The organism is Streptomyces sp. NPDC014656, from assembly GCF_043084305.1.
Lineage (GTDB): Bacteria > Actinomycetota > Actinomycetes > Streptomycetales > Streptomycetaceae > Streptomyces.
On sequence record NZ_JBIBZN010000004.1, the window covers coordinates 54,120 to 280,487 of the forward strand.

General features: G+C 73.8%; 198 protein-coding genes, 1 tRNA gene and 1 riboswitch (2 of these 200 running past the window's edge). Of the genes, 83 read left to right on the top strand and 116 right to left on the bottom strand.

Annotated features, from left to right (window positions below; all coding sequences use genetic code 11):
• From ACF1ED_RS10980 to ACF1ED_RS11010, 7 genes are all read left to right on the top strand, one after another.
• On the top strand, positions 1-49 hold the 3' portion of the coding sequence (locus ACF1ED_RS10980; RefSeq protein ID WP_391758879.1) for an anion permease. 1,232 nt of this gene lie to the left of the window's left edge; 49 of the gene's 1,281 nt are visible here — the last part of the coding sequence; the start codon falls outside the window, past its left edge; the stop codon is at positions 47-49.
• A gap of 28 nt (positions 50-77) precedes the next feature.
• The gene (locus ACF1ED_RS10985) at positions 78-299 is read left to right on the top strand and encodes a hypothetical protein (protein WP_351108097.1); all 222 of its coding nucleotides are present in this window, start codon (positions 78-80) and stop codon (positions 297-299) included.
• A gap of 156 nt (positions 300-455) precedes the next feature.
• A riboswitch (cobalamin riboswitch) is annotated at positions 456-539 on the top strand.
• A gap of 54 nt (positions 540-593) precedes the next feature.
• On the top strand, positions 594-1,577 hold the full coding sequence (locus ACF1ED_RS10990; protein ID WP_391758881.1) for a cobalamin biosynthesis protein: 984 nt from the start codon (positions 594-596) through the stop codon (positions 1,575-1,577).
• Positions 1,574-3,082 (top strand): cobyric acid synthase, encoded by a 1,509-nt coding sequence (locus ACF1ED_RS10995; protein WP_391758883.1) that lies wholly within the window; start codon positions 1,574-1,576, stop codon positions 3,080-3,082. The genes ACF1ED_RS10990 and ACF1ED_RS10995 overlap by 4 nt, the downstream gene beginning before the upstream one ends.
• 49 nt (positions 3,083-3,131) lie before the next feature.
• On the top strand, positions 3,132-5,186 hold the full coding sequence (locus ACF1ED_RS11000) for a putative cobaltochelatase (RefSeq protein WP_391758885.1): 2,055 nt from the start codon (positions 3,132-3,134) through the stop codon (positions 5,184-5,186).
• A complete protein-coding gene (gene cobO / locus ACF1ED_RS11005; RefSeq protein WP_391758887.1) occupies positions 5,186-5,794 on the top strand; it encodes a cob(I)yrinic acid a,c-diamide adenosyltransferase in 609 nt (202 codons plus the stop codon). The genes ACF1ED_RS11000 and cobO overlap by 1 nt, the downstream gene beginning before the upstream one ends.
• Positions 5,788-7,128, top strand: coding sequence for a cobyrinate a,c-diamide synthase (locus tag ACF1ED_RS11010; protein WP_391758889.1), 1,341 nt, complete (start codon positions 5,788-5,790; stop codon positions 7,126-7,128). Before cobO ends, ACF1ED_RS11010 begins: the two co-directional genes overlap by 7 nt.
• Positions 7,129-7,130: 2 nt before the next feature.
• On the opposite strand, the gene ACF1ED_RS11015 is transcribed toward ACF1ED_RS11010, so the two are convergent.
• Positions 7,131-7,859 (bottom strand): ZIP family metal transporter, encoded by a 729-nt coding sequence (locus ACF1ED_RS11015; protein ID WP_391758891.1) that lies wholly within the window; start codon positions 7,857-7,859, stop codon positions 7,131-7,133.
• Positions 7,860-7,865: 6 nt separating this feature from the next.
• Between ACF1ED_RS11015 and cobC the strand changes: the two genes are divergently transcribed.
• On the top strand, positions 7,866-9,533 hold the full coding sequence (cobC, locus tag ACF1ED_RS11020; protein WP_391758893.1) for an Rv2231c family pyridoxal phosphate-dependent protein CobC: 1,668 nt from the start codon (positions 7,866-7,868) through the stop codon (positions 9,531-9,533).
• A 107-nt stretch (positions 9,534-9,640) separates the two neighbouring features.
• Here the strand turns inward: cobC and ACF1ED_RS11025 are convergent, their stop codons facing one another.
• Together ACF1ED_RS11025 and ACF1ED_RS11030 are read right to left on the bottom strand one after the other, a co-directional pair.
• The gene (locus tag ACF1ED_RS11025; protein ID WP_391758895.1) at positions 9,641-10,657 is read right to left on the bottom strand and encodes an SCO1860 family LAETG-anchored protein; all 1,017 of its coding nucleotides are present in this window, start codon (positions 10,655-10,657) and stop codon (positions 9,641-9,643) included.
• Between the two features lie 329 nt (positions 10,658-10,986).
• Positions 10,987-11,706, bottom strand: a complete 720-nt coding sequence (locus ACF1ED_RS11030) for a siderophore-interacting protein (protein ID WP_391758897.1) — start codon at positions 11,704-11,706, stop codon at positions 10,987-10,989.
• 103 nt (positions 11,707-11,809) lie between these two features.
• Here ACF1ED_RS11030 and ACF1ED_RS11035 point away from each other — a divergent pair, with 103 nt between their 5' ends.
• Both ACF1ED_RS11035 and ACF1ED_RS11040 read left to right on the top strand, forming a co-directional pair.
• Positions 11,810-13,885, top strand: coding sequence for a penicillin acylase family protein (locus ACF1ED_RS11035; RefSeq protein WP_391758899.1), 2,076 nt, complete (start codon positions 11,810-11,812; stop codon positions 13,883-13,885).
• Positions 13,882-14,448 carry a GNAT family N-acetyltransferase gene (locus ACF1ED_RS11040; protein ID WP_391758901.1) on the top strand — a complete coding sequence of 189 codons (567 nt, stop codon included), beginning with the start codon at positions 13,882-13,884 and terminating at the stop codon, positions 14,446-14,448. Before ACF1ED_RS11035 ends, ACF1ED_RS11040 begins: the two co-directional genes overlap by 4 nt.
• 45 nt (positions 14,449-14,493) lie before the next feature.
• Here ACF1ED_RS11040 and ACF1ED_RS11045 read toward each other — a convergent pair whose 3' ends face one another.
• The gene (locus ACF1ED_RS11045) at positions 14,494-15,579 is read right to left on the bottom strand and encodes an amidohydrolase family protein (protein WP_391758903.1); all 1,086 of its coding nucleotides are present in this window, start codon (positions 15,577-15,579) and stop codon (positions 14,494-14,496) included.
• Positions 15,580-15,665: 86 nt separating this feature from the next.
• Here ACF1ED_RS11045 and ACF1ED_RS11050 point away from each other — a divergent pair, with 86 nt between their 5' ends.
• Positions 15,666-16,763, top strand: coding sequence for a pyridoxal-phosphate-dependent aminotransferase family protein (locus ACF1ED_RS11050; RefSeq protein WP_391759751.1), 1,098 nt, complete (start codon positions 15,666-15,668; stop codon positions 16,761-16,763).
• A gap of 63 nt (positions 16,764-16,826) precedes the next feature.
• Here the strand turns inward: ACF1ED_RS11050 and ACF1ED_RS11055 are convergent, their stop codons facing one another.
• Complete coding sequence (locus ACF1ED_RS11055) at positions 16,827-17,894, bottom strand: alkene reductase (RefSeq protein ID WP_391758905.1); 1,068 nt, start codon at positions 17,892-17,894, stop codon at positions 16,827-16,829.
• Between the two features lie 133 nt (positions 17,895-18,027).
• On the opposite strand from ACF1ED_RS11055, the gene ACF1ED_RS11060 reads away from it, so the two are divergent.
• Complete coding sequence (locus tag ACF1ED_RS11060; RefSeq protein WP_391758907.1) at positions 18,028-18,531, top strand: MarR family winged helix-turn-helix transcriptional regulator; 504 nt, start codon at positions 18,028-18,030, stop codon at positions 18,529-18,531.
• A 47-nt stretch (positions 18,532-18,578) separates the two neighbouring features.
• Here the strand turns inward: ACF1ED_RS11060 and ACF1ED_RS11065 are convergent, their stop codons facing one another.
• The 3 genes from ACF1ED_RS11065 to ACF1ED_RS11075 all read right to left on the bottom strand — a co-directional run bounded on the left by ACF1ED_RS11065 (position 18,579) and on the right by ACF1ED_RS11075 (position 22,372).
• A complete protein-coding gene (locus ACF1ED_RS11065; protein ID WP_391758909.1) occupies positions 18,579-19,637 on the bottom strand; it encodes an aminotransferase class V-fold PLP-dependent enzyme in 1,059 nt (352 codons plus the stop codon).
• A gap of 469 nt (positions 19,638-20,106) precedes the next feature.
• On the bottom strand, positions 20,107-20,823 hold the full coding sequence (locus tag ACF1ED_RS11070; RefSeq protein ID WP_391758911.1) for a DsbA family oxidoreductase: 717 nt from the start codon (positions 20,821-20,823) through the stop codon (positions 20,107-20,109).
• A gap of 70 nt (positions 20,824-20,893) precedes the next feature.
• Positions 20,894-22,372 carry an aldehyde dehydrogenase (NADP(+)) gene (locus tag ACF1ED_RS11075; RefSeq protein ID WP_391758913.1) on the bottom strand — a complete coding sequence of 493 codons (1,479 nt, stop codon included), beginning with the start codon at positions 22,370-22,372 and terminating at the stop codon, positions 20,894-20,896.
• A 122-nt stretch (positions 22,373-22,494) separates the two neighbouring features.
• On the opposite strand from ACF1ED_RS11075, the gene ACF1ED_RS11080 reads away from it, so the two are divergent.
• The 7 genes from ACF1ED_RS11080 (at position 22,495) to ACF1ED_RS11110 (ending at position 32,893) form a co-directional block, all read left to right on the top strand.
• Positions 22,495-23,265, top strand: a complete 771-nt coding sequence (locus ACF1ED_RS11080; RefSeq protein WP_391758915.1) for an IclR family transcriptional regulator — start codon at positions 22,495-22,497, stop codon at positions 23,263-23,265.
• A gap of 98 nt (positions 23,266-23,363) precedes the next feature.
• Complete coding sequence (locus ACF1ED_RS11085; protein ID WP_391758917.1) at positions 23,364-24,812, top strand: peptidoglycan D,D-transpeptidase FtsI family protein; 1,449 nt, start codon at positions 23,364-23,366, stop codon at positions 24,810-24,812.
• A gap of 147 nt (positions 24,813-24,959) precedes the next feature.
• Complete coding sequence (locus ACF1ED_RS11090) at positions 24,960-25,346, top strand: hypothetical protein (protein ID WP_391759752.1); 387 nt, start codon at positions 24,960-24,962, stop codon at positions 25,344-25,346.
• 50 nt (positions 25,347-25,396) lie between these two features.
• Positions 25,397-26,608 carry an MFS transporter gene (locus ACF1ED_RS11095; RefSeq protein ID WP_391758919.1) on the top strand — a complete coding sequence of 404 codons (1,212 nt, stop codon included), beginning with the start codon at positions 25,397-25,399 and terminating at the stop codon, positions 26,606-26,608.
• 63 nt (positions 26,609-26,671) lie between these two features.
• Positions 26,672-28,840: a SpoIIE family protein phosphatase gene (locus ACF1ED_RS11100; protein WP_391758921.1), complete on the top strand. Its 2,169-nt coding sequence runs from the start codon at positions 26,672-26,674 to the stop codon at positions 28,838-28,840.
• Positions 28,837-31,614: a SpoIIE family protein phosphatase gene (locus ACF1ED_RS11105; RefSeq protein ID WP_391758923.1), complete on the top strand. Its 2,778-nt coding sequence runs from the start codon at positions 28,837-28,839 to the stop codon at positions 31,612-31,614. Before ACF1ED_RS11100 ends, ACF1ED_RS11105 begins: the two co-directional genes overlap by 4 nt.
• Positions 31,615-31,648: 34 nt before the next feature.
• Positions 31,649-32,893: an amidohydrolase gene (locus tag ACF1ED_RS11110; protein WP_391758925.1), complete on the top strand. Its 1,245-nt coding sequence runs from the start codon at positions 31,649-31,651 to the stop codon at positions 32,891-32,893.
• 18 nt (positions 32,894-32,911) lie between these two features.
• Here ACF1ED_RS11110 and ACF1ED_RS11115 read toward each other — a convergent pair whose 3' ends face one another.
• Positions 32,912-34,060: a hypothetical protein gene (locus ACF1ED_RS11115; RefSeq protein WP_391758926.1), complete on the bottom strand. Its 1,149-nt coding sequence runs from the start codon at positions 34,058-34,060 to the stop codon at positions 32,912-32,914.
• A 207-nt stretch (positions 34,061-34,267) separates the two neighbouring features.
• Here ACF1ED_RS11115 and ACF1ED_RS11120 point away from each other — a divergent pair, with 207 nt between their 5' ends.
• Positions 34,268-35,089, top strand: coding sequence for an NAD-dependent epimerase/dehydratase family protein (locus ACF1ED_RS11120; RefSeq protein ID WP_391758928.1), 822 nt, complete (start codon positions 34,268-34,270; stop codon positions 35,087-35,089).
• Positions 35,090-35,347: 258 nt separating this feature from the next.
• Here ACF1ED_RS11120 and ACF1ED_RS11125 read toward each other — a convergent pair whose 3' ends face one another.
• Positions 35,348-36,322 (bottom strand): AraC family transcriptional regulator, encoded by a 975-nt coding sequence (locus ACF1ED_RS11125; protein WP_391758930.1) that lies wholly within the window; start codon positions 36,320-36,322, stop codon positions 35,348-35,350.
• A 55-nt stretch (positions 36,323-36,377) separates the two neighbouring features.
• On the opposite strand from ACF1ED_RS11125, the gene ACF1ED_RS11130 reads away from it, so the two are divergent.
• Positions 36,378-36,617 carry a hypothetical protein gene (locus tag ACF1ED_RS11130; RefSeq protein ID WP_391758932.1) on the top strand — a complete coding sequence of 80 codons (240 nt, stop codon included), beginning with the start codon at positions 36,378-36,380 and terminating at the stop codon, positions 36,615-36,617.
• A gap of 45 nt (positions 36,618-36,662) precedes the next feature.
• Positions 36,663-37,895, top strand: coding sequence for a TerD family protein (locus ACF1ED_RS11135; RefSeq protein WP_391759754.1), 1,233 nt, complete (start codon positions 36,663-36,665; stop codon positions 37,893-37,895).
• An 18-nt stretch (positions 37,896-37,913) separates the two neighbouring features.
• On the opposite strand, the gene ACF1ED_RS11140 is transcribed toward ACF1ED_RS11135, so the two are convergent.
• The 4 genes from ACF1ED_RS11140 to ACF1ED_RS11155 form a co-directional block, all read right to left on the bottom strand.
• A complete protein-coding gene (locus ACF1ED_RS11140) occupies positions 37,914-38,933 on the bottom strand; it encodes a 1-aminocyclopropane-1-carboxylate deaminase (RefSeq protein WP_391758934.1) in 1,020 nt (339 codons plus the stop codon).
• A 74-nt stretch (positions 38,934-39,007) separates the two neighbouring features.
• On the bottom strand, positions 39,008-39,703 hold the full coding sequence (locus ACF1ED_RS11145; protein WP_391758936.1) for a GntR family transcriptional regulator: 696 nt from the start codon (positions 39,701-39,703) through the stop codon (positions 39,008-39,010).
• A 126-nt stretch (positions 39,704-39,829) separates the two neighbouring features.
• Complete coding sequence (locus ACF1ED_RS11150) at positions 39,830-41,305, bottom strand: alkaline phosphatase PhoX (protein WP_391758938.1); 1,476 nt, start codon at positions 41,303-41,305, stop codon at positions 39,830-39,832.
• Positions 41,306-41,463: 158 nt separating this feature from the next.
• On the bottom strand, positions 41,464-42,912 hold the full coding sequence (locus ACF1ED_RS11155; protein WP_391758940.1) for a hypothetical protein: 1,449 nt from the start codon (positions 42,910-42,912) through the stop codon (positions 41,464-41,466).
• Between the two features lie 254 nt (positions 42,913-43,166).
• On the opposite strand from ACF1ED_RS11155, the gene ACF1ED_RS11160 reads away from it, so the two are divergent.
• Positions 43,167-45,005 (top strand): endonuclease/exonuclease/phosphatase family protein, encoded by a 1,839-nt coding sequence (locus tag ACF1ED_RS11160; protein ID WP_391758942.1) that lies wholly within the window; start codon positions 43,167-43,169, stop codon positions 45,003-45,005.
• Between the two features lie 14 nt (positions 45,006-45,019).
• Here ACF1ED_RS11160 and ACF1ED_RS11165 read toward each other — a convergent pair whose 3' ends face one another.
• A complete protein-coding gene (locus ACF1ED_RS11165; protein WP_391758944.1) occupies positions 45,020-45,733 on the bottom strand; it encodes an antibiotic biosynthesis monooxygenase in 714 nt (237 codons plus the stop codon).
• 102 nt (positions 45,734-45,835) lie between these two features.
• On the opposite strand from ACF1ED_RS11165, the gene ACF1ED_RS11170 reads away from it, so the two are divergent.
• Together ACF1ED_RS11170 and dapA are read left to right on the top strand one after the other, a co-directional pair.
• The gene (locus ACF1ED_RS11170) at positions 45,836-46,291 is read left to right on the top strand and encodes a GNAT family N-acetyltransferase (RefSeq protein WP_391758946.1); all 456 of its coding nucleotides are present in this window, start codon (positions 45,836-45,838) and stop codon (positions 46,289-46,291) included.
• 82 nt (positions 46,292-46,373) lie between these two features.
• The gene (dapA, locus tag ACF1ED_RS11175) at positions 46,374-47,315 is read left to right on the top strand and encodes a 4-hydroxy-tetrahydrodipicolinate synthase (RefSeq protein ID WP_391758948.1); all 942 of its coding nucleotides are present in this window, start codon (positions 46,374-46,376) and stop codon (positions 47,313-47,315) included.
• On the opposite strand, the gene ACF1ED_RS11180 is transcribed toward dapA, so the two are convergent.
• Both ACF1ED_RS11180 and dapD read right to left on the bottom strand, forming a co-directional pair.
• Positions 47,237-47,473: a hypothetical protein gene (locus tag ACF1ED_RS11180; protein WP_391758950.1), complete on the bottom strand. Its 237-nt coding sequence runs from the start codon at positions 47,471-47,473 to the stop codon at positions 47,237-47,239. The two genes, dapA and ACF1ED_RS11180, sit on opposite strands and share 79 nt — an antisense overlap.
• Positions 47,474-47,620: 147 nt before the next feature.
• Positions 47,621-48,607: a 2,3,4,5-tetrahydropyridine-2,6-dicarboxylate N-succinyltransferase gene (dapD, locus tag ACF1ED_RS11185; protein ID WP_391758952.1), complete on the bottom strand. Its 987-nt coding sequence runs from the start codon at positions 48,605-48,607 to the stop codon at positions 47,621-47,623.
• A 265-nt stretch (positions 48,608-48,872) separates the two neighbouring features.
• Between dapD and ACF1ED_RS11190 the strand changes: the two genes are divergently transcribed.
• Positions 48,873-49,931 carry an oxidoreductase gene (locus tag ACF1ED_RS11190; protein ID WP_391758954.1) on the top strand — a complete coding sequence of 353 codons (1,059 nt, stop codon included), beginning with the start codon at positions 48,873-48,875 and terminating at the stop codon, positions 49,929-49,931.
• A 62-nt stretch (positions 49,932-49,993) separates the two neighbouring features.
• On the opposite strand, the gene ACF1ED_RS11195 is transcribed toward ACF1ED_RS11190, so the two are convergent.
• The 9 genes from ACF1ED_RS11195 to ACF1ED_RS11235 all read right to left on the bottom strand — a co-directional run bounded on the left by ACF1ED_RS11195 (position 49,994) and on the right by ACF1ED_RS11235 (position 57,463).
• Complete coding sequence (locus ACF1ED_RS11195; protein WP_043219410.1) at positions 49,994-50,332, bottom strand: metal-sulfur cluster assembly factor; 339 nt, start codon at positions 50,330-50,332, stop codon at positions 49,994-49,996.
• The gene (sufU, locus tag ACF1ED_RS11200) at positions 50,329-50,802 is read right to left on the bottom strand and encodes a Fe-S cluster assembly sulfur transfer protein SufU (RefSeq protein WP_391758956.1); all 474 of its coding nucleotides are present in this window, start codon (positions 50,800-50,802) and stop codon (positions 50,329-50,331) included. Before sufU ends, ACF1ED_RS11195 begins: the two co-directional genes overlap by 4 nt.
• Positions 50,803-50,814: 12 nt before the next feature.
• Positions 50,815-52,083, bottom strand: a complete 1,269-nt coding sequence (locus ACF1ED_RS11205; protein WP_391758958.1) for a cysteine desulfurase — start codon at positions 52,081-52,083, stop codon at positions 50,815-50,817.
• Positions 52,080-52,844, bottom strand: coding sequence for a Fe-S cluster assembly ATPase SufC (gene sufC / locus ACF1ED_RS11210; protein ID WP_383827405.1), 765 nt, complete (start codon positions 52,842-52,844; stop codon positions 52,080-52,082). Before sufC ends, ACF1ED_RS11205 begins: the two co-directional genes overlap by 4 nt.
• Positions 52,845-52,851: 7 nt before the next feature.
• Complete coding sequence (locus ACF1ED_RS11215; RefSeq protein ID WP_391758960.1) at positions 52,852-53,169, bottom strand: bifunctional 3-phenylpropionate/cinnamic acid dioxygenase ferredoxin subunit; 318 nt, start codon at positions 53,167-53,169, stop codon at positions 52,852-52,854.
• Positions 53,169-54,350, bottom strand: a complete 1,182-nt coding sequence (gene sufD, locus ACF1ED_RS11220; protein ID WP_391758962.1) for a Fe-S cluster assembly protein SufD — start codon at positions 54,348-54,350, stop codon at positions 53,169-53,171. The genes ACF1ED_RS11215 and sufD overlap by 1 nt, the downstream gene beginning before the upstream one ends.
• Before the next feature lie 62 nt (positions 54,351-54,412).
• Positions 54,413-55,828, bottom strand: a complete 1,416-nt coding sequence (gene sufB, locus ACF1ED_RS11225; protein WP_190222669.1) for a Fe-S cluster assembly protein SufB — start codon at positions 55,826-55,828, stop codon at positions 54,413-54,415.
• Positions 55,825-56,550, bottom strand: coding sequence for a helix-turn-helix transcriptional regulator (locus ACF1ED_RS11230; RefSeq protein ID WP_391758964.1), 726 nt, complete (start codon positions 56,548-56,550; stop codon positions 55,825-55,827). The genes sufB and ACF1ED_RS11230 overlap by 4 nt, the downstream gene beginning before the upstream one ends.
• 103 nt (positions 56,551-56,653) lie before the next feature.
• Complete coding sequence (locus ACF1ED_RS11235) at positions 56,654-57,463, bottom strand: DUF72 domain-containing protein (RefSeq protein ID WP_391758966.1); 810 nt, start codon at positions 57,461-57,463, stop codon at positions 56,654-56,656.
• Between the two features lie 113 nt (positions 57,464-57,576).
• Here ACF1ED_RS11235 and ACF1ED_RS11240 point away from each other — a divergent pair, with 113 nt between their 5' ends.
• From ACF1ED_RS11240 to ACF1ED_RS11250, 3 genes are all read left to right on the top strand, one after another.
• Positions 57,577-58,512, top strand: a complete 936-nt coding sequence (locus ACF1ED_RS11240; RefSeq protein WP_391758968.1) for an ABC transporter ATP-binding protein — start codon at positions 57,577-57,579, stop codon at positions 58,510-58,512.
• A gap of 88 nt (positions 58,513-58,600) precedes the next feature.
• Positions 58,601-59,365, top strand: a complete 765-nt coding sequence (locus tag ACF1ED_RS11245; protein WP_391758970.1) for an ABC transporter permease — start codon at positions 58,601-58,603, stop codon at positions 59,363-59,365.
• Between the two features lie 73 nt (positions 59,366-59,438).
• A complete protein-coding gene (locus ACF1ED_RS11250; RefSeq protein ID WP_391759756.1) occupies positions 59,439-60,407 on the top strand; it encodes a heme A synthase in 969 nt (322 codons plus the stop codon).
• A gap of 35 nt (positions 60,408-60,442) precedes the next feature.
• Here the strand turns inward: ACF1ED_RS11250 and ACF1ED_RS11255 are convergent, their stop codons facing one another.
• From ACF1ED_RS11255 to ACF1ED_RS11265, 3 genes are all read right to left on the bottom strand, one after another.
• Positions 60,443-61,522 (bottom strand): amidohydrolase family protein, encoded by a 1,080-nt coding sequence (locus tag ACF1ED_RS11255; RefSeq protein WP_391758972.1) that lies wholly within the window; start codon positions 61,520-61,522, stop codon positions 60,443-60,445.
• Positions 61,523-61,615: 93 nt separating this feature from the next.
• A complete protein-coding gene (locus tag ACF1ED_RS11260; protein WP_391758974.1) occupies positions 61,616-61,960 on the bottom strand; it encodes a hypothetical protein in 345 nt (114 codons plus the stop codon).
• 91 nt (positions 61,961-62,051) lie between these two features.
• Positions 62,052-63,005: a heme o synthase gene (locus ACF1ED_RS11265; RefSeq protein WP_391758976.1), complete on the bottom strand. Its 954-nt coding sequence runs from the start codon at positions 63,003-63,005 to the stop codon at positions 62,052-62,054.
• A 343-nt stretch (positions 63,006-63,348) separates the two neighbouring features.
• Here ACF1ED_RS11265 and tkt point away from each other — a divergent pair, with 343 nt between their 5' ends.
• From tkt to pgl, 5 genes are read left to right on the top strand one after another with little or no spacing between them, the layout of a single operon-like run.
• Positions 63,349-65,451 carry a transketolase gene (gene tkt, locus ACF1ED_RS11270; protein WP_391758978.1) on the top strand — a complete coding sequence of 701 codons (2,103 nt, stop codon included), beginning with the start codon at positions 63,349-63,351 and terminating at the stop codon, positions 65,449-65,451.
• A gap of 36 nt (positions 65,452-65,487) precedes the next feature.
• Entirely contained in the window at positions 65,488-66,612 is a 1,125-nt protein-coding gene (gene tal / locus ACF1ED_RS11275; RefSeq protein ID WP_391758980.1) for a transaldolase, read from the top strand.
• 5 nt (positions 66,613-66,617) lie between these two features.
• A complete protein-coding gene (zwf, locus tag ACF1ED_RS11280; protein ID WP_391758982.1) occupies positions 66,618-68,150 on the top strand; it encodes a glucose-6-phosphate dehydrogenase in 1,533 nt (510 codons plus the stop codon).
• Positions 68,147-69,211, top strand: coding sequence for a glucose-6-phosphate dehydrogenase assembly protein OpcA (gene opcA, locus ACF1ED_RS11285; RefSeq protein WP_391758984.1), 1,065 nt, complete (start codon positions 68,147-68,149; stop codon positions 69,209-69,211). The genes zwf and opcA overlap by 4 nt, the downstream gene beginning before the upstream one ends.
• Complete coding sequence (gene pgl, locus ACF1ED_RS11290; RefSeq protein WP_391758986.1) at positions 69,208-69,969, top strand: 6-phosphogluconolactonase; 762 nt, start codon at positions 69,208-69,210, stop codon at positions 69,967-69,969. Before opcA ends, pgl begins: the two co-directional genes overlap by 4 nt.
• A gap of 22 nt (positions 69,970-69,991) precedes the next feature.
• On the opposite strand, the gene ACF1ED_RS11295 is transcribed toward pgl, so the two are convergent.
• The 15 genes from ACF1ED_RS11295 to ACF1ED_RS11365 form a co-directional block, all read right to left on the bottom strand.
• On the bottom strand, positions 69,992-71,542 hold the full coding sequence (locus tag ACF1ED_RS11295; protein WP_391758988.1) for a PH domain-containing protein: 1,551 nt from the start codon (positions 71,540-71,542) through the stop codon (positions 69,992-69,994).
• Positions 71,539-72,039, bottom strand: coding sequence for a PH domain-containing protein (locus ACF1ED_RS11300; protein WP_391758990.1), 501 nt, complete (start codon positions 72,037-72,039; stop codon positions 71,539-71,541). The genes ACF1ED_RS11295 and ACF1ED_RS11300 overlap by 4 nt, the downstream gene beginning before the upstream one ends.
• Before the next feature lie 3 nt (positions 72,040-72,042).
• Positions 72,043-73,707, bottom strand: coding sequence for a glucose-6-phosphate isomerase (gene pgi / locus ACF1ED_RS11305; protein ID WP_391758992.1), 1,665 nt, complete (start codon positions 73,705-73,707; stop codon positions 72,043-72,045).
• A gap of 154 nt (positions 73,708-73,861) precedes the next feature.
• A complete protein-coding gene (locus ACF1ED_RS11310) occupies positions 73,862-74,197 on the bottom strand; it encodes an RNA polymerase-binding protein RbpA (protein ID WP_003957010.1) in 336 nt (111 codons plus the stop codon).
• A 77-nt stretch (positions 74,198-74,274) separates the two neighbouring features.
• The gene (gene secG / locus ACF1ED_RS11315) at positions 74,275-74,505 is read right to left on the bottom strand and encodes a preprotein translocase subunit SecG (protein ID WP_017238647.1); all 231 of its coding nucleotides are present in this window, start codon (positions 74,503-74,505) and stop codon (positions 74,275-74,277) included.
• A 105-nt stretch (positions 74,506-74,610) separates the two neighbouring features.
• Complete coding sequence (tpiA, locus tag ACF1ED_RS11320) at positions 74,611-75,387, bottom strand: triose-phosphate isomerase (RefSeq protein ID WP_391758994.1); 777 nt, start codon at positions 75,385-75,387, stop codon at positions 74,611-74,613.
• Between the two features lie 7 nt (positions 75,388-75,394).
• The gene (locus ACF1ED_RS11325) at positions 75,395-76,606 is read right to left on the bottom strand and encodes a phosphoglycerate kinase (RefSeq protein ID WP_391758996.1); all 1,212 of its coding nucleotides are present in this window, start codon (positions 76,604-76,606) and stop codon (positions 75,395-75,397) included.
• A gap of 117 nt (positions 76,607-76,723) precedes the next feature.
• Positions 76,724-77,734, bottom strand: coding sequence for a type I glyceraldehyde-3-phosphate dehydrogenase (gap, locus tag ACF1ED_RS11330; protein ID WP_391758998.1), 1,011 nt, complete (start codon positions 77,732-77,734; stop codon positions 76,724-76,726).
• 223 nt (positions 77,735-77,957) lie between these two features.
• A complete protein-coding gene (locus ACF1ED_RS11335; RefSeq protein WP_391759000.1) occupies positions 77,958-80,912 on the bottom strand; it encodes a M14 family zinc carboxypeptidase in 2,955 nt (984 codons plus the stop codon).
• Between the two features lie 235 nt (positions 80,913-81,147).
• Positions 81,148-82,137, bottom strand: a complete 990-nt coding sequence (gene whiA / locus ACF1ED_RS11340) for a DNA-binding protein WhiA (RefSeq protein ID WP_031002759.1) — start codon at positions 82,135-82,137, stop codon at positions 81,148-81,150.
• Positions 82,128-83,168, bottom strand: coding sequence for a uridine diphosphate-N-acetylglucosamine-binding protein YvcK (yvcK, locus tag ACF1ED_RS11345; protein WP_391759002.1), 1,041 nt, complete (start codon positions 83,166-83,168; stop codon positions 82,128-82,130). The genes whiA and yvcK overlap by 10 nt, the downstream gene beginning before the upstream one ends.
• Positions 83,165-84,145, bottom strand: a complete 981-nt coding sequence (rapZ, locus tag ACF1ED_RS11350; RefSeq protein WP_319011115.1) for an RNase adapter RapZ — start codon at positions 84,143-84,145, stop codon at positions 83,165-83,167. Before rapZ ends, yvcK begins: the two co-directional genes overlap by 4 nt.
• Positions 84,142-86,124, bottom strand: a complete 1,983-nt coding sequence (gene uvrC, locus ACF1ED_RS11355; RefSeq protein WP_391759004.1) for an excinuclease ABC subunit UvrC — start codon at positions 86,122-86,124, stop codon at positions 84,142-84,144. Before uvrC ends, rapZ begins: the two co-directional genes overlap by 4 nt.
• A 279-nt stretch (positions 86,125-86,403) precedes the next feature.
• Positions 86,404-87,240 carry a hypothetical protein gene (locus tag ACF1ED_RS11360; protein WP_391759006.1) on the bottom strand — a complete coding sequence of 279 codons (837 nt, stop codon included), beginning with the start codon at positions 87,238-87,240 and terminating at the stop codon, positions 86,404-86,406.
• Between the two features lie 2 nt (positions 87,241-87,242).
• The gene (locus ACF1ED_RS11365) at positions 87,243-87,857 is read right to left on the bottom strand and encodes a papain-like cysteine protease family protein (RefSeq protein ID WP_391759008.1); all 615 of its coding nucleotides are present in this window, start codon (positions 87,855-87,857) and stop codon (positions 87,243-87,245) included.
• Between the two features lie 313 nt (positions 87,858-88,170).
• Here ACF1ED_RS11365 and ACF1ED_RS11370 point away from each other — a divergent pair, with 313 nt between their 5' ends.
• Entirely contained in the window at positions 88,171-89,100 is a 930-nt protein-coding gene (locus ACF1ED_RS11370; protein WP_391759010.1) for a hypothetical protein, read from the top strand.
• Positions 89,101-89,130: 30 nt separating this feature from the next.
• Here the strand turns inward: ACF1ED_RS11370 and ACF1ED_RS11375 are convergent, their stop codons facing one another.
• Together ACF1ED_RS11375 and uvrA are read right to left on the bottom strand one after the other, a co-directional pair.
• Positions 89,131-89,568, bottom strand: a complete 438-nt coding sequence (locus tag ACF1ED_RS11375) for a Rieske (2Fe-2S) protein (protein WP_391759012.1) — start codon at positions 89,566-89,568, stop codon at positions 89,131-89,133.
• 334 nt (positions 89,569-89,902) lie between these two features.
• Entirely contained in the window at positions 89,903-92,992 is a 3,090-nt protein-coding gene (gene uvrA / locus ACF1ED_RS11380; protein WP_391759014.1) for an excinuclease ABC subunit UvrA, read from the bottom strand.
• Between the two features lie 206 nt (positions 92,993-93,198).
• On the opposite strand from uvrA, the gene ACF1ED_RS11385 reads away from it, so the two are divergent.
• The 3 genes from ACF1ED_RS11385 (at position 93,199) to ACF1ED_RS11395 (ending at position 96,093) form a co-directional block, all read left to right on the top strand.
• Positions 93,199-93,888: a maleylpyruvate isomerase family mycothiol-dependent enzyme gene (locus ACF1ED_RS11385; RefSeq protein WP_391759016.1), complete on the top strand. Its 690-nt coding sequence runs from the start codon at positions 93,199-93,201 to the stop codon at positions 93,886-93,888.
• Between the two features lie 47 nt (positions 93,889-93,935).
• A complete protein-coding gene (locus tag ACF1ED_RS11390) occupies positions 93,936-94,592 on the top strand; it encodes an MBL fold metallo-hydrolase (RefSeq protein WP_391759018.1) in 657 nt (218 codons plus the stop codon).
• A 208-nt stretch (positions 94,593-94,800) separates the two neighbouring features.
• Positions 94,801-96,093, top strand: coding sequence for an MFS transporter (locus tag ACF1ED_RS11395; RefSeq protein WP_391759020.1), 1,293 nt, complete (start codon positions 94,801-94,803; stop codon positions 96,091-96,093).
• A gap of 92 nt (positions 96,094-96,185) precedes the next feature.
• Here ACF1ED_RS11395 and ACF1ED_RS11400 read toward each other — a convergent pair whose 3' ends face one another.
• The 5 genes from ACF1ED_RS11400 to ACF1ED_RS11420 all read right to left on the bottom strand — a co-directional run bounded on the left by ACF1ED_RS11400 (position 96,186) and on the right by ACF1ED_RS11420 (position 103,329).
• Entirely contained in the window at positions 96,186-97,190 is a 1,005-nt protein-coding gene (locus ACF1ED_RS11400) for a TerC family protein (RefSeq protein WP_391759022.1), read from the bottom strand.
• A gap of 245 nt (positions 97,191-97,435) precedes the next feature.
• On the bottom strand, positions 97,436-99,418 hold the full coding sequence (locus ACF1ED_RS11405; protein ID WP_391759024.1) for a TerD family protein: 1,983 nt from the start codon (positions 99,416-99,418) through the stop codon (positions 97,436-97,438).
• A gap of 119 nt (positions 99,419-99,537) precedes the next feature.
• Positions 99,538-100,116, bottom strand: coding sequence for a TerD family protein (locus ACF1ED_RS11410; protein ID WP_351109003.1), 579 nt, complete (start codon positions 100,114-100,116; stop codon positions 99,538-99,540).
• A 108-nt stretch (positions 100,117-100,224) separates the two neighbouring features.
• Positions 100,225-102,372 carry an excinuclease ABC subunit UvrB gene (gene uvrB / locus ACF1ED_RS11415; RefSeq protein WP_391759026.1) on the bottom strand — a complete coding sequence of 716 codons (2,148 nt, stop codon included), beginning with the start codon at positions 102,370-102,372 and terminating at the stop codon, positions 100,225-100,227.
• Between the two features lie 60 nt (positions 102,373-102,432).
• The gene (locus tag ACF1ED_RS11420; protein WP_391759028.1) at positions 102,433-103,329 is read right to left on the bottom strand and encodes an MHYT domain-containing protein; all 897 of its coding nucleotides are present in this window, start codon (positions 103,327-103,329) and stop codon (positions 102,433-102,435) included.
• A gap of 291 nt (positions 103,330-103,620) precedes the next feature.
• Here ACF1ED_RS11420 and ACF1ED_RS11425 point away from each other — a divergent pair, with 291 nt between their 5' ends.
• Both ACF1ED_RS11425 and ACF1ED_RS11430 read left to right on the top strand, forming a co-directional pair.
• On the top strand, positions 103,621-104,184 hold the full coding sequence (locus tag ACF1ED_RS11425) for a methylated-DNA--[protein]-cysteine S-methyltransferase (protein WP_391759030.1): 564 nt from the start codon (positions 103,621-103,623) through the stop codon (positions 104,182-104,184).
• Between the two features lie 419 nt (positions 104,185-104,603).
• Positions 104,604-105,905 (top strand): MFS transporter, encoded by a 1,302-nt coding sequence (locus ACF1ED_RS11430; protein ID WP_391759032.1) that lies wholly within the window; start codon positions 104,604-104,606, stop codon positions 105,903-105,905.
• 11 nt (positions 105,906-105,916) lie between these two features.
• Here the strand turns inward: ACF1ED_RS11430 and ACF1ED_RS11435 are convergent, their stop codons facing one another.
• On the bottom strand, positions 105,917-106,276 hold the full coding sequence (locus ACF1ED_RS11435) for a cupin domain-containing protein (protein WP_351851299.1): 360 nt from the start codon (positions 106,274-106,276) through the stop codon (positions 105,917-105,919).
• A 287-nt stretch (positions 106,277-106,563) separates the two neighbouring features.
• Here ACF1ED_RS11435 and ACF1ED_RS11440 point away from each other — a divergent pair, with 287 nt between their 5' ends.
• Entirely contained in the window at positions 106,564-107,484 is a 921-nt protein-coding gene (locus ACF1ED_RS11440; protein WP_391759035.1) for a pseudouridine-5'-phosphate glycosidase, read from the top strand.
• Entirely contained in the window at positions 107,481-108,407 is a 927-nt protein-coding gene (locus tag ACF1ED_RS11445) for a carbohydrate kinase family protein (RefSeq protein WP_391759037.1), read from the top strand. The genes ACF1ED_RS11440 and ACF1ED_RS11445 overlap by 4 nt, the downstream gene beginning before the upstream one ends.
• On the opposite strand, the gene ACF1ED_RS11450 is transcribed toward ACF1ED_RS11445, so the two are convergent.
• Both ACF1ED_RS11450 and ACF1ED_RS11455 read right to left on the bottom strand, forming a co-directional pair.
• Complete coding sequence (locus tag ACF1ED_RS11450) at positions 108,399-109,046, bottom strand: uridine kinase (protein ID WP_391759039.1); 648 nt, start codon at positions 109,044-109,046, stop codon at positions 108,399-108,401. The genes ACF1ED_RS11445 and ACF1ED_RS11450 overlap by 9 nt on opposite strands.
• A 28-nt stretch (positions 109,047-109,074) precedes the next feature.
• Positions 109,075-109,545, bottom strand: a complete 471-nt coding sequence (locus ACF1ED_RS11455) for a hypothetical protein (protein WP_391759041.1) — start codon at positions 109,543-109,545, stop codon at positions 109,075-109,077.
• A 44-nt stretch (positions 109,546-109,589) separates the two neighbouring features.
• On the opposite strand from ACF1ED_RS11455, the gene ACF1ED_RS11460 reads away from it, so the two are divergent.
• From ACF1ED_RS11460 to ACF1ED_RS11470, 3 genes are read left to right on the top strand one after another with little or no spacing between them, the layout of a single operon-like run.
• Positions 109,590-109,889: an SDR family NAD(P)-dependent oxidoreductase gene (locus ACF1ED_RS11460; protein WP_391759043.1), complete on the top strand. Its 300-nt coding sequence runs from the start codon at positions 109,590-109,592 to the stop codon at positions 109,887-109,889.
• A 56-nt stretch (positions 109,890-109,945) separates the two neighbouring features.
• The gene (locus ACF1ED_RS11465; RefSeq protein WP_391759045.1) at positions 109,946-110,404 is read left to right on the top strand and encodes a hypothetical protein; all 459 of its coding nucleotides are present in this window, start codon (positions 109,946-109,948) and stop codon (positions 110,402-110,404) included.
• An 11-nt stretch (positions 110,405-110,415) separates the two neighbouring features.
• The gene (locus ACF1ED_RS11470) at positions 110,416-111,150 is read left to right on the top strand and encodes a DUF2293 domain-containing protein (protein ID WP_391759047.1); all 735 of its coding nucleotides are present in this window, start codon (positions 110,416-110,418) and stop codon (positions 111,148-111,150) included.
• Between the two features lie 46 nt (positions 111,151-111,196).
• On the opposite strand, the gene ACF1ED_RS11475 is transcribed toward ACF1ED_RS11470, so the two are convergent.
• From ACF1ED_RS11475 to ACF1ED_RS11485, 3 genes are all read right to left on the bottom strand, one after another.
• The gene (locus ACF1ED_RS11475) at positions 111,197-111,997 is read right to left on the bottom strand and encodes a chaplin family protein (protein ID WP_391759049.1); all 801 of its coding nucleotides are present in this window, start codon (positions 111,995-111,997) and stop codon (positions 111,197-111,199) included.
• A gap of 137 nt (positions 111,998-112,134) precedes the next feature.
• Entirely contained in the window at positions 112,135-113,412 is a 1,278-nt protein-coding gene (locus ACF1ED_RS11480) for an SWIM zinc finger family protein (RefSeq protein WP_391759051.1), read from the bottom strand.
• Positions 113,409-116,249 carry a DEAD/DEAH box helicase gene (locus tag ACF1ED_RS11485; RefSeq protein ID WP_391759053.1) on the bottom strand — a complete coding sequence of 947 codons (2,841 nt, stop codon included), beginning with the start codon at positions 116,247-116,249 and terminating at the stop codon, positions 113,409-113,411. The genes ACF1ED_RS11480 and ACF1ED_RS11485 overlap by 4 nt, the downstream gene beginning before the upstream one ends.
• Positions 116,250-116,476: 227 nt before the next feature.
• Here ACF1ED_RS11485 and ACF1ED_RS11490 point away from each other — a divergent pair, with 227 nt between their 5' ends.
• Positions 116,477-116,809: a hypothetical protein gene (locus tag ACF1ED_RS11490; RefSeq protein ID WP_391759055.1), complete on the top strand. Its 333-nt coding sequence runs from the start codon at positions 116,477-116,479 to the stop codon at positions 116,807-116,809.
• A 92-nt stretch (positions 116,810-116,901) separates the two neighbouring features.
• Positions 116,902-117,210, top strand: coding sequence for a DUF6343 family protein (locus tag ACF1ED_RS11495; protein ID WP_391759057.1), 309 nt, complete (start codon positions 116,902-116,904; stop codon positions 117,208-117,210).
• A 16-nt stretch (positions 117,211-117,226) separates the two neighbouring features.
• Here ACF1ED_RS11495 and ACF1ED_RS11500 read toward each other — a convergent pair whose 3' ends face one another.
• From ACF1ED_RS11500 to rpsA, 4 genes are all read right to left on the bottom strand, one after another.
• On the bottom strand, positions 117,227-117,595 hold the full coding sequence (locus ACF1ED_RS11500) for a tetratricopeptide repeat protein (protein ID WP_031002694.1): 369 nt from the start codon (positions 117,593-117,595) through the stop codon (positions 117,227-117,229).
• 56 nt (positions 117,596-117,651) lie between these two features.
• Positions 117,652-118,257 carry a dephospho-CoA kinase gene (gene coaE / locus ACF1ED_RS11505; RefSeq protein ID WP_391759059.1) on the bottom strand — a complete coding sequence of 202 codons (606 nt, stop codon included), beginning with the start codon at positions 118,255-118,257 and terminating at the stop codon, positions 117,652-117,654.
• 31 nt (positions 118,258-118,288) lie between these two features.
• Positions 118,289-119,227 (bottom strand): PAC2 family protein, encoded by a 939-nt coding sequence (locus ACF1ED_RS11510; protein WP_391759061.1) that lies wholly within the window; start codon positions 119,225-119,227, stop codon positions 118,289-118,291.
• A gap of 166 nt (positions 119,228-119,393) precedes the next feature.
• Entirely contained in the window at positions 119,394-120,905 is a 1,512-nt protein-coding gene (gene rpsA, locus ACF1ED_RS11515; protein ID WP_030745969.1) for a 30S ribosomal protein S1, read from the bottom strand.
• A 346-nt stretch (positions 120,906-121,251) separates the two neighbouring features.
• Between rpsA and ACF1ED_RS11520 the strand changes: the two genes are divergently transcribed.
• Entirely contained in the window at positions 121,252-122,091 is an 840-nt protein-coding gene (locus ACF1ED_RS11520) for a class I SAM-dependent methyltransferase (protein WP_391759063.1), read from the top strand.
• An 81-nt stretch (positions 122,092-122,172) separates the two neighbouring features.
• Positions 122,173-124,731, top strand: a complete 2,559-nt coding sequence (gene hrpB / locus ACF1ED_RS11525) for an ATP-dependent helicase HrpB (protein ID WP_391759065.1) — start codon at positions 122,173-122,175, stop codon at positions 124,729-124,731.
• Here the strand turns inward: hrpB and ACF1ED_RS11530 are convergent.
• From ACF1ED_RS11530 to ACF1ED_RS11540, 3 genes are all read right to left on the bottom strand, one after another.
• Positions 124,715-125,710: a DUF3068 domain-containing protein gene (locus ACF1ED_RS11530; RefSeq protein ID WP_391759067.1), complete on the bottom strand. Its 996-nt coding sequence runs from the start codon at positions 125,708-125,710 to the stop codon at positions 124,715-124,717. The genes hrpB and ACF1ED_RS11530 overlap by 17 nt on opposite strands.
• Before the next feature lie 9 nt (positions 125,711-125,719).
• Positions 125,720-125,860 carry an SPW_0924 family protein gene (locus ACF1ED_RS11535; protein ID WP_107063131.1) on the bottom strand — a complete coding sequence of 47 codons (141 nt, stop codon included), beginning with the start codon at positions 125,858-125,860 and terminating at the stop codon, positions 125,720-125,722.
• Between the two features lie 164 nt (positions 125,861-126,024).
• Positions 126,025-127,926: a lytic murein transglycosylase gene (locus ACF1ED_RS11540; RefSeq protein ID WP_391759069.1), complete on the bottom strand. Its 1,902-nt coding sequence runs from the start codon at positions 127,924-127,926 to the stop codon at positions 126,025-126,027.
• Positions 127,927-128,177: 251 nt separating this feature from the next.
• Here ACF1ED_RS11540 and ACF1ED_RS11545 point away from each other — a divergent pair, with 251 nt between their 5' ends.
• A complete protein-coding gene (locus ACF1ED_RS11545) occupies positions 128,178-129,134 on the top strand; it encodes a DUF4184 family protein (protein ID WP_391759071.1) in 957 nt (318 codons plus the stop codon).
• A 394-nt stretch (positions 129,135-129,528) separates the two neighbouring features.
• On the opposite strand, the gene polA is transcribed toward ACF1ED_RS11545, so the two are convergent.
• Positions 129,529-132,234 (bottom strand): DNA polymerase I, encoded by a 2,706-nt coding sequence (gene polA, locus ACF1ED_RS11550; RefSeq protein WP_391759073.1) that lies wholly within the window; start codon positions 132,232-132,234, stop codon positions 129,529-129,531.
• 122 nt (positions 132,235-132,356) lie between these two features.
• Here polA and ACF1ED_RS11555 point away from each other — a divergent pair, with 122 nt between their 5' ends.
• The 7 genes from ACF1ED_RS11555 (at position 132,357) to ACF1ED_RS11585 (ending at position 141,877) form a co-directional block, all read left to right on the top strand.
• Positions 132,357-134,645 (top strand): FdhF/YdeP family oxidoreductase, encoded by a 2,289-nt coding sequence (locus tag ACF1ED_RS11555; RefSeq protein ID WP_391759075.1) that lies wholly within the window; start codon positions 132,357-132,359, stop codon positions 134,643-134,645.
• Positions 134,646-134,708: 63 nt separating this feature from the next.
• Positions 134,709-135,212 (top strand): hotdog fold thioesterase, encoded by a 504-nt coding sequence (locus ACF1ED_RS11560; RefSeq protein WP_391759077.1) that lies wholly within the window; start codon positions 134,709-134,711, stop codon positions 135,210-135,212.
• A 709-nt stretch (positions 135,213-135,921) separates the two neighbouring features.
• Positions 135,922-137,160: a branched-chain amino acid ABC transporter substrate-binding protein gene (locus ACF1ED_RS11565; protein ID WP_351841190.1), complete on the top strand. Its 1,239-nt coding sequence runs from the start codon at positions 135,922-135,924 to the stop codon at positions 137,158-137,160.
• Positions 137,161-137,289: 129 nt separating this feature from the next.
• A complete protein-coding gene (locus ACF1ED_RS11570; protein ID WP_391759080.1) occupies positions 137,290-138,219 on the top strand; it encodes a branched-chain amino acid ABC transporter permease in 930 nt (309 codons plus the stop codon).
• A gap of 5 nt (positions 138,220-138,224) precedes the next feature.
• Positions 138,225-140,072 carry a branched-chain amino acid ABC transporter permease gene (locus ACF1ED_RS11575; RefSeq protein ID WP_391759082.1) on the top strand — a complete coding sequence of 616 codons (1,848 nt, stop codon included), beginning with the start codon at positions 138,225-138,227 and terminating at the stop codon, positions 140,070-140,072.
• A gap of 3 nt (positions 140,073-140,075) precedes the next feature.
• Positions 140,076-141,164 (top strand): ABC transporter ATP-binding protein, encoded by a 1,089-nt coding sequence (locus tag ACF1ED_RS11580; protein ID WP_391759084.1) that lies wholly within the window; start codon positions 140,076-140,078, stop codon positions 141,162-141,164.
• Entirely contained in the window at positions 141,161-141,877 is a 717-nt protein-coding gene (locus tag ACF1ED_RS11585) for an ABC transporter ATP-binding protein (protein ID WP_391759085.1), read from the top strand. Before ACF1ED_RS11580 ends, ACF1ED_RS11585 begins: the two co-directional genes overlap by 4 nt.
• Before the next feature lie 77 nt (positions 141,878-141,954).
• Here ACF1ED_RS11585 and ACF1ED_RS11590 read toward each other — a convergent pair whose 3' ends face one another.
• Entirely contained in the window at positions 141,955-142,608 is a 654-nt protein-coding gene (locus tag ACF1ED_RS11590; protein WP_391759087.1) for an ANTAR domain-containing response regulator, read from the bottom strand.
• A 115-nt stretch (positions 142,609-142,723) separates the two neighbouring features.
• Here ACF1ED_RS11590 and ACF1ED_RS11595 point away from each other — a divergent pair.
• Positions 142,724-142,796: transfer RNA gene (locus tag ACF1ED_RS11595), tRNA-Leu, on the top strand.
• A 376-nt stretch (positions 142,797-143,172) separates the two neighbouring features.
• Here the strand turns inward: ACF1ED_RS11595 and pyk are convergent.
• Together pyk and ACF1ED_RS11605 are read right to left on the bottom strand one after the other, a co-directional pair.
• A complete protein-coding gene (gene pyk, locus ACF1ED_RS11600) occupies positions 143,173-144,600 on the bottom strand; it encodes a pyruvate kinase (RefSeq protein ID WP_391759089.1) in 1,428 nt (475 codons plus the stop codon).
• A gap of 147 nt (positions 144,601-144,747) precedes the next feature.
• Entirely contained in the window at positions 144,748-145,431 is a 684-nt protein-coding gene (locus ACF1ED_RS11605) for an SIMPL domain-containing protein (protein ID WP_391759091.1), read from the bottom strand.
• 147 nt (positions 145,432-145,578) lie between these two features.
• On the opposite strand from ACF1ED_RS11605, the gene ACF1ED_RS11610 reads away from it, so the two are divergent.
• Entirely contained in the window at positions 145,579-147,375 is a 1,797-nt protein-coding gene (locus ACF1ED_RS11610) for a bifunctional metallophosphatase/5'-nucleotidase (RefSeq protein WP_391759093.1), read from the top strand.
• 2 nt (positions 147,376-147,377) lie between these two features.
• On the opposite strand, the gene ACF1ED_RS11615 is transcribed toward ACF1ED_RS11610, so the two are convergent.
• From ACF1ED_RS11615 to ACF1ED_RS11640, 6 genes are all read right to left on the bottom strand, one after another.
• The gene (locus tag ACF1ED_RS11615) at positions 147,378-148,805 is read right to left on the bottom strand and encodes a lysine N(6)-hydroxylase/L-ornithine N(5)-oxygenase family protein (RefSeq protein ID WP_391759095.1); all 1,428 of its coding nucleotides are present in this window, start codon (positions 148,803-148,805) and stop codon (positions 147,378-147,380) included.
• Positions 148,802-150,199 carry a pyridoxal phosphate-dependent decarboxylase family protein gene (locus ACF1ED_RS11620; protein ID WP_391759097.1) on the bottom strand — a complete coding sequence of 466 codons (1,398 nt, stop codon included), beginning with the start codon at positions 150,197-150,199 and terminating at the stop codon, positions 148,802-148,804. The genes ACF1ED_RS11615 and ACF1ED_RS11620 overlap by 4 nt, the downstream gene beginning before the upstream one ends.
• A gap of 101 nt (positions 150,200-150,300) precedes the next feature.
• The gene (gene pepN, locus ACF1ED_RS11625) at positions 150,301-152,787 is read right to left on the bottom strand and encodes an aminopeptidase N (RefSeq protein WP_391759099.1); all 2,487 of its coding nucleotides are present in this window, start codon (positions 152,785-152,787) and stop codon (positions 150,301-150,303) included.
• A 58-nt stretch (positions 152,788-152,845) separates the two neighbouring features.
• On the bottom strand, positions 152,846-153,835 hold the full coding sequence (locus ACF1ED_RS11630; RefSeq protein ID WP_391759101.1) for an asparaginase domain-containing protein: 990 nt from the start codon (positions 153,833-153,835) through the stop codon (positions 152,846-152,848).
• 40 nt (positions 153,836-153,875) lie between these two features.
• Positions 153,876-154,202, bottom strand: coding sequence for a chorismate mutase (locus tag ACF1ED_RS11635; RefSeq protein ID WP_391759103.1), 327 nt, complete (start codon positions 154,200-154,202; stop codon positions 153,876-153,878).
• Between the two features lie 11 nt (positions 154,203-154,213).
• Positions 154,214-155,101, bottom strand: coding sequence for an AraC family transcriptional regulator (locus ACF1ED_RS11640; protein ID WP_391759105.1), 888 nt, complete (start codon positions 155,099-155,101; stop codon positions 154,214-154,216).
• A gap of 95 nt (positions 155,102-155,196) precedes the next feature.
• Here ACF1ED_RS11640 and ACF1ED_RS11645 point away from each other — a divergent pair, with 95 nt between their 5' ends.
• Positions 155,197-156,975: a beta-galactosidase gene (locus tag ACF1ED_RS11645; protein ID WP_391759107.1), complete on the top strand. Its 1,779-nt coding sequence runs from the start codon at positions 155,197-155,199 to the stop codon at positions 156,973-156,975.
• Between the two features lie 64 nt (positions 156,976-157,039).
• On the opposite strand, the gene ACF1ED_RS11650 is transcribed toward ACF1ED_RS11645, so the two are convergent.
• Positions 157,040-157,825 (bottom strand): S1 family peptidase, encoded by a 786-nt coding sequence (locus ACF1ED_RS11650; protein ID WP_391759109.1) that lies wholly within the window; start codon positions 157,823-157,825, stop codon positions 157,040-157,042.
• Between the two features lie 193 nt (positions 157,826-158,018).
• On the opposite strand from ACF1ED_RS11650, the gene ACF1ED_RS11655 reads away from it, so the two are divergent.
• From ACF1ED_RS11655 to ACF1ED_RS11670, 4 genes are all read left to right on the top strand, one after another.
• Positions 158,019-158,924, top strand: a complete 906-nt coding sequence (locus ACF1ED_RS11655) for a hypothetical protein (RefSeq protein ID WP_391759111.1) — start codon at positions 158,019-158,021, stop codon at positions 158,922-158,924.
• 42 nt (positions 158,925-158,966) lie between these two features.
• Positions 158,967-159,725, top strand: coding sequence for a class I SAM-dependent methyltransferase (locus ACF1ED_RS11660; RefSeq protein ID WP_391759113.1), 759 nt, complete (start codon positions 158,967-158,969; stop codon positions 159,723-159,725).
• A gap of 52 nt (positions 159,726-159,777) precedes the next feature.
• Entirely contained in the window at positions 159,778-161,247 is a 1,470-nt protein-coding gene (locus tag ACF1ED_RS11665; protein WP_391759115.1) for an ankyrin repeat domain-containing protein, read from the top strand.
• A gap of 140 nt (positions 161,248-161,387) precedes the next feature.
• Positions 161,388-162,278, top strand: a complete 891-nt coding sequence (locus ACF1ED_RS11670; RefSeq protein WP_391759117.1) for a tyrosine-protein phosphatase — start codon at positions 161,388-161,390, stop codon at positions 162,276-162,278.
• Positions 162,279-162,335: 57 nt separating this feature from the next.
• On the opposite strand, the gene ACF1ED_RS11675 is transcribed toward ACF1ED_RS11670, so the two are convergent.
• The 8 genes from ACF1ED_RS11675 to ACF1ED_RS11710 all read right to left on the bottom strand — a co-directional run bounded on the left by ACF1ED_RS11675 (position 162,336) and on the right by ACF1ED_RS11710 (position 172,912).
• Positions 162,336-162,953: a TetR/AcrR family transcriptional regulator gene (locus tag ACF1ED_RS11675; protein WP_391759119.1), complete on the bottom strand. Its 618-nt coding sequence runs from the start codon at positions 162,951-162,953 to the stop codon at positions 162,336-162,338.
• Positions 162,954-162,998: 45 nt separating this feature from the next.
• The gene (locus ACF1ED_RS11680) at positions 162,999-163,514 is read right to left on the bottom strand and encodes a pyridoxamine 5'-phosphate oxidase family protein (RefSeq protein ID WP_391759121.1); all 516 of its coding nucleotides are present in this window, start codon (positions 163,512-163,514) and stop codon (positions 162,999-163,001) included.
• 61 nt (positions 163,515-163,575) lie between these two features.
• Complete coding sequence (locus ACF1ED_RS11685; RefSeq protein ID WP_391759123.1) at positions 163,576-163,953, bottom strand: VOC family protein; 378 nt, start codon at positions 163,951-163,953, stop codon at positions 163,576-163,578.
• A gap of 41 nt (positions 163,954-163,994) precedes the next feature.
• Positions 163,995-164,714: a VWA domain-containing protein gene (locus ACF1ED_RS11690; RefSeq protein ID WP_391759125.1), complete on the bottom strand. Its 720-nt coding sequence runs from the start codon at positions 164,712-164,714 to the stop codon at positions 163,995-163,997.
• Between the two features lies 1 nt (position 164,715).
• The gene (locus ACF1ED_RS11695) at positions 164,716-165,294 is read right to left on the bottom strand and encodes a PadR family transcriptional regulator (protein ID WP_391759127.1); all 579 of its coding nucleotides are present in this window, start codon (positions 165,292-165,294) and stop codon (positions 164,716-164,718) included.
• A 340-nt stretch (positions 165,295-165,634) separates the two neighbouring features.
• Positions 165,635-167,095, bottom strand: a complete 1,461-nt coding sequence (locus tag ACF1ED_RS11700; RefSeq protein WP_391759129.1) for a glutamate synthase subunit beta — start codon at positions 167,093-167,095, stop codon at positions 165,635-165,637.
• Positions 167,088-171,659, bottom strand: a complete 4,572-nt coding sequence (gene gltB, locus ACF1ED_RS11705) for a glutamate synthase large subunit (RefSeq protein WP_391759131.1) — start codon at positions 171,657-171,659, stop codon at positions 167,088-167,090. Before gltB ends, ACF1ED_RS11700 begins: the two co-directional genes overlap by 8 nt.
• Before the next feature lie 524 nt (positions 171,660-172,183).
• A complete protein-coding gene (locus ACF1ED_RS11710; protein WP_391759133.1) occupies positions 172,184-172,912 on the bottom strand; it encodes a VIT1/CCC1 transporter family protein in 729 nt (242 codons plus the stop codon).
• 291 nt (positions 172,913-173,203) lie between these two features.
• Here ACF1ED_RS11710 and ACF1ED_RS11715 point away from each other — a divergent pair, with 291 nt between their 5' ends.
• The 7 genes from ACF1ED_RS11715 to ACF1ED_RS11745 are packed head-to-tail and all read left to right on the top strand — an operon-like array spanning position 173,204 to position 181,071.
• Positions 173,204-174,196, top strand: coding sequence for an ADP-ribosylglycohydrolase family protein (locus ACF1ED_RS11715; RefSeq protein WP_391759135.1), 993 nt, complete (start codon positions 173,204-173,206; stop codon positions 174,194-174,196).
• Positions 174,193-175,587, top strand: a complete 1,395-nt coding sequence (locus tag ACF1ED_RS11720; RefSeq protein WP_391759137.1) for an ADP-ribosylglycohydrolase family protein — start codon at positions 174,193-174,195, stop codon at positions 175,585-175,587. The genes ACF1ED_RS11715 and ACF1ED_RS11720 overlap by 4 nt, the downstream gene beginning before the upstream one ends.
• On the top strand, positions 175,568-176,719 hold the full coding sequence (locus ACF1ED_RS11725; protein WP_391759139.1) for an ADP-ribosylglycohydrolase family protein: 1,152 nt from the start codon (positions 175,568-175,570) through the stop codon (positions 176,717-176,719). Before ACF1ED_RS11720 ends, ACF1ED_RS11725 begins: the two co-directional genes overlap by 20 nt.
• Positions 176,716-178,116, top strand: coding sequence for an ADP-ribosylglycohydrolase family protein (locus ACF1ED_RS11730; RefSeq protein WP_391759141.1), 1,401 nt, complete (start codon positions 176,716-176,718; stop codon positions 178,114-178,116). Before ACF1ED_RS11725 ends, ACF1ED_RS11730 begins: the two co-directional genes overlap by 4 nt.
• On the top strand, positions 178,113-179,033 hold the full coding sequence (rbsK, locus tag ACF1ED_RS11735) for a ribokinase (protein ID WP_391759143.1): 921 nt from the start codon (positions 178,113-178,115) through the stop codon (positions 179,031-179,033). Before ACF1ED_RS11730 ends, rbsK begins: the two co-directional genes overlap by 4 nt.
• Entirely contained in the window at positions 179,030-180,241 is a 1,212-nt protein-coding gene (locus tag ACF1ED_RS11740) for a CaiB/BaiF CoA transferase family protein (protein ID WP_391759145.1), read from the top strand. The genes rbsK and ACF1ED_RS11740 overlap by 4 nt, the downstream gene beginning before the upstream one ends.
• On the top strand, positions 180,238-181,071 hold the full coding sequence (locus tag ACF1ED_RS11745) for an HpcH/HpaI aldolase/citrate lyase family protein (protein ID WP_391759147.1): 834 nt from the start codon (positions 180,238-180,240) through the stop codon (positions 181,069-181,071). The genes ACF1ED_RS11740 and ACF1ED_RS11745 overlap by 4 nt, the downstream gene beginning before the upstream one ends.
• 79 nt (positions 181,072-181,150) lie before the next feature.
• Here ACF1ED_RS11745 and lgt read toward each other — a convergent pair whose 3' ends face one another.
• From lgt to hisI, 11 genes are all read right to left on the bottom strand, one after another.
• Complete coding sequence (gene lgt, locus ACF1ED_RS11750) at positions 181,151-182,143, bottom strand: prolipoprotein diacylglyceryl transferase (protein WP_391759149.1); 993 nt, start codon at positions 182,141-182,143, stop codon at positions 181,151-181,153.
• Positions 182,144-182,219: 76 nt separating this feature from the next.
• Complete coding sequence (locus ACF1ED_RS11755) at positions 182,220-183,041, bottom strand: DsbA family protein (protein ID WP_391759151.1); 822 nt, start codon at positions 183,039-183,041, stop codon at positions 182,220-182,222.
• A 77-nt stretch (positions 183,042-183,118) separates the two neighbouring features.
• Positions 183,119-183,940 (bottom strand): tryptophan synthase subunit alpha, encoded by an 822-nt coding sequence (gene trpA / locus ACF1ED_RS11760; protein ID WP_391759153.1) that lies wholly within the window; start codon positions 183,938-183,940, stop codon positions 183,119-183,121.
• Positions 183,937-185,175, bottom strand: a complete 1,239-nt coding sequence (gene trpB, locus ACF1ED_RS11765) for a tryptophan synthase subunit beta (RefSeq protein WP_391759155.1) — start codon at positions 185,173-185,175, stop codon at positions 183,937-183,939. Before trpB ends, trpA begins: the two co-directional genes overlap by 4 nt.
• A gap of 324 nt (positions 185,176-185,499) precedes the next feature.
• A complete protein-coding gene (gene trpM, locus ACF1ED_RS11770; protein ID WP_391759759.1) occupies positions 185,500-185,676 on the bottom strand; it encodes a tryptophan biosynthesis modulator TrpM in 177 nt (58 codons plus the stop codon).
• Between the two features lie 67 nt (positions 185,677-185,743).
• Entirely contained in the window at positions 185,744-186,553 is an 810-nt protein-coding gene (trpC, locus tag ACF1ED_RS11775; protein WP_360600479.1) for an indole-3-glycerol phosphate synthase TrpC, read from the bottom strand.
• Positions 186,554-186,685: 132 nt separating this feature from the next.
• Positions 186,686-187,168: a DUF2752 domain-containing protein gene (locus ACF1ED_RS11780; protein WP_391759157.1), complete on the bottom strand. Its 483-nt coding sequence runs from the start codon at positions 187,166-187,168 to the stop codon at positions 186,686-186,688.
• Positions 187,169-187,303: 135 nt separating this feature from the next.
• A complete protein-coding gene (locus ACF1ED_RS11785) occupies positions 187,304-187,558 on the bottom strand; it encodes an HGxxPAAW family protein (protein ID WP_391759159.1) in 255 nt (84 codons plus the stop codon).
• A gap of 118 nt (positions 187,559-187,676) precedes the next feature.
• A complete protein-coding gene (locus tag ACF1ED_RS11790) occupies positions 187,677-188,318 on the bottom strand; it encodes a TIGR02234 family membrane protein (protein ID WP_391759161.1) in 642 nt (213 codons plus the stop codon).
• A 14-nt stretch (positions 188,319-188,332) separates the two neighbouring features.
• Complete coding sequence (locus tag ACF1ED_RS11795; protein ID WP_391759163.1) at positions 188,333-189,832, bottom strand: anthranilate synthase component I; 1,500 nt, start codon at positions 189,830-189,832, stop codon at positions 188,333-188,335.
• 11 nt (positions 189,833-189,843) lie between these two features.
• Positions 189,844-190,230 carry a phosphoribosyl-AMP cyclohydrolase gene (gene hisI / locus ACF1ED_RS11800; RefSeq protein WP_391759165.1) on the bottom strand — a complete coding sequence of 129 codons (387 nt, stop codon included), beginning with the start codon at positions 190,228-190,230 and terminating at the stop codon, positions 189,844-189,846.
• 84 nt (positions 190,231-190,314) lie between these two features.
• Here hisI and ACF1ED_RS11805 point away from each other — a divergent pair, with 84 nt between their 5' ends.
• The gene (locus ACF1ED_RS11805; protein ID WP_391759167.1) at positions 190,315-190,950 is read left to right on the top strand and encodes a TIGR03085 family metal-binding protein; all 636 of its coding nucleotides are present in this window, start codon (positions 190,315-190,317) and stop codon (positions 190,948-190,950) included.
• A gap of 1 nt (position 190,951) precedes the next feature.
• Here ACF1ED_RS11805 and ACF1ED_RS11810 read toward each other — a convergent pair whose 3' ends face one another.
• From ACF1ED_RS11810 to hisD, 10 genes are all read right to left on the bottom strand, one after another.
• Positions 190,952-192,178 (bottom strand): MFS transporter, encoded by a 1,227-nt coding sequence (locus tag ACF1ED_RS11810; protein ID WP_391759169.1) that lies wholly within the window; start codon positions 192,176-192,178, stop codon positions 190,952-190,954.
• The gene (locus tag ACF1ED_RS11815) at positions 192,175-192,762 is read right to left on the bottom strand and encodes an ArsR/SmtB family transcription factor (RefSeq protein WP_391759171.1); all 588 of its coding nucleotides are present in this window, start codon (positions 192,760-192,762) and stop codon (positions 192,175-192,177) included. The genes ACF1ED_RS11810 and ACF1ED_RS11815 overlap by 4 nt, the downstream gene beginning before the upstream one ends.
• A 118-nt stretch (positions 192,763-192,880) precedes the next feature.
• Entirely contained in the window at positions 192,881-193,636 is a 756-nt protein-coding gene (gene hisF / locus ACF1ED_RS11820) for an imidazole glycerol phosphate synthase subunit HisF (RefSeq protein ID WP_391759173.1), read from the bottom strand.
• The gene (locus ACF1ED_RS11825; RefSeq protein WP_391759175.1) at positions 193,633-194,031 is read right to left on the bottom strand and encodes a RidA family protein; all 399 of its coding nucleotides are present in this window, start codon (positions 194,029-194,031) and stop codon (positions 193,633-193,635) included. The genes hisF and ACF1ED_RS11825 overlap by 4 nt, the downstream gene beginning before the upstream one ends.
• Positions 194,028-194,756, bottom strand: coding sequence for a bifunctional 1-(5-phosphoribosyl)-5-((5-phosphoribosylamino)methylideneamino)imidazole-4-carboxamide isomerase/phosphoribosylanthranilate isomerase PriA (gene priA / locus ACF1ED_RS11830; protein WP_391759177.1), 729 nt, complete (start codon positions 194,754-194,756; stop codon positions 194,028-194,030). Before priA ends, ACF1ED_RS11825 begins: the two co-directional genes overlap by 4 nt.
• A complete protein-coding gene (hisH, locus tag ACF1ED_RS11835) occupies positions 194,753-195,406 on the bottom strand; it encodes an imidazole glycerol phosphate synthase subunit HisH (RefSeq protein ID WP_391759179.1) in 654 nt (217 codons plus the stop codon). The genes priA and hisH overlap by 4 nt, the downstream gene beginning before the upstream one ends.
• Positions 195,403-195,567 (bottom strand): hypothetical protein, encoded by a 165-nt coding sequence (locus ACF1ED_RS11840; RefSeq protein WP_351100160.1) that lies wholly within the window; start codon positions 195,565-195,567, stop codon positions 195,403-195,405. The genes hisH and ACF1ED_RS11840 overlap by 4 nt, the downstream gene beginning before the upstream one ends.
• 2 nt (positions 195,568-195,569) lie before the next feature.
• Positions 195,570-196,163: an imidazoleglycerol-phosphate dehydratase HisB gene (hisB, locus tag ACF1ED_RS11845; protein WP_030492957.1), complete on the bottom strand. Its 594-nt coding sequence runs from the start codon at positions 196,161-196,163 to the stop codon at positions 195,570-195,572.
• Positions 196,160-197,293 (bottom strand): histidinol-phosphate transaminase, encoded by a 1,134-nt coding sequence (locus tag ACF1ED_RS11850; protein ID WP_391759181.1) that lies wholly within the window; start codon positions 197,291-197,293, stop codon positions 196,160-196,162. Before ACF1ED_RS11850 ends, hisB begins: the two co-directional genes overlap by 4 nt.
• On the bottom strand, positions 197,290-198,633 hold the full coding sequence (hisD, locus tag ACF1ED_RS11855; protein WP_391759183.1) for a histidinol dehydrogenase: 1,344 nt from the start codon (positions 198,631-198,633) through the stop codon (positions 197,290-197,292). Before hisD ends, ACF1ED_RS11850 begins: the two co-directional genes overlap by 4 nt.
• 217 nt (positions 198,634-198,850) lie before the next feature.
• On the opposite strand from hisD, the gene ACF1ED_RS11860 reads away from it, so the two are divergent.
• From ACF1ED_RS11860 to ybaK, 4 genes are all read left to right on the top strand, one after another.
• Positions 198,851-200,446 (top strand): oxidoreductase, encoded by a 1,596-nt coding sequence (locus ACF1ED_RS11860; RefSeq protein ID WP_391759185.1) that lies wholly within the window; start codon positions 198,851-198,853, stop codon positions 200,444-200,446.
• 115 nt (positions 200,447-200,561) lie between these two features.
• Entirely contained in the window at positions 200,562-201,608 is a 1,047-nt protein-coding gene (locus ACF1ED_RS11865; protein WP_391759187.1) for a hypothetical protein, read from the top strand.
• Positions 201,609-201,618: 10 nt separating this feature from the next.
• The gene (locus tag ACF1ED_RS11870; protein ID WP_391759189.1) at positions 201,619-202,356 is read left to right on the top strand and encodes an LON peptidase substrate-binding domain-containing protein; all 738 of its coding nucleotides are present in this window, start codon (positions 201,619-201,621) and stop codon (positions 202,354-202,356) included.
• Positions 202,357-202,382: 26 nt separating this feature from the next.
• Positions 202,383-202,880, top strand: coding sequence for a Cys-tRNA(Pro) deacylase (gene ybaK, locus ACF1ED_RS11875; RefSeq protein WP_391759191.1), 498 nt, complete (start codon positions 202,383-202,385; stop codon positions 202,878-202,880).
• Between the two features lie 10 nt (positions 202,881-202,890).
• Here the strand turns inward: ybaK and ACF1ED_RS11880 are convergent, their stop codons facing one another.
• The 4 genes from ACF1ED_RS11880 to ACF1ED_RS11895 all read right to left on the bottom strand — a co-directional run bounded on the left by ACF1ED_RS11880 (position 202,891) and on the right by ACF1ED_RS11895 (position 206,728).
• Positions 202,891-203,502 carry a DUF2567 domain-containing protein gene (locus tag ACF1ED_RS11880; protein ID WP_391759193.1) on the bottom strand — a complete coding sequence of 204 codons (612 nt, stop codon included), beginning with the start codon at positions 203,500-203,502 and terminating at the stop codon, positions 202,891-202,893.
• A gap of 34 nt (positions 203,503-203,536) precedes the next feature.
• The gene (locus ACF1ED_RS11885) at positions 203,537-204,361 is read right to left on the bottom strand and encodes an ABC transporter permease (protein WP_391759195.1); all 825 of its coding nucleotides are present in this window, start codon (positions 204,359-204,361) and stop codon (positions 203,537-203,539) included.
• Positions 204,362-204,428: 67 nt separating this feature from the next.
• Positions 204,429-205,412, bottom strand: a complete 984-nt coding sequence (locus ACF1ED_RS11890; protein ID WP_391759197.1) for an ABC transporter ATP-binding protein — start codon at positions 205,410-205,412, stop codon at positions 204,429-204,431.
• A gap of 11 nt (positions 205,413-205,423) precedes the next feature.
• A complete protein-coding gene (locus tag ACF1ED_RS11895; protein ID WP_391759199.1) occupies positions 205,424-206,728 on the bottom strand; it encodes an NYN domain-containing protein in 1,305 nt (434 codons plus the stop codon).
• 235 nt (positions 206,729-206,963) lie between these two features.
• On the opposite strand from ACF1ED_RS11895, the gene ACF1ED_RS11900 reads away from it, so the two are divergent.
• Positions 206,964-207,134 carry a hypothetical protein gene (locus tag ACF1ED_RS11900; protein ID WP_351100189.1) on the top strand — a complete coding sequence of 57 codons (171 nt, stop codon included), beginning with the start codon at positions 206,964-206,966 and terminating at the stop codon, positions 207,132-207,134.
• Positions 207,135-207,244: 110 nt separating this feature from the next.
• Here the strand turns inward: ACF1ED_RS11900 and dnaE are convergent, their stop codons facing one another.
• Entirely contained in the window at positions 207,245-210,784 is a 3,540-nt protein-coding gene (dnaE, locus tag ACF1ED_RS11905; RefSeq protein ID WP_391759201.1) for a DNA polymerase III subunit alpha, read from the bottom strand.
• Positions 210,785-210,978: 194 nt separating this feature from the next.
• Between dnaE and ACF1ED_RS11910 the strand changes: the two genes are divergently transcribed.
• The 5 genes from ACF1ED_RS11910 (at position 210,979) to ACF1ED_RS11930 (ending at position 217,051) form a co-directional block, all read left to right on the top strand.
• The gene (locus ACF1ED_RS11910) at positions 210,979-212,304 is read left to right on the top strand and encodes a DUF2252 domain-containing protein (protein ID WP_391759203.1); all 1,326 of its coding nucleotides are present in this window, start codon (positions 210,979-210,981) and stop codon (positions 212,302-212,304) included.
• A 61-nt stretch (positions 212,305-212,365) separates the two neighbouring features.
• Entirely contained in the window at positions 212,366-213,049 is a 684-nt protein-coding gene (locus tag ACF1ED_RS11915; RefSeq protein WP_391759205.1) for a hypothetical protein, read from the top strand.
• Between the two features lie 51 nt (positions 213,050-213,100).
• Entirely contained in the window at positions 213,101-213,916 is an 816-nt protein-coding gene (locus ACF1ED_RS11920; RefSeq protein ID WP_391759207.1) for a DsbA family protein, read from the top strand.
• A 189-nt stretch (positions 213,917-214,105) separates the two neighbouring features.
• Positions 214,106-215,755, top strand: a complete 1,650-nt coding sequence (locus ACF1ED_RS11925) for an alkaline phosphatase D family protein (protein ID WP_391759209.1) — start codon at positions 214,106-214,108, stop codon at positions 215,753-215,755.
• 339 nt (positions 215,756-216,094) lie between these two features.
• Entirely contained in the window at positions 216,095-217,051 is a 957-nt protein-coding gene (locus ACF1ED_RS11930; protein ID WP_391759211.1) for a zinc metalloprotease, read from the top strand.
• Positions 217,052-217,126: 75 nt separating this feature from the next.
• Here ACF1ED_RS11930 and ACF1ED_RS11935 read toward each other — a convergent pair whose 3' ends face one another.
• The 6 genes from ACF1ED_RS11935 to ACF1ED_RS11960 all read right to left on the bottom strand — a co-directional run bounded on the left by ACF1ED_RS11935 (position 217,127) and on the right by ACF1ED_RS11960 (position 222,420).
• The gene (locus ACF1ED_RS11935) at positions 217,127-217,708 is read right to left on the bottom strand and encodes a dienelactone hydrolase family protein (RefSeq protein ID WP_391759213.1); all 582 of its coding nucleotides are present in this window, start codon (positions 217,706-217,708) and stop codon (positions 217,127-217,129) included.
• A gap of 48 nt (positions 217,709-217,756) precedes the next feature.
• Entirely contained in the window at positions 217,757-219,343 is a 1,587-nt protein-coding gene (locus ACF1ED_RS11940) for a Na+/H+ antiporter (protein WP_391759215.1), read from the bottom strand.
• A gap of 87 nt (positions 219,344-219,430) precedes the next feature.
• Complete coding sequence (locus ACF1ED_RS11945; RefSeq protein ID WP_391759216.1) at positions 219,431-219,898, bottom strand: GNAT family N-acetyltransferase; 468 nt, start codon at positions 219,896-219,898, stop codon at positions 219,431-219,433.
• Positions 219,895-220,836, bottom strand: coding sequence for an RluA family pseudouridine synthase (locus tag ACF1ED_RS11950; RefSeq protein WP_391759218.1), 942 nt, complete (start codon positions 220,834-220,836; stop codon positions 219,895-219,897). The genes ACF1ED_RS11945 and ACF1ED_RS11950 overlap by 4 nt, the downstream gene beginning before the upstream one ends.
• A gap of 52 nt (positions 220,837-220,888) precedes the next feature.
• A complete protein-coding gene (gene lspA / locus ACF1ED_RS11955; protein ID WP_391759220.1) occupies positions 220,889-221,467 on the bottom strand; it encodes a signal peptidase II in 579 nt (192 codons plus the stop codon).
• A gap of 128 nt (positions 221,468-221,595) precedes the next feature.
• Entirely contained in the window at positions 221,596-222,420 is an 825-nt protein-coding gene (locus tag ACF1ED_RS11960; protein ID WP_391759222.1) for a TraR/DksA family transcriptional regulator, read from the bottom strand.
• A gap of 557 nt (positions 222,421-222,977) precedes the next feature.
• Here ACF1ED_RS11960 and ileS point away from each other — a divergent pair.
• Positions 222,978-226,121: an isoleucine--tRNA ligase gene (ileS, locus tag ACF1ED_RS11965; protein ID WP_391759224.1), complete on the top strand. Its 3,144-nt coding sequence runs from the start codon at positions 222,978-222,980 to the stop codon at positions 226,119-226,121.
• Positions 226,122-226,287: 166 nt separating this feature from the next.
• Here the strand turns inward: ileS and ACF1ED_RS11970 are convergent, their stop codons facing one another.
• A protein-coding gene (locus tag ACF1ED_RS11970; RefSeq protein ID WP_391759226.1) for a DivIVA domain-containing protein crosses the window boundary here: on the bottom strand, positions 226,288-226,368 show its end. Its footprint extends 990 nt past the window's final position; 81 of the gene's 1,071 nt are visible here — the last part of the coding sequence; the start codon falls outside the window, past its right edge — the gene reads right to left on this strand; the stop codon is at positions 226,288-226,290.

Genomic DNA, 226,368 nt, shown 5'->3' on the forward strand with positions numbered 1-226,368 from the left:
GGGTCCGAACGACCCCGCCGCTCCCCCGGCCCCCGCCGCCGCGGTCTGAGCCCCCTAAGGAAACGGGAACCCAAGCCATGAAGATCGACTGGGCAGCTCTCGGCTCCGTCTTCGGAGTCAGCCTCGTGGCGACCGTCGCCCTCGTGGGCCTCTTCACCCTCGGGATCGTCGGCCTCGGCAAGCAGGAGCAGGCCGCGGCCTCGGGCGGCTCCGCCGTCCTCGCCCGCACCGGCGCCTACGCCTGCTTCGCGCTGTGCGCGGCGGCCGTCGCGTACGGCATCTACCTGATCGTCGCCTGACGCACCGCACCCCTGGGCCGGGCCCGCACCTCTTCGAGGGCGGGCCCGGCCCTCGTGTCTGTGGCGCTCCGCACAGTGACCCGTCGCAGGTCAAGGGTGAGTTGACGGCCGTTCGCGGGGCGTGGTGGACTGCCGGGGCCAATACGGCGGCAATGGAGAGGAAGCCCGGTGCGATTCCGGCGCGGTCCCGCCACTGTGACCGGGCCCGGCGAACAGCCGGGGTCCGGGAGCCAGGAACTCTCGCCGCCGGTCACGTCGACCCAGGGCGCGGACCCTGAGTGAGGACACGCCGCCATGCCCGGCCGCACCCCCGTGGCTTCCCGAGCCACCGCAGTCTTCGCGTACGGAGCGGCCGCCGGCCTCGCCGTCGACCTGGTCCTCGGCGATCCCCGCCGCGGCCATCCCGTCGCCGCCTTCGGGCGCGCCGCCGCCGCCGTCGAGCGGCGCCTCTGGCGCGACCACCGGGGCCGGGGCGCCCTGCACACCGCCGTCTGCGCCGGTGGCGCCGCCGCCGCCGGGGCGCTGGCCGCCCGCACGGTCCGCCGCAGCCGCACCGCGTCCGCCGCGCTGACCGCCGCCGCCGTGTGGGCCGTCGTCGGCGGTACGACCCTGGGCCGGGAGGCCCGGGCCATCGGCGGGGCGCTCGCCGCCGGCGACCTGGAGGTCGCCCGGGAGCGGATGCCGCACCTCGTGGGACGCGACCCGGAGGCCCTGGACGGGCCCGCGATGGCCCGCGCGGTCGTCGAGTCCGTCGCCGAGAACACCTCCGACGCCGTCGTCGGCGCCCTCGTGTGGGGCGCCGTGGCGGGCGTGCCGGGACTGCTCGGCTTCCGGGCCGTCAACACCCTGGACGCCATGGTGGGCCACAGGTCGCCCCGCTACCGCCGCTACGGCTGGGCCTCCGCCCGCCTCGACGACCTGGCCGGCTGGCCGGGCGCCCGGCTCACCGCCGCCCTCGCCGCCGTGGCGGGCGCCCCGGACGGGGACCCGCGCGGAGCCGTGCGGGCCTGGCGGGCGGACGCCGGCAAGCACCCCAGCCCCAACGCCGGACCGGTCGAGGCGGCGTTCGCGGGCGCGCTCGGGGTGCGGCTCGGGGGGACGCTCTCGTACGGCGGGCGGGTCGAGCACCGGCCCGTCCTCAACGGCGGGGGGCGGCCCGTCGAGGTCGCCGACATCGACCGGGCCGTCCGGCTCTCCCGCCGGGTGACCTGGCTGACCCTGGCCGCCTGCGTGGGCGGCCGGATCCTGACGGACACGGTGAAGCGGAGGACGAAGTGAGGGGTGGGGGGCTGCTCGTCGCCGGGACGACCTCCGACGCGGGCAAGAGCGTCGTCACGGCCGGCATCTGCCGGTGGCTGGTCCGGCAGGGCGTCAAGGTGGCGCCGTTCAAGGGGCAGAACATGTCCCTCAACTCCTTCGTGACGCGGGAGGGCGCCGAGATCGGGCGCGCCCAGGCCATGCAGGCGCAGGCCGCCCGCGTCGAACCGACCGCGCTGATGAACCCGGTGCTGCTCAAGCCGGGCGGCGACCGGTCCAGCCAGGTCGTCCTGATGGGCAAGCCGGTCGGCGAGATGAGCGCCAAGGGCTACCACGGCGGGCGGCAGCAGACCCTCTTCGAGCCGGTCCTCGCCTGCCTGGAGGAGCTGCGGGCCACCCACGACGCGGTGATCTGCGAGGGCGCCGGCAGCCCCGCCGAGATCAACCTGCGCCGGACCGACATCGTCAACATGGGCATCGCGCGGGCCGCGCGGCTCCCGGTCGTCGTGGTCGGCGACATCGACCGGGGCGGGGTCTTCGCCCAGTTCTTCGGCACCACGGCACTGCTCGCGCCCGAGGACCAGGAGCTGATCGCCGGCTACCTGGTGAACAAGTTCCGGGGCGACGTGACGCTCCTCGAACCCGGGCTCGACATGCTGCACGGCCTGACCGGGCGCCGGACCTTCGGCGTCCTGCCGTACGCGCACGGGCTCGGCATCGACGAGGAGGACGGGCTGCGGGTCTCGCTGCGGGGCACCGTCCGCGAGTCCGTCGTCGCGCCGCCGCTCGGCGCGGACGTGCTGCGGGTCGCGGTCTGCGCCGTACCGCTGATGTCGAACTTCACCGACGTGGACGCGCTGGCCGCCGAGCCGGGCGTGATCGTGCGGTTCGTGGACCGGCCGGAGGAACTGGCCGACGCGGACCTGGTGGTCGTGCCCGGCACCCGCGGCACGGTCAGGGCGCTGGCGTGGCTGCGCGAGCGGGGCCTCGCCGACGCGCTGGCCCGGCGGGCCGCCGAGGGGCGCCCCGTGCTCGGGATCTGCGGCGGCTTCCAGGCGCTCGGCGAGCACATCGAGGACGAGGTCGAGTCGAGGGCGGGCGCCGTGGAGGGGCTCGGGCTGCTGCCCGTACGCGTCCGGTTCGCGCGCGAGAAGACCCTCGCCCGGCCGGTCGGCGAGGCGCTCGGCGAGCGGGTCGAGGGGTACGAGATCCACCACGGCGTCGCGGAGGTGCTGGGCGGCGACCCGTTCCTGGACGGCTGCCGGGTCGGTGCCGTCTGGGGCACCCACTGGCACGGCTCGCTGGAGAGCGACGGCTTCCGGCGGGCGTTCCTCCGGGAGGTCGCGGCGGCCGCCGGGCGGGCCTTCGTGCCGGCGCCCGACACGTCCTTCGGCACCCTGCGGGAGGAGCAGCTGGACCGCCTCGGCGACCTGATCGAGGAGCACGCCGACACGGACGCGCTGCTGCGGCTCGTCGAGGAGGGCGCGCCCGAGGGGCTGCCGTTCGTGCCGCCGGGTGCGCCGTGAGCGGCCGCCCGGTCCCCGTATCCGTACGCACCGAAGGAGTGACCGCCCGATGAGCACCCGCTTTCCGTTCACCGCCGTCGTCGGCATGGACGACCTGCGGCTCGCGCTGCTGCTGAACGCCGTCAGCCCGGCCGTGGGCGGTGTGCTCGTGCGCGGCGAGAAGGGCACGGCCAAGAGCACGGCGGTCCGCGCGCTCGCCGGGCTGCTGCCGGAGGTGGCCGTCGTCGCCGGGTGCCGGTTCAGCTGCGACCCCGCCTCGCCCGACCCCGGCTGCCCGGACGGGCCGCACGGGGACGGGGGCCCGGACGCGCGGCCCGCGCGGATGGTCGAACTGCCGGTCGGCGCCTCCGAGGACCGGCTCGTCGGGTCGCTCGACATCGAGAAGGCGCTCGCCGACGGGGTGAAGGCGTTCGAGCCTGGACTGCTCGCCGCCGCCCACCGGGGGATCCTCTACGTCGACGAGGTCAACCTCCTGAGCGACCACCTGATCGACCACCTCCTCGACGCCGCCGCCATGGGCGCCTCGCACGTCGAGCGCGAGGGCGTCTCCGTGCGGCACGCCGCCCGCTTCCTGCTCGTGGGGACCATGAACCCCGAGGAGGGCGAGCTGCGGCCGCAGCTGCTCGACCGGTTCGGGCTGACCGTGGAGGTGGCCGCCTCCCGGGTGCCCGAGGAGCGGGTCGAGGTGGTGCGGCGCAGGCTCGCGTTCGAGGACGATCCGGCCGGGTTCGCCGAGCGGTGGGCCGGCGAGGAGGCCGCGCTGCGGGAGCGGATCGCCGCCGCGCGGGAGCTGCTGCCGGAGGTGGCCCTCGGGGACGCCGTGCTCCTCCAGATCGCCGCCACCTGCGCCGCGTTCGAGGTCGACGGCATGCGCGCCGACATCGTCATGGCCCGCACCGCGACCGCGCTCGCCGCGTGGGCCGGGCGGGGGGAGGTCACGAGCGAGGACGTGCGGCAGGCCGCGCTGCTCGCGCTCCCCCACCGGCGGCGGCGCAACCCCTTCGACGCGCCGGGGATGGACGAGGACAAGCTCGACGAGACGCTGGAGCGGTTCAAGGGGGACGAGCCCGAGGACGACCCGGACCCGGGCCCGGACGGGCCGGGGGACGGCGGTCCCGGTGGTGGCGGCGGGGTGCCGCCGCAGGGCGGCGAGGGGCCCGCGCCCGAGACCGACGGCCCGCCGGACGCCCCCGGGAAGGCTCCCGCGCCGGAGCCCTCGCGGGAGCCCGCTCCGCAGGGCGCCGGTCCGGCCGGTGAGCGGGCCGCCGTGAAGGCCGGCGAGCCGTTCCGCACCAAGGTGCTCAGCGTGCCCGGGCTCGGCGAGGGCGCGGCCGGGCGGCGTTCCCGGGCCCGGACCCAGAACGGCAGGACCACCGGGGCGACCCGCCCCGAGGGCGCGCTGACCAAGCTGCACCTGTCCGCGACCGTGCGGGCCGCCGCCCCGCACCAGCGGGCGCGCGGGCGGTCGGGGCCGGGGCTCGTGGTGCGCCGGGACGATCTGCGGCAGGCGGTGCGGGAGGGGCGCGAGGGGAACCTGGTGCTGTTCGTCGTGGACGCCTCCGGGTCGATGGCGGCGCGCAAGCGGATGGGCGCCGTGAAGGGCGCCGTGCTGTCGCTGCTGCTCGACGCCTACCAGCGACGGGACAAGGTGGGGCTGGTGACCTTCCGGGGCCGGGCCGCCGAGCTGGCGCTGCCGCCGACGTCCTCCGTGGACGCGGCCGCCGCCCGGCTGGAGGAGCTGCCGACCGGAGGGCGTACGCCGCTGTCCGCCGGACTGCTGAGGGCGCACGACGTGCTGCGGGTGGAGCGGCTGCGGGACCCCTCGCGCCGGCCGCTGCTGGTGGTCGTGACCGACGGGCGGGCGACCGGCGGCGGCCCCGACCCGGTGGGGCTCGCGGCGCGGGCCGCGCGGCTGCACGCCGCCGACGGCACGGCGAGCGTCGTCGTGGACTGCGAGGCGGGCCCGGTGCGGCTCGGTCTCGCCGGGGACCTCGCCCGGGATCTGGGCGGCACCGCCGTCACGCTGGACGAACTGCGGGCCGACGCGATCGCCGGGCTCGTACGGGAAGCGCAAGTCAACCGCTCTGTCAGGAGGGCCGCTTAATGCCGCAGGGACAGCCGACCGTCGTGCCCGACGACGGCCTCACGACCCGTCAGCGCCGCAACCGGGCGCTGGTGATGGTGCACACGGGCGTCGGCAAGGGGAAGTCGACGGCCGCCTTCGGGATGGCGCTGCGCGCCTGGAACCAGGGCTGGCCGATCGGGGTGTTCCAGTTCGTGAAGTCCGCCAAGTGGAAGGTCGGCGAGGAGAACGCCCTCAAGGCGCTCGGCGAGACCGGCAAGGGCGGCACGGTCACCTGGAACAAGATGGGCGAGGGCTGGTCCTGGATCCAGCGCGAGGTCGCCGAGGGCGAGCAGTCGCACGAGGACAAGGCGCGCGAGGGCTGGGAGCAGGTCAAGCGGGACCTGGCCGAGGAGCGGTACAGGTTCTACGTCCTCGACGAGTTCGCCTACCTGCTCCACTGGGGCTGGATCGACGTCGAGGAGGTCGTGGAGGTGCTGCGGGACCGGCCCGGTCAGCAGCACGTCGTCATCACCGGGCGCAACGCCCCGCAGGAGCTGGTGGACTTCGCCGACCTCGTCACCGACATGTCCAAGGTGAAGCACCCGATGGACGCCGGTCAGAAGGGCCAGCGGGGCATCGAGTGGTAGCACGTCTCGTCATCGCGGCGCCGTCGTCGGGCGCGGGCAAGACCACGGTGGCGACCGGCCTGATGGCCGCGTTCGCCTCCCGGGGCCTGTCCGTCTCCCCGCACAAGGTGGGGCCCGACTACATCGACCCGGGCTACCACGCGCTCGCCACCGGCCGCCCGGGCCGCAACCTCGACGCCTACATGTGCGGTACGGAGCTGGTCGCGCCGCTCTTCGCGCACGGGTCGCGCGGCTGCGACCTGGCCGTGGTCGAGGGCGTGATGGGGCTGTACGACGGCGCCGCGGGCCAGGGCGAACTGGCCTCCACGGCGCAGGTCGCGAAGCTGCTGCGGGCGCCGGTGGTGCTGGTCGTGGACGCGTCCTCGCAGTCGCGGTCGGTGGCGGCGCTGGTGCACGGCTTCGCGTCCTGGGACCCGCAGGTGCGGCTCGGCGGCGTGATCCTCAACAAGGTCGCGAGCGACCGGCACGAGGAGCTGCTGCGGGAGGCCCTGGAGGAGTCGGGCGTGCCCGTCCTCGGGGTGCTGCGGCGGGCGCCCGCCGTGGCGACGCCGTCGCGGCACCTGGGGCTGATCCCGGTCGCCGAGCGGCAGGCGCAGGCCGTGGAGGCGGTGGCCGCGCAGGCGGAGCAGGTGCGGAGCGGGTGCGACCTGGAGGGGCTGCTGGCCCTCGCCCGGTCGGCGCCGCCACTGGACGCCGAGCCGTGGAGCCCGCCCGCCGCGGCGGCTCCGGCGGGGCGCCGGCCCGTCGTGGCCGTCGCCGGCGGCGCCGCCTTCACGTTCTCGTACGCCGAGCACGGCGAGCTGCTGCGGGCCGCCGGGGCCGAGGTCGCCACCTTCGACCCGCTGCGCGACGAGTCGCTGCCCGAGGGCACGTCCGGGCTGGTCATAGGCGGGGGGTTCCCCGAGATGTACGCGGCCGAGCTCGCCGCCAACGAGCCGCTGCGCGGGGCGGTGGCCCGCCTGGCGGCGTCCGGTGCGCCGGTGGCCGCCGAGTGCGCCGGGCTGCTGTATCTGGCGCGGTCGCTGGACGGGACCCCGATGTGCGGGGTGCTGGACGCGGACGCGCGGATGTCGGAGCGGCTGACGCTCGGGTACCGGGACGCGGTGGCGGTGAGCGACAGCGTGCTCGCGCCCGCCGGGACCCGGATGCGCGGGCACGAGTTCCACCGGACGGTGATCGAGCCGGGCGCCGGGCCGCTGCCGGCCTGGGGGCTGCGGCAGCCGGAGACCCGGGTGGAGGGCTTCGTGCGGGGCGGGGTGCACGCCAGTTACGTGCACACGCACTGGGCGGGCGCCCCCGGGGTCGCCGCGCGCTTCGTCGGGCACTGCGCGTGAGCTCAGCCCCCGGAGAGGCCCACCACGAGCCAGATGAAGCCGACGCCCGCGACCGTGCAGAGCAGGGTGGTGCGGGCCGGGTGTTCGTGGTGGGCCTCGGGGAGGATCTCGGCGGCGGCGAGGTAGAGCAGGGCGCCGCCGAAGAAGCCGAGATAGCCGCCGAGGAGTTCCTCCGGAAGGGTGAGGAACGTGGCGAGGGCGGCGCCGGCGATCGGCGCGAGCGCGTCGGCGAAGAGCATGGCGAGGGCCTTGCGGCGCTCGTTCCCGTACAGGCTGGTGAGCGTGTACGTGTTGAAGCCGTCGGCGAAGTCGTGGGTGATGACGGCGAGCGCGACGGTGGCGCCCATGCCGCCGCCGACCTGGAAGGCGGCGCCGAGCGCGATGCCGTCCATGAGGCTGTGCAGGACCATGGCGCCGGCGGCCACGAGCCCGACCTGCGGGGTCCGCTCCCCCGGCTCGGCGCCGTGCGCGGCGCGGCGGGTGGCGAGGAGCCGCTCCACGACGTGCGCGAAGAGGAAGCCGCCGACGAAGAGCAGCAGGGCCTCGGGGACGCCGAAGACCTCCTCCCCCGCGGCCTCCAGGGCCTCGGGGAGCAGGTCGAGTCCGACGACGCCGAGCATCAGTCCGCCGGCGAGGCCGAGGACGAGGTGCCGGCGGTCGGTGACGCGCTGCGCGACCCAGCCGCCGAAGAGCGTCATCAGGAACGCGCCGAGCGCGACGACCACAGCCATGGCCCCTTGCTATCGGATCGGGCCCCGGTTGTGCACGTCGGCGTCGGGGCCCGGTCGGGGGCGACGGCCGGGGAGGTCCTGGCGCTGGTCCGGTCGGCGCTCGCGGAGCTCGCGGGGCCGGCGGGGGCCGGGCACGCGCGCGCGGGCGGGGCGTCTTCTGGGGCGGCGGGGGCGTCGGGGGCGGCGGGGCACGCGCGCGTGGCCGGGCTGGCGACGCTGGACGCGCGCGCGGCGGAGCCGGGGATCGTGGCGGCGGCGGAGCGGCTCGGGGTGCCGGTGACGGGCTTCCCGGCGGAGGAGCTGGCCGGGGTCGCCGTGCCGCATCCCTCCGAGGTGCCGCTGGCGGCGACGGGGACGGCGTCGGTGGCGGAGGCGGCGGCGCTGCGGGCGGCGGGGCCGGGGGCGGTGCTGCTGGTGCCGAAGCGGAAGGGGCGGCGGGTGACGTGCGCGATAGCCGGTTTCGTACCGTTTCATCCGGACAAATCATCCTCTTGTCCGGACGAAGTGACGTCTGTCGCACGGTTGTTGCCCTTGACGTGCGGGTACATCGCTGGCGAGCCTGACTCACCCCACATCCCCACCCCCCACACGACGGCGGACATGGACACCCACACGGACGGCCCCCCCACGGGCACCCACGCCCACGACCTGCGTCATCACGGTGACGCCGAGGTCCGGGACGAGAAACTCGTCGACCTCGCGGTCAATGTCCGGACGGCGACCCCGCCGGACTGGCTGCGGGAGCGCATCGCGCTTTCCCTGACTGACCTGGCGCACTACCCGGACGGCCGCTCGGCCCGTGCGGCGGTGGCCGAGCGCCACGGCCTGCCGACGGGGCGGGTGCTGCTGACCTCGGGCGCGGCGGAGGCGTTCGTGCTGCTCGCGCGGGCGCTGCCGGTGCGCCGGCCGGTGGTGGTGCATCCACAGTTCACCGAGCCGGAGGCGGCGCTGCGGGACGCCGGGCACGAGGTGGGCCGGGTGCTGCTGCGCGAGGAGGACGGCTTCCGGCTGGATCCGGCGGCGGTGCCGGAGGACGCGGACCTGGTGGTGGTCGGCAATCCCACCAACCCGACCTCGGTGCTGCATCCGGCGGAGACGATCGCGGCGCTGGCCCGGCCGGGGCGGTACCTGGTCGTGGACGAGGCGTTCATGGACGCGGTGCCGGGCGAGCGGGAGGCGCTGGCCGGGCGGACGGACGTGCCGGGCCTGGTGGTGCTGCGGAGCCTGACGAAGACCTGGGGCCTCGCGGGGCTGCGGATCGGCTACGCGCTCGCGGAGCCGGAGACGGTGGCCCTGCTGGAGCGGGCGCAGCCGCTGTGGCCGGTGTCGACGCCGGCGCTGGTGGCGGCGGAGGCGTGCATGACGCGGGCCGCGCTGGCGGAGGCGGAGCACGCGGCGCACCGGATCGGGACGGAGCGGGCGCACCTGCTGGCGGGGCTGGCGGAGTTCGACGAGGTGCGGACGGTGGCGGCGGCCGAGGGGCCGTTCGTGCTGATCCGGATCGAGGGCGCGGACGCGATACGGGAGCGGCTGCGGCTGCTGGGCTTCGCGGCGCGGCGCGGGGACACGTTCCCGGGTCTGGACCGCCACTGGCTGCGGCTCGCGGTCCGGGACCGGGCGACGACGAATCGTTTCCTCCAGGCGCTGGACCAGGCGCTGCTGCTGGGCGGCTGAGCCGCCGCCCGCTCCGGGACGCGACGCGGCCCGGGGCGGGCGGTGTCGTCACACCGCCCGCCCCGGGCCGGTTCCCCCTGCGTCCCCCGGCGCCCCCCCTCGGGCGGTCAGCCCCTGGCGCGGGCGCGGGAGCGGGTCAGGGCGACGGCGCCGCCGCCGGCCAGGACGAGGGCGAGGGCGCCGCCCGCGATGTACGGCGTGGCGGAGCTGCCGCCGGTCTCGGCGAGGTTCTGCGTCGGGGTCGAGCCGCCGTTGTTCGTCTTGATCCCGCCGTCGTCCCCGGACTCGGTGGGCTGCGGCGAGGGCTGCTCGGACGGCTCCCGGGTGGGCTCCGCGGTCGGCTTCTCGGTCGGCTTCCCGGTCGGCTTCTCCGTGGGCTTCTCGGTCGGGGCCGGGCCGTCGGGCGTCTCGCAGGTGGCTTCGGCGAGGGTGACGGTGCCCTTGACCTTGGCGACGCCGAGGTTGAGCGGGTTGACCTCCACGTCGAGCTCCAGGGCCGTGGCGGCGGCGGTGCGGCTGGTGGTGCCGGTGCGGGAGAGGTCCAGGGTGATGCGGCCGACGGCGGGCACGTCGAGTTCGGTGCGGCCGCCGGCGGTGAGCGTGACCTTCTTGCCGAGGGCCCGGACGTGGCCGAGGACGTTGGACTCTGCGACCGGCTTCTTCCCGGTCTCGCAGACGGCCCGGGAGGTGACCTTCTCGACCTCGATGATGGCGAGGGAGGGCAGGCCGGGCACGTGGACGCGGGCCTTGGCGAGGTTGACGTACCCCTCGGCCTTGCGCTCGTCGACGGTGGCGGTCGAGGTGGCGACGTCGGCGGTGAGGATGTCGACGGGCTTGCCGCCCTCCGCCCCCTCCACCTTCACGCTGAGCGCGGTCTCGCTCTCGCTCTCGGGCGCCTCGACCTCGTTGAGGCTCGCGCGGACCGGGATCTTCACGGTCTCGCCGAGGAGGGAGACGTCGAGTCCGGTGCGCAGCACGGCGGCGGTGGCGCGGCCTTCGCGGCGCTCTCCGTCGGTCGCCTGCGCGGCGGGGGCCGCGAGGAGCACGGGGCCGGCGGCCAGGGCGGCGACGGCCGCGGCGGCGGCGGTGCGGCGGACGGGCGCGCGGAAGGTGTTGCTGTTCAAGATGGTGGAACCCCCACAGAAGACATGGCGTCGCCGGCCGCTCACCACGGGGACGGTGGGTCTGCGCGGCGGAGGCGACTTGAGACACCGGAATCTTTACGCACGGAGAGTGAACCGGCAGTCGCCTGACGTGAGTTCACTCCAAAGGGGGGTTTCCGTGTTCATATTCGATTTATTTCGGCACAACCGTTCCCCGTCGTCCCGCGTGTTTCCTCCGAAGGAGTGTGCCCGGGCCGCGCGAGGGCCCGCGGGGGTCCGCGCGGGCGAAGAAAACGATCCGCGCCCCCGCAGGGTCACGGATCGTCAACACCGCGATGAGGCGGAACGGTTCAGCTCGGGCGCCAGTAACCGAGCGCGTGCACCCGCTCCTTGGGCAGCGCCAGCTCCTTGCGGACGTACGCGGCGAGGGAGCGGGTGGTCGCGGTGTCGCAGGCGATCCACACGTACGACTCCGGTCCGACGAGGGCGGGCAGCTCGGCCCGCACCCGCTCGACGAGGGCGGCGCCGGAGCGCTGCCGGGGCACCCGGCGCAGCTCGTGGCGGTCCGGGTCGGTGCGGAAGGGCAGCTCCTCGTCGGAGGCGTGCTGGGTCTCGAACCAGATGGTGGCCGGGAGGTCCGGGTGGGCGTCGAGCAGCGAGTTCACGGCCGGCAGCGAGGCCGGGTCGCCGATGAGCAGCAGCCGCTCGGGCCGGGGCTCGGGGGTCTCGAAGCCGGTGCCCTGGAGGGTGGCCTCGACGGTGTCGCCGGGGGCGCAGTCGCGGGCCCAGTGACTGGCCGGGCCGTCGTGGAGGGCGAACTCCAGGCTGAAGGTGCCGGCGTCCCGGTCGGGGTCGACCAGGGTGTAGCCGCGCTGGTGCGGTTTGCCGGCGTTCTCGAACCAGACGCGGACCCACATCGTCGGGTGGACCCCGGCGGCGGCGAGCAGTCCGCCGTCGGTGAAGTGGACCCTCCGGTAGTCGTCGGTGACCCGCTCGGCCCCCGTGACGGTGAACGTGAAGTCCTTGGCGCCCATCAGCTTGAGAACGGCGCCCTGCCATCCGTGCCCCACCGCGTGCTCCTCCCCCGGACCCATGGGTTACTTTGGGTCGGCGATTAATTTAGGCCAGCCTAACCTAACGACATCTGGAAGCACACGGACGGGATCGGCACGGGTGAGCATCGAGGTCTACCGGGACGCGTACGGCGTCCCCCATCTGCGCGCCGCCGACCCGGCGGAACTGGCCTTCGCGCAGGGCCGGGTCACCGCGCGGGACCGCGCCTGGCAGCTGGAGGTCGAGCGCCACCGGGCGCAGGGCACCACGGCCGCCTTCCTCGGCGCGGCCGAGGCCGGCTGGGACGTCTTCGTCCGCCGGGCCCGGCTCGCCGACACCGCGCGCCGCTGCCTGGCGCGCCTGGAGGAGAGCGACCCGCGGACCGCGGACTGGGTGCGCGCGTACGTGGACGGGGTGAACCACGGCCTGGCCGAAGGGGCCCGCCGCGCCCCCGAGTTCGCCGCCACCGGCCTCGCGGCCGGCCGCTGGGAGGCGTGGACGCCGCTGGCCGTCTGGCTCTCCACCCACATCCTCTTCGCCGGGTTCCCGACGAAGCTGTGGCGCGAGCGGGTGGCGACCGGCCTGGGCGAGGAGTGGACCGAGCTGTTCGCCGCCGACGGACCGGCCACGGCCGGGTCCAACGGCTGGCTGGTGGCCGGCGAGCGGACCGCGAGCGGCGCCGCCCTGGTGGCCGGCGACCCGCACCGGTTCATCGAGGCGCCGGGCGTCTACCAGCAGATCCGGCTCGCCTGCCCCGAGTACGACGTCGTCGGCCTCGCCGTGCCCGGCGTGCCCGGGCTCGCCCACTTCGGGCACGCCGGGCACGTCGCCTGGGCCATCACCAACGCGATGGCCGACTACCAGGACCTCTACCGCGAGCGGCTGCGGCGCACCGCGGACGGCGGCGTGGAGGCGTACGGCCCCGAGGGCTGGCGCCCGGCCGCCGCGCACACCGAGACGGTCGGGGTCCGCGACGGCGAACCGGTCGCGGTCGAGGTCGTCGAGACCGGGCGCGGCCCGGTGATCGCCGGCGACGGACCGGCGGACGCGGGCGCCGAGTGGGAGGGGCTGAGCCTGCGGTACGTGCCCCGGGTCACCGGCCTGCTGGGCTTCGAGGTCCTGCCGCGCCTGCTCGCCGCCCGTACCGTCGGCGAGGTCGACGCCGCGCTCGACGCCTGGGTGGAGCCGGTGAACGTGGTGCTCGCCGCCGACACCGGGGGCGGGCTGCTGCACCGGGTCGCCGGGCACGTCCCCGTCCGCGACCGGGCCAACTCCCTGCGGCCCGTGCCGGCCTGGGAGCCGGCCCACGCCTGGGCGGCGGAGCCGGCCCCGCCGCCCCGCGCCGACGTGACGGACGGGTACGCGGTGATGGCCAACGCCCGGGGGCTCGCCGCCCCGCTCGGCGTCGAGTTCGCGCCCCCGCACCGGGCCGACCGGATCGCCGCGCTCCTGGACGGCTCCGCCGCCTGGACCCCCGAGGCCACCGCCGCCGTCCACCGCGACACCGACAACCGCGCGGCGGCCCGGCTGCTCGCCGCCGTCGAGGCCGCCGAGGGCCTCTCCCCCGCCGCCGCGGACGTCCGGGAGCGGCTGCTCGCCTGGGACCGGCGGATGGAGGCCGACAGCGCCGGCGCCGGGCTCTACGCCGCCGTCCGGGGCGCGGTGGTGCGCCGGCTCGCCGCCCACGAGGCCTTCGCGGGCCTGCGCGAACCCGGCCCGTACCCCGAGCTGTTCCTGCCCTGGCTGTACCTCGGCCCCCGGGTCGGCCTCGCCCTGGAGACGCTGCTGGTCACCGGCCCCGTGCCGGCCGACGACGTGCGGCGGATCGTCGGCGGGGCGCTGGAGGAGACCGGGGCGGGCGAGCCGCCCGCCGTCTGGGGCGCCACCCACCGGCTCGCGCCCTGGCAGGCCCTGCCCGACCCCGACGACGACCGGTGGCCGGGACTCGGCGGCGACCACGACTGCGTGCTCTCCACCTCCAGCGCCCCCGGCTACACCGACCGCAGCGCCCGGGCCTCGGCCGCCCGGTACGTGTGGGACCTCGCCGACCGCGAACGCAGCGGCTGGATCGTGCCGTTCGGCGCCTCCGGGGTGGCCGGGGACCCGCACCACGAAGACCAACTCCCCCTGTGGCTGCGGGGCGACCTCGCCCCCGTCACCACCGACTGGAACCGCCTCACCAAGGAGCAGGGATGACCACCCCCGTACACGTCCAGACCGTCGAGGGCCTCGGCACCGTCACCGTCCGGCCCGTCGCCCCGGACGCGGACGCCCCGCTCATCCACGCCTGGGTCAACGAGGAGCGGGGACGCTTCTGGGGCATGGGCGGCACCACCGTCGAGCAGGTCCGGGACGTCTACGCGCACCTGGACTCGCTCACCACCCACCACGGGTTCCTCGTGGAGCTCGACGGGGAGCCGGTCGCGATCTTCCAGACGTACGAGCCCGCGGCGGACCGGGTGAGCGAGTGCTACGAGGTGGAGGAGGGCGACATCGGCTGCCACCTCTTCATCGCCCCGAGCGCCGCCCCCGCCCCCGGCTTCACCGCCGGTCTGCTCTCCGCGCTCATCGCCTTCTGCCACCGCGACCACCTGCGGATCGTGGTCGAGCCGGACGCGGCGAACGAGAAGGCCGTCGCCCGCATGGCGCGGGCCGGCTTCGAGCTCGGCCCGGAGGTCGTCCTCCCCGAGGTCGACCTGCCGGAGGTCTTCATCCCGGAGAAGAAGGCCCGGCTGGCCTTCCTGCGCCGGGCCGCCTGAGGGCCCGGCCGGCCTTCCCGGGCCCGGCCGGGCCCGGGGGCCTCGTCAGGCCAGGACCCGGCCGTTGACCACGACCCGCCGCGGCGCCGCGAGGACGCGGACGTCCGCGCGCGGGTCCTGGTCGTAGACCACCAGGTCGGCGGGGGCGCCCTCCTCCAGGGCGGGGCGGCCCAGCCAGGCCCTCGCCCCCCAGGTGGTGGCCGAGAGCGCGTCGAGCGGCGGGATGCCGGCCTTCGTCAGCTCCGCCACCTCCTCGGCGACCAGACCGTGGGCGAGGGAGCCGCCCGCGTCGGTGCCGACGAAGACCGGCACGCCCGCGTCGTAGGCGGCGCGGACGGTGTCGTACCGGCGCGCGTGCAGCCGGCGCATGTGGGCCGACCAGCGGGGGAACTTGGCCTCGCCGCCGTCCGCGAGGTGCGGGAAGGTCGCGATGTTGACCAGCGTCGGCACGATGGCGACCCCGCGCTCCGCGAAGAGCGGGACGGTCTCCTCGGTCAGGCCGGTGGCGTGCTCGACGCAGTCGATGCCCGCCTCGACGAGGTCGCGCAGCGAGTCCTCGGCGAAGCAGTGGGCGGTGACCCGGGCGCCGAGCCGGTGCGCCTCGGCGATCGCCGCCTCCACCTCGGGGCGCGGCCAGGACGGGGTGAGGTCGCCGGCCTCGCGGTCGATCCAGTCGCCGACCAGCTTGACCCAGCCGTCGCCGCGCCGCGCCTCCCGGCCCACGTACTCCACCAGGTCGGCGGGCTCGATCTCATGGGCGTAGTTGCGGATGTAGCGGCGGGTGCGGGCGATGTGCCGGCCGGCCCGGATGATCTTCGGCAGGTCCTCGCGGTCGTCGATCCAGCGGGTGTCGGAGGGCGAGCCGGCGTCCCGGATCAGCAGCGTGCCGGCGTCCCGGTCGGTGAGGGCCTGCTTCTCGGCGGTGGCCGCGTCCACCGGTCCGTGCCGGTCCAGGCCGACGTGGCAGTGCGCGTCGACCAGGCCGGGCAGCGCCCACCCCGACACCGTCACGGCCTCGGCGGCGGGCCGCTCGAAGGTGATCCGCCCGTCCACGCACCAGAGTTCGTCCCGTACGTCCTCGGGGCCGACGAGCACCCGCCCCTTCACGTGCAACACCTCGTGATCGCTCATGGCTGCACTGTACGAGGGCCCGCCGGAGCGGTGGGCGTACGCTGGCCGGGCCCGTACCACCGACCCGAGAAGGCACCACCGTGACCGTGACACACCCGCTGCTCGACCTGGCCCCGATGACCGCCGCGCACTTCGCGTCCATCGAGCGGCGGGTCGCCGCGCTGCTCTCCACCGAGCAGGACGTGGTGATCACCCAGGGCGAGGCGCTGCTGCCGCTCGAAGGGTGCATCCGCAGCGGGGCGCGGGCCGGTTCGACCGCGCTGAACGTGGTCACCGGTCCGTACGGGCAGACCTTCGGCGACTGGCTGCGCGACTGCGGGGCCACCGTGGTCGACCTCGCCGTCCCCTTCCACACGGCGGTCACCGCCGCGCAGGTGGAGCGGGCGCTGGCCGAGCACCCGGAGATCGACTTCGTCTCGCTGGTGCACGCCGAGGCGGCCACCGGCAACACCAACCCGGTCGCGGAGATCGGTGAGGTCGTGCGCGCCCACGGCGCGCTGTTCTACCTGGACGCGGTGGCCTCGATCGGCGCCGAGCCGGTGCTGCCGGACGCCTGGGGCGTCGACATGTGCATCATCGGCGCGCAGAAGGCGATGGGCGGCCCGGCCGGCGTCTCCGCGGTGTCGGTGAGCGAGCGGGCCTGGGAGCGGTTCGCCGCCAACCCGGCCGCCCCGCGCCGCTCGTACCTTTCCCTCCTCGACTGGAAGGAGCGCTGGATCGACGGCGGCCGCAAGGCGCTCCTGCACGCGCCGGCGCAGCTGGAGATGCTGGCCCTGGAGGCGTGCGTGGAGCGGATCGAGGCCGAGGGCCTGGACGTGCTGATGGCCCGGCACGCCTCGGCCGCGGCGGCCACCCGCGCGGGCGCCCTGGCGCTGGGCGGCGGCCTGGAGCCGTACGTGCGCGGGGCGGCGGACGCGGCGCCGGTGGCGACGACGCTGCGGGTCCCGGCGGAGCTGGACGCCTCGGAGCTGGTGGCGAAGGCGCTCTCCGCCGACCCGTCGCTGCCGCTGATCGCGGGCGGCGGGGCGCTGGCCAAGGAGATGGTCCGGGTGAACCACTACGGGGCGGACGCGACCCCGAACGCCGTGCAGTCCTCGCTGGCCGCGCTGGGCGCGGTGCTCGGCGAGGCGGGCCGGACGGTGGACCTGGAGGGCGCGCGCCGGGCGGTCACCGCGGCCTGGTAGGCGGTACGGAGGGAGGGGCGGGATCCGGTCGGCCGGGTCCCGCCCCTCCGTCGTGTCCGGGGCCTACAGCGCCGGGTAGTCGACGTAGCCGCGGTGGTCGCCGCCGTACATGGTGGCGGCGTCGAGCTCGTTGTAGGGCCCGCCGGCGCGCAGCCGGGCGGGGAGGTCGGGGTTGGCGATGAAGAGCCGGCCGAAGGCGAGGAGGTCGGCGGTGCCGTCCTCGATCAGGGCGAGGTCGGCGGCGCCGGTGGGGTCGTCGCCGGACGGGTTGAGGATGAAGGTGCCGGCGAAGCGCTTGCGCAGTTCGTGGACGAGGGGGCGGTGCTCGGCGCCGGTCTCCAGGACGTGGAGGTAGGCGATGCCGACGGGCTCGATCGCGGCGAGCAGGGCGGTGTAGAGCTCCTCGGTGTCGGTCTCGGCGATGTCGTTGAAGGTGTTGGCCGGGGAGACGCGCAGGCCGGTGCGGTCGGGGCCGATCTCGGCGGCGACGGCGCGGACGACCTCGACGGCGAAGCGGACGCGGTTCTCGACCGAGCCGCCCCACTCGTCGGTGCGGTGGTTGGAGCCGCCGGCGAGGAACTGCTGGATCAGGTAGCCGTTGGCGCCGTGGATCTCGACGCCGTCGAAGCCGGCCTCGACGGCGTTGCGCGCGGCGGCGGCGAAGCCGGCGATCGCCTCGTGGACCTGGTCGCCGGTGAGCTCGCGCGGGGCGGGGAACTCCTTGGGGCCCTCGTGGGTGTAGACCTGGCCGGCGGCGGCGACGGGCGAGGGGCCGACGGGGTGGAGGCCGCCGTCGAGGAGGTCCGGGTGACCGATCCGGCCGGCGTGCATGAGCTGGGCGAAGATCCGGCCGCCGCGCTCGTGGACGGCGTCGGTGACCTCGCGCCAGGCGGCGATCTGCTCGCGGCTGTGCAGCCCGGGGGTGTTGGGGTAGCCCTGGCCCTCGGGGACCGGCTGGACGCCCTCGGTGATGATCAGGCCGGCGGAGGCGCGCTGGGCGTAGTACTCGACGGTCAGCGCGGTGGGGGTGCGCAGGGCGCCGTCGGCGCGGCTGCGGGTCATGGGGGCCATGGCGATGCGGTTGGCGAGACGGGTGCCGGCGAGGTCGACGGGGTCGAATGCGGTGGTCATGGCGGTCTCCCGGAAAAATATGTGGTCGGCCAAGTATGTGGCCCGCCGCCACTGTAACCCATTCATTGGCCAGCCAAGCAAAAATCCGGGTCACGGTAACCTGGGGACGAGGAACCGCCCCGAGGAGCCCCCGATGACCGCAGTCGAACCCGCCTGCAGCGAGCAGTCGCCGTCCGCCGCGCGCGGCGGCCCGGTCGGCATGACCCTGGCCCGGGTCTCCCGGACGCACCGGATAGCGATGGGGCGGCGCCTGCGCGAGCTCGGCCTCTACCCGGGCCAGGAGCTGATGATGATGCGGCTCTGGGACTGCGGGGCGGTCCGCCAGTCGGAGCTGATCCAGTCGCTCGGCCTGGACCCCTCGACCGTGACGAAGATGCTCCAGCGCCTGGAGCAGTGCGGATACGTGAGCCGCTCCCCCGACCCCGCCGACCGGCGGGCGGTGCTCGTCGAGGCGACGGAGCGGGGGCAGGCGCTGCGGACCGGCGTCGAGGACGCCTGGACCGGCCTGGAGGAGAGCTCGCTCGCCGGTCTGGAGCCGGCCGAGCGGACGGAACTCGCCCGCCTCCTCGGGGTCCTGGCGGAGAACCTGCGCGCGGAGGCGGACGAGGCGGGCGACTGCCCGACGCTGAACTGCTGAACCGCCGGGCCGACGAGCCGCCGGGCCGACGGCCGGCCGGGGCGGGGTCAGCCCGCGAGGACGTCCAGGGCCCGGTCGACGTCCGCCGCCGTGTTGTACAGGTGGAAGGAGGCCCGCAGGTTTCCGGCGCGGGCCGACAGCAGCACGCCCGCGGCGCGCAGGGCGTCCGCGCGGTGGCCGAGCCCCGGCACGGCGACGACCGTGGAGTCGTCCGTGACCGGCTCGTGCCCGAGGGAGAGCAGCCCGGACCGGAAGCGGGCGGCCAGCCCCTTGTCGTGGGCCTCGATCCGCCCGATGCCGATCTCCTCCAGGAGCGCCAGCGAGCGGGCGGCGCCGTGGTACGAGAGGAAGGCGGCCGGCTCGTCGAAGCGGCGGGCGGAGCGGGCGAGTTCGCGCACCGGGCCGTAGCTGTTGACCCACAGCTCCTCGCCGGTGACCCAGCCCGCGTGGATCGGCAGCAGGCCGTCCTGGGCCTCCTCGGTGACCGTGAGGAAGGACGCGCCGCGCGGGCAGAGCAGGTACTTGTAGGCACCGGCGACCGTGTAGTCCCACTCCCCCGCCGACAGCGGCAGCCAGCCCGCGGACTGGGTGGCGTCGAGGAGGGTGCGGGCCCCGTGGGCCGCGGCGGCGGCCCGTACGGCGGCGAGGTCGGCGGTGCGGCCGTCCGCCGACTGCACGGCGGAGAAGGCGACCAGCGCGGTCTGCGGGCCGACGGACTCGGCGAGCCGCTCCAGCGGCACGAAGCGGGTCTTGAGGTCGCCGCGGACCGTGAAGGGCGTGATGACGGAGGAGAAGTCGCCCTCGGGGAAGAGGACCTCGGCGCCGGAGGGCATCGACTGGGCGATCATCCCGCAGTGCACGGCGACCGAGCTGCCGACCGCGACCCGCTCGGGCGCGACGGAGGCGAGCCGGGCGAAGGCGACACGGGCCTCGTCGACGACGTCGAAGCTGCCGGCGCCGTCCGGGCGCCCCTGCGCGGTCTCCTCGGCGAGGAGGGTGACCGCCTCGACGGTGCGGCGCGGCAGCAGGCCGCAGGCGGAGGTGTTCAGGTAGGTCCGCCCGGGGGCGAACTCGGCGCCGCCGAGCGGCTGATCGAGGGAGTCCATGGCCACAGCCTGTGCTCCCCCCGTCCGGCCGTCAATGCCCGCCGATCATGGGGAATCCCCAAGCGCCGCTTATCACCGCAGGTCAGAGCGGTGCCCACGGGAGGCGGACACCCACCCGGCGCCCGGAGGCCGGCCTCCCCCGCCCGGACCTCGGCCCACCGGAGGGCGGGCGTCCGTCTGCCGGGAGGACGGACGCCGGTCCGCCGGAAGGGCGGGCGCCGAAGGGCGGGCGCCGGTCTGCCGGAAGGCCGGACACCGGCCCACCGGAAGGCGGGGCGCCGATCCGCCGGAAGGGCGGACACCGATCCACCGAAGGGCGGGCGCCGATCCGCCGGAAGGGCGGGCGCCGGTCTGCCGGAAGGCCGGACACCGATCCGCCGAAGGGACGGGCGCCGGTCCGCCGAAGGGGCGGACGGCTGTCCGCCGGAAGGCCGGACGCCGATCCACCGGAAGGCCGGCGCCGGATGTGTCAGCCGCGCGGCGGGACCTCGCAGCCGTCCGGGCCGCACGCCTCCGCGTCCGGGCCGGTGCCGCCGACCGGCTGGAGGGCGCGGCCCTGCCACGCCTGCTCCAGGGCCTGGGTGAAGACCTCGGCGGGCTGCCCTCCGGAGACGCCGTAGCGGCGGTCGAGGACGAAGAACGGCACGCCGTTGGCGCCGAGTTCGGCGGCCTCGCGCTCGTCGGCCCGCACCGCGTCGGCGTAGGCGGTCTCGTCGGCGAGGACGCCCCGGACCTCGGCCTCGTCGAGCCCGGCCTCCACGGCGAGGGCCACCAGGGTCGCGGCGTCGAAGACGGAGCGCTCCTCGGCGAAGTTCGCCCGGTAGGCGAGGTCGAGCAGCTCGTTCTGCCGGCCGCGCTCCTTGGCCAGGTGCAGCAGCCGGTGGATGTCGAAGGTGTTGCCGTGGTCGCGGCCGTCGGCCAGGTACTCCAGGCCCTCGGCGTGCGCGTTGGACGCCACGTGCGCCTCCATGGCCCGCGCCTCGTCGAGCGTCCGCCCGTACTTCTTCGCCAGCATCTCCAGGACGGGCCCGGTGTCCCCCTTGGCGCGGTGCGGGTCGAGCTCGAAGGACCGGTGCACGACCTCGACGTCGTCGCGGTGGGCGAAGGCGGCGAGCCCCTTCTCGAAGCGGGCCTTGCCGATGTAGCACCAGGGGCAGGCGATGTCCGACCAGATCTCGACGCGCATGGGTTTCCTTCACTCCGGGGGGGGCGGGCTGTCCCGGGTACAACGCCGCCCCCGGCGGATTTCATTCCGTTTACGCCCCCGGGGCGTCGCGCAGCTCCGGCGGGAGGAGGTGCCGGGGGACGGACTGGTAGGTGACCGGGCGGAGCCAGCGCTCGATGGCGGTGGCGCCGACCGAGGTGGAGGTGGAGGTGGTGGCCGGGTAGGGGCCGCCGTGGTGCTGGGCGGGGGCGACGGCGACGCCGGTGGGCCAGCCGCCGACGAGGACGCGGCCCGCGAGCGGGGTGAGCGCGGCCAGCAGGGCGGGGGCGGCGGGGTCGTCGTCGGCGCAGTGGAGGGTGGCGGTGAGGTTGCCGGGCAGCCGGCCGAGGACGGCGGTGACCTCGGCCTCGTCGGTGTAGCGGGCGACGACGGTGACGGGGCCGAAGCACTCCTCCAGGAGGAGCTCGTGGCCGCCGTCGGCGAGCCGGGCCGCGTCCACGGTGAGGACGCCGGCGGTGACGGTGTGCTCGTCGGCCGCGCCGGGGACGACGGGCGCCTCGACGCCGTCGAGGGCGGCCCGCTCGGTGACGCCCTCGACGAAGGCGGCCCGCATCCGGTGGTCGAGCAGGACGGCGGGGCCGGCCTGGGCGACGCCCTCGGTGAGGGCGTCGAGGAAGCGGTCGCCGTCGGCGCCGGCCGGGGCGAGGACGAAGCCGGGCTTGGTGCAGAACTGGCCCGCGCCCAGGGTCATGGAGCCGGCCAGGCCCGCGCCGGTCTCCTCGGCCCGCTCGGCGACCGCGCCAGGGGTGATCACGACCGGATTGAGGGAGCCGAGCTCGCCGTGGAAGGGGATCGGCACGGGGCGGGCGGCGGCGGCGTCGAAGAGCGCCCGGCCGCCGCGCACGGAGCCGGTGAAGCCGGCCGCCGCGACCAGCGGGTGGCGGACCAGCTCGACGCCCGCGTCGAAGCCGTGCACCAGGACGACGACGTCCTCGGGCAGCCCCGCCTTGGCGGCGGCGCGGCGCAGCAGGCCGGCGGCCAGCTCGGAGGTGGCCGGGTGGTCGGGGTGGGCCTTGACGACGACGGGGCAGCCGGCCGCGAGGGCGCTGGCGGTGTCGCCGCCGGGGACGGAGAAGGCGAGCGGGAAGTTGCTGGCGGCGTAGACGGCGACGACGCCGAGCGGGACCTTCCAGCGGCGCAGGTCGGGGCGGGGCGGCACGGCCGACGGGTCGGGGAGGTCGATGCGCACGTCGAGGTAGGCGCCGTCCTCGACGACCTCGGCGAAGGCGCGCAGCTGGGCGCTGGTGCGGGCGAGCTCACCGGTGAGCCGGGGGGCGCCGAGGGCGGTCTCGGCGTCGGCGGTGGCGACGACCTCGTCGGCGGAGGCGTCGAGGAGGTCGGCGGCGGCCCTGAGGAAGGCGGCCCGGACCGTGCGGTCGGCGAGGGACTCCCGGACGGCGTGGGCCGCGCGGACCGCGCGGTCGACGTCGGCGGCCGTGGCCTCCGTCGCGACCCGCTCGCGCCGCTTCCCCGACCGGGGGTCCACACTCCACACTGCTGCTGCCGACACCGCCACACCCCTGTTCACTATGATGAACACCGTTCTTGTGCATGAACGCTTCGGGGTGGACTCTATTGACGCCACGGGCGTTCCCACAAGGTCGTCCGGAAGTCAGGGAGAAGGGCGGGGTCATGGCGGGTGCCGACGCGAACGGCGCGCAGGTGAAGTCCGCGGTGCGGACGGTGGAGCTGCTGGAGTTCTTCGCCGGGCGGCCGGGGATGCACACCCTGGCGGCCGTCCAGGAGGCCGTGGGCTACCCCAAGTCGAGCCTGTACATGCTGCTGCGCACCCTGGTCGAGCTGGGCTGGGTGGAGACCGACGCCACCGGCACGCGGTACGGCATCGGGGTGCGGGCGCTGCTCGTGGGGACCTCGTACATCGACGGCGACGAGGTCGTGGCGGCCTCCCGGATCACCCTGGACCGGCTCTCGGACGACACCGCCGAGACCGTCCACCTCGCCCGCCTCGACGGCACCAGCGTGGTCTACCTGGCCACCCGGCAGTCCCAGCACCACCTGCGGCCCTTCACCCGGGTCGGGCGGCGGCTCCCGGCGCACTCGACCGCGCTGGGCAAGGCGCTGCTCGCCACCCACGACGACGAGCGGGTGCGGGAGCTGCTCCCGGAGGCGCTGCCGCCGGTGACCGAGCACACGATCACCGACCGGGAGCGGCTGATCGAGGAGCTGGCGGAGGTCCGCGAGCGGGGGTACGCGGTGGACCGCGAGGAGAACACCCTGGGGCTGCGCTGCTTCGCCGTGGCGATCCCCTACCGGGCCCCGGCCCGGGACGCGCTGAGCTGCTCGGTGCCGGCCGCCCGGCTGACCCCGGCCCACGAGCAGCTGATCAAGGACGCCCTCTTCGACGCGCGCGACCGGCTGGCGCTGGCGACCCGGCGGCTGTGAGGCGGGCCCCGGACCGGATGCGTGCCGCATGAACGTTTCCTGAGAATCGGGCCGCGACCGGAACGTCTCCCACCGCCCCGTTCGTCCCTCCAGGTGCCATGAACAAGACCATCAGGCGCACCTCGGTGTTCGTGCTGCTCCTCGTGCTCGCCCTCCTGGGGCGGGCCACCTGGGTGCAGGCGTACGAGAGCAAGGCGCTCGCGAACGACAGCAAGAACCGGCGGAAGACCATCGCGCAGTACGCGCAGCCGCTCGGGAACATCGTCGTGGCCGGCTCGCCGGTCACCGGCTCGAAGCGCACGGAGAGCGGTGATCTCGGCTACGCGCGCACCTACACGGAGGGCGAGCTGTACGCGGCGGTCACCGGCTACAGCTCGCAGGCGTACGGCGCCACCCAGCTGGAGGGCATCTACTCCGGGATCCTGGACGGCACCGACGACCGGCTGAAGAACCCGGTGGACGCGGTCACCCGCAAGCAGCAGGAGCCCGGCACGGTCGTCACCACGATCGACCCGGCCGTGCAGAAGGCCGGCTTCGAGGCGCTCGGGAGCAAGAAGGGCGCGGCGGTCGCGATCGACCCGGTCTCCGGCCGGATCCTCGGCATGGTCTCCACGCCCTCCTACGACCCGTCGGACATCGCCGGGACGACGGACGGCGACGCCTGGAAGCGGCTGACCGAGGACCCGGACAAGCCGCTGGTCAACCGGGCGCTGCGGCAGCCGCTGCCGCCCGGCTCCACCTTCAAGCTGGTCGTCGCGGCCGCCGCCCTGGAGGACGGGCTGTACTCCTCGGTGGACGTGCGGACCCAGAGCCCCGACCCGTACACCCTGCCGGGCACCCGGACCGTCCTGCCGAACGAGAACGCCTCCGCGCCCTGCGAGAACGCCACGATCCGCACCGCGCTCCGCTACTCCTGCAACAACGTCTTCGGCAAGATGGCCGCCGACCTGGGGCAGGACAAGGTGAAGGCGATGGCGGAGGGGTTCGGCTTCGACGACGACGAGCTGGACGTGCCGGTCCGGGCCTACCCGAGCGTCTACCCGTCCGGGATGGACCGGGCGCAGACCGCGCTGACCGGCATCGGGCAGTTCGACGTCACCGCCACCCCGCTCCAGATGGCGATGGTCTCGGCGGCGATCGCCAACGACGGCGAGCTCGCCGCCCCGCACATGGTCTCCGAGGTGGTCGACGCCGACGGCGACGCCCTGGAGACCCACGACGACGGCGACGCCACCCGGGTCGTCTCCGCCGCCACCGCCGAGCAGCTGCGCAGCGCGATGGTGACGGTGGTGGAGGAGGGCACGGGCTCCAACGCGGCGGTCCCCGGGGCCGAGGTCGGCGGCAAGACGGGCACCGCGCAGCACGGCGAGAACAACAGCAAGACGCCGTACGCCTGGTTCACCTCCTACGCGAAGGACGCGTCGACCGGGAAGCAGGTGGCGGTGGCCGTGCTGATCGAGGACTCGGGCGCGGCCCGCTCCGAGGTCAGCGGCAACGGCCTGGCGGCGCCGGTGGCGCAGAAGATGATGGCGGCCGCGCTGAAGTGACGCGCGTGGGGGCCGGATTGGCCCCCACGGCCTCGCACGCGATATGCAGGGTCACGCTCGAACGCCAGAGCACCCCCTCGAACTGTCGATCTTGCTCCGCGGAGGACCGTCGTGCGTCGCCTGCCCCGTTCGCTGTCCGGCTGGACCATGGCGGTCTTCGGCCTCCTCGCCGCCGCCCTGGGGGTGGTGGGCCTGGTCGCCCCGGACGCCCTCCTCACCGTGATGGGCTTCGAGCCGGTGCCCGACGGCGGGCGCGCGGAGGCGGACCACACACTGGTCTTCCTCACCGCCTCCTCGATGGCCGCGCTCAACATGGGCGTCTACTACGTGCTCGCCGCGCTCGCCGACTGGCGGGCCTTCTTCCGCTGGACGGTCCCCTTCCGGCTCCTCACCTGCGCGGTCTTCACCCTCGCGGTCGTCACCGGCCGGGCCCCGTCCGGCTTCCTCGGGGTGGGCCTGTGGGAGGGGCTCGGCGCCGTGGTCACGGGGGCGGCGCTGTGGTACGAGCGGAAGCGGTCCGCGCTCCCGGAATAGGGCAGGTGCCCGATCCGCCGGGGCCGCCTCAGACGTCAGGGTCTCCGTCCATGCGCTGGTATCTGACGGGTGTGGTCGTGTCCGGGTTCGGGACCACGGCGATGTGGCTGGTCTCCGGGATCTGGGTCAAGTCGCTGACGGGTTCGGACGGTCTCGCGGCCCTGACCGCCTTCGCCCTCTGGGCCCCCGCCCTCCTCGGGCCGCTGCTCGGCACGCTCGCGGACCGGGTGCGCCGCCGTCCGCTGCTGATCGTCCTCGACCTCTCGATGGCCGCGGTGCTGCCGCTGCTGCTCCTGGTGACCTCGGCCGACCGGGTGTGGCTGCTCTTCGCCGTCCTCGTGCTGTACGGCGCGCAGGGCACCGTCCACGACGCGGCCGAGCAGGCCCTGCTCGCCACCGGCTTCGCCGAGGAGCGGCTCGGCTCGGTCAACGGCCGGCGGATGACCGCCAACGAGTCGGTGAAGCTGGTCGCCCCGCTGCTCGCGGCGGGGCTCTTCGCCCGGTACGGGGGCGGTCCCGTGGCCCTCCTGGACGCGGCGACCTTCGCGCTGGCCGCGGCGGCGTTCGCCGCGACGCGGATGCGGGAGGCACGGCCGGCGCGCGCCCCGCGCGGGCGGGGCGCGTGGCGGCGGGAGACCGCCGAGGGCGTCCGGCTGCTCGCCGCCTCGCCGGTGCTGCGGCCGCTGGTCGCCACCGGGGCCCTCACCATGCTGCTCGCCGGGGTGAACGGCGCGGCGGTCTACGCGGTGGTGGACCAGGGACTCGGCCGGCCGCCCGCGTACGCCGGGGTGCTCTACGCGGTGCAGGGCGCCGGTTCGGTCCTCGCGGGCCTGACCACCGGGCCGCTGCTGCGCCGGATGCCGGAGCGGCTGCTCGCCGCCGTCGGGCTCGCCCTCTTCGCGGCGGCCGCCGGGGTACGGGCGCTGCCGTACGAGGCGACGGCGCTGGCGGCGAGCGCGGTGATCGGGCTCGGCATGCCGTGGGTGCTGGTGGCGGCGATGACGGCGGTCCAGCGGGAGGCGCCCGCGGCGGCGGCCGGCCGGATCGCGGCGACCGCGAACACCGTGCTCTTCGTGCCGAACGCGGTGGCCCTGGCGCTGGGCGCGGCCCTGGTGACGGCCGTGGACGTGACGCTGCTGCTGCCGGTGCTCGCGGTGGCGGGCCTGGCCCGGGCGGCCGTCACGGCCCGGACCCCGGCGCCCGCGCGGGTCGGGGACGCGCCGGAGGAGGCCCCGGGGGAGCCGGGACGGACGCGCTCGTAGTGCGTGCCCGCGGGTGGCCGGGGAGCATGGAAGGGGCGGCGGGCTCGGCGGGAGGAGGGCAGGGTGACGGCCGGTTCCTTCCCGGAGACGGGCACGGGGACGCAGGAGGGTCGCACCGGTGCGCCCGGCGACGGCCCGGAGGCACCGGCCGGCCCGGCGGGCGGCACCGGCTCCGACTCCGGCTCCCGTTCGTCGGGAGCCTCCTTCGACGCGCACGGGCTGCTCGACGTGATCGGGGTGGCCGCCGTCGTGGTGGACGCGGCCGGACGGATCGTGCTGTGGAGCCCGCAGGCCGAGGGCCTCTTCGGCTACCGGGCCGACGAGGCCCTCGGGCAGTACGTGGCCCGGCTGATCGTCGGCGAGGAGCACCGGGCCGAGGCGGTGCGGCTCTTCGGCGAGGTGCTGGGGCGCGGCACCACCTGGGCGGGCACCTTCCCCGTACGGCACAAGGACGGGTCGACCCGCGAGGTGGAGTTCCGCAACATGCGGCTGACCGACGACCTGGGCGACCTGTACGCGCTCGGCATCGCCGCCGACCGGAGCGCCGTCGCCCGGGTGGAGACGGAGCTGGCGCTCTCCGACCGGCTGGTCGACCAGTCCCCGATCGGCCTCGCGGTCCTCGACACCGAGCTGCGGTACGCCCTGGTCAACCCGGCCCTCGAACGGTTCAACGGGGTGCCGGCCGCCCGGCACCTGGGACGCCGGCCCTCCGAGGTGCTGCCCCTCGCGGCCGCGGAGCCGCTGGAGACGGCGGCCCGGCGGGTCCTGGAGAGCGGGGTGCCCCTGCTCGGTCTCCAGGCGATGGGCACCACCCCGGCCGACCCGGGCGGCGGCGAGCACGCCTGGTCGGTGTCCTTCTACCGCCTGGAGGCGGCCGGGGGCCGGGTCCTCGGGGTGGCGGCCTGGGTGGTCGACGTGACCGAGCGGTACCGGGCGGACGCGGAGGCCGACCGGTCCCGGCGGCGGCTGGCCCTGGTCGCGGACGCCTCCGCCCGGGTCGGCACCACCCTGGAGGTGGAACGGACGGCGGACGAGCTGGCCTCGGTGGTGGTGCCGGCCCTCGCCGACGTGGCCGCCGTCGACGTCCTCGACTCGGTGCTCGCGCTGCGCCGGCCGGGCACCCCCGAGGAGGGCCCGGCGCTCTTCCGGGCGCTGGCGGTGAAGGCCGGGCACGAGACGGAGGCGCTGTCCGCCGCCGACCCGCCCGGCTCGGTCGCGCTCTACGGCGCGGACCGGCTGGTCACCCGCTGCGTGCACACCGGACGGCCGGTCCTGGTGGCCCGGGTCGGCCCCGACGACCTGCCGCGGATCGCCCGCGGCCCGGAGGCCGCCCGGCAGCTGGCGCGGGCCGGGGTGCACTCGTACCTGGCGGTGCCGCTGATCGCGCGCGGCGAGGTGCTGGGAGCGCTCGACCTGAAGCGGGACCGGCACAACCCGCTGCCGTTCGACCAGGACGACGTGCTGCTCGCCGTGGAGCTGGCGGCCCGGGCGGCGGTGAGCATCGACAACGCCCGCTGGTACCAGAGCGTGCGGAACTCGGCCGTCACCCTCCAGCGCAGTCTGCTGCCGGGCGATCCGCCCGCCCGCCCCGGCCTGGAGGCGGCGGCCCGCTACCAGCCGGCCCAGGCGTCCAGCGAGGTCGGCGGCGACTGGTACGACGTGATCGCGGTGCCCGGCGAGAAGACGGCCCTGGTGGTGGGGGACGTGATGGGCAGCGGCATCGACGCGGCGGCGACCATGGGCCGGCTGCGGACCGCCACCCGCGCCTTCGCCGACCTGGACCTCTCCCCCGGGCAGGTGCTGCGGCACCTGGACCGGATCACCGTCGGCCTCGAACAGTCCATCGCCACCTGCCTCTTCGCCGTGCACGACCCGCGGCGGCACCGCTGCCGGATCTCGAACGCCGGCCACCTGCCGCCGGTGCGGCTCCCGGCCGACGGCCCGGCCGAACTGGTCGGCCTCTCCACCGGGGTGCCGCTCGGCGTCGGCGGGGGCACCTTCCGCACCACGCGGGTGCCGTTCCTGCCCGGCGACCGGCTGGTGCTGTACACCGACGGACTGATCGAGACCCGGGACGCCCCCATCGACGAACGGCTCGCGCTGCTCGTCGCGCTCGTCGACGCGACCCGGGAGCTGTCCCTGGAGGAGAGCTGCGACCAGCTGCTGCGGGAGCTGCGCCGCCCCGGCGCCCCGGACGACGTGGCGCTGCTCATCGCCCGGAGCACCGGATGAGCGCCCGGCGGCACGGGCCGCGGCCGGAGCACGGCTCAGGGCTGCGGAGCCTCGCCGGACAGGTCCTCGCCCTGGAGGCGCTGATCGCGCTCCTGGTGATCGTGGCGGCCGTCCTGGTCACCTTCCAGCAGGCCCGGCAGGACGTGCTGAGGGACGCGGAGATGCGGTCGCTCGCGGTGGCGGAGGCCTTCGCGAAGGCGCCCGGCGTGGACGCGGCGCTGACCTCGCCGGACCCGACGGCGGCGCTCCAGAAGCGGGCGGAGCAGACGCGGGTGGCGACCGGGGTGGACTTCGTCGCGGTGCTCGGCACGGACGGGGTGCGGTACACCGACGCCGTGCCCGGGCTGATCGGCCGGAAGGCGACCGGCGACCTCTCCCGGGCGGTGGTGGACGGCGAGTCGTACACGGAGACCTTCCGCGGCGCGCCGAACGACGCGGTGCGGGCCGTGGTGCCGGTGGTGGCCGACGACGGCCGGATCGTCGGCATGGTGACGAGCGGCATCGAGGTGCAGTCGCTGAGCGAGGCGGTGCGGGGCCGGCTGGTGGTGCTGCTGGCCGCGGGCGGCGGCGCCCTGCTGCTCGCGGTGGGCGGCGCGGCGCTGGTGTCGCGGCGGCTGCGGCGCCAGACGCACGGCCTGGGACCGGCCGAGATGACCCGGATGAAGGAGCACCACGAGGCGGTGCTGCACGCGGTCCGCGAGGGCGTGCTGATCGTCGGCGCGGACGGGCGGCTGCTGCTCGCCAACGACGAGGCGCGGCGGCTGCTCGGCCTGCCGGCGGACGCCGAGCGGCGGCCGGTCGGCGAGCTCGGGCTCGATCCCCGCACCGTGGAGCTCCTGGAGTCCGGGCGGACCGCGACGGACGAGGTGCACCGGGCGGGCGACCGGCTGCTCGCGGTCAGCGTGCGGCCCACCGCCCGGGACGGCTCCGGCTCGGGCAGCGTGATGACGATGCGGGACACGACGGAGCTGGCCGCGCTCTCCGGGCGGGCGGCGGTGGCCCGGGGCCGGCTCCAGCTGCTGTACGAGGCGGGGGTGCGGATCGGGACCACCCTGGAGGTGGTCCGGACGGCGGAGGAGCTGGCGGAGGTGGCGGTGCCGCGCTTCGCGGACTTCGCGACGGTGGAGCTGCTGGAGCCGGTGCTGCGGGGCGAGGAGCCGCCGCAGGACTCGACGCTGTCGGAGATGCGCCGGGCCGCGCTGAGCGGGCTGCGGGCGGAGCAGCCGCTCCAGCGGGTCGGCGAGGTGATCCGCTTCCATGTGCCGAGCACGCCGATGGCGACGGCGCTGGCCGAGGGGCACGCGGTGGTGCAGCCGGAGCTGGCCGCGGCGGACGGCTGGCGGGCGCAGGACCCGGAGGGGGCGGCCGGGGCGCTGGCCTACGGGATGCACTCGCTGCTGACGGTGCCGCTGCTGGCCCGGGACGTGGTGCTCGGGATGGCGAACTTCTGGCGGTCGGACACGCCGGAGCCGTTCGGGGAGGAGGACCGGGAGTTCGCGGAGGAGCTGGCGGCGCGGGCGGCGGTGGCGATCGACAACGCCCGGCGGTTCACCCGGGAGCACGCGATGGCGGTGACGCTCCAGCGGAGCCTGCTGCCCCGGGTGCTGCCCGAGCAGAACGCGGTGGAGGTGGCGTACCGCTACCTGCCGGCGAAGGCTGGGGTCGGCGGCGACTGGTTCGACGTGATCCCGCTGCCGGGGGCGCGGGTGGCGCTGGTGGTGGGCGACGTGGTGGGGCACGGGCTGCACGCGGCGGCGACGATGGGCCGGCTGCGGACGGCCGTGCACAACTTCTCGACGCTCGACGTGCCGCCCGACGAGATCCTGGGCCACCTCGACGAGCTGACCGGCCGGATCGACGAGGAGGGGGAGCCCGCGGCGGCGGGCGAGGGCGGCCGGGGGCGGCGGGAGGAGACCATCACCGGCGCGACCTGCCTGTACGCGATCTACGACCCGGCGTCCGGGGTGTGCACGGTGGCGAGCGCCGGGCATCCGGGGCCCGCGGTGGTGGACGCGGAGGGGCGGGTGGAGTTCCCGCCGCTGGCGCCGGGGCTGCCGCTGGGTCTCGGGCTGGGGGACGTGCCGTTCGAGTCGACGGAGCTGCGGCTGGCGGAGGGCAGCAAGCTGGTGCTCTTCACGGACGGTCTGCTGGAGGACCACGGGCGGGACCTGGGGACGGGGCTGAGGCTGCTGCGGACTTCCCTGGAGCGCCCGGACCGGAGCCCCGAGCAGATCTGCGCGGACGTGCTCGCCAACCTGCTGTCGCCGGCGCCCCGGGACGACATCGCGCTGCTGGTGGCGCGGACCCGGCGGCTGCCGGCGGAGCGGATCGCCGAGTGGGAGGTGGCCAGGGATCCGGCGGCGGTGTCGCCGGTGCGGAACGCGGCGGCGGCCAAGCTCGCCGAGTGGGGGCTGGAGGAGGCGTCGTTCGCGGTGGAGCTGATCCTGAGCGAGCTGGTCACCAACGCGGTGCGGTACGGGGCGGACCCGGTGCGGGTGCGGCTGCTCCACGACCGGACGCTGGTGTGCGAGGTGTCGGACGGCAGCAGCACCTCGCCGCACCTGCGGCACGCGGCGGAGACGGACGAGGGCGGGCGGGGGCTGTATCTGGTGGCGCGGTTCGCGGAGCGCTGGGGCACGCGGTACGGGCGGCGGGGGAAGACGATCTGGGCGGAGCTGCGGGTGGGGCCGGGCGGCGGGGACGGCCTGGCCGGTCCGGGGCCCACGCCGACGGCGGCGCTCGACCTGGACGCGCTGGAGAAGCTGGCCTGGTGAGGGCGCGGCCGTCGCTTCGGACCGGCGCCCCCACATGGTATACCAAAAGGGTTCGCCGGAACCCAAGGAGACCTCCGTGAGCCCCACGCCCCGCCCCGCGACCCTCTTCCACGACGTCCGGCCCCTCGGCGGCCCCGCACGCGACCTGATCGCCGTCGACGGGGTGCTCGTCGCGGAGGTCCCCGAGGGCGCGGCCGTCGAGCGGGTCGACGGCGGCGGGCGCCTCGCCCTGCCGACCCTGGTCGACGCGCACATCCACCCGGACAAGACCTCCTGGGGCGAGCCCTGGCACCGCCGCCGCCCCGCCGGGGGCATCGCCGAGTACGTCGCCGGCGACGTGGAGCTGGCCCGCGCGCTGCCCACCCCGGTGGGCGAGCGGGCGCTGCGCCTGATGTCCCACGCGGCGGCGCGGGGCACCCGCGCGATGCGGGCCCACGCGGACGTGGCCCCGGCCTACGGCCTGGCCGGCGTCGAGGGCGTCGCCGGCGCCGCCGCGCGGCTGGCCGGGATCGTCGACGTCGAGCTGGTCGCCTTCCCGCAGCACGGCGTGGTCCGCTCCCCGGGCACGGCGGAGCTGCTCGCCGAGGCGGCGGCGAGCGGTCTGGTCAGCCATATCGGCGGCATCGACCCGACCGGCTTCGACGCCACCGGCGACCGGGACGGCGACCAGCTCGGCCTGGTCTTCGGCCTCGCCGAGAAGCACGGCCTCGGGCTCGACGTCCACCTCCACGACCGGGGCGAGCCGGGCCTCGCGGTGATCCGGGACATCGCCGCCCGCACCCGCGCGGCCGGCCTGGAGGGCAAGGTGGCGGTGGCGCACGCCTTCGCCGTCGCGGGCCTGGCGGGCCGGGAGCTGGACGAGCTGGCCGGCCTCCTCGCGCGGTCCGGGGTGGCGCTGACCACGGTCGCCCTGGGCGAGACGACGATCCTGCCGTTCCGCCGGCTCGCCGAGCTCGGGGTGACGGTCGGCCTCGGCTCGGACGGCGTCCGCGACAGCTGGAGCCCGTACGGCGACGCCGACATGCTGCACCGCGCCTGGCTGGCCGGCTGGGCCCTCGACGCCCGGCTCGACGAGGAGCTGGAGGCGTGCTTCGCCCTCGCCGCCGACGGCGGCGCCGCGCTGATGGGCCTGCCCGCCGCCGACCTGCGCCCGGGCTCCCCGGCCGACTTCATGCTGGTCGAGGGCGAGTGCCTGCCGCAGGTCGTGGTGGACCTGCCACGCCGGGACCTGGTGGTCCGGGCGGGCCGGGTGGTGGCCCGGGACGGCCGCCTGGTCTGAGCCGCGCCGGCCCGGCCCCTAGACCTCCGCCAGGGCGGTGCGGACCGCCGCCAGGTCGGCGTCGGAGGCCAGGCCCGCGTGGTAGAGCCGGAGTTCGGTGGCGCCGTCGGCGAGGGCGCGCCGGGCGTCCTCGGCGAGGCGGCCGGGGGCGCCGCCCATGCCGGTGACGACGGAGAGGTTGGCGGCGAGGGCGGCGCCGGACGGCCGGTGGGCGGCGAAGGCGGCGAGCCGGTGGGGCCGGGCCACCACCCCGTCGGCGAGGCCGAGGACGTGCGCGGGGTCGGTGCCCGCGTCGGCGCCGCAGCGGTACGGGTCCGGGTCGGCGTGCAGCAGGATCCGGAAGCCGGGCGGGGCGGCGGCCCGTACGGCTCCGACGGCGGCCTCCTGGAGGGAGCGGGCGGTCCGGGCGCGCCAGGCGAGGGCGGGGGCCTCCGAAGCGCCGAGGTCCCCGGCGGGTCCGGTGCCGGCCCAGACCGGGGCGAGGGCGGCGCGGACGGCGGCGGCCAGCGCGTCCGGGTCGGCGCCCTCCTGCGCGTACCCCTGCCGGCAGTGCGGGCAGAAGCAGAGCGACAGCAGCAGCTGGGCGCGGTCGTCGAGCGGGACGCCGCCGGTCTTGTCGTGGGCGTGCAGGTGGGCGTAGCCGTACCAGCCGCAGGACTCCAGCTCGGTGCCGGTGGCGCCGGGGCGGACGGCGGCCTCGGCGGCGAGGTCGACGAGCAGCGCGCGGACCTCGGGGTGCGCGACGCAGGGGGCCCACGGGTAGCGGTCGCCGTGGGCGTTGACGACCGAGGTGTCCGGATGGTCGGCGCCGAGCCGGGAGTTGTGGGCGAGGACGACCCAGCTGTGCACGTCGAGGCCGGTGCCGTCGAGCGCTCGCGCGGCCCGCGCCCAGGCGTCGCCGGGGGCCCAGTCGCCCGCCGGGTACGGGGCGAGCCGGCGGCCGGCCCAGCGGTCCGGGTCCGGCGGGTAGAGCACGGCGGCGTGCTCGGCGGTGACGACCCGCCGGGCCGGGTGGCGGGGGCTGAGCGCCCGGGTGGAGTGGTAGGCGGCGGCGAGGGTGACCTGCTGGACGCCGAGCCCGGCGAGGAGCGCGGGGGCGGCGGGGTCGCCGTCGACGTCCCAGGGGTAGAGGAAGGCTCCCGTACGGGGGCGGGCGGGGGTGGTCACGGGCGCTCCCGGGAATACGCGTCACACAGGTCCTGGCCGTTCACATCCATGAACGACGCTCGCACGCTAGCCCTCCCCGCCGCCCCGGTCAAGGCGAACGCACCCGGTGGCACCGCACCTTGACGGCCCCTCCGCCCCTCCCTAGCGTGTCCACGTCCGTGAATGGCCGCCGACCGGCGGCGCGCCCCAGCCGAGGAGAACCACCCGATGCCCGCACCCCGCACCCTCCTGCTCACCGGTGCCGCCGGCGGCGTCGGCACCCTCATGCGGGAGCTGCTCCCCGCCCACGGGTACGAGCTCCGCCTCCTCGACGCCGTCCCCGTCCCCGGCGCCCCGGACGCGATCGTCGCCGACCTCGCCGACCGCGCCGCCCTGCGCGAGGCGGTGCGCGGCGTGGACGCGGTCGTGCACCTCGCCGGCATCTCCCTGGAGGCCGACTTCGACGCGATCGTCGCGGCGAACGTCACCGGCCTCCACCACCTCTACGAGGCGGTCCGCGAGGAGGGCGTCCGCCGGGTCGTCTTCGCCTCCAGCAACCACGCCGTCGGCTTCACCCCCCGCCCGCGCGACGGCGAGCCGCCGGTGCCGGTCACCACCCCGCACCGCCCCGACACCTTCTACGGCCTCTCCAAGTGCTTCGGCGAGGACCTGGCGCAGCTCTACTGGGACCGGCACGGCGTCGAGACCGTCTCCGTCCGCATCGGCTCCTGCTTCCCCGAGCCCACCTCGGTCCGGATGCTCTCGCTCTGGCTGAGCCCCGCCGACTGCGCCCGCCTGCTGCACGCCGCGCTCACGGCGGAGTCCGTCGGCCACACCGTGGTGTACGGCTCCTCCGCCAACACCCGCGAGTGGTGGGACCTGTCGACCGCGCGCGCCCTCGGCTACGACCCGCGGGACGACTCGGAGGCGTACGCGGAGAAGCTGCTCGCCGAACAGGGGGCCCCGGCCGAGGGCAGCCCCGACGACCTCTACCTGGGCGGCGGCTTCACCACCCCCGCCCCGCCCCGCTGGCCGCACCCGACCGCGTGAGCCGCGGCCCGGACCGCGGGGTCCGGGGGCCGCGAGGGCCGGCGCTGCCGGGGCCGGTCGGGGACGGAGCGGACGTCCGCGGGCCCGGCCGGTGATACGGGGGAGCCGGCCGGGCCCGGTTCGACGGCGCGCGCTGGCAGCGCCGGACGCCCCCACCGTAGGCCGCCACCAAGATCACCGCGAGCCGCGTAACGCGGCCTCTGTCCGGAATGCGCGACCGACGGGAGCACAGGGGCACGCCGGGGCGCGCCGGCCGCCTCAGGGCGCCGTCCGCAGCGTCCGCGACGGGGACTCGCCGAACTTCTCGCGGTAGTGGGCGGCGAAGCGCCCCTGGTGCGCGAAGCCCCAGCGCCAGGCGACCTCGCTCACGCTCACCTCGTCCGGCTCCGCCGCCCGCAGCTCCTCGCGGACCCGCTCCAGCCGGACCTCCCGGACGTAGGCCATCGGCGACATCCCGACGTACTCCCGGAAGGACTCCTGGAGCCGGCGGACGCTCACGCGCGCGTGGGCGGCGAGTTCGCCGGTGGTGAAGGGGTGCCCGGGGCGCTCCCGCACCGCGTCCATGGCCCGCTTGACCGGCGCCGGGCGGCGCGGCCCGCCGGGGTGGGCCAGCTCGTCCCGCCAGGGGTGCTCGGCGGCCAGCAGCAGCCCGTTGAGCAGCGCCTCCTGGAGCGGGCGGGCGACCAGCTCGTGGTGGGCGAGGCCCTCCCCGGCAAGGGCCTCGGCGGCGACCCTGCGGGCGAAGCGCACCCAGCCGAGCCCGGGGCCGCGCGAGATGTCGAGGCGGGGGCGGAAGGCGAGGCCGCCGTGCGGGGGGCGGCCGAGGAGGCTCTCCAGCCGGTCGCGCAGCTCGGCGGCGCCGACCTTGACCGAGAGGATCCGCCCGTCGCCGCTCCAGCGGTCGAGGAAGGTGTCCCCCGCGGGGTCCAGGAGCAGCGCCTCGCGGGCGGAGGCGTACACGGCGGAGCCGCGGCCCTGGCGCATCTCCATGGTGCCGCTGAGCGGCGCGTTGACGTGGTAGGCGCCGAGCTCGCCGAAGCTCATCCGGACGTCGGCCCCGCAGCTGAGGTCGCCGATGACCAGCGGTCCGAACTCGACGATGTCGAAGCGGGCCGCGAAGGACCGGTACGGGTCGACGACGTCCATCCGGCTCGCGTAGTAGCGCGCGTCGAGTTCCTGCCGCGCCTCGTCGACGTCCCCGGTCGTAAAAGAGCTCCCGCCCACAGCACCCACGATGCGAAAGATAATTCATATGACGGACCCGTCCGGAAGCGGCAGGATGCCCGGCATGCCACGACCCCGGGGATTTTCGTACGAGGAGCGCAAGGACGGCTCGGTCGTCCTCACCCACCACGGCCGCGCCGCCGGCGTGCTGCGCGGCGCCCGGGCGGCGAAGTTCCTGGCCGAGGCGGAGTCCGGCGACCTCCAGCTGGTGATGGCCCGCTGGACCGGGGCGTACCGTTTCGGCAACGAGCGGCAGGCCCGGGAGCACCCGCGTAACCAAGGTGGCCGAACCCGTCGCGGGTAAGGGAACGGCAAAGGGACCCGGATCGTTGAGCCTGGCATGACCGCAATGACCCCCGGCTCGAACCTTCCGCTCACCGCCCCCCGTGTGGCGGTGGACGTCGCCGCCCCCGTGCGGCTCGACGTCTCGGGCCTGCTGCTCGGCGCCGACGGCAAGGTGCGCTCGGACGACGACTTCATCTTCTACAACCAGCCCGCCGGCCCCGGTGTCACCTACCGCTCCGGCGGCGGCACCGCGCCGGACGCGATCCTGGTGGACACCGGCGGCCTGCCCGCCGGCATCGAGAGGATCGTGGTCACGGCCAGTCCGGACGCCGCCGGCCAGACCTTCCAGGGCATCGAGCCCACCGCGACCGTCCGCGAAGCCGACAGCGGCGCGGTCATCGCCACCTTCACCCCGCCGCAGCTGGCCACCGAGACGGCCCTGGTGGTCGTCGAGATCTACCAGCGCAACGGCGCCTGGAAGGTCCGCGCCGTCGGCCAGGGATACGCGAACGGCCTGGCCGGCATCGCGACCGACTTCGGCGTGAGCGTGGAGGAGGAGCCCGCCGCCCCGGCCGCCGTCGCGCCCCCGGCCCCGGCCGCGCCGCCCGCGCAGACCCTGCCCTCCTTCACTCCCCCGCCGATGCCGCCGGCTCCCCCGGTGGACCCGCGGCTCGCCGCAGCGACCCCGGCCGCCCCCGCGCCCGCCCCGGCCCCCACCGGCAAGATCAACCTCGACAAGGGCCGGGTCAGCCTCCAGAAGAACCAGACGGTGTCGCTGGTCAAGGCCGGCCGCCCGCTGCTCTCCCAGGTGAAGATGGGCCTGGGCTGGGAGCCCGCGTACCGGGGCAAGGACATCGACCTGGACGCCTCGGTCATCGCCTTCGGCCCCCAGCGCAACCACCTGGACAGCTGCTACTTCGGCAAGCTGAACATCCTCGGCGGATCGGTCCGGCACTCGGGCGACAACCTGACGGGCGAGGGCGGGGGCGACGACGAGGTCATCACCGTCGACCTGGGCCGGCTGCCGGCCGACGCCACCGGTCTGGTCTTCACGGTGAACTCCTTCTCCGGACAGAAGTTCACCGAGGTCGCCAAGGCCTACTGCCGGCTGCTGGACGCGGCGACCGGCGAGGAGCTGGTGCGCTTCGACCTGACCTCCGCCGAGCCGCAGACCGGCGTGATGATGGCCAAGCTCATCAAGCAGTTCTCCGGCGAGTGGGAGATGACCGCGATGGGCGACTTCGTGAAGTCCCGGACCGTCCGGGGCATGGTGAAGCCGGCCGCCCAGGCGCTCTGAGCGGCCGGCCCCCACGCGCTAGGAGAACAGCGCGCTGTAGGCGTTGAGGGCGGGCTGGCCGCCGAGGTGGGCGTAGAGCACGGTCGCGTCGGACGCGATCTCGCCCCGGTCCACCAGGTCGATCAGCCCGGCCATCGACTTCCCCTCGTAGACGGGGTCGGTGACCATGCCCTCGGTGCGGGCGGCCAGCCGCATCGCGTCGAGGGTGGCCTCGTCCGGGATGCCGTAGACACCGGCGTGGTAGCGCTCGTCCAGCTCCACGTCGGCGCCGGTGAGCGCGCGCTCCACACCGATGAGCCCGGCGGTGTCCCGGGCGATCCGGGTGATCTGCCCGTGGGTCTCGGCGGGCTTCGCCGAGGCGTCGATCCCGATGATCCGGCGCGGCCGGCCGCCCTCCTCGGCGAGCGCGGCGAAGCCGGCGACCATGCCGGCCTGGGTGGAGCCGGTCACCGAGCAGACCACCACCGTGTCGAAGAAGACGCCCAGCTCCCGCTCCTGCTCGGCCACCTCGTAGGCCCAGTTCGCGAAGCCGAGCCCGCCGAGCGGGTGGTCGGAGGCGCCGGCCGGGATCGCGTACGGCTTCCCGCCGCCCTCCTCGACCTCGCGCAGCGCCTGCTCCCAGCTCTCCTTGAAGCCGATCCCGAAGCCCGCGCGCACCAGCCGCACGTCGGCGCCGGCCAGCCGGCTGATCAGGATGTTGCCGACCTTGTCGTAGACCGCGTCGGGCCACTCGACCCAGCTCTCCTGCACCAGCACGCACTTGAGCCCGGCGCGGGCCGCGACGGCGGCGACCTGACGGGTGTGGTTGGACTGCACGCCGCCGATGGAGACCAGGGTGTCGCAGCCCTGCGCGAGGGCGTCCGCGACCAGGTACTCCAGCTTGCGGGTCTTGTTCCCGCCGTACGCGACACCGGAGTTGCAGTCCTCGCGCTTGGCCCACAGGGCCGCGCCGCCGAGGTGGTGCGCGAGCCGTTCGAGGGGGTGGACCGGGGAGGGCCCGAAGAGGAGCGGATAGCGGTCGAAGTCGGTGATCGGCACGGGCGGCTCTCCCTGGGGTGGCGGGCGGGACGGGGGGTACGGCTCCGAGGACGGTGGTGCGACGGCGGCGCGGGTCACGCTTCCGCGGGCGCGGGGATGCCGGTGACCTCGGCGACCTCGGTGGCGTCGTCGGCGAGCTGCTCCAGGGCGGCCCAGATCTCGCTGGTGATCCGGACGGCCTCCTCCGCGTCCCCGGCGGCGCAGGCGTCGATGAGGCGGGTGTGCAGCTCGGCGGAGCCGCAGCTGCCGGAGTCCCCGAAGAGCCGGCGCTCCACGCGGCGGATCAGCGGGGTGTAGCGGTCGATGGTGGCGGCGGCCGCGTGGTTGCCGCTGGCGCCGACGAGGACCTGGTGCAGCTCGTCGTCGGCGGCGAGGGCGGCCTCGACGTCGGAGGCGCGGACGGCGGCGGCGAACCGCTCGTTGGCCTCGCGCATGGCGCGGATGGCCTCGGGGCCGAGCAGCGGCACGGCGGTGCGGGCGGCGAGTTCGTGCATCACCCGCACCACGGAGGCGGCGTCCCGGACGATCCGGGTGACCGGCCGGGTGACCCGGGTGTAGCTCTGCGGCTTGGTCTCGACCAGGCCCTCGACGGTGAGCCGGGCGAGGGCGTCGCGGACCGGCGCGCGGGAGAGGCCGAGCCGGTCGGCGAGGTCGGCGTCCTTGAGGAGGGCGCCGGGGGCGAGGTCGCCTCGCACGATCGCCTCGCGCAGCGACTCGTAGGCCCGGTCGCGCAACAGGGTCCGGCCCACGGGCCGCAGAGCGTCGTCCATGGACTGACAGGTTAGATGTCAGTCCACGGAGCCGACAGGGGAGCGGGGAAGCTGGCGGGAACCCGTCGTGAACCCGACGCGAATCCTCACCTTTTCCCCGCGGGAGCCGGCCGGGCCGGCGGTGCGTCAGCGGCGGGGCTGGCGGCGCCAGGGGCCGGTGATCGCCACCATGATGCCCGGCGTCTGGATGCTGGCGTACAGGGTGTCGCCGTCGGGCGAGAAGACGACGCCGGTGAACTCGCTGTCGTTGAGGTCGTTGCGCGCGATCGGGTAGGTGCGGCCCGAGTCGGTGGCGCCGAAGAGGTGCGACACCCCCTCGCCGTCCTCGGCGATGACGAGCCCGCCGTACGGCGACACGGTGATGTTGTCCGGACCGTCGAAGGCGCCGTCCTGCTCGGGCGCGGGGTTGACGCCGAGCAGCACCTTGAGGGTGAGGGTGCGGCGCTTGGGGTCGTAGAACCAGACCTGGCCGTCGTGGGCCGCGCCGGGGCTCTCCTCCCGGGCGTACGAGGAGACGACGTAGGCGCCGCCGTCGGCCCACCACATGCCCTCCAGCTTCCGGCCGCGGGTGACCCGGCCGTCGGCGAACTGCTTGCGCACCGGCGTGGTGCGGCCGTCGCGGTCGGGGACGTCCGTCCAGTCGACGCCGTAGACGGTGCCGATCCGGGTGGCGCGGGAGAGGTCGTCGACGAACCGCCCGGCGGAGTCGACGCAGCGGGCGGCCTGGAGGACTCCGGCGTCGTCGGCGAGCGGGCGGTACCGGCCGCGGCCGTGCTCGAAGCCCTGCGGCGGCACCCAGCGGAAGAGGAGCCCGTTGGGGTTGGAGGCGTCCTCGGTGAGGTAGGCGTGGCCGCGCTTGGGGTCGACGACGACGGCCTCGTGGTCGTAGCGGCCGAAGAACTTGAGCGGCTTCGGGGCGAGGTTGGCCCGGCGGTCGCGGGGGTCGACCTCGAAGACGTACCCGTGGTCCTTGGTCATGCCGTTCTTGCCGGCGAGGTCGGAGTTCTCCTCGCAGGTCAGCCAGGTGCCCCAGGAGGTGCGGCCGCCGGCGCAGTTGGTGGAGGTGCCGGCGATGCCGACCCACTCGGCGACGGTGCCGTCGCGCCGCACCTCGACGACCGTGCAGCCGCCGGCCGCGGCCGGGTCGTAGACGAGGCCCTCGGCGAGCGGGACGGGGTGCTCCCACTTGGAGCGGGCGCCCTTGAGCTCGTGGTTGTACACGATGTACGTGGCGCCGCGCGGGCCGGCGAAGGTGGCGGCGCCGTCGTGGTTGGAGGGGGTGAACTCGCCGCTCTCCAGGCGGGTGACGCCGGTGCGGGTGATGACGCGGTAGGCGAAGCCCTCGGGCAGGGCGAGTATGCCGTCGGGGTCGGCGACGAGCGGGCCGTAGCCGAGGCGGTCGTGGCCGTGCCCGTGGCCGTCGTGGCCGTGGCCGTGCCCGTCGTGCCCGTGCCCGTGCCCGTCGTCGTGGCCGGGGCCGCCGTGCGCGCGCTCGTCGCTCGCGAGGGCCTCGGGGGCGGTGGCGAGGACCCCGACGGCGCCGGTGAGGGCGAGGCCGGCGGCGGCGGACTTCCGGGTGAACTCTCTGCGGTTGAGCGCCATGGTGTGCGGATCTCTCCCCTGCTGATGGCTTGATGTCGCCCTCACCATCGCGCGCCCGCGGGAACGGCGGCTGAACGGCGTCGGAACGGCCGCGGAGCGCCTCCCCCGGTCCGGGGAAAGGCGCGCCGCGGCCGCCGGGGAGAGAAGGGGGAGGGGGGTCAGGCCGAGCCGGCCCGCGAGCGGGCCTTGAAGGCGGCCTTGCGGGCCTCCTTGGCGGCCGTCCTGTCCGGGTGGAGCCGGCCCATCGCGTCGAGCACCTCGGCCGTGGCCGGGTGCTCGACCCGCCAGGCGGTCTCCAGGAAGCCGGTGTGGCGGCTGGTCAGCCCCTCGACGAGTTCCTGGAGTTCCGCCAGGTCGCCGGCGGCGTCGAGCTGGGCGGCGATGGTGTCCACGGCGAGCCAGAAGATCATGGACTCCGGCGGGGCGGGCACGTCCTGGGCGCCGCGCTCGGCGAGCCAGACGCGGGCGAGGCCACCGAGCTCGGGGTCGTCGAGGACCGCGCGGACCACCGGCTCGGCCTCGGGCCCGACGAGGGCGAGGGCCTGCTGGCAGTGGAGGCGGCGGAGCGGGGACCCCTCGTCGGAGCCGCGGGCGGCGGCGAGGAGTTCGGCGGCGGCGGGCACCGGCTCGCGGCCGGCGAGCCATGCCTCGGTCTCGGCGCGGGCGGCGGCCTCGGGGTAGCCGGCGAGCCCGGCCAGGAGGGCGTCGGCGTCCTTCCCGGCGAGGTCCCCGACGGCGGGCGCGTCGACGCCGGCCTCCACCATGCGGCTGCGGACGCCGAAGAGGCCGAGCGGAGTGAGCCGGACCATGCCGTAGCGGCTGACGTCCTCGTCGTCGACGGGCTCGGCGGGCTCCTCGCCCTCCTCGGCCATCAGGGCCTCGTCGACGGGCTGGTACTCGACCAGGCCGATGGGCTCCAGGAGCCGGAACTGCTCGTCGAGCCGCATCATCGCGTCGGAGACCTGTTCCAGGACGTCGTCGGTGGGCTCGCCCATGTCGTCGGGGACGACCATGGAGGCGGCGAGCGCGGGCAGCGGCACCGGGCCGTCGCCGGGGCCGCCCTCGCTGACCGTCAGCAGGTAGAGGTTGCCGAGGACGCCCTCCAGGAAGTCGGCCTCCGCCTCGGGGTCCCAGTCGAGGGTGTCGAGGTCGAGGCCGCCGTCCTCGTCGAGCAGCGGCTCCAGGTCGTCCAGGACGGGGGCGACGGCGTCGGCGAAGACGGCCTCGAAGGCGTCGAGCCAGAGGGCGAGCACCTCCCGGGGCGCGCCGCCGGTGACGACGCCGAGGTTCTCGCCGGGGGCGGCGGTGCCGGGGGTGTCGTCGTCGGCGCCGTCCTCGACGTCGACGAGGCCGGTGTCGACCGCGAGCCGCCAGGCGTCGCCCGCCCAGTACTCGGCGTCCTCGTCGTCGCCGAGGCCGAGGACGCCGACGGCGTCCGGCAGCTGCTCGTCGACGAGTTCGCCGCCCGCGCCGACCCGGGTGTCGGGCCCGGCCCAGCGGGCGAGGCGCACGGCGTGGGCGAGGAGGGGGGCGGCCAGGGCTTCCCGAGCCAGCTCCGCGTCCGAGGGAAGCCGAACGGGGGGAAGGGTGGGGTGCTCCGCAGCCATGTGGGGGATCTCCTCGACGCGTGCGTGGATCGGTGTGGATCGCGGTGTGGATCTCGGGCGTTCGGCCGGTGGCGACCGGCGGCGGCCGGGGGACCGGCGCACTCAGCGTAGACGCATCCGGGGCACCGCCCGCCGGTTCACTGGCCCGTCAGCCTTCGTACACCCGTCGACCCTTGACAAGCGGGGCGCTCTCACAAGAGATTGACGCGCGTAGATGTCTCTGCCCTTCCTCCAAGCACCCTCGGAGCCTCCTGATGTCTTCCTCCATACCGAGAACCGCCGCCGTCTCCGCGGTGGTCGCGGCCGCGCTCGCGGCCGGACTGCTCGCCGGTTCGCAGAGCGCCGCGGCCGAGGACAGCGCCGCGGTCCGCATCCACGACGTCCAGGGCACCACCCGGGTCTCGCCGCTGGCCGGCAAGCAGGTCACCGGGGTGACGGGCGTCGTCACCGGCGTCCGCGGCTACGGTTCCTCGCGCGGCTTCTGGATGCAGGACCCGCAGGGCGACGAGAACCCGGCCACCAGCGAGGGCCTGTTCGTCTTCACGAGCTCCGCCCCGACGGTCGCGGTCGGCGACGCGGTCAGCGTCGACGGCACGGTCACCGAGTACGTCCCCGGCGGCCTGAACTCCGGCAACCAGTCGCTGACCCAGCTGTCCCGCCCGAAGGTCACCGTGGTCTCGAAGGGCAACGAGCTGCCCGCCCCGGTCACCATCGCGCCCTGGTCGGTGCCGGACGCGTACGCCCCCGCGGGCGACCCGGCGAACGGCGGCTCGATCAACGGGCTGACCCTGGAGCCCGGCACCTACGCCCTGGACTACTACGAGTCGCTGGAGGGCACCAACGTCCGCGTCGGCTCCTCCCGGGTGGTCGGCGCCACCGACCCGTACTCCGAGCTGTGGGTCACGGTGAAGCCGTGGGAGAACGACAACGAGCGCGGCGGCACGGTCTACGGCTCGTACGAGTCCCAGAACACCGGCCGGCTCCAGATCCAGTCGCTGATCCCGCTCGCCCAGCAGCCCTTCCCGAAGGCGAACGTGGGCGACTGGCTGACCGGCACGACCGAGGGCCCGCTCGACTTCAACCAGTTCGGCGGCTACACGCTGACCGCCCGCACGATCGGCACCCTCCAGGACCGGGGCCTGGAGCGCGAGGTCACCGAGAAGCAGCACAAGAACGAGCTGGCCGTGGCCACGTACAACGTGGAGAACCTCGACCCGACCGACCCGCAGGAGAAGTTCGACGCGCTCGCGAAGGCGGTCGTCGAGAACCTCGCCTCGCCGGACGTCGTCGCCCTGGAGGAGATCCAGGACGACAACGGCGCCAAGAACGACGGCACGGTCTCGGCCGGCCAGACGCTGAAGAAGTTCACGGACGCGATCGTGGCGGCCGGCGGCCCGGCGTACGAGTGGCGCTCGATCGACCCGGAGAACAACAAGGACGGCGGCGAGCCCGGCGGCAACATCCGTCAGGTCTTCCTCTTCAACCCCGAGCGGGTCTCCTTCGTGGACCGCGCGGGCGGCGACGCGACCACCGCGACCGGCGTCACCGGCACCAAGGGCCGCGCCGCCCTGACCCCCTCCCCCGGCCGGATCGACCCGGCGAACACCGCCTGGGAGTCCAGCCGCAAGCCGCTCGCGGGCGAGTTCGCCTTCCGCGGCCGCACGGTCTTCGTCATCGCCAACCACTTCGGCTCGAAGGGCGGCGACGAGTCGATCGTCTCCCACCACCAGCCGCCGAACCGTTCCTCCGAGGCCAAGCGCCTCCTCCAGGCGCAGGCCGTGAACGCCTTCGTGAAGGAGATCACCGCGGTCGACAAGCAGGCGGACGTCCTCGTCGTCGGCGACATCAACGACTTCGAGTTCTCCGGCACGACCGAGGCGCTGACCGACGGCGGCGCGCTCTACCCGGCCGTGAAGTCGCTGCCCCGCTCCGAGCGCTACTCGTACGTCTACCAGGGCAACAGCCAGGTCCTCGACCAGATCCTGACCAGCCCCGGCGTGCACCGCTTCGCGTACGACAGCGTGCACATCAACGCCGAGTTCGCGGACCAGGACAGCGACCACGACCCGCAGGTCCTGCGCTTCCGCCCGTGACCCGGTAGTCCGCGCTACGCGCCCGCGCTCAGGCTGAGCGCGGGCGCGTACCTGCGCACCCGGCTCGCGACCAGACCCGGGTGGTGGTGGACGTGCTTCCAGGCGTCGGTCAGCGGCCCGTAGTACGCCTGCCACTCCACGTGGTCCTGCTCGCCCGCCCACTCGCTGTGGTCGAAGACCCGGGTGCCGTCCACCGAGAGGTGGAAGTGGGCGCCGATGCCGCCCCGGGCCGGCCGGTGCCCCTCGTCGTCGGCGAGGGCGGCGACCACCGCGTCCACCCAGGCCCGCTGCCGCTCCGGGTCGGCCCCCTCGAAGTCGACCTCGACGGCGGCGAGCGCCCCGGGAACCGCCCCGGCGGCCTCCCGGCTCAGCTCGACGGAGCGGAACGGCGGCTCGTAGCGGCGCAGTTCGATCCGCCGGATGCCGGGAACGGCGGCGTCGATCTCGCCGTTGCGGTCGTCGCGGTGGGTGGCGACGAAGTCCTGGTAGGCCTCCCAGGCCGTCCACTGCGAGTAGTGCAGCAGGGTGTCGCCGTCGGTCCCCGCGTAGATCGTGTACGAGAGCAGCCGCGGGTCCGGCCAGGGGCGGGCCTCCCAGGTCCGCCGGACGGCCTCGACGGCGGCCCGCTGCCGCTCGGGGGTGCCGACGCTCCAGGTGCTGATGAGCACCTGGCCGACGCCGGGGCGGTACAGGTCGGGACGGGCATCCGGGTGAACGACGACGGTCATGGCGGTCTCTCCTCGTGCGGGGCTCTCGGGAACACCCCCACCCTCCGACCTCAACCAAGGTCGAGGTCAAGCGTGGGCGGCGGGCATGGAAAACTTCCGGCCATGCCCACACCCTCGCTCCGCCCCGCCACCCGTGCCGAACTCCCCGCCGTCCTCGCCCTCCTGGCCGACGAGGAGCGGGTCGTCGACCCGGCGACGGTCCGCGTCACCGAGGCGTACGAGCGCGCCTTCGCGGACATCGAGGCCGACCCCCGCAACGAGATGCTGGTGCTGGCCGGACCGGACGGCACGGTCCTCGGCTGCCTCCAGGCCACCTACATCCCGGGCCTCGGCAAGGGCGGCGCCGAGCGGGCCCTGATCGAGGCCGTCCGGATCCGGGCCGACCACCGGGGCGCGGGCCTGGGCCGCCGGCTGATGGAACTGGCGGCGGAGCGGGCCCGGGCGCGCGGCTGCGCCCTCGTCCAGCTGACCAGCGGCAAGGGGCGCGCCGACGCCCACCGCTTCTACGCCTCGCTCGGCTACGCGCGCAGCCACGAGGGCTTCAAACTCCCCCTCTGACCCCTCCTCTCAGCCGGGCTGAACATTCCGGCCAAGCAGATCTAAGTGGACCTTCACGGTCGCTCGCGCCCAGACTCCCCGTATGAGCACCCACCGCCCTTTCGGCCGCGCCCTGTGCGCGATGATCACCCCCTTCACCGGCTCCGGCGCGCTCGACCTCGACGCGGCCGGGAAGCTGGCCGCCCGGCTGGTCGGGGAGGGCTGCGACGGCCTGGTCCTCAACGGCACCACCGGGGAGTCCCCGACCACCACCGACGCCGAGAAGGCCGCGCTGGTCCGGGCGGTCCGGGAGGCGGTCGGACCGGCGCCCGCGCTCGTCGCGGGCGTGGGCACGGCCGACACCCGGCACACCGCGGAGCTGGCGCGCCAGGCGGAGGCGGCCGGGGCCGACGGCCTGCTCGTGGTCACCCCGTACTACAGCCGCCCTCCGCAGGACGCGGTCGCCGCCCACTTCCTGAAGGTCGCCGACGCCACCGGACTCCCCGTGATGGTCTACGACATCCCCGGCCGCACCGGCACCCGCGTCGAGCCGGACACCATGCGCCGGCTCGCCGGGCATCCGCGGATCACGGCCGTGAAGGACTGTTCGTACGACCTGCTGACCGCGGCCCGGCTGATCGCCGAGACCCCGCTCGCGTACTACTCCGGCAGCGAGGAGCTGAACCTGCCGCTGTACGCGGTCGGAGGCGCCGGCTACGTCAGCACGGTCGCCAACGTGGCGCCGCGTCAGCTGCGCGCGGTCCTCGACGCGTACGACGCGGGCGACACCGCCCTGGCCGCCCGGCTGCACGCCCGGACACTCCCCCTCGTCGAGCGGATGATGGCCGCGGGCCTGCCGGGCACCGTCACCGCGAAGGCCCTGCTCGGCGGGCCGCTCCGGGAGCCGCTGCGGCCCGCCGGCCGGGAGACGGCCGACGGGCTGCGGGCCCTGCTGGAGGAGCTGGTTCAGGCGGAGTCGGTGGTGGAGGTCCTGCCGAGGACGGCGGCGTGCTCCAGGACGTCCTCCAGCGGGTCGTCGATCTGACCGGTGTGCAGGTTGAGACTGGGGCCGTTGGTCACCGTGGGCCCGTTGCGGGTGTGCGTCTCGTCCGCCCGGGCGGCCCCCGCCGGCAGCAGCACCGCCGCCGCGGCGAGCACCCCGGCGACCACGGGCCCCGTCTTCGTCCTCGTCCTCGTCCTCATGTGGGCTCCTCGCCTCTTCTCTCGACGGAACACTGCGTTCCGTCCTGACAACGCTCCGTGACCGGAAGGGTTGCCCCGGCTCCGCGCGAGGAGCGGCCGACCGCTCTCCCGGCCCTCCGCGCGAGGGCCGGGAGGGCGGTCGTGCCGTCAGTTGTGGCTGTGCAGGATGTCGTTGAGGCCGTTCCAGACCGCGTTGTTCGGGCGGGCCTCGACGGCGCCGGTGACCGAGTTGCGGCGGAAGAGGATGTTCGAGTTGCCGGAGAGGTCGCGCGCCTTGACGATCTGGCCGTCCGGCAGGGTGACCCGGGTGCCGGCGGTGACGTACAGGCCGGCCTCGACGACGCACTCGTCGCCGAGCGCGATGCCGACGCCCGCCTCGGCGCCGATCAGGCAGCGCTCGCCGATGGAGATGACGACGTTGCCGCCGCCGGAGAGGGTGCCCATGGTGGAGGCGCCGCCGCCGATGTCGGAGCCGTCGCCGACGACGACGCCGGCGGAGATGCGGCCCTCGACCATGGAGGTGCCCAGCGTGCCGGCGTTGAAGTTGACGAAGCCCTCGTGCATGACGGTGGTGCCGGCGGCGAGGTGGGCGCCGAGGCGGACCCGGTCGGCGTCGGCGATGCGGACGCCGGTGGGCACGACGTAGTCGGTCATGCGGGGGAACTTGTCGATCGAGGTCACCTGGAGGTGCAGGCCCTCGGCGCGGGCGTTGAGGCGCACCTTCTCGACGTCCTCGACGGCGACCGGGCCGAGCGAGGTCCAGGCGACGTTGGCGAGCAGGCCGAAGACGCCGTCCAGGCTCTGGCCGTGCGGCTTCACCAGCCGGTGGCTGAGCAGGTGGAGGCGGAGGTAGGCGTCGTGCGCGTCGATCGGCTTCTCGTCGAGGGAGGCGATCACGGTGCGGACGGCGACCACCTCGACGCCGCGGCGGGCGTCCACGCCGAGGGCCTTGGCGGCGCCCTCGCCGAGGGCGTTCACCGCCTCGTCCGGGGAGAGCCGCGTGGTGCCGGCCGGGCCGGGCCCTTCGGTGAGCTCGGGGGCGGGGAACCAGGTGTCGAGGACGGTGCCGTCACCGGCGATGGTGGCGAGGCCGGCGGCGACGGCGCCGGTGGTGCGAGGAGCAGTGGTGGTCATGACGGAAAACCTAACGGGCGGGGCGGCGCGCGGGCCAACCGGTCTCAGGTGCCGGTCGGGCCGGCCGGAGCATCCGACAAGCTCCCGGCCTGCCCTTTCGGGCCTTCGTTCAGGATCCGGGCGATCACCCCACGCGCGTCCGCCTCCGTCGCGGGGCGTGCCGGCGGGCGGCGGCCGGAGGGGCTCCCGCCCCGCCGGGCCCGGGCCGGCGGCCCCCGCCCCGTCCGCACAGGTGTGCGTGACGGCTGCCGTTACCGTATGGCGCATGACTTATGCCCCTGGGCCGTACGGGTACGGCTACGCTCCGGTGCCGCCCCCGCCCAAGCCCGGCGTGATACCCCTGGCACCGCTCGACCTGAACCACGTCCTGGGGGGCGCCTTCGGGGCGTACCGCCGCCACTGGAAGGTGCTGCTCGGCATCACCCTGGCCTCCTACGCGCTGGCCGCCCTGGTGATCGCCGGGGTGGGCGCGGCCGCCTGGTCCGGCCTCTCCGACCGGTGGGCGCACACCTCCACCGCCGAGGACGTCTCCCTCTCGGACCTCACGCCGCTCTTCACCGCCCTCGGCGTCATCTGGCTGGCCTGCTCGGTGGGGCTGCTGCTGGCGACCGGCCTGCTGCACTCCGCCGTCGCGGTCGTGGTCCAGGAGGCGGTGCTCGGCCGCCGGATCGGCTTCGGGACGGTGTGGCGCCGGGCGTGGTCCCGGTTCGGCGCGGTGCTCGGCGCGGTCCTGCTGTCGGCCGTGGCCGCCGTCGTACCGGCCCTGCTCTTCATGGTCGGCCTCTTCCTCATGCTGGCCGCGATGATCGCGAGCATCGGGCCCGACGACGGCGGCGGGGCCGGATGGGCGGTCACCGGCCTGCTCTTCCTGCTCCTCGCCCTCGGGACGGCGCCGCTGGCCCTCTGGCTCTGGGTGAAGTTCAGCCTCGCCCCGACGGCCGCCGTCGTCGAGTCGGCCGGCACCCTGACCGCCCTGCGCCGGTCCGCGCGGCTGGTCCGCGGCGCCTGGTGGCGGATCTTCGGCTACACCCTGGTGATGGTGCTGATCGTCGCCGGCGTCACGTTCGTGATGCAGATGGTCGTCTCCCTGGTGACGCAGGCGTCCCTCTTCGGCGCCCCGCTCGCCCAGCACGCGACCCCCGGCACGGTCTTCTTCTCCATGGGCACCGCCGCGGTGGTCTCCACGCTGCTCATGCTGCTGACCCAGGCCCTCCTGGGCCCCCTCCAGCCCCTGGCCTCCGGCCTGCTCTACGTGGACCAGCGCATCCGCCGGGAGAACCTGGCCCCGGCCCTGGCGCAGGCCGCGGCCCAGCCGCACGTCTGACCCGGCGTACGAGGAGAGGCCCCCGGCGCGATGCCGGGGGCCTCTCCTCGTACGGTGACCGCTCAGACGTTGAAGCCGAGCGCGCGCAGCTGCTCGCGGCCGTCGTCGGTGATCTTGTCCGGGCCCCACGGGGGCATCCAGACCCAGTTGATCCGCAGCTCGTTGACGATGCCGTCGGTGGCGGAGCGGGCCTGGTCCTCGATGACGTCCGTCAGCGGACAGGCCGCCGAGGTCAGCGTCATGTCCAGCGTCGCGACGTTGGAGTCGTCGATGTGGATCCCGTAGATCAGGCCGAGGTTGACGACGTCGATGCCCAGTTCGGGGTCGACGACGTCGTACAGCGCCTCGCGGACTTCTTCTTCGGAGGCCGGCTTCATGGTGGCCTCGATGTTCTCGGTCATGCCGACTTCCTCACAGACTTCTGGTCGTCTCCGCCCAGGGCCTGGGCGGTCGCGTCCTTCCACGCCATCCAGCTGAGCAGCGCGCACTTCACCCGGGCCGGGTACTTGGAGACGCCGGCGAACGCGACCGCGTCCTCCAGCACCTCCTCCATGGCGTCGTCCGGCTCGACCTGCCCCTTGGACTGCATCAGCTCCAGGAAGGTCTCCTGGATCCTCTGCGCCTCGGCCAGCTCCTTGCCGACGAGCAGGTCGTTGAGGACGGAGGCCGACGCCTGGCTGATGGAGCAGCCCTGGCCCTCGTACGAGACGTCCTCGATGCGGTCGCCGTCGTACTTCACGCGCAGCGTGATCTCGTCGCCGCACGTCGGGTTGACGTGGTGCACCTCGGCGTCGCCGTCCCGCAAGCCCCGCCCGTGCGGGTGCTTGTAGTGGTCCAGGATGACGTCCTGGTACATCGAATCCAGCTTCACAGCTCAGCCGCCCTATCCGAAGAAGTTACGGACGTGCTCCAGACCCTCGACCAGGGCGTCGACCTCGGCCGGAGTGGAGTACAGGTAGAACGACGCCCGCGTGGTCGCAGGAATTCCGTACCTCAGGCAGACCGGCCGCGCGCAGTGGTGGCCGACCCGGACCGCGATGCCCTGCTCGTCCAGCACCTGCCCCACGTCGTGCGGGTGGATGTCGCCGAGCGTGAAGGAGATCGCCGCGCCGCGGTCCTCGGCCGTGGTGGGGCCGATGATCCGCAGGTCGGGGACCTCCTGGAGGCGGCGGACGGCGTACTCGGTGATCGCGTGCTCGTGGCGCGCGATCTTCTCCATGCCGATCGCCGACAGGTAGTCCACGGCCGCGCCGAGGCCGACGGCCTGGGCGATCGGGGGCGTACCCGCCTCGAACTTGTGCGGGGCCGGGGCGTAGGTGGAGGAGTGCATCGAGACGGTCTCGATCATCTCGCCGCCGCCGAGGAAGGGCGGGAGGTCCTCCAGGAGCTCCTGCCGTCCCCACAGCACGCCGATGCCGGTCGGGCCGCACATCTTGTGGCCGGTGAAGGCCACGAAGTCGGCCTGGAGCGCCTGCACGTCCAGGACCTGGTGCGGGGCCGCCTGCGAGGCGTCGATGCAGACGAGCGCACCGACCTCCTGGGCGCGCCGGACGATGGTCTCGACCGGGTTCTGGGTGCCGAGCAGGTTGGAGACCAGCGTGAAGGAGACGATCTTCGTCTTCTCCGTGATGACCTCTTCGATGTTCGACAGGTCGAGACGGCCGTCGTCGGTGAGGCCGAACCACTTCAGCTTCGCGCCGGTGCGCTGCGAGAGCAGCTGCCACGGGACGATGTTGGAGTGGTGCTCCATCTCCGTGATGGCGATCTCGGTCTCGTGGTCCACCCGGTAGGGGTCCTCGGCCCAGCCGAGCATGTTGGCCACGAGGTTGAGCGACTCGGAGGCGTTCTTGGTGAAGATCACCTCGTTGCGGCTCGGCGCGTTGATGAAGGCGGCGACCTTGTCGCGGGCGCCCTCGTACAGCGCGGTGGCCTCCTCGGCGACCGTGTAGACGCCGCGGTGGACGTTGGCGTTGTGACGCTCGTAGTAGGCGTTGAGCGCGTCGAGGACCTGCCGCGGCTTCTGCGAGGTGGCCGCGGAGTCCAGGTACACGATCTTCTTGCCGTCGTGGACCGTGCGGTCCAGGAGCGGGAAGTCCTTGCGGATCGCCTCGGTGTCGAGGAGGCCGGTCAGCCCCTGATGGGCGGAAGTCACGCGGATGCGCCACCCTTCACGTACTTGTCGTAGCCCTCGTTCTCCAGCTGGTCGGCGAGCTCGGCGCCGCCGGACTCGACGATGCGGCCGTTCGCGAACACGTGCACGAAGTCGGGCTTGATGTAGCGCAGGATGCGCGTGTAGTGGGTGATGAGGAGGGTGCCGACCTCACCGCTCTCGCGGACGCGGTTGACGCCCTCGGAGACGATGCGCAGGGCGTCGACGTCGAGGCCGGAGTCGGTCTCGTCGAGGATCGCGATCTTCGGCTTGAGGAGCTCCAGCTGGAGGATCTCGTGGCGCTTCTTCTCGCCGCCGGAGAAGCCCTCGTTGACGTTGCGCTCGGCGAAGGCCGGGTCCATGGAGAGCTTCTCCATGGCCTCGCGGACCTCCTTCACCCAGGTGCGGAGCTTGGGGGCCTCGCCGCGGATGGCGGTGGCGGAGGTGCGCAGGAAGTTGGAGACCGAGACGCCGGGGACCTCGACCGGGTACTGCATGGCCAGGAAGACGCCGGCGCGGGCGCGCTCGTCGACGGACATCTCCAGGACGTCCTCGCCGTCGAGGGTGACGGTGCCGCCGGTGATCGTGTACTTGGGGTGGCCCGCCAGGGAGTACGCCAGGGTCGACTTGCCGGAGCCGTTGGGGCCCATGACCGCGTGGGTCTCGCCCTGCTTGATGGTCAGGTCGACGCCCTTGAGGATCTCGCGGGGGCCGTTCTCCGCCTCGACGGAGACGTGCAGGTCGTGGATTTCGAGCGTTGCCATGGGTGACTCAGGACTCCTGGGTGACGGAGACGAGCACATCGTCCCCTTCGATCTTTACGGGGTACACGGGGACGGGGCGCGTCGCGGGAAGGCCGGACGGCTTGCCGGTGCGGAGGTCGAAGCTGGAACCGTGCAGCCAGCACTCGATGGCGCAGTCCTCGACCTCGCCCTCCGATAGGGAGACGTTCGCGTGCGAGCAGATGTCGTTGATCGCGAACACCTCGCCCTCGGTGCGGACGACCGACACCGGCGTGCCGTCGACCTCGACCCGCTTCGGGGTGTCGGCCTCCAGCTCCTCCAGCGAGCAGACTCGGACGAAGGCCATCAGACGGAGGCCTCCAGCTCGGCCTCGACCTTGGCGATGAGGCGCTCCTCGACGTCCGGCAGACCGATCTGCTGGACCAGCTCGGCGAAGAAGCCGCGGACGACGAGGCGGCGGGCCTCGGTCTCCGGGATGCCGCGGGCCATCAGGTAGAAGAGCTGCTCGTCGTCGAAGCGGCCGGTGGCGGAGGCGTGGCCGGCGCCGGCGATCTCGCCGGTCTCGATCTCCAGGTTGGGCACGGAGTCGACCCGGGCGCCGTCGGTGAGGACGAGGTTCCGGTTGAGCTCGTAGGTGTCGGTGCCCTCGGCGGCGGCCTGGATGAGGACGTCGCCGATCCAGACCGCGTGCGCGTCCTGGCCCTGCAGCGCGCCCTTGTAGGCCACGTTGGAGGTGCAGTGCGGGGTGTTGTGGTCGACCAGGAGGCGGTGCTCCTGGTGCTGGCCCGCGTCGGTGAAGTACAGGCCGAAGAGCTCGGCCGAGCCGCCGGGGGCGGAGTAGCTGACGCGCGGGTGGAGGCGGACGAGGTCACCGCCGAAGGTGACGACGACCGACTTGAAGGAGGCGTCCCGGCCGAGCAGCGCGTTGTGCTGCGCGACGTGGACGGCGTCCTTGTCCCAGTCCTGGACGGAGACGACGGTGAGCTTGGCGCCGTCACCGACCACGAAGTCGACGTTGGCGGCGAGCACCGCGTCACCGGTGTGGTCGATGACGACGACGGCCTCGGCGAAGGCGCCGAGCTCGATCACCTGGTGGCCGAAGGCGGTGCCGCCCTGGCCGTGCACGGCGACGCGGATCGGCTCGGTGAGGACGGCCTCCTTGGCGACGGTGACGACCGACGCCTTCTCGAAGGAGGAGTACGCCTGGGCGGCGACGCGGTCGACGGGCTTGCCGGCCTTGCGCAGGCGCTCGTCGTCGCGGCCGACGGTCTCCACGGTGACGCCCTCGGGGGCCTCGATCTCGACCCGGACGCCCTCGCCGGTGGCGACGGCGGTGCCGTCGTGCAGACCGCGGAGGCGGGCGAGCGGGGTGAAGCGCCACTCCTCCTCGCGGCCGTGCGGGACGGGGAAGTCCGCGACGTCGAAGGAGGGCGGGGCGCTCATGCGCGTGGCGACGGTGGACTCGGCGGCCACCGCGATCGAGCCGGCGGTGGTGGAGCCCGCCGGGATGTTCTGGGCGTCAGCCATGGCTGTCGTTGTGCTCTCTTCCTGCGTAAAGAATCGGTCGCTGCGTACGGAGGGGCGGGCTCTTAGCCGACCGCGCCTTCCATCTGCAGCTCGATCAGCCGGTTCAGCTCCAGGGCGTACTCCATCGGCAGCTCCTTGGCGATCGGCTCCACGAAGCCGCGGACGATCATCGCCATGGCCTCCTGCTCGGTGAGACCGCGCTGCATCAGGTAGAAGAGCTGGTCCTCGGAGACCTTGGAGACGGTGGCCTCGTGGCCCATGGTCACGTCGTCCTCGCGCACGTCCACGTAGGGGTACGTGTCGGAGCGGGAGATGGTGTCGACGAGCAGCGCGTCGCAGAGGACGTTGGACTTGGCGCCGGGGGCGCCCTCGCCGATCTCGATGAGACCGCGGTAGGAGGTGCGGCCGCCGCCGCGTGCCACCGACTTGGAGACGATGGACGACGAGGTGTTCGGGGCCATGTGGACCATCTTGGCGCCGGCGTCCTGGTGCTGGCCCTCGCCCGCGAAGGCGATGGAGAGCGTCTCGCCCTTGGCGTGCTCGCCCATCAGGTAGACGGCCGGGTACTTCATGGTGACCTTGGAGCCGATGTTGCCGTCGACCCACTCCATGGTGGCGCCCTCGTAGGCGACGGCGCGCTTGGTCACCAGGTTGTAGACGTTGTTCGACCAGTTCTGGATGGTCGTGTAGCGGCAGCGGCCGCCCTTCTTCACGATGATCTCGACGACCGCGGAGTGCAGCGAGTCGGAGGAGTAGATCGGGGCGGTGCAGCCCTCGACGTAGTGGACGTAGGCGTCCTCGTCGACGATGATCAGCGTCCGCTCGAACTGGCCCATGTTCTCCGTGTTGATGCGGAAGTAGGCCTGGAGCGGGATCTCGACGTGCACGCCCTTCGGCACGTAGATGAACGATCCGCCGGACCACACGGCCGTGTTCAGGGAGGCGAACTTGTTGTCGCCGACCGGGATGACGGTGCCGAAGTACTCCTTGAAGAGCTCCTCGTGCTCCTTCAGCGCGGTGTCGGTGTCGACGAAGATGACGCCCTGCTCCTCCAGGTCCTCGCGGATCTGGTGGTAGACGACCTCGGACTCGTACTGAGCCGCGACACCGGCGACGAGGCGCTGCTTCTCCGCCTCCGGGATGCCGAGCTTGTCGTACGTGTTCTTGATGTCCTCCGGCAGGTCCTCCCAGGACTCGGCCTGCTTCTCGGTGGACCGCACGAAGTACTTGATGTTGTCGAAGTCGATCCCGCCGAGGTCGGAGCCCCAGGTCGGCATGGGCTTCTTGCCGAAGAGCTTCAGGCCCTTGAGCCGGAGCTTCAGCATCCACTCGGGCTCGTTCTTCTTCGAGGAGATGTCGCGGACGACGTCCTCGTTCAGGCCGCGCTTGGCGGTGGCGCCTGCGGTGTCGGAGTCGGCCCAGCCGTACTCGTACCGACCCAGGCCCTCAAGCTCGGGGTGGCTGATCTCGGTGGTCATGCGGGCTTCCTCCCGGCCGTACTTGCGGATGCTGTCTCAGTGGTCTGCGGGGTGCCGTGCGGGATGAACGTGGTGCAGACGCCGTCGCCGTGGGCGATCGTGGCCAGGCGCTGGACGTGCGTTCCCAGGAGGCGGGAGAAGATCTCCGTCTCCGCCTCGCACAGCTGTGGGTACTGCTCGGCGACGTGGGCGACCGGGCAGTGGTGCTGGCAGAGCTGCTCGCCGACCGGCGCGTTGCGCGCAGTCGCAGCGTACCCGTCCGCCGTCAGGGCCTTGGCAAGCGCCTCGGCCCGTCGTTCGGGCTCGACCGATTCGACGGCCTCCCGGTAGGTCTCGGCCTGGGCCTCGATCCGGTCGCGGGCGAAGGCCGCCACGGCGGCCTCTCCGCCGGCGTTGCGCTCGATCCAGCGGAGCGCCTCGACGGCGAGGGTGTCGTAGGACTGGTCGAAGGCGTCCCGGCCGCAGTCGGTGAGGGCGAAGACCTTGGCGGGACGGCCCCGGGTGCGGGCGCCGTAGACGCGCTTCTCCCGGGCCTCCACGACCTGCTCGGCGACGAGCGCGTCGAGGTGCCGGCGGACGGCGGCCTGGGTGAGGCCCAGTCGCTCGGCGAGGTCGGCCACGGTGGACGGCCCGTGATCCAGGATGGAGCGCGCGACCCGGTTGCGGGTGGACCGCTCACCGGTCGCGAGTTCCTCCGCAGGAGCCGCGCCAAGGTTTTTCACAACGCCATTGTTGCGTAATTAATCGGGCAGTGACAACCCGCGTCCGGAACGGTGACGATGGCGTGCATCACTCAGGTAAGGCTTACCTGACCTGCGGAAACGATCATTCATAGGATGAATCAAAGCTGAGCTGACCAGCCGGTTCCTCCTCCTCCGGGACCTCCGCCGGCACGGCGACCGGCCGCCCCGCCGCGCTCATCAGGTCCCGGAAGACGGCCGCGTCACGGGGCGCCTCGACCCCCGGGTCGTTGTTGAAGTAGACGTACGCGTCCGCCTCCGCCGGGCGGCCCTCGACCAGCCGCTCCGCCCAGCTCTCCAGCGCCTGCCGGCCGTACGCCGGCCACGGCAGGGCCCGGCCCTCGTGCAGCCGCAGATAGCCCCAGTCCGCCGTCCGCCACAGCGGGGTCACCGGCCTGGACTTCCGGTCCGCCCAGCACAGCGCGGCCCCCCGCTCCGTGAGCACCGCCTCGGTCCGGTCCGTCCACCAGGAGGCGTGCCGCGGCTCGACGGCCACCCGCACCCCCGCCGGGAAACAGGCGAGGACCGCGTCCAGCAGCCCCGTGTCGGCCCGCAGCGACGGCGGGAACTGCAGCAGCACCGGACCCAGCCGGTCCCCCAGCTCCCCCGCCCGCCCCATCAGCTCCGCCACCAGCTCCTCCGGCTCCCGCAGCCGCTTGTCGTGCGTCAGCCGGCGGGGCGCCTTGACCGCCATGACGAAGCCCTCGGGCGTCCGCCTCCGCCAGGCGGCGAAGGTCGACCGCTCCGGCAGCCGGTAGAACGAGCCGTTGTTCTCCACGGTGGCGAACCGGCGCGCGTACTCCTCCAGCCAGAGCCGCTGCGGCACGCCCTCCGGGTAGAAGGTGCCCCGCCAGTCCCGGTACTGCCATCCCGAGGTGCCCACGAAGACCGTCATGGGAAGCTCCTGCCCCGTACCCGGCCGCCCATCCGGCGCCGCCCGCCCCCTCCCCGGGCCTTCCACCGGGGCCGCGGCCCGGCCCGCCCCGGCGGGTCCTTAGACTTCCCGGCATGGAGAACGAGTCCGTCGACACCGCCGTCCGCGTCCGCGGCCTGGTCAAGCGGTACGGCACGAAGACCGCCGTCGACGGCCTCGACCTCGACGTGCGGACCGGCACCGTCACCGCCGTCCTCGGCCCCAACGGCGCCGGCAAGACCACCACCATCGAGACCTGCGAGGGCTACCGGAAGCCGGACGCCGGCACCGTCCGCGTCCTCGGCCTCGACCCGCTCGCCGACGCCGCCGCCCTGCGCCCCCGCGTCGGCGTGATGCTCCAGTCCGGCGGCGTCTACTCCGGCGCCCGCGCCGACGAGATGCTCCGCCACATGGCGAAGCTGCACGCCCACCCGCTCGACGTCGACGCCCTGATCGAGCGCCTCGGCCTCGGCTCCTGCGGCCGTACGGCCTACCGGCGGCTCTCCGGCGGCCAGCAGCAGCGGCTCGCCCTCGCCATGGCCGTCGTCGGCCGCCCCGAACTCGTCTTCCTCGACGAGCCCACCGCCGGCCTCGACCCGCAGGCCCGCCACGCCACCTGGGACCTGGTCCGCGAGCTGCGCTCCGACGGCGTCACCGTCGTCCTCACCACCCACTTCATGCAGGAGGCCGAGGAGCTCGCCGACGACGTCGCCATCGTCGACGGCGGCCGGGTCGCCGCCCAGGGCAGCCCCGAGCGGCTCTGCCGCGGGGGCGCCGAGAACACCCTCCGCTTCTCCGGCCGCCCCGGCCTCGACCTCGGCTCCCTGCTCAAGGCGCTCCCGGACGGCACCGAGGCCGCCGAGCCGCTCCCCGGCACGTACCGCATCACCGGCACCGTCGACCCCCAGCTGCTCGCCACCGTCACCACCTGGTGCGCGCAGCACGGCGTGATGCCCGACCGCATCTCGGTCGAACGCCACACCCTCGAAGACGTCTTCCTGGAACTGACCGGCAAGGAGCTGCGCGCATGAGCGCCGGCAAGCCCAAGACCCGCTGGGGGTCCGGGGGTCGTCCCCCGGGAAAGCACAGCCTGGAACCGACCGGCAAGGAGCTGCGCGCATGAGCGCCGGTACGTACGCGCCGAAGCCGGGGGCCGCCCCCGTCGGGCGGATGATCGCGGCGCAGACCGCCCTGGAGACGCGGATGCTGCTCCGCAACGGCGAGCAGCTCCTCCTCACGGTGATCATCCCCTCCCTCCTGCTGGTGCTGTTCTCGGCCGTCGACATCGTCGACACTGGCGAGGGCGAGGCGGTCGACTTCCTCGCCCCCGGCGTCCTCGCGCTCGCCGTGATGTCCACCGCCTTCACCGGCCAGGCCATCGCCACCGGCTTCGAGCGCCGCTACGGCGTCCTCAAGCGGCTCGCGGCCTCCCCGCTGCCCCGCCGGGCCCTGATGACCGCCAAGACGCTGGCCGTCCTGGTCACCGAGGTCCTCCAGATCGTCCTGCTGACCGCCATCGCGCTCGGCCTGGGCTGGTCCCCGCACGGCAACCCCCTCGCCGTCCTGCTCCTGCTGGTCCTCGGCACCGCCGCCTTCTCCGGGCTCGGCCTCCTCATGGCCGGCACGCTCAAGGCGGAGGCGACCCTCGCCGCGGCCAACCTGGTCTTCCTGCTGCTCCTGGTCGGCGGCGGGGTGATCGTCCCGCTGGAGAAGTTCGGCGCGGCCGGAGACGTGCTGGCGCTGCTGCCGATCTCGGCCCTCTCCGACGGCCTCAGGGACGTCCTCCAGGACGGCGCGGGCATGCCGTGGGCGGATGCCGGGATCCTGGCCGTCTGGGCCGTCCTGGGCCTCGGGGCGGCGGCGCGGTTCTTCCGCTGGGAGTAGCCGGAAGGGTTCAGAGGGTGACGTTTCCCGACAAGCCACCCCTCGTGAAAGCGTGCACAAGCCCGCGCCTACGATAGGGCCCGTGCAGACCCCCCTCGCCTTCATCGCCCAGCGCTGGACCCCGTCCCCCCGGATCCTCCGGCGCGCCGCGCTCTCCGCCGTCGTGATGAGCGTGCTCATCATCGTCACGGGCGGCGCGGTCCGGCTGACCGGTTCCGGTCTCGGCTGCGACACCTGGCCCAAGTGCACGGACGACAGCCTGATCGTGACGCCCGAGCAGGGCTACCGCGGACTGATCGAGTTCGGCAACCGGATGCTGACCTACGTCCTGTCGGCCGCCGTCGGCTGGGCGATCATCGCCGCCCGCTCGACCAAGCCGTGGCGCCGCGGCCTCACCCGCTGGGGCTGGGTGCAGTTCTGGATCGTGATGAGCAACGCCGTCATCGGCGGCATCACCGTCTGGCTGGGCCTCAACCCGTGGAGCGTGGCCGGCCACTTCCTGGCCGCCAACGCGCTGCTCACCGTCGCCGTGATCACCTGGCACCGGACCGGCGAGGGCGACACCGCCCCGCGTCCGCGCGTGCCGGGGCCGGTACGGAAGCTGTCCTGGGCGATCACGGTCGTCTCGGGCCTGCTGATCGTGCTGGGCACCACGGTCACCGGCGCCGGCAAGCACGCGGGCGACAGCAGCGACGTGCCCCGCATGCCGTGGGACTGGACGAACGCCGCCCACCTCCACGCGATCGCCGCCTGGGCCGTCTGCGCCCTCGCCGTCGCCATGTGGCTGGTCCTGCGCGTCGTCGACGCCCCGGACGACATCCGCGCCCGCGCCCGCGACCTGCTGGTCGTGCTGCTGCTCCAGGGCGGCATCGGTTACGTCCAGTACTTCACCGGCGTCCCGGAGCTCCTGGTGGCCGCCCACATGCTCGGCTCCTCGCTGATGTGGATCGCGGTGCTCCGCCTGGCCCTGAGCCTGCGCGAGCGCCCGCTGCCGACGGCGGAGATCCCGGCCCAGGCGGACCCGGAGCTGGCGAAGGCCTGACGCTCCTCCCGCACTCCCGACGCGGGTCCACCGGCTCACCCCAGCCGGTAGACCCGCGTCGCGTTGTCCGCGGCGATCATCGCGGCGACCCGCTGGGCGTCGGTGCGCGACCAGGCGCCGTCCATGACCCAGGCGCCGAGCACCCGGCCGAGGGCGGCGCGGAAGGCGCTGGCGGCGACCACGTGCAGTTCGGGCAGGCCGCGGGCGCCGCTGGAGTAGAGCAGCTTGCCGAAGGGGGCCAGCTCCAGGACCTCGGCGAGGACGTCCGCCGCCCGTGCCCCGGTGTGCGCCAGGGCGGCGCCCAGGTCCGCGTAGACGTGCGGGAAGACCCCGGCCATCCGGGCCGCCGTCCGGTGGTGCGGCGAGCCGTGCAACAGGACGAGGTCGGCGCCGAGCCCGGCGGTGGCGGCGGCGAAACCGCGCAGGCCGGCCGGGTCCCGGTCCCCGGTGTGGAGCTGGAGCGGGCGGCCCGCGCCCACCGCGATCCACAGCAGGCGGCGCAGCAGCACCGGCGAGTCGAGGGGGCCGCCGGCGGGCCGGCCGGCGAGCCAGCGGCCTGCGGCGCGGCGGGTCTCGGCGCGCCCGGGGGGCTCGGGGTCGGCGCCGAGGCCGCAGCGGAGGGCGGAGACCGAGGAGAAGGCCACGGAGCGCACGGCGGCTTCCTGGACGGCCTCGGTGAGGTTGGCGAGGAAGGCGTCGACGGTCCCGGAGGTGTCGGCGACCTGCTCGGCCAGGGGCTCCAGACGGACGATCTCGTGGGCGCGGGCCGCGCCCGCGGCGGCCAGCTCGGCGGGCCCGGTGAGGTCCCCGGGGAGGCCGGTGTCGACGAGGTAGGTGGCGATGCCGGAGGCCCGCAGCAGCCGGCGGCCGGTCTCGGTGACGCCGAGCTCGCGGCGGCGGGCGAGGTAGCGGGCGGGCGGGCAGTGCGGTTCGAGACCGAGGAGCGGCGGGCACCAGCGCCGTACGGCGAAGCCCGTCTGGGTGTCGAAGAAGGTGGTGCCGGAGGCCGGCAGGACGGCGGCCGGGCCGAGATGGGCCTCGAAGGTGCCGAGGCCCAGCTCCGTCCGGAGCACCCCGTGGCAGTACTGGTCCACCAGGCGCGGCGTGTCGATCATCTCGGGGGGCTCCCTGCGTGGGCGTGTCTCCACACGTCCTAACGGGTGAGCCCCTCGCGAGGTTGTTGCCTGGCGCCCGGTGCCGTGGCCGGATCAGGCGTTGGCGGGACCGCCGAGCTGGATGCCGGCCATGCGGGTCCACTCGTAGGGGCCGGTGACGACCTTGGCGGCGAACTCGCCGTCGAACTCGTCGTGCAGGGTCAGCTCGGCCTCCTCGGCGGCCTGCCGGGCGATCGCGTACGTGGGGGCCACCAGGTCGCCCCAGCCGCCGTCCTCGCCGACGAGGACGATCCGGGTGCCGGCCTGGCCGATGTGGGCGAGCTGGCCCTCGACGCCGCCGTGCTCCTTGCCGAAGGCGCGGATCTCCTTGGCGAGCTTGGCCGCCTTGCGCGCCTCGCGCGGGGAGGCGGCCGTGGTGTCTTCCTTGGTGTCTGCCATGACAAGGATGCTACCGAGGGGTAGATCGACTGACGACGGCCGGGCCGCGTGGGACAGCCCACACGACCCGGCCGTCACCGGGAGGCTCCGTCTACCGCAGGAAGGGGTCCACCGCGACCGCCACGAAGAGCAGCGACACGTAGGTGATGGACCAGTGGAAGAGGCGCATCTCCTTGAGCTTCGCGCCGGTGACCTCGGCCTTGGCGCGGTTCAGCAGGCCGTGCGCCTCCCAGAGCCACCAGCCGCCGGTGGCCAGGGCGACGGCGGTGTAGAACCAGCCGGTGTAGCCCAGCGGGGTGAGCAGCAGCGAGACCGCCACCATGACCCAGCTGTAGACGACGATCTGCTTGGCGACGACCTTGTTGGAGGCGACCACCGGGAGCATCGGCACGCCCACGCGCGCGTAGTCCTCCTTCACCTTCATCGACAGCGGCCAGTAGTGCGGCGGCGTCCAGAAGAAGATGACCATGAAGAGGATGACGGCGGCCCAGGACATCGAGTTCGTGACCGAGGACCAGCCGATGAGGACGGGCATGCAGCCGGCGATGCCGCCCCAGACGATGTTCTGGGCGGTGCGCCGCTTCAGGAGCATCGTGTAGATCACGACGTAGAAGAGGAGCGCGCCGAGGGAGAGCCAGGCGGAGAGCCAGTTGACGAGCAGCCCGAACCAGAGGGTGGAGACGACCGCCAGGGTGAGGCCGAAGACCAGGCCCTCGCGCGGCGAGACCATGCCGGTGACCAGCGGGCGCTGCGCGGTGCGGTCCATCAGCGCGTCGATGTCGCGGTCGATGTACATGTTGAGCGCGTTCGCGCCGCCGGCCGACAGATAGCCGCCGAAGCAGGTGGCGAGCACCAGCCACAGGTCCGGCACGCCCTGCTCGGCGAGGAACATCACCGGAACGGTGGTGATGAGCAGCAGCTCGATGATCCGCGGCTTGGTCAGCGCCACGAATGCCTTGACGCGGGCCCCGAACGGCCGATGGCCCCCCGGGCCGGTAGCCAAGACGACCCCTGCGGGTCGGGACTCGACGGCCGTCACGCACACCCCTGACAGAGAAATTCCCAGCAAGTTCCCCGGATGAGCACGGGGTGAGACTTGCGCGTACCACGCCACTGTAGACGTTGCCCAGACGCCGATCTTCGCGGGGGTGGGGTCGTGTTGGCGGGGCTCACTCGTGAGCGCGAATCCCCTCCCGTATCAAGGGGCGGACACCGTTCGGCGCGCCGTTCGGGAGGCGAAGCGCCACGGCCACCGGCACTCTTGCTCTGTCCGCTCATTTGAGGGGCATGGACACGAAAAGAGGGGGCTTTTTCGGGGGTAGGCTCGACAACGCCGGTACACCCTCAGTCACCGGCTACAGACATGTGGAGAGGAGCCCTGACCCAGGGTGAGCACTAAGCCGACCACCACAGACCTCCAGTGGACCGAATTGGACCAGCGGGCCGTCGACACCGCCCGCATCCTGGCCGCGGACGCCGTACAGAAGGTCGGCAACGGCCATCCGGGTACGGCGATGAGCCTCGCGCCGGCCGCGTACACCCTCTTCCAGAAGGTGATGCGCCACGACCCGTCCGACCCCGAGTGGGTGGGCCGCGACCGGTTCGTGCTCTCCGCGGGCCACTCCTCCCTGACCCTGTACACCCAGCTGTACCTGGGCGGCTTCGGCCTGGAGCTGGACGACCTCAAGGCGTTCCGCACCTGGGGCTCGAAGACCCCCGGCCACCCCGAGTACGGCCACACGGCCGGCGTCGAGACCACCACCGGCCCGCTGGGCCAGGGCGTGGCGAACGCGGTGGGCATGGCGATGGCCGCCCGCTACGAGCGCGGTCTGTTCGACCCGGAGGCGGCCCCCGGCACCTCCCCCTTCGACCACAACGTCTACGTGATCGCCGGCGACGGCTGCCTCCAGGAGGGCATCTCCGCCGAGGCGTCCTCGCTCGCGGGCCACCAGAAGCTCGGCAACCTGATCCTGCTGTGGGACGACAACCACATCTCGATCGAGGGCGACACCGAGACGGCCGTCTCCGAGGACACGCTGAAGCGGTACGAGGCGTACGGCTGGCACGTGCAGCGCGTGGAGCCGCAGGAGAACGGCGACCTGGACCCGGCCGGTCTGTACGCGGCGATCCGCGCGGCCGAGGCCGAGACCGGGCGCCCGTCCTTCATCGCGATGCGCTCGATCATCGCCTGGCCCGCGCCGAACGCGCAGAACACCGAGGCCGCGCACGGCTCGGCGCTCGGCGACGAGGAGGTCGCGGCCACCAAGCGCGTCCTGGGCTTCGACCCGGAGCAGAGCTTCGAGGTCGCCGACGAGGTCATCGGCCACACCCGTGAGCTGGGCGCCCGCGGTGCCGAGGCCCGCGCCGCCTGGGAGAAGCAGCTCGCCGAGTGGCGTACGGCCAACCCGGAGCGCGCCGCCGAGTTCGACCGGATCCAGGCGAACGAGCTGCCGGCCGGCTGGGAGGAGAAGCTCCCGGTCTTCGAGGCGGGCAAGTCCGTCGCCACCCGCGCCGCCTCGGGCAAGGTGCTCCAGGCGCTGGGCGAGGTCGTCCCGGAGCTGTGGGGCGGCTCGGCCGACCTCGCGGGCTCGAACAACACGACGATCGACAAGGCGTCGTCCTTCCTCCCCGAGGGCAACCCGCTGCCCGAGGCGAACCCGTACGGCCGCACGATCCACTTCGGCATCCGCGAGCACGCCATGGCCGCGGAGATGAACGGCATCGCGCTGCACGGCAACACCCGCGTCTACGGCGGCACCTTCCTGGTCTTCTCTGACTACATGCGCAACGCGGTCCGCCTGTCGGCCCTGATGCACGTGCCGGTCACCTACGTGTGGACGCACGACTCGATCGGCCTCGGCGAGGACGGCCCGACCCACCAGCCGGTGGAGCACCTGGCCTCGCTGCGCGCGATCCCGGGCCTGAACGTGGTCCGCCCGGCCGACGCCAACGAGACGGCGATCGCCTGGCGCGAGATCATGAAGCGGCACACCAAGGTCTTCGGCAAGGGCGCTCCGCACGGCCTGGCGCTGACCCGTCAGGGCGTGCCGACCTACGCGCCGAACGAGGACGCGGCCAAGGGCGGCTACGTGCTGTTCGACGCCGAAGGGCCCTCCGGGCAGAACGCAGAGCCGCAGGTCGTGATCATCGCGACCGGCTCCGAGGTGCACCTGGCCGTCGAGGCCCGTGAGGCCCTCCAGGCGGAGGGCGTCCCGACCCGGGTGGTCTCGATGCCGTCCGTGGAGTGGTTCGAGGAGCAGGACCAGGCGTACAAGGACTCCGTCCTGCCGCCGTCGGTGAAGGCTCGTGTCGCGGTCGAGGCCGGTGTCGGCCTGACGTGGCACAAGTACGTCGGCGACGCGGGCCGGATCGTCTCGCTGGAGCACTTCGGTGCCTCGGCCGACGCGAAGGTCCTCTTCCGTGAGTTCGGTTTCACGCCGGAGGCCGTCGCTTCCGCCGCCCGGGAATCGATCGCCGCCGCCGCGCGCTGACGCGGATACGTACGACTTTTTGGAGATGCAACTCTCATGACAGACGCTCTCAAGCGCCTCTCCGACGAAGGCGTCGCGATCTGGCTGGACGACCTCTCGCGCCAGCGGATCACCTCCGGGAACCTGGCCGAGCTCATCGACCAGAGCCACGTGGTCGGTGTCACCACCAACCCGTCGATCTTCCAGAAGGCGATCTCCGAGGGGCACGGCTACGACCAGCAGCTCGCCGACCTGGCCGCCCGCAAGGTGACCGTGGACGAGGCCATCCGCATGATCACGACGGCGGACGTCCGTGACGCCGCCGACATCCTGCGCCCGGTCTTCGACTCGACGGACGGCCAGGACGGCCGGGTCTCCATCGAGGTGGACCCGCGGCTCGCCCACGAGACGGCCGCGACGATCGCCGAGGCGAAGCAGCTGGCGTGGCTGGTGGACCGCCCCAACACCCTCATCAAGATCCCGGCCACCGAGGCGGGCCTGCCGGCGATCACCGAGGTCATCGGCCTCGGCATCAGCGTGAACGTGACGCTGATCTTCTCGCTGGAGCGCTACCGCGCGGTCATGGACGCCTACCTGGCGGGCCTGGAGAAGGCCCGCGAGCGCGGCCTCGACCTCTCGGAGATCCACTCGGTGGCGTCCTTCTTCGTCTCCCGCGTGGACACCGAGATCGACAAGCGCCTGGACGGCATCGGCACGGACGAGGCCAAGGCGCTCAAGGGCAAGGCCGCCCTGGCCAACGCCCGGCTGGCCTACGAGGCGTACGAGGAGGTCTTCTCGGCCTCCTCGGAGCGCTGGGCGGCCCTGGACAAGGCGCAGGCCAACAAGCAGCGTCCGCTGTGGGCCTCGACCGGCGTCAAGGACCCGGCGTACAAGGACACGCTGTACGTGGTGGACCTGGTCGCCCCGGGCACCGTCAACACCATGCCGGAGGCGACCCTGGAGGCCACCGCCGACCACGGCGAGGTCGCCGGCGACACCGTCCGCGGCACGTACGACTCCTCCCGCGAGGTCCTGGAGGCCGTCGGCAAGCTGGGCATCGGCTACGACGACGTGGTCCAGCTCCTGGAGGACGAGGGCGTCGAGAAGTTCGAGGCGGCCTGGAACGACCTGCTCGGTTCGACCGAGGCGGAGCTCAAGCGCCTCGCCCCCTCGGAGGGCTGACACCAGTGAGCACCGTCCACGGAGCCAACCCGCTCCGTGACGCCGCAGACCGACGGCTCCCGCGCATCGCGGGGCCGTCGGGCCTGGTCATCTTCGGCGTCACGGGCGATTTGTCCCGTAAGAAGCTGATGCCCGCCGTCTACGACCTGGCCAACCGCGGCCTGCTGCCGCCGGGCTTCTCGCTCATCGGCTTCGCCCGCCGCGAGTGGCAGGACGAGGACTTCGCGCAGGAGGTCCACGACGCGGTCAAGCAGCACGCCCGCACCCCCTTCCGCGAGGAGGTCTGGCAGCAGCTGATCCAGGGCATGCGCTTCGTCCAGGGCGACTTCGACAGCGACGAGGCCTTCGAGCAGCTCAAGGACACCATCCAGGAGCTGGACAAGGCGCAGGGCACCGGGGGCAACTTCGCCTTCTACCTGTCCGTGCCGCCGAAGTTCTTCCCGCTCGTCGTCCAGCAGCTGAAGAAGCACGGCCTGGCCGACCAGAAGAACGGCTCCTGGCGCCGCGCCGTCATCGAGAAGCCCTTCGGCCACGACCTGACCTCCGCCAAGGAGCTCAACGAGGTCGTCCACGAGGTCTTCCCGCCCGAGGCGGTCTTCCGCATCGACCACTACCTCGGCAAGGAGACCGTCCAGAACATCCTGGCGCTCCGCTTCGCCAACACCCTCTTCGAGCCGATCTGGAACCGGTCGTACGTCGACCACGTGCAGATCACCATGGCCGAGGACATCGGCATCGGCGGCCGCGCCGGCTACTACGACGGCATCGGCGCCGCCCGTGACGTCATCCAGAACCACCTGCTCCAGCTGCTCGCGCTGACCGCGATGGAGGAGCCCGCCTCCTTCGACGCCGACGCGCTCGCCGCCGAGAAGACCAAGGTGCTGGGCGCCGTCCGGCTGCCCAAGGACCTGTCGAAGACCACCGTCCGCGGCCAGTACGCGGCCGGCTGGCAGGGTGGCGCGAAGGCCGTCGGCTACCTCCAGGAAGAGGGCATCGACCCCCAGTCGAAGACCGACACCTACGCGGCGGTCAAGCTGGAGATCGACAACCGCCGCTGGGCGGGCGTCCCCTTCTACCTGCGCACCGGCAAGCGCCTGGGCCGCCGGGTCACCGAGATCGCGGTGGTCTTCCAGCGCGCCCCGCACTCCCCCTTCGACCACACGTCGACGGAGGAGCTGGGCCGCAACGCCATCGTCATCCGGGTCCAGCCCGACGAGGGCGTCACCGTCCGCTTCGGCTCCAAGGTGCCGGGCACCCAGATGGAGATCCGGGACGTGTCGATGGACTTCGCCTACGGCGAGTCCTTCACCGAGTCCAGCCCCGAGGCGTACGAGCGGCTCATCCTGGACGTCCTCCTCGGCGACTCCAACCTCTTCCCGCGCGTGGAGGAGGTCGAGCTGTCCTGGAAGATCCTCGACCCGATCGAGCAGTACTGGGACGCGCACGGCACGCCCGCCCAGTACGAGTCCGGGACCTGGGGTCCCGTCGAGGCGGACGAGATGCTCGCACGAGACGGCAGGAGCTGGCGCCGGCCATGAAGACCGACCTGACGGACACCACGTCCTCCAAGATCAACAAGGCGCTGGTGCTCGGGCGGCGGGCGATCGGCACCCCGGCCGTCGGCATGGTGCTCACCCTCGTCATCGTCACCGACGAGGAGAACGCCTACGACGCGCTGAAGGCGGCCAACGAGGCGTCCCGCGAGCACCCCTCGCGGACCCTCGTGGTCATCAAGCGGGTCTCGCGCTCGCCGCGGGACCGCGCCAACGCCCGGCTCGACGCCGAGGTCCGCCTCGGCGCCGACGCCGGCTCCGGGGAGACGGTCGTCCTCCGGCTGTACGGCGAGGTCGTCGACCACGCCCAGTCGGTGGTGCTGCCGCTGCTCCTCCCGGACGCCCCCGTCGTCGTCTGGTGGCCGGTGAACGCGCCGACCGACCCGGCGAACGACCCGCTGGGCGCCCTCGCCCAGCGCCGGGTGACCGACACGTACGCCGCCGAGCAGCCCATCGAGGAGCTGACCGCGCGCGCGGACACCTACACCCCCGGCGACACGGACCTGTCGTGGACCCGGATCACCCCCTGGCGCTCGATGCTGGCCGCCGCGCTCGACCAGGTCCACTGCAAGGTGACCTCGGCCGACGTGGAGGGCGAGGAGTTCAACCCGAGCGTCGAACTGCTCGCGATGTGGCTGGCCGAGCGGCTGAAGGCGCCGGTGCGGCGCTCGAAGTCGGCGGGGCCCGGCCTCACCTCCGTACGGCTGGAGACCAGCGCCGGACCGATCGTGCTCGACCGGCCCGACGGCTCGCTCGCGACCCTCTCCATAGAGGGGCAGCCGGACCGCGCGGTGGCGCTCAAGCGGCGCGAGACGGCCGAGCTGATCGCCGAGGAGCTGCGCCGGCTCGACCCGGACGACACCTACGCGGCCTCGCTGAAGTACGGCCTGGAGCGGCTCGACGAGGAGGCGGCCGTCACCGCCCCCGCGCCCGAGGACCCCGCCCCGGACGTCACGGCCGGGGCCGTGGAGCCGGCGGAGTCCGCCGGGCCCTCGAAGAAGGCCGCCGCCAAGAAGGCCCCGGCCAGGAAGGCGGCGGCCAAGTGACCGCCCCTCGGCTCGTGGTCCACGGGTCCAAGGAGCTGATGGCCGAGGCCGCCGCGGCCCGGCTGATCACCGCGGTCGTGGACGCCCAGGCCGACCGGGGCACCGCCTCCGTCGTGCTGACCGGCGGCCGCAACGGCAACGGACTGCTCGCCGCCCTCGGCACGGCGCCCGCCCGGGACGCGATCGACTGGTCGCGGCTCGACCTGTGGTGGGGCGACGAGCGGTTCCTGCCCGAGGGCGACCCCGAGCGGAACGTCACCCAGGCCCGCGAGGCGCTGCTCGACCGGGTCCCGCTGGACCCGGCCCGGGTGCACGCCATGCCGGCCTCGGACGGCCCCCACGGGGACGACGCCGACGCCGCGGCGGCGGCCTACGCGGCCGAGCTGGCCGCCGCGGCCGGCCCGGGCGCCCGGGCGCCGGCCTTCGACGTGCTGATGCTCGGCGTCGGCCCGGACACCCACGTGGCCTCGCTCTTCCCGGAGCTCCCGGCGGTCCGGGAGACCGGACGGACGGTGGTCGGGGTGCACGACGCGCCCAAGCCGCCGCCGACCCGGATCTCCCTGACCCTCCCGGCGATCCGGGCGGCCCGGGAGGTCTGGCTGCTCGCGGCCGGCGAGGACAAGGCGAAGGCCGCGGCCCTCGCGCTCTCCGGCGACGCGGACGAGGTGCGGGTCCCGGCGTCCGGCGCCCGCGGCACCGGGCGCACGCTGTGGCTGATGGACACGGCGGCGGCCTCGGAGCTGCCGCGGGGCCGCTAGCGCGACCGTACGGAGGCCCGGTTCACCCCTCGGTGGACCGGGCCTCCGGCGTCCCCACGGGTACGAGGAAGGGCGCGAGGAGCCCCGGTACGGCCTGGTCGGCCAGCGCGAGGCCCTGGGACTCGCCCGCGTCCAGGACGTCGTAGGCGCCCTCTCCCGCGGCCGTGGTGGCGGTGAGGGTGAGGATCCCGGCGCGCCGCTGGAAGTACGACTGCTTGACCGTCCAGCCGATGATCCCGGTCCGCTGGAGGGCGACGGTGGCGCGGCGCACGGTGCCCGAACGGGTCACCAGGTAGGCGCCGCTGACGGCGTGTCCGAGCGAGCGGTACGCGTCCCGGGCGAGGAGCGCGGCGAGCGGCGCGAGGACCGCGGTCCAGCCCGCCGCCACGTACAGCAGCACCGGGGTGAGGAGCGCCCCGAGGAGGGCGAGGACGGCGGCGGGGAGCAGCACGGCGCCGAGGGCCCACCGGAGCCTGCGGGCTCGGGCGGCGCGGGGGTGGGCGGCGAGCGGGGCGGAGGTGGGCGGTGCGGACTCGCGCAGCACCTCGGCGGCGACCCGGTCGGCGACGGCCCGGGGCGCGGCCGGCAGCAGCGTCTTGAGGTCGGTGTGCTTCTCGTCGTCGTCCTCGGCGAGGCCGGTCGCGACGGCGTCGATCCGGGCGGCTCCGCAGAGCCGGACGCCGAGGGGCTCGACGAGTTCGACGCCGCGCAGCCGGCGCTCCTCCAGGGTGACCGAGCGGGCGGTGAACAGGCCGCGGCGGACCCGCAGGGTGCCGCCGGGTTCGCGCTCCAGCCGGTGGTTCCACCACATCTCGACCCAGAGGCCGAGGGCGCCGACGGCCCCGGCGGCGGTGGCGAGGAGGAACAGGTCGACGATCATCCAGGGCAGCGAGACCTCCCGGAAGCGGTCCCCTATCCAGTCGATGACCTCGGCCTGGGCGCCGAACCACTCGCTGACCTGCATGACGGCTCCGGCGGCGGCGCCGCCGAGGGCGGGGGCGACGAAGGAGACCGGGGCGTAGCGGATCCAGCGGGGGTCGAGGACGGCGAGGGTGCCGTCGTGGGCGGGGTCGGCCTCCGGGGCGGCGGGGCGGGCGAGGAGTTCGCGGCGGAGCCGTTCGCCCTCGGCGCGGGTGACGAGTTCGAGTTCGAGGGTGGACTCGCCGCCGCCGGTGGACTCGCCGGTGCCGATGCGGACCTTGACGAGGCCGGGGACGCGCTGGAGCGGGTTGGCGGTGAGGTCGACCGTGCGGATCCGGTCCCGGCCCAGGGACCGGCGCTTGAGGAGGAGCAGGCCGGTGTGGAGGTCCACCCGGTCGGGGCCGACCCGGTAGCGGGTGCGGCGGCAGCGGACCCAGTCGGCGGCGGTGCCGCCGCCGACCAGGAGGACGGCGCCGGCGAGCACCCAGGCGACGGCCTGCCACAGCGGCCGTCCGCCGGCCAGTCCGGCGGCGAGGGGCACACCGGCGCCTGCGGCGATCCCGCAGAAGACGGCGGCGGTGACGAGGAGGGTGCGCGGGTCGAGGCGCCGCCACTCCTCCCCGGGCCGCTCCCCCTCGGGCCCGGTGCTCACGTGGCGTCCCCGGGGGTGGCCCGGGTGAGCGCGGTGAGCCGTTCGGCGAGCTCGGCGGCCAGCTCGTGGTCGAGCCCCTCGGCCCGCAGCGCGCCCTTGGAGGAGGCGGTGGTCACGGTGACGGTGGCCAGGCCGAAGAGCTGCTCCAGCGGGCCGCGTACGGTGTCCACGGTCTGGATCCGGGACATCGGGGCGATCCGCCACTCCTGCCACAGGGCGCCGGTGCGGACGTACACGGCCTCGTCGGTGACCTCCCAGCGGTGCACCCGGAACCACCAGGCGGGGAAGAACGCGGTGCAGGCCGCCCCGAGCACGGCCAGCACCACGGCCGCGGTGAGCAGCCAGGTCCGGGCCGGGTCGATCAGCACGCCGAGCACGGCCAGGACGGCGGCCGGGACGCCGGCCGTGAGGAGGCACCGGGCGCTCCACCAGCCGACGGCCCTGCGGTCCACCGCGTTCCTGGGCGGCCGCAGCCGCACCGCGTCCTCCCCCGCCACCGGTCAGCTCCGGCCGCGCAGGGCGCGGTAGGCGGCGACGAGGGCCGCGGTGGAGCTGTCGAGGCCGGCGGTGTCCCCGTCACCGGTGAGGACGGGCTCGATCCGCTTGGCGAGGACCTTGCCCAGCTCGACGCCCCACTGGTCGAAGGAGTCGATGTTCCAGACGGCGCCCTGGACGAAGACCTTGTGCTCGTAGAGCGCCACCAGCTGGCCGAGCACCGAGGGGGTGAGGGCGTCGGCGAGGATGGTGGTGGTGGGGTGGTTGCCCCGGAAGGTCTTGTGCGGGACGAGCTCCTCCGGCACGCCCTCGGCCCGTACCTCCTCGGGCGTCTTGCCGAAGGCGAGGGCCTGCGTCTGCGCGAAGAAGTTGGCCATCAGCAGGTCGTGCTGGGGGACCAGGCCGGGCAGCAGGTCGTCGACGGGCCGGGCGAAGCCGATGAAGTCGGCGGGGATGAGCTTGGTGCCCTGGTGGATCAGCTGGTAGTAGGCGTGCTGCCCGTTGGTGCCGGGGGTGCCCCAGACGACCGGGCCGGTCTGCCAGTCGACCGGCTCGCCCTGGCGGTCCACGGACTTGCCGTTGGACTCCATGTCGAGCTGCTGGAGGTAGGCGGTGAACTTGGACAGGTAGTGGGAGTACGGCAGGACGGCGTGCGACTGGGCGTCGAAGAAGCCGCCGTACCAGACGCCGAGGAGGCCGAGGAGGAGCGGGGCGTTCTCCTCGGGCGGGGCGGTGCGGAAGTGCTCGTCGACGAGGTGGAAGCCGTCGAGCATCTCCCGGAAGTGGTCCGGCCCGATGGCGATCATCAGGGAGAGGCCGATGGCGGAGTCGTACGAGTAGCGGCCGCCGACCCAGTCCCAGAACTCGAACATGTTCGCCGTGTCGATGCCGAACTCCTCGACCCGCTCGGCGTTGGTCGACAGCGCCACGAAGTGCTTCGCGACGGCCTCCTGGCCGGCCCCGAGGCCGCTGAGCAGCCAGTCGCGGGCGGAGGTGGCGTTGGTGACCGTCTCGATGGTGGTGAAGGTCTTCGAGGCGACGACGAAGAGGGTCTCGGCCGGGTCGAGGTCGCGGACGGCCTCGTGGAGGTCGGCGCCGTCGACGTTGGAGACGAAACGGAACGTCAGGTCCCGCTGGGTGTAGGCGCGCAGGACCTCGTAGGCCATGGCGGGGCCGAGGTCGGAGCCGCCGATGCCGATGTTGACGATGTTCCTGATCGGCCGGCCGGTGTGGCCGGTCCAGGCGCCGGAGCGGACCTTGTCGGCGAAGCCGGCCATCTTGTCGAGGACGGCGTGGACGCCGGGGACGACGTTCTCGCCGTCGACCTCGATCACGGCCCCGCGGGGGGCCCGCAGCGCGGTGTGGAGGACGGCCCGGTCCTCGGTGGTGTTGATCTTCTCGCCGCGGAACATGGCGTCGCGCAGTCCGGCGACGTCGGTGGCGACGGCCAGCTCGCGCAGCAGTTCCAGCGTCTCGTCGGTGACGAGCTGCTTGGAGTAGTCCAGGTGGAGGTCGCCGACCCGCAGGGTGTAGCCGGTGCCGCGCTCCGGGTCGGCCGCGAACAGCTCGCGCAGATGGGTGCCGCCCAGCTGCTTCCGGTGCTTGCCGAGGGCCGCCCACTCGGGCAGCCGGTTGAGCCTGATGCGTCCTTCAGTGGTCATTTCGGACATCGCCCACTTCTTCTCGTACGTTTCTGCCCCGCTGCTCCTCCAACCTAATTGATCGCGCGGGGCGATCCGCGCCACCGGACCCGGACACGACGAAGGGCCCCGTGCGCGAAGGCGGTTCGCGTACGGGGCCCTTCGGCCGCTGTTCGTCCGGTGTTCAGATCTCGCCCCGGAGCTTGGCGAGCGCCTCGGCGAGGATCGCCTCGCCGTCGGCGTCGCTGCGGCGCTCCCGCACGTAGGCGAGGTGGGTCTTGTACGGCTCGGTGCGCGGGGGGTCCGGCGGGTTGTCCCGGTCCTGGCCGGCCGGGAAGCCGCAGCGCGGGCAGTCCCAGGTGTCCGGGACCTGCGCGTCGCTCGCGAAACTCGGCTGGGTCTCGTGCCCGTTCGAGCACCAGAAGGAGATGCGGAGGCGCGGCGCCGACTCGCCCCGCTCGGCCTCACCCATCGGCCCCGCTCCGACCCGGCTTCCCCGGATCGCGTTGCCACTTGCCACGGTCGTAACTCCCTGCGTGATGGTGCTCGAAGATGCCCCAGTCTACGGAAGGCCCAACGCGCGTCCAGTGTGCGGAGTTACCCGTCCAGCTTCATGAGCAGACCGAGCACCACAATGCAGGCGAACCAGAGCAGACCGACCACGACCGTGATCCGGTCGAGGTTGCGCTCGGCGACCGAGGAGCCGCCGACGGAGGACTGCATGCCGCCGCCGAACATGTCGGAGAGGCCGCCGCCCTTCCCCTTGTGCATCAGCACCAGCAGCATCAGCAGGCCGCTGAAGACGATCAGGGCGATCGAGAACCCCATAACCACGGCGGGACCAACTTCCTCGGAGCTTGAAAAGGGACGGGGGCCGGGCGCCTGCCCGACCCCCGCAAGGGTACGACGGATCACCTCCGCCGCTCTACATCGTCACTGGTCGCGGAAACGGACGATCTTGACGAACTCGTCCGCGTCCAGCGAGGCACCGCCGACCAGGGCGCCGTCGATGTCGGGCTGCGCCATGATCTCGGCGACGTTGCCGCCCTTGACGGAGCCGCCGTACTGGATGCGGATCTTGTCGGCGACGTCCTGCGAGTACAGCTCCGCGAGCTTGCCGCGGATCGCCCCGCAGACCTCCTGGGCGTCCCCGGCGCCGCAGACCTTGCCGGTGCCGATGGCCCACACGGGCTCGTAGGCGACCACGATCGTCTCGGCCTGCTCGGCCGGGACGTCCTTGAGGCCGCCCTCGACCTGGGCGAGGGTGTGCGCGACGGCGTTGCCGGCCTCGCGCACGTCCAGCTCCTCGCCGACGCAGAGGATCGGGGTGATGCCGTGGGCGAAGGCGGCCTTCACCTTGGCGTTGCACAGCTCGTCGGACTCGGCGTGGTACTGCCGGCGCTCGGAGTGGCCGACGGCGACGAAGCCGACGTTCAGCTTGGCGAGCATGGCGCCGGAGATCTCGCCGGTGTACGCGCCGGACTCGTGGGCCGACAGGTCCTGGGCGCCGTACTTGATCTTGAGCTTGTCGCCGTCGATCAGGGTCTGCACGGAGCGCAGGTCGGTGAAGGGGACGAGGACGGCGACGTCGACGGCGTCGTAGTCCTTGTCGGTGAGGGTGAAGGCGAGCTTCTGGACGTGGGCGATGGCCTCCAGGTGGTTGAGGTTCATCTTCCAGTTGCCCGCCATCAGCGGGGTGCGGGTGGTCATAAGGGGGTCAGTCCTCCAGTGCGACGAGGCCGGGGAGCTGCTTGCCCTCGAGGTATTCGAGGGAGGCGCCGCCGCCGGTCGAGATGTGGCCGAAAGCGTTCTCGTCGAAGCCCAGGATGCGGACGGCGGCGGCGGAGTCGCCACCGCCGACCACCGAGAAGGCCGGGGAGTCGACGAGGGCCTGGGCAACAGCCTTGGTGCCCTCGGCGTAGTCGGGGTGCTCGAAAACGCCCATCGGCCCGTTCCAGAAGACGGTGGCCGCGTCGGCGAGCTTCGAGGCGTACAGCTTGCGGGTCTCCGGACCGATGTCCAGGCCCTCCTGGTCGGCCGGGATGGCGTCCGCGGCGACCGTGGTGGGGTTCGTCGGGGCCTTGGCCTTGAGGTCCGGGAACTCCGGGGAGACCAGGACGTCGACGGGGAGGACGAACTCCACGCCGCGGTCCTCGGCCCGCTTCAGGTACTCCTGGACGGCCGGGATCTGGTCCTCCTGGAGGAGGGAGATGCCGACCTCGTGGCCCTGGGCCTTGAGGAAGGTGTAGGCCATGCCGCCGCCGACGAGGATGCGGTCGGCCTTCTCCAGGAGGTGGTCGATCACGCCGAGCTTGTCGGAGACCTTGGCGCCGCCGAGGACGACCGCGTACGGCCGCCGGACGTCCTCGGTCAGCTTCTTGAGGACGCCGACCTCGGTGGTGATGAGGTAGCCGGCGGCGTGCGGCAGCTTGCCCGGGAGGTCGTAGACCGAGGCGTGCTTGCGGTGCACGGCGCCGAAGCCGTCGCCGACGTAGAGGTCGGCGAGGGCGGCCAGCTCGCCGGCGAAGGCGTCGCGCTCGGCGTCGTCCTTCGAGGTCTCGCCGGCGTTGAAGCGCAGGTTCTCGATGACGGCCACCTTGCCGTCGGTCAGGCCCGCGACGGTCGCCCGGGCGGACTCCCCGACGGTGTCGGTGGCGAAGGCCACCTCGGTGCCGAGCAGTTCGCCGAGCCGCGCGGCGGCCGGGGCGAGGGAGAACGCCGGGTCCGGGGCGCCCTTGGGGCGGCCCAGGTGGGAGGCGACCACGACACGGGCGCCGGCGTCGGCGAGCGCCTTGACCGTGGGGACGACGGCGCGGATGCGGCCGTCGTCGGTGATGGTGGTGCCTTCGAGCGGCACGTTGAGATCGGCGCGGACGAACACGCGCTTGCCCTCGACGCCCTCGCCGAGAAGCTCGTCGATCGTCTTCATCTGTTCACTGACTCCTTGGTACGCGGTGGAGCACACGAGACAGGGCCCGCGCAGCGCTTCGTCGCGCTGCCCGAGCCCTGCTCACATCGAAAGCCTGCCCTGCTGAACCCTAGTACCTCAGAGCTGGTCGCCGACGAAGGTGGTCAGGTCCACGAGACGGTTGGAGTATCCCCACTCGTTGTCGTACCAGCCGAGGACCTTGACCGAGTTGCCGTCCTGGACCATGGTCAGGGAGGAGTCGAAGGTGCACGACGCCGGGTCGCTGACGATGTCCGAGGAGACGATCGGGTCCTCGGTGTAGAAGAGGACGCCCTTGAGCGGGCCGTCCTCGGCCGCCTTCTTGAAGGCGGCGTTGACCTCGTCCTTGGTGACCTCGCGGTCGAGGGTGACGACCAGGTCGGTGGCGGATCCGGTGGGGACCGGGACGCGCATGGCGATGCCGTCCAGCTTGCCCTTGAGCTGCGGGAGGACCAGGGCGGTGGCCTTGGCGGCACCGGTCGTGGTCGGGATGATGTTCTCCGCGGCGGCGCGGGCGCGGCGCAGGTCCTTGTGCGGGAAGTCCAGGATGCGCTGGTCGTTGGTGTACGCGTGGACCGTGGTCATGAGACCGCGGACGATGCCGAAGTTCTCGTCGAGGACCTTGGCCATCGGGGCGACGCAGTTGGTGGTGCACGACGCGTTGGAGATGACGTCGTGGTTCGCCGGGTCGTACTTGTCCTGGTTGACGCCCATCACGATGGTGATGTCCTCGTCCTTGGCCGGAGCCGAGATGAGGACCTTCTTCGCGCCGCCGGCGAGGTGCTTGGCGGCGTCCTCGCGCTTGGTGAAGATGCCGGTGGACTCGATGACGATGTCGACGCCGAGCTCGCCCCACGGGATGTCGGCGGGGTTGCGCTCGGACAGCACCTTGATGGTGTGTCCGTCGACGGTGATGGTGTCGGCGGTGTGGGAGACCTCAGCCTTGAGGCGGCCCAGGATGGTGTCGTACTTCAGCAGGTGGGCCGTGGTCGCGGTGTCGCCCAGGTCGTTGACGGCCACGACCTCGATGTCGGCGCCCTGCTCGAGAAGGGCGCGGAAGTAGTTGCGACCGATACGGCCAAAGCCGTTGATGCCTACGCGGATCGTCACGAACCGATCTCCTCGTATGAGAACGCCGGGTGAAATGTCACACCGGCGAGATCTTGATTTTTTTGGGATGTCCCCGACCGCTTACGACCCTACCCCTCCGGGCGTCCCCGGGTGACATCGAGCGCAGCCGTTCGAGCCCGGAAAGTGACCGGAAAACGGCCGACGGCCCGTACCTACCAGCGGGTACGGGCCGTCTTGGGACCTTTGTCCCCACTACTCTCCGTCAGCGGCGGAGCGCTGTGAGGGCACGGTCGAGGAGCCGCCGCCGCTCGGCCTCCGAAGCGACGTGCTCCAGGCCGAAGCCGAGGAGGACGGTGTCACGGGTGGTGACGGCGGCGACGGAGTGGAACAGGGCGGGCGAGCGGGCCCAGTCGGCGGCGTTGCCGGGACTGCCTGCCGGGGCGCCGGGCACGGTCCAGGCGCCGAGCGAGCTCTCGAAGCCCTCGCGCTCGGTGCCGGCCGCGGTGACGAGCCGGACGTCGTCGACGAAGGCGCCGGTCTCGCCGGTGCCGGGGTCGGAGACGTACGAGAGGGAGAGCTCGACCCGCTTGCCCGCGTAGGCGGCGAGGTCGACGGAGGCCTGCCACCAGCCGTTGGAGGGGCCGGTGAAGGCGTTCCAGGCGCCGGTGGTGCCGGTGGGGGCGCAGCCGTCCGCGCCGAGCGTGAGGTAGCGGCCGAGGGCGGGGTGGAGCTTGAGGTAGTAGCCCTCGCCGCAGTCGGCGGGCGGTTCGGCGGAGGTGCCGCCGTTGCGGTCGGGCAGGGTGGTCCAGTCGTCCTGGCCGGCGGTGCGGGCCTCGACGACGAGGTTGTCGTAGCCGGGCTCGGTGTCGTAGCTGACCTGGAAGTCGAGCCGGGGCGCGTCGGCGGCGGTGGTGCCGGTGAGGTCGACGGTCCGGGAGAGCCGGGCCCAGGTGTCGTCGGCGTGCCGGACGGCGGCGAAGGAGGTGCCCTCGGCCGGTTCGAAGGGGGTGCGCAGGCCGGGGTAGTCGCCGGCCGGGGCGCTGGACGCGAACTGCGGGAACCTCTCGGGGTCGAGGGTGTCGGAGGTGACGGTGTAGGCGCCGGCGTTGTCGAGCGGGTTGCCCGCGGCGGCGGCGAGCCCGGTGGGCGGGCCCGCGAGGCGGCCGGCGCCGGCGAAGGAGGCCGGGCCGTTCAGTCCGGCCCGGTGGTAGGCGCCGAGCCAGTACTGGGCGAAGTCGTTGGACTCGGCCCGGCCGATCCGGGTGAGCCCGCCGGTCTTCTCGCCGGCGTTGAGCAGCTTGCCGCCCTCGTTGAGGTAGGAGCGGACGGCGAGCTGGACGGCCCCGGAGGGGCGCTCGGCGCCGGTGTACCAGACGACGGCGCCGAAGTGGGAGAGGGTGCCGAGGGCGTGCGGGACGCCCTGGGTGGCGACGTCCCAGACGGCCGCCTTCCGGCCGGTCGCGGCGAGCGCCCGCACGTAGGCGGCGGCGTTCGGGGCGGGGCCTGTACCGCCCTCCTCGGCGAGGACGAGGACGTCGCCGCGGGCCCGCTCGGCCACCTTGTAGGTGAAGGGGGCGGTGGTGGTGGGCTTCCCGTCGCGGCCGCGGGCGCTGAACCAGACCTCGACGGAGTCGCCGGGCCGGGCGCCCCGCACCTCGCCGCGGTACTGGTCGTAGTACAGGTTGTCCTCGCCACCGTAGGTCTCGCCGCCGTCCCACGCCTCGACCCCGGCGCGGTGCGTGCGTCCGCCGTTGATCCGGTAGTGGAGGGTCTTGGCGCGCAGCGACTTCCGGGCGGTGACGGCGACCGGCTGCTCCTTGCCTGCGGCGGCGTAGGAGGTGGCGAAGGGGTCGGGGGCGAGGTCCGGGGCCTCGGCGCCGACCGGGGAGACCGGGTCGTCGGGGCGGGCGGCGGACTCGGCGACGGCGAGCGCGAAGGGGACGTTCTTGGCGAACTCGGCCTGGATCAGCTTCTCGTCGTCGGGGAAGGTGAAGACGGAGGCGCAGTCGGCGACCTCCCAGGCGTCGTTCGGGTCGACGCGGGAGGCGGTGGCGCAGGTGGACATCTCCGGGGTGAACATCTGCATGCCGTTGACGTTGGCGGCGTGTCCGTCGGCCTCGCCGTTGGTGATGTACAGCTCGGAGGAGACCTGCGGCCGGTAGCCGGGGACGGCGGATTTCTCCGGGGTGCCGGCGAGCGCCTTGAGCGCGAGGTCGTCGGGGGTGTCGGTGGCGACCTGCCAGCCCACGCCGTAGAGCAGCAGCTGGGCGGCGGAGTGGTAGTTGACGCCGTAGGAGAAGCCGATGCGCTTCTGGAAGGCGTCCAGGGCGCGGGTCTCCGGCTCGGACATGGGGCCCTTGCCGCGGAAGGTCTCGTCGGCCGGGTCGGGGGACGAACCCTCGTCGTCGTAGCCCCACTTGTAGGCGAAGTTCCGGTTGAGGTCCACGCCGTCGCCGGCCCCGATGACGCCGTCGCCGTCGTTGTCGCGGAGGTTCTTGCGCCACTGGCGGTTGGCCGGGGCGGCATGGGTGAAGTCGTAGCCGTCGGGGTTGGCGGAGAGCACGAACCACAGCTCGGTGGAGTCGACGATCCGGGTGACCCGCTCGTCGGTGCCGTAGTTGTCGAGGTAGTGGTGGAGCAGCCGCCGCGTCATCTCCGGGGTGATCCACTCGCGGGCGTGCTGGTTGGAGACGTACAGGGTGGCGGGCTTGCTGCCGTCCCTGGTCTTCCGGGCGTCCTTGCCGACCTTGACGGCGAGGATGTCCTGGCCCTTGAGGGTCTTGCCGATGGAGACGACCTTGGTGAGGCCGGGGTGGTCGGCGGCGGTGGCGAGGAGCTCCTCCTTGAGGCCGCCGGGGCCGCCGTACGGGCGGAAGACGCCGTCGCCGGCGGCGGCCGACCGCTTGGCGGCGGCCGGGCCCGGGTCGTGCGCGGCGATCGTGACGCCCTGGCTCCGCAGCGCGCCGGCCTGTGCCTCGGTCAGGTACAGCTCGACGGTGGCGGTGCCCTCCTCGGGCACCCGCTCGGTCAGTTCGTGACCGTCGGCCCCGGCGTCGAGGAGGAGCGGCACCTGCTCCTCGGTGACCGTGGCCCGCCACACGGAGAGGACGTCGCCGCCCTCCGGGTCCGCCGGCCGCGCCCCGGCGGCGGGTGCCGCCGCGAGTCCGGCGATCAGCAGTGAAGCCGCGGCGATGACCGCCCGCGCCCTTCGTCTCATGAGCCCCCCTTGGTGTGATCCGTCACGAGGAAGAACGGATGCCAGGCTCATGGGCGCCCATGGGACTGTCAAGGGCGCCTCGCCGCAACGGACTCTGTCCGCAGAGGGGTTGTCGAACTCTCAGAAACGTTCCCTCGCACCGGAGTTCGGGATTCCCCCATCACGGGAGAGGGTTCCGGTACGGGAACGGCCCCCGTCCCCGGAGGGGCGGGGGCCGTGCGGACCGGGACCGGGCTCAGCCGACCAGGCTCTCGTCCAGCTCCTCCGTCAGGTTCGACTCGGTGCCGGGGATGCCCAGGTCCTGCGCCCGCTTGTCGGCCATCGCGAGCAGCCGGCGGATCCGGCCGGCCACCGCGTCCTTGGTGAGCGGCGGGTCGGCGAGCGCGCCCAGCTCCTCCAGGGAGGCCTGCTTGTGCTCCATGCGCAGCCGGCCGGCCGCCGCGAGGTGCTCGGGCACCTCGTCGGCCAGGATCTCCAGGGCGCGCTGCACCCGGGCTCCGGCGGCGACTGCCGCGCGGGCCGAGCGGCGCAGGTTGGCGTCGTCGAAGTTGGCCAGCCGGTTGGCGGTGGCGCGGACCTCGCGGCGCATCCGCCGCTCCTCCCAGGCCAGCACCGACTCGTGCGCGCCGAGCCGGGTGAGCAGGGCGCCGATGGCGTCGCCGTCGCGGACCACGACCCGGTCCACACCGCGGACCTCGCGGGCCTTGGCCGCGATGGAGAGCCGGCGGGCGGCGCCGACCAGGGCGAGCGCGGCCTCCGGGCCGGGGCAGGTGACCTCCAGGGAGGAGGAGCGGCCGGGCTCGGTCAGCGAGCCGTGGGCGAGGAAGGCGCCCCGCCAGGCCGCCTCGGCGTCACAGGTGGCACCGGACACCACCTGCGGCGGGAGGCCGCGGATGGGGCGGCCCCGGCCGTCGACCAGGCCCGTCTGGCGGGCCAGCTGGTCGCCGCCCGCCACCACGCGCACCACGAAGCGGGAGCCGCGCCGCAGCCCGCCGGGGGCCATCACGATCAGTTCCGAGCTGTGCCCGAAGATCTCCAGGATGTCCCGCTTCAGCCGCCGGGCCGCCATCGCCGTGTCGAGTTCCGCCTCGATCACGATGCGCCCGCTCACCAGGTGCAGACCGCCCGCGAACCGCAGGATCGACGAGACCTCCGACTTCCTGCAGCAGGTCCGGGTGACGGGAAGCCGGGAGATCTCGTCCTTCACCGCTGCCGTCATCGCCATGGGCCGATCCTTCCATGCATCCGAAAAATACGGTCGTACGCGGCGGCCAGGCGCTCCGGGTCGTGCTTCGGAGAGCCGTCGGCACGGGCCACCGGCGCCAGCTCCAGCGCGGCGCCGAGCCGCTTGGCGGCGTCGACGAGGGGTTCCCTGGCTGACACGTCGGGCACGGCGGCCTCGTCGGCCAGCACCACGTCCAGGGCGAGTTTAGGGGCGTGTCGTCCCAAAACCTCCAAATGACGCTGCGGAGAGAAGCCCTCTGTTTCTCCCGGCTGGGGCGCGAGGTTCAGCGAGAGCACCTTGCGGGCCTTGGTCTCGACCAGCGCGTCGAGCAGTTCGGGCACGAGCAGGTGCGGGATCACCGAGGAAAACCAGGAGCCGGGGCCGAGGACGACCCAGTCCGCGTCGAGGACCGCGGCGACGGCCTCCGGCACGGCCGGCGGGTCGTGCGGCACCAGGTGCACGGACTGCACCTCGCCGGGGGTGAGCGCCACGGTGGCCTGTCCGCGCACGGTGTCCACGTCGTCCGGGCGCTCCGGGTCGTGCCCCCTGACCAGGGCCTGGAGCTCCAGCGGCACGGCGGACATGGGCAGCACCCGGCCCTGGGCGCCGAGCAGCCGGCCGACCAGGTCGAGGGCCTGCACGGGGTCGCCGCCGAGCTGCTCCCAGAGGGCGACGATCAGCAGGTTGCCGACGGCATGGCCGCCCATCTCGCCCTTGGACCGGAAGCGGTGCTGGATGACCCGGGCCCAGGTCTGGCCCCAGTCGTCGTCGCCGCAGAGCGCGGCGAGCGCCTTGCGCAGGTCGCCGGGGGGCAGCACGCCCAGCTCCTCGCGGAGCCGGCCGCTGGAGCCCCCGTCGTCGGCGACGGTGACGACGGCCGTGAGGTCGCCGGTGATCCGCCGCAGCGCGGCGAGGGAGGCGGAGAGGCCCATGCCGCCGCCGAGGGCGACGACCTTCGGCTGGGCGCCGCGCCTGCGGAGCGTCCGCTTCACCGAGAGGGTGGAGGAGGAGCGCCGGCGGTACGGCTTCACTCGCGCCCCATGTCGCGGTGGACGACCACCGTCTCCACGCCCTCGGCGGCGATGCGGGCGGCGAGCTTCTCGGCGGTGGCGACGGAGCGGTGCTTGCCGCCGGTGCAGCCGACGGCGATGGTCACGTACCGCTTGCCCTCGCGGCGGTAGCCGGCGGCGATCAGCTGGAGCAGCTCGGTGTAGCGGTCCAGGAACTCCTTGGCGCCGGGCTGGTTGTAGACGTAGTTCGCCACCTCCTCGTTGAGGCCGGTGTACGGGCGCAGCTCGGGGACCCAGTGCGGGTTGGGCAGGAAGCGCATGTCGACGACGAGGTCGGCGTCGACCGGGAGGCCGTACTTGAAGCCGAAGGACATGACGGTGGCCCGCAGCTCGGGCTCCTCCTCGCCGGCGAACTGGGCGTCCATCTTGGCGCGCAGTTCGTGGACGTTGAGGCTGGAGGTGTCGATGACCAGGTCGGCGTCGCCGCGCAGCTCGCGCAGCAGGTCGCGCTCGGCGGCGATGCCGTCGACGATGCGGCCGTCGCCCTGGAGCGGGTGGGGGCGGCGGACCGACTCGAAGCGGCGGACCAGGGCCTCGTCGGAGGACTCCAGGAAGACGATCCGGCGGGTGACCTGCTTGGCGTCGAGGTCGGCGAGGGACTCCCGCAGGGCGTCGAAGAACTGCCGGCCGCGGACGTCGACGACGACCGCGATGCGGGCGACGTTGCCCTGCGAGCGGGCGCCGAGCTCCACCATGGTGGGGATCAGCGCGGGCGGCAGGTTGTCGACCACGAACCAGCCCAGGTCCTCCAGACACTTCGCCGCGGTGGAACGGCCGGCTCCGGACATGCCGGAGATGATCACCAGCTCGGGGATGGCCGCCTCGGCGCCGTTGTCGCCCGCGGTCTCCTTCGTGCCCGTACTCACGTGTCCTGCTCCGTCTTCTCGGTGGTGCCCGTCGTGCGTGTGGTGCCCGTCGCCGGGGTGGCGGTCGGTCATGCGGTGGTGCCCCCGTCGTCTTCCATGATCTCTCCTGTGGCCGTGTTCACGGCGGGTGCGGCGGGGGCCGCCTCGGCCAGGGCCACGGCGACCGCCTCCGCGGTCTTCCGGCCGAAGCCGGGGACCTCACAGATCTGCTCGATTGTCGCCTGCTTCAGCCGCTTCACCGAGCCGAAATGCTTGATCAAGGCCTGCTTGCGCGTGTCGCCGAGGCCGGGGACGGCGTCCAGGGGGCTGCTCCGGAGCCGCTTGGTCCGCTTGGAGCGCTGGTAGCGGATGGCGAAATCGTGAGCCGTGTCACGGACCCGCTGGAGCAGGTACAGGCCCTCGCTGGAGCGGGGCAGCACGACCGGGTCGTCCTCGCCGGGCAGCCAGACCTCCTCCAGGCGCTTGGCGAGGCCGCAGACGGCGACGTCGTCGATGCCGAGCTCGTCCAGGGCGCGGCGGGCGGCGGCGACCTGCGGCTGCCCGCCGTCGACGACGACGAGCTGCGGCGGGTAGGCGAAGCGCTTGGGCCGGCCGTCGTCGCCGTCCTCGTCGACCGCGACCTCGCCGTCCTCGCCCCACTCCCCCGTCCTCTCCTTCTCGGCGAGGTAGCGCCGGAAGCGGCGGCCGATCACCTCGTGCATGGAGCGGACGTCGTCCTGGCCCTCGAAGGACTTGATCTGGAAGCGGCGGTACTCGCTCTTGCGGGGCAGCCCGTCCTCGAAGACGACCATGGAGGCGACGACGTCCTCGCCCTGGAGGTGGGAGATGTCGAAGCACTCGATGCGCAGCGGCGCCGACCCCAGGTCCAGGGCCTCGGCGATCTCCTCCAGGGCCCGGGAGCGGGTGGTGAGGTCGCTGGCGCGCTTGGTCTTGTGCAGCACCAGGGCCTGCTGGGCGTTGCGCGCGACGGTCGCCATCAGGTCCTTCTTGTCGCCGCGCTGCGGGATCCGCAGGGAGACCTGGGAGCCGCGGCGGCCGGAGAGCCACTCGGTGACGGCCCCGGCGTCGTCCGGCAGGGCCGGGACCAGGACCTCCTTGGGGACGGCCTCGCCGGTCTCCTCGCCGTACAGCTGCTGGAGGGCGTGCTCGACGAGCCCGGCGGTGTCGACGGCCTCGACCTTGTCGGTGACCCAGCCGCGCTGGCCGCGGACGCGTCCGCCGCGGACGTGGAAGATCTGGACGGCGGCCTCCAGCTCGTCCTCGGCGAGGGCGATGAGGTCGGCGTCGGTGGCGTCGGCGAGGACGACGGCGCTCTTCTCCATGGCCCGGCGCAGCGCCTCCGCGTCGTCGCGGAGGCGGGCGGCCCTCTCGTACTCCATCTCCTCGGCCGCCGCCGCCATCTCCTTCTCCAGGCGGCGGATGTAGGTGCCGGTGCGGCCGGCCATGAAGTCGCAGAAGTCGTCGGCCAGTTCGCGGTGCTCCTGCGGGGTGACCCGGCCGACGCAGGGGGCCGAGCACTTGCCGATGTAGCCGAGCAGGCAGGGCCGACCGGCGGAGGCGGCGTTCCGGAAGACGCCCGCCGAGCAGGTGCGGACCGGGAAGACCCGCAGCATCAGGTCGACGGTCTCGCGGATCGCCCACGCGTGCGCGTACGGACCGAAGTACCGCACGCCCTTCTTCTTGTGCCCGCGCATGACCTGGACGCGCGGGAACTCCTCGTCCAGCGTGACCGCGAGGTAGGGGTAGCTCTTGTCGTCCCGGTACTTCACGTTGAACCGGGGGTCGTACTCCTTGATCCAGGAGTACTCCAGCTGGAGCGCCTCGACCTCGGTCGAGACGACCGTCCACTCCACGGAGGCGGCGGTGGTCACCATGGTGGCGGTCCGCGGGTGCAGGCTCGCGAGCGGCTGGAAGTAGTTCGCCAGCCGCTGCTTCAGCGACTTCGCCTTCCCGACGTAGATCACCCGCCGGTGCTCGTCCCGGAACTTGTAGACGCCCGGCGTGTCGGGGATCTGCCCCGGCGCGGGGCGGTAGCTGGTGGGGTCGGCCATGCGCCCACCCTACTGGCGCCGGCCGACACCGAGGGCGGCCGAGCGGACCCCCGGGGGCGGGGCGCGGCGGCCCGGCCCGGGAGCGCCGGAAGGGGGTGCGTACGGCTCCGGGGGCGGCCGTTCCCGGAGCCGTACGCGACGGGTCCGGGCGGGCCCGGGGCGCCTCGTGGGCGGCCCGGGCCGTGCGGTGCCGGCGGCGGCCTCGTGGGCCGGGGCGCGGGCGGGGAGGAGCGACGGGGCGCGGGCGGTCGCGGCCGGCCCCGTCGTGACGGGCCGGGGTCAGGACTCCCGGTCGCGACGGACGGCCGCGCGGCGGCGCAGGGCGGCGGCGCCGGTGAGGGCGAGGGCCGCCACGGCGCCGAAGGCGGCCACGGTGGAGGCGGCGGTGGCCGCGGCGGGCTGGTGGCGGGGGGCCTCGGCGGCCCGGGGCGCCGGGCGCTCCGCGGCGCGGGCACCGGGGGCCGGCGCCGCCCCGGGGGCGTAGCCGCCCGCCGCGCCCTTGCGGGCGTACGCGGAGCCGGGGAGCTTGTCGGCGTACGCGCGCGTGACCCGGTCGCGGTAGGCGGCGAGGGTGGTGCCGTTCCTGCCGACGGCCGTCACCGCGTCCTCGTCCAGCGGCAGCACCCTCGCGCCCTTCTGGACGTACCAGGCGTCGATCTGCGGTTCGCGGAAGACGAGGCCGCCGGGGAGTTTCCGGGCTCCTTCGCGCGCGTACCGGAACTCGTCGTCGCCGGTGGCGATGTTCACCACCTGCCAGCCGGCGGGGCTCCGCACCGTCCACAGGGACGCCTTCCGCCCGTCGGCGGCGACGGCGAGGCCGGCCCGGAACTCCTCGCGGGCCACCGGCGCGCCCGCCGTCCCGGCGACGAAGTCGGCGGAGAGGATCCGCACCGGGACGGACGCGCCGGATATCCGGGGCGCGGCGGCGGTGCGGGCCAGCGCCCCGTCGCGGGCGAAGAAGCGGCCGAGGGTGGCCAGCGTCTCCGGCGCGGCGGCGGCCCGCTCCGCGGTCGGCGCGGTGGGCAGCGGGCCGCCGGCCGCCGCGGCGGCCGGGGCCGCGGCGCCGAGCGCGAGGAGCGCGGCGGCGGCTCCGGTCACGAGTGCCGTGGTGGTCATGGTCACGCCCCGATCCGGTAGAGCGAGTGGGTCCAGGAGAAGGACCCGTTGTTGACGTACCACGCGTGGGAGGCCCAGTTGTAGCGATCGCTGGAAGGCCACGGATCGCCCCAGTAGACCCAGCTGTTCGCGTCGTCGTAGCCGTACAGCACGTGCATGTGGCCGCCGCCGCTCGACCACTGGACGCGGGTCTCGACGGGCCGGTCGGCGTTGATCTCGGTCTGGACGGTGGCGTAGCGCAGCCAGCCGTTCACGTACGAGCCGGGGCTGACGCCGGCCCAGGAGAGGCCGGTCTGGACGTTGCCGAGGGTGGCCTGCGAGTTGGGGCAGTCGTAGCCCTGCTGCCGCTGGAAGGCGGCGTTGCAGAACTGGTTCTGGCTGTGGTTCCGGCCGAACCAGGTGGCGATGGTGTTCCCGCCGGCCGCCCAGCACCAGTTGGTCTTCTGCTGGGCCTGCATGGTGATGTTCAGGCGCTTGGCGGCGAGGGCGGCGGCGGGTGCCGGAGCCGTGTCGGCGGCCGGCGCGGCGGACGCCGAGGCCGCGGTGGGGACGAGGAGCAGCGCGGCGGCGGCGAACGCCACGAGGCTCCTCCTCCCGTTCTGGGGTCGTCTGCGCATGGGGTTCCTCCCAGTGCGGGGTGGGGACGGGTGGGGGGTGCGTGGGGGGGGTGGGGGTGCGTGGGGGGGGTGGGGTGGCGTCCGGACACCGCTTGGAGCATCGGCCGTTGTCGGGAGCGGGTCAACACGCTTCAATGCGGGGTGACATCGGGCTGTGAACGGTGCGGCGCGGGTGTGAACGCGCGGCCGCCGCCCACCTGCCCGCCCGCCGTCCGGGCCCCGGCGGCCCGCGCCCCGGGCGTGAACGTTCACCGCCGGTGCCGGGAACGCCCGGGGAGGACGCCGAGGACACCGAGGACACCGAGGAGCCCGTGTGAGCCACACCGAGGCCGATCTGGTGCAGCTGCTGCACACCGGCCCCTTCCACCTGGCGCTGCGCACCGCGCTGGCCGTGCGCGGGCTGCCGCTCCAGCGGGTCCAGCACCACCTCGCCCACCGGGGCGTCAAGGTCGGGGTGACCTCGCTGAGCTACTGGCAGCAGGGCGCCCGGCGCCCGCAGCGGCCGGAGTCGCTGAAGGCGGTCCGGGCGCTGGAGGAGGTGCTCCAGCTGCCGGGGAACTCGCTGCTGCGGCTGCTCGCGGAGGACGCGGCGGCCCGGGAGGGGGTGGAGCGTCCGGCGGCCCGCTCGTACCGCTCGCTGGTGGAGGCCTCGGGCGCGGTGGAGGAGCTGTTCGCGGAGCTGGAGTCACCGGCGGACGGCGGGCTGCACACGGTGGGCCACCACGAGCGGGTGCGGATCGGGCCGGGCCGGGAGCTGGTGGGGCGCGAGTCGCAGCACGTGGTGCGCGCGCACCGGGACGGGGTCGACCGCTACCTCGCCATCCACCACGGCGATCCGGGCTGCGACCCGGCGCGGGTGCGGGTGCGGGCGGTGGAGAACTGCCGCGCGGGGCGGGTGCGCGGGGACGCGGAGACGGGGGTGGTCGTCGCCGAGCTGCTCTTCGACGCGCGGCTGCGGGCCGGGGACACCCATCTGTTCTCGTACGGCTTCGAGGACGGGACGGCCGGGCCGAGCGGCGAGTACCTGCGGGGCTTCAGCTTCGCGGGCGGGCAGTACGTGCTCCAGGTCGCCTTCGACGAGGCGGCGCTGCCGGTACGGTGCCGGCGCTTCTCCCAGGCGTCGGCGGGCGCGCCGCGCGGCGGCCGGACGGACCTGACGCTCGGCGGCCGGCACCGCACGGTGCACCTGGTGGAGCAGGGGGTGCGCCCCGGGATCCTGGGGATCGACTGGGACTGGGAGTGAACCGGGCGGGCCGGCTCACGGACCGCCCGTTCAGGCGGAGGGCGCGGCCTTCGGTCCGGCGACCAGCTTGCCGTCCTCGACGCGGACCTCGACCGGGGGGAGCGGGACGGTGGCGGGGCCCTTGAGGGCCTTGCCGGTGGTGACGTCGAAGCGGCTGCCGTGGCAGGGGCAGTTGCCCTCGTTGTCCTCGATCTTGTCGAGGACGCAGCCGGCGTGGGTGCATTGGGCGCTGAACGCCTTGTACTCGCCCTTGGCGGGGCAGCTGACCAGCACCCGCTGCTCGCGGAAGAGCTTGGCGCCGCCCACCGGGACCTCGTCCGGCGAGCCGAGGGCGACCGGCGCGGTCGGCGTCGGCACCTGGGCGTGACCCAGCTTGGAGTCGGTGGAGCAGGCGGCGACTCCCAGCCCGGCGGCACCGGCGAGAGCGGCACCCTTCAGGACGGTGCGGCGGGTGGACTGGCCGGACATGATCGCTCTCCACGGGGGCGGGGACGGTGGTCTGCCCCGACGATACCCGCGCCGTTTCGTGCGGTTTCGGCCGGGCCCGGGGGGCGTACGGGCCCGGAAGCGCCGGGGGTCCGGGGACGCCCGGCGGGCCCGGCGACCGCCTCCACCGGGGCCCGGAGTCGGGCTCGGCCTCGGCCTCGGGCCTCGGGCTCGGGCCTCGGCGGAGGCACCGGAAGCACCGGGACGAGGAAGCGGCGCCGGCATCAGGGTCCGGGGGCGGTGCGCGCCCGGCGTCGGTGCGGACGCGCCCCGCCGGGCCGTCCGGGGTCCCGGACGGCCCGGCGGGGCGGGTCGGTCAGGCCTTACGGGCGCGGGCCGCCGTCTTCTTGGCCGGTGCCGCCTTCGCCGACGTGGCGGCCCTGGCCGTCTTCGCGGCCTTCGCGGGCGCCGCCTTGGCGTCCTCGGCCACCTCGGCGGTCTTGGCCGTCTTGGTGGCCTTGGCGGTCGTCTTCCGGGCCGGTGCCTTCTTCGCCGCCGTCTTCCTCGCAGGGGCCTTCTTCGCCGTCCCGCGCGGCGCGGGCGCCCCCGCGTCGCTGATCCGGTCGGCGCCGAGGATCTCGCGGAGGAACTTGCCGGTGTGGCTGGCCGGCTCCGAGGCGACCTCCTCCGGGGTGCCCTCGGCGACGACCACGCCGCCGCCGCTGCCGCCCTCGGGGCCCATGTCGATGATCCAGTCGGCGGTCTTGATGACGTCGAGGTTGTGCTCGATGACGATCACCGAGTTGCCCTTGTCGACCAGGCCGGACAGCACCTTGATCAGCTTCGAGATGTCCTCGAAGTGGAGACCGGTGGTCGGCTCGTCCAGGACGTAGACCGTGCGGCCGGTCGAGCGCTTCTGGAGCTCGGAGGCGAGCTTGACGCGCTGCGCCTCGCCGCCGGAGAGCGTCGGGGCCGACTGCCCGAGCCGGACGTAGCCGAGCCCGACCTCGTTGAGCGTCCGCAGGTGGCGGGCGATCGTGGGGACGGCCTCGAAGAAGCCGAGGGCCTCCTCGATCGGCATGTCCAGGACCTCGGCGATGGACTTGCCCTTGTAGTGGACCTCCAGGGTCTCCCGGTTGTACCGGGCCCCGTGGCAGACCTCGCACGGCACGTACACGTCCGGGAGGAAGTTCATCTCGATCTTGATGGTGCCGTCGCCGGAGCAGTTCTCGCAGCGGCCGCCCTTGACGTTGAAGGAGAAGCGGCCGGGGAGGTAGCCCCGCACCTTGGCCTCCATCGTCTCCGCGAAGAGCTTGCGGACGTGGTCGAAGACACCGGTGTACGTCGCCGGGTTCGAGCGCGGGGTGCGGCCGATCGGCGACTGGTCGACGTGCACGACCTTGTCGACGAGGTCGTCGCCCTCCACGCGCGTGTGGCGGCCGGGCACCGTCTTGGCGCCGTTCAGCTCGCGCGCCAGGTGGGTGTAGAGGATGTCGTTGACCAGCGTCGACTTCCCGGAGCCCGAGACGCCGGTGACGGCGGTGAGCACGCCCAGCGGGAAGGAGACGTCGATGTCCCGCAGGTTGTTCTCGCGGGCGCCGTGGACCGTGAGCAGCCGTCCCGGGTCGAGGGGGCGGCGGACGTCCGGGGTGGGGATCGCCCGGCGGCCGGAGAGGTACTGCCCGGTCATCGACTCCTCGTTGGCGAGGAGCTCCTTCAAGGTGCCGGAGTGGACGACCTTGCCGCCGTGCTCGCCGGCGCCGGGGCCGATGTCGACGACCCAGTCGGCGACCTTGATGGTGTCCTCGTCGTGCTCGACGACGATGAGGGTGTTGCCCATGTCGCGGAGCCTGACGAGGGTCTCGATCAGCCGGTGGTTGTCGCGCTGGTGGAGGCCGATGGACGGCTCGTCGAGCACGTAGAGCACGCCGACGAGGCCGGAGCCGATCTGGGTGGCGAGCCGGATGCGCTGGGCCTCGCCGCCGGAGAGGGTGCCGGCCGCGCGGTTGAGCGAGAGGTAGTCGAGGCCGACGTCGACGAGGAAGCGCAGCCGCTCGTTGACCTCCTTGAGGACCCGCTCGGCGATCTGCTTGTCGCGGGCGTTGAGCGTCAGGCGGGAGAGGAACTCGGCGCAGTCGCTGATGGACATCGCGGAGACCTCGGCGATGGACTTCTCCATCACGGTGACCGCGAGGACGATCGGCTTGAGCCGGGTGCCGTGGCAGGTGGGGCAGGGCACCTCGCGCATGTAGCCCTCGAAGCGCTCCCGGCTGGAGTCGCTCTCGGCCTCGCCGTGCCGCCGCTTCACGAAGGAGACGGCGCCTTCGAAGGCGGGGCTGGTCCAGGCGCGCTCGCGGCCGTACCTGTTGCGGTAGCGGACCTCGATCTGGGTCTTGTGGCCGTGCATGAGGGCCTTCTTGGCCCGCTGCGGGAGGCCCGCGTAGGGGATGTCGGTGCGGAAGCCGAGGGCCTGGGAGAGCCCGTCGATCATCCGGCCGAAGTACTCCTTGGTGTGGCCGTGGGACCACGGGTGGATCGCGCCCTCGTCGAGGGACTTGTCCTCGTCGGGGACGACCAGCTCGGGGTCGACCTCCATGCGGGTGCCGATGCCGGTGCAGTCGGGGCAGGCGCCGAAGGGCGAATTGAAGGAGAAGGAGCGGGGCTCCAGCTCCTCGAAGGAGAGGTCGTCGTAGGGGCAGTAGAGGTGCTCCGAGTACATCTTCTCGCGCTCGGGGTCGTCCTCGGGGAGGTCGACGAAGTCGAGCACGACCATGCCGCCGGAGAGCCCGAGGGCGGTCTCGACGGAGTCGGTGAGGCGGCGCTTGGCGCCCTCCTTCACGGTGAGGCGGTCGACGACCACCTCGATGGTGTGCTTCTCCTGCTTCTTGAGCACCGGCGGCTCGCTGAGCTGGATCGTCCGCCCGTCGACCCGGGCACGGCTGTAGCCCTTGGTCTGGAGGTCGGCGAAGAGGTCGACGAACTCGCCCTTGCGCTCGCGCACCAGCGGGGAGAGTACCTGGAAGCGGCTGCCCTCGGGGAGCTCCAGGACCTTGTCGACGATGGCCTGCGGCGACTGGCGGGAGATCGGCCGGCGGCACTCGGGACAGTGCGGCTTGCCGATGCGGGCGAAGAGGAGGCGGAGGTAGTCGTAGACCTCCGTGATGGTGCCGACCGTGGAGCGCGGGTTGCGCGAGGTCGACTTCTGGTCGATGGAGACGGCGGGCGAGAGACCCTCGATGAAGTCCACGTCCGGCTTGTCCATCTGACCGAGGAACTGCCGTGCGTACGAGGAGAGCGACTCGACGTACCGGCGCTGCCCCTCGGCGAAGATCGTGTCGAACGCGAGGGAGGACTTGCCCGATCCCGAGAGCCCGGTGAAGACGATGAGGGAGTCACGGGGGAGGTCGAGCGAGACGTTCTTGAGGTTGTGCTCGCGCGCGCCACGGACGATGAGACGGTCGGCCACGCCGGTCCGCACCTTTCTTGAGAGAGCGGATGGAGAGCGGAGGGGGAGCAGATGTGCCTGCACACCCGACAAGCACTCAACGCCCAAGGATGCCGGATGCTTCCTCGGTGGGGGTGCCTTCATCGAGCCTATAGCACGTACATTCGATTTCCGGCGATCGCTCGCCTGCTTCACCCGAACGAGTGGCCGGCGCTAGGGTCGGCGTCATGATCGATCACGAGCGCGACCTCGCCTCCCTGCACGAAGCGACCGAGCGGCTGCTGACCGACGCCGCCTCCTGGGACAACGCCTCCGTCGCCGAGCCGTCACGGCTTCCCGGCTGGACGCGCGGCCACGTCCTCGCCCACCTGGCCCGGAACGCCGAGGCCCTGGTGAACGTCTTCGAGGGCCGCCCCATGTACGCGAGCGCCGAGGCGCGCGACGCGGACATCGAGCGCGACGCCTCCCGCCCCCTCGACGTCCAGCTCGCCGACGTCCGCGCGACCGCCGAGCGCTTCAGGGCGGTGACGGCCGCCCCCGGCGACTGGAGCCGGACCGTCGAGCTGCGCAACGGCGTCACCGACAGCGCCTCCCGCGTCCCCTTCCGCCGCTGGGTGGAGGTGGACCTGCACCACGTGGACCTCGGCTGCGGCTACGAGCTGGAGGACCTCCCCGAGGAGTTCGTCGCACGCGAGATCGACTTCCTCGCCGAGCGGTTCGCCGGGCACCCGGCCGTCCCCTCCACCGGGCTCCGCGCCGACGACGGCCGGACGTGGACCACCGGCGGCGGCGCCCAGGGCGGCCCGGTGGGCGTCTCCGGATCCGCCCCCGAGCTGCTCGGCTGGCTGGCCGGCCGGCGCGACGGTTCGGCCCTGAAGACCGAGGGCGGCCCGCTCCCCCAGCTCCCGCCGTTGTAGGCGGCCTTGCCGGGACCGCTGTCGGCGGCCGGGGCTAGTCTGAGGCCATGACGTACAGCGGAGCGGTGAGGGTGGGCGGTCCGGCCGACGTCCACGAGCTGAAGGACCTGATGATCTCCAAGGTCGCGGTCGGCCCGATGGACAACAACGCGTACCTGCTGCGCTGCCGGGCCACCGGGCAGCAGCTGCTCGTCGACGCGGCCAACGACGCGGAGACCCTGCTCACGCTGATCGGTGACGACGGCATCGCCGCCGTCGTCACCACCCACCGGCACGGCGACCACTGGCAGGCCCTGGCCCAGGTGGTCGCCGCCACCGGCGCCACCACGTACGCGGGCGCGTACGACGCGGAGGGCATCCCGGTCGCCACCGACGTCCTGGTGGAGGACGGCGACACGATCCGGGTGGGCGAGGTCGAGCTCACCGCCCGGCACCTCGCCGGCCACACCCCCGGCTCGATCGCGCTGGTCTACGACGACCCGCACGGCCATCCGCACCTCCTCACCGGCGACTGCCTCTTCCCCGGCGGCCTCGGCAACACCCGGCAGGACCCGGAGGCCTTCGCGAGCCTCCTGCACGACGTGGAGACCAAGCTCTTCGCCGTCCTGCCGGACGAGACCTGGGTCTACCCCGGCCACGGCAAGGACACCACGCTCGGTGACGAGCGCCCCCACCTCCCGGAGTGGCGCGAGCGCGGCTGGTAGGCCCCCGGGGCGCGCACCCCACGGACCCGCGGCGGGGACCGCCGGCACCGGAAGCCCGTTCCGACGTCCCGTGAAGCCCCCGAGGCGCCCCCGGTCCCGCCGCGGGCGCTCCCGCACGCCCCCGTAACCCGGACGGCGGCCGGGTAGTTGGCGCCACATGCACCCCAGTCACCCTCCGTCGCCACCGGCGGCCCGCCCGGCGCCCTCGATGCCCCGGCTCGCCGCCGCCTCGCTCGTCGGCACGGCCATCGAGTTCTTCGACTTCTTCGTCTACGGCACCGCCGCCGCCCTCGTCCTCGGGCCGCTCTTCTTCCCGACCTTCTCCCCGCTCGCCGGGACGCTCGCCGCCTTCGGCACCTTCGCCGTCGGCTTCCTCTCCCGCCCCATGGGCTCCGTCCTCTTCGGGCACATCGGCGACCGGCACGGGCGCCGGCCGGTGCTCTTCGCCTCCCTGCTGCTCACCGGCTGCGCCACCGTCGCCGTCGGCTGCGTCCCCACGTACGGGACGATCGGCGTCGCCGCTCCCCTGCTGCTGCTCCTGCTGCGCTTCCTCCAGGGGCTCGGGCTGGGCGGCGAGTGGGGCGGGGCCGTCCTGCTGACCGCCGAGCACGCCCCGCCGCACCGCCGGGCGCTGTGGGCGAGCTTCCCGCAGATCGGCCCCGCGGTCGGCTTCCTCCTCGCGAACGGCGTGATGCTGGCGCTCACCGCCGGGCTGAGCGACGCCGACTTCCGGTCCTGGGGCTGGCGGGTGCCGTTCTGGGCGGCGGGGGTGCTCGCCGCGGCCGGGCTGCTGCTGCGCTCCTCGCTCGCGGAGACCCCGCAGTTCGAGGAGCTGTCCGCGTCCGGGCGGCGGGCGGGGGCGCCGCTCGCCGAGGTGGCGCGCGACCACTGGCGGCTGGTGCTGCTGACCGCCGGGGCCCTGGCGGTGGGGTACGCGATCTTCTACACGGTCTCCACCTGGGCGCTCGCCTACGGCACCGAGCGGCTCGGGGTGAGCAGCACGGTGATGCTGGTCTGCGTGATGGCGGCGGTGGCCGTGAAGGGCGCCGCGACGCCCTTCCTGGCCCTGCTGGGCGACCGCTGGGGGCGCAGGCCGCTCTGCCTGGCCGGGTGCGCGGGGGCCGCGGTCTGGATGTTCCCGATGGTGGCGCTGCTCCACACCGGGCAGCCCCTGCTGATGTTCCTGGGGTTCCTGGGCGCGCTGCTGGCCTTCATCACCATGTTCGCGGTGGTCGCGGCGTACCTCCCGGAGCTGTACGAGCCCCGGGTCCGCTGCACCGGCGCGGCGGTGGGCTACAACCTGGCGGGGGTCCTCGGCGGGGCGCTGACGCCCATCGTGGCCACGGCCCTGTCGGAGGGCGGCTCGGGGCCGCCGTGGGGCGTGGCGGCCTATCTGACCGTGGTGGCGCTGGTGAGCCTCGGCTGCTTCGCCCTGCTCCCGGAGACGCTGCCGGAGCCCCGTCCCGGGGAGGCCGTGGAGGGCGCGCCCGCCCGGGCGTGACGTCCGGAGCGGGCCGGACACGCGAAGACGGCGACGGCCGGCCCGGGCGGGATGCCCGGGCCGGCCGTCGCCGTCGTGCCGGAGGAGGCGGGTCAGGCCTCGACGCCGGGCTTCTCCGCGTCGTGCTTCTCCGCGTCCTTCTCGGCGGCCTCCAGGGCGGCCTTCTCGGACTGCCTCTTGGAGGCGATCAGGCTGGTGATCGTGGTGATGACCAGCACGCCGCCGATGACGGCGAGGGAGACCGGGATGGAGATCTCCGGGACGTGCACGCCCGACTCGTGGAGCGCGTGCAGCACCAGCTTCACACCGATGAAGCCGAGGATCACCGACAGGCCGTAGCTGAGGTGGACCAGCTTCTTGAGCAGGCCGCCGATGAGGAAGTACAGCTGGCGCAGGCCCATCAGGGCGAAGGCGTTCGCCGTGAAGACGATGTACGGGTCCTGGGTGAGGCCGAAGATCGCGGGGATCGAGTCCATCGCGAACAGCACGTCGGTCATGCCGATGGCGAGCATGACGACCAGCAGCGGCGTCATGACCTTCTTGCCCGACTCCACGATGAAGAGCTTGGTGCCGTGGTAACGGTCCGCGACGCCGAACTTCTTCTCGATGGACTTCAGCAGGCGGTTCTCGTCCCAGTCGTCCTCGTCCTCGTCGGCCATGGCCTCCTTGACGAGCTTCCAGGCGGTGTAGATGAGGAAGGCGCCGAAGAGGTAGAAGACCCACGAGAAGCTGGCGATGATCGCGGCGCCGGCCGCGATGAAGATCGCCCGCAGGACGAGGGCGATGAGCACGCCGAACAGCAGCACCCGCTGCTGCAGGTGGGACGGCACGGAGAACTTCGCCATGATGAGGATGAAGACGAAGAGGTTGTCTACGCTGAGCGACTTCTCCGTGATGAAGCCCGCGAAGAACTCGCCGCCCGCCTGGCCGCCGCCCCAGATCGAGACGCCGATGCCGAAGAGCACCGCGAGCACGATCCAGACCACGGTCCAGATTCCGGCTTCCTTGACCGACACGTCATGGGGCTTGCGCCCGATGAAGAAGTCGACCGCGATGAGGGCGCACAGACCGAGAATGGTCAGCACCCAGATGGTCATCGAAACGTCCACTGTGCCTCCGGCTTCGTACGGCTACTGATCAGCGTCGTCGCTGCCGGAGGTCTCTTCCACCCGGGGTCGTGCGAACACGACCGCCGGGCCGACGCCCCGGGACCGGATGTCCTTGATCCGTCCGTATTGACGGGTACGCCGCGCATGGGGAGTACTCCCCTCCGCTGGGAAAAGAGTACCCGAAGAGCCAAGAGAAGGTAAAGAGAAGGGTAAAGAGGGCCCAAAAGGCCAGGTCAGCCCAGGTTCCGCCGACGCGCCTCCGCGACCTGTCCGAGGACCTGCCAGAGCACCGCGCTGCCCGGCGGGACCGTCGGCGGCTCGTACGTCCAGGCATGGCCGACCCAGGGGTCGGCGAGGTGGTCGTCGGGCACGGGCGTGAGCCGGAGCAGCGAGCGCCACAGCGGGTCGAGCACCGGGCCGTACGCGGCGGCGTCCGCCCGGTCCGCGACCATCAGCAGGTGGACGCCGACGGAGGGGCCCTCGTCGGCGAGGTAGCGGAGGCGGGTGACGGCACGGTCGTCGAAGCCGTGCGGGAAGTCGTGGACCACGAGCAGCTGGCGCGCCGGGTCGAAACCGGGCGGCAGGTCCTCGGAGGCGTCGCCGCGTACCGCCATCTGGAGCAGGTCCACCCGCTCGGTGAGCTGCGCGAGGACGGCGGTGACCCCCGCCGCGCCCCGGGCCGGCGGGGCCGCCAGGACCCCGGTCTCGACGAGCGGCGCGAAGGCGGTGGCCCCGCCGCCGGCCGGGTCGAGCACATGGACGGTGAGGGAGCCGGCGGGGTGGGCGGCGAGCAGCCGGGCGGTGTGGGCGACGGCGCTGTCCAGGGCGAGACGGCGCAGCTCGGCCTCGTCGAGCAGGCCGGCGGCCGAGGTCCGGCCGGGTCCCGAGTCCACCCACAGTCCGCGCTCCAGCGGCAGACGGACCAGGAAGGGGATCCTGAGGTCGCTCCGCTCCGGGAGGTGGAGGTCGCCGAGGCGGACCGCCATCGGGGGCTCCTCGGGGGCGCGGTAGGCGTGCCAGGCGGGGTTGTCCCAGCGGGCGTAGGCGGCGGGCAGGGCCGGTTCGACGACCTCGGACTCGGCGGCGAGCTGCGCGAGGTCCCGGTCGAGGACCTCCTGGGCCCGGCCCATCAGCTCCTCGTGCGTGGCCCGGGCGGCGGCCCTGGCGGCCTCGCCGGCGCCTCCGACGCGGGTGCTCGGGTCGGCGAGCACCTGGTCGACGGCCCGGTCGAGGCGGTGGTCGGCGAAGTCACGGGCGCTGCGGTAGGCGGCGACGGTCCGGGCCAGGTCCTCGAACATGCCCCAGACCTGGTTGTAGAGCCGCTCGTCCATGGTCCAGCCGGTGGCGTCCCCGGCGACGGGCGCCGGGCGGGATTCCTGCGGCCCGGTCGGCGGCCCGGCCGGCGGGGGCGGTACGGCTCCGGTCCCGGCGGCGTCCGGACCGGGTGCGGGCGCGGCGGGGCGCGGGGCCGGGCGGCGGCTCGGGTGGGAGTAGCTGATGGTGGTGGTGGCGGCGGCCGACGAGGCCGAGTCGACCGAAGCCGTCTCAACCGGAGCCGTCTCGACCGGGGCCGTCTCGACTGGGGCCGTCTCGATCGGAGCCGTCTCGACCGAGGCCGTCTCGACCGGGGCCGTCTCGGGGACCAGCCGCGGCGGGGCCGGGGCGCCGGCGGGGGCGGCCGCTTCGAGGACGGCGGCGGCGAGGTCGGCGGCGGCCGGGGCGCCCTGGTCGGCGAGGAGGTCGGCGAGCCCGCCCTCGTACCCCTGTCCGACGGCGCGGACCTTCCAGGCCCCCTGGCGGCGGTAGAGCTCCAGGGCGACGACGGCGGACTCCCGGTCGAGGCCGGTGATCGTGTACGTGGCGACGGCCGCGCCCGCCGGGTCGGCGACGGTCACGAAGGGGGCGGCGGCGGTGCCGAAGCGGGCCGGGCCGTCCGCGCCGGGCGGCAGGGCGAGCAGCAGGGACAGCCGGTGCACGCTCTCCGGGACGGCCGCGAGGTCCACGGCGATGCGGTGCTCGGCCGCTGCCGCGCCGGGCACCTCGACGCCGGGACGCACGGGCGCGCCGGGGTGGGCGATCCACTCGGCGCCGGCGACGCGGCCCCGCTCGTCGCCGAGGGTGGCCCCGGCGACGACCGGGCGTCCGGCGGAGACCCGGAGTTCGAGTCGGGTGTCGGGCAGGGGGTGGTTCTGCCCCCGGACCAGCTCGGCCGTCATCTGGACTCTGTTTCCCCTCGGCGCTTCGGTCGGTCATGCGGGACAGCTCCCGGCGGGCCGGTGCCCGTCGGGAGCTGCGGTGCGGCGGCGGGGCCGTGGAGCCGGCCCCGCGGGTCCGCCTACAGGTGCGGCAGGATCGCCGGCATCAGGTCCTGGAAGGTGCGGCCGTTGGCCGGGTTGCCCAGGGCGGTCATCTGCCAGCCGGAACCGGCCCGGTGCACCTTCGCCATGATCTGCGCGGTGTACTGGCCGCCGCCGTCCAGGGTGTAGCGCGCGAGCTCCTGGCCGTTCGTCTCGTCGACGATCCGGCAGAAGGCGTTCTGCACCTCCTGGAAGGTCTGCCCGGTGAAGGAGTTCACCGTGAAGACGATCTGGTCGATGTGGACGGGCACCCGCTGGAGGTCGACGAGGATGGCCTCGTCGTCGCCGCCCTGGCCCACGCCGCCCACCAGGTTGTCACCGGTGTGGCGGACGGAGCCGTCGTCGCTGACCAGGTGACGGAAGAAGACCACGTCCACGGGCTGCTTCTCGGCGAAGAGCACCGCGGAGGCGTCCAGGTCGATCTCGCGGGTGCGCGAGCCGAAGAGCCCCCGGCGCGGCGCCGCCTGCCATCCGAGCCCCATCCGCACCTGGGTGAGGCTGCCCCCGCCCTGCTTCTCCAGGCTGATGGCCTGCCCCTTGGTCATGTTGACCGTCACGCGCTGCCCCTCTCGTCGTTGTGGCAGCACCCTACGCAGGCCCACTGACAACGTGCCGGGCGCGGCCCGGTTTTGTGTCGGTCTTGCAACACACCGGGCCGCCTCGGATCACGCCAGTCCCGCCTCCTTCATCTGGCGCAGCTCCTTCTTCAGCTCGGAGACCTCGTCCCGCAGCCTGGCGGCCACCTCGAACTGCAGCTCGGCGGCGGCGGCGCGCATGCGCTCGGTCATCTCCTCGATGACCGAGGCCAGTTCGGCGGCGGGCCGGTCGCCGAGCTCCAGCGTCGAGCCGCCCTTGGCGGCCGCCTTGGCCCCCTTGCCCGGCTTCGGGGCGTGCGCGGCGAGCGAGGGCACCGGGGACTTGGCGCCCTTGCCGTCCTTGCCCTGGCGGTAGCCGGTGCCGAGCAGCTGCTCGGTGTCGATCTCCTCGCGCGCGATGGTGGCGACGATGTCGTTGATCTTCTTGCGGAGCGGCTGGGGGTCGATCCCGTGCTCCTTGTTGTAGGCGACCTGCTTCTCCCGGCGCCGGTTGGTCTCGTCGATGGCCTGGGCCATGGCGGGGGTGATGGTGTCGGCGTACATGTGGACCTGGCCGGAGACGTTGCGCGCGGCGCGGCCGATGGTCTGGATGAGGGAGGTCCCGGAGCGCAGGAAGCCCTGCTTGTCGGCGTCGAGGATGGCGACGAGGGAGACCTCGGGCAGGTCGAGGCCCTCGCGGAGCAGGTTGATGCCGACGAGGACGTCGTACTCGCCGGAGCGCAGCTCGCGCAGCAGCTCGATGCGGCGCAGGGTGTCCACGTCGCTGTGGAGGTAGCGGACCTGGATGCCGAGCTCCAGGAAGTAGTCGGTGAGGTCCTCGGCCATCTTCTTGGTGAGGGTGGTGACGAGGACCCGCTCGTCGCGCTCGGCGCGCAGCCGGATCTCGTGCACCAGGTCGTCGATCTGGCCCTCGGTGGGCTTGACGACGACCTCGGGGTCGACGAGGCCGGTGGGGCGGATGATCTGCTCGACGAAGCCGTCGCCGCGGGACAGCTCGTAGGTGCCGGGGGTGGCGGAGAGGTAGACGGTCTGGCCGATCCGCTCCTGGAACTCCTCCCACTTCAGCGGGCGGTTGTCGAGGGCGGAGGGGAGCCGGAAGCCGTGGTCGACGAGGGTCCGCTTGCGGGAGGCGTCGCCCTCGTACATGGCGCCGATCTGCGGCACGGTGACGTGCGACTCGTCGATGACGAGGAGGAAGTCCTCGGGGAAGTAGTCGAGGAGGGTGTTGGGCGGGGAGCCGGGCTCGCGGCCGTCGAAGTGCATCGAGTAGTTCTCGATGCCGGAGCAGGAGCCGATCTGGCGCATCATCTCGATGTCGTAGGTGGTGCGCATGCGGAGCCGCTGGGCCTCCAGCATCTTGCCCTGCTTCTCCAGCTCCTTCAGGCGCCCGTCGAGCTCGCGCTCGATGTCGTTGACGGCCCGCTCCATGCGCTCGGGGCCGGCGACGTAGTGGCTGGCGGGGAAGACGTACAGCTGCCGGTCGTCGCTGATGATCTCGCCGGTGAGCGGGTGGAGGGTGGAGAGCGCCTCGATCTCGTCGCCGAACATCTCGATGCGGACGGCGAGCTCCTCGTACACGGGGAAGATCTCGATGGTGTCGCCGCGGACGCGGAAGGTGCCGCGGGTGAAGGCGAGGTCGTTGCGCGTGTACTGGATGTCGACGAAGCGGCGGAGCAGCTGGTCGCGGTCGATCTCGTCGCCCACCTTGAGCTGGACCATGCGGTCCACGTACTCCTGCGGGGTGCCGAGGCCGTAGATGCAGGAGACGGAGGCGACCACGACCACGTCCCTGCGGGTGAGCAGGGAGTTGGTCGCGGAGTGGCGCAGCCGCTCGACCTCCTCGTTGATCGAGGAGTCCTTCTCGATGTAGGTGTCCGACTGCGGGACGTACGCCTCGGGCTGGTAGTAGTCGTAGTACGAGACGAAGTACTCGACGGCGTTGTTCGGCAGGAGCTCGCGGAACTCGTTCGCCAGCTGGGCGGCCAGGGTCTTGTTCGGCGCCATCACCAGGGTGGGGCGCTGGAGCTTCTCGATCATCCAGGCCGTGGTGGCCGACTTGCCGGTGCCGGTGGCGCCGAGCAGGACGACGTCCTTCTCGCCGGCGCGGATGCGCCGGTCCAGCTCGGCGATGGCCGTCGGCTGGTCGCCGCTCGGCTGGTAGGAGGAGACGACCTCGAAGGGCGCCACCGAACGTTCGATCTTGGAAACGGGCCGCATGCCACCACCGTACGACCCGCCACCGACAGTCGGGGGGTGATCGCCGCGCGGCGGGGGGCGTCACCAGTCCTGGGAGCGGTGTCCGCCGCGCGGGACGGAGCGGCGGAAGCCGCGCCCGGCCGGGCGGGCGGTCCAGTTCGCGGGTTCGCCGTAGCTCGGGACGTGCCGGGGGGCGGGGACCCCGGGGCGGTGCGGCGAGCGGGCCGGGGCGCGCTGCCAGTCGGGGTCGCCCATGACGAGCAGCGGGTCGAACATGACGACGACGGCGGCCAGGATGAGGAAGACGGCCGGGCCGATCAGCATCGGCAGCAGCAGCGACCCGGCGTCGGCGGCGGCGCCCGCGGCCGGGGCGGCGTGCAGGTGGACGCTGACGGCCGCCATGGCGGTGTAGTGCATGCCGCTGACGGCGACGCCCATGACGAGGCTGGCCCCGAGGCTGGCGAGGAAGCCGTGCACGGAGACCGCCGCCCACAGGGCGGTGGTCGCGGCGACGACGGCGATGACCACGGAGAGGGCGACGGTGAGGGTGTCGTACTCGATGCGCCCCGGCAGGCGCATGCCGGCCATGCCGAGGTAGTGCATGGTGGCGACGCCGAGGCCGGTGATGGTGCCGCCGGTGACGAGGGTCAGCGCGGTGGCGCCCCGGTAGCCGACGATGAAGATCCCGATGCCGACCATGACGACGGCGACGGCGAGGCTGGCGAAGGTGATCGGCCGGTCGTAGTCGATCGGCGCCTGCCGGACCGAGAAGCCCATCATCGCGATGAAGTGCATGGTCCAGATGCCGGTGCCGATGGACGTGGAACCGAGCGCGAGCCAGCCGGCCTTGAAGGAGTCCCGGTGGCGCAGCGAGCGGGTCGTGCATCTCAGCCCCAGGGCACCGCCGAGGCAGGCCATGAGAAAGGCCGCCACCGGTGTGACCAGCCCGTAGCTGAATCCGTCGACCGTGCCCTGCATGAGCGTGAGCCCTCCCACCCCTGGCGCATGACGTCCGAAAACAGTCGGTACCGCTGGGTAGTACTACCGGGGCGAGATTATGGCGCGCCGAGCGCCCCGCGGGCACCTGACCGGCGATTTTCCGGTCGTGAGACCGGAGCGAGACCGGTCCGTGATCTCGGGAGGGGGCCGCGCCGCCGGATCGCCGTCGAACGCCCGTTTTGGCCGGTGGACGTCGGCGGGGACGTGACCGGAAGGCGACGGCCGCCCTGGGGGGACCGGGCTGTCGGTGCCGGACCGTACGGTGAGGGCATGGACATCGAGGACGGGCCCCGCACGCCCGGGGGCGTGACCGCCGAGTGGGCGGTCGTGGGGAGCGGCATCGGGCCGCTCTTCCTGGCGGCCACCGGGCGGGGGCTCGTGCGGGTCGAGTTCCACGCGGGCGGGGCGCGGGGCGAGCGGATGCCGGAGCTGCTCGCCGAGCAGTTGGGCGCCGCGGTCGTCGCGTGCTCCACGGGACTGCTCGCCGAGCCGGTGCGGCAGCTGGAGCGGTACTTCGCGGGCGCGCTGCGCGCGTTCGACCTGCCGCTGGACTGGTCGCTGACGACCGGCTTCAACCGCCAGGTGCTGCGGGAGCTGGCCACCGGCGTGCCGTACGGCGCGGTGGTCGGGTACGGGGAGCTGGCGCGGCGCGTCGGCCAGCCGGGCGCCGCGCAGGCGGTGGGGGCGGCGATGGGCGCCAATCCGCTGCCGGTGGTGGTGCCGTGCCACCGCGTGGTGGAGAGCGACGGCGGGCTCGGGGGCTTCGGCGGCGGGCTGGAGACCAAGCGGAGACTCCTGGCCCTGGAGGGCGTGCTGCCGGAGCCACTGTTCTGAGCCCCGCGCCGGACCGCTGCCGGGGCGGTCGTGAGACGACGGCCGCTGCTGGGGTCGGTCGCGGAAACGATGGCCGCTCCGGGGGCCGGTCGCGGGGGCTGTGACGGCTACTGCCGGGGGCCGGTCGCGGGGACTGCGACAGCTGTTGTCGGGGGCCGGTCGCAGGGGGTGTGACCGCCGCCCCGGGGGCTCGGCTGCGGGGGCGTAACTGTCGCCGCAGTCGGGGCTCGGTCGGGGCCGCGTGACCAGCGGCTGTCGGGGCTCGGTCGGGGGACCGTGGCCGGCTGCTCCCGGGGGCGGCCGAAGGCCGTGACGGCCCGCTCCCCGGCGGCGGGCGGTGCTCCGTGGCGGCGGGGCTCACCTGGGGATTCCGGTTCCGGGGCGTTCCCATCGGAGGGGGTGGCTGGCACACTCCGGTAGTGACCAAAACGCCCGACGCCCCTGACACCGCCGCCTCCCGGGAGACGGCCGTCCCGATCACCCCCGCCGCCCTGCCGGAGCTGCGCCGACGGGTCCAGGCCGTGCTCGTCGCCACCCAGATCCTCGGGGGCCTCGGGATCGCCACCGGCGTCGCGCTCGCCGCCGTCCTCGCCACCGAGGTGAGCGGCACGGACGCGCTGGCCGGGCTCGCCTCGACGGCGACGGTGGCCGGCCCCGCGCTGCTCGCCATGCCGCTGGCGGCGCTGATGGCGCGGCGGGGGCGGCGGGCCGGTCTGGTGCTGGCCTATCTGCTGGGCGCGCTCGGCGCCGGGATCGCCGTGCTCGGCGCGGTCCTCGGCAGCTTCCCGGTGCTGCTGGCCGGCCTGGTGGGCTTCGGGGCGGGGTCCTCGGCCAACCTCGCGGCCCGGTTCGCCGCCGCCGACCTGGCGGAGCCGGACCGGCGGGCGCGCGCCATCTCGACGGTGGTGTGGGCGACCACGATCGGCGCCGTCCTCGGCCCGAACATCGCGGCTCCGGCCGGCCGGAGCGTCTCGGGCCTCGGCATACCCGTGGCGGCCGGGCCGTTCCTGTGGGCCGCGGTGGTGTTCGTGGTGTCGGCGCTGGTGGTGGCGCTGCTGCTGCGGCCCGACCCGCTGCTGACGGCGCGGGCGCTGGCCGCCGCGGACGGGGACGGGGCGGCGGACCGGCCCGAGGGCCGGTCCCTGCGGGCCGGGCTGCGGGCGGTCCGCGCATCGCCGCAGGCCCAGGTCGCCCTGGTGACGGTGGCCGCCTCGCAGACGGTGATGGTGTCGATCATGTCGATGACGCCGGTGGCGCTCACCCACCACGGAGCCGGCATCGAGCTGATCGGGCTCGTCATCAGCGTGCACATCGCGGGCATGTACGCCTTCTCGCCGGTGATGGGCTGGCTCGCGGACCGGCTCGGGCGGCTCGCCGTGATCGGCCTCGCGGTCGGGCTCCTGGGCCTCGCGGCGCTGCTCGCGGGGACCGCGGGGGCGAGCCACCCCCGGGTCGCGGCCGGTCTGTTCGTCCTGGGGCTCGGCTGGTCGGCCGGCCTGGTGTCGGGCTCGGCGCTGCTGACGGACTCGGTGCCGCAGGCGGCGCGGGCGGCCGTGCAGGGCCTGTCGGACACGGTGATGAACGCGGCGGCGGGGATCGGCGGACTGGTGGCCGGCGTGGTCGTCTCCCAGGCGGGCTACGGCACGCTCAACGCCCTCGCGGCCTGTCTGCTGCTGCCGATGGCGGCCCTGACCCTGCGGGGCGTGCTCCGCAGGGCCTGACCGCGCCCGGTTCAGGGCAGGGTGATGTGGTACGCCTTGCGCAGCGTCTCGTGGACGGTCCAGGTGGTCCGGTCGCCCTCGCGCAGGACGCAGGCGTCACCGGGCCCGACCTCCATCGTGGCGCCGCCCTCGACGGCGACGGTGGCCCGGCCGCTGACGACGACGAAGAGCTCGTTCGCCTCGGTGTCGGTCACGACGCCGGGGGTGATCTGCCAGATGCCCCGCAGCTGCTTGCCGTCGGCGGACTCCCACAGCACCTTGCCGGACACCTCGGGGGTGCCGGACACGATCTGGTCGGGGTCGAGCGGGTCGGCTTCCAGCTCGGCGTCGGGGATGTGGACGGCGAAGGAGGGGAGGTCGTGAGTCGTCATGGGCGGTGACTGTAGCCGGGTCCCCCAGCGGCACGTGACGCCGGGAGCACGGAACGAATTCCTCCGTTCGCCGCTCTGACCAGGCACGTTACGGACCCGGTCCGAGAGCGACGGATTCCGCACCGGGGTCTTGCCCGCCGCCGCGGCGGGTCCCGCGCCGCTCGCCCCCGTCGCGCCCTGCGGCCGGAAACCGAATCCGTACCCCACTCGCACCCGCGTGCGAAAGGGGGGTGGCGGGAGCTCGCCAGAGGTGTTTGCGGGACGGGCGGTCGCGCCAGAAATGGACCATGACCACGACCACACTGGTGTCCGAAGAGGTACGGCAGGCGCTCCGCGAGGGCCGGCCCGTCGTCGCCCTCGAATCGACGATCATCGCCCACGGCCTCCCGCGTCCGCGGAACCTGGCGGTGGCCGAGGAACTGGAGGAGTCGGTACGGGACCGGGGTGCCGTACCGGCCACCATCGCCGTGCTCGACGGGGTGGCGCGGATCGGCCTCGACCGGGCCGGACTGACCCGGATCGCGGAGGATCCGTCGGTGCGCAAGCTCGGCCACCGCGACCTGGCACCGGCGCTCGCCACCGGAGCCACCGGGGCGACCACGGTCTCGGCGACGGCCCGGCTCGCCGACGCCGCGGGCATACGGGTCTTCGCCACCGGCGGCCTCGGCGGGGTGCACCGCGAGTGGCGCGAGACCCAGGACGAGTCCGCCGACCTGCGGCTGCTCGCCGAAGTGGGCGTCACGGTGGTCTGCGCGGGCGTGAAGTCGATCCTCGACGTGCCGGCCACGCTCCAGCGCCTGGAGACGCTGGGCGTCACGGTCGCCGGATACGGCACGGAGACCTTCCCCGGCTTCTACCTCGCCTCCTCCGGGGAGCCGGTCGACTGGACGCTGCGCACCCCCGCCGAGGTCGCCGCGGTCATACGGGCCCGGGAGTCGCTCGGCCGCCCCTGGTCGGCGCTGATCGTGGCCAATCCGGTGCCGGAGGCGGAGCAGCTGGATCCCGCGCTGCACGACCGGGTCCTCGCGCGGGGCCTCACCGAGCTGAAGGAGAAGGGCATCACCGGGCAGGCGGTGACCCCCTTCCTCCTGGAGTACCTGACGACGCACACGGACGGCGCCTCCCTGGAGGCCAACCTGGCGGCCGTGCGGGGCAACGTCCGGCTCGCGGCCGAGATCGCCGGGGCGTACGCCGCGGGCGAGCGGTGACGGAGGCCGGAGGGCGGGCACCGGCCGGGGCGCTGCTGGTCGTCGGGGACGTCGTCACGGACGTGGTGGCCCGGCACCGCACCCCGCTCGCGCCCGCGACGGACACGGCGGCCGCGATCCGCACCCTCCCGGGCGGCGCGGGGGCCAACGCGGCCTGCTGGGCGGCCCGTTCGGGCCACCCGGACGTGCGGCTGCTCGGCCGGGTCGGCAGGGAGTCGGCCGGCTGGCACGAGCGGGCGCTGACCGGCGCGGGGGTCCGCCCCCTGCTGGTGCCCGACCCCGAGGCCCCGACGGCCACCGTGATCGCCCTGGTGGACGCGGCCGCCGAGCGCACCTTCCTGACGGACGGCGGCGCCGTGCTGCGCCTCTGCCCCGCCGACTGGTCGGCCGGGCTCCTCGACGGCGTGGCCGCGCTCCACCTCTCCGGCTACCTGTTCTTCGCCGCGCCGAGCCGGGCGGCGGTGCTCCTGGCCCTGCGGGACGCCCGGGCGGCCGGGATACCGGTGAGCGTCGACCCGGCGTCGGCCGGCTTCCTGGCCGGACTGGGCCCCGAGCGGTTCCTCGAAGCGGTCGGGGGCGCGTCCCTCCTGCTGCCCAACGCCGACGAGGCCCGGCTGCTCACCGGCGCGCCGGACGAGGAGGCGGCCGCCCGGGAGCTGAGCCGACGGGTGCCGCTGGCCGTGGTGACGCTGGGCGCGGCCGGGGCGCTGGTCGCCGAGGACGGGACGGTCACCGCCCGGGTGGCGGCCCCCGCCGTGCCACCGGAGCGGCGGGTGGACTCGACGGGGGCGGGCGACGCGTTCACCGGGGCGTTCCTCGCGGCCCGGCTCGCGGGCGCGGACCCGGCGGAGGCGGCCCGGGCGGGGTGCGCGGCGGGCGCCGAGGCGGTGACCGTGGTGGGCGGCCGGCCGCCGTCAGTCTGAGCCGAGGGCCCCGAGCCCGGTCCACGCCGGGTGCCGCGGATCGTCGGCCCGTACGACGACGTCGGCGGTCCCGACCGGGTCCACCTCCGTCTCGTAACGGGCGAAGGCGGGCAGCGCCCAGGTCTCCCCGGTGCGCCGCGCCAGGGCGGCGGCCGACAGCCGCAGATGGACGGTCAGGTCGAAGGGGAACCAGTGCCCGAGGAGGAAGGGCCCGTGCAGCACCAGAACACCGCCGGGCGGCAGCGTCACGTACGGGCTGCGGGTCGCCCGGTCCCTCACCGGGTCCCACAGGTCGGGCAGGATCCGCCCGTCACCACCGGGCTCCAGCGGGGTGAACACCTCGCGCCACAGGGCGCCGGTGTCGGTCCAGCCGCCGTAGTACGCGTCGGGGTCCTGCCGTCCGTGCTCGTACCGCAGCGACGCGGGCCGCAGGAACCCCCGGGTCCCGATGACGCGCACGGGCCGCCCCCGGTCCTGGAACTGCTCCGCGAGCAGCCCGGCCAGTTCCTCGCCCCCGGCGTCGGGCGCCCCGTCGACGGCGACCTTCAGCCACTCGCCGCCGTCACCGGGCGCGAGCCGGTCCACGTGCTTCGCCAGCCGCCCGGCCATCCGGCCCCAGGTGATCGCCTCGTATCGCATCCCGCCCATTCTGCCCTGCGCCCACAGCTCAGGGCCCGTCCTCCCCCGGCCCGCTCAGCTCCGCCCCGAGCCGCCCGGCGACGTCCGCCGCGACCGCGAGCGGCCCGTCCCACGGGCATCCCTGCCACTGGGCGAGCTCCGCCCGCTCCCCAGCCCCGTCCAGGGCGGACAGCACCAGGAGCGGACCCCAGCTGTCCCAGTCCCACTCCAGCACCAGGGCGACGACCGGCCGGCCGAGCGCCCGGGCCCGCCCCGTGAGCGTGTCCGCGTCCCGGGGCGGCAGGGGCACGAGCCGGTCGGCGAGGATCTCCTCCCGTACGTGGACGAGTTCGAGGCACGCGTACAGCCCCGGGCGCGGCGACACCCCGGCGTCCAGGACCTCCCGGACCGCCGACAGCCCCGCCCGCCGCACCACATGGGCGTCCACCCGCTCCCGCGCCTCCCACGGCAGGGCAGCCCACAGCTCGTGCGGCGGGAGGGAACGGTCGTCGTGTGCCATGGACTTGACCTTGTCACCGGCGTCACGGTTCCACCATCGGATTCATGCACACCACCGCCACCACCAGCCCCGACGTCACCTCTCCCGGGGTCGTCCTCGTCACCGGCGCGGGCACCGGCATCGGCCGGGCCACCGCCCGGGCCACCGCCCGGCAGGGCGCGGCCGTCGTCGCCGTGGGCCGCAGGCCCGAGCCGCTGCGGGAGACCGCGGCCGAGGCCCCCACCGCGATCCACCCGCACCCCGCCGACATCACCGCCGAGAGTGTGCCCGAGGAACTCGTGCGCCGGGCGCTCGCCGGCCGGTCCGACGGGCCCCGTGACGCGACGGCCGTGCGGCTGTCATGATCTGACGGCCCGATGGATCTTCGGGCGGGACGGCGGTACGGGGAGGGCGATCGGGCATGGACGTGGCACTGATAGCGGTGGCGGGCACGCTCCTCGGCGTGATCGCCACCCACTGGTTCCAGGGCCGGACGACCCTGCGCACGGCCGCGCTCGCCCGGCACGAGCAGCTCCGCCAGGAGCGGATCGCCACCTACAGCGCCTTCGCCGGCGCCGTCGTCGAATACCGCCACAGCCAGAACGACCGCTGGTTCCGGGCCGTCGAGGAGCCCGGCTCCGAGGAGGCCGAGGAGTCCCGCCACGCCTCCTACCGGCAGCGGACCGCCGCCCGGCAGGCCCTCTTCCGCGTCCAGCTGGTCTGCGACGACGCGGACCTCCGGCGGCTCGCCGAAGCCGCGTTCGACGAGACCCACTGCATGCACGAGGCGGTGGGCACGGCGGACCGGGCCCGCCGGTCCGACCTGGCCAAGGACGCCCTCGCCCGGTTCATCGCCGCCGCCGCGCCCGGACTCCGCTGAGGGGCGCGGCCGTGGACCTCGTCGCCCCCGTCGTCGTCGAACCGCTGCGCCGCCGCCGCTGCTCGGAGTGCCGCGGGGGCCCGCTGGAGCGCATGATCGTCGAGTACGGCCGGCCGGTCTGTCTGGACTGCGCCGACCTCGGCCACCTCGTCTTCCTGCGCCGCGGCGATACCGCGCTCACCCGGCGCGCCCGGGAGCGGAGCGCCCTGTGGGCGGTGGTGGTGCGCCACAACCGGCGCCGCACCCGGTACGAGCGCCAGGGGCTGCTCGTCGAGGAGGCGGCCCTCGCCCGGGCGGAGGCGGCCTGCCTCGCCGACGCGGAGGCCCGGGCCCGGCGGCGGGCCAGGGACGCGGAGCGGCGCGCGGTGCGGGACGCCGGGGTCACCGAGGCCCTGCGGGCGGAGATCCTGCGGCTGTTCCCCGCGATGCCGGCGGAGCGCGCGACCGAGATCGCCGTCCACGCCTCGGCGAAGGGCAGCGGCCGGGTGGGCAGGACGGCCGCCGGACGCGCCCTCGACCGGGGCGCCGTGACGGCCGCGGTGCGCGCCTCGGTACGGCACGTGGACACGCCGTACGACGCGCTGCTGATGCGCGGTGTCCCCCGCCACCAGGCCCGCACCCGGGTCTCCCCCGCCATCGAGACCGTGCTCCGGGCCTGGCGGGAGCGGCCGTCCGGGCAGGGGGACGCGCCCGGCGCGACGGGCACGACGGGCGCGGAGGGGGCGCCGGGCCGGGGCGACCGCTGACGGCTCGGGCGTCAGCGGGGCCGGGACCCGGCGCGGGCGGTCCGGGTCAGACCTGGTCGGCCGCGCGGCGGGCGCGGCGGTACATCAGCGCGCCGCCGAGGAGGAGCGCGGCACTGCCCGCGGCGGCGTAGCCGACGGGCTCGCTGCCGGTGGCGGCCAGAGACGAGGTGCTGGCCTCGCCCTGCGGGGCCGGAGCGGGCGCGGGCGCGGGCGCCGAGGGCTTCTCCTGCTCGGCGACCGGCTTCGGCGGCAGGTTGCGCACCGGGGTCTGCGGGCGCGGGGTCGGGATCTCGACCTGCGGCTCCTCGGGGGTGCTCGGGGCGTTGACCCCGGTGTTGCCGACGGCCGGGTTGCCGACGCCCACGACGTTGACCGAGTTGCCGACGACGTTGACCGGCAGGTCGATCGGGAGCTGGAGGCCGTTCCCGGAGAGCACGCCCGGGGAGCCCTGGGTGTGGCTCTCGGCGGTGGCTCCGCCGCCGTTGGCCGCCCCGCCGTCGGAGCTGCCGCCGCGGGTGTCGGTCTGCTCGCCGCCCCGCGGGGTGACGGCCTCGTCCTTGTGGGTGCGGCCGGGTCCGGCGTCCCGGTCCTCCCCCGCCGGGGCCGAGGTGTTGGCGCACGAGTTGCCCATGGCCGGGTTGAGCAGCCCGACCACGTTGACCGTGTTCCCGCAGAGGTTGACCGGTACGTGGACCGGCAGCTGGATCGCGTTGCCGGAGCCGACTCCCGGCGAGCCGACCGCGGCGCCCTCGGCGCCCGAGTCCGCGTGGGCGGCGCCCGCCGACAGCGCGAGCGCACCACCCGTGACCAACAGTGTGGCCAGACCACTTCGGCGCATCTGCCTCATGGCTTCCTGCCTTCCGGAGTTGCACGGGCAAGTGCCCGTGCCGGAATAAACGCGACGAACGCGTTTGCCGGATCCGGCCGTTGGAGGGTTTCACTCCTTCGAGGGAGGCTCCGTTCGAATGGCGGCCCGGACGGGAGTCAGTGGCCGAGGAGTTCGGTGAGGGCTCCGACCGGGTCGGGGCCGGGCGTGCCGCGGGGCCACCAGTCCTCGCGGCCGTGGTCCGATTCGTACGGGTACCACAGGCCGTCCCTGCCGAGCCGGAGCTGGAGCGAGCCGGTGGAGAGCCGGTTGCGCCAGGGCCGGAAGGACGGGAAGTCGGCGGCGAGGAGGGCGGGTCTCGCCCGGTCGAACGGGCCGGCGGGCGGGTCCCAGGGCTCCTCCAGGACCGTGAGGCCCTCCGCGCCGCCCTGGCGCCAGGCGGCGACGGCCCGGGCGAGGTCGGTGGGGGTCCGGTCGAGGGCCTCGGCCAGGTCCCGGTAGAGCGCGCGGGTCGAGGCGGTGAGCCCGGAGCCGGGGTGGGCGGCGGCGAGCCGGACGGCGTCCTGCCAGGGGGTGAGGGCGGCGACCGGGTCGTGCCCGGTGACGAGGAAGGCGTGGGCGCGGGCGGCGGCCTCGCCGGCCAGCAGGTCGAGCGCGAGGGGGTCCGGGGCGTGCGGGTCCGGCGGGAAGACGGCGGGGCGCCCGGGCCGGTCCGGGAGGGGCAGCGGCGGGGGCAGCGGCAGCGGGGGCCCGGCGGCGAGCACCTCGCGGGCGGGCACGGCGGGCAGGACGGGCGCGGTGGCCGCGCTCTCGGCGGCGGACCGGGCCGCGTTGCGCCGGGAGAGTTCGGCGAGGAGCTCCCCCTCGCCCCGGCCGCGCATCAGGAAGAGGACGAAGGGGTCCTCGTCGAGGAGGCGGGCGGCCTGGTAGCAGAGGGCCGCGGCGTGCTTGCAGGGGAAGCCGTCGTCGGGGCAGGAGCAGTCGGGCAGCAGGTCGCCGGGGGCGGGCAGCAGCCCCTCGACCGCCTCCAGGGCGTGCGGGACCTCCTTGTCGAGGAGGGCGGCCATGTGCTCGGGCCGGGCGGCGGCCTCGTCGAGGAAGAGTTCCCAGCCGTCGTCGCCGAGGGTCCGCATCCGGATCTCGGTGCGGTACGGGCGGATCCGGCTGCCGTGGACATAGGCGACGACCCGGCCGGGGGTGACGGTGATCGCGTCGACGTGGCCGCGCTCCGCGTAGGCCCGGCCGCGGCCGAGGCGGGCCTGGTCGAGCGCGGTGCGCTCCAGGGCGGCCACCCAGGCGTTGCCCCACCAGGTGGCGGCGAAGTGCCCGTCGGCGGTCTCGCGGGGCGGGACGGCCGGGAAGGTGCGGCGGCGGTCGTCGTGGCGGGGGCCGGCCCCGCGCGCGGGGTGGGCGGCCCGGGCTCCGGGGCGGTTCACGCGGACCTCCTCAGGGAGACCAGATCGGCCAGTTCGCGGTCGGTGAGTTCGGTGAGGGCCGCCTCGCCGGAGCCCAGGACGGCATCGGCCAGGGCCTTCTTGGCGCGGAGCAGTTCGGCGATGCGGTCCTCGACGGTGCCCTCGGTGACGAGCCGGTGGACCTGCACGGGCTGGGTCTGTCCGATCCGGTAGGCGCGGTCGGTGGCCTGGTCCTCGACCGCCGGGTTCCACCAGCGGTCGTAGTGGACGACATGGCCGGCGCGGGTGAGGTTGAGGCCGGTTCCCGCCGCCTTGAGGGAGAGCAGGAAGACGGGGACCTCACCGTCCTGGAAGCGGTCGACCATCCGCTCCCGCTCCGCCACGGGCGTTCCTCCGTGCAGGAGTTGGCTGCCGATCCCGCGGGCGGCGAGGTGGCCGGCGAGGAGCCGGGCCATCGACACGTACTGGGTGAAGACCAGCACGGAGCCGCCCTCGGCGAGGATGGTGTCGAGCAGTTCGTCGAGGAGGGCCAGTTTGCCGGAGCGGCCGGCGAGGCGGGGGGCGGCGCCGGGCGGGGCGTCCTCCTTGAGGTACTGGGCGGGGTGGTTGCAGATCTGCTTGAGCGAGGTCAGCAGCTTCATCACCAGCCCTCGGCGGGCCATCCCCTCGGCCTCCTCGATCCGGCCCAGCGTCTCGCGGACCACCGCCTCGTACAGCGAGGCCTGTTCGCGGGTGAGCGGCACCGGATGGTCGGACTCGGTCTTGGGCGGCAGCTCGGGCACGATGCCGGGGTCGGACTTGCGGCGGCGCAGCAGGAAGGGGCGGACGAGGCGGGCGAGACGCTCCACCGCCTCCTCGTTCTCCAGTTCCTCGTGGTTCTCCGCGGCGCGGGCGTGCCGGGCGCGGAAGGCCTTGAGGGGGCCCAGGAGCCCGGGGGTGGTCCAGTCGAGGAGGGCCCACAGCTCGGAGAGGTTGTTCTCCACGGGGGTGCCGGTGAGGGCGACCCGCGCGGGCGCGGGCAGGGTCCGCAGCGCCTTGGCGGTCGCGGAGAAGGGGTTCTTCACGTGCTGGGCCTCGTCGGCGACGATCATCCCCCAGGGCCGCTCGGCGAGCCGGCCGGCGCGGGTGCGCAGGGTGCCGTAGGTGGTGAGGACGATCCCGCCGTCGAGGTCGCCGAGCTCGCGCGCGGTGCCGTGGAAGCGGCGGACGGGCACGCCGGGGGCGAACCTGGCCGCCTCCCGCTGCCAGTTGCCGAGCAGGGAGGCGGGGCAGACGACGAGGGTGGGCTCACGGCGGGCCCGGCGCAGGTGGAGGGCGAGGACGGTGACGGTCTTGCCCAGGCCCATGTCGTCGGCGAGGCAGCCGCCGAGGCCCAGCGAGGTCATCAGGTCGAGCCAGGCGAGGCCGCGGAGCTGGTAGTCCCGCAGGGTGGCGGTGAGTCCGGGCGGGGGCGCGGCGGCCTCGGGGCCGGCGAGGAGCCGGTCGCGGAGGACGGCGAGCGCGCCGACGGGCACGGCGGGGACGGTCTCGCCGTCGACCTCGGCGCTGCCGGTGAGGGCGGCGGCGAGCGCGTCCACCGGTTCGAGCAGGCCCAGTTCGCGCTTGCGGGCCTTGCGGACGAGGTCGGGGTCGACGACGACCCAGCGGTCGCGGAGCCGTACGACGGGGCGGTGGGCCTCGGCGAGGAGGTCCATCTCGCCCGGGGTGAGCGGGTCGCCGTCGAGGGCGAGCTGCCAGTCGAAGCGGAGCAGTTCGGTGGAGTCGAAGAAGCTGGTGCCGTCGGTGGCGGAGCCGGGCGCGGAGCGGGCGGGGCGGACGACGGCGGAGGCGCTGAGCGAGCGGGCCAGGTCGCGCGGCCAGTGCAGGGCGACCCCGGCGTCGGCGAGCCGGGCGGCGGCGGGGCCGAGCAGCTCGTACAGCTCGGACTCGGTGACGGCGAGGACGTCGGGCGCGTCCCGCTCCAGGAGCCGGCCGAGCGGGGGCCAGATCCGGGCGGCGCGGCGCAGGGCGAGGAGGGCGTCGATCCGGGCGCGGGGGCCGAAGTGCTCGCCCTCCCCGGCCCAGAGGGCGGCGGCGTCGATGACGAGGGTCGGGTCGGCGAGGCTGTGCACCTGGAGGACGGCGGCCGCGGCCTGCCGCTCGGGCCCGCCCCCGGCCTCCTCGGCGGTGTCGAAGAGCTCGGCGGCGGAGAGGTCGAGGCGGAGCGAGATCCGCACCCCGGCGTCCATGCCGGCGGCGGCCTCGGCGGCCCAGGCCCGGGCCCCCGGGAGGTGCTGCGGCGCTGCGGCGGCGAAGGGCGCGCCGACCGCGTGCACGGCGGCGGGCGTACGGGGCAGGGTGTCGGCGACCGCGTCCAGGAAGGCCCGCACCAGGGCCTCCGGGTCGGGCAGCCCGAGCGGGCCGGAGCCGGCGACGGGCACCGCGTGCGCCTCGTACGGCATGGCGGCGGCGACGGCCCGCAGATGGGCGATGTCCTCGGCGTCGAGCGGGCCGGCCCGCCAGGCGTCGAAGTCGTCCGCCGTGAGGCCGGGCAGCAGCCGGCCCCGGGCGACGAGGTGCAGGGCGTGCAGGGCGGCCGCGCCCCAGCAGGCGGTGGCGGGGTGGGCGGCGGGACTGTGCCGGGCCGCGACCAGCAGTGGCAGCGCGGTGGCCACGGGCAGGGTGACGGCGGGCACCTCCCGGCCGCGGACGCCGGTGCCGTGCCGGCGGACGACGGTGATCCGGGTGGGCTCCGCCCCGGCGAGGCCGTCGACCGAGGGCGGGGCCGCCCCGTCGGGCGCCCAGAGGGCGATCCGGCCGTCGCGGGGCAGCGCGGCCGGCAGGAAGACGGCGGCACGGGCCGTCCAGCGCTCCGTCACGGGCCGCCCTCCTTCCCCCGGGGTCCACACGAGCCGGCGCGGGACGTCCGCGTCGGTGTCCCCGACCTTACGGGCGGGGACTGACAACGGTCGCGGGCGCGTGTCCCCCGACCGGCCCAACCCCGGATGACAGGGGCCCCCGGGGGCGGGAAAGTGGCGTCGACCAGGGCTTTCGCCCCCGGGGCTGCCGCCGACCGCCTCGCTCGCCCGATCGAAGGGGATCCGCCATGTCCGTTCGCCGGCGTCTCACGACCGCCACCGGGGCCGTGCTGCTCACGCTCACGGTCGCGGGCTGCTCGGGCCTCGGCCGCACCGCCGTCGGCCCCGTCACCTACGAGGCGCGCGGGGCGAAGATCGTGCGGGTGATGAGCCCGCCGGTGAAGGGCTGCCACCGTCTCCCGCTCGGTGCGACGCGGGTCGAGAACGGCACCCTGGTGGACCTGATCCTCTACCGGACCCCGCACTGCCGGGGCGAGGACCCGATCTACCTGCCCACCAACAGCACCGACTCGATCGCGCCGGGCACCCTGGCCTGGCACAGCTACAGCATCGTGCACTGAGCCTCCGCCGGCCGCCGCCGTTCCCTTCGCGCCCGGGCGGGTACATGCTGGAAGTGCCCGACAGGTGGGATCCGACGGGAGAAGGCGCCGTCATGCGTACCGGCAGCGAACCGGCGACCGCGCGCAGCGCGCTGCGGCTGCGGTTCTGGCTGAGTGCCTGGGGAATGGTGTGGGCGGCCTTCGGCACGGTGGTCTTCGTGCTGGTCGGCCGTCCCGGCTGGGCGGTGGCCTGCGGGGTGCTGTTCCTGGTGGTCGCGGTCGACATGTCGATGGTCCTGCGCCATCTGCGGCAGGGCCCCCACTGGCAGCCGGGCCGTGACGTCCCTCCGTACGAGCCGGACCGCGGCGGCCGGGCGCCCCGGAGCCGCGGCGGGCGGGACCCCGGCGAGCGGGAGCGCTGAGCCCGGCCGGGGGCGGTCAGTCCTCGGTGCCGAAACCGGCGGCCCGTACGTACTCGGGCCTGGGGTCGAGCGCGGCGGCCAGCCGGAAGTGCCGGGTGGCCCGCGCGTCCTGCCCGGAGCGCTGGAGGGTGCGGGCGAGGGCGAAGTGCGCGAAGGCGTTGTCCGGCTCGCGCTCCAGCACCAGCTCGAACTCCAGCTGCGCGGGCCGCAGCTGGGCGGCGGCGAAGAAGGCCCGGGCCCGCAGGAGGCGGGCCGCCGTGTTCTCCGGGTGCTCGGCGATGACCGAGTCCAGCAGTTTCACGGCGCCACGCGGATCCCGTGCGGCCAGCAGCTGCTCGGCGGCACGGAAGTCGATGACGTGCGTCTCCGGATTTCTCTCGGCCATGAACTGCATCCTTCCCACGATCCGGTCCCGGAACACCGGGCGGGGCGTTCCGGCGTCTAGGCGCTCTGTGCCGCCCGCCGCGTCAGCTCTTCCCAGACCTTGCGCACCTGCGGTTCCAGGGCGTCCAGCGGGCCGTCGTTGTCGATCACGAGGTCGGCGATCTCCAGCCGGGCCGCGCGGGTGGCCTGGGCCGCCATGCGGGCCTTCGCCTCCTCCTCGGCCATGCCCCGGATCCGTACCAGCCGGTCCAGCCGGGTCTCGGGCGAGGCGTCCACGACGACCACGAGGTCGTAGAGGGGCGCGAGGCCGTTCTCGGTGAGCAGGGGGACGTCGTGGACCACCACGTCCCCGGGGCCCGCCGCGCTCTCCAGCTCGGCCGACCGGGCTCCGACGAGCGGGTGCACGATCGCGTTGAGCGCGGCCAGCCGCTCCGGGTCGGCGAAGACGATGGAGCCGAGCTTCGGCCGGTCGAGCGTGCCGTCCCCGGTGAGGACGGCCTCCCCGAAGGCGGTCACGACCGCCGCGAGGCCCGGGGTGCCCGGTTCGACGACCTCGCGGGCGATCCGGTCCGCGTCGATCAGCACGGCCCCGTACGAGACGAGCAGCCGCGACACCTCACTCTTGCCGGCGCCGATTCCGCCGGTCAGGCCCACCTTCAGCATGGGCGGCAGCTTAGGCCCTGGCTCCGCCGGACTAGGCGTCGCCCTCCCGTTCGGCGAGGAAGCGCTCGAACTCGCGGCCCAGTTCGTCGGCCGAGGGCAGGTCGACGGGCTCGGCGACCAGGCTGCCGCGGGTCTCCGCGCCGGCCATCGCGTCGTACTGGTGCTCAAGGCCCTGGACCAGGGCGACCAGTTCCTCGTCGCCGGCGCCGATCTGGCGGTCGATCTCGGTCTGGGTGCGGCGGGCCTCGGTGCGCAGCGCGTGGGCGACGCCAGGGAGAACCAGCCCGGTGGCGGCGGTGACGGCCTCCAGGGCGGTGAGCGCCGCGTCCGGGTAGGGGGACCGGGCCACGTAGTGCGGCACGTGGGCGGCCACGCCGAGGGTGTCGAAACCGGCCTCGGTGAGGCGGAACTCGATGAGGGACTCGGCGCTGCCGGGCACCTGGGCCTCGTCGAAGGGGCTGCGGTGGCCGGGCATGAGGTCGGTGCGGCTGCCGTGCGGGGTGAGGCCGACGGGCCGGGTGTGCGGCACGCCCATGGGGATGCCGTGGAAGTTGACCGCGAGCCGGACGCCGAGCCGTTCGACGATCTGGGCGACGGCGGCGGCGAAGCGCTCCCACTCGACGTCCGGCTCGGGGCCGGTCAGGACGAGGAAGGGGGCTCCGGTGGCGTCCTGGACGAGGCGGACCTCCAGGGCCGGCGTCTCGTACTCGGTCCAGCGGTCGCGCCGGAAGGTCAGCAGGGGGCGGCGGGCGCGGTAGTCCACCAGCCGGTCGTGGTCGAAGCGGGCGACCACCTGGTTCGGCAGGGTGTCGAGCACGCCCTCGACGATCTGCTCGCCGGTCTCCCCCGCGTCGATGTAGCCGTCGAAGTGGTACAGCATGACCAGCCCGGTCGACTCCTGTGCCAGGGCCAGGTCCACCACGGCCAGGCCCTTGGCGTCCCACTCGTACAAATCCTGGGGATCAAGCACGGTTACCGCTCCTCCTCGCGTCTCCTGGAAGAACGTCCCGGGGCGCAAGGTCATTCCCGGCAGGGGCTCTTGGACTTGCCGGGGGAACGCGACCGGGGCCCGCTCCCCCGGGAGGGAGCGGGCCCCGGTTGTGCTAGCGGCTAGCGCTGCTCAGCGGTGAGCCTGTTCAGCTCTGGCCGCCGGCCAGCTTCTCGCGCAGGGCGGCGAGGGCCTCGTCCGACGCCAGGGCGCCGGCGGTGTCGTCCGACTCCGAGGAGTAGGAGCCGCCCGAGATGCCCGCACCGGCGTTGCCGGCGGCCGGGGCGGCAGCGCCCTCGGCAGCGGCGGCCTCGTCGGCCTCGCGGGACTTGATGACCTGCGCCTGGTGCTGCTCGAAGCGAGCCTGCGCCTCGGCGTACTGGGCCTCCCACGCCTCGCGCTGGGTCTCGTAGCCCTCGAGCCAGTCGTTGGTCTCGGGGTCGAAGCCCTCGGGGTAGATGTAGTTGCCCTGGTCGTCGTAGGACGCGGCCATGCCGTACAGGGTCGGGTCGAACTCGACCGACGCCGGGTCGGCACCGAAGGACTCGTTGGCCTGCTTCAGGGACAGCGAGATCCGGCGACGCTCGAGGTCGATGTCGATGACCTTGACGAAGATCTCGTCGTTGACCTGGACGACCTGCTCCGGGATCTCCACGTGGCGCTCGGCCAGCTCGGAGATGTGGACCAGACCCTCGATGCCCTCGTCGACGCGGACGAACGCACCGAACGGAACCAGCTTGGTGACCTTGCCGGGGACGACCTGGCCGATCTGGTGGGTGCGGGCGAACTGCTGCCACGGGTCCTCCTGCGTCGCCTTCAGCGACAGGGAGACACGCTCGCGGTCCATGTCCACGTCGAGAACCTCGACGGTGACCTCCTGGCCGACCTCGACAACCTCGGACGGGTGGTCGATGTGCTTCCAGGACAGCTCGGAGACGTGCACGAGGCCGTCGACGCCACCCAGGTCCACGAAGGCACCGAAGTTGACGATCGAGGACACGACGCCGGAGCGGACCTGACCCTTCTGGAGGGTCGTGAGGAAGGTCTGGCGGACCTCGGACTGGGTCTGCTCGAGCCAGGCGCGGCGGGACAGGACCACGTTGTTGCGGTTCTTGTCCAGCTCGATGATCTTCGCCTCGAGCTCCTTGCCCACGTAGGGCTGGAGGTCGCGGACGCGACGCATCTCGACCAGGGAGGCCGGGAGGAAGCCGCGGAGGCCGATGTCGAGGATGAGACCACCCTTGACGACCTCGATGACGGTACCGGTGACGATGCCGTCCTCTTCCTTGATCTTCTCGATGGTGCCCCAGGCGCGCTCGTACTGGGCGCGCTTCTTCGAGAGGATCAGGCGGCCTTCCTTGTCCTCCTTCTGGAGGACCAGGGCCTCGATCTCGTCGCCGACCTTGACGACCTCGTTCGGGTCGACGTCGTGCTTGATCGAGAGCTCGCGGCTCGGGATGACACCTTCGGTCTTGTAACCGATGTCGAGCAGGACCTCGTCCCGGTCGACCTTCACGATGACGCCGTCGACGATGTCGCCGTCGTTGAAGTACTTGATCGTCTCGTCGATCGCGGCGAGGAAGGCTTCCTCGTTACCGATGTCGTTGACCGCAACCTGCGGGGTGGTGCTGGTGGCGGTGGTCTCGGTGCTGCTCGTCATGTGGGAAAGGGCTCCGGTTACGGACAGAAAGTCGTAGGTACTGCTACGCCGAGAGCCCGTATCGCACTGAAGAAGCCAGACAGCTGATGAAGCGCCTTCCCGACGAACGGGGGCGCCTCGAAAACCGAGGGGACCGCAACAGGTGCGAGCGCGGCCTGCTCCGTCTGAGGCGCGCAGGCCCGCAGCGCAACCTTTAGCATACGGGGGCGGCCGGACAGGGTCAATGCGCGAAGCGCGCACCCGGGGCAGAAGCACGTAAACCCGGCACAATTCGTGTCCGTCCGCAGGCCATCGGCGGGCTTCCGCCGTCCCTCGGCACTGAGCGCAAACTACATCGACGGGCGAGATGAACCAAGAGTACGGACAGGACGACCGCTTCGAGACGGACGAGGACGAGGCGGAGGCGACCCGGCGTGACGCGGGCGACGCGGAGAGCAGCCGGGCCAGCCGGGGCTGGTGGGACCGGAACGCCGACGAGTACCAGAACGACCACGGCGCCTTCCTCGGCGACGACCGGTTCGTGTGGGGTCCGGAGGGCCTGGACGAGGCCGAGGCCGGACTGCTCGGGCCGGCGGAGGGGCTGAAGGGCCTCGACGTCCTGGAGATCGGGGCCGGCGCCGCGCAGTGCTCGCGCTGGCTGGCGGCGCGGGGGGCCCGGCCGGTGGCGCTCGACCTGTCGCACCGGCAGCTCCAGCACGCCCTGCGGATCGGCGGCGAGGTGCCGCTGGTGGAGGCGGACGCGGGGGCGCTGCCCTTCCGCGACGGCTCCTTCGACCTGGCGTGCTCGGCCTACGGCGCGGTGCCGTTCGTGGCCGATCCGGTGCGGGTCTTCCGCGAGGTGCGCCGGGTGCTGCGGCCCGGCGGGCGCTGGGTGTTCTCGGTGACGCACCCGATCCGCTGGGCGTTCCCGGACGAGCCGGGGCCGGAGGGCCTGTCGGTCTCCGCCTCCTACTTCGACCGCACGCCGTACGTCGAGCAGGACGCGGAGGGGCGGGCGGTGTACGTGGAGCACCACCGGACGCTGGGCGACCGGGTGCGGGACGTGGTGGCGGGCGGCTTCCGGCTGGTGGACCTGGTCGAGCCGGAGTGGCCGGCGTGGAACGGCCAGGAGTGGGGCGGCTGGTCCCCGCTGCGCGGGAACCTGATCCCGGGCACGGCGATCTTCGTGTGCGAGTGCGAGGACTGACGGAGTCCGACAGTCGTACTTATGGGCGGGCCTGTGGATAACCGGGCCCGCCTTTTTTCCTTCGCGTACGAGACTGAGTGCGTGATCCGAAACGACGTACTCGATCTGCTTCCCGTCCGGCATGCCGTTCCCGAGCTGCTGGCCGCGCTCGACGGGCGCGGCACGGCGGTGCTGCACGCGCCGCCCGGCACCGGCAAGACCACGCTGGTGCCGCTGGCCCTCGCGGGTCTCATAGGGGACGGGCCGGCGCGGCGGGTGCTGGTGGCGGAGCCGCGCCGGATGGCGGTGCGGGCGGCGGCCGGGCGGATGGCGTGGCTGCTGGGCGAGGAGGTCGGACGGACGGTCGGCTTCGCGGTGCGCGGGGAGCGGCGGGCCGGCCCCTCGACCCGGGTCGAGGTGGTGACGACGGGCCTCCTCCTGCAGCGGCTCCAGCGGGATCCGGAGCTGGCGGGGGTGGACGTGGTGCTGCTCGACGAGTGTCACGAGCGGCATCTGGACGCCGACACGGCCCTCGCGTTCCTGGTGGACGTACGGGCCGCGCTGCGGCCGGAGCTGGGGGTCGTCGCGGCTTCGGCGACCAGCGACGCGGAGGCGTGGGCGCGGCTGCTGACCGTGCAGGAGGGCGGCGGGCCGGCGCCGGTGGTGCGCAGCGAGGGCGAGGGGCACGGGTTCGCGGTGGTGCACGCGCCGCCGCCGTCGGGGATCCGGCCGGCACACGGCACCTGGGTGGATCCGGCACTGCTGCGCCACGTGGCGGCGACGGTGCGGGAGGCGCTGGCGCGGCACGAGGGCGATGTCCTCTGTTTCCTGCCCGGCACCGGGGAGATCGCGCGGACGGCGGGGCTCCTGGACGGGGTGGCCGCCGAGGTGCTCCAGCTGCACGGGCGGGCTCCGGCGGCGGTGCAGGACGCGGTGCTGCGCGGAGCGGGGCCCGGCGGGCGGCGGCGGGTGGTGCTGTCGACGTCGGTGGCCGAGTCGAGCCTCACGGTGCCCGGGGTGCGGGTGGTGGTGGACGCGGGGCTGGCCCGGGAGCCGCGGATGGACCACGCGCGCGGCCTGGGCTCGCTGGCGACGGTGCCGGTGTCGGCCGCGGCGGCGACGCAGCGGGCGGGGCGCTCGGGGCGTGAGGCGCCGGGGACGGTGTACCGGTGCTGGGCGGAGGCGGAGGAGAGCGGGCGGGCGCGGTTCCCGGCGCCGGAGATCCGGATCGCGGACCTGGCCGGCTTCGCGCTGCGGGCCGCCTGCTGGGGGGATCCGACGGCGGAGGGGCTGGCGCTGCTCGACGCGCCGCCGGCCGGGGCGCTGGCGGCGGCCCGTGCGGTGCTGACGGCGATCGGGGCGGTCGACGGGGCCGGGAAGGCGACCGGGCGGGGGGTGCGGATGGCGCGGCTCGGGGTGCACCCGCGGCTCGGGCGGGCGCTGCTCGACGGGGCGGCCGCGGTGGGGGCGCGGCGTGCGGCCGAGGTGGTGGCCCTGCTGAGCGAGGAGCCGCCCCGGGAGTACGGGGACGATCTGGCGGCGGCCTGGCGCGAGGCCCGCCGGGGCGGGGACGCGTACGGGGCGCGGTGGAGGGCGGAGGTGCGGCGGCTGGAGCGGGCGGTGGCCTCGGACAGAGGGGAGGACGGGGGCCGGGGGCAGGGTGCCGGGGGCCGGGACGGGGACGACGCGGTGGCGGGGGTGGTGACGGCGCTGGCGTTTCCGGAGCGGGTGGCGCGGGCTCGGGAGCAGGGCGGGCACCTGATGGTGTCGGGCGGCGGGGCGCGGCTCGCGGAGGGCTCGGGGCTGCGGTCGGCGCCGTGGCTGGCGGTCGCGGTGGCGGACCGGACGGCCCGGGACGCGACGGCGCGGGTGCGGCTGGCCGCGGTGGTGGACGAGGCCGTGGCGCGGAGGGCGGCGGGGCATCTGTTCCGGGCGGGTGAGGAGGTCTGCTGGGAGGACGGCGACGTGGTCGCGCGGTCCGTGGAGCGGCTGGGGGCGGTGGAGCTGACCGTCCGGCCGCTGGGCGCGGGGGCCGATCCGGCGCTGGTGCGGGAGGCGCTGCTCGACGGCCTGCGGAGAGAGGGGACGGGGCTGCTGCGGTGGGGGCGGGAGGCGGTGGAGCTGCGGGAGCGGCTCGCGTTCCTGCACGGGGCGGTCGGCGGGGCGTGGCCGGACGTGGCGGAGGAGGCGCTGGTGGAGCGGGCCGGGGAGTGGCTGGAGCCGGAGCTGTCGCGGGCGAGGCGGCGGGCCGATCTGGGGCGGATCGACGCCGGGCAGGCGCTGCGGCGGCTGCTGCCGTGGGCCTCGGGCGAGGCGGGGCGGCTGGACGAGCTGGCGCCGGAGCGGATCGAGGTGCCGAGCGGTTCGCGGATCCGGGTGGCGTACGGGGAGGGACGGCCGGTGCTGGCGGTGAAGCTCCAGGAGTTGTTCGGCCTCGCCGAGACGCCGCGGGTGGCGGGGGTGCCGGTGCTGGTGCACCTGCTCTCCCCCGCCGGGCGGCCGGCGGCCGTGACCGCCGATCTGGCGTCGTTCTGGCGGGACGGCTACCGGGCGGTGCGGGCGGAGCTGCGGGGGCGGTACCCGAAGCACCCGTGGCCGGAGGATCCCACCGCCGCGGCGGCGACCCGGCACACGAGCGCGCGGCTCAGACGGGAGGGGTGACCGGCTCGGCAGCGGCCTTCGGGGCGGTCGCGGGGGCGGGGCGGCGGGAGCGGTGCTCCAGCCAGAGCGCGAGGGCGAGGAGGGCGAGGGCGAGGAGGGCGAAGGTCCAGGGCAGCCGGGAGACGAGGAGGAGGACGGTGGTGCGGTTGGCGGAGACCAGCTCGACGGTGTCGGCGACGTAGTCCTCGCGCATCTTCACGTGGCCGGAGAAGACGGTGAGGGTGTCGGTGCCCATCAGGGCCTTGGCGCCGCGGAGCTCCTCCTTGTGGATCTCCTCGCCGTTGACGGGGGCGCCGGTGACGGGCTCGACCCAGAACATCCGCTTCGTGGTGTACCAGCGGGTGAGGCCGGTGCTCGCGATGACCTCGGGGGTGATGCCCTCGACGGGCATGGTCTTGGGCATGGGGACCTGGGTCCAGGGGATGGTCTGCTCGTAGTAGTAGACCTCCAGGCCGCGGAAGGTACGGGTGCCCGCGTAGTGGATGGGGGACGAGGTGCGGGTCTGGGCGTCGAAGTAGAGGTAGTCGCGCTTCTCGGTGAGGAAGGGCCATTTGAACTCGATGCCCTCGCGCTTGACCGGGTCGCCGTCGACCATCTCCCCGGGCACGTTCACGGGGTCCTGGCTGTGGGCGTCGAACACGTACCGCTCGGGGATCTTGGACACCATCTTGCCGTCGGGCCCCATGACGTAGGAGAGGCCGTCCCAGACGACGACGTCGCGGTCGGTGCCGGCCTCGATCCGCTTCGACTCCTCCACGTTGCCCTTGAGGGTCTGGACGATGGTGATCTTCTCGACCTCGCGGGACTTGAGGGTGCCGTAGTCGAGGAGGGTGGCGGGGCGGGCCTCCAGGACCACCTCCTGGTACTGGTTCGGCGGGACCTTGGCCAGCCGGGGGAAGGCGTACCAGCGCAGGGTGGGGGCCATGGCGGCGAAGAGTACGGCGAAGGAGAGGAGGACGAGGCTGGCTCGGCGGCGCACGGGGGCTCCCTACTTCTTGGGGCCGGGGTCGGCGGTGAGCAGGGGTCTGGGCGAGGTGGGGCCGTCGGGCGGCAGATCGACCAGGGAGACGAGCAGGACGAAGAGCAGGACGGGCACAAGTCCGATCGCGGCGGCGACGAGGGCGCGCATGTCGGCCTCCCGGCAGGTTATCTGATGGGTCGTCAGGGAGGGGGCACCGTAGCAACGCGGTCGTGAGATGAGAACAGCTCGCGGTGGGGCGAACCGAAACGCGCGCCGCCCCCGGCGTCCCGGGAAGGGGACGGCGGGGGCGGCGCGGAGGAAGGAGGCGCGGGTCAGGCGGAGGGCGACGGGCTCGTGGACGGCGAGGCCGAGGCGGTCCCGGAGCCGGTCGGGGCCGACGGGGAGTCGGACTCGGTCGGCGCCGGGTCGGTGGTCGGCGCCGGGTCGGTGGTCGGGTCCGGGGACGCGGGCGGCGTGGTGGCCGGCGCGGTGACGGTGAGCGCCAGCTTCACGGTGCCGCCGCCGGGCGCGGTGAGCAGGAGGACGTAGGAGCCGGCCTTCTCGCCCGCGACGAGGTCCTTGATCGACAGGCGGCCGTTCGCGTCGGTCTTCAGGACCTTGGTGCGGACGGGGTTGCCCGCGGCGTCCTTGCCGAAGGACGGGCCGTCGGCGCTCTGCTGGTCGGAGCCCTCCGAGTCGGTGACGACCGCGGTGACGGTCACACCGGGGGCGAGCGCGCCGTCGAGGCGGCCCTCGACGGTGACCTCGGCGTAGGCGGCGCCGGTCACGGCGGTCAGGGCGGCGGTGCCGACGCGGGCGAGCGCGTCGGCCTTGCGGACCTCGACGGTGGCCTTCAGCTCGGCGGCCGGCAGGGAGCGGCCGGAGACGGTGGCGCGGATGGTGAAGGGCTCGGCCTTCACGCCGGCGCGCAGGGCGGGGGCCTTGGCGACGCCCCGCGCGTCCGAGGTGACGGTGACCGTGGTGGCGCCGGCGGGGAAGCGGGCGTCGGTGGTGGCGGGGAGCACGAAGCGGACGGTGACGCCGGCGACCGGGCGGCCGGAGGCGTCCACGGCGGTGACGGTCGCGGCCTGGGCGAAGGTGCTCTCGGTGACCGCGGTCAGCACCGCCGTACCGGCCTTGAGGCGGGCGACCCTGAGGGTCGGCGGGACCTCGACGGGCGTGGCGACCGGCGGCCGGGTCGGGTCGGTGGTCGGCGGCTTCGTCGTCTCCGACGGCTTGGTCGTCTCCGACGGCTTCGGCGGCGTGGTCGGGGCCTGGTCGGTGGGCTTCGGCGACGGCCTGTCCGGCGTCGGGGTGGTGCCCGGGGTCGGCGAGCCGGGCACCGCCGGGCGCACGGACCTGTCGGGGCCGGGCCGGTCGCTGCGGTCGACCGGGAGCGCGCCCGTGCCGTCCGGGACGGTGTGGGTGCCGCGACCGTAGTACTCGAACCAGGTGAGGACGGTGTTCAGGTACTCCGTGGAGCGGTTGTAGCTGAGGATCGCCCGGTCGAGGTCGGCCTTGACGGCCAGGTTCCGGCCGCCGGCGCACAGGTACATGCCCGCGGCCTGGGCGGCGTCGTAGATGTTGTTGGGGTCCTTCTTCCCGTCGCCGTTGGCGTCCTGGCCCCAGACGGCCCAGGTGGACGGGATGAACTGCATGGGGCCGACGGCGCGGTCGTGGGTGGTGTCGCCGTCGAAGGCACCGCGGTCGGTGTCCTGGATGAGGGCGAAGCCGTTGCCGTCGAGGGCCGGGCCGAGGATCGGGGAGAGGGTGGTGCCGTTGCCGTCGACGCGGCCGCCGCGGGCCTGCCCGGACTCGACCTTGCCTATGCCGGCGAGGAGTTGCCACGGCAGGTTGCAGGAGGGGTCGGAGGCGCGGACCGACGCCTCGGCGCGCCGGTAGGCGGCGAGGACGGTCGCGGGTATGCCGGCCTCGGCGGGGCCGGTGACGATCGGCACCTGGGGCGCGGTGGGCGCCACCCCGGGAGCGTTCGGGGTGTTCAGGGGCGGCAGGTCGGTGTAGTACGGCGAGTCACCGGTCGCCGAGCCGCCGTCCCCGCCGCCGGGCGGGGTCGTGGCCCCGCCGGCGCCGATGGCCCGGTCGCCGCCGAGGTTGTCGGTCGGCGGCGGGAGCGCCCCCGGGCCCTGCGAGGCGGCCAGCGCCGCGACCGCGGCGGCCACGATGGCCCCGCTCGTGGCTCCCCTGCGCAGACGGCGGCCGAATTGCGCTGCCATACCGGTGCTCCCTCCCCAATCGACTGCGGCCGCGCGCTCCCCGCACGTGGCCTCAGGCGACCCTATGCGATGTCCGTATCACAGGACACCACGGCCTGACCGTGTTTCACGCTTTCGTCACTCCTTGACCTCCCGGCGGCCGGACACGGAGGTCCGCACTCCGGAGCCGGGACGGTTTCCGGGAACCGTCCCGGCGGTGCGGTGCCTCTTGCACTCGGGCCGATCATCCGTACGACCGGGAGGTTCCTTCCGTGCCCTTCACCCTGAGTCACGCCGCCGCCGTCCTGCCGGGGCTGCGGCGGGACGGCACCGCGCGCGGCCCGTTCGTCGCCTCGGCCCTCGTGGCCGGCAGCTTCTCCCCCGACCTCACCTACTTCGCGGCGACGGCGGTGCCCGGGGCGATGGAGTTCGGGGACGTCACCCACTCCCCCGCCGGGCTCGTCACCGTCGACGTGCTCATCGCGGCCGCCCTGGTGGGACTGTGGCTGACGGTCCGCGAGCCGCTGGTCGGGCTGCTGCCCGGGCGGTGGCGCGGCCGGGTGTACGGGGTGGTGCGCGGCCGGCCGTGGCGGGAGCGGCGGCCGGCCGGGCTCGTGGCGTGGTTCGCCGTCTCCGCGGCGCTCGGCGCGACCACCCACGTCGTCTGGGACACCTTCACGCACCTCGACCGCTGGGGGACGCGGGCGGTCCCGTTCCTGGCGGAGGTGGTGGGCGGCTTCCCGGTCTACCAGTACGCGCAGTACGGCGGTTCGGCGCTGGCGCTCGGCCTGCTCGGCTGGTTCACGGCCCGGGCGCTGCGGTCGGTGCCGGCCGGGGCGGAGGTGCCCGCCTCGGTGCGGGTGCCGGGCCGGCGGGAGCGGCGGGCGGCGCTGGCCCTGATCGGGGCGTGCGTGGCGGCCGGGATCGCGCACCGGGTGCTGCGCTGGGCGGCGTACTGGGGCTGGGGCCGGATCGAGACCCCGCTCGACATCATCCCGACCGCCTGTTTCGGGGCGGGCGCGGGGCTCGCCGCGGGGCTGCTGCTGTACGGGACGGCTGCCCGGCTGCGAGGACGGGGGCCGGCGCCCGCTCCGGCCCCGGCCCCGGCCCCGGCTCCGGCCTCGGCTCCAGCTCCGGCCTCGGCCCCTGCTCCCGGTCGCCGTCCCGGGAAGGTCATGGAAGGGGAGCCGGGCGGCCGTACGGCGCGTTCCCGTCCGGGCGCTCGCTGATGTCCGCCGCCGGGGTCCGGCCGCGAACGGGGACGGCGACGGCGGAGTCGTAGGGGCGGGTGTCACCGAGCCGGCGGCGCAGGCTCCGGGCCGGGGCCGTGGACGGCGGCGGCGACCGTGCTCTCCCGGCCGTCCAGCGCGGCGGCGGGCTCCGGATCGCGGGCGAGGTGCGGGGGGCGGGTGTCCTTCGGGCCTCGGCGGGCAGGGCGGTGCCCGCCCCGAGCAGGACGCCGAGGAGGGTCCCGACGCGCAGCCGGGAGCGGCGGATCGTGGTCGTGCCCCCGGTCCCGGGAGCGCTCCCGCCGCGCGCCGCCGCCGGAGTGCGCCACCTGGCGCACACGCCGGTGGCCGCACCCCGCGAGGGGGGTGCGGCCACCGGTGGGCGGGTGCCGGGTCAGTGCGCGGCCGAGTCCCAGTCCGGGCCGACGCCGACGGAGACGTCGAGCGGGGCGCGGAGTTCGGCGGCGGCGGACATCTGCTCGCGGACCAGGGCCTCGACCCGCTCGCGCTCGCCGGGGGCGATCTCCAGGACGATTTCGTCGTGGACCTGGAGGAGCATCCGGGAGGCGAGGCCGGCCTCGGTGAGCGCCTGGTCGACCTTGAGCATGGCGATCTTGACGATGTCGGCGGCGGTGCCCTGGATCGGGGCGTTGAGCGCCATCCGCTCGGCGGCCTCGCGGCGCTGGCGGTTGTCGCTGTTGAGGTCCGGCAGGTAGCGGCGGCGGCCGAGCATGGTCTCGGTGTAGCCGGTGGCGCGGGCCTCGTCGACGACCCGGCGCAGGTAGTCCCGCACCCCGCCGAAGCGCTCGAAGTAGGTGTCCATCAGGCCGCGGGCCTCGCCCGGGTCGATGTTCAGCTGCTGCGCGAGGCCGAAGGCGGAGAGGCCGTAGGCGAGGCCGTACGACATGGCCTTGATCTTGCGGCGCATCTCGGCGTCGACGGCGGACCGCTCGACGCCGAAGACCTGGGAGGCGACGGTGGTGTGCAGGTCCTCGCCGGAGGTGAAGGCCTCGATGAGGCCCTCGTCCTCGGAGAGGTGGGCCATGACGCGCAGTTCGATCTGGCTGTAGTCGGCGGTCATGAGGGACTCGAAGCCCTCGCCGACGACGAAGCCGTGCCGGATGGCGCGGCCCTCGTCCGTCCGCACCGGCACGTTCTGCAGGTTGGGGTCGGTGGAGGAGAGGCGGCCGGTGGCGGCGACGGTCTGGCTGAAGGTGGTGTGGATCCGGCCGTCGGCGGCGACGGTCTTGATCAGGCCCTCGACGGTGGAGCGGAGCCGGGCCTGCTCGCGGTGGCGGAGCATGATCACCGGCAGCTCGTGCTCGGTCTGGCCGGCCAGCCAGGCGAGCGCGTCGGCGTCGGTGGTGTAGCCGGTCTTGGTCTTCTTGGTCTTCGGGAGGTTCAGCTCGCCGAAGAAGACCTCCTGGAGCTGCTTGGGCGAGCCGAGGTTGAACTCGTGGCCGACGGAGGCGTGGGCCTCCTTGACGGCCTGCTGCACCGCGCCGGCGAACTGCTGCTCCATCGCCTCCAGGTGCTCGCGGTCGGCGGCGATGCCGTGCCGCTCCAGGCGGGCCAGGAGGACGGAGGTGGGCAGCTCCACGTCGTACAGCAGGTCGCGGGCGCCGACCTCGTCGAGCCGGGACTCGAAGGCGGCCCCCAGGTCGAGGACGGCGCGGGCCTGGGTCATCAGGGCTTCGGCCTCGGCGTGGTCCTCGGCGCCGAAGGCGAGCTGGCCCTCGGTGGCGGCGGCGGGCGCCAGCTCGCGGCCGAGGTACTCCAGGGAGAGGGCGTCCAGGGCGAAGGAGCGGCGGCCCGGCTTGACCAGGTAGGCGGCGAGCGCGGTGTCCATGGTGACGCCCGCGACGCTCCAGCCGTGCTCGGGGAAGACCCGCATCGCGCCCTTGGCGTTGTGCAGGACCTTGGGGCGGTCCGGGTCGGCGATCCAGGCGGCCCAGGCCCGCTCGTCGGCCTCGTCCAGCTCGCTGGGGTCGAACCAGGCGGCCTCGCCGCCGGCGCCGGCCAGGGCGATCTCGGAGACGCTGCCGGTGCCCAGGCCCCAGCTGTCGAGGGTGGCGACGCCGAGGGTCCCGGTGCCGTGCTCGGCCAGCCAGGGGGCGAGCTCGCCGGCGCCGAGGACGGTGAAGTCGAGCTCGACGCCGGGGGCGGGCTCGGCCTCCTCGGCGGAGCCGGGGTCGACGGCGAGGAGCCGCTCGCGCAGCGAGGGGTTGCGGATCTCCAGGGTGTCGAGGAGCAGGGCGACGGCCTTGCGGTCGTACGGCTCGCGGGCGAGGTCGGTGACGGTCTTCGGCAGCTCGACGTCCCGGACCATCTCGGTGAGGACCCGGTTGAGCTTGACGGACTCCAGGTGGTCCCGGAAGTTCTGCCCGGCCTTGCCCTTGACCTCGTCGGCGCGCTCGACCAGCTCGGCGAAGGAGCCGAACTGGGTGATCCACTTGGCGGCGGTCTTCTCGCCGACGCCGGGGATGCCGGGGAGGTTGTCGGACGGGTCGCCGCGCAGGGCGGCGAAGTCGGGGTACTGGGAGGGGCTGAGGCCGTACTTCTCCTGGACCTTCTCCGGGGTGAAGCGGGTCAGCTCGGAGACGCCCTTGGTGGGGTAGAGCACGGTGGTGCGGTCGGTGACCAGCTGGAAGGAGTCCCGGTCGCCGGTGACGATGAGGACCTCGAAGCCCGCGGCCTCGGCCTGGGTGGCGAGGGTGGCGATGATGTCGTCGGCCTCGAAGCCGTCGACGGCGAACCGCGGCGCGTGCATGGCGTCGAGGAGCTCGCCGATCAGCTCGACCTGGCCCTTGAACTCGTCGGGGGTCTTGGAGCGGTTCGCCTTGTACTCGGGGAACTCCTGCGCGCGCCAGGTCTTGCGGGACACGTCGAAGGCGACGGCGAAGTGCGTGGGCGCCTCGTCGCGCAGGGTGTTCGCCAGCATCGACGCGAAGCCGTAGATCGCGTTCGTCGGCTGCCCGGTCACGGTGGTGAAGTTCTCCACGGGCAGTGCGTAGAACGCCCGGTACGCGAGCGAGTGCCCGTCCATGAGGAGCAGGCGGGGGCGGGTGTCTGCGGGGTTCTTCGATGCTGTCTCGGCCACGGGACGATCCTGCCACGGGCCGCCGACAATCCCCTCCACACCGGCCGGGGTGCCGGGCTGTCGGCGCCGCGTGACAGGATCGGAGACGTACGCCACAGGATTACCGCTCAAGGGAGAGCGCGATGGTCAGCAAGCCGCCGGCCGGCGACCCGGTCCAGGACGCACCGCAGGTCACGCCGCCGCAGCACGCCGCCGCGGGCCTGCCCGCCATCGGGCACACGCTCCGGATCGCCCGGGAGCAGATGGGGACCGTGCGCACCGCGCGGACGCTGCTCAAGGTCAACCAGAAGGACGGCTTCGACTGTCCCGGCTGCGCCTGGCCGGAGGGCGACCAGCGGCACGTGGCGGAGTTCTGCGAGAACGGCGCGAAGGCGGTCGCCGAGGAGGCGACGCTGCGGCGGGTGACTCCGGAGTTCTTCGCCGCGCACCCGGTGGCGGAGCTGGCGGAGCGGAGCGGGTACTGGCTGGGGCAGCAGGGCCGGATCACCGAGCCGGTGTACCTGCCGGAGGGCGCGGACCGGTACGAGCCGGTGACCTGGGAGCGGGCCTTCGCGATCCTGGCGGAGGAGCTGACCGCGCTCTCCTCCCCCGACGAGGCGCTCTTCTACACCTCGGGCCGGACCAGCAACGAGGCCGCGTTCCTGCTCCAGCTCTTCGCGCGCGAGTTCGGCACCAACAACCTGCCGGACTGCTCGAACATGTGCCACGAGTCCTCGGGCTCGGCGCTGACCGAGACGATCGGCATCGGCAAGGGCAGCGTCTCCCTGGAGGACCTGCACCGGGCGGACCTGATCATCGTGGCGGGGCAGAACCCGGGGACGAACCATCCGCGGATGCTGTCGGCGCTGGAGAGGGCGAAGGCGGCCGGGGCGCGGATCATCTCCGTGAACCCGCTGCCGGAGGCCGGTCTGGAGCGGTTCAAGAACCCGCAGACCCCGCAGGGCATGCTGAAGGGGACGGCGCTGACCGATCTCTTCCTCCAGATCCGGATCGGCGGCGACCAGGCCCTCTTCCGGCTGCTCAACAAGCTGGTCCTCGACGCGCCGGGGGCGGTCGACGAGGAGTTCGTGCGGGAGCACACCCACGGCTTCGAGGAGTTCCGGGCGGCGGCCGGGGAGGCCGACTGGGAGGAGACCCTGGCGGCGACCGGGCTCTCCCGCGCGGAGATCGAGCGGGCCCTGGAGATGGTGCTGGCCTCGGAGCGGACGATCGTCTGCTGGGCGATGGGCCTGACCCAGCACAAGCACTCCGTGCCGACCATCCGCGAGGTGGTCAACCTGCTGCTGCTCCGGGGGAACATCGGGCGGCCGGGCGCGGGCGTCTGCCCGGTGCGCGGGCATTCGAACGTGCAGGGCGACCGGACGATGGGCATCTTCGAGCGCCCGGCCCCGGCCTTCCTGGACGCGCTGGACGAGGAGTTCGGGATCGTCTCGCCGCGCCACCACGGCTTCGACGTGGTGCGCTCCATCCAGGCGCTGCGGGACGGCGAGGCGAAGGTCTTCTTCGCGATGGGCGGCAACTTCGTCGGCGCGACGCCGGACACCGGGGTCACCGAGGCGGCGATGCGCAACGCCCGGCTGACCGTGCACGTGTCGACGAAGCTGAACCGCTCGCACGCGGTGACGGGCAGGCGGGCCCTGATCCTGCCGACGCTGGGCCGCACGGACAAGGACGTGCAGAGGAGCGGGCGGCAGTTCGTCACGGTCGAGGACTCGATGGGCCAGGTGCACGCCTCGCGGGGCAACCTGCCGCCGGCGAGCCCGCACCTGCTGTCCGAGCCGGCGATCGTGGCGCGGATGGCGCGGGCGGTGCTCGGCGAGGCGTCGCGGACGCCGTGGGAGGAGTTCGAGGCGGACTACGCGGCGGTGCGGGACCGGATCGCCCGCGTGGTGCCCGGCTTCGAGGACTTCAACGCGCGGCTGGCGGCGGACCCGGCCGGCTTCGCGCTGCCGCACGCGCCGCGGGACGAGCGCCGCTTCCCGACGAAGACGGGCAAGGCCAACTTCACGGCGGCGCCGGTGGAGTACCCGCGGGTGCCGGAGGGGCGGCTGCTCCTCCAGACGCTCCGCTCGCACGACCAGTACAACACCACGATCTACGGCCTGGACGACCGCTACCGGGGCATCCGGGGCGGCCGCCGGGTGGTCATGGTGCACCCGGAGGACGCGGCGCGGCTGGGGCTCGCCGACGGGTCCTACGCGGACCTGGTGAGCGAGTGGACGGACGGCAGCGAGCGGCGGGCGCCCGGTTTCCGGGTGGTGCACTACCCGACGGCCCGGGGCTGCGCGGCGGCCTACTACCCGGAGACGAACGTGCTGGTCCCGCTGGAGTCGACGGCCGACATCAGCAACACCCCCGCGAGCAAGTCCGTCGTCGTGCGTCTGGAAGAATCGCCGCAGCCGTCCGCCTAAGCGCTTGCTCAGCGAGCGGGGCGGCGGGACGATCAGCCGTACGAAGACGAACGGAGCCGGGCCATGGGTGAGCAGCAGCACGTGAAGTTCCCGCAGGAGGTCATCGACGAGTACGCCGCGCTCGGCGTGGATCTGCCGGCGCTCTTCTCGGCGGGACACCTGGGGAACCGGATGGGCGTCCAGATCCTGGAGGCGTCGGCCGAGCGGGTCGTCGGCACCATGCCGGTGGAGGGCAACACCCAGCCGTACGGGCTGCTGCACGGCGGCGCCTCGGCGGTGCTGGCGGAGACCCTGGGCTCGGTGGGCTCGATGCTGCACGGCGGCTCGTCGAAGATCGCCGTGGGCGTGGACCTGAACTGCACCCATCACCGGGGGGCGCGCAGCGGTCTGGTGACCGGCGTGGCGACCCCGGTGCACCGGGGCCGGTCCACGGCGACGTACGAGATCGTCATCAGCGACGAGGAGGGGCGCCGGGTCTGCTCGGCGCGGCTGACCTGCATGCTGCGGGAGGTCGGCCCCCTCGCGGCGGTGGAGGCGCCGAAGGCGGGGCGGGCCGACGGCGCCTGATCCGGAGCGAGTTCGACCGGTTTCCCGGAGGGGGCGGCACGCGGAGGCGTACCGCCCCCTTCGGCGCGTCCGGGCCCGGGTCCGGCGGGCCGACCGCGAAGGCCGCCGTGCGGACGGTCACCGTGCGCGCCCCAACTGCCGCTCCCGCATGTCGTTTTCACGCCAGCCCCTCCCAACTCACGGGCCTCGGAGGTACGTTCGAAAGTGGTGGATTCCAGCCGCCCGGGAGGCCGTCCGCACGGGCCCCGGCAGGCCGCTTTCCGTCACGCTCCGTAGCGATCACTCGGGGGTGCGGACCGGAGGCCGGGGCTTGACATCCGTCCGCTCAGTTCGGGCGCCCTGTCCGATATCCGGAGAGTCGCCGAAGTTCCTCGTCAGTACCAAGATTCCCTCAAGCCCCTTAGCGGAACTGCGCGTTCTCACTATGTGAACACCGTGTTACAGAGCATTATGACCGGATTTACCCGGACCTCTCAGCCCCGCTCGAGCCGTCGGCATAACAAGACAGTCACATCCTTCCCCCGGCGCTCCCCGACCCTCCCCACCTGCGCTTAGAGTCACCGCCAGTCACCGCGCCACTCGGCGCGACCTACTGCACGGCCTCGTATCAGCACTCAGTACGGCCCGGCATTCACCAACGGCACCTCTTGCTCCGCAGCTTCACGGCACCGCCTCGGCAGAGGGGGCCGCGCCAGGGAAAGGACCCTTCGTGCGAAACCGTTCGTTGCTCATACTCACCACCGCGGTCACCGCGGGAGCACTCACTCTCACCGCCTGCGGTTCGCGCGACGACAAGGGTGGTGACAGCTCGGGCGAGGGCGGCGGCGTCACCGTCACCATCGGTCTGGACGCCCCGCTCACCGGTGAGCTCTCGGCCCTCGGCCTCGGCATCAAGAACTCCGCCGACCTCGCGGTCAAGACGGCCAACAAGAAGCAGTACGTCAAGGGCGTGACCTTCAAGCTGGAGACCCTGGACGACCAGGCCCAGCCGTCCGCCGGCCAGCAGAACGCCACCAAGCTGGTCGCCGACAAGACCGTCCTCGGCGTGGTCGGCCCGCTGAACTCCGGCGTCGCCGAGTCCATGCAGAAGGTCTTCGACGACGCGAAGCTGGTGCAGGTCTCCCCGGCCAACACCAACCCGTCGCTTTCCCAGGGCCCGAACTGGGCCACCGGCGACAAGAAGCGCGGCTACAAGTCGTACTTCCGCACCGCCACCACGGACGCGATCCAGGGCCCCTTCGCGGCCCAGTACGTCTTCAACGACGCCAAGAAGACCAAGGCGTTCATCATCGACGACAAGAAGACCTACGGCGCCGGCCTCGCGGGCACCTTCAAGGGCGAGTGGGAGAAGCTCGGCGGCAAGACCGTCGGCACCCAGCACATCGACCCGGACACCAAGGACTTCTCCGCGGTCGCCACCCAGGTCAAGAACTCCGGCGCGGACGTCGTCTACTACGGTGGCGAGTACCCGGCCGCCGGCCCGCTGGCCAAGCAGATCAAGGAGGCCGGCGCCAAGGTCACCGTCGTCGGCGGTGACGCGCTCTTCAGCCCCGAGTACGTCAAGCTGGCGGGTGCCGCCGCGGCCGAGGGCGACATCGCCACCTCCGTCGGCGCCCCGATCGAGTCCCTGGCCTCCGCCAAGGAGTTCCTGGCCAACTACAAGGCCGAGAACTACAAGGAGGCCTTCGAGGCCTACGGCGGCTACTCCTACGACTCGACCTGGTCGATCATCGAGGCCGTCAAGAAGGTCGTCGACGGCAACGGCGGCAAGCTGCCCGACGACGCCCGCGCCAAGGTCGTCGAGGCCCTGCAGGGCGTCTCCTTCGAGGGCGTGACCGGCTCGGTCGCCTTCGACGAGTTCGGTGACACCACCAACAAGCAGCTCACCGTCTACCAGGTCAAGGGCGGCGCCTTCGCCCCGGTCAAGTCCGGCACCTTCGGCGAGTGACCGAGCACTCCGGCAGCTGATCCTCAGCTCCACCCCAACTCAGCACCACCATTTCACCGCGCGGGGGGCCGCACACACCAGGCACCCCGCGCGGTGTCATATCCGTCGAAAGTCTCGGAGGACAATGCGGTGAACGAACTGCCGCAGCAGCTGGTCAACGGCCTGCTACTGGGATCCATGTACGGGCTGGTCGCCGTCGGCTACACGATGGTCTACGGCATCGTCCAGCTCATCAACTTCGCCCACGGCGAGATCTTCATGACCGGCGGCTTCGGGGCCCTGACGGTCTGGCTCATCCTGCCCGGCGGCACCAGCATGTGGGTGGCCCTGCCGCTCATGATCATCGGTGCCGTGATCGTCGCGACGACCATAGCCGTCGGAGCGGAACGGTTCGCCTACCGTCCGCTCCGGGGCGGCCCGCGTCTCGCCCCGCTCATCACGGCCATCGGCCTGTCGCTCGCCCTGCAGTACGCCGTCTGGGTCTGGTACCCGGAGGCGAAGTCCGCGCGCACCTTCCCGCAGATCCCCGGCGGCCCGATCGAACTCGGCCCGGTCACCATCCAGACCGGTGACGTCTTCCTGGTGATCGCGGCCCCCGTCTGCATGGCCTTCCTCGCCTTCTTCGTCATGCGCACCCGCACCGGGCGCGGCATGCAGGCCACGGCGCAGGACCCGGACACCGCGAAGCTCATGGGCGTCAACACCGACCGCATCATCGTGATCGCGTTCGCCCTCGGCGCCGTCTTCGCCGCCGTCGGTGCCGTCGCGTACGGCCTCAAGTACGGCGTCGTCGACTACAAGATGGGCTTCCTCCTCGGACTCAAGGCGTTCACCGCCGCCGTCCTCGGCGGCATCGGCAACATCTACGGCGCCATGATCGGCGGCCTCGTCCTCGGCGTCGCCGAGACCATGGCCACCGCCTACGTCGACCAGATCCCCGGTATGGAGCAGCTCGGCGGCCAGTCCTGGGCCAACGTCTGGGCCTTCGTACTCCTCATCGTCGTCCTCCTCGCCAGGCCCCAGGGTCTGCTCGGCGAGCGCGTCGCGGACAGGGCGTGAGCACCATGACCACCATCTCCGAGAACCCCCAGGCACCCGCCACCGACGAGGCCGTGAAGACCGCCGACCGCGGCCTGATCGGCGTCCTGCCGGAGCGCGCCGCCCGCGCCGTCGTCCTCGGCGGCTCCGTCCTGACGGTCGCGAGCTGCTTCCTCTCCTGGACCTGGGACTCCGACTTCCCGGGCGACCTCACCGTCTACGGCTACCCGGCCGGACTCCAGCTCCAGGTCCTGCTGCTGGGCGTCCTGACCGCCCTCTTCGCCCTCTCCTCGTACGGCGTCAAGGGCCTCGGCTGGCTGACGCCGGCCGGCGCCGACGGCGCGGTCAAGTTCGGCGCGCTGGCCTCCTTCGGCACCGCCTGGTTCACCGTCATCGCGATCAGCGTCGAACTCGGCGGGCTCGTCAACCTGGAGCCCGGCGGCTTCGTCCTCGCGGTGGCCACCCTGGTCACCCTGCTGGCCGCCCTGGACCTGCCCTTCAAGCGTCCGACCGTGCTGCCGGTCGACCCGGAGGACACCTTCTGGGACCAGCAGAAGCACCAGCGGCGCAACAAGTGGGCCTACATCAAGGCCGCCTTCGCCGCCCCGCACGCGGTGCGGAAGCTCCCGGCGCTGCCGAACGCCGTCGAGATCCTGATCATCGCGGTCGTCCTCGGCCTGGCCCTGAGCGTCTTCACCTACGGCATCGGCACCGAGTACGACGAGCTCTTCCTCGGCTTCCTGATCACGGCCGGCCTCGGCTTCGCCGCGATCGGCGCCTCGGGTCTGCTCAAGCAGGTCACGCAGCTCACCGCGAAGCACCAGAACCTCACGATCGCGGGCGCGTTCATCGCCGCGGCGCTGTTCCCCTTCACCCAGACCGACGACCAGTACGCGACGCTCGGCGTCTACATCCTGATCTTCGCCACGGTCGCCCTGGGCCTGAACATCGTCGTCGGCCTCGCCGGTCTGCTCGACCTCGGCTACGTCGCCTTCCTCGGCGTCGGCGCCTACGCGGCGGCCCTCGTCTCGGGCGCCCCGACCTCGCCGTTCGGCGTGCACTTCCCCTTCTGGGCGGCGATCCTCGTCGGCGCCGCGGCCTCCGTGGTCTTCGGCGTCCTGATCGGCGCGCCGACCCTGCGGCTGCGCGGCGACTACCTCGCCATCGTGACGCTCGGCTTCGGTGAGATCTTCCGCATCACGGTGATGAACACCGACGGCACCTCGGGCCCGGACATCACCAACGGCTCGAACGGCATCGCGTCCATCCCGAACCTGAACTTCTTCGGGTTCGACTTCGGCCAGCCGCACACCATCGCCGGCTTCACCATCGGCCGCTTCGCCAACTACTTCTTCCTGATGCTGCTGATCACGGCGGTCGTCGTGCTGGTCTTCCGGCGCTCCGGCGACTCCCGCATCGGCCGCGCCTGGGTGGCGATCCGCGAGGACGAGACCGCCGCGCTCGCGATGGGCATCAACGGCTTCCGGGTGAAGCTGATCGCCTTCGCGCTCGGCGCCGGTCTGGCCGGTCTGGCCGGTACGGTGCAGGCCCACGTCACCTACACGGTGACCCCGGAGCAGTACCTCTTCGCCGGTCCGATCCCGCCCAACTCCGCCTTCCTGCTCGCGGCCGTCGTCCTCGGCGGCATGGGCACGATGAGCGGTCCGCTGGTCGGCGCGGCCCTGCTCTTCCTCATCCCGAACAAGCTCCAGTTCATGGGCGAGTACCAGCTCTTCGCCTTCGGCGTCGCGCTCGTGCTGATCATGCGCTTCCGCCCGGAGGGCATCGTGGCCGACAAGCGCCGTCAGCTGGAGTTCCACGAGCACGACGAGCAGCCGGCGCCCGCCGCGCCGTCCGCCAAGGCAGGTGCCTGAACCATGACGACGACCACCACCAAGGCCGACGCCACCGCGGAGCCGGCCGCCCGCGAGACCGTGCTGGACGCGCGCGGGGTCACCATGCGCTTCGGCGGCCTGACCGCCGTGCGCGATGTGAACCTCACCGTCAACAGCGGCGAGATCGTCGGTCTGATCGGCCCCAACGGCGCCGGCAAGACGACCTTCTTCAACTGCCTGACCGGTCTGTACGTGCCCACCGAGGGCGAGGTCCGCTACAAGGGCCAGGTCCTGCCGCCGAAGTCCTTCAAGGTCACCGCGGCCGGCATCGCCCGTACCTTCCAGAACATCCGTCTCTTCAACAACATGACGGTCCTGGAGAACGTGCTCGTCGGCCGGCACACCCGCACCAAGGAGGGCCTCTGGTCCGCCCTGCTGCGCGGCCCGGGCTTCAAGCGGGCCGAGGCGGCCTCCGAGAAGCGGGCGATGGAGCTCCTGGAGTTCGTCGGGCTCGCCGCGAAGGCGCAGCACCTCTCCAAGAACCTGCCGTACGGCGAGCAGCGCAAGCTGGAGATCGCCCGCGCGCTCGCCAGCGACCCGGGCCTGATCCTGCTGGACGAGCCGACCGCCGGCATGAACCCGCAGGAGACCCGGGCGGCCGAGGAACTCATCTTCGCCATCCGGGACATGGGCATCGCCGTGCTCGTCATCGAGCACGACATGCGCTTCATCTTCAACCTGTGCGACCGGGTCGCCGTGCTCGTGCAGGGCCAGAAGCTGATCGAGGGCGACAGCCAGACCGTCCAGAGCGACGAGCGGGTCATCGCCGCGTACCTCGGCGAGCCGATCGACGAGACTCCGAAGGCCGATTCCCCGAAGGCCGAGGCCCCGGCGGACGAGGCCCCGGCGGACGAGGCTCCGGCGGACGAGGCTCCGGCGGAGACCGAGGCCCCGGCTCCGGCCGAAGACGAGGACGAGGCCCCGGCTCCGGCCGAGGACGCCTCCGGCGCGGACGACGAGACGCCCGACGAGGCTCCGGTGGCCGACGGGACCCCGGCCGAGGACGACACCCCGGCGGACGCGGCGAAGACCGCGAAGGACGCCGCTCCGGGCAAGGAGAACGACGCATGACCGCACTGCTCGAAGTCGAGGACCTGCGCGTCGCCTACGGAAAGATCGAGGCCGTCAAGGGCATCTCCTTCTCCGTGGAGGCGGGCGAGGTCGTCACCCTCATCGGCACCAACGGCGCCGGGAAGACCACCACCCTGCGGACCCTCTCCGGGCTCCTCAAGCCGGTCGGCGGGCAGATCAAGTTCGAGGGCAAGTCCCTCCGCAAGATCCCCGCGCACAAGATCGTCTCGCTGGGCCTGGCCCACTCCCCCGAGGGCCGGCACATCTTCCCGCGCATGACCATCGAGGAGAACCTCCTCCTCGGCGCCTTCCTCCGGAAGGACACGGCCGGCATCGCCAAGGACGTGCAGCGCGCCTACGACCTCTTCCCGATCCTGGGCGAGCGTCGCAAGCAGGCGGCCGGCACGCTCTCCGGCGGTGAGCAGCAGATGCTCGCCATGGGCCGGGCGCTGATGTCCCAGCCCAAGCTGCTGATGCTCGACGAGCCCTCCATGGGCCTCTCGCCGATCATGATGCAGAAGATCATGGCGACCATCGCCGAGCTGAAGGCCCAGGGCACCACGATCCTGCTCGTCGAGCAGAACGCCCAGGCCGCGCTCGCGCTGGCGGACCACGGTCACGTGATGGAGATCGGCAAGATCGTGCTCTCGGGCACGGGCCGGGACCTCCTGCACGACGAGTCGGTGCGCAAGGCGTACCTCGGCGAGGACTGACACCCCCGTACGGGAACGAGGAGGCCCGCCCCGCGTCGCGCGGGGCGGGCCTCCTCGTCGTGCGCGGGGGCCTGGGGCTACTGCCCCTTCGCGGCCTTCTTCTCCTCGGCGTCCTCGATGACGGCCTCGGCGACCTGCTGCATGGACATGCGGCGGTCCATGGAGGTCTTCTGGATCCAGCGGAAGGCGGCCGGCTCGGAGAGGCCGTACTGGGTCTGGAGGACCGACTTGGCGCGGTCGACCAGCTTGCGGGTCTCCAGGCGCTGGCTGAGGTCGGCGACCTCCTGCTCCAGGGCGCGCAGCTCGGCGAAGCGGGAGACGGCCATCTCGATGGCGGGGACGACGTCGCTCTTGCTGAAGGGCTTGACCAGGTAGGCCATGGCGCCGGCGTCGCGGGCCCGCTCGACGAGGTCGCGCTGGGAGAAGGCGGTGAGCATGAGGACCGGGGCGATGGACTCGCCGGCGATCTTCTCGGCGGCGGAGATGCCGTCGAGGACGGGCATCTTCACGTCCAGGATGACCAGGTCGGGGCGGTGCTCGCGGGCCAGCTCGACGGCGGTGGCTCCGTCTCCCGCCTCGCCGACGACCGTGTAGCCCTCCTCCTCCAGCATCTCCTTGAGGTCGAGGCGGATCAGCGCCTCGTCCTCGGCGATGACGACGCGGGTGGTCAGCGGCGGGACGTGGGACGATTCGACGTCGTCGGCGGGCTGGGGCGACTCGGGGGCAGTCACGCGGGCTCCTCGTTCGATGGCCTCGTTCCGAGGCGGATACAGCTCCCCATGAGCCTACCCACCTCCTGTAAGGTAGGGGCACGGCGGGTGATCATCGGCCTTTGTTTCAAAGGAAGCCCCGGTAGCCCAGCGGTAGAGGCAGTGGTCTCAAACACCATCCAGCGTGGGTTCGAATCCCACCCGGGGCACATTACCTTCGATTCCTAGGAATGAGACCTTCAGGCGTTCCGCTCCAGGAGACGGCCGAGGGCTCCCCCAGCACACCTCCCTCGCGGTCCGGTACGGGACGTACGCGGGGCACGGACAGGGCCCGGGCCTCCTTCGCGCCGGGAGGGGTCGGTTCGTGCGCTTCGGGGGCCGGTCGAGGATCCCCTTCGGGCGCGGCGGGGCGCAGGTGCGGACCTTGGAGGGCGAAGCCGCCTCCCGTCCGACGGGGCGTGGTTCTCGCCGGGAGTCCTCGTCGAGGTTTCCGGGGACGTCCCTTCCCTCCGGTACTCCCTATGGCCCGGGAGCACGAGGGCCCCGCCACCAAGCGCGGGTGGCGGGGCTCTTTTCGGCGTGCCGTCAGGAGAGCGGCTCTCCGATGTGGTGGACGCGGACCAGGTTGGTCGAGCCCGAGACACCGGGCGGGGAGCCGGCCGTGATCACCACGACGTCGCCCTTCGCGCAGCGCCCGATGCGGAGCAGCTCCTCGTCGACCTGCGCGACCATGGCGTCCGTGGAGTCGACGTGCGGGCCGAGGAAGGTCTCGACGCCCCAGGTGAGGTTGAGCTGCGAGCGGGTCGCCGGGTCCGGCGTGAAGGCGAGCAGCGGAATCGGCGAGCGGTAGCGGGAGAGCCGCCGCACGGTGTCGCCGGACTGCGTGAAGGCGACCAGGAACTTCGCGCCGAGGAAGTCGCCCATCTCGGCGGCGGCACGGGCCACCGCGCCGCCCTGGGTGCGCGGCTTGTTCCGCTCGGTCAGCGGCGGCAGGCCCTTGGCGAGGACGTCCTCCTCCGCGGCCTCGACGATCCGGCTCATGGTGCGGACCGTCTCGATCGGGTGGCGGCCCACGCTGGTCTCGCCGGAGAGCATCACGGCGTCGGTGCCGTCGATGACGGCGTTGGCCACGTCGGAGGCCTCGGCGCGGGTGGGCCGGGAGTTGTCGATCATGGAGTCGAGCATCTGGGTGGCGACGATGACCGGCTTGGCGTTCCGCTTGGCGAGCTTGACCGCGCGCTTCTGGACGATCGGCACCTGCTCCAGCGGCATCTCGACGCCGAGGTCGCCGCGGGCGACCATGATGCCGTCGAAGGCGGCGACGATCTCCTCGATGTTCTCGACCGCCTGCGGCTTCTCGATCTTGGCGATGACCGGGAGGCGGCGGCCCTCCTCGTCCATGATCCGGTGGACGTCCTCGATGTCCCGGGCGGAGCGGACGAAGGAGAGGGCGATGACGTCGGCACCGGTGCGCAGCGCCCAGCGGAGGTCCTCGACGTCCTTCTCGGAGAGCGCCGGGACGGAGACCGCGACGCCCGGCAGGTTGAGCCCCTTGTGGTCCGAGACCATGCCGCCCTCGACGACCCGGGTGCGCACCCGGGGCCCGTCGACGGAGGTGACCTCCAGGGTGACGCGTCCGTCGTCGACGAGGATCCGCTCACCGGCGGTGACGTCCGCCGCCAGGCCGGAGTAGGTGGTGCCGCAGCAGTGGCGGTCGCCCTCCGCCGGCTCGACGGTGATGGTGAAGTCGTCGCCGCGTTCAAGGAGTACCGGACCCTCGCGGAAGCGGCCGAGCCGGATCTTCGGGCCTTGAAGGTCGGCGAGGACCCCGACGCTGCGGCCGGTCTCGTCGGCCGCCTTGCGGACCCGCTGGTAACGCTCCTCGTGCTCGGCGTAGGTGCCGTGGCTGAGGTTGAGGCGGGCCACGTCCATTCCGGCCTCGATCAATGCCTTGATCTGGTCGTATGTTTCGGTGGCGGGCCCAAGGGTACAAACGATTTTCGCTCGGCGCATGAGGCGAGCCTAGGGCCTTACCCATCAGTAGCCGGTGGGTCCCGCATGACTACTCAACAACCTTTCCATGAAACGCTGTTGACAAGACTTGAATCTGTGCGCCGGACTGCTCCGATGAGCGTTTTCCGCGCCTCGGGGCCCCTCGTCTCAGAGTGCGGGCGGCAGCATCGTGAAGCGCGCGACGACCTCGGCGGTCACCGTCCGGCGCTGCGGTTCGAGGTCGAGGGAGGGCGCCCCGCCGGCGCCCTCCTCGGCGAAGGCCGCGGACACCGGGAAGAAGCCGCCGCCCCGTCCCACACCCGGCTCGGGCAGCCCGGCGTCCGACAGTTCGAGGAGTGAGCCCAGCGAGGTGCCCAGCGCCTGCGCGTAGGAGCGCGCCCGCCGCACCGCCTCCGTCACCGCGAGCCGGCGCGCCTCCCCGTACGCCTCCGAGTCCTGGCGCAGCTCCCACCACGGGCCGTTCACCTCGACCTGGTCCCGGTCGGCGAGTTGGGCCACCAGCTCGCCGAGGGCGGCGAAGTCGGTGAGTTCGGTGGTGATCCGCACGTGCCCCCGGTGGATCCTCGGCTGCTCGCCCTTCCCCCGGCGGGGCCGCTCCGGGGCGATCGAGAGGCCGCCCGTCTCCAGCTTCGCCACGGCCGCCCCGCGCGCCCTGATCAGATCGAGGACCTCGGCGTTGCGCCGGGTCAGGTCCGCGAGCACGGGGGCCCGGTCGACGCCGCGCGCGGAGACGGTCACCGCGATGCGGGCCAGCTCCGGCTCGACCTCGATCAGGCCCTCCCCGCGGACCGTCACCTGCGGCGCCCCGGGGGTGGGGTGGGGGTGCGTCATGGCGTGCTCCTCCGGACCGGGGATCGGTGGCATACGAACACTTTCCCACTCCGTAACCCGAAAGGACTGTTCCCGGCGAAAGGTCTGAGCCAGAATCTACGCGCGTTGTGCACCCGAAGCAGCGCCACGGAACAAGGAGAGACACACATGCCGCTGAACCGCCGGACCTTCCTGGAGAGCTCCGCCGCCCTCGGAGCCGGGGCCGCCCTCACCGCCGGGGTCGCCGCTCCCGCCGAGGCCCGCGGTGCCCGCCCCAAGCCGGCCAAGCGGTACTCCTTCACCGTCATGGGCACCACCGACCTGCACGGGAACGTCCTCAACTGGGACTACTTCACGGACAAGGAGTTCGACGACAAGGCCCACAACGACGTCGGCCTCGCCAAGATCTCCACCCTGGTGAACCAGGTCCGCGCCGCCAAGGGCCGCCGCAACACCCTCCTCATCGACGCCGGCGACACCATCCAGGGCACCCAGCTCTCGTACTACTACGCCAAGATCGACCCCATCACGAAGGCCGGCGGCCCGGTCCACCCGATGGCCCAGGCCATGAACGCCATCGGCTACGACGCCGCCGCGCTCGGCAACCACGAGTTCAACTACGGCATCCCGGTGCTGCGGAAGTTCGAGGAGCAGTGCGACTTCCCGCTGCTCGGCGCGAACGCGCTCGACGCGAAGACCCTGCGCCCGGCCTTCCCGCCGTACAGCTTCCACCGCCTGCGCACCCCGCACGGCAAGGACGTCAAGGTCGCGGTGCTCGGCCTGACCAACCCCGGCATCGCCATCTGGGACAAGGCCAACGTCAGCGGGAAGATGGTCTTCCCCGGCCTGGAGGAGCAGGCCGCGAAGTGGGTGCCGAAGCTGCGCTCGATGGGCGCCGACGTCGTGGTCGTCTCCGCGCACTCCGGCTCCAGCGGCACCTCCTCGTACGGTGACCAGCTCCCGCACGTCGAGAACGCCGCCGGCCTCGTCGCCGAGCAGGTCCCCGGCATCGACGCGATCCTCGTCGGCCACGCCCACACCGAGATCCCCGAGTACCGGATCGCCAACAAGGAGACCGGCGAGGAGGTCGTCCTCTCCGAGCCGCTGAAGTGGGGCCAGCGCCTCACCCTCTTCGACTTCGACCTCGTGTGGGCCGGGGGCCGCTGGACGGTGGAGAAGGTCGCCGCCCAGGTCCTCAACTCCAACACCGTCGAGGAGGACCCGGAGATCACCGGCCTCCTCGCCGACGAGCACAAGAAGGTCGTCGAGTACGTCAACACGGTCATCGGCACCTCCACCGCCGCCATGACCACGGCCGACGCGCCGTGGAAGGACGAGCCGATCATCGACCTGATCAACGTCGTCCAGGCCGAGACCGTGAAGGCCGCGCTGGCCGGCGGCGCGTACGCCTCCCTGCCGGTGCTCTCGCAGGCCTCCTGCTTCTCCCGCACGGCCCGCATCCCGTCCGGCGAGATCACCATCAAGGACGCCGCCGGGCTCTACCCCTTCGAGAACACCCTGGAGGCCCGCCTGATGACGGGCGCCCAGCTGAAGGAGTACCTGGAGTACTCGGCGAAGTACTACGTCCAGACCCCGGCGGGCGCCCCCGTCGACACCGCGAAGCTCACCAACGCGGACAACACCCCGGACTACAACTACGACGCCGTCTCCGGGCTGACGTACGACATCGACATCGCCAAGCCGGCCGGGCAGCGGATCACCGGCCTGTCCTTCGAGGGCCGGCCGCTGGACCCGGCCGCGAAGTTCGTCCTCGCCGTCAACAACTACCGCGCCAGCGGCGGCGGCGCCTTCCCGCACGTCGCCGGGGCCGAGCAGCTGTGGGCGAACTCGGACGAGATCCGCAACACGATCATCCAGTGGGTGCGGGCCAAGGGCACGGTCGACCCGGGGCGGTTCGCCTCGGTGGACTGGAGGCTGACCCGGGACGGCGTGCCCGTCTTCTAGCCTCAGCTCTGCACGAGGGGCGTCAGCTTCCGGTCCTGGGACGGGAAGCTCGGCGCCTCTCGCGCGTCCAGGCCGAAGCTGGTGAAGGCGGTCCGGCGCGGCAGCGGATACGGCTCCTTGCCGGTGACCGCGTTGAGGATGACCGCGCTGCGCCAGGCCGCCAGGCCCAGGTCGGGGGCGCCCACGCCGTGGGTGTGGCGCTCCGCGTTCTGCACGTGGACCGCCCCGGTCACCGAGGGGTCGAGGACCAGCCGGTAGTGCTCGTCGATCCTCGCCCGGCCCGCCGCGTCGTGCCGCAGGTACGGGTCGAGGCCGGCCAGCATCCGGTCGACCGGGCGCTCCCGGTAGCCGGTGGCGAGGACGACGGCGTCCGTGGTGAGCCGGGAACGGGTCCCCTGCTGGACGTGCTCCAGGTGCAGCTCGACCTGGGTGGTGGCGACCCGGCCGGCCGTGCGGACCCGGACGCCGGGGGTGAGGACGGCGTCCGGCCAGCCGCCGTGCAGCGTGCGGCGGTACAGCTCGTCGTGCACGGCGGCGATGGTCTCCGCGTCGATGCCCTTGTGCAACTGCCACTGGCGGGGCACGAGTTCGCCCCGGACCGGCTCCGGCAGGGCGTGGAAGTAGCGGGTGTAGTCGGGGGTGAAGTGCTCCAGGCCCAGCTTCGAGTACTCCATCGGCGCGAAGGCCTCGGTGCGGGAGAGCCAGCTGATCCGCTCGGCGCCCGCCGGACGGGCCCGGAGCAGGTCGAGGAAGACCTCGGCGCCGGACTGGCCGGAGCCGATGACGGTGACGTGCCCGGCGGCGAGCAGCGACTCCCGGTGCGCGAGGTAGTCGGCGGCGTGGACCACCGGCACGCCGGGGGCCTCGGCGAGCGGGCGCAGCGGCTCGGGGACGTACGGCTCGGTGCCGACGCCCAGGACCACGTTCCGGGTGTAGGCGCGGCCCAGCGCGGCGGCCTCGCCGTCCGGGTCGAGCTGGGTGAAGTCGACCTCGAAGAGCCGGCGCTCGGGGTTCCAGCGGACCGAGTCGACCTGGTGGCCGAAGTGGAGGCCGGGCAGCCGTTCGCTGACCCAGCGGCAGTAGGCGTCGTACTCGGCGCGCTGGATGTGGAACTTCTCCGCGAAGTAGAAGGGGAAGAGGCGCTCGCGGCTGCGCAGGTAGTTGAGGAAGGACCAGGGGCTGGCCGGGTCGGCGAGGGTCACCAGGTCCGCGAGGAAGGGCACCTGGAGGGTGGCGCCCTCGATGAGCAGGCCGGGGTGCCAGTGGAAGGCCGGGCGCTGCTCGAAGAAGGTGGCGGCGAGTCCGCCGGGGACGCCGTCGGCGAGGGCGGCGAGCGAGAGGTTGAACGGGCCGATGCCGACGCCCACCAGGTCGTGCGGGCGGTCGAGGTCCTGCTGGGGGGTGCCCTGCTGAGGGGTGCTGCCGGTCATCGGTCGGTGCTGCCTTCCACGAGTGCTGCGGTCTCCACCACGAGGGCGATGAGCTGGGCCAGGTCGTCGGGGGTGGTGTGGGGGTTGAGGAGGGTGGCCTTGAGCCAGAGCCGGCCGTCCGCGCGGGCGCGGCCGAGGACGGCCCGGCCGCCGGCGAGGAGCCGGCGGCGGACCCCGGCGACCGCCGCGTCGTCGGCGCCGGCCGGGCGGAAGAGGACGGTGGTGAGGACGGGCCGGTCCCGCAGTTCGAGCTCCGGGCTCTTCTCCACCAGGTCGGCCAGGTCCCGGGCGTGCTCCACGCAGAGGTCCACCAGGGCGCCGAGGCCGGTCCTGCCGAGGGCGCGCAGGGTGACGGCGGCCTTGAGGACGTCGGGGCGGCGGGTGGTGCGCAGGGAGCGGCCGAGGAGGTCGGGGAGGCCGGCCTCGGTGTCGTCGCCGGCGTTGAGGTAGTCGGCGGTGTGGGCGAGGGCGGCGAGGTCGCCGGCCTCGCGGACGGTGAGGAGTCCGGCGGCGACCGGCTGCCAGCCGAGCTTGTGCAGGTCGAGGGTGACGGTGCGGGCCCGGTCCAGGCCGTCCAGGAGGTGCCGGTGGGCGCGGCTGAACAGGAGCGGTCCGCCGTAGGCCGCGTCGACGTGCAGGTCGGCGCCGTGCGCGGCGCAGGCGTCGGCCAGCGCGGGCAGCGGGTCGATCAGGCCCTCGTCGGTGGTGCCGGCGGTGGCGGCGAGGAGGACGGGCCCGTCCTGCGCGGCGAGGACCCGGGCGGTGGCCTCGGGGTCGAGGAGGCCGCGCGGGGTGGGGACGGTGACCGGCTCGGGGAGGCCGAGGAGCCAGGCGGCGCGGCGGACGGAGTGGTGGGCGGCGGCGCCGGTGACGGTGGTGAGGCGGGGGCCGTGCCGCTCCCGGGCGAGGAGCAGCGCGAGCTGGTTGGACTCGGTGCCGCCGGTGGTGACGAGCGCGTCGGGGCGGTCGGCCGCCGGGTGGACCTCGGCGGCGAGCGCGGCGGTGACCTCCGCCTCCAGGGCGGAGGCGGCCGGGGCCTGGTCCCAGGAGTCCATCGAGGGGTTGAGCGCGGCGGCGGCCAGGTCGGCGGCGGCGGCGAGCGCGAGCGGCGGGGTGTGCAGATGGGCGGCGCAGAGCGGGTGCGCGGGATCGGCGGCGCCGGCGGCGACCAGGTGCACCAGGGTGCGCAGCGCCTCGTCCGGTCCGGTCCCGGTCTCGGGGAGCACGTCCCCGAGGGTGGCGCGCACCCGTGCCGCGACCGCTTCGGGCCCGCCGGCCGGCAGCGGCCCGCCCCGTTCCTCCGCTCCGGTGCGCAGTGCGTCCAGGGCGGTGCCGAGGAGGCGGCTGAGCGGGGTGGGCTGGGCGGCGAGGGGGGGCGGGGGTGCGGCACGCATGGACGACAGCGTGCCGGGGCCGGCGCGCCCCTGTCCGGGGAGTCGCCGGTTGTGACCCGAACGGGGGACGGCACCTTGGCGTGAGGTGCCGTCCCGGTGGTTCAGCCCCGGCGGACGCGCAGGGCGCGGGCGAGGTCGTCGAGCTGGTCGACGAGCTTGCGGTGGAGGGCCGGGAGCATGGTGCCCTCGGCGAGGCGGCGCTCGCCGAGGGCGAGGGAGGCGGCGTCGACCGCGTGGGCGGGGAAGGCGTGGCGGCCGGCGGCCTCGGCCATGGCGGGGCCGCGGCGGTCGCCGAGGGCGATGGCCGCGTCGTAGAAGCGGTCGACGTACTCCCTCACCAGCTCGGCCTGTTCGGGCTGCCAGAAGCCGAGGGCGGTGGCGGTGAAGAGGTAGTTCGACAGGTCGTCGGAGTCGAACATGGCCGCCCAGGCCGCCGCCTTGGCGGCCTGGTCCGGGAGCGCGGCGCGGCAGCGGGCCGCGCCCTCCTGGCCGGTGGCGCTGGGGTCGCGCGTCAGCTCGGCCGCGATGGCGGCCTCGTCGGTGGCGCCGAGGACGGCGAGCCGGGCGAGGATGCGCCAGCGCAGCTCCGGGTCGAGCTCGGGGCCGCCGTGGACGGTGCCCTCGTCGAGCCAGGAGGCGATCTGGTCGGGGGTGGTGGCGCTGTCGATCAGGGCGCGGACGGCGGTGAGGCGCAGGCCGGGGTCGTCGCCGTCCTCGGTGCGGCGGAGGAAGGAGCGGGCGATCTCGCGGAGGGTGGCGAGGGCGGCGGGGCGCTCCTCCCCGGCGACGTACCGGTCGGCGATCTGCTGCCGGGCGAAGGCCAGGACGCCCTGGACGATGCCGAGTTCGGTCTCCTCGGGGAGGTGGGCGAGGGCGGTCTCCAGGTAGGCGGCGGGCTCCAGTTCCCCGTCGCGGACCATGTCCCGGAGGCTGTTCCAGATCACGGCGCGGGTGAGCGGGTCGGGGACGCGGGAGAGGCCGCGGAGGGCGGACTCCCGGGAGACCTCGTCGAAGCGGAGCTTGGCGTAGGTGTGGTCGCCGTCGTTGAGGACGACGAGGGCGGGGCGGGGGCCGGTGAGGCGGGTGGGCTCCTGCTGCGGGACGTCGATCCAGGCGCGCTCGCGCAGGGCGAGTTCGCCGTCGGGGCGGCGGTCGTAGACCCCGGCCTCGATGCGGTGGGGGCGGCCGCCGGCGTGCTCGACGGCGAGGTCCCAGCGGCCGGCCTCGCCGGTGAGGCGGGGGGTGAGGGTGTCGACGCCGGTGGTGCGGAGCCACCGCTCGGCCCAGGCGTGGACGTCGCGGTCGGTGGCGGCGGCGAGGTTGTCGATGAAGTCGGCGAGGGTGGCGTTGCCGAACCGGTGCCGCTTGAAGTGGATGTTGATGCCGGCGAGGAAGTCCTCCTCGCCGAGCCAGGCGACGAGCTGGCGCAGGGCGGAGGCGCCCTTGGCGTAGGAGATGCCGTCGAAGTTGAGGAGGGCGGAGGCGGTGTCGGGGACGGCCTCGGGGTCGGGGGCCACGGGGTGGGTGGAGGGGCGCTGGTCGGCGTCGTACCCCCAGGCCTTGCGGGCGACGCCGAAGTCGATCCAGGTGTCGGCGAAGAGGTCGGAGCAGGCCTCGTTGACGGTCTGGTAGCCCATGTACTCGGCGAAGGACTCGTTCAGCCAGATGTCGTCCCACCAGCGGAGGGTGACGAGGTCGCCGAACCACATGTGGGCCATCTCGTGGGCGATGACCATGGCGCGGGTCATCCGCTCGGTGGCGGTGACGGCGGAGCGGAAGACGAACTCGTCGCGGAAGGTGACGAGGCCGGGGTTCTCCATGGCGCCGGGGTTGAACTCGGGGACGAAGGCCTGGTCGTAGGAGTCGAAGGGGTAGGGCTCGTCGAACTTCTCGTGGAAGCGGTCGAAGCAGGCCTTGGTGACGGCGATGATCTCGTCGGCGTCGGCGTCGAGGTGGGGGGCGAGCGAGCGGCGGCAGTGGATGCCGAAGGGCAGTCCGGCGTGCTCGGTGCGGACCGAGTGCCAGGGGCCGGCGGCGACGCAGACGAAGTAGGTGGAGAGCGGCTGGGTGGGGGCGGCCTTCCAGCGGCCGTCGTCCTGGCGCTCGGTGACGGCGTTGGTGAGGACGGTCCAGCCCTCGGGGGCGGTGACGGTGAGCTCGAAGACGGCCTTGAGGTCGGGCTGGTCGAAGGCGGCGAAGACGCGCTGGACGTCCTCCATGAAGAGCTGGGTGTAGACGTAGGACTCGCCGTCGGTGGGGTCGAGGAAGCGGTGCATGCCCTCGCCGGTGTGCGAGTAGCGCATGGTGGCGGTGACGGCCAGCTCGTGCTCGCCCTCGGTGAGGTTCAGCGCGAGCCGGTTCCCGGTGAGGTCCGCGGGGTCGAGCGGCTTGCCGTCGAGGGTGGCGGAGTGCAGGGCGTCCGGCTTGACTTCGACGAAGGTGTCCCCGGCGGCGCGGGCCGTGAAGCGGATGAGGCTGGTGGACAGGAAGGTCTCGTCGCCGGTGGTGAGGTCGAGGTCCACCGTGTAGTGGTGGACGTCGAGCAGCTGGGCACGGGTCTGCGCTTCGTCGCGCGTCAGTACGGACATGGGCCCTATGCTGCCCGATCGCCCGGTCGGCGGGCAGGGGTGGTGCCGAAAGGGGCCGTCAGGCGAGGCCGGTGCCGTCGAGGTGGGCGAAGGCGGCGGTGATCCGGGGCCGGTCGTAGCCGGCGGGTCCCGCGGCGCCGCTGGAGACGAGGGCGGCGAGCAGGAGCCGGGCCTTGGCGGGGTGGAGCGGGCCGGCCGGGATCAGGCCGTGGTGGAGGAGGTCGTACTCGGAGCCGGGGCCGCGGTAGGTGTCGCTGAGGCCGGTGCCCGCTCCGGTGCGGGAGGCGAGGACGACCGGGACGCGGCGGGCGATCGCGGCGAGGGGCTCGACGAGCCAGGAGGGGGCGTGGCCGGCGCCGAAGGCGGCGACGACGAGGCCCTGGAAGCGGTCGTCGACGGCGGAGAGGAGTTCGCCGCGGTCGCCGAGGCCGAGGGTGACCAGGGCGATCCGGACCGCGGGGTCGTAGGAGAGCCGGCAGGGCGCGGTGGGCACGGCGGGGCGGAGCAGGAGCCGCGGGGTGCCCTCGACGACGGTGCCGAGGGGGCCCGCGCCGGGCGAGGCGAAGGTGGCGACCGAGGTGGTGTGGGTCTTGCGGGCGTGCCGGGCGGCGTGGATCTCGTCGGCGAGGACGACGAGGACGCCGAGGCCCCGGCAGGCGGGGTCGGCGGCGACGGCGAGGGCGGCGGCGAGGTTGGCGGGGCCGTCGGCGCCGGGGAGGTCGGCGCGGCGCATGGCGCCGGTGACGGCGATGGGGGCCCGCTCGGTGGGGCAGAGCAGGTCGAGGAGGAAGGCGGTCTCCTCCAGGGTGTCGGTGCCCTGGACGACGACGACGCCGGAGCCGGCGGCGACGGTCTCGTTCACCTCGGCGGCGAGGGCGGCGAGGTCCTCGGGGGCGAGGGAGGATGAGGGGAGCCGGCGGAAGTCGCGCAGCTCGACGTCCTCGGGGGCGCCGAGGGCGGCGAGGACCTCGGGCCCGGTCATGCGGGCCGCGTCGCCGCCGCGCGCGGAGATGGTGCCGCCGAGGGTGAAGACCGTGACGCGGGCCATCAGCGTGCTCCGTCCGTGACGGTCTTGGCGGGGTGTGCCATCAGCGTGTTCCGTCCGCGATCGTCTCGTGGTGGCGGATGACCTCGGCGATGATGAAGTTGAGGAGCTTCTCGGCGAAGGCCGGGTCCAGCCGGGCGCTCTCGGCGAGTTCGCGCAGCCGGGCGATCTGGCGGGCCTCGCGGGCCGGGTCGGCGGGCGGCAGCTGGTGCTCGGCCTTGAGGACGCCGACCTGCTGGGTGCACTTGAAGCGTTCGGCGAGCATGTGGACGACGGCGGCGTCGATGTTGTCGATCGACTCGCGCAGCCGGGTCAGCTCGGCTCGGACGGCGGGGTCGATGGCGCTGGAGTCGTTCGGGGTGTCGCTCATGGTCAGCGAGCCTATCCGGAGTCTCCGGTGAGGGTCGGGGGGTGTTCGGGATCCGGTACGCGGTCGCTCCAGCCGCCGTGGACGGCGCGGCCCTGCTGCTCGCGGAAGCGGACGGGGGCGAGTCCGACCCTTCGGGTGAAGAGCCGGGAGAAGTAGGCGGGGTCGTCGTAGCCGACGCGGCGGGCGACGGAGGCGACGGGCAGCTCGGTGGCGGCGAGGAGTTCCTTGGCGCGGCCGAGGCGGACGGTGAGCAGGTAGTCCTTGGGGCTGCACCCGGCGGCGCGGCGGACGGCGGTGCGCAGCTCGGCGGCGGTCATGCCGTGCCGGGCGGCGTGTTCGGCGACGGAGAGCGGCTGGAAGGCGTCGCGGGCGAGGCCGGTGAGGACGGGGTCGCCGTCGGCGTCGGTGTCGGCGCGGCCGCGGCGCAGGGCGACGAGGAGTTCGTGGACGGCGGCGGCGGTCTCGACCTCCAGGAGCGGGTTGCCGGGGCGGGCGGCGCGGGCGATGCGGCCGATGGCGGCGCGGGCGGGGCCGGCGTCGGCGAGGGGGACGACGGGCCGGTCGGGTTCGATGTAGCCGAGTTCGGTGTAGGTGGCGGCGGCGGGTCCGGTGAAGTCGACGAAGGACTCGTCCCAGCCGGTGGCGGGGTCGGCGCCGTAGTGGTGGGGGACGCCGGGGGTGAGCCAGAGCAGGGCGGGGGCGGCGACGGGGGTGCGGCGGCCGTCGGCGGAGCGGTACCAGCCGCCGCCGGCGGAGACGAGGACGGCGACGTGGTGGTCGAGGGTGCGGGGGCCGACGACGGGGAGGCGGCCGTGCTGGAGTCCGACGCCGAGGCAGACCAGGCCGAGGCGATGGTGGACGGGGCCGGGCGTGAAGTAGCGCATCCAGGTGTGGTACATCCGCCGGCCTGCCCTTCCGTCCGTCCTTCTAACGTCCAAACTGCGACGATCTTTGTCCATGGACCGGCTCGCCGCCAGGGGGTGAGGGTGGGGTCATGAGCACGTTCGCTGTGGGTGACGAGGACTTTCTGCTCGACGGGCGGCCGGTGCGGCTGCTGTCGGGGGCGCTGCACTACTTCCGGGTGCACGAGGGGCACTGGGAGCACCGGCTCGGGATGCTGCGGGCGATGGGACTGGACTGCGTCGAGACGTACGTGCCGTGGAACCTGCACGAGCCGGAGCCGGGCCGGTGGGCGGATCCGGAGGCGCTGGGCCGTTTCCTGGACGCGGTGGCGGCGGCGGGGATGCGGGCGATCGTGCGACCGGGGCCGTACATCTGCGCCGAGTGGGAGAACGGCGGGCTGCCGCACTGGGTGACGGGGCCGCTGGGGCGGCGGGTGCGGACCCGGGACCCGGAGTTCCTGGCGCCGGTGGAGCGGTGGTTCCGGCGGCTGCTGCCGCAGGTGGTGGCGCGGCAGGTGGACCGGGGCGGGCCGGTGGTGCTGGTCCAGGTGGAGAACGAGTACGGGAGTTACGGGAGTGACGCCCGCTATCTGGAGTGGCTGGCGGGGCTGCTGCGGGAGTGCGGGGTGACGGTGCCGCTCTTCACCTCGGACGGTCCCGAGGACCACATGCTGACGGGCGGTTCGGTGCCGGGGGTGCCGGCGACGGCGAACTTCGGCTCGGGCGCGGAGGAGGGCTTCGCGGTGCTGCGCCGGCACCGGCCGTCGGGGCCGCTGATGTGCATGGAGTTCTGGTGCGGCTGGTTCGACCACTGGGGCACGGAGCACGCGGCGCGGGACGCGGCGGAGGCGGCGGAGGCGCTGCGGGAGGTCCTGGAGTGCGGGGCGTCGGTGAACGTCTACATGGCGCACGGGGGCTCGAACTTCGGCGGCTGGGCGGGCGCGAACCGGGCCGGGGAGCTGCACGACGGGCGGCTGCTGCCGACGGTGACCTCGTACGACTACGACGCGCCGGTGGACGAGTGGGGGCGGGCGACGGAGAAGTTCCACCGCTTCCGGGAGGTGTTGGCGCCGTACGCGGCGGGTCCGCTGCCAAAGGTGCCGGAGCCGCCGGCCCGGCTGGCGGCGCCGGTGCGGGCGGACCTGGCGGAGTGGGCGGCGCCGGGCGCGGTCCTGGAGGGGCTGGGCGGTGCGGAGGCGGAGTCCGGGGCGCCGCCGACCTTCGAGGAGCTGGGCGTGGACCGGGGCCTGGTGCGGTACCGCTTCGCCGTGCCGGGCCCCCGGCGGCCGTATCCGCTCGCGGTGGCGGGGCTGCGGGACCGGGCGCAGGTGTGGGTGGACGGGGTCTTCGCCGGGGTGCTCACCGAGGAGGACGCGGTGCTGCCGGAGCCGGTGGCGGGCCCGGCCGTGGTGGAGCTGTGGGTGGAGTCGCTGGGCCGGGTGAACTACGGGCCGCGGCTGGCCGAGCCGAAGGGGATCACCGGCGGGCTGCTGCACGAGCGGCAGTACGTGCACGGGGTGCGGGCCCGGGGGCTGCGGCTTGACGCGTTCACGGCGGAGGCGGTGGGCCGGGTGCCGTTCGGGAAGGCGGCGGAGCGCGGCGACGGGCGGGGCCTGTACCGGGCCTCGGTGGAGGTCCCGGGCGCCGGTGACGCGGAGCTGCGGCTGCCGGGCGCGGGCCGGGGCTTCGTCTGGGTGAACGGCTTCTGCCTGGGCCGGTACTGGCCTGCGGCGGGCCCGCAGGAGGGGCTGTTTGTGCCGGGGCCGGTGCTGCGGGAGGGCGCGAACGAGGTGTGGGTGCTGGAGGTGGAGCCCGCGGCGGAGGGGGGCGGGCCGGTGGCCGTGGAGCTGGGCTGTGCGTCTTCGAACTGAATGAGGGGCCCGCGCGCGGAGGGACCCCGGGGCGCTGTGCCGCCCCGGGGCCCCCGTCCGTGGGTTACAGCGTGGCCGCGGCCGACTTGATCGCGGCGGCGAAGGTCGAGACCTCCGTGTAGACGCCGGGGTAGCCGGCCCGCGCGCAGCCCTCGCCCCAGCTCACGATGCCGACCTGGATCCAGGCGCCGGCGTTGTCCTTGCGGAACATCGGGCCGCCGGAGTCGCCCTGGCAGGTGTCGACCCCGCCCTGGCTGTAGCCGGCGCAGATCTCCTCGGACGGGACGAGGTCGCTGCCGTACGCGGACTGGCAGGAGGCGTCCGACACGAAGGGGACGTTGGCCTTGAGGAGGTAGCGCTGCTGCGCGCCGCCCTCGCGGGCCGCGCCCCAGCCGGCCACGGTGAAGGTGCCGCTGTTGTAGGCGGTGGTCTCGGCGATCTTCAGGTTGGGCAGCGAGGTGATGGGGCTGGCGAGCTTGATGAGGGCCCAGTCCTTGCCCTTGCCGTTGTAGCCGGGGGCCTGGAGGACCTTGGTGGAGCGGACCTTGATGGCGCTGCTCGACTGGAGGTCGACGACGCCGGCGGTGGCGGTGATGGAGGTGTTGTTGCCGGAGCCGCTGACGCAGTGGGCGGCGGTGAGGACGATCTGCGGGCTGATCAGGGAGCCGCCGCAGCCCATGGAGAGCCTGACCATCCAGGGGAACTCGCCCTGGGCGGCGCGGGTGCCCCCGACGACCGGGGCGGGGGCCGCGGTGGCGCTGGAGACGGGCTGGAGGCTGAGGGCGGCGAGGGCGACGGCGCCGGCGGCGGCGAGTTTCTGCAGGGTGCGGACGAGCCGGTTCTTCTGCACGGTCTGCCTTCTCTCGTGGGGGGTTCCTGCATGGGGGGTGCGGCCGTGACGGCGGGTCGCGCACGCCCATTGATGACATGCGCCCGTCAAGGCATGTCCGGATTATGGACAACCCTCAACTGCCGCCACAAGGAAGCCTTTTCGGCCAGGCGCCCGAGTCGGACCGTACAGTGGGAGCGGGGGTGGAGCGCGCATGACGGACCGCCACAGGGCCGACCGGGTCGGCGAGGACGCCCACGGGGTGCGGCACGGCTTCCCCCACCGGGAGGCCGTACGGGCCTCGCTCACCGCGCTCTACCGGCGCCTCGGCCCCGACGGCGTCGACCGGTACGCCACCGCCGTGGCCGCCGCCGACGTGTCCCTCTCCCCCGGCGAGGACCCGCTCCTCGGCGCCACCCGGGTGGCCGGGGTCCTGGTGCGCCACCTGCTCCTCCCGGAGGCCCGGATGGTGGTGTCGTTCCGCGCGATGGAGCACGCCGCCACCGTCGAACTCGCCGCGGGGCCCGAGTACTTCGTCGAGCTCAACGAGCGCTTCCGGACCCGCACCCGGGACGTCGGCGCCGCCCTCGCCCACGAGATCACCCACGTCCTGCTGCACCGCCTCGGCCTCGGCTTCCCCGACTCCGGGCGCAACGAGATCCTCACCGACGTGGTGACCACCTACCTGGGCGCGGGCTGGCTGCTTCTCGACGCCTTCCGGCAGGACGGCGCCGAGAGCCAGAAGCTCGGCTACCTGACCCCGGAGGAGTTCGGCTGGGTGCTCGCCCAGCGGGCCGAACGCTTCGGCGAGGACCCCTCTCCCTGGTTCACCAGCGCCGTCGCGTACGACGCCTGGCGGCGGGGCCGGGCCGAGGCCGGGCGGGAGCGGCGGCTGCCCCCGCTGGCCGGGGCCGGCCGGTCGGACCGGCGCCGCTACGCGCGGGAGCGGCGGCTGGGGCGGGCCGCGCCCGGCGCCCCGTACTCCTTCGACGGCGGCGCGCCGGCGAGCTCCGTCGCCTTCCCCTGCCCGGTCTGCCGCCAGCGCCTCCGCGTCCCGGCCGGCCGCGCCCTGCGCGCCCGCTGCCGGCTGTGCGGGACGGTCCTCGACTGCGCCGGGTGAAACATCCGCGACTCCCCCGACCGCCGGTGGCACCATGCGGGGATGACACGGAGTTTCGAGGAGCTGGTGGCGGAGGCCGAGGCGGCCCCGATGGAGGGCTGGGACTTCTCCTGGCTCGACGGGCGGGCCACCGAGGAGCGGCCGTCCTGGGGCTACCAGCGGCTGATGGGCGAGCGGATGGGCGGGGCGGCGGCCGCGCTCGACGTCCAGACCGGCGGCGGCGAGGTGCTGGCCGGGGTGGGGAAGCTGCCGCCGCTGGTGGCGGCCACCGAGTCCTGGCCGCCGAACGTGGCCAAGGCGACCCGGCTGCTGCACCCGCTGGGCGCGGTCGTCGTGCACGACGAGGACGAGCCCCCGCTGCCCTTCGGGGACGCGGCCTTCGACCTGGTCGTCAGCCGCCACCCGGTGACGGTGTGGTGGGACGAGATCGCCCGGGTGCTGCGGCCCGGCGGCACCTACCTCTCCCAGCAGGTGGGCCCGTCCAGCGTCTTCGAGCTGGTCGAGTACTTCCTCGGGCCGCAGCCGGAGGAGGTCCGCCGCGCCCGGCACCCCGAGGACGCCCGGCGGGACGCGGAGGCGGCCGGCCTGGAGGTGGTGGACCTGCGGGCGGAGAGGCTGCGGACCGAGTTCCGGGACGTGGGCGCGGTGGTCTGGTTCCTGCGGAAGGTGATCTGGATGGTGCCCGGCTTCACCGTGGAGGCGTACCGCGACCGGCTGCGCGAACTGCACGAGCGGATCGTCCGGGAGGGCCCCTTCACGGCGCACACCGCCCGCTTCCTCATCGAGGCGCGCAAGCCCTGACCGGACCGGGGCGGATTTGCGCCGGGAGCGGACGGCGGGTCAGGGTCGGCGCATGAGCACGCTGTTCGACGCCATCGGCGCCGGGGACGAGGACGCGGTCGTACGGGCGCTGCGCGGGGGCGCCGACCCGGAGGCCGACGACGACGGGGAGACCGCCCTCTACCGGGCGGCGGTCGCCGACGAGCCGGGGATAGTCCGGCTGCTGCTCGCCGCCGGGGCCGACCCCGGCCGGGCGAGCGGCCCGGACGGCGGCGACCTGCCGCTGTGCGGGGCGGCCTGCGGCGGCCACGCGGGGACCGTGCGGGCGCTGCTCGCGGCGGGCGCCCGCCCCGACCAGGAGGAGGAGTTCGGCTTCACGGCGCTCGCCTGGGCGGTCCGGCTCGGCCACGCGGAGACCGTACGGGCGCTGCTCGACCACGGCGCCGACCCCGACCGCCCCGGCCCCGACGGGCTGACCCCGCTGACCGCCGCGGCCCGGCGCGGCTCCACCGCCTGCGTACGGGCGCTGCTCGACCACGGCGCGCGGGGAGCGGCGCCGGCGCTGCGGGAGGCGCGGCGGTGGATCGGCGTGGACGTGGCGGCCGAGCTGCGGCGCGGGCTGGTCGCCGGGAACGGCGGCGGGGAGACGTACGAGGCCGTGGTCCGGCGGGTCCGGGAGGACGGCGGGGTGACCGTGGTGGTCGAGCTGCTGCGGGAGGACGGCCGGCCCGGGAGCGGCGACGAGCGGCAGACCGGGCACGCGGCCGTCGCGACGCTCCTGGAGGCGGCGCTCGGCCGGCACACCCCGTCCGAGGAGCTGGCCGCGCGGGCGCTGCGCTGCGGGGATCCGGAGCTGGACGACTGGACGACGGCGGTGGCCGAACTCGCCGGGCGGGCCGACGAGGAGACCTTCGTGGCGGCGGCCGCCTGGTGCGCCTACCGCGATCCGCTGCGGCAGGCGTTCGGGGCGCGGGTCCTCGGGGCGCTGCCGGGCTTCGCGGCGAGCGCGGTGCCGGTGCTGCGGCGCCTGGCGGCGGAGGCGGCGGGCACCGCGCGGGAGCCGGTCCTGTCGGTGGTGACGGCGCTGGGGGCGTGCGGGGAGCAGGCGGCGGTGCCGGAGCTGCTGGCCGCCGCGGGCCATCCGGACCCGGAGGTGCGGCGGGCGGTGGCGGGCGCGCTGGCCGGGCTGGTGCCGGCCGGGCACATGGAGGCGCTCGGGGTGCTGCTGGGGCTGAGCCGGGACGGGGACGCGCGGGTGCGGGACTGGGCGGTGCTGGCCCTCGCCGAGCTGCCGGACGACACCCCGCTGGTGCGGGAGGCGCTGGCGGAGCGGCTCGCCGACCCCGATCCGGAGACGGCGGCGGAGGCGGCCCGCGGCCTGGCGATCCGCCAGGACCCGCGGGCGGTGGACGCGCTGGCGGCGGTCCTCGCGGACGGCGACCCCGACGGCGCGCCGCGCGAGACGGCGCTGGCCGCCCTGGAGTTCGTGCGCGACGCCCGGGTCAGGACCCGGCTGGAGTGGATCCCCCCGCGCGGCCGCTGACGGCACGGGCCGCCCGGCCGGCTCCGTGAGGGCCGTGCGCGGCGGACCGGGGCGCCCCGACCCCTCCCGCCCGGTGCCGCCGGGCTGCTACCTTCCCCTCGACGTCACCTAACTAATGTTTGGTGGAAAGGAAGTCCTCCGTGCCCCTGTCGAGACGCGCCCTGCTGAGCACCGCCGGCGCCACCGCCGTCCTGGCCGGGGTCGCCCCTGTGGCCGCGGCCCGCCCCCGGGTCCCCGCCCCGGTCCGCCACATCCCGCTCCAGGGCGCGGTGAACCTCCGTGACCTGGGCGGCCACCCCACCTACGACGGCGCGCGGGTCCGGTACGGCCTCGTCCACCGGAGCGACCACCTCGGGAAGCTCACCGACGCCGACCTGGTCACGCTCGGCGGGCTCGGGCTCGCCCGGGCCGTCGACTTCCGGATCCCCCTGGAGGTCGGGTACGACGGCGCCGACCGGCTCCCCGCCGGAGTGACCGCCGTGGCCCGGCCGGTCACCGACAACGGCCTCTTCGGGCGGCTGACGGCCGCGATCGCCTCGCGCGACCCGGTGCTGCAGGAGCAGATGCTCGGCGGCGGGCGGGCGGCGGCCTTCATGGCGGACGTCTACCGGACCTTCGTCACCGACGCGGCGAACCGGGCGGCCTTCGGCCGGACCCTGCGCGAACTCGCCGCGCCCGGCTCCGGCCCGGTGCTCTACCACTGCACCTCGGGCAAGGACCGCACCGGCTGGACCAGCTGGCTGCTCCTCCGGCTCGTCGGCGTGCCGGAACGATTCGCCACCGAGGACTACCTGGCCTCCAACACGATCCGCGCCGCCCACGACGCCCGCGTCCGCGAGGGCCTCCGGCAGGGCGGCCTGATGCGGAACCCGGAGCTGATCGTGCCCCTCCAGGAGGTCCGCCGGGAGTACCTGGACGCGGCCCTCGACGAGGTGCGCGCCGGCTACGGCGGCCTGTACCGCTATGTGACGGCCGGCCTGGGCCTGGACCTGCGCACCGTCGCGGGTCTGCGGGAGCGGCTGGTCGGCTGACGCGGGCGCGGCGCGGCCCGTGCGGGGGCCGCGCCCGCCCGCGTACGACTCGGGGTGTCAGCCGCCCACGGCGATGCCGTCCAGGACCATCGACAGGTACTGGCGGGCGATCTCCTCGGGGCGGTGCCGGCCGCCCGGCCGGTACCAGGAGGCCGCGACCCAGACGGTGTCGCGGACGAAGCGGTAGGTGAGCCGGACGTCGAGGTCGGCGCGGAACACCCCGTCCGCCACGCCCCGCTCCAGGGTGCCGAGCCACGCCTTCTCGAACCGGCGCTGCGAGTCGGCGAGGTAGTGGAAGCGGGGCAGGTCGGTGAGGTGGCGGGACTCCTTCTGGTAGATGGCGACGGCGGCGCGGTGCCGGTCGATCTCCCGGAAGGACTCGGTGACCAGGGCCTCGATGGTCTCCCGGGGGCCGAGACCGGCGGCGAGGACGGCGTCGTACCCCTCCCAGAGCTCGGTGAGGAAGGTCGAGAGGATCTCGTCGAGCATCGACTCCTTGGAGTCGAAGTGGTAGTAGAGGCTGCCGGCGAGCATGCCGGCGGCGTCCGCGATCTTCCGCACGGTGGTGGCGTTGTAGCCCTGGGCGGCGAACACCTCGGCGGCCGTGTCGAGGAGTTCGCGGCGCCGCTCGGGCGCGGCGGCGTTCGCCTGGTTCTTCTTCTTGGTCGCTGACACCCGCCCATTGTCGTCGCTCCGGAAGGCGCCGGGCGCGGGCCGGCCTCAGGCGCCGTCCTCGCGCGGCGGGGCGTCGTCGTTGCCCCGCCGCAGGGTGCGGGGCGCGCGCCCGGGCCGCCAGGTGGTGAAGCAGATCTCCTCGCCGTCCACCCAGGTCCGCACCACCTCGGCGGGCTCCGCCCGGAAGAGGTGGAAGGGCAGCGGCGCCCCGGCCTCGGCGGCGTACCGCGCGAGCGCGTCCGGGTCGGTGACCTCGACGGCCCGTCCCGAGATCCGCACGTCGCCGCCGCCCATGTCCGTGCCGGCGCCGGGGTTGGCGAGCAGCGAGAAGCGCGGGTCGCGGCGCAGGTCGAGGGCCTTGCGGGAGTTCGGCATCATGCCGAGCCACAGCTCACCGCCCCGGAAGTCGGCCTCGATGCCGCTGAGCCGCGGCGAGCCGTCCTTCCGGAGGGTGGCGAGGGCGTGGTGGGTGTACCGCCCGAAGCGCTCCCGCACGGTGGCGGCGAGCGCGGGCTCGGCGGCCTCGAAGGCGGCCCAGGTGGTGGTTCCGGTGTCTCCCATGGCTCCAGGAAACACCGGATACCCGACACCTACTGTCCGGATTGCTCCGGACGGCGCGCGCTCAGGAGGCCGCCCGCTCCGCCGCGCCGCGCTCCACGCAGAACTCGTTGCCCTCCGGGTCGGCCATCGTCGCCCAGCCGGTCCCGTCGGCGTTGCGGTGGTCGCCGACGAGGGTCGCGCCGAGGGCGAGCAGCCGCTCGACCTCCTCGTCGCGGGTGCGGTCCCGCGGCTGGAGGTCGAGGTGGACCCGGTTCTTGACCGACTTCGGCTCCGGGACCCGGATGAAGAGGAGGCCGGCCCCCTCCGACTCGACGAGGGCCTCGGGGTCGCCGGGGCGGTCGTCGTCGGAGACCTTTCCGTCCAGCACCTCCGCCCAGAAGCGGGCGAGGGCGTAGGCGTCGGCGCAGTCGATGGTCACGTGGCGTACGAGAGAACTCATCCGGCCATGATCCCCCCGGGCCCCGGCCGGGGCCATCGGTTTCAGGAGCGGACGATGCCCTGGGCGCGGGCGGCGGCGAGCCAGCGGGGGAACTCGGCGACCAGCCGGTCGTACAGCTCCGCGTCCGCGACCCGGCCGGGGTCCTTGCCGGCGTGGAAGAAGCCGGAGTTGTCGACGCACCGCCGCTCCGGGACGGCGAGTTCGTCGAGCCGGCGCAGGAAGTCGAACTGCTTGCTGCCGGGGTCGCCGAAGCCGACGAACTGCCAGAAGAGCGGCAGCCGGGCCGCCTTGCACACGTACCGTTCGGCGGCGAGCCGGTTGATGGGGCCGCCGTCGGTCTGGAAGACGACGAGGGCGGGCGCGGTGGCCCCGCTGTCGAGGTAGTGGTCGATGACGGCGTCCATCGCGAGGTGGTAGCTGGTCTTCCCCATGTGGCCGAGGCCGGAGACGATCCGCTCCACCCGGCCCTGGTGGTCGTCGAGCCGGATCTCGGTCTCGGCGTCGACCTCGGTGGAGAAGAAGACGACCGGCACCCGGCCGTCGTCGTCGAGCTGGGCGGAGAGTCCGAGGACCCGGTCGGCGAGGGCCTGGACGCTGCCGTCGTTGTAGTACGGCTTCATCGAGCCGGAGTAGTCGACCACCAGGTAGACGGCGACGCGCTGTCCGTCGACGCCGTGCCGCCGCAGCGACTCCCCCGCCGACTTGTAGAGGCTGACCAGCGCGGGCGCGGTCTCCTCCACCTTGCGCAGGCTCAGTGCCATGTCAGCGCTCCCCCTCGGCTCTCTCGATGTCGGCGAGCATGGCCTCGGCCAGGTCGCGTTCGGCTGCGTGGTACCGCTCGGCCCAGGTGAGGGTGAGCTGCGGGTAGGCCCACGCCTCGTCGGCGCCGGCCTCGGCCGCGTCGGCGGCGGCGCGCCGGCGCGGGGTCTCGGACCGGTCGCGGTGGCCGGCCAGGACCTCCCGGACGCGGCCGGGTTCGAGGAGGTGGCCGAACCAGAGCCGCAGCAGCGGTCCGTGCTTGAGGACGGGCGGATCGACGGGGGCGGTTCCCGCCCAGGCGCGGACGGCGGCCAGGCCGGCCCCGGTGATGCGGTAGTTCCGCTTGTCGCGGCTGCCGGACTCGGGGGCGACCAGCCGGGAGGTGGCGTAACCGGCCCTCTCCAGGCGGCGCGGCTCGCTGTAGATCTGGCTGAAGGACGGGCTCCAGTAGAAGAGCCCGAGCGAGCGGTCGGCCCACTTCTTGCAGTCGTAGCCGGACAGCTCCCGTCCGAAGGAGAGCAGTCCGAGCACCGCCCAGCTCGTCGCGGGAAGTCCGGGCACGGTCGCGTCGTCGTCCTCCACGGACCGCAGTGTACGGCTCTTCCTCCCTCCCCCTATGCCTGCCAGAAGTACTTCGATCAGGCATGCGCGGCCGCCGACGGGAGGGCGGAGACGGCCGTCGCCCGTGGGGAGCGGCTGCGCCGGAACGGCGTCGACCAGGTGATGTGCCTGATCCGGAGGGGCACGGTGCCGCAGGAGGTCTGCCTGGAGACCGTCCGGCAGTGGGGCCGGACGGTGATCGCGCGCTCCCGGGAGGCCCGGGAACGCGCCGCGGCGCCCGCCCGGGTGTCCTTGGTCGGGGACGGTGGGCGAGCGCCGCGCTCAGTTCCGTACGTCGTTGTACGGGACGTTCGGGGGCCGGTCAGACCAGCAGGGAGCGGTCCGTCGGGCGGATCGGGGCCGGCAGGGAGCTGGCTCCGGTCAGGTAGCGGTCCACGCCGCGGGCGGCGGAGCGGCCCTCGGCGATGGCCCAGACGATGAGCGACTGGCCGCGGCCCGCGTCACCGGCGACGTAGACGCCGTCGACGTTGGTGGCGAACTCCGCGTCGCGGGCGATGTTGCCGCGCTCGTCCAGCTCGACGCCGAACTGGGAGACCAGGCCGTTGACGACGTCCGTGCCGGTGAAGCCCATGGCGAGGGTGACCAGCTGGGCGGGGATCTTCCGCTCGGTGCCCGGCTTCTGGGTCAGCTTGCCGTCGACGAACTCGACCTCGATGAGGTGGAGGAACTGGACGTTGCCGTCCTCGTCGCCCTCGAAGTGGGTGGTGGAGACGGAGTAGACCCGCTCGCCGCCCTCCTCGTGCGCGGAGGTGACCTTGTAGAGCATGGGGAAGGTCGGCCAGGGCTGGTTGGCGCTGCGCTCCTCGCCCGGCTTCGGCATGATCTCCAGCTGGGTGACGGAGGCCGCGCCCTGGCGGTGGGCGGTGCCGACGCAGTCGGCGCCGGTGTCGCCGCCGCCGATGACGACGACGTGCTTGCCCTCGGCGGTGATCGGGGCGGCCACGAAGTCGCCCTCGACGACCTTGTTGGCGAGCGGCAGGTACTCCATCGCCTGGTGGATGCCGGCCAGCTCGCGGCCCGGGACGGGCAGGTCGCGGGCGGTGGTGGCGCCGGCGGCGACCACGACCGCGTCGAACCGCTTGCGCAGGTCGGTGGCGGTGATGTCGCGGCCGACCTCGACGCCGGTGCGGAACTTGGTGCCCTCCGCGCGCATCTGCTCGATGCGGCGGTTGATGTGGCGCTTCTCCATCTTGAACTCGGGGATGCCGTAGCGCAGCAGGCCGCCGATGCGGTCGGCGCGCTCGTACACGACCACGGTGTGGCCGGCCCGGGTCAGCTGCTGGGCGGCGGCGAGGCCGGCCGGGCCGGAGCCGATGACGGCGACGGTCTTGCCGGAGAGGCGCTCGGGCACCTGCGGCTTGACGTCGTTGGCGTCCCACGCCTTGTCGATGATGGAGACTTCGACGTTCTTGATGGTGACGGCCGGCTGGTTGATGCCGAGCACGCATGCCGACTCGCAGGGGGCCGGGCACAGCCGGCCGGTGAACTCCGGGAAGTTGTTGGTGGCGTGCAGGCGCTCCTGCGCCGCCGACCAGTCCTCGCGGTAGGCGTAGTCGTTCCACTCGGGGATCAGGTTCCCGAGCGGGCAGCCGTTGTGGCAGAACGGGATGCCGCAGTCCATGCAGCGGCCGGCCTGCTTGCTGATGATCGGCAGCAGGGAGCCGGGGACGTAGACCTCGTTCCAGTCGCGGACGCGCTCCGCGACGGGGCGGGTCTCGGCGACCTCGCGGCCGGTGGTGAGGAAGCCCTTCGGGTCAGCCATGGGTCGCCGCCTCCATCATCTTCTCGGTGGTCTCCTGCTCGGAGAGACCGGCGAGCTCAGCGGCGTCCTTGGCGGCGAGCACTGCCTTGTACGTGGTCGGGATGATCTTGCTGAAGCGGCTCGCCGCCGCGTCCCAGTCGGCGAGGAGCTTCTCGGCCACGGTGGAGCCGGTCTCCTCCTGGTGGCGGCGCACGACGTCGTGCAGCCACGCCTTGTCGGCGTCCGACGGGGTCTCGATCGCCCCGTGGTTGCCGGAGTTGACGTTCGACCGGTCGAGGTCGATGACGTAGGCGACGCCGCCCGACATGCCCGCCGCGAAGTTGCGGCCGGTCTCGCCGAGGACGACCGCCGTGCCGCCGGTCATGTACTCGCAGCCGTGGTCGCCCACGCCCTCGGAGACGACCAGGGCGCCGGAGTTGCGGACGCAGAAGCGCTCGCCGGTGCGGCCGCGCAGGAACAGCTCGCCGCCGGTGGCTCCGTACGCGATGGTGTTGCCCGCGATGGTGGAGTACTCGGCCAGGTGGTCGGCGCCCCGGTCGGGACGGACGATCACGCGGCCGCCGGAGAGGCCCTTGCCGACGAAGTCGTTGGCGTCGCCCTCCAGGCGGAGGGTGACGCCGGCCGGCAGGAAGGCGCCGAAGGACTGGCCGGCGGAGCCGGTGAAGGTGAGGTCGATGGTGTCGGCCGGGAGGCCGGCGCCACCGAACTTCTTGGTCACCTCGTGGCCGAGCATGGTGCCGACCGTGCGGTTGATGTTGCGGATCGCGACCTGGGCGCGGACCGGCTGGGCCTGCTCGGCCGAGGCGGCGTTCAGGGCCTCGGCGGCGAGCTGGATCAGCTCGTTGTCCAGGGCCTTCTCCAGGCCGTGGTCCTGCTCGATCAGGGCGTGGCGGACCGCGCCCTCGGCGAGCTCGGGCACGTGGAAGAGCGGCTCCAGGTCCAGGCCCTGCGCCTTCCAGTGGGTGACCGCGCGGCTGGTGTCGAGCAGCTCGGCGTGGCCGACGGCCTCCTCGATCGTGCGGAAGCCCAGCTCGGCGAGGATCTCGCGGACCTCCTGCGCGATGAACTCGAAGAAGTTGACGACGTACTCGGCCTTGCCGGAGAAGCGACTCCGCAGGACCGGGTTCTGGGTGGCGATGCCGACCGGGCAGGTGTCGAGGTGGCAGACGCGCATCATGACGCAGCCGGAGACGACGAGCGGCGCGGTCGCGAAACCGAACTCCTCGGCGCCGAGCAGCGCGGCGATGACGACGTCGCGGCCGGTCTTCAGCTGGCCGTCGGTCTGGACGACGATCCGGTCGCGCAGGCCGTTGAGCAGCAGGGTCTGCTGGGTCTCGGCGAGGCCGAGCTCCCAGGGGCCGCCCGCGTGCTTCAGCGAGGTCAGCGGGGAGGCGCCGGTGCCGCCGTCGTGGCCGGAGATGAGGACGACGTCCGCGTGGGCCTTGGAGACGCCCGCGGCGACCGTGCCGACGCCGACCTCGGAGACCAGCTTCACGTGGATGCGGGCCGCCGGGTTGGCGTTCTTGAGGTCGTGGATCAGCTGGGCCAGGTCCTCGATGGAGTAGATGTCGTGGTGCGGCGGCGGCGAGATGAGGCCGACGCCGGGCGTCGAGTGACGCGTCCTGGCGACCCACGGGTAGACCTTGTGGCCGGGCAGCTGGCCGCCCTCGCCGGGCTTGGCGCCCTGGGCCATCTTGATCTGGATGTCGTCGGCGTTGACCAGGTACTCGGAGGTGACGCCGAAGCGGCCGGAGGCGACCTGCTTGATCGCGGAGCGGCGCGCCGGGTCGTACAGGCGGTCCGGGTCCTCGCCGCCCTCACCGGTGTTCGACTTGCCGCCGAGCTGGTTCATGGCGATGGCGAGGGTCTCGTGCGCCTCCTGGGAGATGGAGCCGTACGACATGGCGCCGGTGGAGAAGCGCTTGACGATCTCGGAGACCGGCTCGACCTCGTCGACGGGGATCGACGGGCGGTCGGAGGTGAAGCCGAACAGGCCGCGGAGCGTCATCAGGCGCTCGGACTGCTCGTTCACCCGGTCCGTGTACTTCTTGAAGATGTCGTACCGCTTGTTCCGCGTGGCGTGCTGGAGGCGGAAGACGGTCTCCGGGTCGAAGAGGTGCGGCTCGCCCTCGCGGCGCCACTGGTACTCGCCGCCGATGTCCAGCGCGCGGTGCGCGGAGGCGATGCCGGTGGCCGGGTACGCCTTGGCGTGGCGGGCGGCGACCTCCTGGGCGACGACGTCCAGGCCGGCGCCACCGATCTTGGTGGCGGTGCCGTTGAAGTACCGGGCGACGAACTGCTCGTCGAGGCCGACGGCCTCGAAGACCTGGGCGCCGCGGTAGGAGGCGACGGTGGAGATGCCCATCTTCGACATGACCTTGAGGACGCCCTTGCCGAGGGCGTAGATCAGGTTGCGGATGGCCTGCTCGGGCTCGACGTCGCTGAGGAAGGTGCCGGCGCGGAGCAGGTCCTCGACGGACTCCATGGCGAGGTACGGGTTGACCGCCGCGGCGCCGTAGCCGATGAGCAGGGCGACGTGGTGGACCTCGCGGACGTCGCCGGCCTCGACCAGCAGGCCCACCATGGTGCGCTGCTTGGTGCGGATGAGGTGGTGGTGGACGGCCGCGGTGAGCAGCAGCGACGGGATCGGCGCGTGCTCGGCGTCGGAGTGCCGGTCGGAGAGGACGATCAGGCGGGCGCCGCCCTCGATCGCCGCGTCGGCCTCGGCGCAGATGGCGTCGATGCGGGCGGCGAGGGCCTCGCCGCCGCCGGAGACCCGGTAGAGGCCGGAGAGCGTGGCGGCCTTCATGCCCGGCATGTCGCCGTCGTGGTTGATGTGGATGAGCTTGGCCAGCTCGTCGTTGTCGATCACCGGGAAGGGCAGGGTGACCGAGCGGCAGGAGGCCGCGTTCGGGTCGAGCAGGTTGCCCTGGGGACCGAGGGAGGAGCGCAGCGAGGTGACGAGCTCTTCGCGGATGGCGTCCAGCGGCGGGTTGGTGACCTGCGCGAACAGCTGGGTGAAGTAGTCGAAGAGCAGCCGGGGGCGCGCGGAGAGGGCCGCGATCGGCGAGTCGGTGCCCATGGAGCCGATCGGCTCCAGACCGCTGCGGGCCATCGGGGCGAGGATGACGCGGAGCTCTTCCTCGGTGTAGCCGAAGGTCTGCTGGCGGCGGGTGACCGAGGCGTGGGTGTGCACGATGTGCTCGCGCTCGGGGAGGTCGGAGAGCTCGATCTCCCCGGTCTCCAGCCACTCGGCGTAGGGCTGCTCGGCGGCGAGGCCGGCCTTGATCTCGTCGTCCTCGATGATGCGGTGCTCGGCGGTGTCGACGAGGAACATCTTGCCGGGCTGGAGGCGGCCCTTGCGGACGACCCTGGCGGGGTCGATGTCGAGGACGCCGACCTCGGAGGAGAGGACGACGAGGCCCTCGTCGGTGACCCAGTAGCGGCCGGGGCGCAGGCCGTTGCGGTCGAGGACCGCGCCGACCTGGACGCCGTCGGTGAAGGTGACGCAGGCCGGGCCGTCCCAGGGCTCCATCATCGTGGAGTGGTACTGGTAGAAGGCGTGCCGCGCCGGGTCCATGGAGTCGTGGTTCTCCCACGCCTCGGGGACCATCATCAGGACCGAGTGGGGCAGCGAGCGGCCGCCGAGGTGGAGCAGCTCCAGGACCTCGTCGAAGGAGGCCGTGTCGGAGGCGTCCGGCGTGCAGATCGGGAAGATCCGGTCGAGGCCCTTGCCGTCGCGGCTCTCGCCGAAGACGTCGGTGGCGAGCTGGGCCTCGCGGGCGGTCATCCAGTTGCGGTTGCCCTTGACCGTGTTGATCTCGCCGTTGTGGGCGACGAAGCGGTACGGGTGGGCGAGCGGCCAGCTCGGGAAGGTGTTGGTGGAGAACCGGGAGTGGACGAGGGCGATGGCGGAGGCCAGGCGCCGGTCCGACAGGTCCGGGAAGAAGGGCTCCAGCTGGCCGGTGGTCAGCATGCCCTTGTAGACGATGGTGCGGGCGGAGAGCGACGGGAAGTACGTCGCGGCCTCGCGCTCGGCGCGCTTGCGCAGCACGAACGCCTTGCGGTCCAGCGCGATGCCGGTGCTGTCGCCGCCGGCGACGAAGAGCTGGCGGAAGACCGGCATGGTGGAGCGGGCGGTGGCGCCGAGCAGGGCGGGGGCGACGGGGACCTCGCGCCAGCCGAGGACGGTGAGGCCCTCGTCGGCGGCGATGGCCTCGATCGCGGCGGCACTCTCGTCGGCGGTGTCGACGGGGAGGAACGCGGTGCCCACCGCGTACGCGCCGGCCTCGGGCAGCGCGAAGTCGGTGACCTCGCGGAAGAAGGCGTCCGGGACCTGGAACAGGATGCCGGCGCCGTCGCCGGAGTCCGGCTCGGAGCCGGTGGCACCGCGGTGTTCGAGGTTGCGCAGTACGGTCAGCGCCTGCTCGACCAGCGCGTGGCTGGCCACACCGGTGAGGGTGGCCACGAACCCGACACCGCAGGCGTCGTGCTCGTTACGGGGGTCGTACATGCCCTGGGGGGCGGGGCGACCGTCCATGGGCGACCAGGCGTCGGAACGCATCGGCTCTCCCGTCGTCGTCGTGGCATATGGAGCTGCCGAGGGACGACGTTGGCCCTCCGCGAAATTTCGTGCAGGTTACATGATGGAGTGCTTCTCGCCTAGCGGATAGCTCGTTCCAGCATGCGGACACCTCCGACACGGAGCGGTGGTGCGCGTTCACCTGTTCTCTCTGGGTGCGGGCGCAGTGACGGCACCGTGACTGCTCCGCGGGGGACGGAACCGTACCGGTCCGTCGGGGGAGGGCTTCGTTGCCCAACGACGCTTCAGCCTCTTTCCCGGTGGTCACGGGTTCGAAACCGCCGGGTAACCGGCTACATATGTGGCGTCCTGCATAGTGTCTCACCGCTGCGCGCCTTCCGGTCAGGGATATTCGTCACAGCGAGGATGCGTCTTCCATCCCGTTATGTCACCCCGAAAAGCCCGAAAGGCCCCTTGCGGGGGCCTCTCGGGCTTCTGCGGTGGTACGGATTCCGTCGCGACCGTCACGCAGCGGGATCAGGCCAGGTGGGGCCGGGTCCCGGTGGTCACACGGCGGCACCGATGAGCATGCCGAGCCCGTACGTGACGGCCGCGGCGGCACCGCCGAGCACCAGCTGGCGCAGACCGCTGAACAGCCAGCCGCGGGCGGTCACCCGGGCCACCAGCGCGCCGCAGGCGAAGAGCCCGACGAGCGCGAGGAGCACGGCCGGCCAGAGCGACGTCGCGCCCAGCAGGTACGGCAGCAGGGGCAGCAGCGCGCCGAGCGCGAAGGAGCCGAAGGACGAGACGGCGGCGACGACCGGCGACGGCAGGTCGTCGGGGTCGATGCCCAGCTCCTCGCGGGCGTGGATCTCCAGCGCCTGCTCGGGGTCCTTCGACAGCTGCATGGCGACCTCGCGGGCGAGCGCGGGCTCGACGCCCCGGGAGACGTACAGGGCGGCCAGCTCCTCCATCTCGTCGATCGGGTGCTTGCGCAACTGGCGGCGCTCCACGTCCAGTTCCGCCTGGACCAGCTCGCGCTGCGAGGCGACGGAGGTGTACTCGCCGGCCGCCATGGAGAAGGCGCCGGCCGCGAGTCCGGCGAGGCCGGTGACGACGATGGTCCCCGAGGAGACCGCGCCGCCCGCGACACCGGTCATCAGGGCGAGGTTGGAGACGAGTCCGTCCATCGCGCCGAAGACGGCGGGCCGCAGCCAACCGCCGTTCACGTCGCGGTGGGTGTGGTTGTCGCGGTGGGCCTCGTGCAGTGGTGCCTGGGCCTCGATGATGGACATGGTTCTCCCCTCGTTCCGGCGGGCCGGGTCGCACCCGCCGCCCCCAACACCCTCGAAAATACGCCCGATGTAAGGGGCGCGCCAGCAAGGCAGGCCGTACTTAGTAAGGCCCGCCTCAGTGTGGGAAGCCTTGCCTGACGCCCGCTCACCAGGGCTCTCCGTACTGCCGGACGGATGACAGACGGGTGACAGAAGCCGCCCACCGGGGAGTCGTCGGCCCGTCGTGGCACAGATCCAGGCGAGGGGGTACCGCCGAAGAGGTGCCCCGCACCGAGGGAAGGGCGCGCGGAGATGGTGACCACGACATGCGACACCCGGGAACGGGCGAGAGGGGCGCTGCTCGGCCTCGCCGTCGGCGACGCGCTGGGCGCCCCCGCCGAGAACATGAAACCGTCCGAGATCCGCCGCCGGTGGGGCCGGATCGAGGGCTTCCTGACGGACCGTCCGGCCGGCACGGACGACACCGAGTACGCGATCTTCTCCGCGCTGCTGCTGGCCCGGCACGGCTCGGCCCTCACCGTCGCCCACGTCGAACGGGCCTGGCACCACTGGATCGCCGACCTCGACGAGGGCCCCTTCCGCGGCGCCGGCTTCTCCGAGCGCGGCACCCTGGAGAACCTCCGGCGCGGCCTGGCCGCCCCCATCTCCGCCCAGCACCGGCACGCGTGGTCGGACGGACTCGCCATGCGGGCGGCCCCCTTCGGCGTCTTCGCGGCCGGCCGGCCGGAGGAGGCGGCCCGGCTCGTCGCCATCGACGGCAGCGTCAGCCACGAGGGGGAGGGCATCTACGGCGGACAGGCGGTGGCCGCGGGCGTCGCGGCGGCGATGTCCGGCGCGACCGTCACCTCCGTGATCGCGGCGGCCCTCTCGGTGATCCCCATGGACTCCTGGACGGCCCGCTCCCTGCGCCGCGCGGTGGTCGCCGCGCAGCGCGTCCAGCCGGACCCGCTCACCCGTGAGCGCCAGGTCCGCTCGGCGGTCGTCATCGGCGGCTACCCCTGGACCGACCTCGCCCCCGAAGCGGTCGGCCTCGCCTTCGGCGCCTTCGCGGCGGCCCGCGGCGACTTCCGCACGGCGGTCCTGACGGCCGTGAACATGGGCCGCGACGCCGACACGACGGCCGCGGTCGCCGGCGCGCTGGCCGGCGCGGCGGGCGGGGTCCGCGCGATCCCCGAACCCTGGGCGACGGCCATCGCCCCCGTCACCGGCAGCTGCCTGCCCTCCATGCGCGGCTACCACGTCCTCGACGTGGCCGACCTCCTGACCGAAGAGGACCCCCGATGAGCGCCGACCTCACCACCACCGAGCCGGCGCCCCCGGCCGCCGACACCCGTTCCGCACCGGCTGTGGGCACCCGTTCCGCAGGGCGGAACGGGTGGGCACAGCCCCCGATGCCGGGCACCGACGCGCAGAGCCTCGCCCCCCTGGACCCTCCCCCGGCACCCGGCACCCCCGTAGAGGCACCCGCGCCGCACGCCACAGGGGCCTGGGGCGCGCCCCAGGGGGCCCCGCGGTCCGCGCCGACGCGCAGGGCGGACCGCGAGAAGACCGAGGGCCTCCTCCTGGGCCTCGCCGCGGGCGACGCCGCCGGCTGGCCCGCCGCACGCCACCGCGCCGCCCGGATGCCCGAGTGGACCCGCCGCCTCACCCGCGAGCTCGACACCTTCGCGGAACAGAACGCCACGACCACCCTCCCCGTCCCGATCGCCCTGAACCAGCCCCCGGAGCCCCTCCGCCTCGGCCCCTCCGACGACGCCGAGTGGGCGGCCTTCACGGCGGAGGCGGTCCTGGCCGCCGACGGCCCCCTCTTCGCCGCCCTCCCCCGCGAGCGCCGGCTCCGCGCCGCCGTGGACCTCGCCTGGAACCACCTCGCGGGCCAGGTCGCAGCCGCCGCCGACCGCGCCCCCGAGATCGAGTCCGCCGTCCTCCCCCTCCGCGCCCGCATCTCCGTCCGCGCCGGCCTCGGCAACCTCGCGACCGGCCTGCGCCCGCCCGCCACCGGCCACGACAACCCGCACTACTTCGACGACGCCGCCTGCGTCCGGGCCGCCGTCCTCGCGGTCGTCCACCCCGGCGACCCCCGTGCCGCCGCCGAACTCGCCGAGTTCGACGCCCGGTACACCCAGGACGGCGACGGCGTGCACGGCGCCCGCGCCACCGCCGCGGCCGTCGCGGCGGCGCTCGGCGGCGCGGACCCGGACACCGCCGTCGAGGCCGCGCTGGCCGAACTCCCGTCCGCCACCGAGATCGGCCGCAACGCCCGCCACGCCGTGAAGCTGGCCCGCACCGCCGACTCCGCCTTCGATCTGGTCCCCCTCCTGGAGCACCAGATCGTCGACCACGTGTACAGCTACGGCATCGCCGCCGCCGAGACCGTCCCCGTGGCGCTCGCCCTGACCGTCGCCGCGCGCGGCGCGATGACCGCCGCGGTCCCGGCCGCGGCCTGCCTGTCCCGGGTCGCGGACTCCGCGCCCGCCCTGGCCGGGGCGCTCACCGGCGCCCTGGGCGGCGGCCGTTCGGTGCCGGCCAGCTGGCGGGACGCCTGCCGGACGCTCTCGGGCTGCGCGCTCCCCCGCCTCGCCGGTACCGACCTGGTGGAACTCGCCGGGCTCCTGGGAGCCACGGAACCGGCGCCCCCAGGTGGACAATTCAGACATGACACCCACTCTGGATGACCGGATCACCGGAAGTCTCCTCGGTGCCGCCGTGGGCGACGCCCTCGGCGGCCCCGTGGAGGGGTACACCCCCGAGCAGATCGCCGAACGCCACGGAGGCAGGGTCACCGGCGTCGTCGGCCCCTGGAACGGCGACTCCTGGCGCACCGCCCGCCCCATCGCCCCGTACCACAAGGGCGACGGGCACGTCACCGACGACACCCTGATGACCCACGCGCTGATCCGGGTGTACGCGACGGTCCGCGACCACCTCGACGCGTACGCGGTCGCCGACCACCTCGTCCCCGAACTCATGGGCACGCCCGTGTGGATCCCCGAGCTGGAGGCGGAGGCCCTCCCCCTCCAGCGCGTCTTCCTCGCCGAGAAGTGGCTGGTCGCCCGCCTCCACTACGGGCACAACGACCCGCGCGAGGCCGGCGCCGGGAACATCGTCAACTGCGGCGCCGCGATGTACATGGCCCCGGTCGGCCTGGTGAACGCCGCCGACCCGCACGGCGCCTACGCCGAGGCCCTCGACATCGCGGGCGCCCACCAGTCCTCGTACGGCCGCGAGGCCGCGGGCGTCTTCGCGGCGGCGGTCGCGGCGGCCTGCGTCCCCGGCGCCACCCCGCGCACGGTCGTCGACACCGTCCTCTCCCTCGCGAAGGACGGCACCCGCGCCGCGATCGAGGCGGTCGCCGAAGTCGCCGTCCGGCACCGCGACTTCGAGTCCGCCCTGGTGCCGCTGCGCAAGGCGGTCGCGCCGTACGACTCCGTCGGCCCCGACTACCGCAACCCGGGCCTGGACGCCCGCCGTCCCTCCCGCCTCCACTCCATCGAGGAGCTGCCGATCGCGCTCGGCATGCTCCTGGTCGGCGAGGGCGACTACCGCCGTACGGTCCTCGGCGCGGTCAACTACGGGCGCGACTGCGACTCCATCGCCACCATGGCGGGCGCGGTCGCCGGCGCCCTGCACGGCGAGGCGGCGGTCCCCGCCGAATGGGCGAAGCGGGTCGCGGAGGCCAGCCGCCTCGACCTGCACGCCCCGGCGACGGCCCTCGCCGCCGTGGCCCACGAGGTCTTCGCCCGCGACACCGCCCGCCGCCGGGCCCACGAGTCCGCCCGCGCCGCCCTGACGGACGCCTCCCGGTGACGCCCGCCGCTCCGGCCCCCGGCGCCGCCTCCGTGCGGCTCACCTGGGTGCAGCCCGAGGACCTCGTCGGGCACGAGCTGCGGCAGGCCGCCGAGGACGGACGGGAGGCCGGGAAGATCGCCGACCGCTGGTTCGCGGCCGGCGGGCACCCCGCGCCGGCCACGGCCGGCGCCTCCCCCGCCGCCGGGCCCGGACTCAGGGCGCTCGCCGGGGAACTGCTCGACGAGCTCGCCGCCCTCCCCTCCCCCCTCGCCGACGCCGAGCCCACCGCGCTCGACGCGATCGTCGCCGCCTGCCCCGACTTCCCCGCCCCGCCGCCCGGCGGAGCGGCCCACGACCCCGCCCTCCGCGACCGTCTGCACGCCGCCTGGCTCGGGCGCGCCGCCGGGTGCCTGCTCGGCAAGCCCGTCGAGAAGCTGCCGCTCGACGCGATCCGGGCGCTCGCCCGGGCGGCCGGGAACTGGCCGCTCGACGACTGGTTCACCGCCCGCGGAGTGCCGCCGGAGCTGCTCGCGGCCCATCCCTGGAACCGCCGCTCCGCCGCCACCTCGCTCGCCGAGACCATCGACGGGATGCCCGAGGACGACGACCTCAACTACCCCCTCCTCGCCCTGCTCCTCCTCCGCCGCCACGGCCGCTCCTTCACCACCGCCGACGTGGCCCGGCTCTGGCTGGACGAACTCCCCGCCGGCCGTGCCTTCACCGCCGAGCGGATCGCCTACCGCAACCTCCTCGACGGCATCGAGCCGCCGCTGACCGCCCTCCACCGCAACCCCTTCCGGGAGTGGATCGGCGCCCAGATCCGGGCCGACGCGCACGGCTGGACCCACCCCGGGGACCCGGCCGCGGCCGCCGCCCAGGTCCACCGGGACGCCGTCCTCAGCCACACCGGCAGCGGCGTCCACGGCGCGATGTTCGTCGCCGCCACGGTGGCCGCCGCCGCGAGCGGCACCGCCGACGTCCACCGGGCGCTGGCCGCCGGCCTCTCCGTCGTCCCGCCCCGCTCCCGGCTCGCCGAAGCCGTCCGGTACGGCATCGCCGCCGCCCGCGCCACCCCGGACCTCGACACCCTCGTGGACCGGCTGCACGCCCGGTACGGCGGGTACCACTGGGTCCATGCCGTGCCGAACACCGCGCTGCTCGCCGCCGCCCTCACCCACGCCGACGGCGACTTCACCCGCTCGGTCTGCGCGGCCGTCTCCGGCGGCTGGGACACCGACTCCAACGGCGCCACCGCCGGCTCCGTGGCCGGCCTCCTCGCCGGGCACCCGGACCGGCTCCCCGCCCGCTGGACCTCCCCCCTGAAGAACCGGCTCGCGACCTCGGTGCCGTCCTTCGACGGCATCGGCTTCGACGCCCTCGCCGATCTGACCCACCTGGAGGCAGTACGCCCATGACCAGCATCGTGGTGCTCGGGAGCACCAACATGGACCTCGTGGCCTACGTGGCGAAGGCCCCGGCACGCGGCGAGACGGTCACCGGCCGCTCGTTCCGCACGATCCCCGGCGGCAAGGGCGCCAACCAGGCGGTCGCCGCCGCCCGCGCGGGCGGCGAGGTCGCCATGATCGGCGCGGTCGGCTCCGACGACTTCGGATACCGGCTCCGCGACACCCTGGAGCACTGCTCCGTCGACACCGACCTGCTCCGCACCGTCGAGGGCCCCTCGGGCACCGCCCACATCGTCGTGGACGACGAGGGCGGCAACGCCATCGTCGTGGTGCCCGGCGCCAACGGCACCGTCACCTCCCTCAGCCACGGCGACGAAGCCCTGATCGACACCGCCGACCTGCTCCTCCTCCAGCTCGAACTCCCCCTCTCCGTCGTCGTCGACGGCGCCGCGCACGCCCGCCGGCGCGGGGTGAAGACCGTCCTCACCCCGGCCCCCGTCCAGCCGCTGCCGCCCGAACTCTTCGACGTCACCGACCTGCTGGTGCCCAACGAGCACGAGGCCACCGCGCTCACCGGCCGCGCCGACCCGCACGCCGCCGCGCTCGCCCTCCTCGAAGTCGTCCCCGAGGTCGTCGTCACCCTCGGCGCGGCCGGCTGTCTCTACGCGGCGCGCGGCGCGGAGCTGCTCACCGTGCCCGCCCCCCGGGTGCGGGCCGTGGACACCACCGCGGCCGGCGACACCTTCGTCGGCGCCCTCGCGGTCGCCCTCGGCGAGGGCCGCCCCGTGCCCGAGGCGCTGACCTGGGCCGGCACGGCCGCCTCGCTGTCCGTCCGGCGCGAGGGCGCGTCGACCTCGATGCCGTACCGCACCGAGATCGACGCGGCCCTCGGCACCCCCGAGACCCTGGAGGCCGGTCCCGCATGACCACCCCGCCCCCGTCCGAGAAGCTCCCGCCCCTCCACGGACTGCGCGTCCTCGACCTGGCGACGCTCTTCGCCGGGCCGCTGGCCGCCATGATGCTCGGCGACTTCGGCGCCGACGTCGTCAAGGTCGAGCACCCCCGCAAACCGGACCCGTCCCGGGGCCACGGCCCCGCCAAGGACGGGGTCGGCCTGTGGTGGAAGGTCCTGGGCCGCAACAAGCGGACCGTCACCCTCGACCTCTCCGCCCCCGGCGGCCGGGACGCCCTGCTCCGGCTGGCCGCCGACGCCGACGTGATCGTGGAGAACTTCCGCCCCGGCACCCTGGAACGCTGGGGCCTGGGCTGGGAGGAGCTGTCCGCGGTCAACCCCCGCCTCGTACTGGCCCGGGTCACCGGCTTCGGGCAGTTCGGCCCGTACGCCCACCGCCCCGGCTTCGGCACCCTCGCCGAGGCCATGAGCGGCTTCGCCGCGATCACCGGCGAACCGGACGGCCCCCCGACCCTGCCCCCCTTCGGCCTCGCCGACTCGATCGCCGCCCTCGCCACCGCGTACGCGGTGATGACCGCGCTCACCGCCAGGACGACGACCGGCGAGGGCCAGGTCGTCGACATGGCCATCATCGAACCGATGCTCTCCGTCATCGGCCCCCACCCCCTCTGGTACGACCAGCTCGGCTACGTCCAGCCGCGCACCGGCAACCGCTCCCGCAACAACGCCCCCCGCAACACCTACCGGACCTCCGACGGCTCCTGGGTGGCCGTCTCCACCTCGGCGCAGTCCATCGCCGAGCGGGTGCTGCGCCTGGTCGGCCGCCCCGAGCTGATCGACGAGCCGTGGTTCGCCGACGGCACGGGCCGGGCCGCGCACGCCGACGAACTCGACGAGGCGGTCGGCACCTGGATCGCCCGCCGCACCCGCGACGAGGCCATGGCCGCCTTCGAGAAGGCGGAGGCGGCGATCGCCCCGGTCTACGACGTCCGGGACGTCCTCGAAGACCCCCAGTACCGGGCGCTCGGCACGGTCACCGAGGTGCCGGACCCGGAGCTGGGCCCGATCCGCATGCAGAACGTCCTCTTCCGGCTCTCCGGGACCCCCGGCGGGATCCGCTGGGCCGGCCGCCCGCACGGCGCCGACACCGACGAGGTCCTGACGGCGGCCGGCTTCGCCCCGGCCGAGATCAGCGCCCTGCGCGCCCAGGGGGCGGTATGAGCGCCCCGGGCACCGTGAACGGCGGGCGGCGCGGCCGTCTCCCCCTCACCTGGCTGTACGCCCCCGGCGACCGCCCCGACGTGGTCGGCAAGGCGCTCGGCTCCGGCGCCGACGTCGTCATCGTCGACCTGGAGGACGCGGTCGCCCCGGACCGCAAGGCGTACGCCCTCGACGCCACCGTCGACCTGCTCTCCGACGCCCACCCGGTCCCGGTGCACGTCCGCATCCACACCCCGCGCGACATCCCCGTCCTGGCCTCCCTCCCCGGCCTCGGCGGTCTCCGTGTCCCCAAGGTGACACACGCCGCCGACATCCACCGGATCAGCGAGCTCGCGCCCGGCCTGCCGCTCTACCCGCTCCTGGAGAACGCGCTGGCCGTGGAGCAGGCGTACGCCATCGCCACCGCCCATCCGGCGGTCCGCGGCCTCTCCCTCGGCGAGGCCGACCTCCGCGCCGACCTGGGGGTGCGGGAGGACGGCGGGCTCGACTGGCCGCGCAGCCGGATCGTGGTCGCCGCCCGCGCCGCGAAGCTGCCGCCGCCGGTGCAGTCGGTCCACCCGGACATCGGGGACCTCGCCGCGCTCGCCGCCGGCTGCGCCCGGGGCCGGGCGCTCGGTTTCCTCGGCCGGGCGGCCATCCACCCCCGGCAGCTGCCGGTCATCGAGCGGGCCTACCTGCCGACCCCGCAGGAGGTCGACGCGGCCCGCGCGGTGGTGGCGGCGGCCGAGACCGACCGGGGCGCGCTGGCCCTGGCGGACGGCCGGTTCGTGGACGCCGCGGTGGTGGCGGGCGCCCACCGGGTCCTCGCCCTCGCGGAGCGCGTCGGCTGATCCTCGCCCGGGCACGCGCGAGGGCCGCCGGGACCCGTTCGGTCCCGGCGGCCCTCGTGTCGTCCGTGCGGAAGGGGCGTCAGCCCTTGGCGGCCGACCCGGCGCCGTTCCCGGCCCCGTTCTTCTCCACGTCGTCGGAGGCGGCGGGGGCCTCGGAGTCGTCCGGGCCGCCGTCCGCGTCGGCCTTCGCGGTGTCCGCGTCCTCGGCCTCCCCGGAGTCGTCCGTCTTCTCCGTCTTCTCCGTCTCCACCGGCCTGCGCGAGCGCGGCTCCACGGTCTCCTCTCGGCCCGGGCGGACCCGCGCCGAGACGACCATGTAGACGACGGCCAGCAGGAAGACGACGATCGCGGTCCACACGTTCAGCCGCAGGCCCAGGATGTGGTGGGCCTCGTCGACGCGCATGTACTCGATCCAGCCGCGGCCGGCGCAGTAGGCGGCCACGTACAGGGCGAAGGCGCGGCCGTGGCCGAGCTCGAAGCGGCGGTCGGCCCAGATGACGAGGAGGGCGACGCCGACGCACCACAGCGACTCGTAGAGGAAGGTCGGGTGGTAGAGCCCTGCCTCGCGGTTGGCGCTCTCGGTGATCTTCAGCGCCCACGGCAGGTCGGTCGGCTTGCCGTACAGCTCCTGGTTGAACCAGTTGCCCCAGCGGCCGACGGCCTGCGCCAGGGCGATGCCGGGCGCGATGGCGTCCGCGTACGCGGGCAGCGGGATGCCCCGGCGGCGGCAGCCGATCCAGGCGCCGACGGCGCCGAAGGCGATGGCGCCCCAGATGCCGAGGCCGCCCTCCCAGATCTTGAAGGCGTCGACCCAGTTCTCACCCTCGCTGAAGTACAGCTGGTAGTCGGTGATCACGTGGTAGAGGCGTCCGCCGACGAGGCCGAAGGGCACCGCCCAGACGGCGATGTCGGCCACGGTGCCGGCGGTGCCGCCCCGGGCGATCCAGCGCTTGTTGCCGAGCCAGACGGCGACGAAGACACCGAGGATGATGCAGAAGGCATAGCCGCGCAGCGGGACCGGTCCGAGGTGGATGACACCGGTCGACGGGCTGGGAATGTAGGCAAGGTCCATGGCAGGTCCGACGCTACCCTGCCGGACGGGCGGACCGGCAGCCCGCCCGGCAACTTCTGGGTAACCTTCCGCCCGGCTAGCCCGCCGAGGGGGAGGCCGTGCCGGGCTTCTTGCCCTTGTTGGCCTCGGCGACCCACTTCTTCAGGTTCTCCGGCGAGATCTGCTCGCCGCCCTTGGTCGGGAAGATCGATTCTCCGTTGAGCAGGACCGACGGGGTGCCGCGGAAACCGCCGTTCTGGAACGCCTCGTTGGACTTCTCGACCCAGCTGTCGTGGGTGCCGTCCTGCACGCAGGAGCGGAACGACGGGGTGTCGAGGCCGGGGACCTTGGCGGCCAGCTCGATCAGCTTGGCGTTGTTCCCGAAGGCGTCGTCGGTCTCCTGCGGCTGGTTGGTGTAGAGCGTGTCGTGGTACGGGGTGAACTTGCCGGCGTCCTGGGCGCAGGCCGCCGCGTTCGCCGCCCGGAGCGAACCGCTGCCGCCCATGTTGCCGTCGATGAGGGTGGCCAGGTGGTACTCGGCCTTGAGCGCTCCGGATGCCTCCAGCTCGTGGATGGAGTCCCGCATGACGTTCTCGAACTGGGCGCAGGCCGGGCAGCGGAAGTCCTCCCAGATCTGGAGGGTGGAGGGGGCGTCCGCCTTCCCGGTGGGGATGGCCGGCTTGTCGCCCTCGATCGCGCCGGCGGGGGCGACGACCGGACCGGCCTTGTCGGACCCGGAGTCCTTGTCTCCGCTCGCGGCGATCACGCCGACGACGGCGGCGAGGCCGAGGACGCCGACCACTCCCGCCGTCACGATCAGGACCCGCCGCTGCTTCTCGCGGGCCTTCTCGCGCTCGCGCTGCTGTTGAAGGCGCTCCCGCGCGCTCTTGTTGCTACCGTCACGGTTCTTCTCGCTCACGCCCACAGCAACGAACCGGGGAGGCGCGTCCGCGCCTCCCCGGTCCCATGTCCACCCGAACGGACTACGCCGGGCGATCAGTCACGGCGCACGCCCGCCGCCAGTTCGGCCGCCAGTTCCTTTACGGCGGCGAGTCCGGCGGCCTCGTCGCCGTCGGCGTCGAGGATCCGCTGGACGAAGGCCGAGCCGACGATCACCCCGTCGGCGAAGGCGGCGACCTCGCGGGCCTGGGCCGCGTTCGAGACGCCGAGGCCGACGCAGACCGGGATCTTCGCGGTGACCCGGGTGCGGCGGACCAGGTCGGCGGCCTGCTCGCCGACCGAGGCGCGGGTGCCGGTGACGCCCATCAGGGAGGCGGCGTAGACGAAGCCGGAACCGGCCGCCGTGATGGTGGCGAGCCGCTCGTCCCTGCTGCTGGGGGCGACGACGAAGACGGTGGCGAGACCGTGCTCGTCGGCGTGCTTCCGCCAGAGCTCGGACTCCTGGACCGGCAGGTCGGGCAGGATGCAGCCGGCGCCGCCGGCCTCGGCCAGCTCCCGGACGAAGCGCTCGACGCCGTACCGGTCGATCGGGTTCCAGTAGGTCATGACGAGGACCGGCTTGCCGGTGGCCTCGTGGGCCTCCTTCACTGTGCGCATGACGTCGGCGATCCGGACGCCACCGCGCAGGGCGATGTCGTCGGCGGTCTGGATGACGGGGCCGTCCAGGACCGGGTCGCTGTGCGGGAGGCCGACCTCGACGATGTCGGCGCCGCCGTCGAAGGCGGCCCTGACCGCCTTGATGCCGCCGTCCACGGTCGGGAAGCCGGCCGGGAGGTAGGCGATGAGCGCGGCCCGGTCCTCGGCCTTCGCCCGCTCCAGGGTGTCGGCGAGCAGCTGGATGTTCCCGGTCGTCGTCACTTCGACCCCTCCCCGTCGTACAGGCCGAAGTAGCGGGCGGCCGTGTCCATGTCCTTGTCGCCGCGGCCGGAGAGGTTCACGACGAGGAGCGCGTCCTCGCCGAGCTCCCTGCCGACCTCAAGCGCCCCGGCGAGCGCGTGCGCCGACTCGATGGCCGGGATGATGCCCTCGGTGCGGGAGAGCAGACGGAGCGCCTGCATGGCGGCGTCGTCGGTGACGGCCCGGTACTCGCCGCGGCCGCTGTCCTTGAGGTACGAGTGCTCCGGGCCGATGCCGGGGTAGTCGAGGCCCGCCGAGATCGAGTACGGCTCGGTGATCTGGCCCTCGTCGTCCTGGAGGACGTACGACCGGGAGCCGTGCAGGATGCCGGGCTCGCCGGCGGTGAGGGTGGCCGCGTGCTCGCCGGTCTCGACGCCGTGGCCGGCCGGCTCGCAGCCGATGAGCCGGACGCCGGTGTCGGGCAGGAAGGCGTGGAAGAGGCCGATGGCGTTGGAGCCGCCGCCGACGCAGGCGATCGCCGCGTCGGGGAGGCGGCCGGCCCGCTCCAGGAGCTGGCGGCGGGCCTCGACGCCGATGACCCGGTGGAAGTCGCGGACCATCGCGGGGAAGGGGTGCGGTCCGGCGACCGTGCCGAAGAGGTAGTGCGTCCGGTCGACGTTGGCGACCCAGTCGCGGAAGGCCTCGTTGATGGCGTCCTTGAGGGTGCGGCTGCCGGACGTCACGGCGATGACCTCGGCGCCGAGCATCCGCATCCGGGCCACGTTGAGGGCCTGGCGCCGGGTGTCGACCTCGCCCATGTAGATGGTGCATTCGAGGCCGAAGAGGGCGCAGGCGGTGGCGGTGGCGACGCCGTGCTGGCCGGCGCCGGTCTCGGCGATGACCCGGGTCTTGCCCATGCGCTTGGTGAGCAGGGCCTGGCCGAGCACGTTGTTGATCTTGTGCGAGCCGGTGTGGTTCAGGTCCTCGCGCTTGAGGAAGATCCGGGCGCCGCCGGCGTGCTCGGCGAAGCGGGGCACCTCGGTGAGGGCGCTGGGGCGGCCGGTGTAGTTGGCCATGAGGTCGCCGAGCTCGCGGGCGAACTCGGGGTCGTTCTTGGCCTTCTCGTACTCGACGGCGACCTCGTCGACGGCGGCGACGAGGGCCTCGGGGATGAACTTGCCGCCGAAGTCGCCGAAGTAGCCCTCGGCAGACGGGACCTGGCCCTCCGGGTCCGGGATGAAGAACTCGCTGGTCATACGGATGCTGCTCCTCGCGGGGCGATGCGGTCGTGAAAGGACGTGACTCGCTTCGTACGCGCGCGGCGTGGCCGACGGCCCTGTGGGCAGGCGTCCCGCAGGGCGAGACGGGTGGGCACAGGGACGGCGACGGCACCCCTGCCGGGCCAAGGCTTTCCGGGCCTGGACCCGCACCTTAGGTACGAGGCCGTACCGGTGCGGGTTCAGGCGCGGAGGCGGAGGCACCCGCCGACGGTGCCGTTCCGTCGTGCCCACCCGTTCCGCCCCAGCGGAACGACCGCCCACGACGAAACGGCGGCGCGGGCGCAGCCCGCCGGGGCTCCGTCAGAGGTACGCGCGCGTAGGACGGGCGCGCCATCGCATGCCCGGGACCGTGCCCGGCTCGGAGCCGATGCAGTGGCGGACCCGGCGGCCGTGGACACGGCGGGCGGGCGCCCGGCAGCCCCGGGGCCGGCAGCCCCGGGCCAGGCGGGCGTGGGCCGCGACGGCGACCGCGCGCAGGCCGACGGGCCCCTGGGCTGCGGAGCCCGGGGCGGTCGGCACGGCGCGGCGAGGGGTCACGGCGGGGTCAGCTCCGGCCGTGCCGCAGGGCCGGGTGGGCGCCGGCGGCGACCAGGTCGGCGACGGCGGTCTTCGGGTCGCGGCCGGTGACCAGGGACTCGCCGACCAGGACCGCGTCGGCGCCGGCGTTGGCGTACGCGATCAGGTCGTGCGGGCCGCGGACGCCGGACTCGGCGACCTTGACGATGCCGGCCGGGATCTCAGGGGCGACGCGCTCGAAGGTGGAGCGGTCGACCTGGAGGGTCTTGAGGTTGCGGGCGTTGACGCCGATGATCCGGGCGCCGGCGTCGACCGCGCGCTCCACCTCCTCCTCGTCGTGGACCTCGACGAGCGGGGTGAGCCCGATGGACTCGGCGCGCTCGATGAGGGAGACGAGGGCCTCCTGCTCCAGGGCGGCGACGATGAGGAGCGCGAGATCCGCTCCGTACGCCCGGGCCTCCCAGAGCTGGTAGGCGGTGACGATGAAGTCCTTGCGCAGGACCGGGATGTCGACCCGGGCGCGCACGGCCTCCAGGTCGGCGAGCGAGCCGCCGAAGCGGCGCTGCTCGGTGAGGACGGAGATGACGGCGGCGCCGCCCGCCTCGTAGTCGGCGGCGAGGCCGGCCGGGTCGGCGATGGCCGCGAGGGCTCCCTTGGACGGGCTCGACCGCTTGACCTCGCAGATCACCGTGACGCCGTCGCCGCGCAGTGCGGCGACCCCGTCCTTGGCCTGCGGGGCCTTGGCGGCCCGTTCCTTGAGCTCGTCGAGGGAGACCCGCGCCTGCCGCTCTGCGAGGTCGGCGCGCACGCCTTCGATGATCTCGTCGAGCACACTCACGCGAGAGGCCCCCTTCCGGGACGGTGACGGTTCCACGGGAACCTGATGAACACGGTTCAGCCATGTCGATGGTATCCGCAGGTGGCCTTCCGGTCCGCATCGAGCGGCGCGGCGTCCCAACTGCTGGGACTTCTAGGGTGCCAGTCCCGAGCCGGACGGAAGGTTCCTGACCACCGTGAACAGGGCGGTCAGCGCGCCGATCGCCCACCACCAGGCCGGCTTCGGGGCGACCCGGGTCGGCGTGCCGCGGACGGCGTGGACCAGCCACACCGCCATGAGGACCGCGCAGACGGCGTAGCCGGCGACGGCGAGGGCGTTGGCACCGAGGGCGGTCGCGAGGTCGCCGTGGGCGACGGCGTGGGCGCTGCGCAGGCCGCCGCAGCCGGGGCAGTACAGGCCGGTGAAGCGGAGCAGCGGGCAGACGGGGTAGTGGCCGGGTTCGTTGGGGTCGACGGCGGCGACGTACGCGAAGGCGGCGCCGGTTCCGGCGAGGGTGGCGAGCGGGGCGAGCAGCCGGCGTCCGAGGGGGCGGCGGCGGAACTCCTCGGCCTCCCGGAGGCCCGGGGGACGGGGCGGTGCGGGCGGGGCGGTCTGCGGCGTCGGCTCGGCGGTCACGCCGCGATTGTCGCCCGGGGCGCACCGGGACGCACGACGGCGCAGTCCGGACGTGCCGGACTGCGCCGTTCGAGTGGTTCTCGGGTCCGCGCGCGTCACGCGGCGGACCTCAGGATCCGGACGACCCGACCGGGGTCAGGCGCGGGCGCGGGCCGCGGCGCTCGCGGTCTCGCGGGCCGCGACGACGGCCTGGGAGTCCTTCGGCATGCCGAGGCCGGCGATCTTCATCGCGCCGCCGACGACACCGCCGAGGAGGATGACGCCGATGCCGGCCCAGAAGCCGGCCACGTTCGCCGCCACCATGAAGACTCCGGCGATGCAGAAGCCGATGAAGGAGATGATGACACCGGTCCAGGCGGCCGGGGTGTGTCCGTGGGCGCTGCCCGCCATGAGTTGCTCCTCGTAGATGTTGCTCGGTGGTGACGTCGAAGACGACGGCCGTCAGGTGATGACGGCCTCATTCTTCCGCACATGACCCCGCGGAGGTGACTCGGGGGGTCCCGGACGATCACGCGTCGTGCGTCGGGTCCTCGCCGCGGTCGAGCGCCTTCCACAGGTCCTCGGGCCGGTCGGGGTCGCCGGCGGCGGGGCGGCGCGCCGGGCGGGGCGCTCCGGAGCGCTCGTAGCGGCCGCCCATCGCGGGCCAGCTCTTGCCGTAGCGGAGGGCGAAGAGGCCGGCGAGGAGGATGAGCAGGGCGCCGGCGGCGGCCACGTACGGCCAGGCCGTGTGGGTGAGGCCGGCGACGGCGGCGGCGGTGTCGCCGCTGATCCGGGCGGCCTCGGCGTCGAGGGCGGCGCTGTCGGAGGCGCCGAGGAAGGCCGCGAGGGCGGCGCCCGCGCCGCTGAGGGCGAGGAGCCCGGCGACGAGGGTGCGGCCGGCGCGGCGCACGGCGAAGACGGCGACGAGGGCGGCGAGGCCGACGATCGCGAGGGCGGTCGGCACGCCGGTGACGGTGCCGCCGTCGGCCTCGACGGCGACGGTGCCCCCGGCGACCGACGCGGTGCCCTCGGCCCAGATCTGGCCGGCGGAGAGCAGTACGACGGTGGCCCCGAGGGCACCGAGGAGCAGGGCGAGGGCGAGGCTCCGCCGACCGCCGGAGGGGACGGCCGCGCGGGCGGCCCGGGGCTGGGGTACGGGTACGGCGCTCACGTACCCACTATCCCCTACGGCCTCGGTGAACCTTTCATCCGGTTGGCGGTGTGGACGGCGCGGAGCACGGCGGCGGCCTTGTTGCGGCACTCGGCGTCCTCGGCGGCCGGGTCGGAGTCGGCGACGACACCCGCTCCGGCCTGGACGTACGCGGTGCCGTCGCGGAGCAGGGCGGTGCGGATGGCGATGGCGGTGTCGGAGTCGCCGGCGAAGTCGAGATAACCGACACACCCGCCGTACAGGCCGCGCCGGGAGGGCTCCAGCTCCTCGATGATCTGCATCGCGCGGGGCTTGGGCGCGCCGGAGAGGGTGCCGGCGGGGAAGCAGGCGGTGAGGACGTCGAAGGCGGTCTTCCCCTCGGCGACCCGGCCGGTGACGGTGGAGACGATGTGCATGACGTGGGAGTACCGCTCGATCGACATGAAGTCGACGACCTCGACGGAGCCGGGCGCGCAGACCCGGCCGAGGTCGTTGCGGCCGAGGTCGACCAGCATGAGGTGCTCGGCGCGCTCCTTGGGGTCGGCGAGCAGCTCCTCGGCGAGGTCGTGGTCCTCCTGCGGGGTGGCGCCGCGGTGCCGGGTGCCGGCGATGGGGTGGAGCATCGCCTGCCCGTCCTCGACCTTGACAAGGGCCTCGGGGCTGGAGCCGACGACGTCGAAGCCGTTCTCGAAGCGGAAGAGGTACATGTACGGGGACGGGTTGGTGGCCCGCAGGACCCGGTAGACGTCGAGGGCGGAGGCGGCGCAGGGGGTCTCGAAGCGCTGCGAGGGCACCACCTGGAAGGCCTCGCCGGCCCGGATCCGCTCCTTGACGTCCTCGACGGCGTCCTGGTACGCCGGGCCGCCCCAGAGCGCCGAGTACGCGGGCAGCTCGGAGGCCGGGAGGGCGACGGGGGTGGTGGCGACGGGGCGGGCCAGGTCGGCCTCCATCGCGTCGAGGCGGGCGACGGCGTGCGCGTACGCCTCGTCGACTCCGGTCTCCAGGTCGTTGTGGTTGATCGCGTTGGCGATCAGGAGGACCGAGCCGTCCCAGTGGTCGAGGACGGCGAGGTCGCTGGTGAGCAGCATGGTGAGCTCGGGGAGCTCCAGGTCGTCGCGGGTGGAGTCGCCGATCCGCTCCAGGCGCCGGACGATGTCGTAGCCGAGGTAGCCGACCATGCCGCCGGTGAACGGCGGCAGGCCGCCGGCCAGGTCGCGCGGGGTGTGGAGGGCCTCGACGGTGGCGCGCAGGGCGGCGAGCGGGTCGCCGTCCGTGGGGACGCCGACCGGCGGGGTGCCGAGCCAGTGCGCCTCGCCGTCCTTCACGGTGAGGGTGGCGTCGCTGCGGACGCCGACGAAGGAGTAGCGGGACCAGCTGCGGCCGTTCTCCGCGGATTCGAGGAGGAAGGTGCCGGGACGTTCGGCGGCGAGCTTGCGGTAGAGCCCGACCGGGGTGTCGCCGTCCGCGAGGAGCCTGCGGCTGACGGGGATGACGCGGCGGTCGGCCGCCAGCTTGCGGAAGGTCTCGAGATCCATGGCGCCAGACCCTACTCGGATGCGGGGAGCCCCGCGGGGGGCAGGAGCACGTCGGCGTCGAAGCAGGTCCGGGTGCCGGTGTGGCAGGCGGCGCCGACCTGGTCGACCTTGACGAGGAGCGTGTCGGCGTCGCAGTCGAGGGCGACGGACTTGACGTGCTGGACGTGCCCGGAGGTGTCGCCCTTGACCCAGTACTCGTTCCGGCTGCGGGACCAGTAGGTGCAGCGGCCGGTGGTGAGGGTGCGGTGGAGGGCCTCGTCGTCCATCCAGCCGAGCATGAGCACCTCGCCGGTGTCGTACTGCTGGGCGATGGCGGGGACCAGGCCGTCGGGACTGCGCTTGAGGCGGGCCGCGACGGCCGGGTCGAGGTCGCTGGGGGTCCGGGGCGTGCTGCTCATGGCGCCATTGTGCCGTGGCGCGCGGGCGTGTCCGGCGGGGCGTCCACTGGGCGGACGGCGCGGCGCGGTCGTACGCTGGCGGGCATGTCGACCCATGCCAAACGTGAACGGCTTCTGCTCGCTGATCTGTTGGAGGCGGCCGGTCCGGACGCCGCGACGCTGTGCGAGGGCTGGCGGACGAGGGACCTGGCGGCGCACGTGGTGGTGCGGGAGCGCCGGCCGGACGCGGCGGCCGGGACGCTCGTGCCGGCGCTGCGGGAGCGGCTCCAGCGGGTGCAGGACGAGTTCGCCGCGAAGCCGTACGAGGAGCTGCTCCAGCTCGTCCGCACGGGGCCGCCGCGCTTCTCCCCGTTCGCGGTCAAGCAGGTGGACGAGGGGGCGAACGTCGTCGAGTTCTACGTCCACGCCGAGGACGTCCGGCGGGCCCAGTCCGGCTGGTCGGCGCGGGAGCTGGACCCGGTCTTCGCGGACGCCCTCTGGTCCCGCCTGGAGAAGGGCGCCCGGCTGCTGGCCCGCAAGGCACCGGTCGGCCTGGTGCTGCGCCGTCCGAACGGCCAGACGGTCGTCGCCCACAAGGGGACCCCGGTGGTGACGGTCTCCGGGGAGCCGGGCGAGCTGACGATGTACCTGTACGGGCGTACGGAGGTGGCGAAGGTGGGCGTGGAGGGCGACCCGGACGCGATCGAGCTGCTGAGCACGACGAAGCAGCTGGGGATCTGAGCTAACGGGGCAGTTCGGCGCGGCGGACGGCGCGGACCGCGAGGGCGTACCCGCCGGAGAGGGCGCAGACCGCGGCGCTGACGACGAAGACCGGGCCGGAGCCCCAGGTGCCGATGGCGGCGCCGGTGAGCGGGAAGCTCAGCGGGGCGATGCCGAGGCTGCCGAGACTGGCGACGGCGCTCACCCGGCCGAGGTACGCGGGGTCGCACTCGGTCTGGATCAGGGCGTTGCACAGGGCTCCGGAGAGGCCGGCGAACAGGCCGATGGAGAGGGCCACGGCGACGGCGGGGGCGAGCTGGGGCAGGTGGCCGAGCGCGCCGATCGACACGGCGCCGATCACCATGGTCCAGCCCATGACGAGCCCGGTCCTGGGCACGTGCCCCTTGACGGTCAGCAGCAGGGAGGCGCCGCCCGCCCCGACGCCGAAGCCGGCGAGGACCCAGCCGATGCCGGAGGCGCCCCAGCCGCGCTGTTCGGCGAGAACGGCGAGGCCGACGTTGAGGGGGCCGACGAAGCCGAGGTCGCTGAGGAGCACGACGATCATCAGCGGGCCGAGCACCCGGTGGCCGCGGAGGTAGCGCAGGCCGTCGGCGAGGCCGCGCGGGGCGGTGCCGTCGCGGGTCTCCTCCTCCCGGGGCAGCGGGCGGAGCCGGAGCGCGGCGAGCAGGGGCAGGGAGAGCGCGAAGAGGGCGCCGGCGACGGCGAAGGCGCTCGCGGTGCCGCCGACGGCGACGGCGAGGCCGCCGAGCGGGGCGCCGACGATGGCGCCCGTCCGGTGGGCGAGGCCGCGCATGCCCTGGACGCGGGCGAGCTGGTCGCGGTCGGCGACGCGGGGCGGCAGGGCGCCGACGGCCGGCAGGAAGAGGGCGTCGACGGTGCCGAAGACGAGGGCGACGGCGGCGAGCGCCCCCGGGCCGGGCGAGGCGAGGAAGAGGGTCGCGGCGAGGCCGAGGGTGACCAGGCAGCGGACGGCGTCGGAGGCGATGACGACCCGGCGCGGGCCGAGCCGGTCGGCGATCACTCCGCCGAAGAGCATGAGCAGCGCGCGGGGCACGGCCGCGACGGCCATGACGAGCCCGGCCTGGGCGGGGCTGCCGCCGCTGACGGCGGCCCAGGAGAGGGCCAGGTAGAAGACGCTGTCGCCGAGGGTGGAGGCGGTGTAGGCGCCGAGCCAGCGCAGGACCTGGGGGCTGCGGTGGGCGGGGCGGGCCTCGATGACGGCGGTCACGGCCGGTAGGGGAAGCCGTGGAGGTGGACGGCGACGTTCTCGCGGCCCTCGGTGTCGCCGGCGGCCTCGGCGGCGCGGGCGATGCGGTCGTACTTCTCGCAGACGGCGTCCAGCTCCTCGTTGAGCGCGGCGAGTTCGGCGGCGGTGAGGCGGGGCAGCCATTCGGAGCTGATCGAGGCGGAGCGCCAGGCGGCGGACCAGGTGAGGCGCTCGTCCAGGAAGCGGCGGTGGAGTTCGGCGCGCTGCTCGTTGACGGTGCGGCCGACCGCGTCGCTCGCGGCGGCCAGTTCGGGGGTGTCCCTGACGTCCTCGTCGCGGATGGTGACGCCGTACGAGCTGGGGCGCCACCAGCGCTCCCGGCCGTCGCTGGACTGGGCCTCGGCCTCTTCGATGAGGCCGTGCTCGGCGAGCTTGCGCAGGTGGTAGCTGACGAGCGAGACGGCTTCGTCGACCTGCTCGGCGAGCTGGGAGGCGGTGGCGGTGCGGGCGACGAAGAGGTTCCGGTAGAGGCGCATGCGCAGGGGGTGCGCGATCGCCTTGAGGGTGCCGAGGTCGGTGATCCGACGGTTCTCCTGCGAGGTCATGTCCACGACCGTAGATGCGAAAGAAAACTTGCACAATGAATATTGCGCAAGTTTCCTTTCGCATCTGGTCGGCGAAAAGGGCCCCCGAGGGGGCCCTTCCCTCAAGCGGAACGACGCCTCAGCGGACCGCGTGCCCCGCTTCCCGCAGCGCGCCCTTGACCTCGCCGATCCGCAGGTCGCCGAAGTGGAAGACGGAGGCGGCGAGCACCGCGTCCGCGCCGACCGCGACGGCCGGCGCGAAGTCGGCGAGCTTCCCGGCGCCGCCGGAGGCGATGACCGGGACGGTCACGTGCTTGCGCACGGCCGCGATCATCTCGGTGTCGTAGCCGTCCTTGGTGCCGTCCGCGTCCATCGAGTTGAGCAGGATCTCCCCCGCGCCCAGCTCGGCGGCGCGGTGGGCCCACTCGACGGCGTCGATGCCGGTGCCCTTGCGGCCGCCGTGGGTGGTGACCTCGAAGGAGCCGGAGGCCGTACGGCGGGCGTCCACGGACAGCACGAGGACCTGGCGGCCGAAGCGCTCCGCGATCTCCTGGATCAGCTCGGGGCGGGCGATGGCGGCGGTGTTGACGCCGACCTTGTCCGCACCGGCCCGCAGCAGCCTGTCGACGTCCTCCGCCGAGCGGACGCCGCCGCCGACGGTGAGCGGGATGAAGACCTGCTCGGCGGTGCGGCGCACCACGTCGTAGGTGGTCTCGCGGTTGCCGGAGGAGGCGGTGATGTCGAGGAAGGTCAGCTCGTCGGCGCCCTCGGCGTCGTACAGCTTGGCCATCTCGACGGGGTCGCCGGCGTCCCGCAGGTTCTGGAAGTTGACGCCCTTGACGACCCGGCCGTTGTCCACGTCCAGGCAGGGGATCACGCGTACGGCGAGGCTCATGCCGCATCACTCCTGTACGCCTCGACCTCGACCTCGACCACCAGGCGGGGGTCGACGAAGCCGGAGACGATGATCATCGAGGCGGCCGGGCGGACCGCGTCGAACAGCTCCTTGTGGGCGCGGCCCACCTCGTCCACGTCCCGCGCGTGGGTGAGGTACATGCGGGTGCGGACGACGTGCTCGGCGCCGAGACCCAGCTGCTTCAGCGCGGCGAGGGCGACGCCGAAGGAGTTGACGGCCTGCTCGTACGGGCCGCCGTCGGCGATCTCGCCGTCGACCACCGAGGTGCAGCCGGAGACGAGGACGGTGCCGTTGGGCAGCTCGACCGCGCGGGAGTAGCCGAAGGTCTCCTCCCAGGGGGCGCCGGTGACGACCTTGCGCACGGAATCGGTCATACGGCGGCCACCGCCTCCAGCGCCTCTTCCAGCGTGAACGCCCCGGCGTAGAGCGCCTTGCCGACGATCGCGCCCTCGACGCCCAGCCCGGTGAGACCGGCCAGGACGCGCAGGTCGTCCAGGGAGGAGACGCCGCCGGAGGCGACGACGGGCTTGTCGGTGGCCGCGCAGACGTTCTTCAGGAGCTCGGTGTTCGGGCCGGTGAGGGTGCCGTCGCGGCCGATGTCGGTGACGACGTAGCGGGCGCAGCCCTCGGAGTCGAGGCGGGCGAGCGTCTCGTAGAGGTCGCCGCCCTCGCTGGTCCAGCCGCGGCCCTTGAGGGTGGTGCCGCGCACGTCGAGGCCGACGGCGATCTTGTCGCCGTGCTCGGCGATGACCTTGGCGACCCACTCGGGGGTCTCCAGGGCGGCGGTGCCGAGGTTGACCCGGGTGCAGCCGGTGGCGAGGGCCGCGGCGAGCGAGGCGTCGTCCCGGATGCCGCCGGACAGCTCGACCTTGATGTCCATGGCCTCGGTGATCCGGCGGACCAGCTCGCGGTTGTCGCCGGTGCCGAAGGCGGCGTCCAGGTCGACGAGGTGGAGCCACTCGGCGCCGGAGCGCTGCCAGGAGAGGGCGGCCTCCAGCGGGGAGCCGTAGGAGGTCTCGCTGCCGGACTCGCCGTGCACGAGCCGGACGGCCTGGCCGTCGCGGACGTCGACGGCGGGGAGGAGTTCCAGAGTGCTCACAGGGTTCCGATCCAGTTGGTGAGGAGCTGGGCTCCGGCGTCGCCGGACTTCTCGGGGTGGAACTGGGTGGCCCACAGGGCCCCGTTCTCCACGGCGGCGACGAAGGGCTCGCCGTGGGTGGCCCAGGTGACCTTGGGGGCGCGGATGTTCTTGTTGCCGACCTCCAGCGTCCACTCGCGCACCGCGTAGGAGTGCACGAAGTAGAAGCGGGCGTCGGCGTCGAGGCCGGCGAACAGCTCGCTGTCGGCGGGCGCGTCGACGGTGTTCCAGCCCATGTGGGGCACGACGGGGGCCCGGAGCGGCTCGACCGCGCCGGGCCACTCGTCGAGGCCCTCGCTCTCGACGCCGTGCTCGATGCCGCGCTCGAAGAGGATCTGCATGCCGACGCAGATGCCCATGACGGGGCGGCCGCCGGAGAGGCGGCGGCCGACGATCCAGTCGCCGCGGGCCTCCTTGAGCCCCTTCATGCAGGCGGAGAAGGCGCCGACGCCGGGGACGAGGAGTCCGTCGGCGTTCATCGCCTTCTCGTAGTCGCGGGTGATCTCGACGTCGGCGCCGACCCGGGCGAGCGCGCGCTCGGCGGAGCGGACGTTGCCGAAGCCGTAGTCGAAGACGACGACCTTCTTGCCGTTGCCCGTGCCGCCCGTCATGCCCACACGTCCAGCCGCATGACGCCGGCGGCGAGGCACATCACCGCGCCGACGGAGAGCAGCACGATGACGCCCTTGGGCATCTGCTGCTTGACGAAGGAGTAGATGCCGCCGAGCAGGAAGAGCCCGACGACGATCAGGATGGTGGAGAGACCGGTCACGATTACAGCGCGCCCTTCGTGGAGGGGAGGATTCCGGCGGCGCGGGGATCCCGCTCGGAGGCGTAGCGCAGGGCGCGGGCGAGCGCCTTGAACTGGCACTCCACGATGTGGTGGGCGTTGCGCCCGTACGGCACGTGGACGTGCAGGGCGATCTGCGCCTGGGCCACGAAGGACTCCAGGATGTGCCGCGTCATGGTGGTGTCGTAGGAGCCGATCATGGGCGCCATGTTCTCGGGCTCGGTGTGCACGAGGTAGGGGCGGCCGGAGAGGTCGACGGTGACCTGGGCGAGGGACTCGTCGAGCGGGACCGTGCAGTTGCCGAAGCGGTAGATGCCGACCTTGTCGCCGAGGGCCTGCTTGAAGGCGGCGCCCAGCGCGAGGGCGGTGTCCTCGATGGTGTGGTGCGAGTCGATGTGGAGGTCGCCGTCGGTCTTCACGGTCAGGTCGAACAGACCGTGGCGGCCCAGCTGGTCCAGCATGTGGTCGTAGAAGCCGACCCCGGTCGACACGTCGACCTTTCCGGTGCCGTCGAGGTCGATCTCGACGACGACGGACGTCTCCTTGGTGGTGCGCTCCACGCGGCCTACGCGGCTCATGCGTTCTGCTCCTTCTTCAGCTGACGAACCGCGTCGAGGAACGCGTCGTTCTCTTCGGGGGTGCCGGCGGTGACCCGCAGCCAGCCCGGTACGCCGTTGTCCCGGACCAGGACGCCCTGGTCGAGGATCCTCCGCCAGGCCGCGTGGGAGCCCTCGGCTCCGTCGAAGCGGCCGAACTGGACGAAGTTGGCGTCGGACTCGGTGACCTCGTAGCCGGTCGCGCGCAGCTCGGCGACCAGCCGGTCGCGCTCGGTCTTGAGCTGTTCGACGTACCCGAGGAGGGTGTCGGTGTGCTCCAGGGCGGCGAGCGCGGTGGCCTGGGTGACGGCGGAGAGGTGGTACGGCAGGCGGACCAGCTGCACGGCGTCGACCACGGCCGGGTGGGCGGCGAGGTAGCCGAGGCGGAGTCCGGCGGCGCCGAAGGCCTTGGACATGGTCCGGGAGACCACCAGGTGCGGCCGGCCCTCCAGGAGGGGCAGCAGCGAGTCCCGGTGGCTGAACTCCACGTACGCCTCGTCCACCACGACCAGCGAGGGCTTGGCGGCCTGGGCGGCCTCGTACAGCCGCTCCACGACCCCGGCCTCGACGGCGGTGCCGGTGGGGTTGTTGGGCGAGGTGACGAAGACGACGTCGGGCCGGTGCGCGGCGACGGCCGCCTCGGCGGCCTCGACGTCGATGGTGAAGTCCTCGTTGCGCGGGCCGGAGATCCAGCCGGTGCCGGTGCCGCGGGCGATCAGGGCGTGCATCGAGTACGAGGGCTCGAAGCCGATCGCGGTGCGGCCCGGGCCGCCGAAGGTCTGGAGCAGTTGCTGGAGGACCTCGTTGGAGCCGTTGGCGGCCCACACGTTCTCCACGGCCACCGGGTGCCCGCCGGTGCGGGTGAGGTAGCGGGCCAGCTCGGTGCGGAGCTCCACCGCGTCCCGGTCGGGGTAGCGGTTGAGGCCGCGGGCGGCCTCGGCGACCCGCTCCGCGATCCGGGCCACCAGGGGCTCGGGCAGCGGGTAGGGGTTCTCGTTGGTGTTCAGCTGGACGGGCACGTCGAGCTGGGGGGCGCCGTAGGGCGACTGGCCCTTCAGCTCCTCGCGGATCGGCAGGTCGTCGATCCCGATGGTGTCGTTCTGGTCGCTCACTTGCCCTCCGGAACCTTCCAGCCGAACCTGGCCTTGATCGCGGCGCCGTGGGCCGGGAGGTCCTCGGCCTCGGCGAGGGTGACCACGTGGTGGGCCACGTCGGCGAGCGCGTCGCGCGTGTAGTCCACGATGTGCACCCCGCGCAGGAAGGACTGCACGGAGAGGCCCGAGGAGTGGCAGGCGCAGCCGCCGGTGGGCAGGACGTGGTTGGAGCCGGCGCAGTAGTCGCCGAGGGAGACCGGCGCCCAGGGGCCGACGAAGACCGCGCCCGCGTTGCGGACCCGGTCGGCGAGGGCGGCGGCGTCGGCGGTCTGGATCTCCAGGTGCTCGGCGCCGTAGGCGTCGACGACCTTGAGGCCGTCCTCCAGGTCGGTGACGAGGACGATCGCGGACTGCTTGCCGGCCAGGGCCGGGGCGATCCGGTCGTCGACGTGCCGGGCGACGGCGACCTGGGCCTTCAGCTCGGCCTCGACGGCCGTGGCCAGCTCCTCCGAGTCGGTGACGAGGACGGAGGCGGCCATCGGGTCGTGCTCGGCCTGGCTGATGAGGTCGGCGGCGACGTGCACCGGGTCGGCGGTGGCGTCGGCGAGGACCGCGATCTCGGTGGGGCCGGCCTCGGCGTCGATGCCGATGCGGCCCTTGAGGAGGCGCTTGGCTGCGGCGACGTAGATGTTGCCGGGGCCGGTGACCAGGTCGACGGGGGCGCAGCCGGGCTCGTCGCCGATGGCCTCGGTGCCGTAGGCGAACATGGCGATGGCCTGGGCGCCGCCGGCGGCGTACACCTCGTCGACGCCGAGGAGGGCGCAGGCGGCCAGGATCGTCGGGTGCGGCAGGCCGTCGAACTCCTTCTGCGGCGGGGAGGAGACCGCGATGCCCTCGACGCCGGCCTCCTGGGCCGGGACGACGTTCATCACGACGGAGGACGGGTAGACGGCGCGGCCGCCCGGCACGTAGAGGCCGACGCGGTCGACGGGGATCCACTTCTCGGTGACCGTGCCGCCGGGCACGACCTGGGTGGTGTGGGTGGTGCGGCGCTGGTCGCGGTGGACCAGGCGGGCGCGCCGGATGGACTCCTCCAGGGCGGCCCGGACGGCCGGGTCGAGCTCCTCCAGGGCGCGGGCGAGCGTCCCGGCGGGGACGCGCAGGCCCCGGAGCCGGACGCCGTCGAATTTCTCGCCGTACTCGATCACCGCGGCCGCGCCATGATGCCGTACGTCCTCGCAGATCGGCCGCACCTTCTCCAGGGCGGCTTCCACGTCGAACTCGGCACGGGGCAGCAGGTCGCGCAGGGCGGAACCCTCGGGGAGGGCCTCGCCGCGCAGATCGATTCGAGAGATCACGGGTCAATTCTCGCAGACGGCCCTCCGGCCCCGGACGTCCGTATCACTGGCTGATACGTGGCTTGCTACCCGTTGATACACGCCACTGTGGCGTCTCCTCGCCACTCCTGACCGTTAGCGTTCAGCCCGTCACAGTGCGGGAAGAACGACTGTACGAATCCACGACTCCCGGCAAGCGGAGTGGTGGGAGCGCATCGGGGAGAGCGAGGGGGCGGCAGTGACCGAGCCGCACGAGGACGGAATGCCGGACGGTCTCACGGGACCTGAGACGGCCATGTGGCAGGCGTTCCGGATCGGCAGGACCTGTGATCTGACGGAGGGGGTGCCGGAGCGGGACGACCCGTTCGGGGAGGTGCCGTGGGGGCCGGAGCGGAGCGTGCGCGCCGACGTGGTGGCGGCGCTGCTGCTCGACGGGCCGCCGGCCCGGTCGGGCCGGGTGGCCGCGCTGAAGCTGCGCGGGGTGCGGATCACCGGCGTGCTGGGCCTGGCCGGCGGGACCGTGGCGCCCTACGTGGAGCTGCACGACTGCCGCTTCGACGACGAGGTGGCGCTGCCCGAGGCCCGCTTCGGCACGCTGCGGATGGTCGGCTGCGCGCTCCCCCGCCTGGAGGCGGCCCGGCTGCACACGGAGGGCGACCTGCACCTGCCGCGCTGCCGGGTGCGGCGGGGCATCCGGCTGACGGACGCGCAGATCGGCACGGACCTGCTGATCAACCAGATCCAGGTGTGGCCGGACGGGCGCGGCCGGGCGGTCACGGCGGACGGCATGGTGGTGGCGCAGGACCTCCAGGCCGAGCTGATCGAGACGCACGGCGAGTTCAGTCTGCGCGGGGCGAAGGTCGGGGTCTCGCTCAGCCTGCGGGGCAGCGTGCTGCGCGGGGACCGGGGCCGGCGCGCGCTGAACGCCCCGCAGCTGTCGGTGGAGCGGACCCTGTACCTCAACGCGGCCTGGGTCTACGAGGGCGGCGGCCAGTCCACGGCGACCCCGCCCTACGGCGTGACGCCGGTGCGGGACGCCCGGCGCAAGCCGGCCGAGTTCCACGGCGGGGTGCGGCTGGACGACGGCCGCTTCGGCGACGCGGTGGACCTCAACCACGCCCGCTTCCTGCTGAGCGGGGCGCGCCGGGAGGAGCTGTCGCTGCGCCGGATCGTCACCCCGGAGCTGAGGTTCAACGGCGAGCGGCCCGAGGAGGGCCGGGTGGTGCTGAACGGCGCGAAGGTGGTGACGCTGATCGACCTGTCGACCAGCTGGCCCGACCCGGGCGGGCTGGCGATGAGCGGCTTCGTCTACGAGAACCTGGTGCCGTACGGCCACTTCCCGCTGGCCCGGCGGCTGGCCTGGGTGGCGGCGGCGACGCCGGAGTACGCCCCGGAGCCGTACGAGCGGCTGGCGGCCGTGCTCCGCGCCAGCGGGGAGGACGAGGACGCCCGGGAGGTGCTGCTCGCCAAGCAGCGGCGCAGACGCGAGACGCTGCCGATCGCCGGGAAGCTGTGGGGGTACGTCCAGGACTGGACGGTGGCGTACGGCTACCGGCCGGGCCGGGCGGCGCTGTGGATGGCGGTGCTGTGGGCGGCGGGCACGCTGGCCTTCTCGCGGTACGAACCGGTGCCGATCAAGGAGGGCGAGGGCCCGGCGTGGAACGGCACGCTGTACGCCCTGGACCTGCTGCTGCCGGTGATCACGCTCGGCCAGGACGGCTACTGGCGCCTGGAGGGCGGCTGGCAGTGGGCGGCTGCGGTGCTGATCCTGCTCGGCTGGATCCTGGCCACCACGGTGGCGGCGGGCGCCACCCGCCTGCTGCGGAGGGGGTGAGCCGCTCCCCCGGGCGGACGGCGTGACGGCCGGGGGGAGACCGGGTGAGATCCGGGTGAAGGGAGGCCGGCGGGGCGGGCCCGGAGGGTCCCCCGGTGGGAAGATACGTCCTGCCATGTCCTTCTTCCGCGCCCTGGTCCGCACCGCCCGTTCGGCCCGGCACGCCCCGCGCCTCGCCGCGGGGCTGACGCCGGACGACGACGTGCTGCTCGACGCCCCGGACGGGCGGCTGGCGCCCGCCCTGGTGGCCGCCGCGCTCGGCGACCCGGAGCCCGCGGCCAAGCTGCTCGCCACCACGCGGGACGCCGGGGAGTGGGAGGACCGGGACCGCTATGTGGGACGGCTCGCAACCTTCGCGTACAGCCGGGGCGAGTGGCTGGACCGGTGGCTGGAGGCCGCGCCGGGGGACCCCGACGCCCTGCTGGTGGCCGCGCAGCTCGCGGTCCGCCGGGCCTGGGAGTCACCGGCCCGGGCGGAGCGGCTGCGCGAGCTGGACCCGCTGCTGCGGCCGCTCACGGAGGACGCCGGGCGCGACCCGGTGCCGTGGCGGCTGGCGCTCGACCACGCGCGCGGCGCGCACGCGGGCCACGCGGTCTTCGAGGGCCTGTGGGAGCAGGCGCTGCTCCGCTCCCCGCACCACTACGGCTCCCACGTCGCGGCGCTGAAGTACCTGTCGGCGCAGTGGTACGGCTCGCAGCGGGCGGCCTACGACTTCGCGGAGCAGGCGGCCGACGACGCGGCGCCCGGCTCGCTGGTGCGGGCCCTGCCGGTGCGCGCCGCCTACGAGGGGCTGCGTCCGCTGCCGGGCGCGGGCCGGGACCGGCCGGCGGGACCGGCGGCGGACGGCGCGCGGATCGACCGGGCGGCGGACCGGGGCCTGGAGCTGTCGGCGGCGTTCGCGGCGGGCGACCCGTGGCCGGCCGAGGCGCGGAACCTGCTGGCGTACGTGCTGGTGGAGCGGGGGCGGTGGGAGGAGGCGCTGGCCGAGTTCGGCCGGACGGGGCCGTACGCCACCTCCTTCCCGTGGGGCGTCGGCGGCCACGATCCGCTCCGTCGGTTCCTGGCCACCCGGGACCGGACCCGGGCGGAGCTGGCGCGCCGGACCGCGCTGTGGGGGCGGGCTGGGGGAATCCCCGGACGGAGCGGTCCGCGCGGCCATTAGGCTGGCCGCTGTGACCACCGCTCGCCTGCCCCTCTTCCCGCTCAACGCGGTGCTGTTCCCCGGCCTCGTGCTGCCCCTCAACGTCTTCGAGGAGCGGTATCGCGCCATGATGCGCGCACTGCTCGACATCGACGCCTCCGAGCCGCGGCGGTTCGCCGTGGTCGCGATCCGGGACGGGCACGAGGTCGCGCCCACCGCGCCCGGCATGCCGGATCCGACGGCGCTGCCCGAGAAGGGCCCGGCGGCGGGCTTCGGGCCGGACCCGATCAAGAGCTTCCACCCGGTGGCGTGCGTCGCGGACGCGGCGAGCATCCGGCAGCGGGGGGACGGCTCGTACGAGGTGATGGTCACCGGCACCACGCGGGTGCGGCTGCGGGACGTGGACGCGAGCGGCCCGTTCCTGACGGCCGGGACCGAGGAGCTGCCGGAGAAGCCGGGCGAGGAGGCCGAGGCGCTGGCCGAGGGCGTGCTGCGGGCCTTCCGCGCCTACCAGAAGCGGCTGGCGGGGGCGCGGGAGCGGTCGCTGACGACCACGGAACTGCCCGACGACCCGTCGGTGGTGTCGTACCTGGTCGCCGCGGCGGCCCAGGTGGACGTGCCCACGAAGCAGCGGCTCCTGGAGGCGCCGGACACGACGGCCCGGCTGCGCGAGGAGCTGGCGCTGCTGCGCGCGGAGACGGCGGTGCTGCGGCACCTCCCGTCGCTGCCGGCGGTGGAGCTGACCCAGGCGCCCACCTACCCGAACTGACGGAGCGAGGGAACCGAGGAAGCCCCGTGGCGAAGAAGAAGCAGAAGAACGGCGGAGGCACCCCGGCGACGGTGGCCCTGGCCGCGGCGGGCACGGCGTACACCCTGCACGCCTACGAGCACGACCCGGCGACCCCCTCGTACGGCGAGGAGGCGGCGGAGGCGCTGGGCGTCACGCCCGACCGGGTCTTCAAGACGCTGGTGGCGGACGTCGACGGGGAACTGACGGTGGCGGTGGTGCCGGTCGCCGGCCAGCTGGACCTGAAGGCGCTGGCGTCGGCGGTGGGCGGCAAGCGGGCGGCGATGGCGGACCCGGCGGCGGCCGAGCGGACGACCGGCTACGTCCGGGGCGGGATCTCGCCGCTGGGCCAGCGCAAGCGGCTGCGCACGGTGCTCGACTCCTCGGCGTCCGCCCACGCCACGATCTGCGTCTCGGCGGGCCGGAGGGGCCTGGAGGTCGAGCTCTCCCCCGCCGACCTGGCCGCGCTCACCTCGGCGGTGCTGGCCCCGATCGGCCGCGGCTGACCCCCGCGGGTCAGTGCCCGGGGGCGTCCCAGTCCTGCTCCGGGTCGCGGGGCCCGAAGACGCCGGTCAGGAGCAGGTGGACGACCATCGCGGCGAGCGGCCAGGCCAGCATCGCGGCGGCGCCCATCTGGAGCTTCAGCGGGGCGTCGAAGACGACCTCGGGTCCGACGGCCTTGGCGTGGGCGACCACGTCCGAGGTCGGTCCCAGCTTGGTCCCCAGCCACCAGGCGAGCAGCGAACCGAGCACGCCGCCGGCCGCGAGGCCGAGGACGAGCGTCACGCCGCCCTTGCGGCGGACCAGGAAGACCACGAGCCCGGCGACCGCGCCGAAGGCGAGGGCGAGGAGGACGAAGGTGCCGTCGGCGCCGATCGCGGCCTCCCCCTCGGAGTTCCGCAGATAGACGCCCTTGCCGTCGGAGATCAGCTGGACCGTGGGCGCCAGCCACACCCAGAGCGCGCCGAGCACGGCCCCGGCGGCCGCGGAGGCGGCCGTCACCACGAGGCCCTGGACGACCTCGGCCGCGGTGATCGGGTCGCCGGCCGGCCCCTGGTGCGGCGGGGGCGGCGGGGGCCACGACGGATCGTGCGGCGGCTGCTGGGAGGGCGTCAGGGGTGCGGTCACCCCGCCATCGTGCCAGGTGTGCCCGTGGCCCGCCTCAGCGGACCGCGGCCCTGCGGTAGGCCCAGGTGGCGACGGCCAGCGACAGGACGCCGACGGCGCCGCAGACCCCCAGGTCGAGGACGACGGCCGCCCAGTCCGGGTGCGGGTCGAAGGCGCGGGCCAGGGCCTCGACGCCGTACGTGGAGGGCAGCAGGTCCCGCGCCCAGCCGATCGGCTGCGGCATCCGCTCGCCGGGGAGCACGCCCAGGAGCAGCGCGGCGGACATGCCGAGCTGGCCGAGGAGGGTGGCCAGCTCCTGGCGGGGGGCGAGCAGCCCGAGGGCGGCGCCGAGCCCGGCGAGGGCGGCTCCGGAGAGCGGGACGACGGCGGCGAGCAGCCACAGGTGGCCGAGCGGCAGGCCGAAGAGGACGGCGCCGGTGACGGCGGTGACGAGCGTGCCGGGGACGGTGAAGGAGGCGTACGCGCCGGCGGCGCCGAGCACCACGGCGGCGGGCGGCACCGGCAGGGTGGCGTAGTGGTCGAGGCCGCCGCCCGCCCTGAGCTGCCCGAAGTACTGGGCGAGCAGGTTGAGGGCGACGAAGGCGACGACGAGGACGGTGGAGCCGGCGACGACCGCGCGGGCCTCGGAGCCGCCGTCGACGACCCCGCGCATCAGGATCATGATCCCGATGGACTGGAAGGTGGCGACGAAGAGCAGCGGGATGCGGGCCACCCGGGCCCGGCTGAGCTGCGCCTTGTAGACGGCGGCGAGGGAGGGCAGCAGCCGGGCGGCCGGGGCGAGGGGCGCGGCCTCCCCGGCGTCTCGGACCCGGGCGGCCGGCACGCCGGCCGGCAGGGCCTCGGCGGGCAGGGTGCTCAACGCGGACAGCTCCTGGAGGTGGCGTGCGGTACGTGGGGGGCCGCGCCGGTGGTGCGGGGGGCGGGGTTCATGCCTTCACCAGTCCTTCGCGGGCGGCGCCGCCGAGGGCGAGGTAGACGTCCTCCAGGCTGGGCGTGGCGAGGGTGAAGTCGTCGAGGGCGGCGAAGGCGGCGCCCCCGGTGACCGCGGCGACGGCCGCGCGGGCGTCGTCGGGGGCGAGCCGGAGGACCCAGCGGCGGCCGGACTCCTGGGCCAGCTCGCGCAGGGCGGCGACCTCGGGGAGGCCGAGCGGGGCGGACTCGCGCCACAGCAGCTCGACGCGGACCTCGCCGGCGACGCGCTCCTTGAGCCCGGCGGGGGTGTCGCAGGCGATCACCCGGCCGCGGTCGAGGACGGCGACCCGGTCGAGGACGGTCTCGGCCTCGATGACGTTGTGGGTGACGAGGAGGACGGTGGTGCCGTGTTCGGCGCGGCGGCGGTCGACGGCGGCCCAGACGGCGCGGCGGGCGACCGGGTCCATGCCGGTGGTGGGCTCGTCGAGGACGAGGACGGGCCGGTGGCCGACGAGGGCGGTGGCGAAGCAGGCGAGCCGCCGCTGGCCGCCGGAGAGCTTCCTGAGCGGCCGGCCGGCCAGCCCGCCGAGGCCCAGCTCGTCGAGGACGGCGTCCCGCTCGGCGCGGGCGTCGGCGGCGGTGAGGCCGCGCAGCCGGCCGGTGGTCTCGGCGGCGAGGGCGACGGTCAGCTCGTCGAGGGCGGTGGACTCCTGGCCGAGGTAGGCGAGGAGGCGGGCGGCGCGCTCGGGGTGGCGGACGAGGTCGTGGCCGAGGAGCTCGACGGTGCCGGAGTCGGGGCGCATCAGCCCGGTCAGCTGGCGGACCAGGGTGGACTTGCCCGCTCCGTTGGGTCCGAGCAGCCCGAAGACCTCGCCGCCGCGCACGTCGAGGCTGATCCCGTCGGTGGCCCGCACCTCGGGGGTCGCGGGCGCGCCGCGCCCGCCGCGCGTGGCGGGGTACGTCTTGACCAGGTCCCGCACCACGCACACCGTACTCACGGGGGAAGAGCCTACGGGGTCACCGGGCCGGGTCCGGGCGCGGGGGCTTGTTCGGCGGCGGCGCGGACGTCGATCTCGCGCCAGAAGCCGGCGCGGATGGCGTAGCGGTCGTGCTCGTCGATCTGGTCGTCCTTGTGGGCGAGGAGACCGAACCGGGCGGCGTAGCGGAGGAGTTCGCCGTCGATGCGGTGCGGGATGCGGGGGTAGAGGACGGAGAGCCGGTGGACGTGGCTCTGTTCGGGGAGCCGCTCCAGCCACCGCCGGGCGAACACCTGTCCGACCTCGAAGGGGTCGCCGCCGACGGTGGTGATGTCGTCCTCGCGGTCGGCCCAGCGCTGCTCGGCGCTGGTGAGCTGGGCGAGGGTGGGCAGCGAGGCGGTCTCGGGCGGCTCGCCGAGGGCGGTCGCGGGCCGCTCGATCCAGCCCCGGTCGGAGGACCAGCGCAGGGCGCTGGCCGTCTGGGGCGCGGCGGGGTGCGGTGCGGCGGCGGGGCGCAGTCCGGCGAGGTCCTTGGGGGTGGGGACGGCCTTGCCGGCGGCGGGGGCCGGGACGGCGTGGCCGTGGCCGTGGCCGTGGCCGTCCGCGGAGGGTGCGGGGGCTCCGGCGGGGGCCTGCCGTCCGTTCCGCTCGGCGGCGGCCTCGGCGGCCCGCTCGGCGGCCCGCTCGGCGGAGGCGAGGGCCGCCTCGGGCAGCGGCGCGGAGAGGATGGCGGCGATCTCGGGGCGGGGCGCCGGCGGCGGGGCGCAGACGCCGGTGAGGTCCTTGGCGCGGACGGCCCGGGTGATCCAGGTCCGGTCGAGGACGCGGCGCTCGTCGGCCTCGGCGACCAGGTCCTCGGACTGGTTGTAGTCGCCGTCGGCGGCCTGGACGGCCCAGAGGTGGACGGCGACGCCGTGCTCCTTGGCGGACATCAGTCCGGGCAGCAGGTCGCCGTCGCCGGTGACGAGGACGATGTCGGTGCAGGCGCGGTTGCGGGCCAGCTCGGTCAGCTCGGTGTGCATGGCCGCGTCGACGCCCTTCTGGGCCCACCGCCCGTCGCTGCGGGTCAGGGCCCCCAGCCGGACGGTGACCCGGGGCATCACGCGCAGCCTGCGGTGCTCGGGCTGGGGGACCCGGTCGGGGGCCCCGTCGAACCAGTAGATCCGCAGCAGCGGGAGGCCGGTCTCGGTCTCGGCGCGTTCCCTCAGCTGCTGGATGAGACCCGCGTGGTCCACGCTGATGCGGGAGCGGGCCGGTTCCCCGGCGAGCAGGCTGGCGGCGGCCCCCAGCAGATAGCCGGCGTCCACCAGAACGACGCATCGGTCCACGTGCTCCACCCTCTTTCGGATCTCGGCCGGACTCGGGATCTCAGGTGTTCCGGGTTCCTTCGAGTCTGCCCGACGGCCAGGGGGTTGACGGCCGGAACTGGATCATCGGCGTGGCGGAGCCGCGCCGGGCCTCCGCGCGGGGTGCCCTCACGCACCGTAATGATCCAACATGCGGCGGTTTCTCCCGTGTGTGAGTCTGACAGCGGCTTTGGCCCCCAGATCCCTTCGAGGAGGCATCATCCCCATGGCCAAGAACCGCAACCAGAACCGTCAGAAGCAGCAGTCGCCGGCCGAGCGCGGTGCCCAGCAGGCGCAGCAGTCGTCGATGGAGTCCCAGGCCGAGAACCGCGCCTCCCAGGTCACCCCCGGTGACATGGCGCGGAAGGGCCGTCAGAAGCGCTTCGGCCACAACTGACGCCCGGTACGGACGGCAAAGGGGCGCGCCCGTGACGACGGGCGCGCCCCTTGCGCGTGCGCGCGGGCGGACGGTGCGGACGGGCCGTTCGGGCGGACCGTCCGGGTGCGCTATCCGGCCAGGCAGGCCGGGCCGAGCAGCACCTTCAGGTCGCCGAAGAGGGCGGGGTCGGCCGTCACCCGGTGCCGGTCGAGACGGAGCACGGTGGTGGTGCGGGGGCCCTGGAGCTTGATCCGCACCTCGGTGTTGCCCTTGTGGTGGCGGAGGATCTCGTCCAGTCGGCTCACCATCGGCGGGGTGACCTTGAGGGCCGGGATGGTGAGGACCACGGGGGCGTTGGTCCCGGCGTTGGACAGGTCGGGGACCATCAGCTCCATGGCGACCAGCCGGGGGACGTCCTCGCGCTTGTCGAGCCGGCCCTTGACGAAGACGACGGCGTCCTCGACGAGCTGGGTGGAGACCAGCTGGTAGGTGGCGGGGAAGAACATGCACTCGATGGAGCCGGCGAGGTCCTCGACGGTGGCGATGGCCCAGGCGTTGCCCTGCTTGGTCATCTTCCGCTGGAGGCCGGAGATGATGCCGCCGATGGTGACGACCGCGCCGTCGGCGTGCTCGCCGCCGGTGAGCTGGGAGATCGCCGCGTCGGTCTTGTCGGACAGGACGTGCTCGATGCCGAAGAGCGGGTGGTCGGAGACGTACAGGCCGAGCATCTCACGCTCCTGGGCGAGCAGGTAGGACTTCTCCCACTCGACGTCGGAGAACTCGACGTCGAGGCCGAAGCCCGGCTCGTCGCTCGCCTCGTCGCCCATGCCGCCGAACAGGTCGAACTGTCCCTCGGCCTCCTTGCGCTTGACCGCCACCACGTTGTCGATCATCGGTTCGTGGTGGGCGACCAGGCCCTTGCGGGTGTGGCCCATCTCGTCGAAGGCGCCGGCCTTGATGAGCGACTCGACGGTCCGCTTGTTGCAGACGACGGCCTCGACCTTGTCGAGGAAGTCGGGGAAGGTGGCGTACTTCCCCTTCGCCTTGCGCGACTTGATGATCGACTCGACGACGTTGGTGCCGACGTTGCGGACGGCGGAGAGGCCGAAGAGGATCACGTCGTCGCCCTGGGCGGCGAAGTTGGACTCGGACTCGTTGACGTTGGGCGGGAGCACCTTGATGCCCATGCGGCGGCACTCGTTCAGGTAGACCGCGGACTTGTCCTTGTCGTCCTTGACCGAGGTCAGCAGTCCGGCCATGTACTCGGCCGGGTAGTTGGCCTTGAGGTAGGCGGTCCAGTAGGAGACCAGGCCGTACGCGGCCGAGTGGGCCTTGTTGAAGGCGTAGCCGGCGAAGGGGACCAGGACGTCCCAGAGGGCCTTGATGGCCTCGTCGCTGAAGCCCTTCTTCTTGGCGCCGGCCTCGAAGATCACGAAGTTCTTCGCCAGCTCCTCGGGCTTCTTCTTGCCCATCACGCGGCGGAGGATGTCGGCCTCGCCGAGCGAGTACCCGGCGATGATCTGGGCGGCCTTCTGCACCTGCTCCTGGTACACGATGAGGCCGTAGGTGACCGCGAGCACCTCTTCGAGCGGCTTCTCCAGCTCGGGGTGGATCGGGGTGATCTCCTGCTGCCCGTTCTTGCGCAGCGCGTAGTTCGTGTGCGAGTTCATGCCCATCGGGCCCGGCCGGTACAGGGCGGACACGGCGGAGATGTCTTCGAAGTTGTCGGGCTTCATCAGCCGCAGCAGGGACCGCATGGGCCCGCCGTCGAACTGGAAGACGCCGAGGGTGTCGCCGCGCTGGAGGAGCTCGAAGGTCTTCGGGTCGTCGAGCGGGAGGGCCAGGAGGTCGAGCTCGATCCCCTTGTTGGCCTTCACCATCTTGACGGCGTCGTCCATGATCGTGAGGTTGCGCAGGCCCAGGAAGTCCATCTTGAGCAGGCCGAGCGACTCGCACTGGGGGTAGTCCCACTGCGTGATGGTGACGCCGTCGGTGTGCCGCACCCAGATCGGGGCGTGGTCGACGATGGGCTCGCTGGACATGATGACGCCGGCGGCGTGCACGCCCATCTGGCGGACCAGGCCCTCGACGCCCCGGGCGGTGTCGATGACCTTCTTGACGTCCGGCTCGTTCTCGTACATCGCGCGGATCTCGCCGGCCTCGCCGTAGCGCGGGTGCGAGGGGTCGGTGATGCCGTTGAGGTCGATGCCCTTGCCGAGGACGTCGGCGGGCATGGCCTTGGTGAGCCGGTCGCCCATGGCGTACGGGTAGCCGAGGACGCGCGCGGAGTCCTTGATGGCGTTCTTCGCCTTGATCTTGCCGTAGGTGCCGATCATGGCGACCTTGTCGGAGCCGTACTTCTCGGTGACGTACCGGATCACCTCGACGCGCCGGCGCTCGTCGAAGTCGATGTCGACGTCGGGCATGGAGATGCGCTCGGGGTTGAGGAAGCGCTCGAAGATCAGGCCGTGCGGGATCGGGTCGAGGTCGGTGATGCCCATGGCGTACGCGACGATCGAGCCGGCCGCGGAGCCTCGGCCCGGGCCCACCGCGATGCCCTGCTTCTTGGCCCACATGATGAAGTCGGCGACGACGAGGAAGTAGCCGGGGAAGCCCATCGAGATGATGGTGTCCATCTCGTACTCGACCTGCTTCATGCGGTCCTCGGGGATGCCCCCGGGGAAGCGGCGGTGCATGCCGCGCATGGTCTCCTCGCGGAACCAGGTGACCTCGGTGTAGCCCTCGGGGATGTCGAACTTCGGCATCAGGTTCTTCTCGACGAACATGCCCTCGGTGGTCACCTGCTCGGCGACCAGGAGGGTGTTGCGGCAGCCCTCCTGCCAGGCGTCCGAGGAGTCGACGGCGTACATCTCGTCCGTGGACTTGAGGTAGTAGCCGGTGCCGTCGAAGCGGAAGCGGTCCGGGTCGGAGAGGTTCTTGCCGGTCTGGATGCACAGCAGCGCGTCGTGGGCGGTGGCCTCGTGCGCGTAGGTGTAGTGCGAGTCGTTGGTGACCAGCGGCGGGATGCCGAGCTTCTTGCCGATCTCCAGGAGGCCGTCGCGGACCCGGCGCTCGATCTCGATGCCGTGGTCCATCAGCTCCAGGAAGTAGCGGTCCTTGCCGAAGATGTCCTGGTACTCGGAGGCCGACTTCAGGGCCTCGTCGAACTGGCCGAGGCGCAGCCGGGTCTGGAGCTCGCCGGAGGGGCAGCCGGTGGAGGCGATCAGGCCCTCCGACCACTGCGAGATGGTCTCCTTGTCCATCCGGGGCCACTTCTGGAGCCAGCCCTCGGCGTAGGCGTCGGAGGAGAGCTTGAAGAGGTTGTGCAGTCCGGTGGCGTTCGCCGCCCAGATCGTCTTGTGGGTGTAGCCGCCGGAGCCGGAGACGTCGTCCCGCTTCTGGTGCGGCTGACCCCACTGGATCTTGCGCTTGTTGCGCCGGGACTCGGGGGCGACGTACGCCTCGATGCCGATGATCGGCGTCACGCCCGCCTTCTTGGCGCTGTGGAAGAAGTCGTACGCGCCGTGCAGGTTGCCGTGGTCGGACATGGCGATGTGGGTCATGCCCATCTCGTTGCACGCGTTGAACATGTCCTTCAGCCGCGCGGCACCGTCCAGCAGGGAGTACTGGGTGTGGACGTGGAGGTGCGTGAAGGGCGGCTTGGTCACGGGGGGTGCCTCCGGCGATGCTGCGATCTCCCGGGGAGCGACCCCCGGGCCCCCGCTCTCCGGGGGGACAGCCCCGAAGTCTACGTCGGACGAGTGACAGGAGGAGGGCACCGAGGGCTAGGGTCGCGCGTTGGGTGAGGTGAAACACCTGCCCCATTTGTCTGGACCCCGTCACGTACCAGGAGGCACCCTCGATGCCGGTCCCCCAGCCCGCCGCCGACGAGCGCGGTGAGCAGATCCTCGCCGTCTTCGACACCGCCTTCGGCGAGCTCCTCGCCGCCGACCCGGCCGCCTTCCGGGTCAAGTTCCGGAAGATGGCGGGCTCCGCCTTCGCCTTCTACCGGGGCACCGCCTGCCTCTTCTACCAGGACCTGGAGCAGGAGGCCCACGAGGGCCCGTTCCTGGACGAGCGGACCGGCCGGGTGTGGATCCACGGCGATCTGCACGCGGAGAACTTCGGCACCTACATGGACGCCAACGGCCGCCTGGTCTTCAACGTGAACGACTTCGACGAGGCGTACGTGGGCCCCTTCACCTGGGACCTCAAGCGGCTCGCCGCCTCGCTCGCCCTGATCGGCTACGCCAAGGCGCTGAGCGACGAGCAGATCACCCACCTGGTCCGGATCTACGCGGCCGCCTACCGGGAGCGGATACGCGCCCTGGCCTCCGGCGCCCGCGGCGACCAGGCGCCCGGCTTCACCCTGGAGACCTCCGACGGCGCGCTGCTCGGCGCGCTGCGCGAGGCCCGGGCGATGACCCGCTTCGGGCTGCTGGAGTCGATGACCGAGATCCGGGAGTACGAGCGCCGCTTCGCGCCCGGCGGCGGGGCGATCGAGCTGGACGCGGCGACCCGCTACAAGGTGCTGGCGGCCTTCGACGGCTATCTGGCGACCCTGCCGGAGTCCTCGCTGGTCCGCCCGGACTCGTACCGCGTGAAGGACGTCGTCGGGCGGCGCGGGATCGGCATCGGCTCGGCCGGCCTCCCCTCGTACAACATCCTGCTGGAGGGGCACAGCGACGCCCTGGAGAACGACGTCGTGATCTACATGAAGCAGGCGCAGACGCCGGCGGTGTCGCGGCACGTCACGGACCCGGCGGTGCGGGGCTACTTCCGGCACGAGGGGCACCGCACGGTGATCTCGCAGCGGGCGCTCCAGGCGCACGCGGACCCGTGGCTGGGCTGGACGGAGCTGGACGGCGCCGGGCAGCTGGTGGCCGAGGTCTCGCCGTACGCGGTGGACCTGGACTGGTCGGACATCGACGATCCGCAGGACATCGCGCTGACCGTGGGGGACCTGGGGCGGGCGACCGCGACCATGCACGCGGCGGCGGACGAGTCCAGCGGCCACTCGCTCGTGCCGTTCTCCACGGAGCAGGCCATCGACGCGGTGATCGCGGCCGACGAGGAGGGCTTCGCGGAGCTCCTGGTGGAGTTCGCCCACGCGTACGGGGCACGCGCGCGTGCCGACCACCAGATCTTCGTGGACCTCTTCCGGAACGGCCGGATCCCGGGGCTGTAAGCGGTCGCACAGCTCTTTCTTAGGGGGTGCTTACGACCTGCCGTGGCACACTCGTCCAATAATGGACATGGCAGGGACGCGGCTGAGGGCGCTGCGGGCAGCGGTCTTCACGGCACTGGTCGTGACCCTGTCCGTGGCCTCCCACGTGCTGCTCTCCCGGGCGCCGCTGCCGCTGGCCACGGTCCTGCCGGTCGCCGCCGGGGTCTTCGCCGTGGCGTACGCGCTGGCCGGCCGGGAGCGCGGCTTCGGCCCGATCGCGGGGGTGCTCGTCCCGCTGGAGCTGGCCGCCGACACCCTCTTCACCTCCGGTCAGGCCGTCTGTTACGGCCCCTCCGGCGGGCCGGTCGCCGGCGCGCTGCGGTCCTTCGGGGTGGAGGTGCTGTGCGGCGGGGCCGTGGGCACGCCGCTGCCGGGGGTCGCCGCGCCCGAGGGCGGGGCCGCCGCGGTGCTCGCCTCCCCCGATCCGGCGCTGCCGTGGCTGCTGCTCAGTGCCCACGTGCTGGTCGGCCTCTCGGCCGCGAGCTGGCTGCGCGGCGGCGAGCGGGCGCTGGCCCGGCTGCTCGGCGCGGCGGCGGCATCGGCCTTCCGGCCGCTGGAGCTGCTCGCGGCCCTGGTCGGCGCGGACCGCCCGGCGGCAAAGGGCCCGGCGCGTCCGGCGCCCCGGCCGCGCCCGTCCCGGACGCGCCTCCTCGTGCACTCCGTGGGGCGGCGGGGGCCGCCGCGGGGACCGCTCGCTCTCGTCTGAGCGCACGGTCCCCCGACTTTCCCCCTTTTCACTCCCCGGAGATTCACGATCATGAGTGCACGCAACAACCAGGCCAGCAAGGCCGCCGCCCGCGAGCGTCTGCGCGTGGAGCGCGAGCGCCAGGCCAAGAAGGACCGGGCCCGCCGGCAGCTGGTCGTCGGCGTCTCGGCGGTGGCCGTGCTCGCCGCCGCCGGCGGCATCGGCTACGCGGTCGTCCAGGCCAACCGGCCGACCGCGTGGGAGACCGCGGCCGACGCGAAGACGGTCACGGCCCCGAAGAACACCGAGGGCGCGAACGGCACGACCGTCGTCGTCGGCAAGGAGTCCGCGAAGAAGACCCTGGAGGTGTACGAGGACTCCCGCTGCCCGGTCTGCGCGACCTTCGAGCAGTCGGTCGGCTCCACCGTCGAGAAGGACGTCGAGGCCGGCAAGTACAAGCTCAAGTACGTGGGCGCGACCTTCATCGACAACATGGACCAGGGCGAGGGCTCGAAGAACGCCCTGTCGGCGCTCGGCGCGGCGCTCGACGTGAGCCCGGAGGCCTTCCTCGACTACAAGGCGGCGCTCTACTCGGCGAAGTGGCACCCGGAGGAGAGCGAGGACAAGTTCGCGAAGGACTCCTACCTCCTGGAGGTCGCGGACACGGTTCCGGCACTGAAGGGCAACGCGGCCTTCAAGAAGCACGTGGAGGGCGGCACCTTCGACGCCTGGGCGATGAAGATGTCGAAGACCTTCGACGAGAGCGGCGTGACGGGTACGCCGACGCTGCGGATGGACGGCAAGACGCTGACGGCCGAGGGTTCGCAGAACCCGCCGCTGACCGTCGAGGAGTTCAACGCCGCCCTCACCCCGGCCCTGGCCGGCTGACCCTCCTCTCCTCCGCCTCCCCGGTCCGCGCGGACCGGGGAGCGAGGGACGGAGGGCGGAGGGCGAGGGGCGAGGGGCGGAGGGCGAGGGGCGCCGCCGGGAGATCGTCGTGAGCGGCGGGCGAATCCCCGGAGAACTTTCCGGATTCCGTCTGTCAACCTTTCGTACCCGTCAGTAATCTGACTGGCCGTGACCAGTCACCTCATACCTCCCGCCCCCACGCGGCGCACGGTCGTCAAGGCCGCCGCCGTCACCGCCGTCGCCACCCCCGCGCTGCTCGGCGCGGCGGCGCCGGCCCTCGCGGACGCCCCGGCGCCCGCCTTCCTGCACGGCGTCGCCTCGGGCGACCCGCTGCCCGACGGCGTCCTGCTGTGGACGCGCGTCACCCCCTCCCCCGAGGCCGTGCCCGGCTCCGGGCTCGGCGCGGACGTCCGCGTCGACTGGGAGGTGGCCGAGGACCGCTCCTTCGCCCGGGTCGTCGCCTCCGGTTCGGCCACGGCGGGCGCCGCCGCCGACCACACCGTCAAGGCCGACGTCCGCGGACTGCGCCCGGCCACCGCGTACTTCTTCCGCTTCACCGTCGGCGGGGCCGTCTCGCCCACCGGCCGCACCCGCACCGCCCCGGCCGCCGACTCCGCCGCGCCGGGCGTCCGCTTCGGCGTGGTGTCGTGCGCCAACTACGAGGCCGGCCACTTCTCCGCGTACCGCCACCTGGCCGCCCGCGCCGACCTCGACGCGGTCCTGCACCTGGGCGACTACATCTACGAGTACGCGAGCGGCGTCTACCCGGAGGCGAAGGACACCGTCCGGACGCACGAGCCGCGCCACGAGATCGTGTCGCTCGCCGACTACCGCACCCGGCACGGCCGGTACAAGACGGACCCCGACCTCCAGGCGCTGCACGCGGTCCACCCGGTGGTGGCGATCTGGGACGACCACGAGTTCGCCAACGACGCCTGGACCGGCGGGGCCGAGAACCACACCCCCGGCGCCGAGGGCGACTGGGCGGCCCGGGTCGCCGCCGCCAAGCGGGCCTACTTCGAGTGGATGCCGGTCCGCGCCTCCACCGAGGGCACGGTCTTCCGCCGGATCCGCTTCGGCAGGCTGGCCGATCTGCACCTCCTGGACCTGCGCTCGTTCCGCTCCGCCCAGGCGAAGACCGGTTCCGGCACGGTCGACGACCCGGACCGCACGATCACCGGCCGTGCGCAGCTCGACTGGCTGAAGTCCGGCCTGGCCGGTTCGGACGCCGCCTGGCAGCTGGTCGGCACCTCGGTGATGATCTCGCCGGTCGCCTTCGGCTCGCTGCCCGCGTACCTGCTGGAACCGCTCGCCGAGCTGCTGGGGCTGCCGGCCGAGGGGATCGCGGTCAACGTCGACCAGTGGGACGGCTACACCGACGACCGCAAGGAGCTCCTGGCGCACCTGAGCTCCCGGGCGATCAGGAACACCGTCTTCCTGACCGGCGACATCCACATGGCCTGGGCCAACGACGTGCCGGCCAGGGCGGCCACGTACCCGCTCTCGGCTTCGGTGGCCACCGAGTTCGTGGTCACCTCTGTGACCTCGGACAACCTGGACGACCTGCTGAACGTCGCCCCCGGCACCCTCTCGGTGGTGGCCGCGGGGGCGGTGAAGGCGGCCAACCGGCACGTGAAGTGGGTGGACATGGACCACCACGGCTACGGCGTGCTCGACGTGACCGCCGAGCGCTCGCAGATGGACTACTACACGGTCTCCGACAAGCGCGATCCGGCCGCGAGCGCGTCCTGGGCCCGCTCCTACCGGACGCTCAGCGGAACGCAGCGCGTCGAGCGAGTGTACCAGCCGGTCATCTGAGCGACGACTGACCGTCGATTTTCAGCCATGATCCTCTTTGTTAACGGGAGATCACACGGCTACGGCGGGTGGTGGATCCGGAGGCTCGAAACCGGACACACCACCCGCCACCGGTACGGCTTTCGTTACGTCGATGTCTCAAACTCCGGAAGCCGCGCCAAAATTTCTTCCCGATGAGCCGAATTGTCCTCCGATTGATTGGGCCTGATCACCGCTCAACGGTGTCTGACATGGACGCGTAATCTCCCCGCCGTGGCGAGGAAGTACCTCTCCACCACCCCCCGCGAGGAGTCACCTGTGCGTGCTCTTGTCCGTATATCGCCGCGTACGTCACGTCGTGTGCTCGGCACCGCCGTCCTGGCCGGAACCCTGGCCCTGACGCCCCTTTCCGCCCCCGTCATCGCCCAGGCGTCCCCCACCCTGGCCGGCGCCTCCGCCGAGGAGTGCGCCGACGACACGGCCGCCCTGTCCGGAGCCCGCAAGGAGAAGGGCGCCGACACCCACGCCCACGAGCCGAACGAGGTCTCCGCCGCCCAGGCCAAGGCCATGGACGCGGACCTCGGCAAGAAGCTCTCCGAGCTGAAGTCGAGCGGCCGGCTCTCCGCCACGGCCGCCGCCGCCGGGGCGAACATCCCGGTCTACTTCCACGTCGTCCACAGCGGCACGACGGGCAAGCTGAGCGCCACGGACATCAACAACCAGATGAACGTGCTCAACGCGGCCTTCGGCGGCCAGGGCACCGGCAACGTGAACACCGGCTTCCAGTTCACGCTGGCCGGCACCACCTACACGGACAACGCCAGCTGGTACAACCTGGCCTCCGGCTCCACCGCCGAGAAGTCCATGAAGCAGTCCCTCCGCCAGGGCGGCGCGAACGCGCTGAACATCTACACCGCCAACCTCAGCGGCGGCCTGCTCGGCTGGGCGACCTTCCCGTCCTCGTACAACTCCAACCCGTCCATGGACGGCGTGGTCCTGCTCGACGCCTCCCTGCCGGGCGGCTCGGCGGCCAACTACAACCAGGGCGACACCGCCACCCACGAGGTCGGCCACTGGATGGGCCTGTACCACACCTTCCAGGGCGGCTGCAACGGCAACGGCGACTACGTCACCGACACCCCGGCCGAGAAGTCCCCGGCGTACGAGTGCCCGACCGGCCGCGACTCCTGCGCCTCCAAGACCGGTGTGGACCCGATCCACAACTTCATGGACTACACGTACGACGCGTGCATGTACCAGTTCACCACGGGCCAGGTGACCCGGATGAACGACCACTGGACCGCGTACCGCGCCTGACGGCCCGTCCGCGCACGCTGATCCGCGCGAAGCGGACGGCCCCCGGGGAGCACTCCCCGGGGGCCGTCCCCGTCCTCAGTCCTCCTCGCCGAGCCCGTCGAGGAAGTCGAGGGCGACCGCCCAGGTCCGCTCCGCCGCCTCGGCGTCCCAGTCCGGCAGCTCCGGGTCCGTGTACACGTGCCCGGCCCCCCGGTAGCGGTAGACCTCCACCTCCGCCCCGGCCTTCCGCATCTGGAGGTACCAGGCGGACAGCCAGTCGTCGGTCTCGAACGGGTCGGGTTCGGCCACGTGCAGCTGCACGGGCAGGGCGTCCACCGAGGCGTTCGGCGCGAGGTCCGAGGTGCCGTGGAGGAGCAGCAGTCCGCGCGCCTTCTCGTCGCCGAGCGCCAGGGTCTGGGCGACCGAGGCGCCGAAGGAGAAGCCCGCGTAGACGAGACCCCGCTCCGAGTAGGGGGCGGCGGCCAGCACCGCGCGCTTCAGCAGCTCGTCCGAGCCGATCTCGTCCTTCTTCGCCATGCCCTCCTCCACCGATTCGGTGGTCCAGCCGTCGAAGAGGTCCGGCACCCACACCTGGTGGCCGGCGGCCCGCAGCCGGTCGGCGGCGGCCTCGACGGCCGGGCGCTTCCCGTGCACCGAGTGGAAAAGCATGATGTCCATGCCCGCCATCCTGCCACCCGCCGCCGGGGACGCGCCGGAACCCCCAGGTCAGCGCATGGACCGCACATCGAGGTGGCGCAGCACCCGGTCGACCACCTCGGGGTCGGCGCCCGGCTCGCTGCGCGCCGAGAGCACCGCGTGGCGCGCGGCGGACATCATCTCCCGCTGGATCGCCTGGAGCCGCTTCACCCGCTCGACCCGCTCGGCGAAGGCGGCCCGCCGCTCCTCGTCCACCATGTCCGGGCTGATCCGCGCCCCGATGTCGAAGGCCCCGCGCTGGAGCCGTTCGGCGACCTCCTCGGGCAGCTCCTCGACCTCCTCGATCTCCTTCAGCCGCCGCTTGGCGGCCTTCGCGGCCCGCAGCGCCAGCTCCCGCTCGAAGGCGCGCTCGGCGTCGGCGTCGGCCCGCACGCCGAGCGTGCGCACCAGCCAGGGCAGGGTGAGCCCCTGCACCACCAGGGTGGCGAGGATCACGCAGAAGGCGAGGAAGATCAGCTCGTCCCGGCCGGGGAAGGGCGAGCCGTCCTCGGTGGTGCGGGGGATGGCGAGGGCCAGCGCGACCGAGGCCACCCCGCGCATCCCCGACCACCACATGACGACGGTCTCCCGCCAGCTCGTCGGGATCTCCTCGTCGACGTCCCGCCGGTCGTGCAGCCTCTGCGCCAGCCAGCCGGCCGGCAGCAGCCACAGCAGCCGGACCCCGACGACCACGGCGACGACCGCCGCGCCCCAGGCGAGCATCTCGCCCAGGTGCCCCTCGGCGACGCCGAGGACGTGGATCAGCTCCAGGCCGATGAGGCCGAAGGCGATGCCGGTGACGAGGGTGTCGACGATCTCCCAGAAGGTCTGGCCGGCCAGCCGTCCCATCACGTCGTCGGCGTCGGCCGCGTACTCGGCGAGGAAGAGGGCGGTGACGAGGACCGCGAGGACGCCGGAGCCGTGCAGCTCCTCGGCGAGGACGTAGGAGACGAAGGGCACGAGGAGGGTGAGCCCGGTCTGCAGGGTGGCGTCGCCGAGGAAGCCCATGAGCTTGTTGGTGGCCCAGCCGAGGGCGAGGCCGACCGCGACGGCCACCACCGCGGACAGGACGAACTCGCCCAGCGCCTCGGGCCAGGAGAACTCGCCGCTCACCACGGCGGCGATGGCCACGTGGTAGAGCACGATCGCGGTGACGTCGTTGAAGAGCCCCTCGCCCTCCAGGATCGACACCAGGCGCCGGGGCAGCCCCAGCGAGCCGGCCACGGCGGTCGCCGCGACCGGGTCGGGCGGCGCGACCAGGGCGCCGAGCGCGAGGGCGGCGGCCAGCGGGATCCCCGGCACCAGCGCGTTCGCCACCGCGCCGACCGCGGCCGTGGTGACGAAGACCAGGGCGACCGCGAGCAGGAAGATCGGCCGCCGGTTCGCCGCGAACTGCCGCCAGGAGGTCCGCTGCACCGAGGCGTAGAGCAGCGGCGGCAGCACCAGCGGCAGGATGAACTCGGGCGGGATGTCGACGTTCGGCACGAACGGCAGGAAGGCCAGCACGATCCCGAGGAGCGTCATCAGGACCGGCGCGGGCAGACCGAGCCGGTCCCCCAGGGGGACGGTCAGCAGGGCGCCGAGGAGCAGCAGGAACAGGAGGGCCAATTGATCCACGGCCCCACCCTGTCACGTACGTCCGTTTTGGCGGCGATTACCCCATTGATGGAGTCACATGTCCGCTGTGGTACGGGGCGGTCGCGCTCAGAGCGCGCGCCGCATCGCCCGGTGCGGGATGCCCGCGTCCGGGAACTCGCCGCCGTACGCCACGTATCCCAGCCGCTCGTAGAAGCCGAGGGCCCGGGTCTGGGCGTGCAGGTCGACGGCGGCCAGGCCGCGCTCGCGGGCCGCGTCCTCGATGGCCCGGACCAGCGCCGCGCCGACCCCGAGGCCGCGCGCGTCGCCGGTGACGGCGAGCCGGCCGAGCGAGCCGACGGAGGCGTCCGCCCCGGTCCTGCCGGTCGCGTCGGCCCCGTGGAGCAGCCGCCCGGTGCCCAGCGGCACCCCGTCCTCGCGGACCGCGAGGACGTGCACGGCGGTGGAGTCGTACGCGTCGTACTCCAGCTCCCTCGGGACGCCCTGCTCCTCGACGAAGACCGCGCGGCGGACCGCGAAGCACTTCTCCAGGTCGTCCTCGCCCGCGGCCTCGCGGACCGCGTACGCCCCGCTCACCGGCTCTCCGCCTCGATGCGGTCCAGGGCGGTGCGCAGGTCGTCCGGGTAGGTGGACTCGAACTCGACCCACCGGCCGTCGCCGGGGTGCTCGAAGCCCAGCCGGACCGCGTGCAGCCACTGGCGGGTCAGCCCGAGCCGCTTGGCCATGGTCGGGTCGGCGCCGTAGGTGAGGTCGCCGACGCAGGGGTGGCGGTGGGCCGACATGTGCACCCGGATCTGGTGGGTGCGGCCGGTCTCCAGCTTGATGTCGAGCAGCGAGGCCGCGCGGTAGGCCTCGATCAGGTCGTAGTGGGTGACCGACGGCTTGCCCTCGGCGGTCACGGCCCACTTGTAGTCGTGGTTCGGGTGCCGGCCGATGGGCGCGTCGATGGTGCCGCTCAGCGGGTCCGGGTGGCCCTGGACCAGCGCGTGGTAGCGCTTCTCGACCGTGCGCTCCTTGAACTGGCGCTTGAGCGAGGTGTACGCGTACTCCGACTTGGCGACCACCATCAGGCCGGAGGTGCCGACGTCGAGGCGGTGCACGATGCCCTGGCGCTCGGCGGCGCCCGAGGTGGAGATCCGGTAGCCGGCGGCGGCGAGGCCGCCGATCACGGTGGTGCCGGTCCAGCCGGGGCTGGGGTGGGCGGCGACGCCGACCGGCTTGGTGATCACCACGATGTCGTCGTCGTCGTGGACGATCTCCATGCCCTCGACGGGCTCGGCGACGATCTGCACCGGGGCGGGGGCGCCGGGCATCTCGACCTCCAGCCACGCGCCGCCGCTGACCCGCTCGGACTTGCCGACGACGGAGCCGTCGACCTGGACCTTCCCCGCGGCGGCGAGCTCGGCCGCCTTGGTACGGGAAAACCCGAACATACGGGCGATGGCGGCGTCGACGCGCTCGCCCTCCAGGCCATCGGGAACGGGCAGGGTGCGGATCTCGGGACTCGTGCTCACCCGTCGAGTATGCCTTGTGCGCACGCCTGCTCGTTCTGCGCGCGGGCCCGGCTCAGTCCTTGTGGACCGTGCCGTCGGGGTCCAGGCCCCGGAAGGACAGGATGACGATCAGGATGCCGCCGCAGACGATCGCCGAGTCGGCGAGGTTGAAGACGGCGAAGTGGGCCGGGGCGATGAAGTCCACGACCGCGCCCTCGAAGACGCCCGGCGAGCGGAACAGCCGGTCGGTGAGATTGCCGAGCGCGCCGCCGAGCAGCAGGCCCAGCGCGATCGCCCAGGGCAGGCTGTAGAGCTTGCGGGCCAGCCGGACGATCACCACGATGACGGCCGCGGCGATGCAGGTGAAGACGATCGTGAACGCCTCGCCCATGCCGAAGGCCGCGCCCGGGTTGCGGATCGCCTCGAAGCGGAGCAGGTCGCCGATCACCTTGATCGGCTCGCGGCCCTCCAGCTTCTCCACCACGACGATCTTGCTGCCGAGGTCGATCAGATAGGCGAGCACGGCCACCACGAAGAGCGCGACGATCCGCCGCTTGCCCCGGGGCCGCTCCTCGGAGCGCTCCTCGGGGGCGGCCGAGTCCTCGGCCCCTGCTGAATCCGGCGTACCGATGACGCTCTCCGCCTCTGCCACGTGAGTGAGTCCCTCGTACCTCGATGCCTGACCGTGCACCGAGAGTACGGCACAGGCGTACGGGACCGGCAGCCCGTGCCACCGGTCCGCGCACGTCGGGACGGGCGGCACGGGCCGGCGGGCGGCGGCTAGCCGCGCCGCTCCTGCTTCTGCTTGTCCTCCACGCAGAGGGTGGCGCGCGGGAAGGCCTGCATCCTGGCCTTGCCGATGGGCTTGCCGCAGACCTCGCAGAGGCCGTACGTGCCCGCGTCGAGCCGCTCCAGGGCGTGCTCGGTCTGCTCCAGCATCTCCCGCGCGTTGGCCGCCAGGGCCAGCTCGTGCTCGCGGGTGATGTTCTTGGTGCCGGTGTCGGCCTCGTCGTGGCCGGCGCCGTCGCCCGAGTCCCGCATCAGGCCGGTCAGCTCCTCCTGGGAGTGGGCCAGCTCGCTGCGCAGCCGCAGCACCTCGGCCTGGAGCTCGCTGCGGGCCTCGGCGACCTCGTCCGGCGTCCACGGGTCCTCGCCGGGCCGCACCGCGAGCTCCCCGGTACGCGCGGGGGGCACGGCCGCCTCGTCCCCGGCGGTCGTGACGCCACCCGCGCTCTTCTTCGCTGCCACCGTCCTGGCTCCTGTCTGCTTCTTCGCGGCGGCCTTCCGGCCGACGGCCTTCTTCACGGACTTCACGGGCTTCCCCGCGGACTCCTCCGCGGTCTTCCGCGCGGCCGGCTTCCTCCCGGCCGGTTCCTTCGCGGCCGCCTTCTTCGCCGCCGCCTTCTTCGCGGGGCGCTTCGCGGCCTTCGGGGCGGCCGCCTCCTCCGCCACGGACACGGACGCGCGGGACGGGGCCGCCGTCCGCTTCGCCGGCTTCTTCCCGGCCGCGCCCTCCGGGGCCCCGGGTCCGCCCGGGGAACCGGCCGAGCCGAGGTCCCCGGCGGCGGCCGGGGACTGCTTCGCGGCGGTCTTCTTCGCCACCATGTCGCGGCCCCTTCACATTTTGTGATCTTGCTCGCGCATCGTGCTGGGACGATAAATCGGCCCAAGGCCGCTAGCAACGGGGCACGCCGCCCGTTTCGCCCGCCCCACGGCCCCCGGGGCGGACCCGTGGGAACAGGTGCCCAACTCCCCGCCGGGTTATCCGCCCCGCCGCTCCCCCGCACGGCCCCGCGAAGTCCGCGCCGCCCGTGTGGCCATTCGGGTCACCCGGAATCCGGTCGGCCCGGCGCCCCCGCGCCCCGTACACTGGCCTCAGCGAGAGGCGTCGATGGGGCCAGTAGCGTCGTACGCAGCCATGAGCGATCCGGGGACGGTGAGAGCCCGGGGGCGAGCCCGATGCGAAGCATCACCCCGGAGCTGCCGGAAGAAAGCCGCGTGGACACGCACCACGAAGCGCGGTGACTAGAACCGGTGTCGCGACCCCAATGAGGGGGCTACGGACGACCACGCCCGGAGCCAAGGAGGGTGGTACCGCGGGAGCGCAGCTCTCGTCCCTCCGACGGAAGCAGGAATCGTCCGTCCGGAGGAGAGTCCACCGCATGACACCGCCCCAGTACCGCCAGGTGCCCGCCCAGGTCGACCTGCCCTCGCTCGAGCGCGCCGTGCTCGACTTCTGGCAGGAGAACAAGGTCTTCGCCAAGACCCTGGAGCAGTCCGAGGGACGCCCCGAGTGGGTCTTCTACGAGGGCCCGCCGACCGCCAACGGCATGCCCGGCGCCCACCACATCGAGGCCCGCGTCTTCAAGGACGTCTTCCCGCGCTTCCGCACCATGCGCGGCTACCACGTGGCCCGCAAGGCCGGCTGGGACTGCCACGGCCTCCCGGTCGAGCTCGCCGTCGAGAAGGAGCTCGGCTTCTCCGGCAAGAAGGACATCGAGGAGTACGGCATCGCGGAGTTCAACGCGAAGTGCCGCGAGTCGGTGACCCGCCACACCGACGCCTTCGCCGAGCTCACCACCCGCATGGGCTACTGGGTCGACCTCGACGACGCCTACCGCACCATGGACCCCTCGTACATCGAGTCGGTCTGGTGGTCGCTCAAGCAGATCTTCGACAAGGGCCTGCTCGTCCAGGACCACCGCGTCGCCCCCTGGTGCCCCCGCTGCGGCACCGGCCTCTCCGACCACGAGCTGGCCCAGGGCTACGAGACCGTCGTCGACCCCTCGGTCTTCGTCCGCTTCCCGCTGACCTCCGGCCCGCTCGCCGGCAAGGCCGCCCTCCTCGTCTGGACGACGACCCCGTGGACCCTGGTGTCCAACACCGCCGTCGCCGCCCACCCCGAGGTCACCTACGTCGTCGCCACCGACGGCGACGAGCGCCTGGTCGTCGCCGAGCCGCTGCTCGACAAGGCCCTCGGCGAGGGCTGGGTCACCACCGGCGAGTCCTTCACCGGCGCCGAGATGGAGCGCTGGACCTACCGGCGCCCCTTCGAGCTGATCCCCTTCGACGCCCCGGCCCACTACGTGGTCAACGCCGAGTACGTCACCACCGAGGACGGCACCGGCCTCGTCCACCAGTCCCCCGCCTTCGGCGAGGACGACCTCAAGGTCTGCAAGGCGTACGGCCTGCCGGTCGTGAACCCGGTCCGCCCCGACGGCACCTTCGAGGAGGCCGTGCCGCTGGTCGGCGGCGTCTTCTTCAAGAAGGCCGACGAGGCGCTCACCGCCGACCTCGACGCCCGCGGCCTGCTGTACCGGCACATCCCGTACGAGCACAGCTACCCGCACTGCTGGCGCTGCCACACGGCCCTGCTCTACTACGCGCAGCCGTCCTGGTACATCCGCACCACCGCCGTCAAGGACCGCCTGCTCGAGGAGAACGAGAACACCAACTGGTTCCCGGACTCGGTCAAGCACGGCCGCTTCGGCGACTGGCTGAACAACAACATCGACTGGGCGCTCTCCCGCAACCGCTACTGGGGCACCCCGCTGCCGATCTGGCGCTGCGAGGAGGGCCACCTCACCTGCGTCGGCTCCCGCGCCGAGCTCACCGAGCTGACCGGCACCGACCAGTCGGCCCTCGACCCGCACCGCCCGTACATCGACGACGTGACCTTCACGTGCCCGGCCGAGGGCTGCTCCCTCGAAGCCGTCCGCGTCCCCGAGGTCATCGACGCCTGGTACGACTCGGGCTCCATGCCGTTCGCGCAGTACGGCTACCCGTACCAGAACAAGGAGCTGTTCGAGAGCCGCTACCCGGCGCAGTTCATCTCCGAGGCCATCGACCAGACGCGCGGCTGGTTCTACACGCTGATGGCCGTCGGCACCCTCGTCTTCGACAAGTCCTCGTACGAGAACGTGGTCTGCCTCGGCCACATCCTCGCCGAGGACGGCCGCAAGATGTCCAAGCACCTCGGCAACATCCTCCAGCCGATCCCGCTCATGGACCAGCACGGCGCCGACGCCGTCCGCTGGTTCATGGCGGCCGGCGGCTCGCCCTGGGCGGCCCGCCGCGTCGGCCACGGCACCATCCAGGAGGTCGTCCGCAAGACCCTCCTCACGTACTGGAACACGGTCGCCTTCCAGGCCCTGTACGCCCGTACGTCCGGCTGGGCGCCGTCCGCCGCCGACCCGGCCCCGGCCGACCGCTCCGTCCTCGACAAGTGGCTGCTCTCCGAGCTGAACACCCTCGTCGCCGAGGCCACCGAGGCGATGGAGGCGTACGACACCCAGCGCACCGGCAAGCTCCTGTCGGCCTTCGTCGACGACCTCTCCAACTGGTACGTGCGCCGCTCCCGCCGCCGCTTCTGGCAGGGCGACAAGGCGGCCCTGCGGACCCTGCACGAGGTCGTCGAGACCGTCACCCGCCTGATGGCCCCGCTGACCCCCTTCATCACCGAGCGGGTCTGGCAGGACCTGGTCGTCCCGGTCTCCCCGGACGCCCCCGAGTCGGTCCACCTCGCCACCTGGCCGGAGGCCGACGCCGCCCTCGTCGACGGCACCCTCTCCGAGCAGATGGTCCTCGTCCGCCGGCTCGTCGAGCTCGGCCGCGCGACGCGCGCCGAGTCCGGCGTGAAGACCCGCCAGCCGCTCTCCCGCGCGCTGGTGGCGGCGACCGGCTTCACGGCGCTCTCCCCGGAGCTCCAGGCCCAGATCACGGAGGAGCTGAACGTCTCCTCCCTGGCCTCCCTCTCCGAGGTCGGCGGCAGCCTGGTCGACACCACCGCCAAGGCGAACTTCCGGGCGCTCGGCAAGCGCTTCGGCAAGGGCGTCCAGGACGTGGCGAAGGCCGTCGCCGCGGCCGACGCGGCGGCGCTGGCGCTGGCGCTGCGGGACGGCGGGGCGAGCCTGGAGGTGAACGGCGAGACGATCACCGTCACCCCCGAGGAGATCATCATCACCGAGACCCCCCGCGAGGGCTGGTCGGTCGCCTCCGACTCCGGCGCGACGGTCGCTCTGGACCTGGAGATCACCCCGGAGCTCCGGCGCGCGGGCCTCGCCCGTGACGCGATCCGCCTGATCCAGGAGGCCCGCAAGAACAGCGGCCTGGACGTCGCCGACCGCATCGCGCTGCGCTGGGCCACGACGTCGGAGGAGACCGCGGAGGCCCTGACGGTCCACGCGGACCTGATCGCGGACGAGGTCCTGTCGACGGACTACGCCCAGGGCGAGCCGTCCGACGGCTACGGCCCCGCCTTCGAGGACGAGCCCCTGGCGCTCACCTTCCACCTGCGCAAGGCCTGAGACCCCACGGGAAGGGCCCCGCACTCCGAGGGAGTGCGGGGCCCTTCCCGTGTGCCCGCGCGGAGCGCGGAGGGGCGCGGACACGGCGAAGGGCCGGTCCCCGGAGTACGGGGCCGGCCCTTCGGCTGCCGACGGCTACGTGCTCAGCGCACGCTCAGGCGCCGCCTCAGTTGTCGTCCTCGTCGATCAGGAAACCGCGCATCGGCGCCGGCGCCTGCTGCATCGGCTGCGGCGCCTGCGGGCGGAC

Coding starts and splice junctions, on each gene's coding strand:
- ACF1ED_RS11240 (WP_391758968.1), top strand. CDS start 57,577: ATGGAGAACGAGTCCGTCGACACCGCCGTCCGCGTCCGCGGCCTGGTC.
- ACF1ED_RS10990 (WP_391758881.1), top strand. CDS start 594: ATGCCCGGCCGCACCCCCGTGGCTTCCCGAGCCACCGCAGTCTTCGCG.
- ACF1ED_RS11900 (WP_351100189.1), top strand. CDS start 206,964: ATGGCCAAGAACCGCAACCAGAACCGTCAGAAGCAGCAGTCGCCGGCC.
- sufC (WP_383827405.1), bottom strand. CDS start 52,844: ATGGCAACGCTCGAAATCCACGACCTGCACGTCTCCGTCGAGGCGGAG.
- ACF1ED_RS11620 (WP_391759097.1), bottom strand. CDS start 150,199: ATGCGTGCCGCACCCCCGCCCCCCCTCGCCGCCCAGCCCACCCCGCTC.
- ACF1ED_RS11070 (WP_391758911.1), bottom strand. CDS start 20,823: ATGCGCGTCGAGATCTGGTCGGACATCGCCTGCCCCTGGTGCTACATC.
- lgt (WP_391759149.1), bottom strand. CDS start 182,143: ATGGACCTTGCCTACATTCCCAGCCCGTCGACCGGTGTCATCCACCTC.
- ACF1ED_RS11180 (WP_391758950.1), bottom strand. CDS start 47,473: ATGAGGACGAGGACGAGGACGAAGACGGGGCCCGTGGTCGCCGGGGTG.
- gltB (WP_391759131.1), bottom strand. CDS start 171,659: ATGCGTTCCGACGCCTGGTCGCCCATGGACGGTCGCCCCGCCCCCCAG.
- ACF1ED_RS11720 (WP_391759137.1), top strand. CDS start 174,193: ATGAGCGCCGACCTCACCACCACCGAGCCGGCGCCCCCGGCCGCCGAC.
- ACF1ED_RS11660 (WP_391759113.1), top strand. CDS start 158,967: ATGACACGGAGTTTCGAGGAGCTGGTGGCGGAGGCCGAGGCGGCCCCG.
- ACF1ED_RS11740 (WP_391759145.1), top strand. CDS start 179,030: ATGACCACCCCGCCCCCGTCCGAGAAGCTCCCGCCCCTCCACGGACTG.
- ileS (WP_391759224.1), top strand. CDS start 222,978: ATGACACCGCCCCAGTACCGCCAGGTGCCCGCCCAGGTCGACCTGCCC.
- ACF1ED_RS11540 (WP_391759069.1), bottom strand. CDS start 127,926: ATGGCAGCGCAATTCGGCCGCCGTCTGCGCAGGGGAGCCACGAGCGGG.
- ACF1ED_RS11400 (WP_391759022.1), bottom strand. CDS start 97,190: ATGACCATCTGGGTGCTGACCATTCTCGGTCTGTGCGCCCTCATCGCG.
- ACF1ED_RS11745 (WP_391759147.1), top strand. CDS start 180,238: ATGAGCGCCCCGGGCACCGTGAACGGCGGGCGGCGCGGCCGTCTCCCC.
- hisI (WP_391759165.1), bottom strand. CDS start 190,230: ATGAGCAGCACGCCCCGGACCCCCAGCGACCTCGACCCGGCCGTCGCG.
- ACF1ED_RS11105 (WP_391758923.1), top strand. CDS start 28,837: ATGAGCGCCCGGCGGCACGGGCCGCGGCCGGAGCACGGCTCAGGGCTG.
- sufD (WP_391758962.1), bottom strand. CDS start 54,350: ATGGCTGACGCCCAGAACATCCCGGCGGGCTCCACCACCGCCGGCTCG.
- hisF (WP_391759173.1), bottom strand. CDS start 193,636: ATGAGCCTCGCCGTACGCGTGATCCCCTGCCTGGACGTGGACAACGGC.
- ACF1ED_RS11645 (WP_391759107.1), top strand. CDS start 155,197: ATGAGCACGTTCGCTGTGGGTGACGAGGACTTTCTGCTCGACGGGCGG.
- sufB (WP_190222669.1), bottom strand. CDS start 55,828: ATGACCACCGAGATCAGCCACCCCGAGCTTGAGGGCCTGGGTCGGTAC.
- ACF1ED_RS11190 (WP_391758954.1), top strand. CDS start 48,873: ATGACTTATGCCCCTGGGCCGTACGGGTACGGCTACGCTCCGGTGCCG.
- ACF1ED_RS11490 (WP_391759055.1), top strand. CDS start 116,477: ATGTCCGTTCGCCGGCGTCTCACGACCGCCACCGGGGCCGTGCTGCTC.
- ACF1ED_RS11455 (WP_391759041.1), bottom strand. CDS start 109,545: ATGGCACACGACGACCGTTCCCTCCCGCCGCACGAGCTGTGGGCTGCC.
- ACF1ED_RS11635 (WP_391759103.1), bottom strand. CDS start 154,202: ATGAGCGACACCCCGAACGACTCCAGCGCCATCGACCCCGCCGTCCGA.
- ACF1ED_RS11145 (WP_391758936.1), bottom strand. CDS start 39,703: ATGGACGACGCTCTGCGGCCCGTGGGCCGGACCCTGTTGCGCGACCGG.
- ACF1ED_RS11060 (WP_391758907.1), top strand. CDS start 18,028: ATGACCGCAGTCGAACCCGCCTGCAGCGAGCAGTCGCCGTCCGCCGCG.
- ACF1ED_RS11685 (WP_391759123.1), bottom strand. CDS start 163,953: ATGAGTTCTCTCGTACGCCACGTGACCATCGACTGCGCCGACGCCTAC.
- ACF1ED_RS11710 (WP_391759133.1), bottom strand. CDS start 172,912: ATGTCCATCATCGAGGCCCAGGCACCACTGCACGAGGCCCACCGCGAC.
- ACF1ED_RS11375 (WP_391759012.1), bottom strand. CDS start 89,568: ATGTCCGGCCAGTCCACCCGCCGCACCGTCCTGAAGGGTGCCGCTCTC.
- tpiA (WP_391758994.1), bottom strand. CDS start 75,387: ATGACCACCCGCACCCCGCTGATGGCGGGCAACTGGAAGATGAACCTC.
- ACF1ED_RS11915 (WP_391759205.1), top strand. CDS start 212,366: ATGGACATGGCAGGGACGCGGCTGAGGGCGCTGCGGGCAGCGGTCTTC.
- ACF1ED_RS11615 (WP_391759095.1), bottom strand. CDS start 148,805: ATGACCGGCAGCACCCCTCAGCAGGGCACCCCCCAGCAGGACCTCGAC.
- uvrC (WP_391759004.1), bottom strand. CDS start 86,124: ATGGCCGACCCCACCAGCTACCGCCCCGCGCCGGGGCAGATCCCCGAC.
- ACF1ED_RS11120 (WP_391758928.1), top strand. CDS start 34,268: ATGCCCGCACCCCGCACCCTCCTGCTCACCGGTGCCGCCGGCGGCGTC.
- pgi (WP_391758992.1), bottom strand. CDS start 73,707: ATGTCCGAAATGACCACTGAAGGACGCATCAGGCTCAACCGGCTGCCC.
- ACF1ED_RS11000 (WP_391758885.1), top strand. CDS start 3,132: ATGAGCACCCGCTTTCCGTTCACCGCCGTCGTCGGCATGGACGACCTG.
- ACF1ED_RS11495 (WP_391759057.1), top strand. CDS start 116,902: ATGCGTACCGGCAGCGAACCGGCGACCGCGCGCAGCGCGCTGCGGCTG.
- ACF1ED_RS11165 (WP_391758944.1), bottom strand. CDS start 45,733: ATGACCGTCGTCGTTCACCCGGATGCCCGTCCCGACCTGTACCGCCCC.
- ACF1ED_RS11150 (WP_391758938.1), bottom strand. CDS start 41,305: ATGGCGCTCAACCGCAGAGAGTTCACCCGGAAGTCCGCCGCCGCCGGC.
- ACF1ED_RS11335 (WP_391759000.1), bottom strand. CDS start 80,912: ATGAGACGAAGGGCGCGGGCGGTCATCGCCGCGGCTTCACTGCTGATC.
- ACF1ED_RS11475 (WP_391759049.1), bottom strand. CDS start 111,997: ATGAGGCAGATGCGCCGAAGTGGTCTGGCCACACTGTTGGTCACGGGT.
- whiA (WP_031002759.1), bottom strand. CDS start 82,137: ATGGCGATGACGGCAGCGGTGAAGGACGAGATCTCCCGGCTTCCCGTC.
- ACF1ED_RS11090 (WP_391759752.1), top strand. CDS start 24,960: ATGGCGGTCTTCGGCCTCCTCGCCGCCGCCCTGGGGGTGGTGGGCCTG.
- ACF1ED_RS11700 (WP_391759129.1), bottom strand. CDS start 167,095: ATGGCTGACCCGAAGGGCTTCCTCACCACCGGCCGCGAGGTCGCCGAG.
- ACF1ED_RS11015 (WP_391758891.1), bottom strand. CDS start 7,859: ATGGCTGTGGTCGTCGCGCTCGGCGCGTTCCTGATGACGCTCTTCGGC.
- ACF1ED_RS11235 (WP_391758966.1), bottom strand. CDS start 57,463: ATGACGGTCTTCGTGGGCACCTCGGGATGGCAGTACCGGGACTGGCGG.
- ACF1ED_RS11815 (WP_391759171.1), bottom strand. CDS start 192,762: ATGACCTCGCAGGAGAACCGTCGGATCACCGACCTCGGCACCCTCAAG.
- ACF1ED_RS11825 (WP_391759175.1), bottom strand. CDS start 194,031: ATGACCGATTCCGTGCGCAAGGTCGTCACCGGCGCCCCCTGGGAGGAG.
- ACF1ED_RS11805 (WP_391759167.1), top strand. CDS start 190,315: ATGTCGACCCATGCCAAACGTGAACGGCTTCTGCTCGCTGATCTGTTG.
- ACF1ED_RS11420 (WP_391759028.1), bottom strand. CDS start 103,329: ATGCAGGGCACGGTCGACGGATTCAGCTACGGGCTGGTCACACCGGTG.
- ACF1ED_RS11110 (WP_391758925.1), top strand. CDS start 31,649: ATGGTATACCAAAAGGGTTCGCCGGAACCCAAGGAGACCTCCGTGAGC.
- ACF1ED_RS11575 (WP_391759082.1), top strand. CDS start 138,225: ATGACCACCATCTCCGAGAACCCCCAGGCACCCGCCACCGACGAGGCC.
- ACF1ED_RS11500 (WP_031002694.1), bottom strand. CDS start 117,595: ATGGCCGAGAGAAATCCGGAGACGCACGTCATCGACTTCCGTGCCGCC.
- ACF1ED_RS11135 (WP_391759754.1), top strand. CDS start 36,663: ATGACCCCCGGCTCGAACCTTCCGCTCACCGCCCCCCGTGTGGCGGTG.
- ACF1ED_RS11390 (WP_391759018.1), top strand. CDS start 93,936: ATGACGTACAGCGGAGCGGTGAGGGTGGGCGGTCCGGCCGACGTCCAC.
- ACF1ED_RS11655 (WP_391759111.1), top strand. CDS start 158,019: ATGACGGACCGCCACAGGGCCGACCGGGTCGGCGAGGACGCCCACGGG.
- uvrB (WP_391759026.1), bottom strand. CDS start 102,372: ATGCGGCCCGTTTCCAAGATCGAACGTTCGGTGGCGCCCTTCGAGGTC.
- ACF1ED_RS11440 (WP_391759035.1), top strand. CDS start 106,564: ATGACCACGACCACACTGGTGTCCGAAGAGGTACGGCAGGCGCTCCGC.
- ACF1ED_RS11640 (WP_391759105.1), bottom strand. CDS start 155,101: ATGTACCACACCTGGATGCGCTACTTCACGCCCGGCCCCGTCCACCAT.
- tal (WP_391758980.1), top strand. CDS start 65,488: ATGACAGACGCTCTCAAGCGCCTCTCCGACGAAGGCGTCGCGATCTGG.
- ACF1ED_RS11170 (WP_391758946.1), top strand. CDS start 45,836: ATGCCCACACCCTCGCTCCGCCCCGCCACCCGTGCCGAACTCCCCGCC.
- hisB (WP_030492957.1), bottom strand. CDS start 196,163: ATGAGCCGCGTAGGCCGCGTGGAGCGCACCACCAAGGAGACGTCCGTC.
- ACF1ED_RS11160 (WP_391758942.1), top strand. CDS start 43,167: ATGTCTTCCTCCATACCGAGAACCGCCGCCGTCTCCGCGGTGGTCGCG.
- dapD (WP_391758952.1), bottom strand. CDS start 48,607: ATGACCACCACTGCTCCTCGCACCACCGGCGCCGTCGCCGCCGGCCTC.
- ACF1ED_RS11065 (WP_391758909.1), bottom strand. CDS start 19,637: ATGGACTCCCTCGATCAGCCGCTCGGCGGCGCCGAGTTCGCCCCCGGG.
- ACF1ED_RS11665 (WP_391759115.1), top strand. CDS start 159,778: ATGAGCACGCTGTTCGACGCCATCGGCGCCGGGGACGAGGACGCGGTC.
- ACF1ED_RS11365 (WP_391759008.1), bottom strand. CDS start 87,857: ATGCGCAGACGACCCCAGAACGGGAGGAGGAGCCTCGTGGCGTTCGCC.
- ACF1ED_RS11585 (WP_391759085.1), top strand. CDS start 141,161: ATGACCGCACTGCTCGAAGTCGAGGACCTGCGCGTCGCCTACGGAAAG.
- ACF1ED_RS11040 (WP_391758901.1), top strand. CDS start 13,882: ATGACCACCCCCGTACACGTCCAGACCGTCGAGGGCCTCGGCACCGTC.
- ACF1ED_RS11095 (WP_391758919.1), top strand. CDS start 25,397: ATGCGCTGGTATCTGACGGGTGTGGTCGTGTCCGGGTTCGGGACCACG.
- ACF1ED_RS11055 (WP_391758905.1), bottom strand. CDS start 17,894: ATGACCACCGCATTCGACCCCGTCGACCTCGCCGGCACCCGTCTCGCC.
- ACF1ED_RS11215 (WP_391758960.1), bottom strand. CDS start 53,169: ATGGCCTTCGTCCGAGTCTGCTCGCTGGAGGAGCTGGAGGCCGACACC.
- ACF1ED_RS11935 (WP_391759213.1), bottom strand. CDS start 217,708: ATGGACATCATGCTTTTCCACTCGGTGCACGGGAAGCGCCCGGCCGTC.
- ACF1ED_RS11920 (WP_391759207.1), top strand. CDS start 213,101: ATGAGTGCACGCAACAACCAGGCCAGCAAGGCCGCCGCCCGCGAGCGT.
- opcA (WP_391758984.1), top strand. CDS start 68,147: ATGAAGACCGACCTGACGGACACCACGTCCTCCAAGATCAACAAGGCG.
- ACF1ED_RS11865 (WP_391759187.1), top strand. CDS start 200,562: ATGTCCTTCTTCCGCGCCCTGGTCCGCACCGCCCGTTCGGCCCGGCAC.
- ACF1ED_RS11195 (WP_043219410.1), bottom strand. CDS start 50,332: ATGACCGAGAACATCGAGGCCACCATGAAGCCGGCCTCCGAAGAAGAA.
- ACF1ED_RS11520 (WP_391759063.1), top strand. CDS start 121,252: ATGAACCAAGAGTACGGACAGGACGACCGCTTCGAGACGGACGAGGAC.
- trpB (WP_391759155.1), bottom strand. CDS start 185,175: ATGACCAGCGAGTTCTTCATCCCGGACCCGGAGGGCCAGGTCCCGTCT.
- ACF1ED_RS11560 (WP_391759077.1), top strand. CDS start 134,709: ATGGGTGAGCAGCAGCACGTGAAGTTCCCGCAGGAGGTCATCGACGAG.
- ACF1ED_RS11260 (WP_391758974.1), bottom strand. CDS start 61,960: ATGGCAGACACCAAGGAAGACACCACGGCCGCCTCCCCGCGCGAGGCG.
- ACF1ED_RS11045 (WP_391758903.1), bottom strand. CDS start 15,579: ATGAGCGATCACGAGGTGTTGCACGTGAAGGGGCGGGTGCTCGTCGGC.
- coaE (WP_391759059.1), bottom strand. CDS start 118,257: ATGCTGAAGGTGGGCCTGACCGGCGGAATCGGCGCCGGCAAGAGTGAG.
- ACF1ED_RS11630 (WP_391759101.1), bottom strand. CDS start 153,835: ATGGCCCGCGTCACGGTCTTCACCCTCGGCGGCACCATCTCCGCGCGC.
- ACF1ED_RS10985 (WP_351108097.1), top strand. CDS start 78: ATGAAGATCGACTGGGCAGCTCTCGGCTCCGTCTTCGGAGTCAGCCTC.
- ACF1ED_RS11395 (WP_391759020.1), top strand. CDS start 94,801: ATGCCCCGGCTCGCCGCCGCCTCGCTCGTCGGCACGGCCATCGAGTTC.
- ACF1ED_RS11245 (WP_391758970.1), top strand. CDS start 58,601: ATGAGCGCCGGTACGTACGCGCCGAAGCCGGGGGCCGCCCCCGTCGGG.
- pepN (WP_391759099.1), bottom strand. CDS start 152,787: ATGTCCGTACTGACGCGCGACGAAGCGCAGACCCGTGCCCAGCTGCTC.
- ACF1ED_RS11435 (WP_351851299.1), bottom strand. CDS start 106,276: ATGACGACTCACGACCTCCCCTCCTTCGCCGTCCACATCCCCGACGCC.
- ACF1ED_RS11680 (WP_391759121.1), bottom strand. CDS start 163,514: ATGGGAGACACCGGAACCACCACCTGGGCCGCCTTCGAGGCCGCCGAG.
- rbsK (WP_391759143.1), top strand. CDS start 178,113: ATGACCAGCATCGTGGTGCTCGGGAGCACCAACATGGACCTCGTGGCC.
- cobO (WP_391758887.1), top strand. CDS start 5,186: ATGCCGCAGGGACAGCCGACCGTCGTGCCCGACGACGGCCTCACGACC.
- ACF1ED_RS11785 (WP_391759159.1), bottom strand. CDS start 187,558: ATGGCGGGCAGCGCCCACGGACACACCCCGGCCGCCTGGACCGGTGTC.
- ACF1ED_RS11555 (WP_391759075.1), top strand. CDS start 132,357: ATGGTCAGCAAGCCGCCGGCCGGCGACCCGGTCCAGGACGCACCGCAG.
- ACF1ED_RS11450 (WP_391759039.1), bottom strand. CDS start 109,046: ATGCGATACGAGGCGATCACCTGGGGCCGGATGGCCGGGCGGCTGGCG.
- ACF1ED_RS11460 (WP_391759043.1), top strand. CDS start 109,590: ATGCACACCACCGCCACCACCAGCCCCGACGTCACCTCTCCCGGGGTC.
- ACF1ED_RS11360 (WP_391759006.1), bottom strand. CDS start 87,240: ATGACCACCACGGCACTCGTGACCGGAGCCGCCGCCGCGCTCCTCGCG.
- ACF1ED_RS11715 (WP_391759135.1), top strand. CDS start 173,204: ATGGTGACCACGACATGCGACACCCGGGAACGGGCGAGAGGGGCGCTG.
- ACF1ED_RS11610 (WP_391759093.1), top strand. CDS start 145,579: ATGCCGCTGAACCGCCGGACCTTCCTGGAGAGCTCCGCCGCCCTCGGA.
- ACF1ED_RS11155 (WP_391758940.1), bottom strand. CDS start 42,912: ATGGCTGCGGAGCACCCCACCCTTCCCCCCGTTCGGCTTCCCTCGGAC.
- ACF1ED_RS11690 (WP_391759125.1), bottom strand. CDS start 164,714: ATGGCACTGAGCCTGCGCAAGGTGGAGGAGACCGCGCCCGCGCTGGTC.
- ACF1ED_RS11465 (WP_391759045.1), top strand. CDS start 109,946: ATGGACGTGGCACTGATAGCGGTGGCGGGCACGCTCCTCGGCGTGATC.
- ACF1ED_RS11385 (WP_391759016.1), top strand. CDS start 93,199: ATGATCGATCACGAGCGCGACCTCGCCTCCCTGCACGAAGCGACCGAG.
- ACF1ED_RS11085 (WP_391758917.1), top strand. CDS start 23,364: ATGAACAAGACCATCAGGCGCACCTCGGTGTTCGTGCTGCTCCTCGTG.
- rpsA (WP_030745969.1), bottom strand. CDS start 120,905: ATGACGAGCAGCACCGAGACCACCGCCACCAGCACCACCCCGCAGGTT.
- pyk (WP_391759089.1), bottom strand. CDS start 144,600: ATGCGCCGAGCGAAAATCGTTTGTACCCTTGGGCCCGCCACCGAAACA.
- secG (WP_017238647.1), bottom strand. CDS start 74,505: ATGGGGTTCTCGATCGCCCTGATCGTCTTCAGCGGCCTGCTGATGCTG.
- ACF1ED_RS11910 (WP_391759203.1), top strand. CDS start 210,979: ATGCCGGTCCCCCAGCCCGCCGCCGACGAGCGCGGTGAGCAGATCCTC.
- ACF1ED_RS11535 (WP_107063131.1), bottom strand. CDS start 125,860: ATGCGCGCCCTCGTCGCCGCCGCGATCGGACTTGTGCCCGTCCTGCTC.
- ACF1ED_RS11725 (WP_391759139.1), top strand. CDS start 175,568: ATGACACCCACTCTGGATGACCGGATCACCGGAAGTCTCCTCGGTGCC.
- dapA (WP_391758948.1), top strand. CDS start 46,374: ATGAGCACCCACCGCCCTTTCGGCCGCGCCCTGTGCGCGATGATCACC.
- ACF1ED_RS11605 (WP_391759091.1), bottom strand. CDS start 145,431: ATGACGCACCCCCACCCCACCCCCGGGGCGCCGCAGGTGACGGTCCGC.
- ACF1ED_RS11325 (WP_391758996.1), bottom strand. CDS start 76,606: ATGAAGACGATCGACGAGCTTCTCGGCGAGGGCGTCGAGGGCAAGCGC.
- ACF1ED_RS11580 (WP_391759084.1), top strand. CDS start 140,076: ATGACGACGACCACCACCAAGGCCGACGCCACCGCGGAGCCGGCCGCC.
- ACF1ED_RS11795 (WP_391759163.1), bottom strand. CDS start 189,832: ATGGATCTCGAGACCTTCCGCAAGCTGGCGGCCGACCGCCGCGTCATC.
- ACF1ED_RS11080 (WP_391758915.1), top strand. CDS start 22,495: ATGGCGGGTGCCGACGCGAACGGCGCGCAGGTGAAGTCCGCGGTGCGG.
- rapZ (WP_319011115.1), bottom strand. CDS start 84,145: ATGACCGACCGCCACCCCGGCGACGGGCACCACACGCACGACGGGCAC.
- ACF1ED_RS11425 (WP_391759030.1), top strand. CDS start 103,621: ATGGACATCGAGGACGGGCCCCGCACGCCCGGGGGCGTGACCGCCGAG.
- ACF1ED_RS11130 (WP_391758932.1), top strand. CDS start 36,378: ATGCCACGACCCCGGGGATTTTCGTACGAGGAGCGCAAGGACGGCTCG.
- ACF1ED_RS11255 (WP_391758972.1), bottom strand. CDS start 61,522: ATGATCGACACGCCGCGCCTGGTGGACCAGTACTGCCACGGGGTGCTC.
- hisH (WP_391759179.1), bottom strand. CDS start 195,406: ATGACGGGCGGCACGGGCAACGGCAAGAAGGTCGTCGTCTTCGACTAC.
- ACF1ED_RS11405 (WP_391759024.1), bottom strand. CDS start 99,418: ATGACGGCCGAGCTGGTCCGGGGGCAGAACCACCCCCTGCCCGACACC.
- ACF1ED_RS11960 (WP_391759222.1), bottom strand. CDS start 222,420: ATGGTGGCGAAGAAGACCGCCGCGAAGCAGTCCCCGGCCGCCGCCGGG.